The organism is Vibrio sp. Vb0667 (assembly GCF_033391095.1).
This window is the reverse complement of record NZ_JAWPOL010000002.1, coordinates 403,701-588,698: the sequence shown is the minus strand read 5'-3', so window position 1 is coordinate 588,698 and position 184,998 is coordinate 403,701. Positions and strand designations below refer to the sequence as shown.

General features: G+C 44.0%; 152 protein-coding genes, 1 tRNA gene and 4 pseudogenes (1 of these 157 cut by a window edge). 78 read left to right on the top strand and 79 right to left on the bottom strand.

The genetic code is table 11. From position 1 onward, the window contains the following. The coding region (gene fdhF, locus R8269_RS05265) for a formate dehydrogenase subunit alpha (RefSeq protein WP_318222472.1) at positions 1-4,230 on the top strand (4,230 nt) is incomplete at its 5' end. A 426-nt stretch (positions 4,231-4,656) separates the two neighbouring features. Then, positions 4,657-5,028 (top strand): hypothetical protein, encoded by a 372-nt coding sequence (locus R8269_RS05260; protein WP_005375433.1) that lies wholly within the window; start codon positions 4,657-4,659, stop codon positions 5,026-5,028. Positions 5,029-5,137: 109 nt separating this feature from the next. On the opposite strand, the gene R8269_RS05255 is transcribed toward R8269_RS05260, so the two are convergent. The 4 genes from R8269_RS05255 to R8269_RS05240 all read right to left on the bottom strand — a co-directional run bounded on the left by R8269_RS05255 (position 5,138) and on the right by R8269_RS05240 (position 9,115). Continuing rightward, positions 5,138-6,235, bottom strand: a complete 1,098-nt coding sequence (locus R8269_RS05255; RefSeq protein ID WP_017635233.1) for an ABC transporter permease — start codon at positions 6,233-6,235, stop codon at positions 5,138-5,140. Beyond that, positions 6,235-7,161, bottom strand: a complete 927-nt coding sequence (locus R8269_RS05250) for an ABC transporter ATP-binding protein (protein WP_318222471.1) — start codon at positions 7,159-7,161, stop codon at positions 6,235-6,237. The genes R8269_RS05255 and R8269_RS05250 overlap by 1 nt, the downstream gene beginning before the upstream one ends. Positions 7,162-7,165: 4 nt before the next feature. After that, positions 7,166-8,116: an HlyD family secretion protein gene (locus R8269_RS05245; protein WP_372587974.1), complete on the bottom strand. Its 951-nt coding sequence runs from the start codon at positions 8,114-8,116 to the stop codon at positions 7,166-7,168. Positions 8,117-8,323: 207 nt separating this feature from the next. Further along, the gene (locus R8269_RS05240) at positions 8,324-9,115 is read right to left on the bottom strand and encodes a PhzF family phenazine biosynthesis protein (RefSeq protein WP_005385139.1); all 792 of its coding nucleotides are present in this window, start codon (positions 9,113-9,115) and stop codon (positions 8,324-8,326) included. 187 nt (positions 9,116-9,302) lie between these two features. Between R8269_RS05240 and R8269_RS05235 the strand changes: the two genes are divergently transcribed. Continuing rightward, positions 9,303-9,836 carry a YbhB/YbcL family Raf kinase inhibitor-like protein gene (locus R8269_RS05235; RefSeq protein WP_017635230.1) on the top strand — a complete coding sequence of 178 codons (534 nt, stop codon included), beginning with the start codon at positions 9,303-9,305 and terminating at the stop codon, positions 9,834-9,836. Positions 9,837-9,856: 20 nt separating this feature from the next. Then, positions 9,857-10,636, top strand: coding sequence for a helix-turn-helix domain-containing protein (locus R8269_RS05230; protein ID WP_137283102.1), 780 nt, complete (start codon positions 9,857-9,859; stop codon positions 10,634-10,636). Between the two features lie 36 nt (positions 10,637-10,672). On the opposite strand, the gene arsB is transcribed toward R8269_RS05230, so the two are convergent. After that, on the bottom strand, positions 10,673-11,728 hold the full coding sequence (gene arsB, locus R8269_RS05225; RefSeq protein ID WP_053303785.1) for an ACR3 family arsenite efflux transporter: 1,056 nt from the start codon (positions 11,726-11,728) through the stop codon (positions 10,673-10,675). An 85-nt stretch (positions 11,729-11,813) separates the two neighbouring features. Beyond that, entirely contained in the window at positions 11,814-12,155 is a 342-nt protein-coding gene (locus tag R8269_RS05220; protein ID WP_005375451.1) for an ArsR/SmtB family transcription factor, read from the bottom strand. A gap of 270 nt (positions 12,156-12,425) precedes the next feature. Between R8269_RS05220 and R8269_RS05215 the strand changes: the two genes are divergently transcribed. Next, complete coding sequence (locus tag R8269_RS05215) at positions 12,426-13,010, top strand: NAD(P)H-dependent oxidoreductase (protein ID WP_017635228.1); 585 nt, start codon at positions 12,426-12,428, stop codon at positions 13,008-13,010. Between the two features lie 167 nt (positions 13,011-13,177). Continuing rightward, positions 13,178-13,543, top strand: coding sequence for a winged helix-turn-helix transcriptional regulator (locus R8269_RS05210; protein ID WP_005375456.1), 366 nt, complete (start codon positions 13,178-13,180; stop codon positions 13,541-13,543). A gap of 195 nt (positions 13,544-13,738) precedes the next feature. On the opposite strand, the gene R8269_RS05205 is transcribed toward R8269_RS05210, so the two are convergent. Then, positions 13,739-14,422 (bottom strand): hypothetical protein, encoded by a 684-nt coding sequence (locus R8269_RS05205; RefSeq protein ID WP_017635227.1) that lies wholly within the window; start codon positions 14,420-14,422, stop codon positions 13,739-13,741. Positions 14,423-14,934: 512 nt separating this feature from the next. Further along, positions 14,935-15,474 (bottom strand): redoxin domain-containing protein, encoded by a 540-nt coding sequence (locus R8269_RS05200; protein ID WP_054578683.1) that lies wholly within the window; start codon positions 15,472-15,474, stop codon positions 14,935-14,937. A 564-nt stretch (positions 15,475-16,038) separates the two neighbouring features. Between R8269_RS05200 and R8269_RS05195 the strand changes: the two genes are divergently transcribed. Next, complete coding sequence (locus R8269_RS05195) at positions 16,039-17,796, top strand: SgrR family transcriptional regulator (protein WP_258477391.1); 1,758 nt, start codon at positions 16,039-16,041, stop codon at positions 17,794-17,796. A 9-nt stretch (positions 17,797-17,805) separates the two neighbouring features. Here R8269_RS05195 and R8269_RS05190 read toward each other — a convergent pair whose 3' ends face one another. Continuing rightward, positions 17,806-18,681: a LysR family transcriptional regulator gene (locus tag R8269_RS05190; protein ID WP_215810118.1), complete on the bottom strand. Its 876-nt coding sequence runs from the start codon at positions 18,679-18,681 to the stop codon at positions 17,806-17,808. 154 nt (positions 18,682-18,835) lie between these two features. Here R8269_RS05190 and R8269_RS05185 point away from each other — a divergent pair, with 154 nt between their 5' ends. The 3 genes from R8269_RS05185 (at position 18,836) to R8269_RS05175 (ending at position 20,748) form a co-directional block, all read left to right on the top strand. Continuing rightward, the gene (locus R8269_RS05185; RefSeq protein ID WP_138939622.1) at positions 18,836-19,804 is read left to right on the top strand and encodes an aldo/keto reductase; all 969 of its coding nucleotides are present in this window, start codon (positions 18,836-18,838) and stop codon (positions 19,802-19,804) included. A gap of 9 nt (positions 19,805-19,813) precedes the next feature. Next, positions 19,814-20,200, top strand: coding sequence for a GlcG/HbpS family heme-binding protein (locus R8269_RS05180; RefSeq protein ID WP_017821615.1), 387 nt, complete (start codon positions 19,814-19,816; stop codon positions 20,198-20,200). 167 nt (positions 20,201-20,367) lie between these two features. After that, positions 20,368-20,748: a hypothetical protein gene (locus R8269_RS05175; protein ID WP_005375467.1), complete on the top strand. Its 381-nt coding sequence runs from the start codon at positions 20,368-20,370 to the stop codon at positions 20,746-20,748. A 109-nt stretch (positions 20,749-20,857) separates the two neighbouring features. Here the strand turns inward: R8269_RS05175 and R8269_RS05170 are convergent, their stop codons facing one another. After that, positions 20,858-21,190, bottom strand: a complete 333-nt coding sequence (locus R8269_RS05170; RefSeq protein ID WP_005375470.1) for a helix-turn-helix transcriptional regulator — start codon at positions 21,188-21,190, stop codon at positions 20,858-20,860. Between the two features lie 141 nt (positions 21,191-21,331). Here R8269_RS05170 and R8269_RS05165 point away from each other — a divergent pair, with 141 nt between their 5' ends. The 3 genes from R8269_RS05165 (at position 21,332) to R8269_RS05155 (ending at position 24,098) form a co-directional block, all read left to right on the top strand. Beyond that, the gene (locus R8269_RS05165) at positions 21,332-21,643 is read left to right on the top strand and encodes a hypothetical protein (RefSeq protein WP_005375472.1); all 312 of its coding nucleotides are present in this window, start codon (positions 21,332-21,334) and stop codon (positions 21,641-21,643) included. 723 nt (positions 21,644-22,366) lie between these two features. Beyond that, a complete protein-coding gene (locus tag R8269_RS05160) occupies positions 22,367-23,524 on the top strand; it encodes an amino acid permease (RefSeq protein ID WP_005375474.1) in 1,158 nt (385 codons plus the stop codon). A gap of 232 nt (positions 23,525-23,756) precedes the next feature. Next, the gene (locus R8269_RS05155; protein ID WP_258458375.1) at positions 23,757-24,098 is read left to right on the top strand and encodes a hypothetical protein; all 342 of its coding nucleotides are present in this window, start codon (positions 23,757-23,759) and stop codon (positions 24,096-24,098) included. A gap of 144 nt (positions 24,099-24,242) precedes the next feature. Here the strand turns inward: R8269_RS05155 and R8269_RS05150 are convergent, their stop codons facing one another. From R8269_RS05150 to R8269_RS05135, 4 genes are all read right to left on the bottom strand, one after another. After that, positions 24,243-26,114 (bottom strand): methyl-accepting chemotaxis protein, encoded by a 1,872-nt coding sequence (locus tag R8269_RS05150; RefSeq protein ID WP_213904536.1) that lies wholly within the window; start codon positions 26,112-26,114, stop codon positions 24,243-24,245. A gap of 436 nt (positions 26,115-26,550) precedes the next feature. Further along, positions 26,551-27,915, bottom strand: a complete 1,365-nt coding sequence (locus R8269_RS05145; protein ID WP_017635848.1) for a YjiH family protein — start codon at positions 27,913-27,915, stop codon at positions 26,551-26,553. Positions 27,916-28,370: 455 nt separating this feature from the next. Further along, positions 28,371-29,042, bottom strand: coding sequence for a YoaK family protein (locus R8269_RS05140; RefSeq protein ID WP_005375484.1), 672 nt, complete (start codon positions 29,040-29,042; stop codon positions 28,371-28,373). A gap of 153 nt (positions 29,043-29,195) precedes the next feature. After that, positions 29,196-29,597: a GFA family protein gene (locus R8269_RS05135; protein ID WP_017635849.1), complete on the bottom strand. Its 402-nt coding sequence runs from the start codon at positions 29,595-29,597 to the stop codon at positions 29,196-29,198. A 200-nt stretch (positions 29,598-29,797) separates the two neighbouring features. Between R8269_RS05135 and R8269_RS05130 the strand changes: the two genes are divergently transcribed. Next, on the top strand, positions 29,798-30,427 hold the full coding sequence (locus R8269_RS05130) for a hypothetical protein (RefSeq protein ID WP_017635850.1): 630 nt from the start codon (positions 29,798-29,800) through the stop codon (positions 30,425-30,427). 124 nt (positions 30,428-30,551) lie between these two features. Then, positions 30,552-31,835: a peptidoglycan DD-metalloendopeptidase family protein gene (locus R8269_RS05125; RefSeq protein WP_025768471.1), complete on the top strand. Its 1,284-nt coding sequence runs from the start codon at positions 30,552-30,554 to the stop codon at positions 31,833-31,835. Positions 31,836-31,941: 106 nt separating this feature from the next. Here the strand turns inward: R8269_RS05125 and R8269_RS05120 are convergent, their stop codons facing one another. After that, on the bottom strand, positions 31,942-33,762 hold the full coding sequence (locus R8269_RS05120) for a putative bifunctional diguanylate cyclase/phosphodiesterase (RefSeq protein ID WP_042521508.1): 1,821 nt from the start codon (positions 33,760-33,762) through the stop codon (positions 31,942-31,944). Positions 33,763-33,945: 183 nt separating this feature from the next. After that, positions 33,946-34,833 (bottom strand): LysR family transcriptional regulator, encoded by an 888-nt coding sequence (locus R8269_RS05115; protein WP_017635852.1) that lies wholly within the window; start codon positions 34,831-34,833, stop codon positions 33,946-33,948. A 105-nt stretch (positions 34,834-34,938) separates the two neighbouring features. Here R8269_RS05115 and R8269_RS05110 point away from each other — a divergent pair, with 105 nt between their 5' ends. From R8269_RS05110 to R8269_RS05100, 3 genes are all read left to right on the top strand, one after another. After that, the gene (locus R8269_RS05110) at positions 34,939-36,132 is read left to right on the top strand and encodes a multidrug effflux MFS transporter (protein WP_017821607.1); all 1,194 of its coding nucleotides are present in this window, start codon (positions 34,939-34,941) and stop codon (positions 36,130-36,132) included. A 176-nt stretch (positions 36,133-36,308) separates the two neighbouring features. After that, the gene (locus tag R8269_RS05105) at positions 36,309-36,656 is read left to right on the top strand and encodes a hypothetical protein (RefSeq protein WP_005375501.1); all 348 of its coding nucleotides are present in this window, start codon (positions 36,309-36,311) and stop codon (positions 36,654-36,656) included. Between the two features lie 133 nt (positions 36,657-36,789). Beyond that, on the top strand, positions 36,790-36,924 hold the full coding sequence (locus R8269_RS05100) for a hypothetical protein (protein ID WP_017635854.1): 135 nt from the start codon (positions 36,790-36,792) through the stop codon (positions 36,922-36,924). Positions 36,925-37,051: 127 nt separating this feature from the next. On the opposite strand, the gene R8269_RS05095 is transcribed toward R8269_RS05100, so the two are convergent. The 3 genes from R8269_RS05095 to R8269_RS05085 form a co-directional block, all read right to left on the bottom strand. Continuing rightward, complete coding sequence (locus R8269_RS05095) at positions 37,052-37,666, bottom strand: glutaredoxin domain-containing protein (RefSeq protein ID WP_005385185.1); 615 nt, start codon at positions 37,664-37,666, stop codon at positions 37,052-37,054. A gap of 43 nt (positions 37,667-37,709) precedes the next feature. Then, a complete protein-coding gene (locus tag R8269_RS05090; RefSeq protein WP_042521505.1) occupies positions 37,710-38,567 on the bottom strand; it encodes a DMT family transporter in 858 nt (285 codons plus the stop codon). Positions 38,568-39,031: 464 nt separating this feature from the next. After that, entirely contained in the window at positions 39,032-40,003 is a 972-nt protein-coding gene (locus tag R8269_RS05085; protein ID WP_136976480.1) for a porin, read from the bottom strand. Positions 40,004-40,612: 609 nt separating this feature from the next. Here R8269_RS05085 and R8269_RS05080 point away from each other — a divergent pair. Then, the gene (locus tag R8269_RS05080) at positions 40,613-41,671 is read left to right on the top strand and encodes a porin (protein ID WP_042521502.1); all 1,059 of its coding nucleotides are present in this window, start codon (positions 40,613-40,615) and stop codon (positions 41,669-41,671) included. A gap of 220 nt (positions 41,672-41,891) precedes the next feature. Further along, a complete protein-coding gene (locus R8269_RS05075) occupies positions 41,892-42,506 on the top strand; it encodes a fumarylacetoacetate hydrolase family protein (protein ID WP_017635857.1) in 615 nt (204 codons plus the stop codon). Here the strand turns inward: R8269_RS05075 and R8269_RS05070 are convergent. The 3 genes from R8269_RS05070 to R8269_RS05060 all read right to left on the bottom strand — a co-directional run bounded on the left by R8269_RS05070 (position 42,503) and on the right by R8269_RS05060 (position 44,431). After that, a complete protein-coding gene (locus tag R8269_RS05070; RefSeq protein WP_042521501.1) occupies positions 42,503-42,814 on the bottom strand; it encodes an AzlD domain-containing protein in 312 nt (103 codons plus the stop codon). The two genes, R8269_RS05075 and R8269_RS05070, sit on opposite strands and share 4 nt — an antisense overlap. Continuing rightward, entirely contained in the window at positions 42,814-43,524 is a 711-nt protein-coding gene (locus R8269_RS05065; protein ID WP_042521500.1) for an AzlC family ABC transporter permease, read from the bottom strand. The genes R8269_RS05070 and R8269_RS05065 overlap by 1 nt, the downstream gene beginning before the upstream one ends. 79 nt (positions 43,525-43,603) lie before the next feature. Beyond that, a complete protein-coding gene (locus R8269_RS05060) occupies positions 43,604-44,431 on the bottom strand; it encodes an AraC family transcriptional regulator (protein ID WP_005385198.1) in 828 nt (275 codons plus the stop codon). Positions 44,432-44,660: 229 nt separating this feature from the next. Here R8269_RS05060 and R8269_RS05055 point away from each other — a divergent pair, with 229 nt between their 5' ends. Beyond that, positions 44,661-45,293, top strand: a complete 633-nt coding sequence (locus R8269_RS05055) for a LysE family translocator (protein ID WP_005375522.1) — start codon at positions 44,661-44,663, stop codon at positions 45,291-45,293. A 79-nt stretch (positions 45,294-45,372) separates the two neighbouring features. Beyond that, positions 45,373-45,795, top strand: a complete 423-nt coding sequence (locus R8269_RS05050) for a GNAT family N-acetyltransferase (protein WP_005375519.1) — start codon at positions 45,373-45,375, stop codon at positions 45,793-45,795. 98 nt (positions 45,796-45,893) lie between these two features. On the opposite strand, the gene R8269_RS05045 is transcribed toward R8269_RS05050, so the two are convergent. Further along, positions 45,894-47,588 (bottom strand): phospho-sugar mutase, encoded by a 1,695-nt coding sequence (locus R8269_RS05045; RefSeq protein WP_213904535.1) that lies wholly within the window; start codon positions 47,586-47,588, stop codon positions 45,894-45,896. Positions 47,589-47,918: 330 nt separating this feature from the next. On the opposite strand from R8269_RS05045, the gene coxB reads away from it, so the two are divergent. Genes coxB through R8269_RS05025 form a run of 4 tightly spaced genes read left to right on the top strand, consistent with a single transcriptional unit; the run spans position 47,919 to position 52,206 of the window. Further along, complete coding sequence (gene coxB, locus R8269_RS05040; protein WP_017821602.1) at positions 47,919-49,082, top strand: cytochrome c oxidase subunit II; 1,164 nt, start codon at positions 47,919-47,921, stop codon at positions 49,080-49,082. After that, entirely contained in the window at positions 49,079-50,710 is a 1,632-nt protein-coding gene (gene ctaD / locus R8269_RS05035; RefSeq protein ID WP_042521496.1) for a cytochrome c oxidase subunit I, read from the top strand. Before coxB ends, ctaD begins: the two co-directional genes overlap by 4 nt. A gap of 20 nt (positions 50,711-50,730) precedes the next feature. After that, positions 50,731-51,270: a cytochrome c oxidase assembly protein gene (locus R8269_RS05030; RefSeq protein WP_017821600.1), complete on the top strand. Its 540-nt coding sequence runs from the start codon at positions 50,731-50,733 to the stop codon at positions 51,268-51,270. 51 nt (positions 51,271-51,321) lie between these two features. Beyond that, positions 51,322-52,206 (top strand): cytochrome c oxidase subunit 3, encoded by an 885-nt coding sequence (locus R8269_RS05025; protein WP_005385214.1) that lies wholly within the window; start codon positions 51,322-51,324, stop codon positions 52,204-52,206. Between the two features lie 24 nt (positions 52,207-52,230). Here the strand turns inward: R8269_RS05025 and R8269_RS05020 are convergent, their stop codons facing one another. Further along, positions 52,231-52,467, bottom strand: coding sequence for a DUF2909 family protein (locus R8269_RS05020; protein WP_005391169.1), 237 nt, complete (start codon positions 52,465-52,467; stop codon positions 52,231-52,233). On the opposite strand from R8269_RS05020, the gene R8269_RS05015 reads away from it, so the two are divergent. Genes R8269_RS05015 through cyoE form a run of 4 tightly spaced genes read left to right on the top strand, consistent with a single transcriptional unit; the run spans position 52,466 to position 55,706 of the window. Next, a complete protein-coding gene (locus tag R8269_RS05015; RefSeq protein WP_085569294.1) occupies positions 52,466-53,257 on the top strand; it encodes an SURF1 family protein in 792 nt (263 codons plus the stop codon). The genes R8269_RS05020 and R8269_RS05015 overlap by 2 nt on opposite strands. Then, the gene (locus R8269_RS05010) at positions 53,247-53,783 is read left to right on the top strand and encodes a cytochrome oxidase biogenesis cluster protein (protein ID WP_085569293.1); all 537 of its coding nucleotides are present in this window, start codon (positions 53,247-53,249) and stop codon (positions 53,781-53,783) included. The genes R8269_RS05015 and R8269_RS05010 overlap by 11 nt, the downstream gene beginning before the upstream one ends. Positions 53,784-53,794: 11 nt before the next feature. Further along, entirely contained in the window at positions 53,795-54,814 is a 1,020-nt protein-coding gene (locus R8269_RS05005; RefSeq protein ID WP_318222470.1) for a COX15/CtaA family protein, read from the top strand. Beyond that, positions 54,807-55,706, top strand: a complete 900-nt coding sequence (cyoE, locus tag R8269_RS05000; RefSeq protein ID WP_042521489.1) for a heme o synthase — start codon at positions 54,807-54,809, stop codon at positions 55,704-55,706. Before R8269_RS05005 ends, cyoE begins: the two co-directional genes overlap by 8 nt. 82 nt (positions 55,707-55,788) lie before the next feature. Here cyoE and R8269_RS04995 read toward each other — a convergent pair whose 3' ends face one another. Further along, a complete protein-coding gene (locus R8269_RS04995) occupies positions 55,789-56,262 on the bottom strand; it encodes an FKBP-type peptidyl-prolyl cis-trans isomerase (protein ID WP_005375638.1) in 474 nt (157 codons plus the stop codon). A 13-nt stretch (positions 56,263-56,275) separates the two neighbouring features. Then, positions 56,276-56,908, bottom strand: coding sequence for a thiol:disulfide interchange protein DsbA/DsbL (locus tag R8269_RS04990; RefSeq protein WP_042521488.1), 633 nt, complete (start codon positions 56,906-56,908; stop codon positions 56,276-56,278). Positions 56,909-57,190: 282 nt separating this feature from the next. On the opposite strand from R8269_RS04990, the gene R8269_RS04985 reads away from it, so the two are divergent. Continuing rightward, the gene (locus tag R8269_RS04985) at positions 57,191-57,817 is read left to right on the top strand and encodes an OmpA family protein (RefSeq protein ID WP_031780954.1); all 627 of its coding nucleotides are present in this window, start codon (positions 57,191-57,193) and stop codon (positions 57,815-57,817) included. A gap of 191 nt (positions 57,818-58,008) precedes the next feature. On the opposite strand, the gene R8269_RS04980 is transcribed toward R8269_RS04985, so the two are convergent. The 4 genes from R8269_RS04980 to R8269_RS04965 all read right to left on the bottom strand — a co-directional run bounded on the left by R8269_RS04980 (position 58,009) and on the right by R8269_RS04965 (position 59,853). Next, positions 58,009-58,368 (bottom strand): glutaredoxin family protein, encoded by a 360-nt coding sequence (locus R8269_RS04980; protein ID WP_042521486.1) that lies wholly within the window; start codon positions 58,366-58,368, stop codon positions 58,009-58,011. Positions 58,369-58,479: 111 nt separating this feature from the next. Then, the gene (locus R8269_RS04975) at positions 58,480-59,022 is read right to left on the bottom strand and encodes a hypothetical protein (RefSeq protein ID WP_042521484.1); all 543 of its coding nucleotides are present in this window, start codon (positions 59,020-59,022) and stop codon (positions 58,480-58,482) included. Beyond that, the gene (locus tag R8269_RS04970; protein ID WP_005375627.1) at positions 59,009-59,554 is read right to left on the bottom strand and encodes a YaeQ family protein; all 546 of its coding nucleotides are present in this window, start codon (positions 59,552-59,554) and stop codon (positions 59,009-59,011) included. Before R8269_RS04970 ends, R8269_RS04975 begins: the two co-directional genes overlap by 14 nt. A gap of 89 nt (positions 59,555-59,643) precedes the next feature. Beyond that, positions 59,644-59,853 (bottom strand): cold-shock protein, encoded by a 210-nt coding sequence (locus R8269_RS04965; RefSeq protein ID WP_005375625.1) that lies wholly within the window; start codon positions 59,851-59,853, stop codon positions 59,644-59,646. Between the two features lie 365 nt (positions 59,854-60,218). Here R8269_RS04965 and R8269_RS04960 point away from each other — a divergent pair, with 365 nt between their 5' ends. The 3 genes from R8269_RS04960 (at position 60,219) to R8269_RS04950 (ending at position 63,393) form a co-directional block, all read left to right on the top strand. After that, positions 60,219-60,515, top strand: a complete 297-nt coding sequence (locus tag R8269_RS04960) for an alternative ribosome-rescue factor A (protein ID WP_042521482.1) — start codon at positions 60,219-60,221, stop codon at positions 60,513-60,515. Between the two features lie 211 nt (positions 60,516-60,726). Then, entirely contained in the window at positions 60,727-62,169 is a 1,443-nt protein-coding gene (locus R8269_RS04955) for a diguanylate cyclase domain-containing protein (RefSeq protein WP_005375621.1), read from the top strand. Positions 62,170-62,502: 333 nt separating this feature from the next. Next, on the top strand, positions 62,503-63,393 hold the full coding sequence (locus R8269_RS04950; protein ID WP_017635872.1) for an RNA polymerase sigma factor RpoD/SigA: 891 nt from the start codon (positions 62,503-62,505) through the stop codon (positions 63,391-63,393). Positions 63,394-63,419: 26 nt separating this feature from the next. Here R8269_RS04950 and R8269_RS04945 read toward each other — a convergent pair whose 3' ends face one another. From R8269_RS04945 to R8269_RS04915, 7 genes are all read right to left on the bottom strand, one after another. Beyond that, positions 63,420-63,794 (bottom strand): hypothetical protein, encoded by a 375-nt coding sequence (locus R8269_RS04945; protein WP_318222469.1) that lies wholly within the window; start codon positions 63,792-63,794, stop codon positions 63,420-63,422. 105 nt (positions 63,795-63,899) lie between these two features. Then, complete coding sequence (locus tag R8269_RS04940) at positions 63,900-66,038, bottom strand: ATP-binding cassette domain-containing protein (protein WP_053809549.1); 2,139 nt, start codon at positions 66,036-66,038, stop codon at positions 63,900-63,902. Next, positions 66,035-67,621 carry an ATP-binding cassette domain-containing protein gene (locus tag R8269_RS04935; RefSeq protein ID WP_318222468.1) on the bottom strand — a complete coding sequence of 529 codons (1,587 nt, stop codon included), beginning with the start codon at positions 67,619-67,621 and terminating at the stop codon, positions 66,035-66,037. Before R8269_RS04935 ends, R8269_RS04940 begins: the two co-directional genes overlap by 4 nt. Beyond that, the gene (locus R8269_RS04930) at positions 67,611-69,035 is read right to left on the bottom strand and encodes a TolC family protein (protein WP_054577119.1); all 1,425 of its coding nucleotides are present in this window, start codon (positions 69,033-69,035) and stop codon (positions 67,611-67,613) included. The genes R8269_RS04935 and R8269_RS04930 overlap by 11 nt, the downstream gene beginning before the upstream one ends. Next, the gene (locus R8269_RS04925) at positions 69,010-71,241 is read right to left on the bottom strand and encodes a response regulator (protein WP_054577120.1); all 2,232 of its coding nucleotides are present in this window, start codon (positions 71,239-71,241) and stop codon (positions 69,010-69,012) included. Before R8269_RS04925 ends, R8269_RS04930 begins: the two co-directional genes overlap by 26 nt. A gap of 3 nt (positions 71,242-71,244) precedes the next feature. After that, positions 71,245-72,594 (bottom strand): HlyD family type I secretion periplasmic adaptor subunit, encoded by a 1,350-nt coding sequence (locus R8269_RS04920; RefSeq protein WP_005375593.1) that lies wholly within the window; start codon positions 72,592-72,594, stop codon positions 71,245-71,247. Between the two features lie 9 nt (positions 72,595-72,603). Then, on the bottom strand, positions 72,604-72,972 hold the full coding sequence (locus tag R8269_RS04915; RefSeq protein ID WP_031777210.1) for a hypothetical protein: 369 nt from the start codon (positions 72,970-72,972) through the stop codon (positions 72,604-72,606). A gap of 183 nt (positions 72,973-73,155) precedes the next feature. On the opposite strand from R8269_RS04915, the gene R8269_RS04910 reads away from it, so the two are divergent. The 4 genes from R8269_RS04910 to R8269_RS04895 all read left to right on the top strand — a co-directional run bounded on the left by R8269_RS04910 (position 73,156) and on the right by R8269_RS04895 (position 97,243). Beyond that, positions 73,156-93,555 carry a tandem-95 repeat protein gene (locus tag R8269_RS04910; protein ID WP_318222467.1) on the top strand — a complete coding sequence of 6,800 codons (20,400 nt, stop codon included), beginning with the start codon at positions 73,156-73,158 and terminating at the stop codon, positions 93,553-93,555. 432 nt (positions 93,556-93,987) lie between these two features. Next, positions 93,988-94,341, top strand: a complete 354-nt coding sequence (locus R8269_RS04905) for a hypothetical protein (RefSeq protein ID WP_033906832.1) — start codon at positions 93,988-93,990, stop codon at positions 94,339-94,341. Between the two features lie 121 nt (positions 94,342-94,462). After that, positions 94,463-96,463, top strand: a complete 2,001-nt coding sequence (locus R8269_RS04900; protein WP_017821960.1) for a methyl-accepting chemotaxis protein — start codon at positions 94,463-94,465, stop codon at positions 96,461-96,463. Positions 96,464-96,763: 300 nt separating this feature from the next. After that, positions 96,764-97,243 (top strand): Dps family protein, encoded by a 480-nt coding sequence (locus tag R8269_RS04895; RefSeq protein WP_005388254.1) that lies wholly within the window; start codon positions 96,764-96,766, stop codon positions 97,241-97,243. Positions 97,244-97,351: 108 nt separating this feature from the next. Here R8269_RS04895 and R8269_RS04890 read toward each other — a convergent pair whose 3' ends face one another. Continuing rightward, positions 97,352-97,966 carry an HAD family hydrolase gene (locus R8269_RS04890; protein ID WP_258477377.1) on the bottom strand — a complete coding sequence of 205 codons (615 nt, stop codon included), beginning with the start codon at positions 97,964-97,966 and terminating at the stop codon, positions 97,352-97,354. 124 nt (positions 97,967-98,090) lie between these two features. On the opposite strand from R8269_RS04890, the gene R8269_RS04885 reads away from it, so the two are divergent. Continuing rightward, complete coding sequence (locus tag R8269_RS04885) at positions 98,091-99,086, top strand: S66 peptidase family protein (RefSeq protein ID WP_149191580.1); 996 nt, start codon at positions 98,091-98,093, stop codon at positions 99,084-99,086. 27 nt (positions 99,087-99,113) lie between these two features. On the opposite strand, the gene R8269_RS04880 is transcribed toward R8269_RS04885, so the two are convergent. From R8269_RS04880 to R8269_RS04865, 4 genes are all read right to left on the bottom strand, one after another. Next, complete coding sequence (locus R8269_RS04880) at positions 99,114-100,190, bottom strand: PQQ-dependent sugar dehydrogenase (RefSeq protein WP_064354600.1); 1,077 nt, start codon at positions 100,188-100,190, stop codon at positions 99,114-99,116. Positions 100,191-100,339: 149 nt separating this feature from the next. Next, positions 100,340-101,488: an L-threonine dehydrogenase gene (gene yiaY, locus R8269_RS04875; RefSeq protein WP_042521463.1), complete on the bottom strand. Its 1,149-nt coding sequence runs from the start codon at positions 101,486-101,488 to the stop codon at positions 100,340-100,342. 333 nt (positions 101,489-101,821) lie between these two features. Next, a complete protein-coding gene (elbB, locus tag R8269_RS04870; protein ID WP_065275391.1) occupies positions 101,822-102,472 on the bottom strand; it encodes an isoprenoid biosynthesis glyoxalase ElbB in 651 nt (216 codons plus the stop codon). A 12-nt stretch (positions 102,473-102,484) separates the two neighbouring features. Continuing rightward, positions 102,485-102,634 carry a hypothetical protein gene (locus R8269_RS04865; protein WP_165439042.1) on the bottom strand — a complete coding sequence of 50 codons (150 nt, stop codon included), beginning with the start codon at positions 102,632-102,634 and terminating at the stop codon, positions 102,485-102,487. A 120-nt stretch (positions 102,635-102,754) separates the two neighbouring features. On the opposite strand from R8269_RS04865, the gene yddG reads away from it, so the two are divergent. Continuing rightward, entirely contained in the window at positions 102,755-103,657 is a 903-nt protein-coding gene (gene yddG / locus R8269_RS04860) for an aromatic amino acid DMT transporter YddG (RefSeq protein WP_065275390.1), read from the top strand. Positions 103,658-103,808: 151 nt separating this feature from the next. Here yddG and R8269_RS04855 read toward each other — a convergent pair whose 3' ends face one another. Both R8269_RS04855 and R8269_RS04850 read right to left on the bottom strand, forming a co-directional pair. Beyond that, a complete protein-coding gene (locus R8269_RS04855; RefSeq protein WP_065275389.1) occupies positions 103,809-104,702 on the bottom strand; it encodes a cation diffusion facilitator family transporter in 894 nt (297 codons plus the stop codon). 176 nt (positions 104,703-104,878) lie between these two features. Then, positions 104,879-105,757: a LysR family transcriptional regulator gene (locus R8269_RS04850; protein WP_005375568.1), complete on the bottom strand. Its 879-nt coding sequence runs from the start codon at positions 105,755-105,757 to the stop codon at positions 104,879-104,881. Positions 105,758-105,928: 171 nt separating this feature from the next. Here R8269_RS04850 and R8269_RS04845 point away from each other — a divergent pair, with 171 nt between their 5' ends. Then, complete coding sequence (locus tag R8269_RS04845; RefSeq protein WP_017821100.1) at positions 105,929-106,504, top strand: class I SAM-dependent DNA methyltransferase; 576 nt, start codon at positions 105,929-105,931, stop codon at positions 106,502-106,504. Between the two features lie 149 nt (positions 106,505-106,653). Here the strand turns inward: R8269_RS04845 and R8269_RS04840 are convergent, their stop codons facing one another. Continuing rightward, a complete protein-coding gene (locus R8269_RS04840; RefSeq protein WP_065275388.1) occupies positions 106,654-108,627 on the bottom strand; it encodes an acetoacetate--CoA ligase in 1,974 nt (657 codons plus the stop codon). A gap of 222 nt (positions 108,628-108,849) precedes the next feature. On the opposite strand from R8269_RS04840, the gene phhA reads away from it, so the two are divergent. Beyond that, positions 108,850-109,644, top strand: a complete 795-nt coding sequence (phhA, locus tag R8269_RS04835; protein WP_005375564.1) for a phenylalanine 4-monooxygenase — start codon at positions 108,850-108,852, stop codon at positions 109,642-109,644. Further along, positions 109,634-109,972 carry a 4a-hydroxytetrahydrobiopterin dehydratase gene (locus R8269_RS04830; protein ID WP_005375563.1) on the top strand — a complete coding sequence of 113 codons (339 nt, stop codon included), beginning with the start codon at positions 109,634-109,636 and terminating at the stop codon, positions 109,970-109,972. Before phhA ends, R8269_RS04830 begins: the two co-directional genes overlap by 11 nt. Before the next feature lie 71 nt (positions 109,973-110,043). Here R8269_RS04830 and R8269_RS04825 read toward each other — a convergent pair whose 3' ends face one another. Further along, the gene (locus R8269_RS04825; RefSeq protein WP_065275386.1) at positions 110,044-111,813 is read right to left on the bottom strand and encodes a choice-of-anchor I family protein; all 1,770 of its coding nucleotides are present in this window, start codon (positions 111,811-111,813) and stop codon (positions 110,044-110,046) included. A gap of 199 nt (positions 111,814-112,012) precedes the next feature. Here R8269_RS04825 and R8269_RS04820 point away from each other — a divergent pair, with 199 nt between their 5' ends. Continuing rightward, on the top strand, positions 112,013-112,357 hold the full coding sequence (locus tag R8269_RS04820; protein ID WP_005375560.1) for a HopJ type III effector protein: 345 nt from the start codon (positions 112,013-112,015) through the stop codon (positions 112,355-112,357). A gap of 38 nt (positions 112,358-112,395) precedes the next feature. On the opposite strand, the gene R8269_RS04815 is transcribed toward R8269_RS04820, so the two are convergent. Then, positions 112,396-112,704 (bottom strand): cysteine-rich CWC family protein, encoded by a 309-nt coding sequence (locus R8269_RS04815; protein ID WP_080276966.1) that lies wholly within the window; start codon positions 112,702-112,704, stop codon positions 112,396-112,398. Between the two features lie 144 nt (positions 112,705-112,848). Here R8269_RS04815 and R8269_RS04810 point away from each other — a divergent pair, with 144 nt between their 5' ends. Further along, complete coding sequence (locus R8269_RS04810; RefSeq protein ID WP_005375557.1) at positions 112,849-113,064, top strand: DUF3820 family protein; 216 nt, start codon at positions 112,849-112,851, stop codon at positions 113,062-113,064. Positions 113,065-113,104: 40 nt separating this feature from the next. Then, the gene (locus tag R8269_RS04805) at positions 113,105-113,350 is read left to right on the top strand and encodes a hypothetical protein (RefSeq protein WP_033906842.1); all 246 of its coding nucleotides are present in this window, start codon (positions 113,105-113,107) and stop codon (positions 113,348-113,350) included. A 251-nt stretch (positions 113,351-113,601) separates the two neighbouring features. On the opposite strand, the gene yidZ is transcribed toward R8269_RS04805, so the two are convergent. Next, positions 113,602-114,558, bottom strand: coding sequence for an HTH-type transcriptional regulator YidZ (yidZ, locus tag R8269_RS04800; protein WP_033907131.1), 957 nt, complete (start codon positions 114,556-114,558; stop codon positions 113,602-113,604). Further along, on the bottom strand, positions 114,533-115,738 hold the full coding sequence (locus R8269_RS04795; protein ID WP_053307823.1) for an MFS transporter: 1,206 nt from the start codon (positions 115,736-115,738) through the stop codon (positions 114,533-114,535). The genes yidZ and R8269_RS04795 overlap by 26 nt, the downstream gene beginning before the upstream one ends. 576 nt (positions 115,739-116,314) lie before the next feature. Here R8269_RS04795 and R8269_RS04790 point away from each other — a divergent pair. Further along, positions 116,315-117,565: a DEAD/DEAH box helicase gene (locus R8269_RS04790; protein ID WP_005375545.1), complete on the top strand. Its 1,251-nt coding sequence runs from the start codon at positions 116,315-116,317 to the stop codon at positions 117,563-117,565. Positions 117,566-117,716: 151 nt separating this feature from the next. Here R8269_RS04790 and R8269_RS04785 read toward each other — a convergent pair whose 3' ends face one another. Beyond that, positions 117,717-118,133 (bottom strand): VF530 family DNA-binding protein, encoded by a 417-nt coding sequence (locus tag R8269_RS04785; protein ID WP_005375544.1) that lies wholly within the window; start codon positions 118,131-118,133, stop codon positions 117,717-117,719. A 418-nt stretch (positions 118,134-118,551) separates the two neighbouring features. Here R8269_RS04785 and R8269_RS04780 point away from each other — a divergent pair, with 418 nt between their 5' ends. Further along, positions 118,552-120,009, top strand: a complete 1,458-nt coding sequence (locus tag R8269_RS04780; RefSeq protein WP_054576803.1) for a DUF3360 domain-containing protein — start codon at positions 118,552-118,554, stop codon at positions 120,007-120,009. A 131-nt stretch (positions 120,010-120,140) separates the two neighbouring features. On the opposite strand, the gene trpB is transcribed toward R8269_RS04780, so the two are convergent. The 4 genes and pseudogenes from trpB to R8269_RS04760 all read right to left on the bottom strand — a co-directional run bounded on the left by trpB (position 120,141) and on the right by R8269_RS04760 (position 123,200). Continuing rightward, positions 120,141-121,364 carry a tryptophan synthase subunit beta gene (trpB, locus tag R8269_RS04775; RefSeq protein ID WP_005375643.1) on the bottom strand — a complete coding sequence of 408 codons (1,224 nt, stop codon included), beginning with the start codon at positions 121,362-121,364 and terminating at the stop codon, positions 120,141-120,143. 400 nt (positions 121,365-121,764) lie between these two features. Continuing rightward, a pseudogene (locus tag R8269_RS04770) lies at positions 121,765-122,073 on the bottom strand (S1 RNA-binding domain-containing protein); the annotation flags it as partial. Between the two features lie 359 nt (positions 122,074-122,432). Beyond that, the gene (locus tag R8269_RS04765) at positions 122,433-122,645 is read right to left on the bottom strand and encodes a cold-shock protein (RefSeq protein WP_005375644.1); all 213 of its coding nucleotides are present in this window, start codon (positions 122,643-122,645) and stop codon (positions 122,433-122,435) included. 306 nt (positions 122,646-122,951) lie between these two features. Continuing rightward, positions 122,952-123,200, bottom strand: a complete 249-nt coding sequence (locus R8269_RS04760; protein ID WP_005375646.1) for a hypothetical protein — start codon at positions 123,198-123,200, stop codon at positions 122,952-122,954. A gap of 289 nt (positions 123,201-123,489) precedes the next feature. Here R8269_RS04760 and pcp point away from each other — a divergent pair, with 289 nt between their 5' ends. The 4 genes from pcp (at position 123,490) to R8269_RS04740 (ending at position 127,102) form a co-directional block, all read left to right on the top strand. Further along, positions 123,490-124,128 (top strand): pyroglutamyl-peptidase I, encoded by a 639-nt coding sequence (gene pcp / locus R8269_RS04755; RefSeq protein ID WP_258477372.1) that lies wholly within the window; start codon positions 123,490-123,492, stop codon positions 124,126-124,128. A gap of 197 nt (positions 124,129-124,325) precedes the next feature. After that, positions 124,326-124,589, top strand: a complete 264-nt coding sequence (locus R8269_RS04750) for a hypothetical protein (RefSeq protein ID WP_005375648.1) — start codon at positions 124,326-124,328, stop codon at positions 124,587-124,589. A 63-nt stretch (positions 124,590-124,652) separates the two neighbouring features. After that, positions 124,653-125,639, top strand: coding sequence for a CobW family GTP-binding protein (locus tag R8269_RS04745; RefSeq protein WP_017821090.1), 987 nt, complete (start codon positions 124,653-124,655; stop codon positions 125,637-125,639). A gap of 170 nt (positions 125,640-125,809) precedes the next feature. Next, complete coding sequence (locus R8269_RS04740; protein WP_005375652.1) at positions 125,810-127,102, top strand: DEAD/DEAH box helicase; 1,293 nt, start codon at positions 125,810-125,812, stop codon at positions 127,100-127,102. A 66-nt stretch (positions 127,103-127,168) separates the two neighbouring features. Here the strand turns inward: R8269_RS04740 and R8269_RS04735 are convergent, their stop codons facing one another. The 3 genes from R8269_RS04735 to R8269_RS04725 all read right to left on the bottom strand — a co-directional run bounded on the left by R8269_RS04735 (position 127,169) and on the right by R8269_RS04725 (position 132,049). Further along, positions 127,169-130,159 carry a DUF6701 domain-containing protein gene (locus tag R8269_RS04735; protein WP_405523861.1) on the bottom strand — a complete coding sequence of 997 codons (2,991 nt, stop codon included), beginning with the start codon at positions 130,157-130,159 and terminating at the stop codon, positions 127,169-127,171. 309 nt (positions 130,160-130,468) lie between these two features. Continuing rightward, positions 130,469-131,308: an arginase family protein gene (locus R8269_RS04730; RefSeq protein ID WP_025768977.1), complete on the bottom strand. Its 840-nt coding sequence runs from the start codon at positions 131,306-131,308 to the stop codon at positions 130,469-130,471. Positions 131,309-131,314: 6 nt separating this feature from the next. Then, positions 131,315-132,049: an IclR family transcriptional regulator gene (locus tag R8269_RS04725; protein ID WP_005386192.1), complete on the bottom strand. Its 735-nt coding sequence runs from the start codon at positions 132,047-132,049 to the stop codon at positions 131,315-131,317. Positions 132,050-132,397: 348 nt separating this feature from the next. Between R8269_RS04725 and R8269_RS04720 the strand changes: the two genes are divergently transcribed. After that, the gene (locus R8269_RS04720; protein ID WP_065275384.1) at positions 132,398-133,870 is read left to right on the top strand and encodes an EAL domain-containing protein; all 1,473 of its coding nucleotides are present in this window, start codon (positions 132,398-132,400) and stop codon (positions 133,868-133,870) included. On the opposite strand, the gene modF is transcribed toward R8269_RS04720, so the two are convergent. Further along, on the bottom strand, positions 133,858-135,312 hold the full coding sequence (modF, locus tag R8269_RS04715; protein WP_065275383.1) for a molybdate ABC transporter ATP-binding protein ModF: 1,455 nt from the start codon (positions 135,310-135,312) through the stop codon (positions 133,858-133,860). The two genes, R8269_RS04720 and modF, sit on opposite strands and share 13 nt — an antisense overlap. Before the next feature lie 285 nt (positions 135,313-135,597). Here modF and R8269_RS04710 point away from each other — a divergent pair, with 285 nt between their 5' ends. The 4 genes from R8269_RS04710 (at position 135,598) to R8269_RS04695 (ending at position 140,750) form a co-directional block, all read left to right on the top strand. Next, a complete protein-coding gene (locus tag R8269_RS04710) occupies positions 135,598-137,148 on the top strand; it encodes a PAS domain-containing methyl-accepting chemotaxis protein (protein WP_025768974.1) in 1,551 nt (516 codons plus the stop codon). 483 nt (positions 137,149-137,631) lie between these two features. Next, positions 137,632-137,886, top strand: coding sequence for a helix-turn-helix domain-containing protein (locus tag R8269_RS04705; protein ID WP_011106029.1), 255 nt, complete (start codon positions 137,632-137,634; stop codon positions 137,884-137,886). A 226-nt stretch (positions 137,887-138,112) separates the two neighbouring features. After that, the gene (locus tag R8269_RS04700) at positions 138,113-139,150 is read left to right on the top strand and encodes a hypothetical protein (protein WP_269665041.1); all 1,038 of its coding nucleotides are present in this window, start codon (positions 138,113-138,115) and stop codon (positions 139,148-139,150) included. After that, a complete protein-coding gene (locus R8269_RS04695; protein ID WP_269665040.1) occupies positions 139,140-140,750 on the top strand; it encodes a hypothetical protein in 1,611 nt (536 codons plus the stop codon). Before R8269_RS04700 ends, R8269_RS04695 begins: the two co-directional genes overlap by 11 nt. 16 nt (positions 140,751-140,766) lie before the next feature. Here R8269_RS04695 and abiEi read toward each other — a convergent pair whose 3' ends face one another. The 10 genes from abiEi to R8269_RS04645 all read right to left on the bottom strand — a co-directional run bounded on the left by abiEi (position 140,767) and on the right by R8269_RS04645 (position 151,625). Continuing rightward, the gene (gene abiEi, locus R8269_RS04690; RefSeq protein WP_269665054.1) at positions 140,767-141,288 is read right to left on the bottom strand and encodes a type IV toxin-antitoxin system AbiEi family antitoxin; all 522 of its coding nucleotides are present in this window, start codon (positions 141,286-141,288) and stop codon (positions 140,767-140,769) included. Between the two features lie 46 nt (positions 141,289-141,334). Next, complete coding sequence (locus R8269_RS04685) at positions 141,335-142,342, bottom strand: DNA-binding protein (protein ID WP_269665039.1); 1,008 nt, start codon at positions 142,340-142,342, stop codon at positions 141,335-141,337. An 89-nt stretch (positions 142,343-142,431) separates the two neighbouring features. Beyond that, on the bottom strand, positions 142,432-143,946 hold the full coding sequence (locus R8269_RS04680; protein WP_024703263.1) for a hypothetical protein: 1,515 nt from the start codon (positions 143,944-143,946) through the stop codon (positions 142,432-142,434). A 166-nt stretch (positions 143,947-144,112) separates the two neighbouring features. Further along, positions 144,113-145,225: a tyrosine-type recombinase/integrase gene (locus R8269_RS04675; protein WP_269665038.1), complete on the bottom strand. Its 1,113-nt coding sequence runs from the start codon at positions 145,223-145,225 to the stop codon at positions 144,113-144,115. Positions 145,226-145,822: 597 nt separating this feature from the next. Beyond that, the gene (locus tag R8269_RS04670; RefSeq protein ID WP_285437710.1) at positions 145,823-147,988 is read right to left on the bottom strand and encodes a hypothetical protein; all 2,166 of its coding nucleotides are present in this window, start codon (positions 147,986-147,988) and stop codon (positions 145,823-145,825) included. After that, positions 147,985-149,205: a hypothetical protein gene (locus tag R8269_RS04665; protein ID WP_069489847.1), complete on the bottom strand. Its 1,221-nt coding sequence runs from the start codon at positions 149,203-149,205 to the stop codon at positions 147,985-147,987. The genes R8269_RS04670 and R8269_RS04665 overlap by 4 nt, the downstream gene beginning before the upstream one ends. Before the next feature lie 318 nt (positions 149,206-149,523). Continuing rightward, entirely contained in the window at positions 149,524-149,721 is a 198-nt protein-coding gene (locus tag R8269_RS04660; RefSeq protein WP_269665036.1) for a hypothetical protein, read from the bottom strand. A 14-nt stretch (positions 149,722-149,735) separates the two neighbouring features. Beyond that, a complete protein-coding gene (locus tag R8269_RS04655; protein WP_025500925.1) occupies positions 149,736-150,119 on the bottom strand; it encodes a hypothetical protein in 384 nt (127 codons plus the stop codon). Further along, positions 150,112-151,455, bottom strand: coding sequence for a tyrosine-type recombinase/integrase (locus R8269_RS04650; protein ID WP_269665035.1), 1,344 nt, complete (start codon positions 151,453-151,455; stop codon positions 150,112-150,114). Before R8269_RS04650 ends, R8269_RS04655 begins: the two co-directional genes overlap by 8 nt. Positions 151,456-151,534: 79 nt before the next feature. Beyond that, a tRNA-Ser gene (locus tag R8269_RS04645) sits at positions 151,535-151,625 on the bottom strand. Between the two features lie 329 nt (positions 151,626-151,954). Here R8269_RS04645 and R8269_RS04640 point away from each other — a divergent pair. After that, a complete protein-coding gene (locus tag R8269_RS04640) occupies positions 151,955-152,635 on the top strand; it encodes a MaoC family dehydratase (RefSeq protein WP_213968324.1) in 681 nt (226 codons plus the stop codon). Positions 152,636-152,698: 63 nt separating this feature from the next. Here R8269_RS04640 and R8269_RS04635 read toward each other — a convergent pair whose 3' ends face one another. Then, positions 152,699-153,523 carry a phosphate ABC transporter substrate-binding protein gene (locus R8269_RS04635; protein ID WP_017635752.1) on the bottom strand — a complete coding sequence of 275 codons (825 nt, stop codon included), beginning with the start codon at positions 153,521-153,523 and terminating at the stop codon, positions 152,699-152,701. A gap of 266 nt (positions 153,524-153,789) precedes the next feature. Between R8269_RS04635 and R8269_RS04630 the strand changes: the two genes are divergently transcribed. After that, positions 153,790-154,143, top strand: a complete 354-nt coding sequence (locus tag R8269_RS04630) for a DUF3024 domain-containing protein (RefSeq protein WP_017821084.1) — start codon at positions 153,790-153,792, stop codon at positions 154,141-154,143. A gap of 33 nt (positions 154,144-154,176) precedes the next feature. Here R8269_RS04630 and R8269_RS04625 read toward each other — a convergent pair whose 3' ends face one another. Together R8269_RS04625 and rnb are read right to left on the bottom strand one after the other, a co-directional pair. Then, positions 154,177-154,986, bottom strand: coding sequence for a helix-turn-helix transcriptional regulator (locus tag R8269_RS04625; RefSeq protein WP_017635750.1), 810 nt, complete (start codon positions 154,984-154,986; stop codon positions 154,177-154,179). Positions 154,987-155,057: 71 nt separating this feature from the next. Further along, positions 155,058-157,061, bottom strand: coding sequence for an exoribonuclease II (rnb, locus tag R8269_RS04620; RefSeq protein ID WP_215810431.1), 2,004 nt, complete (start codon positions 157,059-157,061; stop codon positions 155,058-155,060). A gap of 413 nt (positions 157,062-157,474) precedes the next feature. On the opposite strand from rnb, the gene R8269_RS04615 reads away from it, so the two are divergent. Continuing rightward, complete coding sequence (locus tag R8269_RS04615; RefSeq protein WP_005375680.1) at positions 157,475-159,406, top strand: DEAD/DEAH box helicase; 1,932 nt, start codon at positions 157,475-157,477, stop codon at positions 159,404-159,406. A 72-nt stretch (positions 159,407-159,478) separates the two neighbouring features. Here R8269_RS04615 and R8269_RS26685 read toward each other — a convergent pair. Then, a pseudogene (locus R8269_RS26685) lies at positions 159,479-159,721 on the bottom strand (EAL domain-containing protein); the annotation flags it as partial. A gap of 86 nt (positions 159,722-159,807) precedes the next feature. Continuing rightward, positions 159,808-160,128: pseudogene (locus tag R8269_RS26680) on the bottom strand (GGDEF domain-containing protein); the annotation flags it as partial. Between the two features lie 363 nt (positions 160,129-160,491). On the opposite strand from R8269_RS26680, the gene R8269_RS04605 reads away from it, so the two are divergent. Then, the gene (locus R8269_RS04605) at positions 160,492-161,685 is read left to right on the top strand and encodes an acetate/propionate family kinase (protein ID WP_017821080.1); all 1,194 of its coding nucleotides are present in this window, start codon (positions 160,492-160,494) and stop codon (positions 161,683-161,685) included. Between the two features lie 69 nt (positions 161,686-161,754). Here the strand turns inward: R8269_RS04605 and R8269_RS04600 are convergent, their stop codons facing one another. Beyond that, positions 161,755-162,684 (bottom strand): LysR family transcriptional regulator, encoded by a 930-nt coding sequence (locus tag R8269_RS04600; protein WP_215810430.1) that lies wholly within the window; start codon positions 162,682-162,684, stop codon positions 161,755-161,757. A 128-nt stretch (positions 162,685-162,812) separates the two neighbouring features. Between R8269_RS04600 and R8269_RS04595 the strand changes: the two genes are divergently transcribed. From R8269_RS04595 to R8269_RS04580, 4 genes are all read left to right on the top strand, one after another. After that, positions 162,813-163,727, top strand: a complete 915-nt coding sequence (locus tag R8269_RS04595) for an alpha/beta hydrolase (RefSeq protein ID WP_017821078.1) — start codon at positions 162,813-162,815, stop codon at positions 163,725-163,727. A gap of 72 nt (positions 163,728-163,799) precedes the next feature. Beyond that, positions 163,800-164,738 (top strand): alpha/beta hydrolase, encoded by a 939-nt coding sequence (locus R8269_RS04590; RefSeq protein ID WP_005375705.1) that lies wholly within the window; start codon positions 163,800-163,802, stop codon positions 164,736-164,738. A gap of 205 nt (positions 164,739-164,943) precedes the next feature. Beyond that, positions 164,944-165,246, top strand: coding sequence for a hypothetical protein (locus R8269_RS04585; protein ID WP_005375707.1), 303 nt, complete (start codon positions 164,944-164,946; stop codon positions 165,244-165,246). A gap of 407 nt (positions 165,247-165,653) precedes the next feature. After that, entirely contained in the window at positions 165,654-166,679 is a 1,026-nt protein-coding gene (locus R8269_RS04580) for an alpha/beta hydrolase family protein (protein WP_064369183.1), read from the top strand. A gap of 119 nt (positions 166,680-166,798) precedes the next feature. On the opposite strand, the gene R8269_RS04575 is transcribed toward R8269_RS04580, so the two are convergent. After that, complete coding sequence (locus R8269_RS04575) at positions 166,799-167,605, bottom strand: sulfite exporter TauE/SafE family protein (RefSeq protein WP_064354623.1); 807 nt, start codon at positions 167,603-167,605, stop codon at positions 166,799-166,801. A 122-nt stretch (positions 167,606-167,727) separates the two neighbouring features. Here R8269_RS04575 and R8269_RS04570 point away from each other — a divergent pair, with 122 nt between their 5' ends. From R8269_RS04570 to R8269_RS04545, 6 genes are all read left to right on the top strand, one after another. After that, positions 167,728-168,522, top strand: coding sequence for an AraC family transcriptional regulator (locus R8269_RS04570; RefSeq protein WP_054729357.1), 795 nt, complete (start codon positions 167,728-167,730; stop codon positions 168,520-168,522). Positions 168,523-168,859: 337 nt separating this feature from the next. Next, entirely contained in the window at positions 168,860-169,528 is a 669-nt protein-coding gene (locus R8269_RS04565; protein WP_025767648.1) for a DUF1826 domain-containing protein, read from the top strand. A gap of 4 nt (positions 169,529-169,532) precedes the next feature. Next, the gene (locus R8269_RS04560) at positions 169,533-170,003 is read left to right on the top strand and encodes a Fur family transcriptional regulator (RefSeq protein WP_025767649.1); all 471 of its coding nucleotides are present in this window, start codon (positions 169,533-169,535) and stop codon (positions 170,001-170,003) included. Positions 170,004-170,085: 82 nt separating this feature from the next. Continuing rightward, positions 170,086-171,420 (top strand): dihydroorotase, encoded by a 1,335-nt coding sequence (locus tag R8269_RS04555; RefSeq protein WP_256913328.1) that lies wholly within the window; start codon positions 170,086-170,088, stop codon positions 171,418-171,420. A 44-nt stretch (positions 171,421-171,464) separates the two neighbouring features. Further along, positions 171,465-172,025, top strand: a complete 561-nt coding sequence (locus R8269_RS04550; protein WP_017821071.1) for a carbonate dehydratase — start codon at positions 171,465-171,467, stop codon at positions 172,023-172,025. Further along, complete coding sequence (locus R8269_RS04545; RefSeq protein WP_053307801.1) at positions 172,015-173,028, top strand: CobW family GTP-binding protein; 1,014 nt, start codon at positions 172,015-172,017, stop codon at positions 173,026-173,028. The genes R8269_RS04550 and R8269_RS04545 overlap by 11 nt, the downstream gene beginning before the upstream one ends. 207 nt (positions 173,029-173,235) lie before the next feature. Here R8269_RS04545 and R8269_RS04540 read toward each other — a convergent pair whose 3' ends face one another. Further along, on the bottom strand, positions 173,236-174,108 hold the full coding sequence (locus tag R8269_RS04540) for an aspartoacylase (protein WP_053303731.1): 873 nt from the start codon (positions 174,106-174,108) through the stop codon (positions 173,236-173,238). Between the two features lie 147 nt (positions 174,109-174,255). Between R8269_RS04540 and R8269_RS04535 the strand changes: the two genes are divergently transcribed. Together R8269_RS04535 and R8269_RS04525 are read left to right on the top strand one after the other, a co-directional pair. Next, on the top strand, positions 174,256-175,515 hold the full coding sequence (locus tag R8269_RS04535; RefSeq protein WP_054579012.1) for a peptidoglycan DD-metalloendopeptidase family protein: 1,260 nt from the start codon (positions 174,256-174,258) through the stop codon (positions 175,513-175,515). A 523-nt stretch (positions 175,516-176,038) separates the two neighbouring features. Next, positions 176,039-177,253, top strand: coding sequence for a CobW family GTP-binding protein (locus R8269_RS04525; RefSeq protein ID WP_054576791.1), 1,215 nt, complete (start codon positions 176,039-176,041; stop codon positions 177,251-177,253). 147 nt (positions 177,254-177,400) lie between these two features. Here the strand turns inward: R8269_RS04525 and zigA are convergent, their stop codons facing one another. Beyond that, positions 177,401-178,600 (bottom strand): zinc metallochaperone GTPase ZigA, encoded by a 1,200-nt coding sequence (gene zigA / locus R8269_RS04520; RefSeq protein WP_005375723.1) that lies wholly within the window; start codon positions 178,598-178,600, stop codon positions 177,401-177,403. A gap of 190 nt (positions 178,601-178,790) precedes the next feature. Here zigA and R8269_RS04515 point away from each other — a divergent pair, with 190 nt between their 5' ends. Continuing rightward, positions 178,791-179,216, top strand: a complete 426-nt coding sequence (locus R8269_RS04515) for a TraR/DksA C4-type zinc finger protein (protein ID WP_017635733.1) — start codon at positions 178,791-178,793, stop codon at positions 179,214-179,216. Between the two features lie 279 nt (positions 179,217-179,495). After that, positions 179,496-180,104 carry a MarC family protein gene (locus R8269_RS04510; RefSeq protein ID WP_054576790.1) on the top strand — a complete coding sequence of 203 codons (609 nt, stop codon included), beginning with the start codon at positions 179,496-179,498 and terminating at the stop codon, positions 180,102-180,104. Between the two features lie 420 nt (positions 180,105-180,524). Here the strand turns inward: R8269_RS04510 and R8269_RS04505 are convergent, their stop codons facing one another. Further along, entirely contained in the window at positions 180,525-180,965 is a 441-nt protein-coding gene (locus tag R8269_RS04505) for a phosphate-starvation-inducible PsiE family protein (protein ID WP_005375731.1), read from the bottom strand. Between the two features lie 775 nt (positions 180,966-181,740). Between R8269_RS04505 and R8269_RS26675 the strand changes: the two are divergent. The 3 genes and pseudogenes from R8269_RS26675 to R8269_RS04490 form a co-directional block, all read left to right on the top strand. Further along, positions 181,741-182,520 (top strand): annotated as a pseudogene (locus R8269_RS26675) (PAS domain-containing protein); the annotation flags it as partial. Then, a complete protein-coding gene (locus R8269_RS26670; protein ID WP_372036153.1) occupies positions 182,518-183,054 on the top strand; it encodes a methyl-accepting chemotaxis protein in 537 nt (178 codons plus the stop codon). The pseudogene R8269_RS26675 and the gene R8269_RS26670, both read left to right, overlap by 3 nt. Before the next feature lie 391 nt (positions 183,055-183,445). Beyond that, entirely contained in the window at positions 183,446-184,324 is an 879-nt protein-coding gene (locus R8269_RS04490; protein WP_005375761.1) for a DMT family transporter, read from the top strand. Between the two features lie 46 nt (positions 184,325-184,370). On the opposite strand, the gene R8269_RS04485 is transcribed toward R8269_RS04490, so the two are convergent. Further along, positions 184,371-184,998, bottom strand: the 3' portion of a protein-coding gene (locus R8269_RS04485; protein ID WP_042521094.1) for a hydroxymethylglutaryl-CoA lyase. Its footprint extends 281 nt past the window's final position; the window shows 628 of its 909 coding nt (coding positions 282-909); its start codon lies off the right edge, out of view; the stop codon is at positions 184,371-184,373.

The window sequence follows — 184,998 nt, the reverse complement described above, 5'->3', positions numbered from 1 at the left end:
ATTGTCATCGATGGAAAATATAGAATTGTAGAAGAGGGTCTAACCCTTTTAGAAGCAGCAAAAGTGTGTGGGGTCGAGATCCCATCGCTGTGCGGAATGAACAAAAGTAATGAAAAAGTACCGTGTGACTTGTGTGTAGTTGAAGTCGAAAGTGGCGGTACTAAGCGTGCGTGTGAGCTCGAAGTTTACCGCGGCCTTAATGTGGTCACGCAATCAGAACAATTAAGCGAGCACCGCAGAAAAGCACTCAACCGCATCATGACGGACCATTACGCCGATTGTGAAGCGCCATGTAAAACCGCGTGTCCTGCGGGCGTGGATATCCAGTCGTACCTTTATCACATCGCACAGAACGATCATCAAAAAGCGATTGAAGTGATTAAGCGTACGCTTCCTATGCCGTTATCGATTGGCCGTGTATGCCCAGCATTTTGTGAGAGCGAATGTCGCCGCTCGTTAGTCGATGAGCCTATTGCAATTCGTCAGCTAAAACGTCATGCCGCGGATGCGGATTTGTCTGCGCATGAAGCCTACGTACCAGAAAAGAAAGCAAGTAAAGGTTTGAACATTGCCGTCGTCGGCAGTGGTCCTGGTGGTCTGACAGCTGGCTACTACCTATCGAACGAAGGCTACGACGTTACGGTCTTTGAATCCATGCCAAAAGCGGGCGGTTGGTTGCGTTATGGCATTCCAGAATACCGTTTACCAAAAGACATTCTCGATAAAGAAATCGAACTGATGTGCCGCAATGGCATGCAAGTTCACACCAATCAAAAGCTGGGTGTGGATTTCACGCTTTCTCAATTGAGTGAAGAATACGACGCGGTGTGTTTGGCGGTCGGCGCGTCTCAAGCGGTCGAAATGCACTACACAGGCAGTGACCTTGAAGGTTGCTACTTAGGCGTTGATTACCTAAAAGATTACGTTACCGAACAAAACTATGTAACGGGTCAGAAAGTCGCGGTGATCGGTGGTGGTAACACGGCAATTGACTGTGCTCGTACTGCGCGTCGCGCTGGTGCAGACACCACGTTGATTTACCGTCGTACCCGTGACGAAATGCCGGCAGAAGACTACGAGATTGTCGAAGCGGAACACGAAGGGGTGAAATTCCACTTCTTGACCAACCCTGCAGAAAACCTTGCCGATGAAACCGGACGCGTGAATGCGATTCGTCTAGAGCGCATGGCGTTGGGTGAGCCGGATGCATCTGGTCGTCGAAGCCCAAAACCAACCGGCGAGTTCTTTACCGAAGAGTTCGACACCGTGATTGCGGCAGTATCGCAAAAGCCAGATCTGAGCTTCCTCGAAGGTGAAGATTTGTCGATTCCACTTACGCGCTGGAATACCTCTGATGCAGATGAAAAGACCATGCACACCGGCACGGGCAACATCTTCAGTATTGGTGATTTCCGCCGTGGTCCAGCAACGGCAGTTGAAGCCGTGGGTGATGGTCGCGTTGCGGCAAAAGCCATTGACCTGTTTTTGAATGGCGATATGGCCGATATGCCAAAGGCGGCGTTCAACTCGCGCAAAGAGAAGAAACTCTCTCAAGTCGATCCGCTTCACTTCGAGAACATCCAGAAAGTCGCTCGATCTATCATGCCTGAGCTGACTCCAGCACAACGCGAGCAAAGCTTCGCTGAAGTGGAGTTGGGCTTTGATAACGAAGAAGCGATGAAGGAAGCTGCACGCTGCCTTGAATGTGGCTGTCAGGCAAATACCGATTGTGCGCTGCGTGATTACTCCACCGAATATGAAGCTGAGCAAAGCTTTGACTTCTCCTTACAGATTAAATCGCATCAAGATTGGTTAGATCTTCGTGCGAAAGACTTGCGTCATAAGTACGAAGTTGACCGTAGCTCTGAGTTTATTGAGTTTGATGCCAACCGCTGTATTAGTTGTGGTCAGTGCATCCAAGCGTGTCGCGACAAAGCCGTGCACGGTGTTCTGAACTTTGTGTGCGACAAACAAGGTCGCCCGGCATTACGTCCTGACGACCGTCCACACTTCGGAAGTAACAAGAATGGCTTAACCCTAATGGGCGATTCGAACTGCGTGCAATGTGGCGCGTGTGTTCAAGTGTGTCCAACGGGCGCGATGGTCGATAGTCGTGACCGTTCGCAAGGTCGTACTGAAGATCTGAAAGCGGTCGACACCATTTGTACATACTGTGGTGTGGGCTGTAAGTTGACTATGTTCGTGGACGAAGCAACCAATACGATTCGTTACGTGAAGGGCGGTGACTCGCCAGTGAACCAAGGCATGCTGTGTGTGAAAGGGCGCTTTGGTTTTGATTTCATTGGCAGTGAAGAGCGTCTTACCACACCATTGATCCGTAAAGACGGTTGGTTGCAGCCTGCAAGCTGGGAAGAGGCGATTCAACTGATTGCGAGCAAGTTTTCCGGCATTAAGCAAGATTTTGGCAGCAACGCATTAGCGGGTTTCTCTTCTGCGAAAACCACTAACGAAGATAACTACGCGTTCCAAAAATTTGTCCGTCGTGAACTAGGCACTAACAACGTCGACCACTGTGCGCGTTTGTGTCACGCATCGAGTGTAACCGGTCTTGAGGCGTCACTGGGTAGTGGTGCAATGACCAACGACATTCCAAGCATTAAGCACTCTGATGTGATCTTTATTATTGGTTCGGATACCACATCGGCGCACCCGATTATCGCTTCACATATCAAACAAGCAATTCGTCACCACGGCGCTCGTTTGATTGTGGCTGACCCGAAACGTGTCGATATGGCAGAGCATGCTGAGCTGTATATGGCGCATCGTCCGGGTACGGATGTGATGCTCCTAAACGGTGTCATGCAGCAGATCATTAAGAACGGCTGGTACGATCAAGAGTACATCGAAGAACGTGTCGACGGCTTTGATACCTTATTGCAAGAAGTGATGTCGCCAGCTTACAACCTCGATAAAGTAGAGTTGGTTACGGGCATAAAAGCCGAAGACATTCAAGCAATGGCGCGTATGATCGGTACGGCAGATCGTACGGCTGTGTACTACTCGATGGGTATTACTCAGCACACGACAGGTCATGACAACGTGCGTTCTATCGCTAACCTACAATTGCTGTGTGGCAACATCGGTATTGAAGGTGGTGGTATTAACCCGCTGCGTGGTCAATCAAACGTGCAAGGCGCGTGTGATATGGGTGCTTTGCCAAACAGCTTCCCAGGCTACCAAAAGGTATACAACCCAATTGTGCGTCAGAAGTTTGCGATTGAATGGAACGCACCAAATCTGCCTTCTGAGCAAGGTCTAACCCTGACAGAAATCATTGATGCGGCTTGCCATCGTGACGTTCGTGGTATGTACATCATGGGTGAGAACCCAGTGTTGAGTGACCCGAACCAAGCGCATGTGATTGAAGGTTTAGAAGCGCTCGATTTCTTGGTGGTTCAAGACATCTTCCTAACGGAAACTGCGCAATACGCGGATGTAGTTCTGCCTTCTTGCTCGTTTGCAGAGAAAGCGGGTCACTTCACCAATACGGAGCGTCGTGTTCAGCGCGTGAATCCGGTTGTCACGGCGCCGGGTGAAGCGAAAGAGGATTGGTGGATTATCCAAGAAATCGCCAATGCAATGGGCAGTGATTGGGATTACCACTGCGTGTATGATATCACTAACGAAATCGCACGTGTGACACCTCAATACGCGGGTCTTCGTTGGGATGCCATTACGCCAAACGGTGTGCAATGGCCTAGCAACAAGAACAACCCTGCGGGTACTCGCATCATGCACCAAACCCAGTTTACTCGTGGTAAAGGGCAAATGGTGGGTGTACCGTTCCGTTATGCGGCTGAGCTGCCAGATGAAGAGTACCCACTTGTGTTAACGACGGGTCGCGTACTTGAGCAGTTCCACACTGGCACCATGACGCGTAAGACCAAAGGGTTGGATAATCTTGCTGGTCCACGTGCGATGGTGAGCGTGGAAGACGCAGAAGCGCTAGGCATCAGTAATGGTCAGCGTCTGACGGTGTCTACACGTCGCGGCAGCATTGAGATTGATGCCTTTGTGACTAAGCGTATTCAAAAAGGAGTGGTGTTCATTCCATTCCACTTTGTTGAATCGCCAGTCAACCGCCTAACGACAACGGCGACTGATCCGCATGCGAAGATCCCTGAGTTCAAGGTCGCTGCGGTTAAAGTGGAAGTGAGCGAAAAAACAACGCAGACAGAGTCTCTCGAAGATAGTTACCAACACGTTTAAATTCGGCGAGTCACGTTGTTGTGGTCACTGACAATTTGAGCCTAGTTGATGGGCGGATAATCTAATCTTGATTTCCGCTCTCACTACATTCACTCGGATTGTCTTTTTCTTCCAACTCCTTTTACTTTTCTGTTATCACCGCGCTCCGGTTAGTTTTCCCTTCTTACTTCTTACTTCTTACTTCTTACTTCTTACTTCTTACTTCTTACTTCTTACTTCTTACTTCTTACTTCTTGCTGTCTCTGTGGCGTATTTTTGTTCAAGCCCATGATGAGAGTGCAATAAAGTTTGTTGTTGAGCTTGTCATAGAATTGACTGTCTCTGACTGTCCTCTGTTATTTGGGCAAGTTCTATAACCTAAACTTTGCTCGCTTCCTATACTGAATTAACGAAGCAAGATTTTTATAACAACAAGAGGAAGCTTGTATGACAAGAACAACCTCATTTGCACTCGTTTTATTACTTATGTGCGCATACTTTGGTTACAACCGTTATTATGTATACCCCCAGCAGTTGGAAACACAGGCGAAGTCCATGCTAATACAAATGGCAAATCGCGAAGAGTGGGTAGATGTGTTTGAGATGATGAATCGCGTAGACGCGCATAAGGGCCATTTGGAACTTGTTGCTGACGTGACATCCTCTGATGGTCAGCGTGCGTACAGTGAAGGTATTATCACGTACACGGATCGCGAAGGCGTTGTCTGTAAACAGGTAGTGTTCAACTTTAAAATAAACTCTTTGAAAAACTACAATATTTCCGATTTACGAGATTGTTCCTACGGTGAGTACTATTAATATTGTCTGAGAGTTGAGCTCGATAGCGCAGTGTATGAATACACAAACAAAAAATAGCCCTTCGTTGGGGCTATTTTTGTTTTTAAGGAATGAACGCAATATCGTGGAATTAGTCGAGTGATTTTTTGAAGCGAAATGAAGCGACAATAAGGCCGATAACGGTGAATCCAAGTAACCAAACTGTATCTCGCCATAGCTCCATTAGGTCTGCACCACGCAGCACAACACCACGAATAATGCGCATAAAGTGAGTGGCTGGTAGGGCTTCTGATATCCATTGTGCGGCGACGGGCATTCCTTCATAAGGGAACATAAATCCGGACAGAAGAATCGACGGCAAAAGAATAAACACCGTCATTTGCATGGCCTGAAGCTGTGTCGTCGCAATGGTGGATATCACCAAACCTAAGGTTAAACTCGCGGCGATAAACAGCAGCGTGCCAAACAGTATCTGACTAATGGCGCCGTTTATCGGTACACCAAATATCCAATGACCCAAGCCTAAAATGATAAACACCTGTATCAGACCAACAAAGATGTAGGGAATGATCTTCGCCACCATGAGTTCGATGGAGTGAATTGGCGTAGTAATCAGTAACTCCAAATTGCCGCGTTCCCGTTCTCGAACAATGGCCGCACTGGTGAACAAGATCATCGTCATGGTTAGAATTACGCCCAACAAACCGGGGACAATGTTCACCGCCGAGCGCCGACTCGGGTTGTAATACAGCGCAACTTCAAAGGTTTTGGTTGGGGCAGGGCGTATCTCAAAATCAAAATCCGTTAACGGCATGGTTTGTAGCGAGAGAATCGCAGAGCTGATCATGGTGTCTGAACCATCCACAATCCACTGGCCAAGCTCTCGCCCTTGCACCATACGTTGGGTTAGGTCGCTAGGTAGAATTAAAGCGGCTCGCACTAAACCGTCTTGAATGGCTTGCTCGGCTTCTGAAGCGGTAGCAAAAGTTTCTACCACATCGACCACTTGCGTGACTTTGACGGACTCGGTGATCACACGCCCAGCAGTACTGCCACTTTGATCGACGACGCCAACGGGAATATTGCGAATATCGGTATTAATGGCAAAGCCGAACAGCAAAAGCTGAATCAACGGGATCATCACGACCATGCCAAAGGTAATGCGGTCACGTGAAAGCTGACGGATCTCTTTGATCATTACCGCTTTCATACGGGCAATAGATTTCATCATTGGCGACCTTCTCCCGTAACACTGACAAACACATCTTCCAAGCTCGGGCGAGCAATGTTCATCTCGCAGCCCTCAAGCTCTGGAAAGGTTTGGGTTAACCATTCGATCGGTTGTTCGATGTGCTGGTGGATCAAAATGCGTAAGCGAATGCCGAGCTGTGCGGCTGAGCGTACCTCTTCACGCTGAATGACTTTCTCTTTGAGCTCGCGTAAGTTATCCGCTTTGACTTCGACGATGTTAACGCCCATTTGCGCCATGAGTTCTTCTGGCTCACCATCGGCGCGGATTTCCCCGGCTTCCATCATAGCCAGACGATGACAGCGCTCTGCTTCGTCCATGTAGTGCGTTGTGACCAAAATCGTGGTGCCTTGGTCAGAGAGATCAAACAATTGCTCCCAGAAATCGCGTCGGTTCTCTGGGTCAACCGCAGATGTGGGTTCATCGAGAAACAACAGTTCTGGTTTGTGCATGGTCGCTGCGGCGAGAGACAAGCGTTGTTTCTGGCCGCCACTCATTCCGCCGACGCGCTGTTTACGCAACTGGTCGAGACCGTAGGTGGATAGTTGTTCTTCGATGCGAGCTTTTAGGGCCTTGGTTTCCATACCAAAGATTTGTCCAATAAACTCAAGATTCTCTTGAACCGTCAGATCATCATAAAGCGAGAACTTTTGCGTCATGTAGCCAATCTTGAGGCGCAGAAGCTCAGATTGTTTTGGGATCTCTAGCCCGAGTACATCGACATTGCCCTCACTTGGGCTAAGCAAGCCAGTCAGCACACGAATGGTTGTTGATTTACCGCAGCCGTTGGGGCCAAGAAAACCATAAATACTGCCTTTGGGCACATTAAGCGTGATGTTGTTGATGGCGGTGAAGTCACCAAACTTTTTCACTACATTTTCAGCTTGAATCGCGTATTCGGTCATTGGCTTACTCCACCAAATCCACTTGCGCTGGTATACCTGAAGGCAAGGATTGTGCGGAGTCTTGTAGGTCGACTTCTGCTAGGTACATCAAACGCGAGCGTTCTTCCTCGGTAAGCGCGAAATAAGGCGTGAATGAAGGCTCAGTCGCTACCCAACGAACGGTGCCGCTATATGGTTGCTCAACGCCATCTACATGCACGTTAACCGTTTTACCCGGCACAAAGTTGACTCGATAATTGGCAGGAACATAAACACGGGCGTATGGGACGCGGCTCGCTTGAATTACGGCAACAATGCCATTCACAGGAACGCGTTCACCAAGGTTAAACGGTAGGTTATCTAACAAGCCATCTCGCGTGGCCGTGATGGTGAGTTCTGCCAGCTTTTGTTCTTGCAGTGCTACATCGGCTTTTGCAGCCATGAGTGCGGCTTTCGCTTGTTCAATATCTTCAGGGCGAGAGCCAGCGGTCAGTTTGCTGAACTCTTCTTGTGAGGAGTCTAGCTCTGCACGAGCAGAATCTCTGGCTGCTAAAGCGGTGTCTTTTTCTGATTGGCTGATGAGTTTCTTACGAACTAACTCCGCTTTACGTTGGTAGTTCTTTTGCGCCTCAACCAATTGAGCTTCCGCTCTGGCAACACGTGCTTGCGCTGCGGCAATGTCTTCTGGTCTCTCACCATTGGTCAATTTCAAAAGATAGGCGTCAGCCTTGGCTTGTTCGGCTACGGCGTGAGCTAAAACGGCTTCTTGGTTCTTTGTATCGAGCTGAACCAGCACTTCTCCTTCGGTGACTTGGCTGCCTTCCTTGATGGGTAGGGCACGAATTATCTCGCTAGAGGTTGCAGTAAAAGTTACGCGGTCACGCTCAAGCGTACCAAGGGCTTGCTGTCCATCATCTTTGGAACAGGCAGTTAAAAGAGTCAGGGCTAGGGTGCCAAGAATGATTCGCTTCATCATGCGACGCTTCCTCTAAGAAGGTGAGCTTGAACTCGTATCAAGCTATAGAAGAGTGTGGGACTGCATTCAGTGTAACGTGAGTCAGTTTTGTCCGGCTAGGAAGTTAATTCCTTCAATATTCATCAATTGATTAATTATTGAAGCTGGCTTTATCCTGCGGAAGCCGTGCTTTACTTGGCTCTTTTAAGTTGATTACATGAATATCATTTAAACAAAAATCTTGCGTTTCATGTAGAGCACGCCGTCGCCAGATACTCTTACTTGTTCGCCAGTAACTTCACAGTGCAAAATGCCTCCGCGCTGAGAAGCTTGGTAAGCGACCAGTGATGTTTTGCCTAACGCTTCTGCCCAGAACGGTGCTAACCCAGCGTGAATCGAGCCAGTTACGGGGTCTTCGTCACCACCATTTGCAGGCCAAAAGTAACGCGATACAAAGTCTTGTTGATCACCTTTCGCGGTAACGACCACATCGTAAGGAGCGAGTGTCTTGAGGTGCTCTGAACGGTATTGAACCTCAAGTACCTCCTGCTGGTTGCCGACCACCACGAAATACGCTTGAGGGCTAAGCAGTACGCGTTCCACATCGCAACTTAGGCCATCAATCAATGCCGAGGGAATATCAGAAACGGCTTTTGGAGGACGAGCAGGGAACGTCATCTCGATCTTACCTTGCGCATTCTTCTCTACGGTGAGGGTCCCTACTTCCAGAGTATGAAATTCAATCGTGCCATTAATGCCAAACTCATCAAACAGAACTAACGAAGAGGCCAGTGTTGCGTGTCCACAGAAATCGATTTCAGTAATCGGAGAGAACCAACGAATCTCATATTGGTTTGCGCCAATGGACTTTAGGAAAGCCGTCTCTGATAAGTTGTTTTCTGTCGCGATATTTTGCATCAATTCTGGGGCTAGCCATTCCTCTAACGGTATCACCGCTGCTGAGTTGCCTTTGAATTGCGTATCGGTGAAGGCGTCCACCACGTAGATATCCAATTCCATTTTCCTTCCTTATTCCGTGAGCGATTAATTAGCATAAACCAAGTGCAATTAAGAGAGTAAGAAATTTGTGTTAGAATCTTAAAGTGTCAAAATTATAGATTATTTTGTGTTTTTTGATACTTACTGACAATGATTCGGACTGCTGGGTATTTAGACTAGTGTTGAATTCATTGAAAGGAAGAAAAACATGAAAGCGATCTACAAGTCAGTTTTGGTATTGAGTGTTTTTGCGGTCGGTTCTGCCCATGCATTTGAACTCGTGAGTAGAGATATTCAAGAAGGCCACCCGATGGCGAAGACATTTGAATACTCTGGTTGGGGATGTGATGGCGGGAATCAATCACCACAATTGATGTGGAAAGAAGCTCCAAAGGGCACAAAAAGTTTTGCGATCACCGTGTATGACCCCGATGCACCAACAGGCAGTGGTTTTTGGCATTGGATAGCGTTTAATATTCCATCCACCGTTAGCGAGCTGCCTCGAGGCATTGATATGAACAAGTTAGGCGGCAAAGAATCTCGTATTGACTACGGCACAACGGGGTTCGGCGGCGCGTGTCCTCCAAAGAATGATGGGATGCATCGTTACCAGTTTACGGTGTGGGCATTGCCAACTGAAGAACTGAATTTGGATGAAAACACGCCACCAGCCATTGTAGGGTTTACTTTGAATAGTGTTGCTTTGGGTAAAGCGACATTAACCACGACTTACACGCGATAATTGAATATAAGGGGGAGAGAATGGGTCACCAATATCAGGTTACGCTGTTTCGTGCGGAGCAGCAGCAGAAGCTTCGTAATGTCAGGATTCACTCCCCAAGCCTTATTCAGATTGTTAAGGGGAGTAAACATCTTTTCTGGAAAGATGAAGTACTCGACATCCATCATCCAAATATCATGCTTTGTGAAGCAAATGCATCCCTAAATTTTGAAAATCTTCCTCTACAAGGGCGATTTCTTTCTCGAATGTTCAGTTTTCACTGTGTGCCTAGCGATGAAATGTTGGAGCTAAGCATGAGCAACGCATTAGGAAACTATGTACCCGTTGTTGAGACAGATAAAGCATTGCAAGCGACGTTAAATGCTTTGTTTTCGTTTGAGCGGGAAAGCTTAAGTGAAGCGACACAACGCTATTGGATTATGGGTCTATATCAGCAGCTAGCTGAGAGAGGGTTATTGCATCGGTTGTTCTCGAGTTCACATATCTCTTTTAGTCAGAAACTTAGTCGTTACTTATCGCGCTCTCCAGGGGAGGAGCATCCATTAGACATGGTCGCGGGGCACTTTGCTATGAGCCGAGCAACATTGATACGCAAACTGAAACAAGAAGGTACCCAGTATCGTGAAGTATTGGCAGAAGTGCGCCTAAATCACGCACTTTACTTGATGCAAAATGGCTCGTATAACGTTGCGCTGCTAGCACAGTTGTGTGGTTATCAGTCAGAGGGGCGTTTTAGCCAACGCTTTAAAAGTAAGTTCGGCCTAACGCCCAGCGAGTATATTAAAACGGTAGTGAGTTAATGTTTTACCGCTTTTGTATTTTTTGTGCTTTTTAGGTTAGCCATAATATTTGGCCTTCATTCGCAATGCTACGTTCACCAAAGCAATCAATACAGGCACTTCGATCAATGGACCAATGACACCAGCAAAAGCTTGGTCTGAGTTAAGGCCAAACACCGCGATAGAAACCGCAATTGCCAATTCAAAGTTGTTGCCTGTTGCCGTGAAAGCAATCGACGCGTTTTTGTCGTAGTCAATGCCCATTTTCTTACCAACGAAGAAGCTGACAAAGAACATCAACACAAAGTAAATAGCCAGTGGAATTGCTACACGGAATACATCCATTGGCAGTTCAAGAATCATCTCACCTTTTAAGCTGAACATCAGTACGATGGTCGCAAGTAGGGCGATAAGGGTAATTGGTGAAATGCGTGGGATGAACACGTCGTTGTACCATTGCTCACCTTTCGCAGCGACCAGCCATTTACGGCTTAGAAAGCCCGCTAGGAATGGGATACCAAGGTAAATCAGAACGCTTTCCGCGATGTCCATCATCGAGATATCAACCACGAAACCTTCGTAACCAAAGACTGGTGGCAACACAGTGATGAATAACCATGCCATCACACTGTAAGTCACGATTTGGAAAGCGCTGTTTAGTGCAACTAGGGCTGCACCGTATTCTTTGTTACCGCCACCGATATCGTTCCATACCAATACCATGGCAATACAACGAGCAAGACCAATCAGAATGATACCAACCATGTAACCCGGATGATCACCTAGGAAAGTCAATGCAAGGATGAACATCAAAATAGGGCCGACAATCCAGTTCATGACCAAAGACAGCGTGATCGCTTTTTTATCTTTCGTCACTGTGCCTAGCAAGTTGTAGTTCACCTTTGCGAGTGGCGGGTACATCATCAAAATCAAACCAATCGCTAGCGGTACGTTTGTGCTACCAACTGACATTGACTCGTTCCACTCAGCAACTTGAGGGAATACTGCGCCAATACCTACACCGATTGCCATTGCCACAAAAATCCACACCGTTAGGTAACGGTCCAAGAAGCTCATTTTGTCGCTGGCACTATTTAAAACTTGAGTAGTCATAGTGTTCTCTTATTCGTTTATCGTCGAAAGGCGATAGTTAAAGGTATAGTTTATCTCTGCACGTCTGAACAGCGTGCAAAGGGCATTAATCAAATAACTTGGAAAATCCTAGATTGAACTGATCAAACGCGTCGCGTTGAATGCGGTAACACACCTTAGGTGGGTTTGGCTCGGCGCTGATAAAGCCTGCTTGCTTTAGAATACGCAAGTGCTCGGAAACAGTAGATTGCGCAAGACCCAGTTCAGAAACCAAATCACTGTTCAAACAACCGCCCATGGTATCGAGCGTGTGCAGGATATGCAGAATGCGCAAACGTGCTGGATGCGACAAAGCTTTTGCTTGCGCTGCTAGAGTTTGTTCTTTCTCGAGCTGTTGTTGCGTTGTCTGAAAAACGACTTCGCACGTGTCCTTGCACTTATCACTCATTCGCTGGCCTTAATAGTTAATCGTCGAATTGCGATAAAGTGTACGCCTGCTCTGTGGAAGATGCAACAAAACGATGAAAAAATTAATCGTGAAATAACGATGGATAAAAAGTTGAAAAAATATATCTTTTAAAAACAGTGATATAATTAAAAATTAAGTAGGTTACTAAAAGTTAACTAATTGCACTATATTTCTAGGTTACCATAATAAACCACATCCGACGCACAATGGTTACTGCGTCATCTTGTGAACTTATTTAAAGGTAATCCCATGAGCAACGTACTGATCATCAATGCACACGAACCATCACCATATTCAGAAGGTCGTCTAAATGCTTCTCTTGTCGACAAAGCACAGACGCTTCTGCAAGCAAAAGGCCATGAAGTTCGCGTTGTGACAATGCAAGATGAGATCAACGTAGATGAGCAACTCGCACACTTTGAATGGGCTGATCGCGTGATCATCCAAAGCCCAATCAACTGGATGTCTGTGCCTTGGTCATTCAAAAAATACATGGACGACGTGTTTACTGCGGGTATGGGCGGCGCACTGTGTGCATTTGATGGCCGTAGCGCAGAAGAACCAAAGAAAAACTATGGTACAGGCGGTACTCAAACCAACAGCAAATACATGCTTTCACTGACATTCAACGCGCCAGAAGAATCGTTTGATGATGAGAGCGAATACCTATTCCAAGGTAAAGGCGTGGATGATTTGATGTTCCACATGCACGCTAACTTCCGCTTCTTTGGTATGTCAGCATTACCTACATTCGCTTGTTATGATGTGATGAAGAACGCAGATATCGAAAACGATTTTGTTCGTTTCGAAGCTCACATTAACGAAAACTTCTAATCCTTTTAGAAAGATAGTGCGAACTGAATGATGAATTGAGATGGACTGCTGTACGCGGTCCATTTTTATTTGTTTGCGGCGAGGTGACGTTTTTATTACTCTAAAGCACTAAATGTATCTAGCTTACTTTTCGTTACCTAGATTAGGTGCGTATCTTGAGGTGTATTGTGGAAAGCAGAATCAGTGTAGATAGCAAAGGTCGTAAGTCAGTGGCGAACGTATGTGCGGAGCCATGTGCTATCGAGAAAGGGATGCGTTTAATTGGTGGTAAATGGAAAGGTTCTCTGATTTATCATTTGAAAGACGGCCCAGTTCGTTTCAATGACTTAGCACGCATGCTAGGCGGTGCAAGTAAAAAGATGATCGACCAACGTCTTAAAGAGCTAGAAGCGGAAGGTATGGTGGTGCGTAAAGTGATCAGCGACCGCCCAATTGCAGTCAGCTATGAACTAACAGAGTTCGGCCGTACCGCACTTAAGATTCTTGATGATTTGCGAATTTGGTCTGAAAAGCATCAAATTGAGCTTCGTTAAGACCAAAGTAGTTAATCGCAAACGTCACTCTCTTTTGAAAGCTGATTAACAATACATCGCCGTTTATACCCAAGTAACTTAGATGTGCTTTATTCAAATCGTAATTTGTTTCGTAAAACAACGTACTCTTTCTAGTCAGGCATATCGAAGCTACTTGAGCATAATCGTACTTTTTAAGTTTTTGATTTTTAGTTATTATTTTATCATGCTTAATAAGTTGTAGAATAAATCACTCACTTCAGTTGAATTTAAAAAAGCACTATTTAATTCCAGTTTCTTTTCAAAATCGGAATATTTATCGAATTCCTCTTTCTCAACTAAACCTATTGGTGAGTTGTCGTTAACGTGGCTTTTATATTTTTTGATGGTATATAATTTAGACTTTTCGTCAAAATATTGAATTATCTTAATGTTAACGTCAGGTCTCTCCGTATTATACGTGATCGTAATTTTTTCATAATCTTTATTAATCGGAGTCGTAAGCCCTGTAGGGTAGATGATTTTAAACCTATTAATGTCATTCTTCTTCGTGCTTTTATAATGTTTTGAGTATGAAAAGTTTTCAATTGCACTTTTAGTGACGATAATTGACTCACCTTTCTTTAAACCGTATTCGGTACATTCATAATCGTCGACAACCGTAGAATTTCTTTTCTTTTCAATCAGGTAGGACATAGTTGCAGATGTCCCTCCGTGTTCCAGTTTTTGTTGGTTTACAGAACAATAGAAATGACCTTTGTCCACCGTCATTGCGTTGACTTGTTCCGGATTTGAAATGGTGGGATGTATATCTTTTGCTGGATCGTTGTCGCTTCCTCCTGAACCGCATCCAACTAATCCGATACAAACGGCCATATAAAACAAAGAGATTTTATTCATACTGTATTTCTCAATTAAGATGTGTGATTGCAAATAACGATTAATTACATTTTTATAAAGTGAAATGTTTTTTATTTTAATTGAACGGTGTTTTATTGGTAATTTAATCGTTTGCTTTTATTTTGTCTCTTACGGTATCTATGTTTTCATTTATGGTATGAATTATTAGATTTGCACAATTTTGAGTTGCAATAGGATAATAATCGCTAGCCAACTACTTGTGTAGGTACCGTTATGATTTATATATCCGTTAAGTCTAAGTTTTTAGTTTTAATTTCATGTATTTATCGTGAAAGTGACTTAGAAGTAAATAACTAACGTTGTTTGAGGGGAGCCTGGGCTTCACTGATCTTGTTTTTCATCAAGGCGTTGTATAATGAACAAGGACTCTATTTCCAACTTGTTGATACATATCAGATCTCACGGATCTGATATGTATTCCAAGTTATTCTCACTAAGGCAAGAATCCTAGCTTATTTAAGGATAGAAAGTTTACTTGGGTGTAGAAGATATTAGTAATCCAATGTGCCACGGATAGGGTAGTTATTGTTTGGATCGCGAATCCATGCCAATCCGCGTGATAGCGCGCCAAGCTCAGGGCGAACAAACGGGTTGTTTGAAATATCCACCACGTGTAAGTCGCCGTGTTCATTCACCACAAACAGACCTGGTTCTGCGAAATTATGATCGGTTTCCTGTTCAGATCGAGGAATAGATACATACAAGCCTAGCGTTTTCATTTGTTCTTCGGTCAGGCCGTAAGCGATAGGGAAGCTGATTTCGAGTTTCTCTAGATGCCCCTCTAGTTGTGCTTTTGAATCGCCAGAAACGGCAAGAATATCGACGCCAGCATCAGCGAAAGCCTGTTTGTAACTCTCAAGCTCGTTGAGGTACTTAGTACAAAGAGGGCAGTGTTTACCACGATAAACGAATACTGCTTGCCAAGTCGCATCACCTTGCGGCTGACCCAACGTTACGTTTGAACCATCTAGCAAAGTGGCTTGAAGATGAGGGAAGCTGTCGCCCGCTTTAAGTTTCACTGAAGTTGCCATATTGACTCCCGAATTGATGGTGTATATCCATGAATGCCCCTTTCTCAACAAAGCGATTGGGGGATGAGACTTCAATGTAGACTCTGTTTTGCGGTGTTTCAACTAGTTAACTTTTAGTAACCTGCAATAAGGTATTAGAGTGCAAAAGATGAAAAAGCAGAACTTAAGATACAACGAAGTGGGGGTGTAGTATCAGGAGCTAAGTTCTGCTTGAGGTTAGGCTATGACCACTGGAACATATCGTTAAGATAAACCAGAGTCATCACTTCTATTTTATTACTCGATTGAGCTAGGCGTTGCTGAAAAAAGTACGCCATCATTGGCTTCTTCATTTTTTCCTCCTTTAGCTGACGAGTAAATTATGTGTATAAAAGGGGATATAAAAAAGAGAGTGCTTTTGTTGGCTTTTTTCCTAATAACGTAAATATATGGGGCTTTAAAGCCGAATTTGGAGGTTAATTGTGGAAAAGGGGAACAGATAATTAGGAAGTTTTCTTATTTTATTACCGCCAACTTAAGTAAACTATTCCTATCCACAAACTTCACAGATCTAAGGTTGATTCAGTGTCTGATCTCAATTTGTTTCGCTATTACCAACGATTACTCTCGTTTAGCGTTGGTGATGAAACAAAAACCACGTTACAGGACATTGCCGACATCATGTTCACTTCTTCTCGGCATGCTCGTAGCCTGCTAACGCAAATGCAGCAGAAGGCGTGGTTGAGCTGGCATCCGAAAGCTGGGCGGAACCAACGATCGACTCTCATTCTGAATATGGAGTTAGACGTTTTAAAAGAGAGCTTGGCTCTTGAACGTATCAAGTTAGGCAAGTATGAAAAAGCGCTGGCGATATTAGATGAAGACGAAGTGGCATTTGGCCGTTTGTTAAAAACAACGTCTGGTGCTTCTGTGCAAGAAGGACAGCTCAATATTCAATTAACCTATAAGCGAATGTTTGAGCGCGTCGTTCCACATCAACTTCAGCGTAGCAGCGAACGTTTCTTATTAAGGCAAATCTATTGTTGCTTAGTTTCGAGTGATCACAATGGGAAAGTGCAACCAGAACTCGCACATCACTGGCGTTATGACGAAGACACCTACGAATGGACTTTCTACCTTCGTCCAGGTCTGACTTTTCATAATGGTAATTCCATTGATGCAGAAACAGTGGTTAGCTTGTTTGCAAAATTGAGTTCACTACAGTATTACGAAAAAGAATTGGCACATGTTGCTAACATTACTGCGCCAACGCCATTGAAGGTTGTTTTTAAGCTTAATCGAGCTGACTTGGGCTTTGCTGGACTTATTTCTGGTGTGAAATACGGCATTCAACCAGTAAGCCAAGTTAACGTAGCGAATAACAAGCTGGTGGTCGGAAGTGGCCCATTCTCTGTTGTCGAGCACAATGAAAGTCGTTTAAAACTGCAAGCATTTAATGGTTACTATGCATGTAGAGTTCTAACGGATTTGGTGACTATCTGGATTGTTAATGACGAGCAAATGGAGAACCCGTCATTGGCAGCAAATACGTTGCAAAGGGATGCTTCGCCCGAGGAGGATTTGTGTGGACACTATATGTCGACGCAAAACCGAGAAAACTCATCGGCGAGCAAGCGTAGTCGAATAGAAGATGGTTGCTTATTCGCCTTATTTAATCAGCACGCTAAGCACAAACTCTCTTTAGCGCAGCGCCGTTATATTAGTGAGCTAATTCAGCCTGAGCACTTGGCCGAAGTGATGCGCCGCGAGAATATTGTATTTGGGAGTATACCCGCTTATAACCTGCTACCAGGTTGGAAGCCAGTGCTCCGTCCGTTCAGTGAGCCGCTTAAGTTACCTAAACACATTACGATAGCAGGATATAACTATACCGCGTTGCGTCGCTGCGCGCGGGCTATTTCTAATCGTTTGGCGAGTGTTGGCAGTAAAGTAGAAATTGTTATGTATTCCTACCGTGAGCTGAACGAGAAGGCTAAGAACGGTGAGCTAAATGAGACAATGGTCGTAACGAACATAAACCTAGATGATAATCGTCATGCCTCAGCGTTCACGAACTTCTTCAGCAACGCTGTGCTATTCCACACTTTGGGAGAAAAGAACGCACAATGGTTAGATGAACAACTACAGAGAGTCAGATCTTTCGTTCCACTTGAGGAGTACCTTAATGCATTGGAGCCAATTGCATCGACGTTGATCAGCGAGTATTGGATTGCACCTATGTTCCACCATACACAAACTTTGCGTTTCCAAGGTGTTTTAGAAGACGTTGCTTTAACCAATTGGGGTTGGCCAGATATTCGCTCGGTGTGGTCTGCGGATTAACTGCCTTAGTTATATAGCAAAGTGCTGCTTCACGAATTCAATGAAGGCTCTGGTTTTCGCTGATTGATAGATAAGTTGTGGGTACACCAAGTACACCGCGTTGTGCTGGTGGTCGGTTTCTTCCGATAGAACCTGCACTAGACGGCCGTGCTCAACGTCTTGTTCGACAAAGTAACTTGCTAACCGAGCAATGCCATTGCCAGACAGGGCTGATTCTTTGAGTAAGCGGTTTTCATTGCTTGAAAGCCAACCTTGGGTTTGAAGTGTTCCCGTTTTTAACGGCCACTCTTTTTGATGCAATGTGGTTAAGCATTGATGCTGTTTTAAATCCGCTAACGTCTCCGGTGAGCCTTTTTCTTGTAGATACTGAGGAGAGGCAACCAGCCAATGGTGGTAGTCCAAAAGGTGATGCGCAATCATATTCTCTGGCGGCGTTCTTGTCGCTCGAAACGCAAAATCAACGCTGGTTTCTGTCAGGTTAAACGCTTGATAGCTAGAAAGGATCTCGAATTCTACGTTTGGATGTAGAGCGCGAAACGCTACGCACAAATCATGCAGCACCGCTTCAGCAAACATCTTGGGAGCGGTAAGCCGAATCAGACCTTCTATTTGCTCAGATTGCTGACTTAAACTCTTTTCCATTTCCACTACGCGGCGTTTGAGATCTTCCGCTTGTGCAAAGATCGACTCACCCTCTGCCGTCAATCTCACGCTGCGTGTGGTTCGAACAATCAAAGGCGTGGCGAGTTCCGATTCCAATCGCTTGATTTGTTCCGACAGGTAACTTTTAGAAATGCCAAGTTGCTCCGCTGCCCTAGAAAAGTTGAGTGTTTGAGCCACTTCGGCAAACAGCATCAGTTTTTCGATTCTCTTATAATCTGCCATCTTGATTGCTCGTCTTTATTGTTCGCTTTAATTGTTCGGTAGCGAGGATAATGAATTCGATTTTACGGTATTAAACTAATTTTTACGAACGGTAAGATGGTTCGAGTTAACTTAAGAAATTGAAGATGCAGAAATCGGAAAAGTGAGAATAACGATGAACAATCCAACACTACCGCTCGCCAAAACCTTACCTAACGTTAGCCGCTTGGTCTTCGGCTGTATGGGACTTGGAGGGGAGTGGAATCGCAACCCATTAACCGCCCAAGATGAAAACCAAGCTTATGCCGCTGTCGAGGCTGCATTAGAGGTTGGCATCAATCTCTTTGATCATGCGGATATCTACAAATTCGGTAAGGCAGAAGAAGTGTTTGGGTGCATCTTAGCCAATGACTCAACCTTACGAGAGCGAATTTATCTGCAATCCAAGTGCGGCATCCGTCTAGGAGATGAGCAAGGTGTTAAGCAGTATGACTTCTCTGCCAAATGGGTGACGGCTTCTGTTGAGGGCATTCTTGAGCGCCTTGGCGTGGAAAACCTTGATGTTTTGATGCTGCATCGTCCTGATCCTCTGGTTGAATTTGAAGAACTGGGCACAGCGCTCCAAGCACTGAAACAAGCTGGCAAAGTTAACCACTTCGGTGTTTCTAACATGAACAGTGCTCAAATTGATCTTCTTCAACAAGCAACGGGCGAAATTGTTGTGGCGAACCAGTTGGAAATGAGTCTGGCTAAGTCTGACTTCATCAAGCAAGGCATGGGGCTTCCTTCGTCTGCATCTGACTACGTTGCAGGAATACTGGAACATGCCCGTAAGCACAATATCCAACTGCAAGCGTGGGGCAGTATGGCGCAGGGAAGATTCTCAGAGCGTGGTTTACATTCTGATGATCACAACACCAGACAGACGGCGGAGATGGTAATGGCGCTAGCAGCTGAATATGGTGTGTCGTCTGAGGCGATTGCTTTAGCCTTCCTGACGCGTCACCCAAACCAAATTCAGCCTGTTATTGGTACTGCAAACCCACAGCGTATTCGCGCTTGTGCTCAAGTAGAGAACGTCACGCTATCACGTAGCCATTGGTATGGCTTGTTCGAGAAAACCCTTGGTCATGAGATCCCGTAGGAGAGAAAAATGAAATACGTACAAGTTCAAACTCTGATTCAAACGGCATTGGAAATTGCGACTGCTCGCAAGCAAAACATTGCGGTTGCCGTGGTTGATACACATGGAGAATTGCTCGGTTTTGCCCGAATGGATGATGTGAGTCTGCAAGCAGGTTTGTTGGCACAGAACAAAGCTTACACCTCGGCTAGAGACCGTCAGCCTAGCGGCAATCTGGGTGCTTGGGCTCGTGAGACGGGTAAGCAGTTGAGTTATTGGACTGACCCGAAGATCACAGGCTTTATGGGGGGTGTGCCTATAGAACAAGAGGGGAAAATCGTCGGTGCAATTGGCATTAGCGGTTTGGCTGAGCAAGATGATGAAGCACTTGCGATGGAAGTATTAAACGCGCGTTGAGTATAATGTTTATCAGTAGGTGTGATGCTTTGTCCAGCTTTGTACTCACTGTAGGGACTCAAGTTCACAGGCTTCGTCGAGTCACAATGCTATCTAATAGCCTGAAGTAAGCAGAAGTTGAAATCGCGAACTATGATTAATTTATTTGAAAGCTTTGAGGCCTAAATATGTTTCATAAGGTATTCGTTTCGCTATTTTTTGTTCTCCTCTCAGGCTGTGGTACGAGTGACAGCGCGTTAAAAGAGAGCGGTTATGATGAAGCTTATATCCAAGGCTTTCATGACGGTCGGCATAGTGGTATGCAAGAGGCAGGGAATGATTTTGAACACTATATTAAGGACGAAACAAGGTATCAAACCGACTCAGATTATCGACAAGGCTGGGATGCTGGTGAGGTAGAGGGTAACAAGTTACAAAAGCAGGCGACCGCGATAGGACAAGGCATGATTGATAATTCATATGAAGAACGTGATGTCTTTGATCCTGATAAAGTGGCGAAAGATGCAATAAAAGGCGTTGATACATCGGAATTGAAAAGCCTAGAGTAACGGACTGATATAAAGAATAAAACTCGTCATTTGACGAGTTTTTTTTGTCTAAACGGTTCATGTTTCAACGCTCAACAGGGCATTCATCGTTTGAGTATGAGTAATGTGGTTAATCACCTTTCTTGTTCTTTTGTTCAAGGATTAACGATAACAGGCGAACGAGCAGGGACTGAGCTTCCGGTGAGAGCAATCGCGCCACGGCCGTTAAGTCATTTGCTGTGACATGCTGAACATCACGTACATCTAAGGCAATATCTAGGTCAGTCAAATGAAGCGAACGCAATATGGCACGATATTGTGAGAGTTTAAGATCGGACTCTCCGCGCTCGATCCTTTGATATGTTTTTACGCTCATTCCAGCGATGTTTGCCATTTGCTCACGGGAGAGGCCATTCGATTTTCGTCTTGCGATCAGTGCTTGAATTATAGGGTCTACCTGCATGTGCTCTCCTGAAAGGACAGTTTTGACCTAAACGGAGCAAGAAGTGGACCAGTTTAACCACCACATATTTACCTGCTTTGCAATCAGTATAAAAATAACTGTCTTATAAAAACGTAAATATTTTAGTCAGTTATTAACTCAATGGAAAAGTATCAATCATACAAATCAATAGAAACGAAAGCTTCTATTCGCAAAATGCAACGCATTTTAGATCATTTATTTAGTGAAATTGATCAGCAACATCGTGAGACTAAAGAGAATGTTGTGACACTGATTCAACAGTCACAACAGCGATTGATGAACTACAAAGAGCTTTACCTTCACAAAGAATCGATAAGTGAAGTAGAGCTGCGGATGGCGCATGAAAATATGAGTGAGACTGAGAAGCAGGTCGCCGATATGGGTATTCCAGTGTTAACTTATATCATTGGCGCGCTAGATAAAGCGTATTAACACAATCGTAACGTCGGGCGATACAAGATTTATGCAATTTCGATCAATTGATGACATCTAAAAGAAAGGGTGCAAATGCTGGGGAACCACACCCAGCATTCGGACACTCATTTACCTATATTTTCGAACCGTAAATCAGTGTTTAGAGGTATGTGAACCGAACAGTGTCGGTACGCAGCGAATAATAGCGATATTGTCCGATCTAGGCTACGTCCTTGGAATCTAACACCTTCACTTAAACTGTAAATTAATCTGTACACCCAGCCAAATTGAGCCATTGAGCACGTTCTTCCTTCTCTTTAAGCGATAAAAGACTAATTAGTGACGAAAAAAACAACACATCTTAGGTAAAAGATAAGAGTTGTTAAAATATATCGCTATAAGATTGACCTTTTGCTTTTCAATCGTCCTGCTTATGCCTTACAATCTTTTCGAACCAAATCCATTCATAACGAATGGGGTTGATGAATTAAGATGAACAATTTTGCTTCGAACCCAAAGTTGCGCACATTTCATCAACGATGACATCGCCAAAAACGACTCTCAAGTGTTCATGTGCAAATGATTAACCACCTTTTGTTGCGTGTTTTCTTAGCCATACAGGGCTCTTGTAACATAGTGCTCTTGTAACCAAATTTTGACTAAGTCGGAGCGTTTTGTTGTGTGCTTTAGATAAAGCACAACTGGTGAGAAATTAACGGATTGAATTTAGAGGTATTAACCGTGAACCTAAAACTTGTCGGCAGCTCCCTGATCGTTGCAGGTACTGCTCTTGGCGCTGGTATGCTTGCTATACCAATGGTGCTTGCTCAATTTGGCCTCCTTTGGGGCACTCTTCTTATGTTGTTCATCTGGGCTGGAACGACTTATGCTGCGCTGCTCCTTCTTGAAGCCAGTTGTAAAGTAGGTGGTGGTGTGAGCATGAATGCAATTGCTCGCGAAACGCTTGGTAAAGGAGGCCAGTTGGTAACCAACAGCTTGCTTTACGCCCTGTTAGTTTGTCTATTAATGGCTTACATCATTGGTGCGGGTGATCTCGTACAAAAAGTAACAGCCTCAATTGGGCTTCCAACATCTACGATCTCAAGCCAAGTCGGTTTTACTCTTTTAGTTGGTATCATTGTTTCGGCAGGTACAGGGGTAGTAGATAAGCTGAATCGCGGTTTGTTCCTAGGCATGATCGTAGCACTGATCCTGACACTTTTTGCGCTTGCACCAAGCGTCTCGTTTGAAGGACTTGATGAGGTTGTGAGCGACGATAAAATGGCACTTATCAAAACCAGTTCGGTGCTTTTCACCAGTTTCGGTTTTATGGTCGTGATCCCATCGCTTGTAACTTACAACAAAGAAGCGAGTAAAACACAACTGCGTAATATGATTATCGTGGGTTCAACTATTCCGCTTGTTTGTTACCTGTTATGGTTGTTAGCGGTTGTCGGCAACCTACCACCTCATGAGCTTGTTCAATACTCCAACGTAACAGAGTTGATCTCGGTACTAGGTCAGCAATACGAGGGCTTAGAGTTCATCCTATCCATGTTTACTGGTTTGGCACTGCTAACGTCGTTCTTAGGTGTTGCAATGGCGCTATATGATCAAAATGCAGACCTACTGAAAGCAAGTAAGCCAGTGATTTTTGTTACTACTTTTGTGCTACCACTATTAGGTGCTGTATTTGCGCCAGAACACTTCCTAGCTATTCTCAGCTACGCGGGGATTATTCTTGTGTTTCTCGCGGTCTTTGTCCCATTATCAATGACCATGAAAGTGCGCCGAGTGCCGGTAGAAGATGACAATATTTATGAAGCTGGTGGCGGCGCAATGGGAATGAGCATGATCTTCCTATTCGGCTGTTTCTTGCTGTTTGCCCAAGCAGTATAAAATCACGCTAGCTTATTTAAAAACTGAGCCGCTCGTAGTCAAACGGGCGGCTTTTTTGTATTCATAGCCGAACCCAGGCCACTCGAAGTCATCAGCATTTGTGATGTTTGACGTTTCTCTGATAATCACGGTTAGCGCTGACTTTTTAGTAAAACTCCTTAGCGAAAGGCTGACATGTACAGTGATTCACCCTTCTATTATATCGATGTTGATATGAATAAGAGGCTCTGTTGTGTCAAAGCAATTATCTTTTGCCATGGTTGGCGTTATGTTGTCTTTAGGTGTGTTGAGTACAGAAGCGGTGGCTGACCCGAAGCATAAGCATGGACATCGGTACGATCACGATCATGCGCATTACCACCATCATAAACACAAGCGCAAGCACAAGCATAAACATAAACATCGTGACGTTATTTATGTGGAGACCCGTCGACCAAGGCGCAGTTACTATTACCATGACCGAATTCCTCGGAATAGTACCTACATAAAGATTGGAGATTTCACCTATCTAAAAGTGGACGACCGTTATTATCGCCGTTCTAATGATCGCTATATCCATGTCGAGTTCAATTAAACTTGAAAGGACATATAGTCGGCGTTCTTGTAATATTGAGCTTAATAGCACCAACATGGCACATGTAACATCGACCAATACTAGGGTTGAGGGTTAAAAACAAAAACAGCGAGCCGGTGCTCGCTGTTTTTGCTTAGATGAGTGTTAGACAGTAAATCTATTTAAGATTTGATCTTGTTTATGTACATCTTCTTGTTGCGCCTGCATCGCGTCGTTGGTTCGATTTGCCGATTCGGCGACTTGAGTCGATAGGTCTTTAATATTCACCGTATTGTTGTTGATCTCTTCAGCTACAAGACTTTGCTCTTCCGCTGCTGAGGCAATTTGCAAGTTCATATCGGAAATACGCTGAATCGCATCACGAATGCGTTGTAACGCACTATTTGCTAAACCCGCTTTTTCAACGGCCTCTATAGCACTACCTTTGCTTTGATGCATGGCATTTGCCACAGATGAAGCGCCAGATTGTAGTTGCTCAATCATAGTACGAATCTCTGTTGTCGACTCTTGAGTACGTTGTGCCAGTGTACGTACTTCATCTGCAACAACGGCGAAGCCTCGGCCAGATTCTCCCGCACGTGCAGCCTCGATTGCGGCATTCAACGCGAGTAAGTTCGTTTGGTCCGCAATATCGTTGATGACTTTTAGAATCGTTTCGATATTGGCGGTAGCAGATTCCAACACTTGTACTTCTTCGACTGCAAGGTCAATGCTATCGGAAAGCATGTTTATCGTTTGTGTCGATTCACCAACGATAGAAGCCCCCTCAACCGTTGCTTGGTCGGCTTCTTTGGCTGCACTTGCCGCACCTTGCGCATTATTAGCAACCTCTGTCGCGGTGACAGACATCTCATGCATCGCGGTAGCAAGTTGTTCTAGCTCTTGCAGCTGAGTGTGAATTGCGCCTGCCGAGTCTTTTGCGCCCTCAGCGGTGATTTGAGTTCCGTTTAAAATTTGATCAGAAATACGTTTCGACTCAATGATTTGCTGTTGTAAGTTCTCCATGAACGTATTGAAGTTTGTGGCAAGCTCAGAAAACTCTTGGTCAGTATCTGTTTCGAGGCGTTGTGTAAGGTCGCCTTTCCCTGATGCTACATCTTTAATCGCATTGTTTAGCGTGTCCAAAGGACGCATGAGAGTGCGAATCAACAGAGTTAGGGCGATAATAGATGCAATCACGGCAATGATTGAATAAATAATAGCGTTGTTACGAAGCTCTCCTACGGCAGAATAGGCAACAGCTTCATCGATCACCGAACCTACGTACCAGTTCTCGCCAGGAATGTGAGTCAGGTTAACCATGTAGCGGTTGCCATCAATCTCAACATGTTGTGCTGATTGCGTAAGTTCGATTTGCGGGAGGTAGCTACCGACCTTCTCGCCGTTATACTTACTTTGAGGGTGAGCAATGGTTGTGCCATCAGCGGTGATCAGAAATAAGTAACCAGCATCAAACAGATTCACTTGGTTGACCAGATCAGAAAGGGTAGTTAATTCGAGGTCATAAAACATACCGGCTAAAAACTGGCCATTTTCTTTTACTGGCGTACCAACAGAGATGATAACGTTTTTCGAAGACGCATCGACGTACGGATCGGTTACGACCAAATCGCCTTTGCTCTTAGCTGCAATAAACCAAGGACGCTGACGTGGGTCGTAGTCTGGACCCGCATCCCAGCCGTCGTCATTTTCAATCACAAAGCCATTACTTTCATAACCAAAACCGATGGCAAGGAAGCTGCTTTTTGGCGTCGGTCTTTCAAGTATGTTTTGAACATAGCTATGTGAACTGGGATCAAGCTCAATCACTTCAGTAATGGAGCGAGCGAGATCCTTCTTTGCATTCATTTCTGATTGCACAGTGTTACCAACACTGGTCAATATCTCGTTGACACTTGAGTCGATTTGCTCCTGAGTTTGGGAGCGGATGGTCATAACTTGTTGTGTCGACAATAACGACACGGTAATTAGCAGCAAAAATGAAGAGGCTGTGACAACCTTATGTCTGAATTTCATGAGCTTTCCTCTGATTCTCCCGGTTGGTTCCACTTTGCTTTCGCCTCTTTTAAACCGAGCGAATTGGGCATAAAGAGAAACCTATTGTGTTTGGTTATATTTTTATCGACATCTTTGTCAAAAACATGAACTCATTTGTCGCCTTTTTTAACTAAATTTAAACAAAACGATAGTTTACGTTAAAACTTGTGAGTGTGATCATGTTTGCGAGCTCGATTAATGAAATCGTCATAATGAAAAGAATTGCTTAACAAACAGTGGTATCAACTGGTTTTACAGGTGAGGTGATGAAAATTTTGTTGGTGCTGACAGGTGTTTTGTTTAAGTTTTGTCTTTGTAAATTATGAGCTTTTTACTAAAAGCCTAATGTGGACGGAGTTTTAGGTATAAAAAAGGCCCCGACGATGCGGAGCCTTTGTTAATTGACGTCTCGATTTTAGAAAATAAGATGAGCAACGCCAGCAATCACAGGTAACGTGATTAACGTACGTAAAATGAAGATTACGAAGAGCTCTACAATGTTTACTGGAATTTTGCTGCCTAACAGTAGGGCACCTACTTCCGACATGTAGATAAGCTGAGTTACTGACATTGCCGCAATAACAAAACGTGTCATTTCGTTATCGATTGAGGCCGCTAAAATTGCTGGAATAAACATATCTGCAAAGCCAACAACGATTGTCTGTGATGCTGCAACAGCTTCAGGGACTTGCAGTAGCTCTAGGTATGGGATAAACGGTTGACCCAGAATTGCAAATACAGGCGTGTATTCTGCAATCACCAATGCAACGGTACCAAGACCCATAACTACAGGTAGTACGCCAAATACCATGTCGACTGCGTTGTGTACGCCTTCTTTAAATACAGACTGAACTGATGTGACTTGACCAGCACGCTTAAGAGCTAGATCCATACCCCAAGAGAATGTGGTGTGGCCTTCTGGCACTGCATCTGCGTCTTTATCTGGGTTGCTGCCGTCAATGTAGCGATCTTTCTTCAGACTAAGCGGAGGCAGGCGAGGAATGATAATCGCAGCTACGATACCAGCTAGACAGATAGCGCCGTAGAAAGGCAAAAATAAGTGCTCTAGTTTTACCTGAGCGATAACAACTAAGCTAAACGTGATCGATACTGCTGAGAAAGTGGTCCCGACAACAGCCGCTTCACGCTGAGTATAAAACTTATTTTCGTATTGCTTGCTGGTTAGCAAGATACCAACACTTCCGTCGCCTAACCAAGATGCCATACAGTCAATTGCACTGCGGCCAGGTAGGTTGAATACCGGACGCATTATTTTACTGAGTAACGCACCAAATAGCTCCAGAAGACCGAAGTTCAAAAGAAGCGGAAGCAGTAAACCCGCGAAAATGAAAACGGCAAACAGAGTAGGTAGAAGACCAGTAAGAACAAGCCCGCCAGTGTTCTCTTCCCAAATTGCTTTTGGACCCACTTGGAAGAACGTCATTAACACGGCAGCGCCGCCGATTAAACGAACAACGAGCCAAAGTGGAGATGGGTTGAAGAGACCGTTTAAAAAACCATTACGTAAAATTGCAGCTGGCTTAAAAATTTTGCAAAGAACAGAAGCAACGGCCATGAAAGCGATGATACTGGTGACGATAGCAATCAAGGTATCGCCTAACACCGCTGGGATGACTTTTGCCATCACGGCAACGGGAATGGTTAGGCCACCATCGTAAGAGATCGGAGCCATAAAGAGTAGAAGACCAATTAGGGAAGGGATGAAAAACATCCAAAAGTTGCCCTTAGGAGCTTCAGTAGCATTAGTGGTGTTATGCATAGTTGTCTCGTGTTACTACTAGTCAATACTTGCCATTTCCATGACATAAATATTCACTAAACATCCGTATTTAATCACAGTTTTGCGGAGGGTACCCGCAAACTGCATCCATTGCAATACTATTCATTAAATACATCTAGTTATTCAGCCGATTTGTCGGGTAATTGGTCAAATAACGTCTAAGTGTATGCGAATATGTTGCTTGTGTTAGAAAATTGTAGCACGAGAGGCGAATTGCGCAGTGAATTATGGGGCGCATTGTGACTGGAATAATAAAATGGTAAACAAATGTGATTTTGATCTAACTAACTTCTTTGCCAGAAATTCAGTTAGCCTTATCTATTTTAAGGTTTTTAGTGATGTCAAAATACCGTTCAGCGTTTCTTGTACCGTGGTAGTGTGAACCTGTTGAGCTAAATCCGATTGAAGCATGTCACTTCAATCGGATCGAAATTTTATGCTTTTTGTTGACGGCTAAGTATGTATAGGTAACTCCAGTAAATCAGAGCTGTAGAAAAAGCCAATATTGCTGGGAAAACTAGCGTATATAAACCATATACCGTAAATAGAGCCGCTCCCGCGACGCCGCCAAACAAAAAGCCAAAGAAAATGAATAGGAATAATTTTGCTTTACGTCGGTCAAATTGACGACCTCTCAAGCTCTCTCCAATCATAATCCCTAGATCGGTGATGATTCCGGTCATATGTGTGGTTCTGACTACTGCGCCGCTAAACGTGGTGATCATTGCGTTTTGTAATCCACATGCTGCTGATGCTAGATATTGGCCGTACAAATCCCCTTGCACCAAAAAGCCCAAGCTGAGTAAGAGCAAGCTCCCTTCTATGCACAGTGCAACACCATATCTTCGCCCTAGTTTTAACGCACTGCTTTCAATAAAAAAGCCGCTAAAGGCAGCGCCAATCAAAAAGCTAAATACGATGAAGAGCAGGTGAATGGAGCTATCCACACCTGTTAGCAAGCTGTTCCCTAGCTGAGTTACGGTTCCCGAAAGATGAGTTATCGCTTGGTGTTGAAAGCCGAGAAGACCAACGGCGTTGACGCAGCCCGCGAGAAGAGCTAGTAGAAACGCGCCATATTCCACCCAACGAGGAAGTCTGGAAATCACAATAAACCCCAACCAAATATTAGGAGCCGATTATAACGCTCACACCGAGTTACGAAACCCTTTACAGTAAAACTCGATTGATCATTCTCAAAAAAATCTCACTTATAGGTCGTTTGTCCGAGCCAAAGTAAATACGTGAACGCGGATTGCTCGCTAGCAGATGTGTTCCGTTGTGCATTCGAAACTCACCCACCCGTGTTTCATTTGTTCATAGACTGAAACGGTAGGTTGGTGGAACTCTTTATCGGTAAATAGACCGACGGGAATGATCATGATTTCCGGGTATGCAGAAACGAACAACCTCATTGTCGTGCCGCAGGATGGACAAAAGTCATACTGAACCTCACTGCCATCATCGCCAATTCGGGTATAGCTAGTGACTTCACCGTTTAAAGTGACGTGCTCTTTTTCAAAGCGAGCTTGTACCCCAAAAACACTGCCAGTTCGTTTTTGGCATTCGAAGCAATGGCAGACAGACGTGTGGGTGGGCTCTCCCTTACAACGGATCTCAACTAAACCGCAGGCGCACTCGCATGTATGAATGGTTTTTGTCATCGTGATTACCTATTTGTCCCAATACACCAATAGACCTAGAGCACAGAGCTTGTGTCACTAGCTCGTTATGAGCTCTGGACTTGAAACTATTTGGATACAATCAGTTTAGTTTAATTTTGAAACACTTGAAGAGGTGAAATCATTTGGGTATACAATGGTATACTCGCTTTTCGTTTATACCTTGAAACAAGGAACTCTTCATGACTCACAAAAAAATCCTGCCGATACCACTTATTCTACTTATTCCAATCGTTTTATTGGTTGTGGTTGTGATCGCAGGTGTTTATCGTTTTAGTTTGTCTGATGACGAGATCATGGCTAAGTTTCCTCAAACAGAAGTAGAAACGAACGTTATTGTGCAAGAGACGCTTGGCATCACTGCACGTAACCCTTGGACGATCCAAGTACCCGAGCAGGGTGCGGTCACTTTTCTTGATGAGTGGGATAAAGAAAACGGCTATTTGATCGGTGACTATGATGCAGGTGCGACAAAAGGTCAGGTACTTGTTCCAACTGCGTCGATTAGTCAGCGTGAGATTGAAGGTGTTTCATGGGTTGTTGCACCGATGATTGTAACGACACAAGGTAGCGGTTCGTTTAACTATGTTGGCTTGTTCAAGTTTGACCCCGTGCCGAGCCGAGTTGTACTTTTAGACAGTATTTTTGTTGGTGACCGCGTGAAATTTACTCAGCTCGAATGGAAAAGTGATACAACTATCACTCTTTCATATTTAGCGCACGGTGACGATCAAGCAATGGCAGACACGCCAAATCAATTCAATTCATCCACATTACAGCGTGTAGGGAATAACTTACATATGCAACAGTGATGAATTTTTTTTGAGTTCTGTAAAAATTCAGTATTTTCTGCGCTAGATCTCGAAATTTCCTAGTGATTTCTTATTCGGGAATGCATAAGCTATGAGCCTTGTTTGAAAGGAGATAGTAATTCCCGTGTCTACAAATGAAATTACAAGACGGTTGCCGAATCTGACAAGTCGTAGAGCGCTGCTGTTATACTCCTTGCCAGTTTTAGTTGCGATTGGTGTTTCTCACTCTCTCAAAGAGTCATCTTTAACCAAAACCATCGCATTGAACCTACCTGAATCTCAGGTCGTTGAAAAAATTCTTGATGCGACAACTGCCGAAGTTGTCACTCCCCCGAACTTCGAATATCAAATCCAAGCAGGTGACAACCTAAGCACTATTTTTAGTCAGCTCGGTTTCGGTTACAGCTCGTTAATGAAAGTAATGGAAACGGATTTGAACTACTTGGCACTTGATACACTTAAGCCGGGCAATACGCTCCGTTTCTGGCGTGATGATGCGACAGGCGAGTTAGCGAAAATGGAACTGCAATTTTCTATTGCAGATAAAGTGGTCTACAAGCTGAATAGTGATGGTAGCTATGACTTTACTGATATTTCCATTCCTGGCGTGTGGAGCCAAGAACCTTTAGTTGGCGTTATTCAAGGCAGTTTTTCTTCTTCTGCGAGTCGTTTAGGTTTAACGTCGGCGGAAGTGAGTCAAGTCGTAAGCTTACTCAAAGAACAACTTAACTTTGGACGTGATCTTCGTGCAGGTGATCGATTTGAAGTTGTTCGCCGCTCACAAAGCATCAATGGTGTACCAACAGGTAAGAACGAAATTGAGGCGATTAAGATTTATAATCGCGGCCGCGAGATCACCGCTTACCTTCATACTGATGGTCAATTCTACAATGCCAAAGGTGAAAGCTTACAGCGCGCATTCCAGCGTTACCCTGTAAGTAGTCGTTGGCGTATCAGTTCTGGCTTCAACCCTAATCGTTTACATCCAGTAACGGGGCGTGTTGCGCCGCACAACGGCACTGACTTTGCTGTACCAACCGGTACACCAGTCGTTTCTACTGGTGATGGTACAGTGATCATGACTCGTAAACACCCCTATGCGGGTAACTACGTGGTTGTTGAGCACGGCAGCAAATACAAAACCCGTTACTTACACCTAAGTAAGATTTTGGTGAAGAAAGGGCAAAAGGTTTCTCGAGGCCAGCGTATCGGTCTTTCTGGTAAAACAGGTCGAGTGACTGGACCACACCTTCACTATGAGTTGATTGAATACGGCCGTCCAGTTAACGCTATGCGAGCAAATATCCCAATGGCGAGTTCTGTTCCTAAGAAAGAGATGGCTACTTTTGTCGCGAACAGAGATGAAATGGATAGACTATTACGCGATAAAGAGAAAGCAGTGCTGTAATAAAGTACTTCGCTTAAAAAACAAAAAGAGACTAAGCATAGCTTGGTCTCTTTTACTTTGTGCATTAACTAGATTTGAATTCTATGACAGCAGTCTGTTCAGTACGTTAGGCACTCCGCACTTCACGTTCATTTATCAGGTGTACGATTTCTTCAACACTGTGTGGACGAGAGTAAAAATAACCTTGGATGTAGTGGCAGCCCATTTCAATTAACTTTTGTAGTGCTCTATCGTCTTCTACGCCTTCGGCAATCAAATCCACATCGAGCAGCTCTGCCAATTGCGCTATCAAAAACACTACTTGTTCAGAGGTTGTATTTGAGAGCATGTTCTGCACAAAGGTAGCATCGATTTTGATGCTATCAATCGGATAATTGTGTATATAGTTCAAGCTTGAGTATCCCGTACCAAAATCATCCAGTGCGACTTTAAAACCCAAGTATCGCAACGAGTTAAGTACCATCTGTTCACGGCCACTTTGTGAGAGTAAGACGGTCTCGGTGAGCTCTATAACAAAGTCTTTTGCTTCGTGCTGATACTTTTCAACCATGTTGGTTAAGTGATTAATATAACGGTTGGAATCAACCAGCTCATACGCTGAGCAATTGATGGAGAGTTTGACTTTATAGCCTAGGTTCGCTTCGAGTTCTTGCTTTGCGATACACGCGAGTTCAATAATCCGTTCACCTAACTCGATAATCAGGCCTGATTGTTCGGCAGCTTCAATGAACTCCGCTGGAGAGATATTTCCATAGATATTGCTATTCCAACGAGTCAAAATTTCAAAGTAATTCCAGCGGTCGCTCGTGATATCGACGATCGGTTGAACCACTACATACAACTCATCGCTGTCTTGTATATCAGTACTTAGCTGGATTCGCATTGCCTCAATAAGCTGCGTCCTACGGTGGTATAACGCACTAAGGTGTGTGTCGTAATGCTGAATCCGTGTATCGCGGTGTTTTTTACAATCTTTGAGAGCGAGACTGGCATTCAAAATCAGCTCATCGCTGTTCAACATATGTACTGGGGCACGCGCAATACCAATACTAACGGTGAAAGAAATCCGGTTAGATTTGTCGCTGTAGCCACTTTCAATTTTGTCGAGTACTTCCTGACACACGGCGACAGGATCTTCGTCGTACGTGATGAAGGCGAATTCATCTCCTGCGACACGGAACGCATTGTTTGGCGACGACAAACTCTGTTGAATGGCGTTAGCTGTGAACTTAATGATTTGGTCGCCGATATAGTTTCCGTTGATATCATTGATCGATTTGAAATTATCGATATCAAGATACGCCAAACTGAATGGGCGAGTCGCCTGCTGCGTTAATGTCTCCAAGGTATCAGCTAAACAGCTACGGTTGAGCAGTCCAGTTAGGTTATCATGCGATACCTCATAGCTAAGCTGATTAAGAAGCTTATCTGAACGTTCACTGACCCACTTTTCACGTAAGCTATGAATAATGACATTGGCATAAAATCGGTGGAAGTCGAGGATATCTTGCGCTTCTTTCGCGTGGATGCTTCGGGTAAAGGTAGACAGTAAAATTCCCAGAACTTCGCCATTTTGTGTCTTCAATGGCAGGCCAATGTAAGCTTGAATGCCATCTTCTTGAAACATCTTATCTTCAGGAAAACGCTTGTATACCTGGTCTTGATAGAAAATATGTTCGCCAATGTCTTTCGCCACTTTTTCACAGGGGGTGCCTGAAAGGTGGTAGCTTAGATTGTCTGTAATTTTTCCATTGCTGGCGAAGGAAATGGTATGAGCCGAATGCTGAAGATGCGCAACTTCTACAACGCAAGTGCAATGGCTCTGCAAGTGTTGATGAATATCTAGCGTGACTCGGTTTAGCTGAGCCGTGCCGTTTAGCTTCAATATCTCATCAATTTTGTGGAAACTGATTTGTACCTGACCCATTGAGCATTTCACCTAGCGTTGTTATTAACATATCGTGTAAGACACGACGAATTATTATTTGATATGCATCAAATAAACTATCGGTTACTAAGGCAGATTTTTCAAATTTTGTGAACGAACAAATCATTATTTTCATGTTTTTATGCTTGAACCTTTTAAAGGTATAGCGATAAAAACGCTAAGCTAGGCGCGCTTCTCCTCTTCTAATCGTGATTTGAGATAATCGAGGAATAGCTTAGTCCGGGTATGCTGATAATCCAGCTTTGGATAGTAGGCATATACAGTGGCTTTATCCGCTGTGATATCGGGCAGGATAGGGACTAACGCGCCGGATTTGAGATCATCTTTGATCATGACGTTGTTCGTCATCAAAATACCCATGCCTCTTTTGGCACCATGAAACAGCGCTTCTGGGTTGGTCGTGGCAAAGTTACCGGACAAGCTGATACGCTTACCTCGATTTGTTTTGATTTCTCGTGAGGGCTTTTCACCCCAAATCAGGACATTATGCTCTGTCAGATCCTCAACGCATTGCGGTGTTCCATATTTTTTTAGGTAACTAGGCGCGGCGTAAAACTGTGCTTTATGTTCGAAAAGCGCTGTGGCTTTGAAGCTTAGAGAGTTCAGTTGCTCTAATTCCCGGCTAATAAACAGGTCTAAGCTTAGCTCTGGCAATTGGCCTGGTAGCGTTGTTGTTAATTGAAGTGTGATGTCTGGATATTTCTCAAGAAAATCATCAAGATAATGAACTAGAAACTTGGATCCAACGGCCAGCGTTGCCCCAATTTTTAATAGCCCTGCTGGTGATTGGTTGACTGAGCGAGTCTCATCTAATACCGATTGCCATGAATCAAGCTGACTTTTTGCTCGTTGATAAAACAGAGCACCAGCTTCAGTTTGGCTAATTGAGCGGGTCGTACGTTTGAGTAGTTGAACGCCAATTTTATCTTCTAGCCATTGAACTCGCTTACTGATAGCTGAGCTGGTGGTATTGAGTTTCCGCGCTGCTGCATTAAAGCTACCTTCTTCGACCACACGAATATAACTCTTCACGCTTTGAATCCAGTCCATTGTATCTCCTTGGGAATTAATTCCTTTCCAACTTAGCTGATTATCATCTTTGAGTATCAAATATACACTGTTTGCCATCAATCTGTCACAAAGTAGGAGGAACGTTTGCGTAAAACACCATTGTTATTAGCGATGATGATCATTGCCACAGGCCAAGTTGGCGTTAGTATTTATCTTCCTTCTTTGCCATTGATTGGTCATGACTTGAATTTGCCGCAACATTCGATTCAGAATCTCGTCACGCTATTTCTCGTTGGCTTCGGTATCTCTCAGCTTTTTTACGGCCCATTGTCTGATGCGATTGGTCGTCGGCCAGTGTTTATTCTGGGGCAAAGTGTATATCTAGTTGGTACGGTTATTTGCATCGCGTTTTCGGACAACATTGTTGCCCTTGAAGCGGGACGGTTACTGCAAGGCCTAGGAGCGGGCAGTGCTTCGGTACTTGGTCGGTCAGTACTGCGTGATAGTTATGACGGTATGCAATTAACCAAAGCGCTATCTTATATTTCAGTCACGGCATCTGTGATGCCAATTATTGCTCCGCTGTTTGGTGGCTGGATCGCTTTTCACCTGAGTTGGCATGCTGTCTTCGTGTTTGTGCTGATTTATTTAATGGCAATTTTTACACTTGGTTTATTGGTGCTGCCAGAAACGCTGCCTTATCCGAAGAGAAAATTTAAAGTAGGCGAAGTAAGCGCGAACTATTTGCGTCTGTTAACGAATACACAAGTGATTGGTAGTGCGAGCTACAACTGGCTTAGTTATTTATCGGCTCTGGTTACGCTCTCCTTGTATCCATTTTTAATGCAACAAGAGTTAGGATTAACGGCGGCAGATTACGGCTCTTTGATGATCATACCATCAGTTGGTTTGCTGACGGGTAGCTTAGTGCTGAATTTGATCAATGCTCGTTACAAAGCTCAGCAAATCTTGCTGATGAGTTTCGCGATTGTTGCTGTTGCTGGCTTCATGTTGTTGGTTACCCCCTTCAGCGTATTTTCATTGCTGACGGCATTCACGTGTTTAAGTTTTGCTCAAGGAATGTCATTCCCGGTATCGATCAGTTTGCTACTTTCACCACATAAGCAACAGGCAGGCGCGGTTTCTGCGCTATCTGGTTCTATTCAAATGTGTTTAGCAGGTTTGTTTGGTGGGTACTTAGTAGACTCATGGGTTACGAATCAGCAGCAGCTTGGGGTGTTTTATTTGTTTATTGCGTTACTTTCTTGCTTTGTTCTTGTACTAAGCCAATTTCGTAAAGTTCCAGAAGGGACGGTTCAAGCAGAAACTTCCATCTGAATATACTTGCAACCAGAAGGTCGGCTTTCTAAAATGCGCAGCTAAATTAAGTCTGGTCTGTTGTGTATGCTGAATGACTTGGTTTGAAAGGAAGAGGGCGAACCTTGATACTTCTCTCAAGCTTGGAATACATTTCTGCCCAATGGCTATCTGATCTCTAATCGTTAGGTGAAAGAATGCAACAAAACGAATTTGAAACACTGGTAAAAGAAATTACTCAGCAAGAAAGCATGCCAAAGGCACTTGAAATCTTGAAGGCGTGTGAGGAAGAAGAAGTTGCACAAGCGGCGCAATCCCTAACGGGTCAGTTTGGCCTTGCAGAAGTTGATGGTGAGAAACGTATTTACCATATTACCACTCAAGAAGATGAGTCCGGAGAAGAGCAAGAATACGTAGAGCACGTCATGAATGAAGGCGATCACTTGATCAAATTTGCTGCGTGGTTCTTTGAAACATTCTTTGAAATCAAACAGAAAGATACGTACGTCGCAGCGGGTAAAACATACCAGCAACCTAAGCGATAGGCGCCCGTTTAGAAAAAGTAATCAGAACCAATCTGAAAGTTAATTACAAAATAAATGTGACCCTGGTCTTGTTTTTATCTAGTTGTGGTGTAAAATTACAACATAGTTAAGTCAATACATTCAGGAGAAGGTCATGGGTAACGAACTTGGTGGTGCTTATATTGGCCAGATGATTGCAAAAGACGCGATGCACAAAGCGCTTTACGGTAAAGCGAAGAAGAAAAAAGCTTCTGTTTTTGCTCGTGTTATTAAAAAACTGGCGAAATAATTTAAAAAGCCCTGATTGAAAAATCAGGGCTTTTTGCTTTTCTCTGTTTTGTTGTTAGTAAGTAGCCAACATATTGCACAACATTGGCAAAACGCTACTCAAAGACTGATGACATTTAAATCTAGAATTACGCGGATTGGCTTGGTATCTCCACAACATTGTTAGGCACTTTATCTAGCCCCTTTGCTGATAACCACTTTTCTAAATCGTCAGCGCCTCCAATATATTTTCCATCTAACCAGATTTGCGGCACTGTTACCGGTGTTTTTTCGCCAATGATGGCTTTTACTTCAGGAATCATACGGTATAAGGCGGCGCTGTCTTTAACTACATCATGGTACTCATACTGAACGCCAGCCTCGTCAAGTAATTGTTTGGCTTTGACACAGTAAGGGCAAGTTGCTTTACCATAAACAATGTTACCTTTTAGCTCATCGCGTTTTACCCACTCAGCAATAACAGACTGTACAAGCACACCCCGATTCAATGCTTCTCCTTGACTGATAACTTTCCCTTCGACAAGAAGAATGGGTGCATGCCAAGCTCCAGCTTTTAATGGTTCCCACCAGTGCGATAACCAATCTTTTACTTCAAGTTCAACGGGCACATCGGCTAGTTCGTTTTCAAAAGTATCCTTTAAAATATCTTTGGTTAATGTACATTCACCACAAGGAATATTGACTTTGAATGGGCCCCAACTACCAGCCCAGCGATACAGTGTAATTTTGATTGGTTGACTCATATGGGTTCCTCATTTCCTTTCCTGAAAATATAGAACTTTTAAATTAGATTTTTCTTTCAACTAACTTTGTCTTTTTCGCTTCCCAATGCGTAATAAACGCAATAGATGCAATAATAATCGCAGCACCTAACCATAAACGACCAGGTGGCACCCAACCAAACACCAACCAACCAGCAACAACATTCAAAGGCAGTTTGGCGTGATCAAATGGTTGCACAAATGAGGCGTCTGCTACTGCATATGCTTTAACGATAGCCCATTGAGCGAGTGCTGTAAGTGCACCTGCGGCTAAAAGCACACCCCATATCGTCCACGTATCTGGCATAGTAAACGTCGGTATCGCTAACAAGATATTAAATGGTGTTATCAGCAGCAATAAATAGACAACCATGGTTGAAGGCGGATCGTTTACCGACATTTTTTTTACCATTAATGAATACGCTGCCCAGAAAAATGCGGCGCCAACAGGGAGCAGGGTCGCCCATGTAAATGAGTCTGCCCAAGGCTCAAGAATGATCATGGCACCAACAAACCCCGTCAATGTCGCTAACGAGCGTGCAGTACCTACTTTCTCTTTGAGTAACAAGCCAGAACCAACTGTGGCAAATAACGGGGAGGTCATGAGAAGTGCAATACCTTGCCAAATTGGAACTGGGTAAGCGAGAGCCCATAACCAAAGTTGAATCCCGATAACAGAGAGAAAAATGCGGAATGCATGCCAGCCAAAGTGTTGGGTTCTTAAAGAACGTCTAATCCCAAGTGTACGTAGGTAGGGCAGAATAACAAATAAGGCGATTGCATATTGGAATAACGCAAATGTGGTGGAGGAGACACCAAAGTTGATGCTAGCAATTTGGGCGAAGCTGTTCACTATGGCGAATGCCAAGCCAGCTGTTAGCATCCAGGACGCACCTTGAACAGGATGATGATTCAATTGAAAAATTCCAGTTTGATAGAGGTGGCGGGATCATACGTCCTATTGTTTTTCGCGCCAATAAAAAAATGCCTCCCAGAGGGAGGCGACATTACCAATTCAAAGGACGTGCCTGTTATAACAGGTACAAAGAACGAGAAGCACAAACGCTGCCATGCATTTGCATAAATAATATTGCAGAACACGTGCCAACTTTTATGTGTTTGATTTTAAATGGTTTTTTGGTTTTTCTATGTTGTCGATTAGATGAAATGCACTAACTTAGTGATCAATCGCATTAAAAGAGGGCAGAAGTAGGCGTCGTTACGCTCGTTTTTCATTGCTGAGCGATGCTTCGATAGTGTGAAAACTTATCGAGTTGTGTTGGGTTAAATAAAAAATGGCCAGCAAAGGTGCTGGCCAAGTGGACTCGCTCTTAGGACAAGAGTGAATTAGAAATCGTAACGTACGCCTAGGCGCAGTGTATCTTCGCCTTCTGTTACTAGACCTGTTGTTGCATCTTTTGCTTCATCAAGTTGGTTGATGTAGTAAGACAGGTAAGTACGGAAGTTGCTGTTTAGTTTGTAGTAACCAACAAGCTCGATACCTTCAACTGTGTCGTACTTTGAACCGTTGTCTGGATCATTCTCTTGAGCTGTGTATAGAGCTGCAAGTGTCACTTTGCTTGCTACTTTGTAGCTTGCGACTAGCTCGTAAGCCGTAAAGTCTTCAGAGTCAGTCAGGGAACCTTGAGAATAAGTACCTGCTAGGTAAAGGTTGTCCATCGAGTAAGCGATACCACCTAGAATTTGATCTTCAGAGTTATCTTTATCTACATCGCCACCAGAGTATGCAAGACCAAAGTCGAGGCCCATTGGTAGTGAGTACATTCCAGAGATGCCGTATTTATCTTCGTTATCGCTAGAGTTTGCTTGGTAGGTTGCTTGAAGTTGTAGTGCATCAAACGCACCACGGTATGCGAAAACGCTGTCTTGCTTATCAGACGACGAATCAATAACTTGCTGAACACCAGAGAATTCTGTGATATCCGTCATGTCAGAGATGATGACTGCAGCCATGTCTTGACGACCTACAGAGAAAGCACCGATATCAGAGTCGACGCCTGCATACATGTAGCGGTTTTTGAATTCACTCTTGCCCGTTTTTTGTTCGGCTTCGTAAACACCGAAAGCAGAAAGGCCGTTGCCGATGTCTGTTTTACCTTTTAGGTTAAGACGAGCACGGCTTTTATCTTCCATGGAACCTTCAATTTCAGCACCGTCTGAACCGATGAAGTCACCACGAAACTCAACGCGGCCGCCAACTTTTAATTCAGTACCGTCGTTTTTGTATACAGTTGCTGCGAATGATGGTGCTGATACCAATGCTGTAAGAATTGCAGTAGTTAGTGCTGCCTTTTTCATTTTCTTATTACCCTAGTTGTAATCGATGGGCTTTCTTGCCCGATGTGTTGATGACGCTAAGGTAAAGGCTGAAAATGAAAGATAGATTTCTGTTAAGTTATGATTTGATTGCACTTTTATTGCTGGAAAGAATAAGTGCCCCTTCTCATACCACTTATAAAAAGAAAGGTTTATCTTTTTTGAGGTTTTTTCCTCTCCGTTGAAGACTGTGTTTTTTTCAAAAAGTTCCTGAATTGTTTCTTGACCCTAAATGTAAGTAAACATTTCAATTTGGCAGGGAAGTTTGGCCTAAAAATAGCGAATCATCAGCTATTTGTGAGCTAACTCTCTCTAAAGCATTTCTTATTGTAAGGTTTTTATTTCTCGATTTCTTGAAGGCTAAGTAAACGATTGCTTTTTAGGTTTTGTCTGAGATCTTTTCACTCGGTTGTCAGGAACTAATCAAATAAAGTGTCGGCAGTTGTTACACAAAGGTAAAACTAATCTGGTGGAAACGATGCCTCGGATAGCCTTTGTATTCCTCTCTTTGTTCATCATTTCGTTTTTACGAAAGTGAACCAAAGCCGGGTCTAAAACTGACTAACCAACTAATAAGTAATGGATTTAGAAATGAATAAAAAATTATTAGCAGCGGCAATCGCGGCAGCAACCTTCGGTACTCAAGCAGTTGCAGTGGAACTATATAATAACGATGGCACAACATTTTCGATGGGCGGCCACGTTTCTGTTAATTTAAATGGATCAGAGCAAGGTGACACGGATGTGGGTACTAACTCTCCTCGTATCAATATCTCTGCGACACAGGATTTGGGTAATGGCTTCACCGCAGACGCACGTGGTGAATGGGCGCTAAACTACTTAGACGGTGGTGAAGAGTCGTTTAAAACTCGTCTAGGTTACTTAGGTATAACGCATGAGGTTTATGGTCGTGCAGTAGGTGGTACGCAATGGTCACCTTACTACGATGTCGCAGGTATTGCAGATATGCCAATCGCGTTTGCCAACGACTTCATCTATGACGATCATGGAAACCTTGGCACTGGCCGTGCGGATAAAATGCTTTCTTACCGTAATGCCATCGAGCTGGGTGAAGCGGGTGTGATCAACTTTGGTCTTGGTTGGCAGGGTGCAAACGATGATTACACGCGCAACGATGCTGGAGTTATAACTGGCGGTGCTAAATACGATGACCGTGTGCAAGCTGCGCTTTCTTACTCAATCATGGGCGCTAAAATCGGTTACTCTTACAATGGCGGCGATTTCCAGCACCCTGCATATGCAGGTAAGCACACGGCGGAATCACACGTTGTATCAGCATCTTACGGTGCGTACGGCCAAGGCCTATTCCTTGCTGCGGTTTATGGTTCAAACGAAAACATGAACTTCAGTGCAAAAGGCGACCGTTTAGAAGAAAGTGATGCGTACGAAGCGATCATCGCATACGCTCTAGCAAACAGCCTAAACTTGAGTGTTAACTATGAGATGGTGGAAGGTAAAGAGTTTAAGAGCTCTAAAACAGAAACTGCTCGTGAAGAAATGGCACTACAAGCAGAATACAACTTCACGCCTAAATTTGTTGGTTACGCGGGTTACCAGTTTGACCTAAATGACGACAATGGTCGTGAAACTGATGACAAATGGGCGTTAGGTGCTCGTTACTACCTATAATAGGATTTAGCGAGAACTATTATTCAGCTCATTGATCTAAAGCCAGCCTCGTGCTGGCTTTTTTGTCTATTTGTTTTACAAATACTTTGCTGTTTCAATTAGATGATACAAAACTCAAAACGGGGTGAATGTCTTATTTTTTACACTAGAGGTTGCTATTTAGTGTCGTTAAGTCAATAGGTTAGATTATGATGGGATTTTTGTTTTGCAGGGAAGAATGATGAGTGTTATTCAAGTTGAAGAAAAGAAAGTAGAAGTGGGTAAAGTGCTTTGTGTTGGACGAAATTACGTTGAACATATTCATGAGCTTAATAATGCAATGCCTGAGCAAATGGTGGTATTTAATAAACCCGCAACTTCCGTATCAACAACTCTGCGTTCATTCCATCAAGAGCCCCTTCATTATGAGGCTGAAATCTGCTTTTTGATCAAGGATGGACGTTATTCAGCGGTTGGTTTGGGATTGGATCTGACCAAGCGTGGTTTGCAATCCTCGCTTAAAAATCAGGGGTTGCCGTGGGAGCGAGCTAAGGCATTTGATGGCTCTGCTGTGTTTAGTCGGTTTGTCTCTTTGGATAACATTGATATCAATGACCTTAACCTTGAGCTCTTAATTAACTGTGTTCGTGTACAAAAAGGTCACGTTAACCAAATGCTCTATCCGCCGCTAACTATCCTGGATGAATTAACCAGTTACACAACACTTCAAGATGGCGATGTAGTGATGACTGGTACACCAAAGGGCGTTGGTGAGGTACATGAAGGTGACATCTTCCTTGGTCGATTAAAGTGTGGCGATGTCACCTTGTTGGAGATTGAGTGGTTGGCGGATTAAAGCCAAATTCGCAGAATGAGAAATACCACCATACTGATAACCGTCGTTAAAAGAACATTTTTAGTAAAATAAGCGATTAAAGAAGCCAGTACGGCAGCCAGTAAAAATGGGTTTTGCACATTGACGCTGAGCTCCCCATCGGGAATGAAAACGATAGGTGCCCAGATCGCAGTCAGTACTGCGGGGCTAGCGTAATTGAGTACTTTTTGAGTGCGCGTCCCTAATCGCAATGGCAGCTTGGGTTCTAAAAACAAGTAGCGGCTGGTGAAAACAAGTACCGTCATCAGTAAAATAGCCAACATGATCATTAGCGTTTCTCCTTTACTTGTTCCACAAAGTAACCAGTAAGCATGGCTAAAATGCTCGAAATCATCAAACTTCCCTCAATTTGATAATAGGTTAGGGCAACCGAGCTCACCAAAGCTACAAGAACACTCGCGAGCACCGCTGCATTTTTAATAGTCGGAACTACAATTGCGATAAAAGTTGCGGCCACAGCAAATTCCAAACCCATTTCGTTCAGTTCAGGGATTAGACTTCCCGCAATAATGCCCGTCAATGTCGCGACATTCCAAAACAGGTAAAAACTCAGACCAGCCCCAAGTGCATACCAGCGATTAAATTGTTTATCGGAATGGTGGCCTACAATCGCAAACAGCTCGTCAGTAAGTAAGAAGCCGAGTGATAATCGCCATTTTAGAGGGAGCGGTGAAATTTTACTGCGCATCGATACACTGTAGAGGAAGTGTCGAGAGGTGATAAAAAACGTTGTCAGTAACATGGTCACTAGACCTGCTCCCGTTTTAATCATTCCCATCGCGACGAGCTGTGCAGAACCTGCGAACAAAATGGCGGATAGTGCTTGTCCTTCCAAAGGGTGAAGCCCAGTATCAATTGCGAATGAGCCTGCGAGTAAGCCCCAAGGGAGCACTGCGATACTCAGAGGCATCATCGCAAGTGTACCTTGCCAAAATAGCGTGGCTTTTGATTCTTTTTGTAACGGCAAAGTGTGGTCCATAGTTTCTTCTTATTTATTCCTAAATCAGATTACCAAGATAGCTCGGTAGTCGCATAACGCCTTGTACAATATTGCTGCTTTAGCTGTGACGGACGTATTGGCCGGGAGTGACGCCCATGGCTTTTTTAAAGTGTCGATGCAGATGGCTCTGATCATGGAAGCCACATTCTTGTGCCACGTCTGAAATTTTTTGTCCCATTTTTAATAGCTTCTTCGCCATACGTAAACGTTGCTGAATTTGATAGGCATGAGGCGGAAAGCCAAATTGCTTTTGAAACTCTCTCAGCAGATGAAAAGGGCTTAATCCAGACAGTTTCGCGAGTTCTTCTAGTGAGACGTCCGTTTGTGGAAAGTCTTCCAAAAATTCTCTGACTAGCTGCACTTGTCGTTGAGCTCTGGTTGATTCTTTCAGTGGTGCCCGATGAGTGCTGTGTTTACTGGCTAGCTTGATCAACGTGCCGTAAACCAAAGTTTCTCTCAATAAACGGTTGTCTGATTTTTCTAGTGTTTCAAATACCAATCGTAACTGACTAGCCAGCTCAGGATCGTAAACCACAGGTTGAGGGAAATAGGGCAGAGCTACATTTGGTGAACCAAGCTCTTGTCCTAAAGTTTGAAACTGCTGAGGTACGGGGTACATTGCTTTGTATTCCCAGCCGCCTTCCGAGGCTGAATGCCCGTTGTGTACTTCATCTGCATTAACAAGGATGATGCTGTCCTGTGGCGCGATATGATTCCCGCCCGTCCTAAAAAATTGTTGTGCCCCTTTTTCGATGACACCAATAGTGTAACCTTCGTGGCTATGGCGTGAAAAATTCTGCTTCTCATACTTTGCATCGAGAAGCTCTAAACCTCCGAGCTCTTGAGCTATCTTGAAGGTAGCGATTTCCTTATTCTTTTCTTTCATCTTTATCCGGTCTGCTCAAGAAAATCATTTTAGAAGTGTAACGGATCCATCGTGCTTATTTTTGTACAAAATTGCTATTCGATTTTGATAAACAGGCGAATTGATTGCTATTTCTCATATGGGCAAACTATGATTTTTATTTTTTGAGTTATCTTGGCTATTTTGGGCTGGATGATGTCATTTTGTTGGTATAACATTCGCCGCCTTGTTGTAGAAAAGCGGTTCCATCATGATTGATTTATCTGTACTTCCTGTTTATCTCACCGCAGTAGTGGCTTTGTTGCTGTTACCAGGGCCCGATATGTTGCTGATAGCGAGCTCTAGTATGAGTTACGGTAAGAAGGTCGGTCTTTTTGCTAGCTTAGGCAATGCGACGTCTGGTGTTATTCTTACTTTGCTTGCTGCGATGGGCGTATCTACCCTGATTGCCATGAGCCCAATAGCCCTTAAAGTCCTTCATCTACTAGGTGGCGCTTACTTGTTAAAAATGGGTTGGGACTGCTTACGAGCTGAGGCATCTTCGGCTCCAGAGCTTGATGGTCAAAACAAAATGGCATCAACTTATTATCAACGTGCTTTGATGAGTAATTTGCTCAACCCTAAAGCCTTAGTCTTTTTTGTGATGTTTTTGCCGCAGTTTGTCTCAAGCAATATCACGGCATCTTCTGGTGAGCAGATGCTAGCGCTAGGGTTATTGTTGAACGTTCTTGGCTTGTCATTCAATTTATTACTTGTTGGGTTAGCAGGCACATTGGGCAAAGGGCTGCTCGAGAACGAAAAATTCCGCACGTATCAACATAAACTAATGGGGTTAGTGTTTGTTATTCTGGCGTTGTGGATGCTGAGTAGTTTCGCCTTGTAAAGTTATCATATTCCATCAGAAAGCCAGCAATTGCTGGCTTTTTGTTTTAGGATATTGGTGTTTCCTAAGGAGAGGGTATATGAAGCTTGAATTTTGTTTAAATCCAGATCAAACAGACCTTGATTTTGTTCGTGAAGGTATTCGATCTTATAACCGACTGCATTTACCTGAAGGGGAAGTGCATGCTGTAGGCTGTTTCGCAAAAGATGAGAATGGCAAGATCATGGGTGGCTTGACTGGCGAAATGTTTAAAAATACGGTATTTGTTGAGTTTTTGTGGGTAGACGCTGAAAGTCGAACCTCTGGTCTCGGTAGCCAATTAATGTCGATGCTAGAACAAAAAGTAAAGCCTCATGGGGTTACCCATGTTTATTTGGATACCTACAGCTTTCAAGCTCTTGAGTTCTATCTCAAATTGGGTTTTGAGAAAGTGGGGCAGTACTCAGGCTATCCTGCAGAGGGCATCCACAAGTACTTTCTACAAAAGGAAATTGTAGGCTAGGGAAAGCACGGGTTAGCTTGACTTGTTCTAGTGAAAATCAAAAAAGAGGCGCGAATTTGCGCCTCTTGTTGTATCAAATATCTATGTTTCTCTTTGACTTACAAACTTTGCTGGTGCGCGTCGATAAGTTCGTTCATCTTCGCTTCTGCTGCTTGCTGTGCTTGTTCATAGCTCATATCCGCAGGGAAGAGGTTGATGACTTCGTAGTAACATTTTAGTTTTGGCTCAGTACCAGAAGGACGAACAATCACGCGAGATTGATCTTCTAGGTGATAAATCAATACGTCACTTGCTGGTAAGTCAATGGATTCTTCAGAGCCGTCGTCAAACATGCGAACCGATGTTTTAAGATCTTCGGTTACTGCAACTTTTTTACCAGCAATCTCTGTTGGTGGATTGGCTCGGAGTTTGTCGCCGATTGGTGGAGAGTTCGGGTCGAGAGCGATGCTGCGTTGTGCGTTGAAGTAGAAACCGTGCTCGCGGTACAGCTCTTCCAGTTTATCCCACAGTGTTTTGCCTTGCGCTTTAAGCTTGCCTGTTAGCTGTGAAAACGCGACGATTGCAGATAAACCATCTTTATCCCACACCTTGTTACCCACGGTATAACCGAGCGCTTCCTCATAAGCAAACAAGAATGGGTTGGTTTCTGTCTCTTGTTCCATGGCAACGTTAGTAAGCCATTTAAAGCCAGTTAATGTTTGATAGTATTGTGCGCCATGCGCCTTAGCGATGCTGCTCAGCATTCTTGAGGATACGATGGTGTTGCCAACCAAAGCGTTAGGTTGCTGTTCCAGCAAGTAATCGCCAAACAGTGAGCCCACCTGATCACCTGTTAGCATTTGATACTCGCCATCTGGGCGTTTAACTGCCACGGCAAAACGGTCCGCATCTGGGTCGTTCGCGCAAGCGATATCGGCATCTACGGACTTACCTAATGCCATCACCATATCCATGGCACCGGCTTCTTCAGGGTTTGGGAAGTTGACGGTTGGGAAGCTTCCATCAGGTTCGCGTTGTTCCTTAACACTTGCCACTTTTTGGAAGCCTGCGTCGGCAAGTAGCGTTTCCGCCATATTCGCGCCAACGCCATGCATTGCGGTGTAAGCAATAGATATATCGGTATTGTTGTCAGGAGCAAGCAGCGCGTTTTCATTCATTGTCTTACGGTAAGTTTGGTAGTAGTCGTCTTCCAACCAAACTAACAAACCGTGCTGTTTTGCATCATCGAGAGACATTAAAGGTAATGGCTTCGTTGTTGCGTCATCAATTTTCGCTGCGATTCCAGAGTCGTGTGGAGGAATAATCTGTGCGCCATTTTCCCAATATACTTTGAAGCCATTGTATTCTGGTGGATTGTGGCTGGCAGTAACAACAACAGCGGCCGCAGCATTCAATGTACGGACACCAAACGCAACAATTGGGGTTGCTGCAACGTCATACGTTAGGTAAACCTTGATACCAAGGGCCGTCAGTACGGATGCGGTATCATGCGCGAATTGTTTTGAATCGGGACGACCGTCGTAGCCAATAACGACACCACGACTCGCGGCACCTTTGACTTGCTCAAGCAAATAGTTCCCTAAACCAGTGGCGGTCTCTTGAATCACCAAGCGGTTCATTCGGTTTGGACCTGCGCCCACTTTGCCACGTAAGCCTGCAGTACCAAAGGCAAGGCGTGAGCCAAAGCGATCAGTAAGCTCTTGTTCATTGTTCGTATCGACGAGGTGTTGTAGCTCTTCACGAGTCTTAGGATCAGGGTCTCGTTTTAGCCATTGCGTAATTAGTGCTGTCATATCAATCATTCCTTAGTAGGGGGAGCCTACTTTCTTGGACACTTCGTTTGGTAAGTATCTCAATGTTTTCTTTTAAATCAATGTAAATGGTTCTCAATTACATTTCAAAGAGGGCAATCGATAAACCGAATTAATTTTTCTTATCCGAACAAAATTTAATCATATTTAATTTCTTGAAGAACCTTGGAACTATAACTAGCCTTTTAACATAAATATAACAAACCGTGTCGAAATCGTAGTTTTTGTGATTTTTCGTAAAGTTGTTCGATATTTGCATCGGGACGCAAGGAAGCTCGCGTAGGCGTAGCGGCTGAGCAGAGGAGAGATCTTTTGAAAAGATTAACGACTACTCTAGCCTTATCACTGAATGTGATTTTAATCACATTTTCCTCTTTTGGTTGGTCAAAGGAAAATGACTACAACATGACAAAAGGGGTCACAGAGATAAGTGGGCAAGTGTATGAATTACATATGCTGATTTTCTATATCTGCTGTGTAATTGCTTTGATTGTTTTTGGTGTGATGTTCTATTCCATCTTCCGCCATCGCAAGTCAAAAGGAGCAGTTGCCGCACATTTCCATGAAAGTACAAAAGTGGAAATTATTTGGACGGTCATACCCATCATCATTCTTGTCGCTATGGCGATTCCCGCAACAAAAACTCTAGTAGCAATGGAAGACACAAGCCAATCGGATATCACGGTCAAGATCACAGGCTCGCAATGGAAATGGCATTACAGCTATTTTGGTGAAGATGTTGAGTTTTTTAGTTTGCTTGCCACCAGCCAAAAACAAATTGATGGAATCGAAGCTAAAGGCGCGCATTACTTACTGGAAGTAGACAACCCTTTGGTGTTGCCTGTGAATCGCAAAGTGCGTTTTTTGATGACTTCTGATGATGTCATTCACTCTTGGTGGGTACCGGACTTTGCCGTCAAGAAAGACACCATTCCAGGTTTTATTAATGAAGCATGGACAAGAATTGATGAGCCAGGCGTATATCGCGGCCAATGTGCGGAGCTATGTGGTCGTGCACACGGATTTATGCCAGTGGTGGTGCATGCGATGGAAGAAGAAAAGTTCGATGAATGGCTAGCGAGTAAGAAGCAAGAACTCGCACTTCAAAAAGCGGCGGCACAAGAAGCGCTCTCTCAAGACTTATCTATGGACGAATTGATGTCGCAAGGCGAATCGATATACACGGCGCGTTGCGCTGTGTGTCATCAGGCAAATGGTGAGGGGATTCCGGGTGCATTTCCCGCGATTAAAGGCAGTCCTATTGCAACCGGAGATGTTACAGAGCACATAGATATTATTGTCAACGGTCGCCCTGGTACCGCAATGCAGGCTTTTTCTAATCAGTTAAGTGACAAAGAAATTGGCGCGGTTATCACATATCAACGAAATGCATGGGGCAACGATACTGGCGATACAGTGCAAGCATCCGATGTGAATGCCTTTAAGGCACAAGGCAGTGCTAAGGAGGAAATATGAGTAAGCCAATAGATAAGGCAGTGAAGTCTGCGCCAGCAGAAGCCAGTGCGAACAGTACCATTGCGATTGATGATGGTCACGAGCATCATGCACCCCTGGGCATCACTCGTTGGTTGTATTCTACAAGCCATAAAGACATAGGCACCCTCTACCTTTGGTTTAGCTTTGCGATGTTTCTAACAGGTGGTGCGATGGCTATGATCATTCGTGCCGAACTGTTCCAGCCAGGGCTACAGCTAGTCGATCCGCAGTTTTTTAATCAAATGACCACGGTACACGGTTTAGTAATGGTATTTGGTGCGGTGATGCCAGCATTTACGGGTCTTGCTAACTGGATGATCCCGATGATGATCGGCGCTCCAGATATGGCGCTACCGCGCATGAACAACTTGAGCTTTTGGATCTTACCTTTTGCATTTCTCATCTTGTTGAGCTCGTTGTTTTTACCTGGCGGCGGTCCTGATTTTGGTTGGACGTTTTATGCTCCGCTGTCCACGACTTATGGCCCGGATAGCACTGCGCTGTTTGTATTCTCTGTTCATATCATGGGTATCAGCTCCATTATGGGCGCGATCAACGTTATCGTGACGATCGTAAATATGCGAGCTCCGGGAATGACTTGGTTCAAGTTACCAATGTTTGTTTGGACTTGGCTAATCACCGCTTTCTTGTTGATCGCGGTTATGCCGGTACTAGCGGGTGCGGTGACCATGGTTCTTACTGACAAATATTTCGGGACTAGCTTCTTTGACGCAGCTGGTGGTGGTGACCCGGTAATGTTCCAACACATCTTTTGGTTCTTTGGTCACCCAGAAGTGTACATCATGATTTTACCGTCGTTTGGAATCATCTCCGCCATTCTGCCTGCTTTCAGTGGTAAGAAGCTGTTTGGTTATCATTCGATGGTTTACGCGACGTGCAGCATTGCATTGTTATCTTTCCTTGTGTGGGCGCACCACATGTTTACCACGGGGATGCCAGTTTTTGCTGAGCTCTTCTTCATGTATTGCACTATGCTGATTGCGGTACCAACGGGGGTTAAAGTCTTTAACTGGGTTGCCACCATGTGGCGTGGAGCTCTGACATTTGAAACGCCAATGTTGTTTGCCATTGCCTTTATTGTGCTGTTTACCATTGGTGGCTTCTCGGGACTGATGTTGGCGATTGTGCCGGCGGACTTCCAATATCATGACACTTACTTCGTAGTTGCCCATTTCCATTATGTGTTGGTATCTGGTGCGGTATTCTCGATCATGGCAGCGGCATACTACTGGCTACCTAAGTGGACGGGTAATATGTACGACCACAAGCTGAGTTTATGGCATTTCTGGTGCTCAATTATTTCCGTCAATGTCCTGTTTTTCCCAATGCACTTCCTAGGCTTAGCGGGCATGCCAAGACGCATACCGGATTACGCCATTCAGTTTGCTGATGTTAATCAAATAGTATCAATTGGTGGGTTTGCATTTGGGTTGTCACAACTGATCTTCTTATGGTTGGTGATCAAGTGTATTCGTGGCGGGGAAAAGGCTTCTGCAAAACCGTGGGAACGTGCGGAGGGCTTAGAGTGGACAGTGCCAAGCCCTGCGCCACATCATACGTTTACTACACCGCCTGAGATTGACTAGCAAAGAGTGGGGTGAGTGACATGAAACCGAATCCATCAAACAAGAAGCTCACAGTGAAGTTACTTTTGGCGACCCTGTTAATGTTTGGCTTCGGCTATGCACTGGTCCCACTTTATGACGTGATGTGCGACGCATTGGGAATCAATGGAAAGACAAGTGAAGTGGCCGCTATTCAACCGACAGGTATGCAGCCGGACATGAGCCGAACTATTCGCGTGGAGTTTATGGCGCATGTAAGCCCAGATATGCCTTGGGAGTTTAGACCCAAAGTGATTTCGATGGATGTTCACCCAGGTGAAGTTGTGCAAACTGAATACCTTGCATTTAATGAAAGCGGGCAGAAGTTGGTGGGGCAAGCCGTTCCTTCTGTTTCTCCCGGGACTGGAGCTGCTTACTTCAATAAGATTGAGTGTTTTTGTTTTAACCAGCAGCCTCTGGATGGTAAACAGCAAGCTCAAATGCCGTTGATTTTTTATATCGAACCGGACTTGCCTGAGTCTATACACACGTTAACGCTGTCTTACACACTCTATAAACTTCCCCCTCCTACAGGCTCTTAGCCACTCAGGGAGAGAGATACAGACCAAGGTTGGTCAGTAAGGAGAGAAATTATGAGTAACAAGCCAGGAACATATTATGTTCCCGCTCAAAGTAGCTGGCCGATCATCGGTGCATTTGCTCTGTTTTTGGTTGCTGTTGGCGCGGGCATGACCGTCCAGGGGACACAAAGTGACGGTGCAGTGGGAACCATTGGTGGCATTGTGCTAGCGGTGGGCTTCTTGTTCTTGCTTTACATGTTGGCTGGTTGGTTTAGTAATGTGATTACTGAATCACTGAGTGGAAAATACAGCTCGCAAATTACTCGTTCTTTTCGCCAAGGAATGAGCTGGTTTATCTTTTCTGAAGTGATGTTTTTTGGTGCCTTTTTTGGTGCCTTGTTCTACGCCAGAATGATTTCTGTGCCTTGGTTAGGTGGGGCAGATAATAACTTCATGACTAACGAAGTCCTGTGGCCAACCTTCGAAGCGATGTGGCCACTCACACTGACACCGGGAGGAGAAACAACACAAGCTATGCCGTGGCAGGGCATACCCCTTACCAATACTATCTTGCTGCTATTGTCGTCTATTACGCTACATATGGCGCATATAAGCCTTGAACAAGACAAAAGAACGGCACTGATTGTTTGGTTAGAGATAACCATCGTACTTGCTGGCTTTTTTCTATATTACCAAGCGGTTGAGTATGTTCATGCTTATCAAGACATAGGGCTCACGTTGCAGTCCGGTATTTACGGTAACACGTTCTTCATGTTGACGGGGTTCCACGGTTTACACGTTTGTCTTGGGACTATCTTCTTGATCGTGCTGCTGTTCAGAATCGCTAAAGATCACTTTTCGCCAAAGAACCATTTTGCCTTTCAAGCGGGCAGCTGGTATTGGCATTTCGTGGATGTGGTTTGGTTATGTCTGTTTGTGTTTGTTTACGTACTTTAGGCGCAGTGTGAACTCTTGGTTCGACTAATAAGGGCGAGGGTTTGGTGCTAGCCAACCCGAGCTGAGCGCAATAAGCAGAAGGATGACCACCAAAGCGGAGAACATGACTCGACGGCCTAAGTAATGACTCATGGGTTTGTCTCTTTTTTCAGGATTATCTGGGTCTTCACGAACCATTTCGATAAGCGCTTTTGCGAGGTTGAAGATAATGAAAAGCAGCAAAAGGACAAGCGTCAGTTTGAATAGAAATACGGTGGACATGGCACCTCCGGTTTCATCATTGTTGTTATCAAGACAATTATGGCTATCGAAACGGTTTTGGGTTGCAGTTGGTTTAACTGTGGTTGTGTTTTCTCTTTTGGTCAAACTGGGTTTTTGGCAGTTTGAGAGAGGGCAAGAAAAACAAGCATTGGAACAAGCCATTCTCGCGCGTGCGGATAGTGCGTACCAAGCACTAAGCGTCGTTCTTGAAGACAACGACTGGCGAGAGGAAAGTATCCTCGGGAAAAAAGTGGAAGTTAATGTTGTTCCTCAGGCGTTTCCCGTAATTTTGTTAGATAACCAAACGCATCAAGGCAGTGTGGGATATTTAGCATTTCAGATTGTATTGACGAGCGATGAGCCTAGTGCCTATGCGTTATTGGAGCTTGGTTTTGTCGAGGGAAGAGCAGAACGCTCAGTGTTACCAACGGTCACCAAACTCGATAATTCGACTTTCATCACAGGACGCCTGTACCGAAAATCTACTAATCCACTGAGCTCAGAGTTAATGCCGGAAGTTGGCGATGTTATTCGCGTGCAAAACCTAAACATCGCGCAATTGAATCAGCTACTGAATATTGAACTTATGCCCGCAGTCTTGCAGCCAGACAATTTAACTCGTTGGCCCTATGACTTTCCTTGGAATCCATTGCCACTCAATAGTGCCAAACATTTTGGCTATTCGATTCAATGGTTTTCGATGGCAGGTGTTTTCTTATTACTGACTTTAATTGTTTTTGTTCGTTGGCAAAAAAAGTTGCGTCACATGGAGGTGAAGCATGACATCTAAAGTAACCAAAGGACGACTAATGTTGATTGCGCTGGTTTGTACGTTCGCGTTTCCCGCTGTCATTGCAAAAGTCATTCTCACACAAGGGTGGTATCAAAGCGGAGTGACCAATAGAGGCGAGTTAGTCGAACCATACACGACGTTAGAGCAACTTGGTCAAGAGTCACCTCTCAAAGACCATGCTTGGCAACTCGCTTATGTATTGCCTAACGAATGCACTGAAGAGTGTAAACAGCAGCTTTACCTGCTTCAGCAAAGCCATGTTGCTTTAGGTAAGTATCAAGAGCGGGTAGTGCCAGTCGTTTGGCAGACTGAGCATTCAGATCCCATAGAAGTATCGATGTTAGCGATGCAAATGAATGAATTGGTTACCGCAAAAGTGAAACCTGGGCAAATGTTGATCGTTGATCCTCTTGGGCAGCTGGTGATGTCTTACTCGCCGAAACCAAATGAGGACTTAGTCCTATTGAATAAAGGTATGTTGGCGGACTTACGCAAGCTCTTAAAACTGTCACGAGTCGGTTAGAGGAAGTGCATATGAAATTAATTCAGTTGGTTAGATTCAGTTTGCTGCTAACTCTCGTGGTGATCATGTTAGGGGCATATACTCGCCTTTCAGATGCAGGGTTAGGTTGCCCGGATTGGCCTGGTTGTTATGGGCACTTTTCTGTGCCGCATCAAGAAGAAGACGTCATACGTGCTAACCTGAACTTCCCCGAGCGGGCAGTAGAGCATGAGAAAGCATGGCTTGAGATGATTCATCGCTATTTTGCAGGAACGTTAGGTTTAGTCATTTTTGCGATGGCAGCGATATCAGTAAGGTCTGAGCGTGTAAATTCAACCATTCCGATGTTGCTAAGCGTACTGGTGATTGGGCAGGCACTTTTGGGAATGTGGACAGTTACTCTTAAATTAATGCCCGTCATCGTGATGCTTCACTTGCTCGGTGGTTTTGTTTTATTGGCGTTACAGGCGATTTTTTACTGCCAATTAAAAGCGCAAAACAATCTCTATTTCTCTCCATCTTCTAGCTCTCTGAGAGGCTTTTCATTGTTGGTTTTTCTGGTTGTTTTGGTGCAAGTGCTCCTTGGAGGATGGACTTCGTCAAATTATGCTGCGCTGATGTGTACCACACTGCCGATTTGTGAGGGAGACTGGATGAGCCATCTCTCATGGAAAGAAGCGTTTTCTTTCTGGCAAACTGGATTCGAGAATTATGAATTTGGTGTCTTGGAGTATCCGGCAAGAATGACTATACACGTCACTCATCGTATAGGCGCTATTGTTACCGCCACCGTGGTATTGGCTTATAGTATTGGGCTTATGAGGCAAGATTCTCATCAGTCACAGAGAATTGGAGGGTGGTTGTTATTCACTCTGGTGTGCCAAATTATGCTGGGTGTAAGCAACGTAGTATTTCAACTTCCTATCTATGTCGCGGTGGCGCACAACCTTGGTGCCGCTGTTATGTTGAGTCTCGTTTGTGTTAGCCAGTTTTACTTGTGGCAGGGTAAAACGGCTTGGAATTACACCGCGAAAGGAGTTCGCTATGAGTAAAGAAATCGCGCTGTCGTTAAATGGGCGAAAGCGACTAAGTTCCGTTTATTTGAAGTTAACGAAACCTAAAGTGGTGGCGTTAATGTTGGTGACGGCAGTAGTAGGTATGAGCTTAGCCCCGGTTGATGATTTCCCCTGGTTGCAGGCGGTAGTTGGCCTAACGGGGATTGGTCTGATGGCAGGGTCTGCGGCAGCGTTTAATCATCTAATTGACCGCCGAATTGATGCGAGAATGGCACGTACACACAAACGACCATTGCCATCGGGTGAGACTAAACCATCATCGGTGATAGCCTTCGCTACAGTTTTAGGTGTCTTAGGGTTTGTACTTCTCTATGCGATAGTCAACCCGCTGACGGCATGGTTGACTTTGATGAGTTTGCTCGGCTATGCGATGGTATACACAATGTACCTCAAACGTGCTACGCCCCAAAATATCGTCATTGCAGGGATTGCCGGTGCGATGCCGCCTCTTCTCGGTTGGACTGCTGTAACAGGGCAATTACATGCGAATGCCTGGCTGCTCGTAATGATCATTTTTATCTGGACGCCACCACATTTTTGGGCTCTGGCTATTCATCGTGTCGAGGATTACCGCAAGGTAGATATTCCCATGCTGCCAGTGACACACGGCATTGAGTACACCAAAACTTCTATTCTGTTGTATACGGTGCTATTGACTTTGGTTTGTGTCCTACCGGTTTTGGTTGGTATGGTCGGCGTGGTGTATCTTTTTGCCTCGCTACTCCTCAATGCTGGCTTTATGTACCATGCATGGAAGCTAAAATATGCACCAGAGCCAAATACCGCGATGGAGACGTTTAAATTCTCTATCTATCATCTTTTGGCGTTGTTCATTGCATTGCTTTCGGATCACTATATTGGTTTTTAACCTTTCTTAAAACAGAAAACGCCGCGTGGTTCGCGGCGTTTTTGGTTTTGATACTTTGGCTTTAAGACAAAGCTTTCTAGATTTATTGAATTTCTAGCAGTTCAACATCAAAGATCAAAACACTTGCTGGTGGAATTGGGCCAGAGCCACTCTTACCATAGCCAAGCGTGCTTGGTACGAAAAGGCGGATTTTCTCACCTTCTACCATGTATTGTAGACCTTCTTGCCAGCCTTTAATGACTTGGTTAAGACCAAATGAAATCGGCTCACCACGATTAACAGAGCTATCGAATACCGTGCCATCAATCAAGGTGCCGTGGTAGTGTACTTTTACTTTACTTGTTGCCGTTGGGTGAACCTCACCTTCGCCTTTTTCAAGAACCATGTATTGAAGGCCACTTTCTGTTGTGATGACGCCTTCTTTTTTCGCATTTTCTAGTAAGAATGCTTGGCCTTTGGCAAAGTTTTCATCTGCTACTTTATGGTTTGTCCAAGTACGGTAAATGAAAAAGCCCGCCAAAATAAAAATAATAAGAGGAAACAAAAATTTAGACACGTAATCTCCTTGTCTATTTAGGTTGTTTTAGCAAAAAGTTGATGGTTTCTGCCATGGCTTCAACGCTGTCATGACCACCAGTAATTACTTGATATTTTCCGTTTACGATAAAGGCTGGAACGGAGTTAATTTGGCCTCGCGTGGTGATCGCTTCTGCCTTAGTGATGTACTCAAACAGCGCTTTTTGCTGTGCTTCATCTAAATGGTAAGGGCTGATAAGGTTGCGAGACTCAAAGGCTTTCTCAACAGCGATTTGGCGTTCCTCAGCCGTTGCATCGGCACCCATTTGCACAGCAGTAAAAAGATCTGCCATAAACGCTTTATCTGGTGTTGATTCAAGCTGCATTACGGCAGTATAAAAGATGATGGCGCTCACTTGTGCACTTTCATTGAACGTTACATGCATTTTTTCAACGCTTTGATCGGTCAATGATTCAATTTGAGGGACAAACTCTTCCATTGAGCGGCAGTGGCCACAAGTTAAAGAGAATGCTTCAGTCAGGGGAGCTAAATCATATTCTTCAAGGGATACTGGCAAAACTTCGTATTGTTTGCCTTGCTGAGGCTGACTCTTGCCGCTATCGCATGCCGACAAAGCCATTACGGCAACAACAACAGCAAAGCCTTTCGATATGGTTTTTAACATAGTAGTGCTCTAAATGAGAAATTTGCGTTAGTTTATCGGTTAACGATAGTGACTAAAACCATTAAATAACAATAAAGTGAGACCATTGGTAACAGACTTTGCCTGACGTATGGGCTGTAAGGGTAGGGTATTTTAGTGTTGCTTTTTATTTGAGAGATGATTTTGCATTGACTCCAGTGGCATGAACGCTGCATAGACAAACCAATCGGTGGACAAAAGCGCTAAAGATTCGGCGTGTTTTGTCGACACAATGAACAAGAGTTTTTCTACGTTGGTAATGGTATGAAGCATTGGTTTTTAATTGTTTGTGGCATTCTGGCCGGGTGCAGTAGCCTCGATCAAGATATGGTCCCAGGTGGGAACATTTTAGATACAGCTCCTAAATCAAACACTGAGCTGAGACACCCAGAATGGGGATACCCGAGCGCATCCAATGTGGCTTCTTCCCCTCGTTCATATCAAACGGCGAGGGCGTCAGTAAAAAAGTCGCAAAACGTGACCTCTCTGGAAATGTTCCTGAGCAGGCATAACATTCCTCACGAGACGCTCAGTGGTGGTCACCTGATGATACGTTTGAAAGAGCATGTGCATTTTCAAACGGGCTCTGCACGGTTATCTGCTCAATCTCAAGATTGGATTCGAAACATTGGTCACTATCTGGCTGGAAGAACTGATGTTGATGTCGTGATTGATGGTCATGCGGATAGTACGGGAGCTGAAAGTTTCAACGACACGCTATCTGAAAAGCGAGCTCGTGAAGTAGAAAAACAACTATTGGCGACGAGTATTCCACGTCAACGAGTGTTTTCTAGAGGCTTCGGAGAGTATGTACCGAAGTGCAGCAATGCGACAGCAAGTGGTAAAGCTTGCAATCGGCGCGTAGAGCTAACATTGATCGTGGATGAATAACGCAGACGTTGGGCGGTAATCTTCGTTGTGTTGTTCTCGCATACCCGTTATTTGCTTAGTGGAGTTTAAGTTCGGAGTTGAGTAAGAAGACTGAATAAGGAAAGCTCGCACGGCAACATTTAGCTAGAAAAAATAGAAAAGAGGCACCGTTAGGTGCCTCTTTTACATCCGCCAATGTTCATAGGGGGAACTTAGGCAAATTCTTTTTCAACGTAAGCGACGATGTCAGATGACTCGTATAACCACTGTGTCTCGCCATCTTTTTCGATACGAAGACAAGGGACTTTAACTCGCCCACCACCTTGCTCTAGTTCAGCTCGATGAGTCGGGTTATTTTTTGCATCACGTAGCTCAATGTTCACCGATTGACGCTTCATTGCACGGCGGACCTTTACGCAAAAAGGGCAGGCTTCAAATTGGTAAAGTGCGTATTGTTTCGCTTTTTCATCAATACGTTGCTGTTCTTCTGCGGTGCGCTTAATACCACGAGGTGAGAACACCACGTTCAGCAATAAGATAACCTTGCCTAAAATCCAACGGATAAACTTCATAATGATCCCTTGATGTTCATTGGGTAATTGTCCTTTAAGAATGCAATCATGATGCTTGTTGCACTGAGCGTGAAGTCTATCAGTTGTTTGAAATGGATAAAACCATGTATTTTATATGGAAAATAGACGTTTAAACCAACCCCAAAAGCCACTTGCTGAAGCCGGACGGGCCTCTTTACCTTGATAAAAACTTTGCATGAGTTCGGTTCTGAATGCATCAACGTCCATGCGTTTCATGACAAGCTCGTGCTGCAATGTATTTTGAGTCTGCTCGGCATGATCGTGCGCCAAGCTGAAATCCATATTTAAATAGCCTTGCGTGTATAACCAAAGGTGGGTGACTAAGATTAGGTCTTCAGCAGATTGGTTAGTAAACTTATCCGCGTGCTCATTACCCAAGGAGTCAGTCAGAACTTGCTGCATACGCTGGGTAGAGTGAGCATGTTGCTCGTAGTTAGCACTTGCTTCAATATGTGATTTGGTCAAAAGGCCAAGCAGGTGAAGAGTAGGTGCTGTTGTGGGTTTGTTCTCACAAACTTTTGTAAATAGTTGTGACTGTTCTTTTAACCAACGTCGCTTTGCTGCTTTATGTTCTTTAACAAAGGGGATTTCTTCAAATCCCATCTCTTGACTCAGTTCACTAAGAGACGTCATGGTTTTTTAGTTCCTTCACCGTTACTTCGATATGTTGATCATTGATATCAACAAAAATTGAGCTGCCAGTAATCATAACAGAAAGGCTAGTACCTCGGTCAAGGTGCTGACAAATCAAGTCGATAGCGTCATAGTCAAAGCTCTCTACGTTGACGGGAAGCATTGAGAACTTTCCTGACATTTTGTCCCACCAGACAGCCGCTTTGGTGTTATAAGTGTAAACTTTTACATGCTTTGCGAGGCGAGAAGCTTTCTTAATTCTGTCTGGTTCTGGTTCGCCAATTTCAATCCAGTGAGTAATGCTTTGATCATCGCCAACATGCCATAAATCAGGCTCTTCAATCGTAGAGAGTCCTTTTGTAAACTCCAGATTGCTTTGAGCATTTAAACAGTAAGCTAGAATGCGAGCCAACATTCGTTGCGGCTTTTCAGAAGGATGAAGGGCGATAGTTAGATTTTTAGAATCGTAATAGTCATTATTCATATCGGAAATGGCGATACGAAATTTGTAAATGGTTGGTTTAAGAGCCATAGATTTATATCGTTTTGTTGGCAAAATAAGTTTTAGGCAAAAAAATAGCCAGCTTTAAAAGCTGGCTATCGTATCAAATTCTTTAAGAATTAAAGTACTTTGATTTGCTCTGCTTGAGGGCCTTTTTGACCTTGAGAGATAACAAATTCTACTTTCTGGCCTTCAACTAGAGTACGGAAGCCGTCACCAGTGATTGCAGAGAAGTGAGCAAATACGTCAGGACCGTTTTCTTGTTGAATGAAACCGAAGCCTTTAGTTTCGTTGAACCACTTAACTGTGCCAGTAGCTGTGTTAGACATGTCTATTTCCTAAATATCTAAATAATGTAATCTTTCGCCTCAACGGCGCTTATAGCGTGGAAAAATAAATTGCTATTGCGTACCACAGGACGACGGGTTACAAGTAATCCAACGAAATGTGAAAACAAAGAACTTTCTTTCTAGCCGTGTTTGAGTCTAGGTTAATTCCACGAAGAGTCAACATATATTAGTGCTTTATGGACAAATATTTGTATTTAGTCACTATTTAACCAGCATGTTTTTGATTAAATTTCAAATAAATGACGGTGATGTGAAGTTTTTTAGCATAAAATTCAACTAAATCTATAAATTTGACTTATTTATATAATTATTGTCCAATCTGGTTCGACCATTAAGGAGGATTTATGGCAAAGCGTAAAATCAGTCCTCAACCGAGTGGCTCACAACATGAGACCGACTTCGGCAGAGGTGAAATCAAAGACAACGCGTTAAAAGCGGTTGTTACCAGTCAGCTGTTCCAAACACGAGTCGTTAAAGCGAAAAAAGGTAAAGGTAGCTTCAGCCGTAAAATGAAGCATAGAGGCAAAGAGCCCTATTCAAAGTTCTCCCCAAGGTGGATTTTGAATAGGGCTTTTTTGTTGGTACTAGGTATTTGCAAAACTGATGATATTCAATTTTTAGTACCAGATAAGTTTTCCTAATTTATCATGTACTGCTTCAACTGCTTCAACTGCTTCAACTGCTTCAACTGCTTCAGCGAACTAGGCGTTGAAAGTACCAATTAAGTACTAAAACTTACTAAGTTAGATTCATATCAATAAGCGTCACTTCCTGTCTTATGCAAGTCTACTATATCTTTAGTCTAATCAAACAGCCGAGATTATGGTTTAAAAAGACTGGTGAGAAGTAGGTATGTCATCGACGAGTTATGGTACTTATGGTTGCAAATGTAAAAAAGCGTGTGCTTCTTTATTACTACTGTGGCTGTCCATTTGTCCGATGGCGCATGCGCACAAATCAGAGTCTCATTCTTTAATTGTTGCTAACTCCAAAGCGTGGAAGCCGTTCTCTTATCTTAGCCCAGATGGTGAACCTAAAGGTATTTTAATCGACTTTTGGAAAGAGTACGCGGCGAACAACCAAATCGACGTTCAGTTTCTCCTTTTGGATTGGGATGCTTCTTTACAAGCCGTAAAAGAGGGTAAGGCTGACTTTCACGGAGGACTTGTCTACTCGCCCGAAAGAGCGAAGTATATGGACTTTGGCGCAGTCATAATGCCTATCCAAACCAAATTGTACGTAAATAAAGATGTACTTTCGGTTGATATCAGGAGTGTTTTAACTGGCGAAATGACGCTGCCAATTGGCGTTGTTAAAGGAAGTTACGAGTCTGAGTTTGTTCAGACGAATTACCCGAATGCACCTATCGCAGAATACATTAACAATGATTCGATGATACAAGCCGCCGTCGATAAAAAGGTGCTGTACTTCGTTGCAGACCTGCAAGTTGCTAACTTTTATATGGCAACCACGCCGGGAGCGGGTATGTTTGTCCCGACAATTAGCTTATATAGTAAAGATCTTCGGATTGCAGCAGGAATGCACAGTGCAACTTCCATTTTAGAGGTATCACGAGCGTTTGAAAAAGTCATCGATACGGATCGTGAGCGGATCCTCACCCGTTGGAGTCTGGTGAAAACGGTTTATCCACTTTATCTTTTCCCTATTGCTATTTTCATTATGGCGGTCGCAACGCTTTATCATATTTTTGCCCTCAAACGTATGGTTGCTCTTCGGACAAGGCAATTAACGATTGCCAATCAGCAATTGCTGGAGATGACGTTGACGGATTCTCTCACAAAGCTATACAACCGTAGACACCTGATTGAGCAATTGGCGCTACTGAATCATTTGAAGCGAAACTTAACGGTGATGGTGTTTGATATTGATGATTTTAAATCAATCAATGATCGATATGGCCACCTTGCTGGAGACCGAGCAATAGTTGCCATCGCAGAAGCCGCTAAGTCGATGACTGATGACCGAATGACATTGGCGAGAATTGGAGGAGAAGAGTTCGCACTCGTTACGTCGTCTCTGTCAGAGCGAGAGGCGCTCAATTTTGCCAATATGCTTTGTAAAGCCGTTTACGATCAGCCTGTTATACTGGGCGGACAAGCAATTCATTTGAGTATCAGTTTGGGCTGTGCTTACTATCCTGAGTTTACCCACATCGTGAGCTTGCAAGATGCTGACGAGTTGATGTATCAAGGTAAGTCTGAAGGAAAGAATCGTGCAGTTTTCCAAGTTATAACAGACTGTCAGCTTCAACCTGCGCTTCGTCAAGTGAATTAGATCTCGCTAATTCAACTGATACTTCAAACCATCCTCAAGCCTCAAAGTTTTAGTCAGAGTAAGGTGGTAAGCGTTGACGATCACGTTGCGTTGTTTTCTTTGAGGCCAATTTGCGTACAAATACTATCACTTTCATATATATAAACCCCCGCTTGCTCACGTTTTTATCATAGAAGCAGTAATTGTTTTAAAGTGATAAGTGATTTCTTGGTAAAGATCAGAACCCCTGTCTACACTCAGTGTAAAGTAATGCATATAAAGCATGATGCATACAGTGTTGTACAAAAACAATTAAAGAAGATAAGAAATAAGTTGGCTTGAGAAGGACGGGGAATGAACAACGAATGCTTTGCTAGGTTCCGAGCTGTCACGGATGAACTGTCAATGAAAGAATCGTTGTCAGTTGGGAAAGACCCTTATGCTCACTATCTCAAAGATATTGTGGGGATTGATTTGTTGTCTCGTGAAGAGGAGTTGCATTACGCCAAACTTAATCGAGCTGGTGATGAAGAAGCGCGCGAAATGTTGATTGAGTCTAATCTTCGACTTGTTGTGAAAATCGCAAAAGGTTACCTCAAACGGCCAGGTAATAACTTTACTCTGCTCGATTTAATAGAAGAAGGTAACATTGGTTTGATAAAAGCGGTCGATAAGTTCGATCCTGAGCCAGGCTACCGTTTTTCTACTTATGCGGTATGGTGGATTCGCGAGAATATAGAAGCGGCATTAATGAACAATGGCCGCACGGTACGTTTACCTGCTCATGTGTGCAAAGAGATAAATAGCCTGGCTTTAAAAAAGCTAGATGCGTCAAAAAGTGAGAGCAAGGAGTTGTCTATTTCTGAACTCTCACGCTGCTCAGGGGTGAAAGCAGAGCGTATAGATGAACTTGTTGCTCTTAGTGGTTTTATTGATGTATCGACCACTGCGGACCTTCATCGTGTTCCATTTGTTCTTGAACTGTGTGAAAGTGAGTATACGCCAGATCCACAACAAGACTGTGAAAACCAGTGCTTTACTCAAGCTATTGAAAATATTATTAAAACCTTGCCAACTAAGTTGCAGAAAGTCTTAATCCATCGATTCGGATTATTTGACCAGAGAGTGAAAACCTTGTCGGAAATAGGCCTGTTGTTAAACGTGTCTAACGAGCGTGTTCGTCAGATGCAGATAGAGGCGGTTGAACGCGTGCAGAAACGTCTCCGATTCGATGGTTGGGTTTAAGATTTTTAGCCCCTTATCCTAGCCGATTAATTTACTGGCTTGCTACTCTGTTCTTCCGTAAGTAACAGCAGCTCAAGCTGTGCTTTAGCTGCTGCCTCCAATCTCCATACACTCAATAATCGGTTAAGTGCTGCGCGATAAGTACGACTTTTGAGTAAAAAAGCGAGCGTACTTGTGTAGTTGTTTACGACTTGCGCTTGTGTCTCGACTAATGCGGTTTTGTTTTCGATGTCGATGTGTTGAAGGTTAAAGTCAGGAAGAAACGCACACTCATACCATACCTCTACAATTTCACGAACTTCGAGTTCTTCTTCAGGCACGTCAAAGTCTTGTAACTGGTAGTTTTCTGGTATCGTTGATAAATAAACCACATCCAATTTGTCTGCAACAAATGTATACATCGGATTCCTTAGTGTACGCGCTTACAGAGTAAATAGTCTCATCGTTTACATTTTTGTCAATGACCGTGCTCAATTATGAATGATGAACCACACCACATTCCGAACTTAACTTAGACTTTTTAAGTACTTATCGGTTAACCCGAAATACTTCAAGTTGCCATCTGGCTCCAAGACTAAGCTCATATTGGAAGTAGAGATCATGCCCGGATCATTCGTTGAGAAAATAACGGTCTTATTGAGTAGTTTGTCGCTGAATAACCGCTTGAAGTAGTGCGAGTTTTCTTGCTCTGCACCATTAAATGGCTCGTCAATGATAATCAAAGATTGTTCGCAGTTGCCTAGCCCTAATGCGAGCCGCAGTCTTTGTTGAATACCATTTGGTAAACTTTTACAGATATCAACGCTCAATTGAGTGTCCAGGCCTTGTGGCAACCATGTATCGAGCTCAAAGAAACTCACCATTTCACGCATTTTTTCTGTTGGGATTAACCCATTATGCAAGATGAAGTTAGTCTCCAAGGAGCCTTCAAAAATATGCAGGTTAAACGGGATGTAGTTAATCGAGGTTCGATAGCGGTAACTGTTGAATTGTTTGATGTTATAACCGTCCACCGAAACTGAGCCTTGATAGCGTTCCTCTAGCCCAGCGATAATAGAAATGAGCGTCGTTTTACCGCAACCTGTTGGTCCACAAATCACAACTTTTGCGCCCGGTGGAATTTTAAAACCAAGATTAGTTAAGCCTGTTGCCGCACCACTATAACGATGGCTCACACCAGAGCCGACGATACTACCTTGAAAGAGGCGAATAGGGGGGCTTTTCTCTAACGTTAGCTTATCGTCATTCATCGCCATAAGGTTGTTGATTTGCGCAGAAGACGCCTTAATGGATTGGAACTTAGAAATAGAGTTGTAGATGCCCATAATAGGCCCCAACGCCTTCCAGACTAAAATTACGGTAGCAAGCATTGCACCTGCATCGGAGGTGCCGTCCATCACGCCGATAACGGCCGCGACGATACTTGCGGTACCAATAACCTGAATCAAACTCCCGCCTGCTGCCTGAACCCTGCTATTAGTCACTGAAACATGTTCTGCATCGTTGGTGCTTTGTAAATGCGATGCGCTAAAGCGGGACTGGATAACACGCAACAATGGCAAGCCTTGGATAGTTTTTATACCACGAAGAATCTCATTCCATTGGTAAGAAACCATGGCGTTGGCGCGAGAGCTCTTGGACGTGGCTTGCGAGTAGATGTAACGAGAATAAACACAGAACACCAACATTAGAATCAACCCCGCCATAACGACTAGCGCCGCGGTACCAGACATAAGAGCAATGGCAATAATGAATACGATAACAAACGGCATGTCGAAGTAGCTTAATGTTGACTCTGCGGTTACCAAACGGCGGAACGTGTCGATGTCTTTCAAACGCGCTAACTGAGAAGAGACACCTGCGGTGGATGTCATCGAATAAGGAAGCCACAACAGTTTGGATATTACGTTTTGAGAAATATGCACCGCCAAATCCTTTCCTGATGTGGCGATGATGTTGACCCGCATTTTCTTGAAAAAGTATTCCGAGAACCCAACAATCACAGCAAATAACGTGAGCCAATAAAGCGTGGCTTGCGAGCTAGAGGTTAAGGCGAAGTTGTACACACTCATAATAAAAAAGGGCTGGAGTGCGCCGAGAATGCTGACCACGAAGCTGAGAATAATCAGGCTTTTGAGTTCATTGTTGTAGCGATAAAACGCGTATTTAATCCAGTTACTGCGGTCTTGAGATTCAGGTGGCGGTTCTCGGAATAAGCGGGAGTATTCGCTGATCGAGACCAACAAGCACGGCTTCTTGCAGAGCGGGTATTCAATGGTGTTGTTATTTGTGTAATCAAACAGGATCAGTTTGCCGTCTTTAGTGCCCAAGAAAATCGCAGTGAGGTTTTCTATCTCGATAAAACAAGGATGAGGATGCCCCTCGATGTGCTCCAACGTTTTTAGTTTGGTGACGTCACAACGGTAACCAAGGCGTTCAATCGTAGCGATAAAACTGTCGCTGTCTTTTGGTTTAGGGATAAAAGCGTCGCTGAGGATAGAAGGTGTGCCTTCCCATTCAAGCGCTATGAGGGTGTAAGCTAAACCACGAATCAAAGGTGACTGATTGTATCGCTCGTCATAACTGCGAGCCTCAAAGTCCAACAAGCGCTGAGGGACATTATTAAAATCAACCAAAATACTCATTGGTCACCTCCGGTAAGTTTGACGCGTTTGAGGCGATGATTGAGTTTGTCCATCTTGTTGCTGACGATGATGAGGATTTTGTCGTTGGCGCGATAGGCGGTGCTGGTCAAAACCAATCGAGCAAAGTCGTCATCATAAACACAGTCGATGTCGTCGAAGATCAACACACGTTTGTTCGCGAGTAAGGCACGCACTAACAACAAGGCATAAGCGACTTGGCGCGAGAATGGGTTGCGTAAATGTCCTTTAAGCTCGGTGTAAAAACCAGCGGGAAGGGCATCGATTTGTGCCTTGATGTTCATGGTTTCGCAAAGCGCAAATGCCGTGTTGTTTAAGCTCGGGCGGAAACAAGTCAAGTTGTCGATGATGGTGCCTTCGACGAACGAACTGGTTTTGTCGACCATGAGCACGCTATTACGCCAGACGTTGTAGTTGACGTCATCGAGCGGTGTCTCGTTGATTTGGATATCGAGCTTGCTGTCGGTGTTTTGCCGCGTAATGCAATTGGCGAGGTGGGTTTTACCTGCGCCGCTTTTCCCCGTCAGCAAGTAAGCCTGACCGCGTTCAAACTCAATGCGTTGTTTTTCCGAATACTTCACCGAGATGCGCTCGACTTCTGTCGTGTCATTTTGTTGTTCTACAGATGCCGCAAGCTCAAGCAACTCGGCGATACGTTGAATATGAAGCTTGTTCAACTCCCAGCGGCTCACCGTGCGCATTACTTGCTGGTATGGCGCGAAGTAGCGGTTGGTAAGCATGATGATAGCAGCCATGATGCCTTGGCTAGATTGCATGTTGATAACTGCCGTTGCCAAAACCACCACCACACAAGCTATGGAGAGCTGTTGTATGAGCGACAAGATAAGGCTGAAGTTCGATTCGATTTGCTCGTATTTGATGTTCTCGACTTCACGCTCTTCCACCATTTGTGTCATGAGGCTCTCAACGCGATATTCCATATTGCGCGCTTTGATATCGAGTGGGCTAGAGATGATCTCGATGATTTTCGACGTGGTTAAGCCTTCGATGTCGGATTTGTTTTCTAGACTGTTGATTTTTTGCTTGGAAAGACTGAGTGCGAACACCGCCAAAATGATGGAGGCGAGCAAGATGGTCACCCCTGCCCAGATGTTGATCAGACCGATAATCAGAATGGTCAGTATGCTGACGGCAAGGTTGATCAATGCCCGTACAGATTCTCCGCCAAAGAAGGATTTAATCTCTGGAATGGTCGCAATACGCTCTAGGTATTCACCGGGTTCTAGACGACGAAACTTCGATATCTCAGCCAAACAGATTGATTGAAACACCTTGTTGGTTAAGTTGGTTTCGAATTGCTTCATGATCACCGACGAAATCTTCTCTTCCTGATTCTTTAAGTGATAGTCGAGGAGGATGGTGATCAAGATAATGGCAAACAGAAGAAACAGCGTGTCTTTGGCTTGGTTAGGTAAAACACGGTCAAAGATAATAAGAATCGAAAAGGGCAGCACTAAACCAAACAGTGTTGAGATGACCGTTGAGAAAGTCAGATAACACTTGTCAGCAAAGTTAATCTTTTGGGAAAAGTGCTCAGTTTGCATTGCGACCTCCTTCCTTAATCGATGGTTTAGAGAGAAGGTGTTTTGGAACTAAGTCTTGATTGCTTCTGCCTTCGATATCGCTCATCAACTGCATGATGCTTTCGATAGATTGAACCGATAGCATGCCTTTGATTTGCTCAAGATTGATCGATTCAATGATGTAGTCATAGCGCGCGCTCTCGTAATCACGTAGTGCGCTGAACAGTTTACTTTCCGCTGCCAGTAAGTCGGTAATGGTTCGCGTACCAAGCTGATAGGCGCGTTGAATGCCTTTGTAGGAAGCGTAGTTGGCACGGATGATGTTCTCGTAACTGCTGATGGCGCGGGAGAAGTCGTTAATGTTGAGTACTGAGGTGTTAACGCTATTGCGCGTCGCGAACAATGAATCTTGGTACAGCAGCTCGGTTCGCTCGATGGCAGTCGACGATTTTTGATAACCGTAGTAATCCGAACCGCCGGAGAAAATTGGCACATTCAAGTTCAACCCGACGCTGGTCGAGTTACTGTCCCCTGTTGCGGTTGGGTCGGTTCGGTCATAGTTGTTCGCATCGTCGTAACGGTAACTGGCAGAGAGCGATACGGTCGGCACAAAGTTTGAACCGCTTTCTTTCAAGCCTCTTCGGCTGCGCTCGACGGTTTTCTTCGCAACCAATAAGTCGTTATTGAGCTTCAAAGCTTGTTCAAGAATCTCACGTTGTTCGGATTCGCTGATTTCCTCCAAGGGAACACTTTCGTAGATGTCTTGTGATGGGGTGACTGGGTATTGAACTTGAATCTCTAAACCGTTCAAAATTACGCGCCGGTCTTTCTCTAAGGTTCTTAAGCGATTGGCAATGCCTTCTTTCTGGGCAATTACCTCATACAACTCGCTCGCCGCAGTGTTGCCAAGTTCCACGTTGCGACGCATTTGGCGCTCACGTGTTTCAGACGATTTAAGTTCTACTTGGGTGGCTTTGATTTGCGCGTTGTTTTTGAGGTATTCGAAATATTGCGTCGCGATTTCAGAAATGGTGCTCTGGATTTTGTTCTCGTGTTTGATTTCCTCAATGTTGAAATCCAGCTTAGCGGTGCCGTATTTGAAGATGTCGCCAAGGTTAAACACCGATTGCGATAAAGACACGCTGTAGCTATTTGAGTTGTAGCTTGAACGTTTATCTGGTGTTCCCGTTAATATGGTCTCGTTTTCATTCCATGTTGTATCAGCGGCACCGTTTAAAGAAGGCAGGAACTTAGAACGGCTAATGTCGATGTTGTATTCGTTTTCTTCCACGCCTTTGTCACTAGCGCGCAGAGATAAATTGTTTTCCAAGCCGAGTTTGACCGCCTCAAGCAAGGTGGTCGCCATTGCCGAAGGAGCATTGCTCAATGTAAGCGCTGCCAATACGCAGCTAGTTAAGTTTCTGTACCGCCACATACTTGTTGATCACCTTGATGATTTCGTCGTTTTTATAAGGTTTGCTGATCACGTAATCCATTCCAGCTTCGATACAAGCTTGGTGTTCATTACTGCTGGTCAATGCTGTCGCGCCTATGATGGTGCAAGGGTTTTGTCCGCTCTCTTGTTCGTATTGTCGAATGCGTTTGGTTGCTTCAATACCGCCCATGCCAGGCATGATGCAGTCCATAAAAATGATGTCCGAGCGCTGATTCATGAAGTGCTGAACAGCGTCTGCGCCATCGCCAACGGTGTCGGCTTCGTATTCTTGCTTGCTCAAAATACGTTTGAGTAGAATCTGTTGAACACGGTCATCTTCCACAATCAGGAATGAGCTGTTCTCCATCTGATCTTCTGAGGCTTCCGCTTCCATGATTGCTAAAAGATTGGGGATAAACTCATATGGAATCGCAGGGGAGTTCAGAATCTTGTCGACAAAGGTATGGCTCTCTTGCGCTTGCTGAGTGCTAGTGACCGAGAGCAGCAACTTGGTGTTCGGGTGATTGCGCAGTTGCGATTTCACCGTTTTGCTCAGTGAGGGCAGCTTGTTTGGCTCGAACGTGTCGGTCAGCATGATGGCATCGTATTCGCCAAAGGTTTTTGCCGCAGAGAAGAGTTCGTTCGGCGTTCGAATTGGCGTAATCTCTAAGCCCAAGTTGACTAACATTTTGCTCATCACATCAATGCGCAGCTGAGAGTTGGCACACAGTAATAGGCGCTTATTGTCGAAGCGAGTTTTCTCGGTGTGGAAGCTTTTGGCTTTCAAATCGAGCTGAATTTGAAAACGTTCCTGATTGCCCGATTGATACCAATGGCTCTCGTAATAGCCATAATCTTTCAACACGCTTTTCGCCAAATCGTCTTTGGTTGCAGTGTGCTGTTTATGGTCGCTCCAGTGTAGGGTATTGAGCTTGGCAAGCGGCACATCCAGCGTGGTTAAGAAGTTTAGATTGATGGTCAGGCGAGTGTTTTCAATGTCTGACGCTGCGCCCGATTCAATGGTGACAAACAGTTTCTTGTCGGCTTTGAGTTGGATGGCATTTGATAGCTGTAGGAACAACACCCAGAATAAGCTGGTGGATTGTCCTTCAACACGGTTTGGTAGGTTATCCGAGATAAAGCAGTCTAGCTCACCTTCATTTCGCTGCACTTTTGAACTGATGTGAATCATCAATTCAGACAGTACATTCAGCAGTGAAAACTCTTTCGATTTGCTCTCGGTCCCTTGTGAAATGAGTCGGTTGTAGTTCTCTGCCAATTCAGACAGGGTATTGGCAGCCGAGGTTATATCTTGCGCCATCAACACGCCGCTCTCATCGGTCTCTTGAACGAGATATTGCACGCCGCCGTTAATGGTGTTGGTGATGCCACGAATCTCGTAACCAATCAGAGCATAGAGCTGCTTGTAGAGATCGTTATTGCGTTTTTGTTCTTCGAGTTTGCTGAAAATCAGTTTTAGGTGAGAGTAGATCTGACGCTGCTTCGGATTGATGCTCACTTCATTCAGCAACTCTTCCAACCTTTGTAAATCCAGTTGTTTGAGCTCTTGATAAAGCTCATCGAATTCTTGGTCAATGTCACGCTCATTCGAGCTGGATTTTTTCAGCTTAAGGATTGCCACCAAGTTCGATAGCACTGCGATACCAACCAGTACGACAACGACCACAAACAACCAAATGAAGAACTCGTTTTTCTCCATCATTAGGTCGCTCGCATGGTTGTTAAATATGGTCCGGTAGTTGTCGTCCATTTGTAGGTAGTTATTGGTGAGCGAGAGGTACAGTGCCAACACATCGTCGCGTGTTTTTTGGCTGTCTGAGAAGCGATTGATTGCCAGTTCAAGCTGCGTGTATTCGGTCGCGCCCACCAAGCTAAACTCGGTTTTGTTGAGTGACGCGAGCGACTTAAATTGGTCAATTTCGTCTTTCAGAACCTCAAAATCAAGCTCTGTTGTACTGCAATAACGTGCGCTTAAACAGCGTTGAAGCGTTTGAATATCAAACTCGATAGTTTGGTTGAGCTGTTGAGCTTGAACCAAAAGAGGCGCGTTTTGCACTTTCTCGACTGAATCCACTTTGTCCCAAGAGATATACAAATAAAAGGCGAGGGCAGCCAGCATCAAGCTGAAAGCAATGCTTAGGCGCATAACAGGAACGGAAATATTGTAAGAAGGCTTGCTACTCATCCATCACCTCTCATCGAATGCGTCTTCGATAGCCGACATAACCGGCTTCGCTGCGTATTCGATAACCCGGCGTGAACCTGTTTTCACGTCTGCGGTAAACTCCATATAAGGGGACAGCTTGTATTGTGTACCTCCGCGCTCTAGATAGTTTTGACTGATTTGGATTTCCGCGAGGTAGAATTCAGCGTCTTCTTCTTCATAAGAAGAACGGCTGATCGATGCAATTCGACCTTCCAAAAATCCGTATTTGGCAAAGTTGTAGGTATCCATCTTCACTTTGACCGCTTGTCCGATTTCTACAAAACCCATGTCTTTACGCGGGATCTTCGCCTCTCCATGAAGGGCGTTATTGATCGGTGCAATGTCCGCGATGCTTTCACCTGGCGGTATCACAGCGGAGCGGAAATTGAAGTGCACTTTATCTACTACACCGTCAATAGGGGCGTAAACCACGAGGCGATCCACTTTATCTGAGTGTTGAGGACGTAATATACGTTTCAACTTTAAGTCCTTGTTTGCTTGAATGATTTGTGCTTGATACTCGGCATTACGATTCTCCACCAAGTCTCGGTACTGCTTCTCTAGTTTGTCGAGTTGGAAGCGCTCATTCATGACCGACTCATCAAGGTTTTCAATCTCACGCACCATGTTTGACTCTTGAACCTGCATATTCAGAACATCGACGTAAGACGCCATTTCCTCCTTGTACAAGGTGTTTTTAATATTGAGCTGCTTGCGTATTAAGGAGAGCTGGTTCTCGGAGCTTTTACGGCGCTTGAGCATTGAATCAATAAGCGAATTCTTATGTTGGATATCGTGAGTGATCAACTCTTCATTGGAACGGTTTTTAGAAAATTCTTGCTGCCAGGTATTCATGTTGACTTGCACTAATTCTGGGTACTTTTCGATGTAGGCAGAAAAATCGGGTTCCACCATATCGCGCAGGCTTTCGTAACGAATCTTGTCTAGCTCAAGCTGAATGATCTCTGTGTTTACCGTATCAAGTTGAGTGTTTCTATCCAGAGAGCGAAGGCGTGCAATAGGTTGACCTTCATAAACCACTTCGCCTTTGCGCACTAGCATTTCTTCTAGAATACCGCCTTCAAGGTGTTGCACTTTTTCGATGTCAGATTCGAGCAATAGCTCACCGCGCACCGACACCACAATGTCGATACGAGCCTGAGATGCCACGGCGATAGCCACCATGGAAAGCAAAAAGATAACCAGCAAGGTTTTGTGTACGCTGGTCATTGCACTGGCTAGCACGATTGTATCGTCTGTTGTTACCTTCGAAGCTTCGTTGTTCGAAACGAGCGCCTTTTTGAGGTGATGTTCTATTTGCTTATTACTCATGAGCCACCCCTACGATTCACTACCTGTGCGGCTATCGATTGAATTTTCGATTTTTAACAGCTGGCTAATTTGTTTGTTTACGTTGTTAAGCTCGGTTTTAACGTCCTCAATCAATTCATTAGGAGCAGGGAAATGGTGTTTGTTTAAGTGTTCAAGCTTTGCCAATTTTGGTGGTAAGTCGTCATCACATAACAAGACGAGAATGGTCTTTAGTCTTTTTGAATAACATCTGAGTGCTTCAAAACGGTTTTGTTTATGCAGCATCTCAATATCAATCCCTGCGTCACTGAAATCTTGGTAAAAATCGCCTAATAGCAATTGCAGCCCTTTATGGCTATTGTCGACTGAGCGCAACAGATTTGTCATATTTATCATTATCCCACCGCACTAATTGCTTTAATGACAACAAGTAAGGATCTTTATACTGGGTTTTCAAATTTTTTTGTTTTTATAGAACTCGAAATGTATGAAAAAAGTTGTATAAAAAAGTTGGTTTCTAAAAATGGTGTCCTTTACTGCCTCTAAACACGATCAGTTAGCTAAAAAGCAACGGAGGCTGTAATGGCAGGCGACACTAATCAAGAAAAAGACAATGAAAAGCTTAACGATGCGGTAGAGCAAACAGAAACGAAGGATACGGGGACAAAAGAAGAAAAACAGCAGTCGACCGTCTCTTCGACTGTAGCGACCGGTGCTGAAAGTGCAGATGCTGTTGATGAAGCCAATCGTGCGATGGAAGAAAATCCTAGTGGCGCGGGTACGGAAGAAGAAGCAGTGAGCTCGGGTGGCGCAGTTCAAGAAGAGGATACTGAAAGTAGCAGCGACTCTGACGCTGCACAATCCAATGTTGTTGATAGTGTAGCTTCTAGCGGAGAATCAGGTGACGAGGCTCTGGGCAGCGGTGGTTCGGATTCTGGGGCGGGTGCCCAAGCGGTCGGTGGTGGTGATGCCTCTGGCTCTGAAGGTGGTTCGGACGCAGAAGGCAATGAAGCGCAAGGACAAGCGGCACAAACTTCATCTGCGCCAAGTGCGTCTTCAGACTCTGAAGGTTCTCAAGGTGGTGACGAGCTAGATTCAGAAACCACTGAAGAGAGCTTCGCGGTGGATGTACAAGACACCAGCGAAGAAACCACGACGCAAGTAGAAGACGATTTCGACTCCGAAACTACGAGCGAAACGTTCCAGATTAAAGTCGAAGGTGAAAATGACGCGCCAGAAGTAGGGCAAGATCTGGCATACATCATGGATGAAGATGGCACTATTACCTTCACTCAAGAACAACTTCTCGGATACGCGAGTGATGTTGATGGCGATGATCTTGCCGCATTCAACGTGCAAGTGGGTGCTAATGCATCGGTTGTGGATAATGGTGATGGCACTTATACCGTCACACCTGATACTGATTTTAATGGTGAACTCGGCTTAACGTTTGATATCAGTGATGGTCAAGAAACCATTTCTAGCTCGATTGATTTAACTGTTCGTCCAATCAATGACGCACCAGTGCCTGAAGATAAAACCTTTGAGGTGGAAGAAGACGGCACGCTGATCTTCACCGATGCTGACCTGCTTGCTGGCGCAACGGATATTGAAGGCGATAACCTCACAGTTGAAGGTGTAAGTTACGATGGTGGCGACGGCATCCTGACCGACAACGGCAATGGGACTTACACTTTTGCGCCAAATGAAAACTTCAATGGTGATGTGAACTTCAGCTTTGATGTGTCCGACGGTACGGATACGGTTTCTGCCAACATTGATGTCAGTGTTACGCCTGTCGATGACGCACCAGTATCTGGCAATCTTGCTTATTCAGTGGACGAAGATGGCTCGATTCGTTTGAGCCAAGAGCAGTTGTTGTCGCAAGCTTCCGATGTGGAAGGCGATGCACTGACGGCATCTAATCTTTCGGTAGATGGCAACGCGACGGTAACTCAAAATGACGATGGTAGCTTCACCATCACGCCGGACGCAGATTTTAATGGTGATATCGACATCAGCTTTGATATCTCAGATGGCACGAATACCGTTCAAGCAACCGCTGACCTAACCGTTAATCCAATCAACGATCTGCCTGTTCCTCAAGACCAACAGTTCAGCGTGGAAGAAGATGGCACGCTGATCTTTACGGACGCAGACCTGCTCAGTGGTGCAACGGATATTGAAGGCGATAACCTAACGGTTGAGGGCGTAAGCTACGACGGTGGTGACGGCATCCTGACCGACAACGGTAATGGGACCTACACTTTTGCGCCAAATGAAAACTTCAATGGCGATGTGAACTTTAGCTTTGATGTGTCCGATGGCACAGATACGGTTTCTGCCAACATTGATGTTAACGTTACGCCAGTTGATGATGCGCCAGTATCTGGCAATCTTGCTTACTCAGTGGATGAAGATGGCTCGATTCGTTTGAGCCAAGAACAGTTGTTGTCGCAAGCTTCTGACGTGGAAGGCGATGCACTGACGGCTTCTAACCTTTCGGTAGATGGCAACGCGACGGTGACTCAAAATGACGATGGTAGCTTCACCATCACGCCGGACGCAGATTTCAACGGTGATATCGACATTAGCTTTGATATTTCAGATGGCACGAATACCGTTCAAGCAACCGCTGACCTAACCGTTAATCCAATCAACGATCTGCCTGTTCCTCAAGACCAACAATTCAGTGTGGAAGAGGACGGCACGCTACAATTTACCGATGCGGATCTGCTTGCAGGTGCGACCGACATTGAAGGCGATGACCTTTCTGTAACGGGAATCAGCTACGAAGGAACCGACGGCGTTCTAACTGACAATGGCGATGGCACGTATAGCTTTGCGCCAAATGAGAACTTCAACGGTGATGTAAACTTCAGCTTCGACGTATCTGATGGCACAGATACAGTTTCAGCGAATGTGGATGTGAGCGTTACGCCGGTGAATGATCCTCCGGTGGCTGGTTCAACGTCTTACACGGTTCACGAAGATAACTCTATTACCATTTCTGACGCGCAGCTGTTGGCAAATTCTTCGGATTTAGAAGGGGATGTCTCGATTGATAGCGTGAGCTACTCTGGTAGCGATGGTGTGTTGCAAATCAATGGTGACGGCACGTACACCTTCTCTCCAAATGAAAACTTTAATGGTGAAGTGACGCTTGATGTTGTCGTCGCTGATGAAGAAGGCGCAACGGATGCCACCACTGCTGGCATTACGGTGCTGGAAGTGAACGATCCACCAGTCGCAGGACCAACTTCTTACACCATTGATGAAGATTCAGTTCTGACCTTCAGTGAATCGCAAGTGCTGCTGAATGCCTCTGATGTGGAAGGCGATGTAGAGCTTGTTGGCATTAGTTACGATGGTCCGGATGGCATTTTCACCGTTAACGATGATGGCACGTGCAGCTTCGCGCCAAACGAGAACTTTAACGGGCAAGTTCAACTTGATGTGACCATTCGAGATGAAGATGGAGCAGAAGTTGATACCGTCATTAATGTGAATGTATTGCCAATCAATGATGCGCCAGTATCGGGTGATTTGGCTTACAGTGTTGATGAAGACGGTGCGATTACACTCAGCCAAGAACAGCTTCTTTCTCAAGCGTCTGATATTGAGGGAGATGGTCTGACTGCTAGCGATTTGACTGTAGATGGAAACGCAACCGTCACAGCGAACGACGATGGCAGCTTCACGATTACGCCAGATGCGGACTTTAATGGTGACATTGATATCCAATTCAACATTACAGATGGCACAGACACTATCAAAGCAACGGCGGATCTAACGGTTAATCCAGTTAACGATCTTCCTGTTCCTCAAGACCAGCAGTTCAGTGTTGAAGAAGATGGCACGCTTCAGTTTACCGATGCAGACTTGCTTGCTGGCGCGACCGATATCGATGGCGATAACTTAACGGTTGATGGCATTAGCTACACAGGCAGCGATGGTGTGCTGACTGACCACGGTGATGGTACTTACACCTTTGCACCAAATGAAAACTTCAACGGAGACGTCAGCTTTAGTTTTGGTGTTTCTGACGGTACTGAAACCGTACCAGCAAATGTGGACGTCAGCGTCACTCCAGTGAACGATCCTCCGGTTGCGGGTTCTACGTCTTACACGGTTGATGAAGACAACGCGATTACCATTTCCGACGAGCAGCTTCTGGCTAACTCTTCGGATGTGGAAGGCGCAGTGTCTATCGATAGCGTGACTTATTCAGGCACCGATGGCGTATTCCAAGACAACGGTGACGGCACTTACACCTTCATGCCGAATGAGAACTTCAGCGGTGATATCAGCCTTGATGTGATTGTGGCGGATGAGCAAGGTGCGATTGACGAAACGACTGCAGGCATTACCGTCATTGAAGTGAATGACCCTCCAGTTGCCGGTCCAACGTCTTACACGATTGACGAAGATTCAGTACTGACATTCAGTGAGTCACAAATTCTTGCTAACGCATCTGATATCGAGGGCGATGTAGAGCTTGTTGGCATCAGCTATGAAGGCTCGGATGGTATCTTTACCGTCAATGGCGATGGTACTTGTAGCTTTGCACCAAACGAGAACTTCAATGGTCAAGTTCAGTTGGATGTGACCATTCAAGATGAGAATGGGGCAACCGTTGATACGCACATCAATGTCGATGTATTGCCAATCAACGATCCACCAGTATCGGGTGATTTGGCTTACACCATCAACGAAGACAGCTCAATCACGCTAAGCCAAGAGCAGCTGCTTGCCAAAGCGGGCGATATTGATAGCGAGAACCTTGAAGCCATCAATCTATCGACAGATGACAACGCAACGATTCAATACAACGATGATGGCAGTTACACCATCACACCGGATGAAAACTACAACGGCGACCTAGATCTGACCTTCGATATCATTGATAACGATGGTGGCTCGGTACAAGTTGGTCTGGACATTACGGTTAATCCTGTGAATGACTTGCCACAAGCGCAAGATCAACAGTTCACGGTAGAAGAAGATGGCACCTTGCTGTTCACGGATGCAGACCTATTGGAAGGCGCATCGGATATTGATGGCGATGATCTGTCTATCGAAAACGTTCTCTACACAGGTGCAGATGGTGTGCTTACCGACAATGGCGATGGCACCTACAGCTTCGCGCCGAATGAGAACTTCAACGGTGATGTTCAGTTCACATTCGATGTGTCTGACGGTACAGGTTCAACACCAGCATTCATTGATGTCAGCGTGACTCCAGTGAACGATCCTCCGGTGGCAGGTTCTACGTCTTACACGGTTCAAGAAGATGGTCAAATCACCATTAGTGACGAGCAGTTGTTAGCCAACTCTTCTGATGTGGAAGGCGACGTAGCCTTGGCGAATGTTAGCTACTCTGGTAACGACGGTAGCTTCGTGGACAATGGCGACGGCACATATACCTTTACGCCAAATGAGAACTTTGACGGTAACATTTCGCTCGACGTTACGGTTATCGACCAAGATGGTGCAACAGATACGACAACCGCAGGCATTGATGTTATCGCGGTGAACGACGCACCTGAAACATCAGGCATTCAAGCTGAAGTGGATGAAGATAACGCCATCACCATCACGCAAGAACAGTTGCTTGCGAATGCGACTGACATTGAAGGTGATGACCTTGTTGCCAGCAATCTACAAACCAATGACCCAGATGCGACGATCGTAGCCAACGATGATGGTTCATTCACTATTACGCATACGGAAAACTTCAATGGTGAGTTGGACTTCACTTACAACATCAGCGATGGCGAAAATGATGTTCTGACCACGTTGGATCTGACCGTTAATCCGGTCAACGATGCGCCAGAAGCGGGCGACGAGATCTTTATTCAAGCGGAAGAAGACCAAACCGTGGGTGTTTCTCTGCGTGAAGAGCCTGCGTTACGTCTCGACCAAGCCCCTGAAAACGGCATCATCGAAGCGAATCTAAATGACGAATGGGTACAGCTAGAAGTCGGGCAGGAGGTTCCTGCAGATACGGAAGTGCGCTTCATTCCAAATGATGATGCGTTGGCGAACGGTACGCATACCACCCAAATCGGTACCTTTGATGACAACGCTAGCCTCGATGATTGGGGTACAGCTGTTGACCCTTACACACGTGAGTTTGTTGATGGCGATTTGAAAGTTACTGTTCAAAGTAATGATGACCCACTCGGTGCGTGGAATGGTAAAACACACATCGGTCACGGTATTGGCGATACTGACCGCCAAGGCTTGAGTGGTGATGAAAAACTAACTGTGACCGTTGAAGGTCAAGACATCAACGAAATCAGCTTCCACCTAGATGGTCTAGGCGGTTGGTTTATGGAAGAGTCTCGCCACTTTACCGAAGTCGAAATTCGCGCATTCAACTCTGATGGTGACTTGATCGACTCGATGACTTACCACAAAGAAGATCGTGGTAGCTATGAGACGGATTACACCCTAACGGTGAACGAGCCGGTATCTTACTTTGAGCTAGGTACGATTCAAGGTAACGGTACATACGTGGTTCAAAACATGACGGTTTCGCAAACTTGTCATGATGAAGCGGTGTTCACATCTATTGGCGTGGACGGCACGGAAATCACGGAAACGGTAGAACTGAATATCCGAGAAGGTGACAGTGAAATCGAACTGACGGCTGATCTGCCAAATGTGACCATCGATACCGAAGGTTCTACGCAGTTTGCCTCTGTGGTAATCACAGAAGAGCAGCTTCTCGCACAAGCGAGTGATATCGATAGTGACGTTCTTGATATTCAAAACCTAGAGCTGGTGGGGGATAACGCGGAGCACGCTACGTTAACCGACAACGGCGATGGTACGTGGACAGTCACACCAGATGAGAACTTCTACGGTGAGATTGAGCTTGGCTACCAAGTTACGGATGGTGAACTCACTGACGACAACATCATCAACATCAACTTCGAAGCAGTAAACGATGCGCCAATCGTTTCTGGTCCGATTGTGTTGTCGACTGATGAGGATGTGGGCATTACGTTTAGCGCGGACGATCTGCTTGCGAATGCAAGTGATGTGGAAGGCGATGTGCTGTCTATCTCTGATATCTCTTACAGCGGTGACAATGGTGAGCTTGTCGACAATGGCGACGGCACTTACACCTTTATGCCGAATGAAAACTTCAATGGTGAAGTCGACATCGACTACAAAGTCTTCGATGGCACCGATGAAGTCGATACCCATCTAGATCTGACCGTTATTCCGGTCAACGATGTGCCAGTTCCTGGTGCACCGCTACATACTCAAATGCTAGAAAACGGCACCATCATCATCGAAGCAAAAGACCTGTTATCAGGTGCGACTGATGTGGATGGCGACATTCTGCATATCGAGAATCTACTGCTTGTCGACCAGTCACAAGGTACGTTGACAGACAACGGCGACAACACCTTTACCTTCGAACCAACTTCGAACTTCTACGGTGAAGTGAACCTGACCTTCGACATCAGCGACGGTCAAGCAAGTGCACCAAGCACAGCGAAGATCGATGTTGAGATCGTCAACGAAGGTCCAGAGGTCAGCGGTCCTGTTGATGCGGTCGTTGATGAAGATGGCTCAATTACCATTACTCAAGAAGACTTGTTAGCGAACGCGACGGACGTGGATGGTGACAACCTTGAAGCGGTGAACCTGTCGACCAACGATCCTAATGCAACCATCGTTGAGAACGCTGATGGTAGCTTTACGATTACACCGAGCGAAAACTTCTTTGGTGAAATCGAATTTACTTATGACGTAACTGACGCGATCGAAACCGTCGCCGCGGATCTAAACCTCACCGTTAATCCAGTGAACGACCTGCCAGATGTACCTGATTTGTCCTTCACTACAGAAGATGGCGAGGCTATCACGATTACTGAAGCAGAGCTGCTGGCTCAAGCGACGGACATCGAAGGCGATGATCTGTCTGTTGTTAACGTGACGAGTTTAAGCGACACGGTTCAAGTGACAGACAATGGCGATGGCACTTACACGTTAACGCCAGAGCAGGGCTTCTTTGGTAATGTTGACCTCACGTTTGATGTGAGCGATGGCACCGATGTGGTGGCGGCAAACATCGACTTGAAAGTTGAGTTCGTCAACGACGCACCAGAAGCAGCCCCAATCGTGGCAGACGTGGACGAGGATGGCTCTATCCTCGTGACACAAGAAATGCTGCTTGAAAACGCCAGCGATCAAGATGGTGATGAACTATACGCAACGGCACTAGAAACCAATGATCCGAATGCCTCTATCGTGGACAACGGAGACGGCACCTTTACCGTTACGCCTTCACAGCACTTCAACGGAGACATCGAGTTTACTTATGAAGTGAGCGACGGCGAATTGAGTGTTGCCAATGAAATGACATTGACGGTGAACCCAGTCAATGACATTCCAATTGTTGCACCTGGCATCTACCACATTGAAGAGGATGGCAGCATCCTGTTCACGCAAGAAGATCTTCTAAGTGGCGCGATTGATATTGATGGTGATGACCTCACCGTTACCAGCATTAACTACTCGGATGATGAAGGTACTGTAACGGACAACGGTGACGGTACATTTAGCTTCGTACCAGAAGAGCACTTCAGTGGTGACTTGCAGTTCAGCTTTACGGTTTCTGACGGTACTGATGAAGTTGAGCAAGACATTAATGTCCATATCGAAGCCGTGGCAGATGCGCCAGACCTAGTCATCACTGATGGCGATGGTCGAAACGTGGATGATCAAGCAATCTTGGTCGAGCCAGGCGGTATTGTTGAAGTGAACATCGCTGCAGCATTGGTTGACCAAGACTTGTCAGAAACGTTGACTGTGACCGTTGATGGTGTTCCAGAAGGTTCGGTGATCAGTTACGACAACGAAGGGGTACTTAACGATCAAGACAACGGTATCACCAGTTTCAACGATACTGAAATCACGGTTACGTTTGAAGGTGAAACCGCGGGTTACCAAAACACAGCGGGTTACTACAAAGTCGATGAAGATGGCAACATCACGGGCGTTGAAGTGGTGTACGAAAACGCCTCTCAAGTTGGCGGCGGCGGTGACCTCGTTCCGGGACAAGATCAGTTCAGCTTCCAAATCTCGGAAGGGGAAAGCTTCAACCTATTCTTGATTCCTAACGGTCATAACTTCAATGACTTTGCATCCATGCAAGATGGTCAGTACGAGTTCCGTGCAGCAGATGGCTCTCCTGCGAACATGGATACAGTTGACCCACAACTCGTGTTTGTTGGCGCTGATGGTTCTGAAACCGTGATTCAAAGCCAATTCGGTGATGCAGTCTTTCATGGTGGTTCAAGCTCAGAGCTCAACCAAGATGGTATTGAACATACCCGAACTACTGTGAACGAAGACGGTGAACTGGTTTACGGCTTTGAAGATCTCTACGGTGGCGGCGATGCCGATTATAGTGACTTCAACTTCACCATTGATGTAGGTGAAGTGAACAGCCAGATCTACAGCGGTGAAGTAACAGTCGGTCCAGATGGTTCTGTAACGCTTCCAACCACAGCAATTGAACAAGAGCTACAGATTCAATTGCCAGAAGACTTTAACCAACAGCTAGAAATCAATGTAACGGCAACGGCGACAGAGCTATCAAATAATGATTCTGAAACCGTTTCTCAAACCATCTACGTCAATGCAACGGGTGCTCACATTGAACATACGCCTGAAGCATTGCCTGTTTCTGCTGTGGTTGAAGAAGATGGTTCAATCCTAATCACGCAAGAAGATTTGCTCGCTAATGCGCGTGACTTGGATGGAGACCAACTGACAGCACTGAACTTGGCAACGGATGATGAAAACATCACCATCACAGACAATGGTGACGGTACTTACACCTTAACGCCAGATGCGGACTTTAATGGTGACATCACCTTTACGTTCGATGTGTCTGACGGCGATGATGTTGTCTCAACCAACCTTGAGTTATTGGTGTCACCAGTTAACGATGCGCCTGAACCACAAGATCAAGCGTTCACCATTGGTGAAGATGGTGTGCTGACCTTTACTGATGCGGATCTCCTAACAGGCGCTACCGATATTGAAGGGGATGACTTATCTGTTGAGGGCGTCACTTACACAGGCGCAGACGGTGTTCTTACTGACAATGGTGATGGCACTTACAGTTTCGCACCAAACGAGAACTTCAATGGCGACGTGAACTTCACCTTCGATGTTTCCGATGGCACGGATACCGTGACGGCAAATATCGATGTAACAGTTACGCCAGAGAACGATCCACCGGTTGCAGGCAGCACGGCTTACACTGTTCATGAAGACAATTCGATTACCATCAGTGACGAACAGCTATTAGCGAACTCATCGGATATTGAAGGCGATGTGTTGATTGATAGCGTGAGCTACAGCGGTAACGATGGTGTGTTAGAAATCAACGGTGACGGTACTTACACCTTCTCACCAAACGAGAACTTCAGCGGCGAGGTGAGCCTAGATGTTGTCGTTGTCGATGAAGAAGGTGCAACGGACTCTACCACTGCTGGCATTACTGTGATTGAGGTAAATGACCCACCAATCGCAGGTCCTACTGCATACACTATCGATGAAGACCAAGTTCTAACGTTTAGTGAATCGCAAGTGCTACTGAATGCTTCGGATGTTGAAGGCGACGTTGAGCTAGTAAGCATCAGCTACGACGGTCCAGATGGCATCTTCTCAGTAAACGGTGATGGTACTTGTAGCTTTGCACCGAATGAAAACTTCAACGGTCAAGTGCAGTTGGATGTGACCATTCGCGATGAAGACGGCGCAGAGGTTGATACTTACATCACAGTCGATGTCTTACCAATCAATGACGCACCAGTATCGGGTAACTTGGCGTACAGTGTTGACGAAGACAACTCAATCACACTGAGCCAAGAGCAGCTTCTTGCTCAAGCATCGGATGTAGAAGGCGACGCGTTAACCGCATCTAATCTAGTGGTTGATGGTGATGCGACGGTTACGGCAAACGACGATGGTAGCTTCACTATCACGCCAGATGCGAACTTCAATGGCGACATTGATATCACGTTCGATATCAACGACGGCAGCGACACTATTGTTGCAACGGCGGACCTAACCGTTAACCCAGTTAATGATTTGCCGCAGCCAGAAGATCAAGCGTTCACTATTGGTGAAGATGGCGTGTTGACCTTCACTGATCAAGACCTGCTGGATGGCGCAACGGACATCGATGGTGATGATCTATCGGTAGAGGGCGTCACTTACACAGGCGCAGATGGTGTCCTATCTGACAATGGCGATGGCACTTACAGCTTCGCGCCAAACGAGAACTTCAATGGCGACGTGAACTTTACCTTCGATGTTTCTGACGGCACGGATACCGTGACCGCGAATATCGATGTGAGTGTGACGCCAGAGAACGATCCACCGGTGGCAGGCAGCACGTCTTACACAGTGCATGAAGACAACTCGATCACCATTAGTGACGAGCAGTTACTGGCGAATTCATCAGACGTCGAAGGAGATGTCGCGGTTGATAGCGTTAGCTACAGCGGCACAGATGGTGTGTTCCAAGACAATGGTGACGGTACGTACACCTTCTCGCCAAACGAGAACTTCAATGGCGAAGTGAGCCTAGATGTTGTCGTGGTCGATGAAGACGGTGCGACGGATTCAACCACCGCGGGTATTACAGTACTTGAGGTGAACGATCCACCAATTGCAGGCGCGACCAGCTACTCAGTGAACGAAGACGAAGTCATCACCATTAGCTCTGAACAGCTGTTGGCGAACGCTTCTGACGTTGAAGGTGAAGTTACGATTGATAGCGTCAGCTACAGCGGTTCCGACGGTATCTTTACCGATAACGGTGACGGTACATTCAGCTTCGCACCAAACGCAAACTTCGATGGCGATGTGAGCCTAGATGTTGTGGTTGTTGATGAAGACGGTGCAACTGCGTCAACTAATGCAAACATCGATGTATTGCCAATAAACGATGCGCCAGTATCGGGCAACTTGGCTTACAGTGTCGATGAAGACAATTCAATTACGCTTAGCCAAGAGCAGCTTCTTGCTCAAGCATCGGATGTAGAAGGGGACGCGCTAACCGCTACTAACCTAGTAGTTGACGGTGATGCAACGGTTACGGCAAATGATGATGGCAGCTTTACCATTACGCCTGATGCGAACTTCAATGGTGACATTGATATCACGTTCGACATCAACGATGGCACCGACACTATTGTTGCAACGGCTGACCTAACGGTTAACCCAGTTAATGACCTACCACAGCCAGAAGATCAAGCGTTCACCATTGGTGAAGATGGCGTCTTGCTGTTCACTGATGAAGATCTGCTTGATGGCGCAACGGATATCGATGGCGATGACCTATCGGTAGAAAGTGTGTCTTACACTGGCACAGATGGTGTTCTAACCGACAATGGTGATGGCACTTACAGCTTCGCGCCAAACGAGAACTTCAATGGCGATGTGAACTTTACCTTCGATGTTTCTGATGGCACGGATACCGTGACGGCGAATATCGATGTAAGCGTGACGCCAGAGAATGATCCACCAGTGGCAGGCAGCACGTCTTACACGGTGCATGAAGACAATTCGATCACCATCAGTAACGAGCAGTTATTGGCTAACTCATCTGACGTCGAAGGCGAAGTCGCAATTGACAGTGTCAGCTACAGCGGCGCAGATGGCGTGTTCCAAGACAATGGTGATGGTACGTATACCTTCTCTCCAAACGAGAACTTCAATGGTGAAGTCAGCCTAGATGTTGTTGTGGTAGACGAAGACGGAGCGACGGATTCAACCACCGCAGGTATTACAGTACTTGAGGTAAACGATCCACCAATTGCCGGTGCAACTAGCTACTCAGTCAACGAAGACGAAGTCATCACCATCAGCTCTGAGCAGCTATTGGCGAACGCTTCTGATGTTGAAGGAGACGTCGCGATTGATAGCGTCAGCTACAGCGGCTCCGACGGTATCTTTACTGACAACGGCGACGGTACATTCAGCTTCGCACCAAACGAAAACTTCAACGGTGATGTCAGCCTAGATGTTGTCGTTGTTGATGAAGACGGTGCAACGGTAGCAACCAATGCAAACATCGATGTTCTTCCAGTCAACGATGCTCCAGTATCAGGTGATTTGGCTTACAGCGTGGATGAAGATGGTTCTATCACTCTAAGCCAAGAGCAGCTTCTTGCTCAAGCCGGCGACGTGGATGGCGATGACCTAACCGCATCCAACCTGACTGTTGACGGTAATGCGACCGTTGTTGCGAACGATGATGGTAGCTTCACTATCACACCGGATGCGGACTTCAATGGCGACATTGATCTGAGCTTCGACATTACGGACGGCGATGCAACCATTCAAGCGACTGCCGATCTGACTGTGAATCCAGTAAACGACCTACCAACGGTTGGTCAGCCACAGTTCGTCACGCAAGAAGACACCAGCTTCACCTTTACCGAAGAGCAACTGCTGCTAAATGCAGGTGATATCGATGGTGATAACCTAACGGTTGAAAATGTTGCTTCTGACAGCGGTACTTTGGTTGATAACGGTGACGGCACGTACACCTTTGCACCGAATGAAAACTTCGATGGCAATGTGAACGTGACGTTTGATGTCAACGATGGCACTGCAACGGTTCCTGCTGAAGCGAACATTGATGTTCAATCTGTGGTTGATATGCCAGAGCTTTCGATTGCTTCGGACTTGGTGATTGCTTCTGATAACTTCGAGTCTGGCTCGAACGGTTGGAACGCGAACACTGAGAGCTCACAAGGCTTCGAAACGGGCGACATGTTGGGTCGTATTGGTGGCACTGGCGGTGATGAAGCGGTCAGCAAAACCTACGAGATCCCAAGTGATGTCAATGAAGTGAACATCTCGTTTAGCTTCTACGAAATCGATTCTTGGGATGGCGAGTCGTTCCAAATCTTTGTGGGTGGCGAACAGCTAACCACCTTGGAAAACTCCGCGTTCCGTACTCAAGATGGTATGACAACGCTTTACGACTCAGATGGTAATGAAGTGGGTGAAGTGATCCACGGAGCCTCTCAACGTGAAGGCTTCAGTGGCTGGAACGACCAAGCTCACCAAATCAATCTGACGGTTCCTGTCGAGGATGGCGAACTGCAACTTGGCTTCGGTTCAACCTTGAATCAAGACGTTTGGGATGAATCGTTTGGTATCGACAACATCGAAATCACGGTAGCGGACGCGGATTACCAAATCATTGGTACCGAAGATACGCCAGTGCCGCTTGATATCGATGCCGCGTTAACCGATACCGATGGTTCAGAAAACCTCGCTATCTTGATTGAAGATGTGCCAGAAGGCAGCTCGCTATCAGCAGGTGTTGATAATGGCGACGGCACTTGGTCACTACAACCAGGCGAACTAGAAGGACTAGAGTTTATCCCTTCTGCGGACTTCAACGGCGATGTGACGCTAACCGTGAATGCAACCTCTACGGATGTAGATACCGGTACAACGGCGACAGCGACGCAAGATGTGACGATTCATATCTCGCCAACTAATGATGCGCCAGAAGTGACGGGTGACATCAGCGCAGTCACTGCCGAAGACAACAGCATTACGCTGACTCAAGAGCAGTTACTTGAACACGCTGTTGATATCGATGGTGACGATCTAAGTGCAATCAACCTGAGTACCAATGATGAAAATGCAACGGTCGAAATGAACGAGGATGGCAGCTTCACCATTACACCGAGCGAGAACTTCTACGGTGATATCGAGTTCACCTACGATGTGACTGACGGGGAAGAAGTGGTTGCGGCTGGTCTCGACTTATCAGTAACACCAGTTAATGATGCGCCTGAACCACAAGATCAAGCGTTCACAGTGGGTGAGGACGGTCTTCTTACCTTCACTGATGCGGACTTGTTAACAGGTGCGACGGATGTAGAAGGTGACAACCTAACTGTTGAAGGTGTGACTTACACAGGTGCCGATGGTGTTCTTACTGACAATGGTGACGGCACTTACAGCTTCGCACCGAATGAGAACTTCAATGGCGATGTGAACTTCACTTTCGATGTGTCAGACGGTACGGATACAACCTCTGCCAACATTGATGTGAGTGTGACGCCAGAGAACGATCCGCCGGTGGCAGGCAGCACGTCTTACACAGTGCATGAAGACAACTCGATCACCATCAGTGACGAGCAACTACTGGCTAATTCGTCTGATATCGAGGGTGATGTTGCGATCAGTAGCGTGAGTTACAGCGGTAACGACGGTGTGCTAGAAATTAATGGCGATGGTACTTACACCTTCTCACCAAACGAAAACTTTACAGGCGATGTTAGCCTAGATGTTGTCGTGGTTGATGAGGACGGCGCGGTTGATACAACAACAGCGGGTATTACCGTTCTTGAAGTGAACGATCCACCAATCGCAGGCACAACCAGTTACACCATTGATGAAGATGAAGTCATCACCATCAGTGCAGAACAGTTGTTGGCAAACTCTTCCGATATTGAAGGTGAGGTAGCACTAGATAGCGTGAGCTACAGTGGCAGTGAAGGTATCTTTACCGACAATGGTGATGGTACGTTCAGCTTTGCACCAAACCAAAACTTCAATGGTGAAGTGAATCTTGATGTTGTAGTCGTGGACGAAGATGGTGCGACCGCTTCGACGACGGCAAACATTGATGTTCTGCCAATCAATGATGCTCCAGTATCGGGTGACTTGGCTTACAGTGTCGACGAAGACAACTCAATCACGCTAAGCCAAGAACAATTGTTGGCACAAGCAACGGATGTAGAAGGTGATGCACTAACCGCTTCTAACCTAGTGGTTGACGGTGATGCGACGGTTACGGCTAATGACGATGGTAGCTTTACCATTACGCCCGACGCGAACTTCAATGGCGACATTGATATCACGTTTGATATCAGTGATGGTTCTGACACCTTGGTCGCGACGGCAGATCTAACGGTTAATCCAGTTAACGACCTACCACAGCCAGAAGATCAAGCGTTCACCATTGGTGAAGATGGCGTGTTGACCTTTACTGATCAAGACCTGTTGGATGGTGCAACCGATATCGATGGCGATGACCTATCGGTAGAAGGTGTCACATACACTGGCGCGGACGGTGTTCTTACTGACAATGGCGATGGCACATACAGCTTCGCACCGAACGAAAACTTCAATGGCGACGTAAACTTTACCTTCGATGTTTCCGATGGCACGGACACCGTGACCGCGAATATCGATGTGAGTGTGACGCCAGAGAATGATCCACCAGTGGCAGGCAGCACGTCTTACACAGTGCATGAAGATAACTCGATCACCATCAGTGATGAACAGCTACTAGCGAACTCATCGGATATTGAAGGTGATGTATCGATTGATAGCGTGAGCTATAGCGGTAACGATGGTGTGCTGGAAATCAACGGTGATGGCACGTACACCTTCTCGCCAAACGAGAACTTCAATGGCGAAGTGAGCCTAGATGTTGTTGTAATCGACGAAGATGGCGCGACGGATTCAACTACCGCAGGTATCACGGTACTTGAGGTGAACGATCCGCCAATCGCAGGCACAACCAGTTACACCATTGATGAAGATGAAGTCATCACCATCAGTGCAGAACAGTTGTTGGCAAACTCTTCCGATATTGAAGGTGAGGTAGCACTAGATAGCGTGAGCTACAGTGGCAGTGAAGGTATCTTTACCGACAATGGTGATGGTACGTTCAGCTTTGCACCAAACCAAAACTTCAATGGTGAAGTGAATCTTGATGTTGTAGTCGTGGACGAAGATGGTGCGACCGCTTCGACGACGGCAAACATTGATGTTCTGCCAATCAATGATGCTCCAGTATCGGGTGACTTGGCTTACAGTGTCGACGAAGACAACTCAATCACGCTAAGCCAAGAACAATTGTTGGCACAAGCAACGGATGTAGAAGGTGATGCACTAACCGCTTCTAACCTAGTGGTTGACGGTGATGCGACGGTTACGGCTAATGACGATGGTAGCTTTACCATTACGCCTGACGCGAACTTCAATGGCGACATTGATATCACGTTCGATATCAACGATGGCAGCGATACTATCGTTGCAACGGCTGACCTAACGGTTAACCCAGTTAATGACTTACCGCAGCCAGAAGATCAAGCGTTCACTATTGGTGAAGATGGTGTGTTGACCTTCACTGACCAAGATCTGCTTGATGGCGCAACGGATATCGATGGTGATGACCTATCGGTAGAAGGTGTCACTTACACTGGCGCTGATGGTGTCCTAACCGATAACGGTGATGGGACCTACAGCTTTGCTCCAAACGAGAACTTCAATGGTGATGTGAACTTTACCTTCGATGTTTCTGATGGCACGGATACCGTGACCGCGAATATCGATGTGAGTGTGACGCCGGAGAACGATCCACCTGTGGCGGGCAGCACGTCTTACACAGTACATGAAGACAACTCGATCACCATCAGTGACGAGCAACTACTGGCTAATTCGTCGGATATTGAAGGCGACGTAGACATCAGTAGTGTGACTTACAGTGGCGCAGATGGCGTGTTCCAAGACAATGGCGATGGTACGTACACCTTCTCTCCAAACGAGAACTTCAATGGCGAGGTTAGCCTAGACGTTGTAGTTGTCGATGAAGAGGGTGCGACAGACTCAACCACTGCAGGTATTACCGTTCTTGAGGTGAACGATCCACCAATCGCAGGTTCGACAAGTTACTCTGTCAATGAAGACGAAGTCATTATCTTCACGGAAGAGCAACTGCTAGCGCAGTCAAGCGATGTGGAAGGCGACGTGAGCCTAGAAAGCGTCTCTTACAGTGGTAGCGACGGCATTCTAACGGCGAATGACGATGGCACTTACAGCTTCGCACCAAATGAAAACTTCAACGGTGGCGTAAGTCTAGACGTAGTCGTCGCTGATGAAGACGGTGCAACTGCGACAACCAACGCGAACATTGATGTATTGCCAGTCAACGATGCTCCGGTATCTGGCGACTTGGCTTACAGCGTCGATGAAGACGGTTCAATCACATTGAGTCAAGAGCAGTTACTGGCTCAAGCGGGTGACGTCGACAGCGATAATCTAGAAGCAGTGAACTTAACCGCGGTAGCCAATGCAACCGTTGTTGAGAACCAAGATGGTAGCTTTACGATTACGCCTGATGCGAACTTCAATGGCGATATCGACCTAAGCTTCGACTTGATTGATAACGATGGTGCAAGCGTGGAAGTGGGCGTTGACCTAACGGTGAACCCAATTAACGATGCGCCGCAATCAACGCCAGTGAATATTGCTGGCACCGAAGATACCACCATTCTTATCACGCAGGACATGTTGCTTGCTAACGCGACAGACATCGACAACACCTACGATGAACTGTCTGCTGTCGACCTAGTGATTGATGAGCAATACGGTGACTTGCTAGACAACGGTGATGGTACTTGGTCATTCACTCCGGCAGAGAACTTCAATGGCGATGTGCCAATGTCGTTCGGCGTCAGCGATGGTGATTTAGTGACGCCGGTTGAAGGCAATCTAAACATCGAAGCGGTTAACGATGCACCGGAAGCGCCAACCATCCAGATGCAAGGCGAAGAAGATGTGGTCATGGTGATTGACCCAGCTTACATCGCTGATCAAGTCACGGATCTTGATGGTGACGAAATCAGTGTAGAAAGCATCACGGTTCGTGCTCCTGCAAACGCGACATTAACTCAGCAGCCAGATGGTATGTACCACTTGGTAACCACTCAAGACTTCAATGGTTTGGTGGAACTGGGCTACACCGCGACGGATGGTGAAGAAGTGGTTGAAGGCTCGTTGAATGTGGATGTTATTCCAGTCAACGATGCTCCATTCAATGTGGGTAATGCGTTTATGGCAACCGACGAGGATGGCGCATTCACCTTCGACGCTGGCGACCTGATGAACTTGTTCGGCGATATCGATACTGAAAACCTAGTCGTATCACGTATTATCACCGCAGAAGGTGAAGATGGTGGTGAGGTAACAGACAACGGTGACGGTACTTGGACATTCACACCGACTGGCGATTTTGCAGGGGTTTCTGACTTGCAAGTTGTGGTAAGTGACGGTGAGTTTGAGACGGTACTTGATGTACCAGTGTTTGTTCGCCCTGTTGCGGATGGCGCGGTCATCACAACCGACCATGATGGTCCGTTAGTCTTCGGTGAGGACGAAACGGGTCACCTAGGCTTGAATGTCGGTCTAATCGACGATTCAGAAACGCTAAGTAACCTAGTGATGACTGGTTTCCCTGTTGGCTTCGAAGTTACGGATGGTGTGAACACCATTACCATCACGGAACCGGGTCAATACATCGACTTGAACGAGTGGGATATCTCAGACCTGCAAATGACGCCTCCGGCTGACTTTAATGGCGAGTTCTTCGTAACCGTGACCGCAACAACGGTGGATTACGGTGACGAGCCAGAAGAGTTCGAAGATGGCATCGATTCAGGTGACTTCGAAACCCTAGCGGGTGAACCCGTTATCCTAACCGCTGATGACCTAATCGGATTGGCAGAGAACGTAGATGCTGACGCGGGTGATGAAGTGAAATTCGTTCACCTAGCTGATCGCAGCCAAGGTGAGATTGTCGATAATGGTGATGGCACATGGACATTCAATCCAGCACCAGGCTTTACGGGTGAAGCGGATATCGCTTACGTGATTGATAAAGACGGTGTGCTTCATGATGAGCAAACAGGCGTGGTCGTGAAAGAAGATGCGCCACAAGAGAATGCTTCTCCAGAGATCGACAGTATTTCTACCACAGAAATGGCAGCGGATGGCACCTTGTCGTTCACCAATGATGACATGCTATCGACCTTGAGCGATGCAGAAGGCGACAGCTTGAGCATTGAGTCAGTGAGCCTAATGGAAGGTCAAGGTGTGATAGAGACCGATAACCAAGGTAACTACCAATTCACACCAGCAGAAGGCTACACCGGAGATGTTCAAGTTGGCTTCATTGCAACTGACGGTGAAAACCGCATTGAGAGCTTCTTCAATGTCGACATCCAAGGTGAAGGTGAAACCACAACCAGCGAAGGCTACGCACTGGCTGATGATGGTTCACTAACACTAACGGAAGCGCAGTTGATTGATGAACTTGGCATTAGCCCTTCTGCAGAAGTGTTGGATGTCGCCGATGCAAACGATGCTGGTTTCTTTGCGAAATCAGGTGATGAAGAGTGGACATACTGGCCGAACGATGACTTCGATGGCAATTTGGCTATGGATGTTCAGGTCAACGACAATGGTGAAGTATCGACTCAGAATCTGAGCATCCAAGTTGCGGACGATTCAGCGCAAAGCGACGAGCCACAAATCCAAACTGCTCAAGCATCAGCAGAGCAGCAAGTTGGCGAAGCGCAACAGCCTGAAGAGCAAGCAGCAAACGGTGCAGACAGTGAAGAGGAGAGCGCAGCTGATGTGACTGCAGCACCAGGCGATACCATTTCTATCTCGGTTCCAGATGAGGTCAGTGGTAACGAATCGGTGGATTATGCAGAAATGTCCGGTCTACCTGATGGTGCATCGGTAAGCAACGCACTGGATAATGGCGATGGTAGCTTCACATTAAGTGGCAACCTCAACCAACCAGTATCAGTTGACCTACCAGAAGGTTACGAAGGTACGAGCGAAATCCAATTCCAAGGTTACGACGAATTGGGCAGCGCAGTAGAAGGTGCGAGTGGCACAGTTGAAGTTGAAGTCGATGATCAATACACCATGCAAGGTTCTGCTCAAGATCAGCAACCAGATATGGCGGGTATGGAATCTGGCGGCAGCGACTGGACAAGTGCAGGAGGTCAAGATCAAGGTGTTGACTTCACGGATGACTCTGGCAGCTTCGACTCGGATACTCAAACGGGTACTGACCAAGGCAACGATTTCGATCAAAGCTCAATGTAACCAGTCCTAGACGAGGGCAGTGTCATTGCTGCCCAAACCAAAGCCATGCAGAGCCTACTTTGCATGGCTTTTTTGTTGGGCTTCTTGCTATGAGCTGTAGAAAAAAACTTGGAAATTGAAAAAAGTATTCTTAGCTAGTTTATACCCAAGTAACCTCGAGATGTTAGGTTCAGCGAGAATGGCTTGGTTTGTAGACGCGGCGGCGATTTAAAGGTCTAGTGGGTCTAAATCAAGAATCGACAACAAAGTATACAAACCAAGATAGCTCGCCCTTCGGGAGCGTGTCATTGACTCGGTTTCTGTGTCAAACAACTTGGAAAGAGCTGACTATTACGCTGCGTTGTTTTCCTTGACCCCGAATCAATGACAACGCTCTGAATCCTGCATCTTGAAGTCACTTGGGTATAAGAGTCATTTACAAGGAGGAGCGACATGTACCGTTATGTCAGTTCGCCAAAAGCGTCAAAGTACATAGTACCGCCACCACAGCATCGCGAGTTGTCGAGTATCGATGTACCGGAGTCAGAACTTGAGATGCGTGAAATTCTGAACAATTGGTTTGCCGATGGATTGGCGCCCATCATTGAAAATGAGGACAATGACATCTCTGCTAATGAGCAACAGCGCTTTGAGCAGCTCAGCCGCACGGTGGGCGTGTTACTGCGTAATAAAGATTACTACTTCGCCACTAAGCGGATTCTTTCGTTGTGGGAGCAAGACTGCTTAGAAACGACTTACGTTAATTATCTGATTTTACGTAGTGAGCGCATACCATACTTCGAATAAGCCCTATTTATAGGCTTAAAATAGTGGTTTACATGGTTTTCTTAGTAACTTTTGACACCTGTATTTAACATTTTTGTAAACATCGTTATATTTAAGGCTCATCGTTGTCAGGAGTTTATGGATGAACCTTACGATATCAGGGAAGTTGCAGCTCAGTTTTGTGCTGCTAGCCGTACTTTTTATGGCATCAGCGGTATTCACGTATCGCAACGTCACTACCGTAGAGCAATACGCCTCTTCGTTACTTAAATCCGATTTACCGACCGTCGACACCAGTCGCGGTATCCAACAGTCCGTTCAAGCGTCGCTGTCCTCGATTCGAGCCTACATGTTGCTAGGTGGCGATGAAGAGGCGAGCGCACGTCTGAGTGAGGACGTACGCAATATCATGGCATCTACAGACGAGTCGCTTCCAACGTTGCAGGCGTTGATCTCTGAACAGGATTTTCAAGCGATCCAAAGCCAGTGGGACGCGGTAAAAGTTTCTCTAAACAAGCTGATTGAACTTAGCCACAGTGATGAGAACTTACCCGCACACAACCTCTTTATTAACGAAGCGGCACCCATTGCAGAAGTGGCACTTGATCAGCTTCAAAGCTTAATCAATGAAGAGTCAGGAAACCCATTTGGTGGAGACAGAAAGCGTTTGTTTAAAGTTTACGCGGATAGCTATACCTCGCTCGCCAATGCACTGTCTGCTCTGCGAGATTTCCTGTTGTACGGGCAGCAAGATCATCTGGACAAATACCACGACTTGATTAAGTACCACAATCAGTCTGTGGCGGAAATCGACAGTAAACTCGACAGGCTTACTGATAACGACCAATCATTGTGGTCACTGTTTAAAGAAATGCAGCAACTGTACTTTCCTTTAGCAGAGCAGGTAATTGCATTGCGTCAGTCGCCAGAGTGGAACGAATCAAACTTGCTGATGGCGAACGAACTGTTGCCAGCAGCGGATGCACTAGACCAAAGCTTAGAAACGATCGTATTGGCTCAGCAAAGTCGTGCTGATCAAAGTGGACAGGGTATTAATCAGTCGATCAAGAACGTACTCACCACTATGTTGATTGCTGCGGCATTGGTTTTGATTGCCGCAGTAGCGATTTCAAAATACATGGGCAATACCATTGGTCGCCGAGTGAAAAACTTATCGGAGCGTGCAAAGACGATCGCTTCAGGAGATGTTTCTCAGCCTCCGTTAACTGTTGTTGGGAAAGATGAATTGGCAGACCTTACCGATTCGATTAACCGCATGAACCAATCGTTAGCGAGCATCGTGGCTGGGGTGAGCGAGAAAGCGCACCAAGTGGATACTAGCATGGGGGCTTTGTTGGAATCGGCGCAAGTCACCTCATCGAATGTAGAAAAGCAACAGGCCAGCATTGTTGAAATGGGAAGCCAATTGGATGAAATCGCTTTAGCCGCGCGTAACACCCTAGATCAAGCCAATCAATCAGTGCAGAAGCTTTCTGATTCAAAAGGCGAGATTGAACAAGGTCGTGATGCTTTAGAGCAAAACAAAGTCACCATGGAAAGCTTGCACGGCAGCATTGAAACCGCGAGCACGCAAGTCACACAGCTAAGCAAAGAGAGCGAAGCCATTGGCCGAGTTACAGAGGTGATTGAAGGTTTGGCAGAACAAACTAACTTACTGGCACTGAATGCCGCGATAGAAGCAGCGCGTGCGGGCGACCAAGGACGAGGCTTTGCGGTTGTGGCGGACGAAGTACGCATGTTAGCGACGCGCACTACTCAATCGACGACAGAAATCAACGGCATCATTAATGCGATTCAACGCTCGACCAATTCGGTGGTTGAGGAGATTGAACACAGCCAATCACTTGCGGAGCAGGGCGCTGAGCACATTGAAAAAGCGGTAACTCGTTTGCTCGTCACTACCGAGCAAATTGGGTCTTTGAATGAACAAATGGCAGAACTTGCGGCAGCGGCAGAGCAGCAATCTCATGCGACCAATTCGATCACTGGATTGATGTCCGGTATTACTCAATCAGTGGATGAGGTTTCGAATAACAGCCAACGTGCATCAGAGACATCATTGCAAGTAAAAGAGCAAGTTACTGAGCTGAATCAACAGATGGCAACTTTCAAAACGGCGTAGATAAGGTTTAGGTCTGTTCATCTACTTTTGAACGTTAACCAAATAGTAAAAAAGCCCCAATTCTTTTGACACAAAAAGGGTTGGGGTTTTTTGTTGGATGATACGCCAATATTCGTCTACTTGCTCATTGGATTTGGCTATTTAAATCATAGTTAAAACCAAATTCTCTTCACCGAGCCGGAGTCGTAATATGACTCCATCGGCAGCAAATACTGCAAAAAAATTTTTAAACTTTATACCAATCCCGGTAAGAGAATCGTTCGTTACTACGATTGGTATCATCCTTCTAGGAGCAAGATTATGAACAAACAAGTAAGCCTAATTGGTCTAGACAGCGAACAATCAGCACAACTAGCTCAACAACTAAATCAATTGCTAGCGCATTACCAAGTGTTGTACATGAACTCTCGCGGTTACCACTGGAATATTAAAGGTGCGCAATTCTTCGAACTGCACGTAAAATTTGAAGAGATCTACACTGATCTACAAACAAAAATCGATGAGCTTGCAGAGCGTATTCTAACTTTGGGTCATACGCCAGCACACGCATTCAGCAACTACTTGGAAGCAAGTGAAATCAAAGAACATCAAAACGCGACTTCTGGTGAGGAGTGTGTACAAGGTCTGGTTCAAGGCTTTAGCGTTCTACTTCTAAAACAGCGTGAGATTCTACAAAACGCGGGTGAAGCAGATGACGAAGGTACAGCGGCATTGATGGGTGACTACATCCGTGAGCAAGAAAAATTAATGTGGATGCTTAACGCTTACCTACAAGGTTAAGCAGCGCATCACCCAAGCAATCCTTGGGAACGCATGAAACAATCGGGAATAAGTCATAAGGGGCACGTTGGTGCCCCTTTTTTTGTTTGCGTATTTTATATGTGTGCTTTATTTGCGTGGTAAGGATTGGAAATGGCTCAATAAATCGCTGAGTTCATTAAGCGCCAACGAGGCTGAATCATTGAAAGTTTCTTGATTACCGTGATGAACAAGGCAAGAGGGCATCTGTGCGTTATACGCTGCCTGTAAGTCGTAAAGGTAATCGCCGACATAAAGCACTTCATTAGGCATCAAACGCCACTCTTTCGCTAATACCTGCAGAGACAAAGGGTCTGGCTTGGGCGGGAAGCATTCACGAGTGATGACTCGCTCCACTGAGATTTGGTTGTGCTCGAGTTTGCGCTGCGTGGCGATTTGGCAGTTGCGCGTCACGATAGCGGTTTTGATTTCATTTTGATGCAAGTGGGCGAGCAATTCATGGCAGCCAATCATTGGAGCAGATTGCTCAGCATCAGAAATCTCGTAATCAAATATCACGTTATGAGCGTGCTCTCGATGATGAGGATGCTCAAGTGCGTCGACAAAATCCAATAGATCTTCACTTTGCGGACAACCTAGCTGTTGTCGCAATTCGCCGAAGTTCATATCAGAACTCACCAAGGTGTTGTCTAAATCAAACACCACGGCTTTAATTTTATCGAGCTGTAAAGGGAATGGAATCATAATGACCTCGTACAACTTAACCGAACTATCGTTTTAAAAAACAAAAGGTTATTGTTAAGTTTAGATTCTTCTGCTTAAATTGTACGAAAATAAATCAACCATGTATCACAAAACAAGGACGCGCATGATCATTCCTAAGCCATTACAAAAAGGCGACACCATCGGCTTTTTCTCGCCATCCTCTCCAGCCACGGTGTTCGCATCTGCGCGTTTTGAACGTGCCAAAGCGTATGTGGAATCCCATGGTTACCAGCTAAAAGCAGGTAGCTTAACGGGCAAAACTGACCAATATCGCTCGGGTTCGATTCAAGAGCGAGTAGAAGAATTGAATGCGCTGATTCGTGATCCTGGAGTGCGCTGTATCATGTCGACCATTGGCGGCTACAACAGTAACTCATTGCTGCCTTACATTGATTACGAGGCATTGAAGAAAGATCCCAAGATCATTGTTGGCTATTCGGATGTGACAGCTTTGCTTATGGGCATTTACGCACAAACCGGCATCGTCACTTTCTATGGTCCTGCTTTGGTGGCATCTCTGGGGGAGTTTCCGCCACTGGTGGACGAGACCTTCGCTTCGTTCGAATCGATAGTGAATACGTTAGATAGCTTGGAGCATCAATACACAATGCCACTAGGGTGGACAGATGAATGGATAGAGTGGGGCGAGCAAGACCGTGCAAAGCAAACCTTGCAAAACCAGTGGCACTTCAAAGGTGAAGGAAAGATCACCGGACGTTTGATTGGTGGCAACCTCAATACCATGACGGGTATTTGGGCAAGTAAGTTTATGCCGAGTATCGAACAAGGCGATATTTTGCTAGTGGAAGATTGTTTGCAGGGCATTGAAACGGTCGAACGTTCTTTTGCGCTGCTCAAACTATCCGGTGTGTTTGAAAAAGTCAGTGCAGTTGTTCTTGGCAAGCATGAAAAGTTTAACGATAAAGGCACAGGTCGTGCACCTATAGACGTGTTATTAGAAGTACTTAACGGTCAACCACTGCCAATTTTGTATGACTTTGATAGCTGTCATACCCACCCAATGCTTACCGTTCCATTGGGCTCGACCATGACGCTCGACTTTGACAATGAAACGGTGGCAGTGAGTTTAAAGAGCTAGCTTTTTTGACTCGTTCGTCAGAGAAAACTATTTCTCCTCAAGACGAAAGATTTTGCCGCTGTCGGTAGAAAAATAGATATAGCCATCGGGGCTGATGGTTATATCTCTTACTCGCTCACCAAGATTCTCCATCAATCTTTTTGATTCGGTAAGCTTGCCATTCTCAATAGAAACCACGTTGATGTGCGCCAGTTTCAATGCACCGGCGAGGATTTTTCCGTCCAACTCTGGGTATTTATCGCCACGGTACAAAATCATATTGCTAGGTGCGATAGAAGGGATGTATACCAACTTTGGATCTTCCATTCCCGGTAACGACTTAGCTTCCCCGACGTCCAACGGACCCCAATATTCTTTACCATGAGAGACTTTAGCCCAGCCGTAGTTTGCGCCTTTCTTGATTAGGTTAATTTCATCGCCGCCGCGTGGTCCATGCTCAATCGACCACAGCTGTTTTGTTGCTTCGTCGTAAAACATACCTTGTGGGTTGCGGTGCCCGTAACTCCATATCTCAGGGCGAGCTTCGGAAGGTTTGAATGGGTTGTCTTGCGGAACCGAACCATCAAGGTTAAGGCGCAGAATACTGCCAGCATGAGTTTGAGTGTCTTGCCCATTATCACGTTCGCCACGGTCACCGATTGAGAAGTAAACTTTGTCGTCAATAAATGAAATTCGACTGCCGTAGTGGCGACCTGTATCGGTGAAGGCATCAGCAACAAAGAGATCTTTCCAACCTACAAGCTGATTGTTTTGCAATTGTGCCGTCGCTAACGCCACCGTATTGCCTTTGCTCGTACGCTTGCTGTAGGTAAAGAAGAGTTGCGGGTTTTGCTTATCGGCATTCGGTGCGAGCGCGACATCCAATAAGCCAGCTTGTCCACTGGTGTTCAAATTGGGAACGTTAAACAACTTTTGAGGTTTGCCTGTGGTGATATCCAGCAACGAAACCGTACCGTTCTTTTCATTGACGATAACGCGTTGATTATCTAAGAACTCGATCCCCCAAGGGATCTGAAATCCATTCGCCACTTCGTTGGCGCGGTATTCGGCAGTGTTGGCAGAAAAGGATAAACAAGCGAGTAGGGTAGCAGCAATCGTTCTCATGGTTCCTTCCAATATGAATCGTGTTAATACTTAAAAGCTAACACTAAAAGACTATGTTTGGCAGAGATTCACTTGTATATGAATGTAAAAAATCCCCGATACGAGATCGGGGATTGAATTAAGGCTAGAGAATTGTTTAGTTAGCGAGATTACATCGCTTCTTCGAAGATCTTAGAAATTTCTTCGTGAGTTGCTTGTTTAGGGTTAGTGAAACCACAAGCGTCTTTCAGTGCGTTGTCTGCTAGTGTTGGGATGTCTTCTAGTTTCGCACCAAGCTCTTTGATACCTGCTGGGATACCCACATCTTTCGCTAGAGTAACGATAGCGTCGATTGCTGCCGCTGCACCTGCTTCAGCAGACATGCCTTCTACGTTTACGCCCATTGCTTTTGCTACGTCACGTAGGCGCTCAGGACATACTTGCGCGTTGTAACGCTGTACGTGAGGTAGAAGAATCGCGTTACAAACACCGTGTGGAAGGTCATAGAAACCACCTAGCTGGTGTGCCATTGCGTGTACGTAACCTAGAGACGCGTTGTTGAATGCCATACCCGCCATGAACTGCGCGTATGCCATTTGTTCACGAGCTTCTAGATCTTCACCGTTTTTCACTGCTGTGCGTAGATAAGCCTGGATAAGCTCAATCGCTTTAATTGCTACCGCATCAGTGATTGGTGTTGCTGCGATAGATACGTAAGCTTCAATCGCGTGAGTTAGGGCATCCATACCTGTTGCCGCAGTTAGCGAAGCAGGTTTAGCTAGCATTAGCTCTGGATCGTTTACCGAGATAAGCGGTGTTGTGTGCTTATCAACGATAGCCATCTTGATGTGACGCTCTTCGTCAGTGATGATGCAGAAACGCGTCATTTCAGATGCAGTACCTGCCGTCGTGTTGATTGCGATAAGTGGCATCATTGGTTTTGCAGACTGGTCTACGCCTTCGTAATCTGCGATTTTGCCGCCGTTAGAAGCAACAAGCGCGATACCTTTCGCACAGTCGTGTGGTGAACCACCACCTAGAGAGACAACGAAGTCACATTCGTTATCAGTAAGAAGTGCTAAGCCGTCGTTAACGTTGCTGATAGTTGGATTTGGTTGAGTACCATCAAACACAACGGTTGCTACATCGCGCTCAGTGAGAAGGTCTTGAACTTGTTTGACTACACCGATTTGGTTAAGGATCTTATCCGTAACGATCAAACCTTTTTTAAAGCCTTGAGATTGGATGCTGTCTGCTGCGTCTTTCAAACAACCAGCGCCCATTAGGTTTACCGTAGGGATAAAAAATGCACTTGTCATATTGGATAGCTCCGTCGTTATTTTTAATAATCTTTCTTAATTTGCCATTTACTGTCGCACATTCGTTTCCAGATTGAAGTTGATCTGAAGCAAGTTTACCTACTTAGAGGTACTTGCAAGAGAAAAACTGTGACAGTGATCTTGTTGCACTGCGTATAAGTGCAACACTGATATAAAGTAGAACAAATATGAAACTATGGACGCAAACGATTGGCAGAAATTGACTTCTGACGCGGATATATCTCTAAATTCGACTAAAGTATAAAAAATCCCCATTAATAACTTAATTATCAATGGGGATAGGGAAGTGTTTTATAAGCTAACTACTAATAATTAAGCTATTTTAATCAGTTTTGATACTAATTTTTCGATACCTGAAGCCGCTTGAGAGATATTCTCTGCCAACATGTAAGCAGGGGTTGAAAGTACGAGGTGTTTTTCATCAAAAATGATGCCTTCGACAGGGCACGTGGTGTGTTCACCGCCCATTTGATTAAATGCTATTGAGACTGCCTCATCGTTGCCTACCGTTCCTTTCACGCCTTGCTCATAAATCATCGGAATAATGACAGGAGAAATACACAGATAGCCAGCTGGTTTCTTCGCATTAGCAAACGCGCGACAAGCTTGAGCTACGTGTGTGTTAATGGAGCACTCCGCACCTGAAACGGCGAAGTCGGTTAAGTTTTTCGCAGCACCAAATCCACCTGGAAGCAGTAGGGCATCGTATTCATCAACGTTAAGTTTGGCAACATCGTCAATGTTTCCGCGTGCGATACGAGCTGATTCGATCAGTACGTTACGGGCTTCATCCATTTCGTCACCAGTTAGGTGATTGATGACGTGGAGTTGGTCAATGTTAGGTGCAAAGCAGTGCCAAGTTGCCCCTGCTTTCTCGATGGCGTAGAGCGCCAACACTGCTTCGTGGATCTCAGAACCGTCGTAAACGCCTGAACCACTTAAAATGACTGCGACTTTTTTCATGTTTGGATTCCTTTACTCTGAACGTTCCTTAGATTGCTCTTCGCTATCTAGACCATGCGTTTCCGAGTGTGTTTTAACGTTTTCACTCTCGTCGTCATCTTCATCATAGTAGCGCACAACAAAGGGTGTAAGCATAACACTAGAGGGCAGAAAATGTTTCATATCAACTCCAACGGCTTAATAGAATGATTTTTATACTGATTTTTATAAAACAGTACGTTGAACCTGATCATTTTTGAGTTAAGCTGACGTTTCCTTTGGCATTCGTGAGTGGTAGGTCACATGAAATCAGTGCAATTTCGTTTCACACTTTATGGTTGTATCGCGATTCTCTCTTGGAGTTGTCTGCTTGGCATCGCGAGGTTGGTTACGGAGAGTTTAGGTCCTGTAGGCGGGGCAGCCATGTTGTACTCTCTTAGCTCTGTTTTCCTTCTTATCGTGGTCGGTATTCCAAAGTTGTCTTACTTTTCTCCCAAGTATCTTGTGCTTGGTGGTGCGATGTTCGTTTGTTATGAAATATTTCTCGCTTTATCTTTGGGATATTCCAACTCGCGCGCGCAGGCAATTGAGGTGTCGATTGTCAACTACCTTTGGCCCGCACTGACGGTTTTATTTGCGGTCCTTGGCAGCAATAAAAAAACAAACTGGTTGCTTTATCCAGCAGTTACGCTGGCGTTTGTTGGGGTTGCTTGGACTGTGAGCGGTGAGAATGGCTTATCCATAACTCAGATCATGTCCAATGTTAGTAGTAACCCTCTGGTATATTTTATGGCTTTTGCTGGGGCGGTTATATGGGCTTTTTATTGCAACTTAACCCAAAAGCAGCAATCTAAACATAATGCGATTACCCTGTTTTTCATTGCAACAGCTGTTTCGCTTTGGATCAAATATGCGTTTACCGATGAGCCACCAATGACATTCAGTTGGGAAGCGATGGGGTACTTAGTGGCTTCTGCGGCTTTAATGGCTGGTGGTTATGGTTTATGGAACATCGCGATCGTTGGCGGCAATATGGTTTTTCTCGCCACCTTGTCTTACTTCACGCCCATTTTTTCCGCTTTATTTTCTTCTATTATTCTTGGCGTAACTCTGAGCCATAGCTTTTGGCAGGGCGTTGTGATGGTAACGGTGGGCTCGCTGATGTGTTGGTTAGTCACCAAAGAGAAGCGCGAAGCGGCTGGGTAAGTTACCAACGAGATCAGAGAATTTAAGTGAGCAACGAACAGATCTCCCTTGCGAGCTGTATTCGAATACGAAGCAACTAAATCGAAAAAATTAAAAAAGCTCCCGAGATTGGGAGCTTTTTATTGAGTTTTAACGGCTCTTTGGTGGCGCTCTAATAAGCGACGTTCAAGTGTAGTTGAAGCTTGAATCTGTGCTTCGACAGTCGCTTGATAAGCTGCTTACGAGTGTGCTCTAGTGTATCAAGCTCCAATGTGTCGTCATCAATATGTACGTCCACATTTACTCGTAGCTCTTGGCCCACCTTCGTTACGCCAGCCAGTTTCAATTGATGCTCAGTTACTTTTTCAATCTCAAGAACATCTTTGCCAACGCTCTGACACAGCTCTTTGCTTGGTGTCATCATTAGTAGTTCACGTAAGGCACCTACTAGCATATCGAACGGTACTTTGAGGAAATAAAAGCCCATTAAAACCATCATCATGGGGTCGGCATATACCGCATACTCAGAGAATGGCGTTAGTGAAACAGCCCAAGCCGAGATAAATCCTACGGTCACCGCCACACTCAACAAAGTATCCATTTGCCACTGTTTTTTCTCCGCTTCAATCAAGCCTGATGAGAAGCGGCGGCTGCGTTTCGCCATAAACCACCAAGCGTAACCACAACCGATAACATTCACGATGCCGAATAAGGTCGCAATAGAAGCATCGACCTGGCGACCTCCAGACATCAATGCTGATATCGCAGAGTAGAGAGAGAAGCTTACAACCACTAAAATGACGGCTGCTTTTATCGCAATAACGATTGGTTCTAAGACCGCTTTTCCAAATGGGAATACAGATTTTGAAGGCTTGTTAATATAGTAAGAAGCGGCCAGTGACAATAAAGTTAACAGTAAGCTGACCAAAGAGTAAACACCGTCAAAAACGATTACAATTGAGCCTACAAGCAAGCCAAGTACCATACCACCAGCAGCGAACCCAGATGCCAAAAGGGCTGAAATGGTTAGAATACGGTTTTCGTTTTTGCTTGTCCTGTCACACATAAAAGATGCCTTTGAATTTTAATACCTTACTATTCTTCGCTCATAAGGTAATTTAGGCAACCACAAAGTGACCAGTAACTAATCTAAAAAATTGCGTTTTTATTTATGTTCTTATAAAACAATGGCTTACTATGATTTCTTGGTGTCAGTAAAATTGACGCTCACTGATAAAATGTTTAGAAGTCAAATAAATACTCGCTCAATTTATCTGCTAACCACGTCATTGCTGGATGCTCAGTATGGCCGTTAGGTGAAAACATACAGTAGTCTTCTTGCGTCAAGCCGTATGTGTGTTTGATAACGGCGAGCTTCTGCTGACGAAGGTAATGGCGGATTAATGGTTCAGGAAGCACGCCCCAAGCGTCTTCTTCTAAGATGGTGTTCAGCATGTAGTCAAAACTCGAAAAACCAATATATCGAGTCGAGAAAGGTTGCAGTTCAGGGTTGTCTTTCTCATTTAGGTACACCATTAGTGCTTGCATCTGACTACGTAGATCTTCGTCTGAGACACGGCGCATCTTACTTAGGCGGTGTTCTACACTGCATACTGACATCATACGTATCTTACCTAAAGGGTTATATACGATACGAGGATCGTCTACTCGCTCATAATCAACGCCGAAAGCAAAATCTACTTGGTGGGTACTGACCAAGTTGGCTAAGTCGCCACTGGATGCCAAGATTAAGTTGAAGGTTGTTGAAGGAAAGCGGTTATTCAATGTATGAGATAATTCTTGCCAGAGATCATCAGGTAAGGAGTCGTCACGTGCTACCCAAACTTCCGCGTTAAACCCTTCCGAGATTTGAGCGCAGGTCTTTCTGACCCGTTGTGCGATGATAAGTAGGTGTTCGCAATCTTTGTAAATGGCTTTACCAGCTTCAGAGAGGGTGAGCTGGTTGCCAGTTCGGTTAAACAATTCAACGTCGAGATCTTTCTCTAATGCCTTAATCGACATACTGAGTTTGGTGCGATTGCAGTCGAGTTGCCTTGCCGCTTCAGAAACAGAACCACACTCAGCGATGGTGCAGAAGGCTTCTACTTGAGTTAAGTTCATGATTTGACACAACCAATAAATGAATTCAAATAATTTGGGTATTATGCAGATGCGCTCCCAAAGCCATGAAAGATTATCGAAAAAAACGCGAATCCGCCAGATAAGTCTATGGTCTTTTAACGGTTTTGCGGTAATCTATGTGGGTTACAAAAAGTGAACATGGAGGCCACGATGGCACAAGATTGGGACGGCTTAGCAAAAAACTGGGAATCAAATCCAGCAACAGAGCAATTTGCGCAGTCGGTGTTTGAGCAGTTACAACAGCTAACTCAGCTTGATGGCATTAAAGTACTAGATTTTGGATGCGGAACAGGGCAGTTAAGTCAACGATTGTCACCGATGGTTAAAGACATCGTAGCATTAGACGCATCGGAAGCCATGATTGAGGAACTCGATAAAAAAGAGCTCGTCAACGTAGAACCTGTGGTAGATGCACTATCTCGCGGCTTGGTCGCTCAGCACCCTGCGTTTCGTGGACAGTTCGATTTGGTGGTTGCATCATCAGTTTTAGCGTTCGTGGAAGACTTAGACGCGTCATTAACGATCTCGCATTCTCTACTTAACCACGGCGGCTATTTTGTTCATTTTGATTGGATTGCAGAATGTGAACAAGACGGTTTTACCCTTGCGAAGTCTGAGCGTGCACTGAAAGAAGCAGGCTTTACTGAAGTTGAATCGCAACACGTTTTTGACATTACATCTGACGGTAAAACAATGTCGGTATTAATGGGGCTTGGTCGCCGCTAATACTGCTGAATAAAGAACACAAAATGACAAAAGCGAGCTAACAAGCTCGCTTTTTTCTTATCTGCTGAGGGTATATGTAACTTCACTTGCTCTAAACAAGTCGTCGTGGTGCAGGCAAGGACATACTCGAACAACTAAGTCTTCGGAGGTTATTTTGAGACGACTATCCTGCGTATCTCCTCCAGCACTTCAGGGTTGGCTATTGCGCCTAAATTTTCGACGCTTCGGTTGTTAACGACTTGCTTAACGGCTAACTCGACCAGCTTTCCTGAGCGTGTCTTAGGTATATCGCTTATTGCGTAAATCGCACTAGGTACATGCCTTGGAGAACATGCAGACTTTAGCTGTGCTTTGATGGAAGCGATCATCTCGTCATTGAGCTCTACCCCTTTGACTAATTGGACAAACAGCCATATTTGTTCGTTGCGATCGACTTCTTTTCCTACTGCGATCGAATCTAGAATACCGTCTATACAGTTCACTTGCTGATAGATTTCGGCCGTGCCGATTCTTACGCCACCGGGATTCAACGTGGTATCACTTCGACCATAAAACACGTATCCCCCAACGCTGGTCTGTTCAACATCATCGCCGTGGTGCCAAATATTGTCGAATTTATCCCAATAAGCGCGATGATATCTCTCACCGGTGTCGTTCCAAAAGCCAGCAGGGAAGTTGGGTAATGAATTGGCACAAACCAACTCACCGCGCTCTCCCATTACGCTATTACCTTGTGGGTTAAAGACTCGGACATCGACCCCTAACGCTGCTGATTGGCACTCTCCCCGATAAACGGGAGAAATAGGGTTGCCTAATACAAAGCAGCCACAAATATCTGTTCCGCCAGAAATCGAGGCGAGGTGTACATCTTCTTTAATGTGCTGATAGACATAATCAAACTGTTCTGGATACAGAACAGAGCCAGTCGAACAAATGGTTTTCAGACTTGAAAATGCATCACTTTTCTGCGGAGAAAAAGATGCTTTTTCCAGCGCCTCTAGGTATTTTGCTGAGGTTCCAAATAGCGTCACTTCGGCTTGTTCTGCGAGGTCCCAGAGCACATTATGAGTGGGGTAAACAGGGCTACCATCAAAAATCACCAAACATGCACCGCTCGCGAGTGAAGAAACGTGCCAGTTCCACATCATCCAGCCGCAGGTTGTGTAGTAAAACACTCGGTCGTTCGGTTGAATATCGCAATGCAGTTGATGCTCTTTCAAGTGATTAAGCACCGTTCCGCCGACGGAATGAACGATGCATTTCGGTTTGCCTGTTGTGCCTGAAGAATAAAGCACAAATAGCGGATCGTTAAAATTCACACGAGTAAAAGTCAGCGCTTCGGGTGTGTATTGATTCAGGACGTTTTGCCAATCTTGGGTGCAGACATCGCATTCAAAAATGTGTGGTTTAAGGTAGCTAATTTGGCAAACTTGTTTAAGACCATCAAGATGATCCGCAATATGCTGGTTTTTCTCAGACATATCGAAAGTTTTGCCATTGAATGTATAGCCATCACAAGTAAACAGGATTTTGGGTTTCACTTGACCAAAGCGCTCCAAAACGCTTTCGACGCCAAAATCAGGTGAGGTGGAAGTCCAGGTCGCCCCTAAACTGGTGGTTGCTAGCATAGCTATCACCGTTTGAGGTAGGTGAGGTAAATAACCAGCGACGACATCACCTTGCTTAATTCCACATTCTTTCAACCATTGCTGCACACTCGAAACTTCTTCGCACAACTGTTTCCAGGTGTAGGTCTGTTTTTCTTCACGTTCATTTTCAAACCAAATCGCGAGATAATCGGGTTGGTGACACGCGTAGGTTAGCAAATTTTCGGCGTAGTTAATTTGCGCGTTTGGGAACCATTTTATATCCCTATTTTCAACAGGTTGCTGCCAGCGACTTTCTGCTCGCTCTTTTATGGTCTCTCCCTGAGTGCCGATGACGTCGCAGAATAGCCAAACTTCCTGCCAAAATTTTTCTACATGATCGAGTGACCATTGATGCAGATCAGCGAAGCTTTCAAGGGTATTTCCTTGTCGATTAATGTGTTCAATAAACTGTGTAATGTTGGCTTCTTCGATACGACTTTCGCTCGGTTGCCATACTTTGCTGCTCTCGCGCATAGGTCCCTCTATAACAAAGTGATAACAGGTTTTAGTTTGAGAGGAATACACGATAAAGTCAAACAAGCCAGATATTATATCGTGTCATAAAAATCATGCAGTTACGATGAGTTGTAAACAATATGTTACATCGGGATGATGCTGAGAAAATCGCGCAGGGATTGGAAGCTCTTAAGACTACAGATAGGCTTAATGTAAAGGATTTGTTAATGGAGATGAGCCATGACCCAGTATCGTTCTAAACCCGTAAACCAGGAAGGCAGGGTTGAATGGAGCCGTGAAGAAGACGCCATTTGGCGAGATTTGGTAACACGACAAATGGGTGTGATCCAAAACAGAGCTTGTGAGGCTTATTTACACGGTTTGACGCTGCTTGATTTACCTCAAGACCGCGTTCCTCAGTTGCCAGAAATTAATCGTGTCTTGATGGAGACAACAGGTTGGCAAGTGGAGCCCGTTCCCGCGCTTATTGATTTCGACCGATTTTTTAATCTACTCGGTAATAAGCGCTTTCCAGTCGCCACATTCTTGCGTACAAGAGATGAGTTCGATTACTTACAGGAGCCAGATTTCTTCCACGAAATATTTGGTCATTGCGCGATGTTAACCAACCCAGACTTTGCTGCATTTACCGAGCATTATGGTCAACTAGGGCAAGCCGCTACCCCAAAACAAAGAGCCTATCTCGCTCGTCTCTACTGGTTTACCGTAGAGTTTGGTTTGGTGAAAGAAGGGGACAAAACCAAAATTTACGGTGGTGGTATTCTTTCATCTCCTGGCGAAACCCTCTACGCATTAGAGAGTGATGCAGCAATTCGCGACCCATTTGAATTACAAACAGTGCTGAGAACGCCTTATCGTATCGACATCATGCAACCGAAGTATTACGTGATTGATGACTTTTCTCAGCTCTTTAAAATTAGTCAGTTAAATTTATTGAAACAAGCCGATCTAGCGATTGAAGCTGGACTGCTTCCTCCACTTTTTGAACCAAAGGAACCTGCTCATGTTGAATGAACAAAAATGCGAAGCTTGTAGTATCGATGCCATTGCACTAAGCAAAGAAGAGCAACAGTCTCTGCTTCTGCAATTGTCTGATTGGCAGATCATTGAAAGAGAAGATATACCTCAACTAGAAAAGGTGTATAAATTTAAGAACTTCAAACAAGCATGGGCTTTCAGTAACAAAATCGCGGAACTGGCAGAAGATGAGTTCCACCATCCCTCTATTTTGTTGGAATGGGGTAAGGTTACCGTAACGTGGTGGAGTCACTCTATCAAAGGTCTGCATAAAAACGATTTTATCTGCGCATCAAAGTGTGACGCGCTAGCATCGGCAGAGTAGGACATTACCTCATACAAAAAAACGCCCGGCTTACGTCGGGCGTTTTGGTTCTAAATGACTTTTACATTACTTTATAGATTGATTCGGAAGACGGATGTCGTGCCCGATACCTCATTGCCAACGACGATAAAATGACCACCATTACGGGTAAAGTAATTAATGGATTCTGGACCTAAATCGCCTGCTTTTGGATTGTATGTATCGTTCATGCATTCGCCATCTTCGACTTCTGTACACACTGGTTGATTGTAATCATGGCGGTTGACGTAATGTATAAACTGCGCTTGTTTCGGGTCTGTGATGTCATAAATCATGATACCGCCTTGACGCTCCAAGCCGATAAACGCGTAATGGCGGCCGTTAATTTGTGCTACTTCAATCGCCTCTGGCTCAATGCCTTTATCATCACTTCGGTCATCGCCACTATTATTGTTATCGTTGGTGCTGTTGAAGTTCTTGCCTTCATTCAGCAGCGCGATAGTCGCGAAATCGTCACCACTATCGAAGACCAACTTGCCGTTTTCATCCCAAATCGAGAATGAACGCGCGCCAAATGATTGAACATTCTCTTGTGCAGAAAGCGTTTGTTCCGGCTTAATCACTTTTAAACGCGCGAGTTGTTTGTTGTCTTTTAGTGCCTCTGCCAATGGGTGTTCTGCTGCCACTTTCAGCTTCTTACCGCGCACTTCATCAATATGGCTTAAACAGCTCCCTTGCTCAGATGTGTATTCATCTGTACCGAGGTAATCGTCTTCATCCCACATAAAGCCAGCTTTGTCGCACAGTTCTTGAGTGGTTTTGAATCTGTACTCACGCCCGTCGCCTTCATTTGCAGATACGATGTAAGTACTCCCATTCACTGAGTAGCTGTCGATGGTGTCAGGCATAAATAAGCCAACCAGTTGTGGGTAGCTTTTCAAGTTCCCAATGATTTTGTCTTTGTTGGATGCATCGAGTTTAGCGCCCGACCAAGACTTCTCTCCTAAGCCAACAATTTTTTCTACCGATTTGCTCTCTGGATTGACGATTGCCATGGCGTTATTTTCTTGTAGCGCGACATAGATTTTACCGTTATCTGCAAAAGTGAGGTATTCCGGCTCTAGATCTTGTGCGATGGTGGCGTTTGGCCCCGAAATACGCACATTCATTGGGAGCTCTGCTTTTCGTGAACCATCAAATTCGTTAAAGCCAATTTGTGTTACTTCTGCTTGAGTAACACCAAGGCTCAGATCGATCAAAGTGATACTACCTTCAGGGTCAATGCTGTAATCGCTGTTTGGTTCTCCTTCATTAGCGGTTGCGATGTATCGGCCATCTTTTGAGAAGCCAACCATGTCTGGCAATGCGCCTGTTGGGAAAGTCGTGACTAATGACAAATCGCCGGAGCGGTACAAGCCAACAATACCATTCGCTTGTTTATTACTGTTTTCAATCGCAACTGCTACCAAACCATTGAATACAGCGACACTGTTTGCTGCGCCAATTTCAATGCCCGCTGCTTCGCCAGCGCTGTTGAGATCAATGAATGCGCTTTGCGTTGGTACGCCGTTGTCATCCATAGAAAGTACATCGACACGTTTTGCTTGAGCATTAACCACATAGAGTTTATCCGTACAAGCGTCATAACTGACGATTTCAGCTGCCGATGTGTCGAATGGAGCATCAGCAACGGATGTTCCGATAAACGTTAAACCTTGAATTGACGTTTCCCCAGTAACGGGTGCAGTGGTAGGTTTGCATTGTGTAGCGAATGAAGCCACGGTATCTTCGGGTTGTGATGAACACGCGATGGCAAGTGATGACAATGCGAGTACACCGATTGCCTTTAAAGGGGTGATCATGATATCTCCTTATCAATCCGATAGGTTGTCAATCAGCATGGGTTTTATGCTGCTGTCCATTTCCGCAATTGGAATGATAGAGCGCTGAATGACGTTTGATTTGGTAAGGCTCTGAATATATGTATGATTGATGACTCTTATATTGGCTTTTTATGAAACTAATGTGTCATCAATATGATGAAGTAGGGATAGAGGAATAATGGAATTAAAATCGTTTTTAGATTTATTGGCAGCGTCACCAGAGCAGGTCGAATTTGAAGCAACGATGGCGGTGATCGAAGATAACTATACGTTTGAGCCAACCGCTTTTGTAAATGGTGAGACACAAAACAATGCAGGCGAGAACAACGGTTCGTGTAAGATCTTCGCTTTCGGTTTGCTAAACAACCTAGACAAAGAAGCGACGCTAGCCTGCTTTGGCCGTTTTTATCGTGAAGATGTATTGCAGCATCCAGAGAACAGCGATCACCAGAATATTCGTAATTTTATGGTGACAGGGTGGGAAGGCATTAAGTTTGAAGCGTCCGCTTTAACCGCTAAATAAACACCAGTCAGAAAACGATGATCAGTAAGCCAGTCGTATTACGCGACTGGCTTTTTTTCTAGACATTTTCGGCACAAACACAGTTGGTTGGCGCTTGGCTTGGGTAAATCACGGGTTTCAATAGTAAAGCACCAGCATGTCTCTTTGCCTGCGGCGATATCACAATGGGCTTGAGTCCCGCACTCAGGACAACTGTGCGTTGAATCTTCTCCTGCGATTTGTTCGATAATCGCATCTCGTTGGAGATCGGTTTTGTCTTTCCATTGGATGATTTCATCCATCGTTCGGTGACAACCAGAGCATATTCCGGCGTTATTTTTACATGCAGCTCGACAAGGTGACTTCATTGCTTTCTCGTTCTCATTTTTTATGCCGCGTACTCTAGCATAAAGCGAGTCAAGGCCGCCAAAAATAAACGTGACTGCGATTTGCTGGTGAGGAGGGAGAACCAGTGTTACCCTTGGACGAGTTACCTTAACTCTCTGTCACTTATGTTAGAAAAAGAAAACCTCATTAAACTCGCTAGAATGCAAATGCCATTTGGGAAATATGCAGGGCGAGTGTTAATCGACCTGCCTGAAGAATACTTACTGTGGTTTGATAAAAAGGGCTGGCCAAGCGGCGAGCTAGGGGATTTGCTCAAGCTATGTTTAGCGCTCAAAATTGAAGGCTTAGATAGTGTCGTGAAGCCTTTGAAGCGTATGTAACTAGCCACAGAAACTCCCACTCTTAATGAAAAGACTTATTATGAATTTTGATATCGATGCACTGAAACATCACCAATTGGTCGAAGATGGTAAACTAGAGGGATGTTACATTCATCAGCCAGCTCAAGGTAGCCAACACAATGACAAAGCTGTTTTGGCAGAGCGCCAAGCGTTGGAAAAGTTGGGATATAAGGTAATACAGCTTAAAGCTAAAGGCGGGACAACAACGTTTGCCGAGGCGATGCAAAAGCTTGCGAAGGAAACTGGTCACCTGCCTAAGGAGTAAGTGAGTGTAACCTGCCACAGCCTTACAAGTTCTCCCACCAGACTATTTTTTCATTCAAAAGAGCCAGACCGTTAGGCTGACTCTTTTTTGTCCCCAAATGAGCTGAAATCAATTTCGAAGTGGATAATAGAGTTCAAGATTTTCAAGTATTTAATCTAATAGAAGGCAAGATCACACTCCTACGCTTATTGACAACATAAAGGGGGAGAATGTCTATTCCTTTACTTTAAATGTACTTAAACATTAACTGTTCAACTTGTGCCATACAGGCTCTTTATCGTCTCCCTCAACCACACGATTTTAGGGTTCTGGTTATTGCGCTTGTGCCAAATCATAGTAAATGGAATCAGTAGCTTGTGCTGATAATCTTCAGCAACGGGGATAGGCAACGCTATTAAGTTGGGGTGAAGCTGTTCGCAGTATCGCTGACAATATTTTGGTGCTGTGGTTAACATTTGATGGTCGGGCTTTTCTGCAACAAATAAAGCTTGCTCGAAACTCGCCATCGTTAGGCTAACGTTTCGAGTGTGTCCCTGCTCAGCCAAGATCTCATCCAACACCCAACTGTCATTTTTCTCCCATGCTACATTGATATGGGCATAGCTTAAGAAAGTATCCAAATTCCACTCTTGCTTGAGCGCAGGATGATCTTTGCGGACATACACCATAGGTAAATCTGAGAACAACACTTCGAAGTTAATGAAATACGGTAGCAGTTCTAACGACTCTTTGGAGCGAGGATGGCTTTCGCGGCCAGTAAAACCAATATCCACTTCACCGCTAGTGATGGCATCTAATGAGTCCTCATCCCAGTTATGGTACTTTACCGTTGAGTCTGGGTAAAAGTCATGGATTCGTTTGGTCAGTTCGTCGACCATGATGAGTGACAATGGCGACTCTACTCCAAGATGAAATTTAACTCCGCTTGGAACATCATCACCTCTGAGTGAAACAATCTGGTTACCGATCTGCATCCAGTCTGACAAAAGCACTTGCACGTTTGTCGCGAGATTTGTTGGTTTTAGGCCTTGCGGCGTATTCACAAAAAGCGGGTCATCAAACCAAGCGCGTAGTTTGCCTAGAGACTTACTCACGGTTGAGGGAGTTACATTAAGTTTTTTCGCCGTTTTAGTAACACTCTGCTCTTGCAGTAGCAGTTGCAGAGTGAGCAGTAAATTAAGATCAAGTCGGGCAAGAGATTTCTTCATGAGGCTCACTAACGTTATGATTTGGAAATAATAATATTACGGAGAGTCCAATAACGCCACTAGCAACCAACGCTATCATTAACATCATCACGGCCGACACACCTAGCGTCGCCATCAACCAAATGTAAAGTGCAGACCAAGAAACCTGACCTATGCCAAGCATAGAGCTTGCAAGTCCAGCTTTGCGTGAGAACTGGCTTAACGCTTGGCTCATCGCCACACCAAACCCCATTGGAAAACTCATGCTGAGCAGAGTGAATCCTACCATATAAAGTGTCGGACTATCGCTATTCAAGTGAGCCGCGAGAATAACGATAGCCGACAGAAAATTGGTCATTTGTGCAGCGAACATCAATGTGGTTTGTTTGAAGCAAGAAAGAGCAAATGGAACTGAAAACGATGTCGTCATACCTACCATCGCGAGTAGTGCCATCGTTGTTGAATATTCGCCTCGAGTAAAACCAATTGAATCCATTATTATCATTGGTGACGTATTTACATAAGAGAGAATAGCTGTGACGCCTAAAGATGTATAAATAACGCGCGATATGAAAAAGCGGTTAGATAGTGATTCGTTCGAAGCTTCACTCACCTTTAAAGTTGTGCGCTTGGTTTTAGGCAAGGTTTCTTTCAAGACAAAGCAAGCAATTAAACCTATCACAACACCCATTATCGCCATGGCAGTGAATAACACGGGCCACGGAAACTTGATCATAATCAGATTGCCGATCACGGGGGCAAGTACTGGAATAGAGCAGATAATTCCATTAAGCATCGATAGAACCTTAGCTCGCTCTGGGTCCCCTAGAGTGTCACGCAAAATGGCAAAGGCCACTACATAGCAACATGCGGCACCTACGCCTTGGAAAAAGCGCATTATTAGGAAGCTATTACTGGTCTCAGCAGAGCCCGCGAACATTGATGCAAGGGTAAAAATCACTGCACCGCAAATGGCAACAGGTTTGCGTCCTAAACAATCAGCAGTTCGCCCAACAAAAACCATAGTCGATGCTAGACCAGCGAGGTAAATAGAAAAAGCAATATGAAGTTGTGATTCGCTGGCAGACAGGTCATGGGCGATTTGTGGTAAAGCAACCAAGTAGAGATCTATTGCCGTAGGATAAAGCAACACAAAGGCGAAGCTACATATCAGATATCGGGATAAATTAATTTTTTCCATTACTACCTCGTGAAGGAATTGGGCTTACGAGGATGATATGCAACATTACTCATCTTGGCGCGTTACCTTTCTGACAACAGGTATTTCCATATACGACATCAGTAACGATTGTGGCTATAGCAGTCAAATTTGCCCTAAGAAGAACCGTGGTATTGGGAGAAAGTAATCTATACAACCGAGTCCACTACATTAGTTAAATAGACAACGATGGACATTAGTGAGCTGGAGTTTTCTCAAGCTATATTAAGCTCTCAAAACCGCAGAGCTTAAATAGTGTGGTTAAGCCTTTGATTCGGGTGTGGCCTGCCTTTGTAATCTCTTTCCCCAAAATACAATGTGTTTTGTTTTACAGGAGTCAGAATGCCTGACTCCTTTTCACTTTGCTTGTCGTGAGCTTTACCATCTTGGTCGTAGAGTATTGGTTATCGAAACCATTAACTCATGTTAGTGAAAGGAAGTTCCTGAACCCTATAGTGCTTCTTTCACCAATCTTCTGTTTGGGCCATTATCTCTAACATCCAGACGCGAAATAGCATAAGATACACGGCCTTTACTAGCACTGAGCCACTCATTGTAATGACAGATAAAACACAGCAAGCGACATTTGCCGATCTTGGCCTGATTCCAACATTAGTCGAGCGACTAGAAGCGTTGGAATACAGCCAACCGACGCCCATTCAATCCCGTTCTATTCCTGATATCCTTGAAGGGAAAGATATTATTGGTGGTGCCAATACGGGGTCTGGTAAAACCGCTGCTTTTTCGCTGCCAATCTTGCAAAAAATTGTTCAGCAAGACGAATCAAACAATCGCCGTGGCAACTTCGTTTCCCACCTGATTTTAGTACCAACTCGTGAGTTGGCATCACAGGTGGCATATAACGTCAAATCTTACTCATACCATCTCAGAGATAAGATCAAAACGGTTGCCGTATTTGGTGGTGTATCGGTGAACCCACAAATGCTGGCGCTTCGTGGTGGCTGTGACATCATTGTTGCAACGCCGGGTCGATTACTTGATCTGGTATCCAGTAACGCGATTAAGTTGGACCAAGTAAAAACGCTTGTTCTTGACGAAGCCGACCGTATGTTGAGCCTCGGATTTACCGAAGAACTGAATAAGATTCTTGCGTTACTCCCAGAGAAGAAACAGACGCTGTTATTTTCTGCAACTTTCCCTGATAAAGTGACGACGTTGGCTCAGCAGTTGCTCCGCGACCCTGTTGAAGTTCAGTTGCAGAGCGCAGAAGCCAGCACTTTGGTGCAGCGCGTGTTTAGTGTAAATAAAGGTGAGAAGACGGCGGTACTCGCGCACTTAATCAAACAGCATCAGTGGCGACAGACTTTGATTTTTGTGAATGCTAAGAATGCCTGTAATCATTTAGCTCAAAAGTTGTCAAAACGCGGTATTACCGCTGAAGTTTTCCATGGTGATAAAGGGCAGGGCGCTCGTACTCGTGTCCTTGACGGTTTTAAGTCTGGCGAGATTCAAGTTCTTATTGCCACCGATATCGCAGCACGCGGCCTTGATATAGAAAAACTTCCAGTGGTGATTAACTTCGATCTTCCGCGTAGCCCTGCTGATTATATGCATCGAATCGGTCGTAGTGGTCGTGCTGGTGAAGTAGGTTTAGGGTTATCTCTTATCGATTACGACGACTACCACCATTTCAAAGTGATAGAAAAGAAAAATAAGTTCCAACTTGAACGCGAGCAGGTAGTCGGTTTTGAAGTGGAAGACGATCAGAGTGAAGCCTACTTTTTACCAATGAAGCCGCGAGCGAAGCCGGCAGGTACGGGTAAAAAGAAGAAAAAGCGTAATCAATAGAAAACGTAAACTACATGTGAGTTTACTTACGGGAGTTGTTAGAGAAAAGGAATGCTCACTAGCTTGAGTCTTCGCTTCTAGCCATTCCTTTAAAGAACAATAGAGCCCTGCTGGAGCTACCAGTAGGGCTCTATTGCTTTTCAAGATAGTGTTATTGGCGACGAGCAGGGCGTCCGCGAGGTGAACGCTTTTTAAATGCAGACGCTGCTTTGGCTTGTGACTTAAGAATAGAGTCAACGGTTAGCGGCATTGGCTCTTTAGGTTCAAGGCCATGAGGGAAGGTACGAGCTCTTGGTGGTAAGTTGTATTCTTCTTCGCTCGCGCGTGGCATGCGCTTAAAGCGATAAAGGTAAAAGTTTTCTAATTTTTCTCTCGCCCATTCGGTTTTCTTTAAATACTTCACGCTACTTGCAATCGAAGGCTTAGTGTTAAAGCAATTAAAACGCATTGCTGTATCTAGAATGTCCCAGCCGTAAAAATCCACTAACTCTTGCAACATAGTCTCTAGCTTTAATCCGTGCAGTGGATTGTTCTGTTGCAGCTCGATTCTCTCTTCGTCAGTCATCATTTTTAAGGGCCTTACTCATTAAAGGGCGGAGTTTAACAAAGTATACAATGTAGAGATATCGATAGTTACTTTGCGATGGATGCGAGCACAGTGCTCTCTACCTTGAAAGTATAAATCGGAATTGGCCGCTCTACTTGGCTCTCTGCTCAAAAATGACTCTTAAAAGTTCAAGCGTCCCAGCTCGATGTTAAATTATTGTGTAATAAGTGAGATTTTTGTTGTTCTTTTACTAATGTCTAATATTCCTACCCATAGCAACACATGCTTAATAAGCTCAAAATCAAAATTGGTTCATGCCGCTTTCTTAGTATGGCCTAGAAGTTTGATGTGGGTGTTGTCTCGTATTGGTCGAAGGCCTGTCTACCAAGCGAAACTCTAGTTGACGTAGTTCAACGTTGAAACATAAAAGGATGACTCAATGTCTGACAAAAGTAAGACTTTTTACAGGGATGTGCGCAAAAAACCGCATGAATTTGAAAACCGAGAAGACTTTCTAAATCATGATTTAACCGTCATGAGTTTCCGTCGCTGGGGAATTCATTTGCCCTCACGTGATTACAGTATTGAAATCGAAGACTGGGTACCGGCATTAGCAGCAACCATTGGTAAAGTGGTTATGGTCACTGCCATGGTTTCCGCTTTTGCTGCTCAGTTTGGTTTATCTCCGGAATTCATTGCAGAAAACGTGCGTTACGAATTACTTATCGCTGGAGCCCTGTTCGTCATCCTGTTTTCTGCCATCCTAAACCCGAATGCAAACTTAGCGGGAACCCATGGCCCAATGATACCGCTGATTCCTATGATTGCAGCTGCAGGAGGGCACCCTCTCGCGCTAGGTTTGATGGTATGTGTTTTTGGGTTAATTCTCGCCTTAACCAAAGGTGGCTCTAAACTCATGACTCTGACTGGTATCGGGGTTCGAGGAGGGTTGTTGATCTACCTTGGTGCCGTTGGGTTGCTCGGGCAAATTAATAAGACGGAAGCGTGGGCTGCAAGTACGGACCAAGGTTACATTTCGTTTGTGGTCATAGGCCTAACCGTTATGGTTTACGCTTACTTAGCCAAGATCAATAAACGTTGGCTCGCTATCCCATTGTGCTCTGCACTCGCGGGTATTGTTGCTTATTTGATGGGCGCTGAGTTTGCCTTTACCACAGAACCGGGCCTGCCTAATTTCAGTCCATTCTACTGGTGGGGTGAAGATACAGGCTGGCAGCTAGGCTGGCCAACCCTAGAGCACTTTATTGCCGTGACTCCATTTGCTCTACTGGCAGTCGCTATGTGGTCCCCTGATTATCTCGGCCATCGTGTGTTTCAAGAACTTAACTACCCAAAAGAAGCGAAAGGTGTACTCATGGATGTCGACGACACGATGGTCGGAGCATCTGTTCGTCAGGGGGTTGGTTCACTCTTAGGGGGCGGAAACCTAGCTTCTTCTTGGGGAACGTACATGATTCCTGCCGCAATTGCCAAGCGTCCTATTCCAGGTGGCGCTCTGTTGACGGGTTTCATGTGTATTGCGGCGGCGGTAATTGGCTACCCAATGGATCTAGCAATGTGGGAACCTGTTCTGCGCGTTGCTTTGATTGTGGGTGTATTCTTACCACTCCTTGAAGCGGGTATGCAGATGATCCATAAGCATAAAGATTCACTCAGTGCAGGTATCTGTATTTTTGCCTGTGCATTCGTTAATCCAGTCTTCGGTTGGGCAATCACGATGCTGTTGGATAACCTCGGGCTTATCGGCGACCATGAGCGTGCTAACGAACTATCGCGCAAAGATAAATATCTGATTCCTGGCACTGCGTTTATCGTTTGTGCAGGCTCCCTTGCTGTTGTTGGTCAGCTTCCAGGCATTCCAGCTCTTATCGGTTAATCGAATTATGCTCTAAAGGTATAGTGAGAGCAGTGAGTAAAGGGACTTGCTTCTTAAAATAGTAGACAAAAACAAAAAGCTACCTAGTACCAGGTAGCTTTTTGCATGTAGGGTTAGGCTACGGAGTTAGGCTATATGAGTGATTCAATGCCGTATTTTGCGCCGTAGTGTTCAACGACAAAATCAATGTCTTTGTCACCACGGCCTGATAGGTTGATCAAAATCGAGCCGGTTTCTCCTTGCTGTGCGAGTTTAATTGCGTAAGCGACAGCGTGTGAGGATTCAATAGCAGGGATTATTCCCTCTTCACGAGACAGCTCAAAGAAGGCATCAATCGCTTCGTCATCACTGATTGAGCCGTAATTGACACGGCCAATGTCTTTTAAGTAACTATGCTGAGGCCCAACCGATGGGTAATCCAAGCCACTTGCTACAGAGTACACTTCCTGAGGTTCGCCTTGCGCATCTTTAAGCATGTAAGACTTAAATCCGTGCATGATACCTGGCTCACCGAGTGTGAGTGTTGCAGCATGCTCGCCAACCTTTTGCAAAGAGCGGCCCGCAGGTTCAACGCCGTGAATGGCGACTTGTTCATCCTCTAAGAAAGCAGTAAATAGCCCCATCGCGTTAGAACCACCTCCAACGCATGCGACGAGATTATTGGGTAACTTGCCGGTCATTTCTTTGAATTGAACTCGTGCTTCGTTACCGATAATTGATTGGAAATCTCGTACCATTTTAGGGAATGGGTGAGGGCCAACGACAGAGCCTATCGCATAAAGTTGTGTATCAGGATCTTTCAGATAAGCTTCGAATGCAGAATCTACCGCTTCTTTGAGGGTTTTGCGCCCATGAGTGGCAGGAATGACATTAGCACCAAGGATTCTCATGCGGACGACATTCGGATGTTCTTTGGCGATATCAACTTCACCCATGTAAATATCGCATTTCAAGCCAACCAATGCCGCGGCTGTAGCAAGCGCAACACCGTGTTGCCCTGCGCCAGTTTCTGCAATTAGTTTCTTCTTACCCATCTTTTTAGCGAGAATGGCTTCCCCTAAGCAGTGGTTAATTTTATGTGCGCCTGTATGGTTTAAGTCTTCGCGCTTTAGGTAGATGTCTGCTCCGTATTTTTTAGACAAGTTTTCCGCATGGAAGATTGGGCTAGGTCGTCCAACAAAGTGCTTATACAGGCGAGCGAGTTCCGCTTTAAATTCAGGATCTTTGCTGCATTCCTCATAAGCTGCGTTGATGTCATGCATGATTTGTTCAAGCTCAGGTGGAACAAAACTACCACCGTATTCACCAAAGTATCCTTCTTCGTTGGGCATAGTGAGATCAAACGAGTTTTTCATTATTTACATCCTAGTTAGCGAAAGTATTGATACTTTTATACCCAAAATTTAGAAGTGGTTGTGTGATCAGTTGCTTAAATCAGAGTTCGCGATCTAGTGCACTAGTTAAAAAGTACAGCTTGTGTAGGGGATAATAGTTGTGATGTAGAATCAGGTGGTTTGAATAGGTGCAAAAAAGCCTCGAGAGATCCTAGGCTGTCATAAGAACCTCTCGAGGCAAACAGAGTGCTGGAAATACACTCTGCGATGGTGTCTGGAAACAAAAATTAGATTCGTTTCCTTTGTCAGATATTAGGGTTTTAGAATGAGTCGATGTCAGCGAAATGTCACAAGTTAATTGCGGTATTAAAAGCTTATTTTTTATTTTTGATTAATGGATTAGAAAGTAACCTAAAACAGACTAACCTACCGTGTGTTCTGCATCTTTTAAATTGAACATGATCTTTCTTTGTTTCGAATCGACGTTTTTAACCAATACGTGCACTTTAGTCCCTAAAGTAAACGTGGTGCTCTGGCTAGAAATTTTTTGTTTGACTGCATCAAATTCGAACTCACCATTTTGGAAACTTGATAAAGGAATGAGACCTTCGATTCGGTTTTCCTCTAACTCAACAAATGCTCCGAAGTGTGTGAATCCAGACGCTGTCCCTATAAAGTGTTGTCCGATAAATGGCTTCATGTAATGGCATTTCAGTGCAAACTCAATCTCTCAGCTAGGGATAATGTGCTCGTAATTATTAGAATTTATTGATTGAGCAGATATATTTAATTTCATTTTTTCTCTTATATTCGCCAATCGCTTTTATTTTATAAACTTTATTTTTATGAGCAAAGCATGAGGCGAAGTGATTCAGATATGAATGAGATTAATTTAGTTCCAAACTGGAATTGCAAGGTAGGCGGTGTGATTACCTAAAGATGTATACCAAAGTGACTTTATTGAAAGTGATTAATGATGGTGTGGGAGAGGTAAGTGATTTGGGTATATAAACTTAGATAGAGAATAGTAAGGGCAGTAATAAGTGGAAGGGGATTGTGGCACCAACAACATTGATGCCACACAAAGAATTACAGTGCAGTTACTTCAGCTGCTTGTAAACCTTTGTTACCTTGTTCAACAACGAACGATACTTTTTGGCCCTCAGTAAGAGTTTTGAAGCCTTCAGAAACAATAGAACGGAAGTGAACGAATACGTCATCACCGCCATTGTCTTGAGAAATAAAACCAAAACCTTTAGTTTCGTTGAACCATTTTACTGAACCAGTTAATTTATTAGACATAGATACCTCTATATTTGATTGTTTTAAATATTGAATTTTTAGCTAATATCAAGTGCTACTATATGATTTTAGAGATAACTATTTTGTCGCAGGAACGTAAACGAGGAATTCGATGTGGAACTGAGAGAAACTTTGATCTTTAATTACATTAATAGCTCTTTCCGTAAGAGCTGATGTGCAGTATACCGACAAAATTAATAAAGGCTAGCCTTTTCTTTTTTATTTTTTGAGTACACCAAGCGCATTGCTTTCAAAGCATACGCTTGGTGTATAAGACGGCGTGATGTTATAGGTGGCGTCGAGCGCTTAGTGTTTTCTGGTTGGGCCGTTACGAACGATGTCTTTACCATTGTCATATACGTGCTGCGAAACCCAGCGACCGAGGAGCAATTGGTGCTTTTCTCCTAATACGGCAACAAATGGACGGCCATCGGTATTAGAGGTGGCTAGCGCAACGCCAGTGACACCTTCAAGACCCAGAGCGCCGCTTTCTACTAAATGCAGAAATGCCTCTAACTCTTCAATCGTTTCGATTACATGGTTATCAATATTCATTGTATTCAATCTCTTCGAATTGCATTGCGGTCGCGTACTCTACCTAAGTTAAGCGTGGAAACCAAGCTTCTACGTGCGTCATGTAATGAGAGAACCTTGCCCTGCCACTAATCATCAATAAGTTAGTCTCGATAGTCCGGAACTTGCCTAGATTCAATGAGGCAGAAAACACTCTCTGGTTAGACATGAGTCACATAATGTTGTCTGGTTTATCTCATCAATACTTTTGCTATTGGATGGGGTGAAGGGGAGTGCAATAATTTGTGAAACTCTTTTCCTAAAGGCTGTTATGAAGAAAGTCCTGATTACCGGTTTTGAACCTTTTGGTGGTGACGCCATTAACCCCGCCTTAGAAGCGGTCAAGCAATTAGAGGCCGCGGCCATAAAAGGAGGTGTGATAGTTACTTGCCCAGTCCCCGTAGTTCGATATGACTCGGTGAAAGTCGTTATTGGAGCAATAGAAGCGCACCAGCCAGACTGTGTGATTACTGTAGGGCAAGCGGCCGGGCGTAGCGCGATAACCCCAGAGCGTGTCGCAATCAATGTCGATGATTTTCGTATTCCAGATAACGCTGGTCATCAACCGATTGATGAACCCGTGGTGGCTGATGGTCCTGATGCTTACTTCTCGACACTACCGATAAAGCGTGTTGTGCAAACATTGCAAACGCAGGGTATACCTAGCCAGATTTCCAACAGTGCTGGAACATTTGTATGTAACCACCTTTTTTATGGCATCCAACATTACTTGAAAGACAATCCGATTCGTCACGGGTTTGTTCATACTCCATTATTGCCAGAACAAGCAGCAGATGGCAGTCAGCCTTCTATGTCTCTGGAGATGATAGTCGAAGGGCTAAGGCTGGTGGCGCAAGTTTGTATTGCCAATGAAAACGACATATTGGTCAGCGGCGGGTCGATTTGCTAGTAAGTGTTTTAAAATCCAGTAAGTATATGAAAGATAATAATAAGCTCGTCGTTTGATGTCGTAGTAAATGTTAGCTTTGTCAAATTTCACAAGTAGCGAAAGGAGTAGCATTGAATAGTCAGGTTGGATGTTGTTCAAACTGGCATTCCTCTAGTACAGGAGGTGTTAGGGGCTAACTTTACGAAAGGCGAGTTATTATGAAAAGCAACAAAAGTAAGTCAATCGCACTTATCTCTGTCGTTGTTTTCGCGTTGGCTATTGCTGCGCTTAAATTCGAAAACACGCTCGGAGTTCTTCCCATCGTAGTCGCTATTATCGCGTTTTTTACTTGCGTTATTTATACCAGTAGATACCTGTCTGATATGAAGCGTTCAGAGTTGATAAGTCAACCCAAACAAGCTCGAAAAATGTGTTCCAACGCATCACGCAATGAGCTTGATGCGTGCGATAAAAAGCGTTGAAGCGAGTCACATTCTCCGTATACTTTGCTGGAGCATTAATGCACTAACGTGTCGGAGATAAGCATGTCAAATCGAGTACCAACCAACATACTGACCGGATTTTTGGGTGTCGGTAAAACGACCACGATTTTAAATCTACTGAAGAACAAACCGGAAAAAGAAAACTGGGCGGTTTTGGTCAATGAATTTGGTGAGATTGGCATCGACGGTGCATTGATGACCGACCAAGGCGCGCTGATTAAAGAAGTGCCGGGTGGTTGTATGTGCTGCACTGCGGGTGTGCCGATGTCGGTAGGTATCACCGCATTATTGCGTCAAAAACCGGACCGTTTATTGATTGAGCCGACAGGCCTTGGTCATCCAAAACAGGTTATCGCGACGCTTACCTCACAGCAGTATGAACCTTACGTTGATCTTAAAGCGACGATTGCCTTGGTTGATCCGCGTAACTTAAGTGATGAAAAGTATCTTTCTAACCAAAACTTCGTGGACCAGTTAGACAGTGCAGATGTGGTTATTGGTAGTAAGGTTGACCTATGTTCCAGCCACGACCTTGATGTGTTTAATGACTGGGTGACGGACCAATCCCCTTCAAAAGTATTCAGTAAGCTTATTCATGACGGTGAGTTGCCGATAGAAGTCTTGGATATTGAGCGGGTTTACGGCAGCGCTTCTTCCCATATCGAGTCACATCATCATGACCACGCTCATCAAGAGCCTCAATTCCAATTGGCGCCTGGTGAAGCCTTTGTGCGCAAAGAGAACAAAGGGCAGGGTTATTTTAGTTGTGGGTGGTTGTTTGGGGCAGAGTATAAGTTTGATTTTGAAAAGCTTTTCTCTATGCTTTCGGACTTGACCGCAGAGCGTGTTAAAGCAGTGGTCAATACGGATCAAGGTTGTTACGCGTTTAATGTTGCCAACCGAGTCGTGTCGGTGAATGAAATCAGCTTAGAAGGCTTTGAATCACGATTAGAAGTGATAGATTCTCAGCTGTTGCCATGGGATGAGCTTGAGCGAATTCTCCTTCAGTTATCTGGCATCAAACATTAAATCGCGCAAAGGTTAAACGAAAACGGTGAACCACTAATATATCTGTGCTCACCGTTTTTTCTTTTGTAGGATTTCAATGAGAAAAGTGAGATAAATCACTCAAATTCGGGTATAGTGCACGGCTAAATTTTTAAAGCTATTTTTAGTGGTTTGTTTAAGGAATACGCTCAATGTCATTTTCATCTCAAGGTTTTGCGCCAGAAGTGGTTAAAGCACTGGCAGAATGCGGTTATGAAAAGTTAACGCCAATTCAACAGAAGGCGATTCCAATGGCTCGCAAAGGCCATGATATTTTCGCTACAGCACAAACAGGTACTGGTAAAACGGCTGCGTTTTCTCTGCCTATGATTCAGCAGTTGCTAGACAGTAACCGTAGCGCTTCTCGTAAGACTGCTCGCGCACTTATCTTGGCTCCAACTCGTGAGCTTGCTGAACAAATTGCTGACAACATCAAAGCTTACACGAAGTACACGAACCTGTCGGTGGCTGCGATTTTCGGTGGCCGTAAAATGTCTTCTCAAGTAACGGCATTAGAAAACGGTGTAGATATCCTAGTGGCTACACCAGGTCGATTGGAAGAGCACATTGAACAAGGTAATGTCTCGGTCGCACACTTAGAGTTTTTAGTGTTTGATGAAGCAGACCGTATCTTGGACATGGGCTTTATTCACGCAGTACGTAAGATCATGCTAGATGTGGATACTGATCCGCAAATTATGATGTTTTCAGCAACGACTTCGAGCCAACTAAATCTGTTAGCAAAAGATATCCTGCGTAAGCCTAAGCGTATTGAAGTTGAGCGAGCGAATACGACAGCACAGACAGTTGCTCACGTGTTATATCCAGTTGATCAAGAGCGAAAAACGGAACTGCTTTCGGAGCTGATTGGTCGTAAGAACTGGAAACAAGTGTTGGTATTTGTGAACTACAAAGAGACCGCAAACGAAGTAGTAAAAGAGCTGAAACTTGATGGTATCAAAGCGGTGGTTTGTCATGGTGACCGTGCTCAAAGTGCTCGTCGTCGTGCGTTAGAAGAGTTCAAGTCCGGTAAAGCACGTGTCATGGTGGCTACCGATGTCGCTGCTCGAGGTCTAGATATTGAAGATTTACCTCACGTTGTGAACTATGACATGCCTTTCCTAGCGGAAGATTACGTTCACCGAATTGGTCGTACAGGCCGTGCAGGTAAACAAGGTCATGCCGTTTCATTTGTAAACCGAGATGAAGAGCTCACGGTTGTTCAGGTTGAAAATCTAATCCAGCAGCGAATTCGCCGTATTGAGCTTGCAGGCTATGAACCAAAACAGCGTGAATCTTACATTGAAAAGCTGCACTCAAAACCAGCGTTTAAGAATCGTCAAGGTCGTCGTAATAACCCGAACCAGTCGGCAACAGACCAAGGGTCGGCAGAGCGTCGTCTTGCTATGGTGAAGCGCCTGAAAGCGCGTCGTGGCGCAAAGTAAATTACATCCGTTTTAGATGAAAAGAGCCCCTCAATATAGGGGCTTTTTTTGTTTTGTCGTTTCGCGTTAATTTAGGCCAAGCATATTTGGCTCACCACGATAAATAATGCGATCGTTTCCTCGGTGAACACCAAACGTAACTGTAACAGGTGGATTTTCCTCTTCACTTGTCGTGTTATCCCAATCGTATTTCAGCCAAGGGATGCGATTACCTGAGCCGTCTAAATCCAGGTGGAATTGTATTTGCTCGCGTGCTGAGTCAATTTGGCTTGCAACGATATCGGTCATTCTGCCAATACTCATCGTTCCAACGCCAGAAAGCAGGGCGTTGTTTGCTAGCGCATGAGACCAAATTGGCGTGCTGAAGTAATATTCACCACTCGCCGTTGTTGAGCTGTCATCGAAGTTAGTCGTAAATCGACCGTTTTGCCAAATTTCCACATCAAGTGGCACTTTGATCACCATGCCTTGGTTGCCACCTACATCTTGAAAGTTCAAACGACCGAATCGAATGTCTGGTTGTTTTGTGAGCACTTCGCTATCGTCGAAGAAGTTTACCTCATCAACGGCTTTAGTCGTGACTAAACCTATTTGGCTGCTGTCACTGTTAGTCCCTTTATTAAATGGGCCATCAGGGTATTGTTTATCTGTCGTGTTCTTTTTCCAACATGGGCTATTGTTACAAGTCGCATTGGTCGAGGGCTTCTCGATCACAAACGTTCCAACACTCGCGCTACCCAGTAGTTTCCAGTCTACCTTCTTAGGCTTAGGCGGCAAAAACCGATCGGAGTATGAGCTTAGCTCGCCTAAGTCGAAATGTTGTTGAAGGTTAGATGAAAAGTGGACGTAGTTCTTCACGTTTTCCTTATTCGCATTGAGTGCGACAACATCGTAAGTGACTTTCTCAAAAGGTTGATTCATGTAAGCAAAAGTTTGGCCATGTGGGTAGTGCCATTCTTGGTCTTGCACTTGAAAATATTTTGGGTAAAAACGACCGATGTAACGATAGCTTTCGTTAACAGTCATACCTAGATATTTACTTTCTAGGTTTGCTTTTACTCTCAAGCTCCCGACTTCTTCCCAATATAATCCATTAAAGACGAATTGATCATTCTTGGCTGAATTATGCGCCTGAGCCAGTGAGTCACTACTTTTTAGCAATTTTGAGGTTTGGTTCGCTGTCTCTGATGGCGTATGTTGCTCACTCGACAAGACAACCGATGCTGCTGGAGCGTCATCAAGCATAAAATTACGGGTGATAGAGGCATCACAATAACGTGCTGATTCAACAGAACCACTTACAGAGCCGTCAGTTTGCCAAATGATCGGCTTCACTGTTAGAGAGAAAAGTTCTCCGGCGGCAATAAACCCATCTCCTTGTTCAGAGGTGCCAGAAGGCAAAGCACGTTGGTTGTCACAGATAGCGAATGTCCATGGTCGCGAGTGCACATTAAATGTCCCTTTCACTTCCACTTTGCCTTCTTCAGGGCACTCTTCAAATCCCTCACATTCAAAATGATCGGACAATGTCACTTCAAATATGCCGGACTCGTTCGTGACAAGACCATGTTCAGACAAGCCGTCTTTAAATTCCGCTGAATAGCTAAAGTTTCCTTCACTTCCTCCTAATGGTTGAACCAATGGATGAAAAACCTTAGGAGTACCATTGTAGTTGCTTGCGACTACAGGTTCGCCGGTGGAAGCACAAGCAAGCAATCGCGTATGCACGTTTTCTGGTTTACCTGCAATAACGCGTATTTCATTTAAAGTGGCGCTTTTCGTCTTTGAGTAGGCCTCAAACATAAATGGCGTAAACATAAAGCTAACCGTTTGATGCTTGCTGGTGTCTTCTGCCATAGTGAAAGTCAGCGTGTAGTTAGTACCTAACGCGATGGTATCAATATCGTTCGGGACCATTCGAACAACGAGCTCACCATTGTCGTCAGACATAAATTGGTTTGCTTTTAATGTCTGCTGACCTTTGATCACCTCTAAAGTGAACAAGTCAGGGTGTGATAGGGCTGCACTGACTTCTGCGCTTACAACTTCTCCATTATTGGTTGTCATTGCTGTAAATTGCGGAAGATCGTCGCCGCACATCAGTGCCATGTCGTCCGATGGTGTGACGCTGAGGTCGAAGTCGTTCTCTGATGGAGGCGTAATTTTACATTCAGGGATATAAGAAGGAATAGGGCAAGTTGTTGGTGTTTGATTTGCGTAACTACAATTGGGTTCATCAATGCCACAATAGTGGTTGAAATTTGAACTTGATTCTAGGGTGGCTGTCACACTACCACAAATAGAAGTATTGGAGTTATTAATTGAAAAATGCATTGCCGAAATAGCTTGCTTATTCGCATATATTTTGGTCGTGCCAAAACCTGTATCTACAGTATGTCCCTGAGATGTCAAAGAACCAAAAACTGTCGTATTATTAAGATTTATCCCCGATAGAGCATTAATGTTGCCCACAACTATTGGTGTATTAGAAAGCGACGATTCCAGTTGATTAATTTCTACTTTTGTTCCTTTTGATTTGATATCACCGCAGAACATACCAGATTCGATGTACACGTCACTTTGAGCAATGATGTTGCCATTAAGGACGTTGTGCTCTCCGTAAAACTCGACAGAACGGCCATTTCCACCAACACCATTGGTTTCTATATCTCCTTCGATTTCACTATCAGTTATTTTTATAGAACCTAAAGCAGAGACATTACCTAGTACGTAGCTATTACCATTAATTTTTAACCAAGTTCCTTTAGCTTTGATGTTTATAGGGCTTTCCTTTGAGCCTATGACATTCTGCCCACGGAGTGTTATGGAACCATGAGCGGTTAAAGACGATGAGCTTTGACTACTATTTATAATTTGATCGCCTTTCGGGAGAACAATATTTGTAGTGCAATCGTAAGTAGAACCCGTTACATGAATGGTTCCGTTTTTACAAAAGGCAACATTAGTGTTTGACTTGATATCTGCTAAGTCATAAGTGGTGGCGTGTGAGGTTAGCGGTAAAAAAAGAACCGCAGTGAAAATACTGCAAAGACGCATCATCAAATGTCCTAATGAGTGGAACAAGATGGCATCAAGCGAGCGTGAGCAAATGCTCACTGAAATTGGAATAGCTGCGGTACTTTTTGTTTTGAAGCCGCTTAGTTATTGAACTTTGGTTATTTTTTATTTCGTATGTCATACCAAAGTTTAGCGGCCTTATTACAACGTAAGTGTCAGGTTAGTTCAAGAGGTAAGTGTGATGTGTGTCGATTTATATGTGTAACTATTTGTTAGTTAAGGATAATAAGTAAGCATGTTGGTTCAGAATCAGGAAGGACGCGATCCTGATTCTGAATGTTTATAACGCTAGGCAGCGTGAACGATGAGTGGGGCCATCTGATATAACTCTTCGAGTATGGCTTTCGTTTGTCTCGAATACACCAGACAATCTCGATCGCCAACGAGCTGAATTGCTCGCACTTTACCTGCAACCAAACATTGCCTAATCGTGCGTAGAACCATTTGGATATCAATTTCTGACGCGCCATCAAGGCTGTTTTTGGTTTTTAGAGATCCAAGGTCGATACTAATGATTATTTGGTCGCAGTGGTCTAGGTAATTGCCGATCTGTTGCTTAACATTATTGCGATGACGAAAAGAAAACTCTTTATCGGTTACCCAGTCACAACCTTGATCCTCCGCGTATTCCCACGTTTCTTGCTTTGTATCTTGTTCGCTAACACCAGCAAAAAATAATCGCACGTTTTGATAGCGAGAAAGAGCAAAATGAAATGCCGAGCCTAAACGTGGTTCAAGTGTTGGTTTCAAGTTCATGTCATGTCCAATATTTACCACACCCACTTCGTCTCGATAGGACACGACCACAGGTAACATGGACAAGATTGCCTCGGTACAGTTAGTTACTAAAACAGGAATTGAGTGGCGAGAAAGCGAAAGGCTTAATGCTTCCTGAAACTCGCCATTTTCCAGCTTGTCGTGGTTGAAGTGACCAAAGTTTTCAGCGGTTTCATGATCATGCTGTTGGTATAGCCAATCGCTAGCATTTTCCAAACTTTGATCAGCTAATTCAAACGCACCCTTCGACATAGGAGGCAAATACTCACACACTGTCATAAAAGAAAAAGGGTAATGCTGCGGCTGTTTCACTGTGTGATGGAGTTTATAGCGTTTGAAAAAGCTTAACATGATGAATTACCTTTCTGGTGGTAGTGCCCTTGCCGCTTGCAGTACATGTAAAATAATGCGCTGCTTATCCTTTTCGACTCGGTGGGCCGGAGCCATTACCGAGACTGCGCCAATCAGTTTGCTTCCTTTCATTACCGGTGCGCTAATACCTGACACACCAGGGTCAATCTCAGAAGTACTGACGGCATATCCGTGTTTACGGATGGTTGTGAGCTCTTTTTCCCACTCGTCACGTCGGTGATCTTGATTAAAATATCTCAAGATTTTCTCGCATCGACTTTGAGGCATAAAAGCAAGCATCACTTTAGATGAGGCACCGCGCAGCAGAGGTTGACTTTGACCCTGGACGAAGCTGCAACGCAGCGCCTGCATACTTTCTTTCTGTCTGACACACAGCGCACGATAACCCGCTGGTACCATATAAGCGGCCATTTCCCCGGTTTGTTGTACCAACCTAGCCAGTATGGTTTCGACCATGTCGAGCCCATGTTGCGCGGTCTCATAGCTGTGCATGAGTAATAATGCCGCCGGACCAACGACAAATGTCTTGTCGTGAACGCTTTCTTCGATCAAGTTCCACTCTTTAAGCAGTTTTAAGTGTCGGTAAAGGCTGCTTAAAGGAACGTTCAATTGCTCGCTTAGCGTTTTCGCAGAAACTGGGAACGGACTAACTGCAACTTGCATTAACAACTGCAGTGATTTTTCGTTTACCTGGTTAGCATTAGCTTTGTTTGTCGTCATGAGAGTGTTGTAACGTGTTGTAGGAGTTACGACAAATATAATTCTTAATCACTGAGAAAAGAAAAATAATTTTAATGGGTAATTCTTACATGATGAGAAACAGACAGGTAAAGACTTTCGCAACTACCGATAGACATAACATGGTGTCGAATTAAAGTCTCAGGTTTGAGGCGCTTGATACTAAATTGGAACAGGAGTGATTAAGACATTGTTTAGTTTGCGGTATTACTCAGCGTTTCGCATACTGAGTTAATCCAAACAAATAATGTTAAAAAACGTGAGTTGCTAGCGGGTATCGGAATCGAGGTACCATCTCAGTAAATCGGTTTTATAAAAGGTTACTTTTATATGCTGAATAAGGCGATTTTTAAAAAAGCCATCATTTTTCTTCTGCCTATTCCCTTGGTTATTGGAGAGGTTTTGTATTTAGCTCGTGAAAGCGTGCAAAACAATCTCAATCATTTATTAGAAAAAAATGTGCAAATTGCAGATGAAATTTTATTCCAAATAGAGACAGAAAACCGCACGGCGCTGCTACACCCTGAGCGATGTGAAGAGCTCCAGCAAAGCTTAATGTTTGAACGAGATATTGAAGAAATGCTCATTGTGAAAGAGGGAGTCATTACTTGTTCTTCGAAATTGGGAAGTATCTCTAAACCGTTAGCTGAGCACATCACCTTTCCCAAGGGACAAACGCTAGCGCTTGGTAGTGTTGATAGCTTGTACGATCAGTTCTTGCTAGTGGTAACGGAAGGAGAGCGGGGTTATCAAGCCGTAACGATTATCGATCATGACTACTTTAATGCGACAATAGGGTTTAACAACGATTTACGCCTAAAACGCTCTGCGCTGTTTATCCATGATCAAGTTTCACCAGAAGGAGCATTAAGAGCGGGAAGTAATCCTATCGGTATCAAATCGTCGCAAATGTTTGAGTATGAAGCTTTGAGTGAAGCCAGCGATCTTTTCGTCAAACAGAGAACACTTTCCTATTTTTTGTACTCAATTCCAATTATTTTCGTGATCTACCTTTGCTTGTATGCGTTGAATAAGTTTATTGATCCTCATCGCAATTTGATACTGGATCTTAAAAGAGCGATAAAAAGAGGAGAGTTGACCCTGTATTACCAACCGCAAGTTAACGTTGATACCGGCCAGTTATTCGGGTTTGAAGCGCTAGTGCGATGGGAGCATCAAAGTAAGGGGTTCATTTCTCCGGACGAGTTTGTCCCTGCGGCAGAGCAAAGTGGATTGGTTTTTTTACTTACTGATTTCGTTCTGGATAAAGCGGCAGAGGACTTCAGTAAATTAGGCTTTGATCAGCCTGTCCACCTTGGTATTAACGTGCCGCCTGGTTATTTAGTCGGACCAAACGCGATCAGAAAAATTCAATTGCTCGACAGACAGTTGAGCCGAAACAAAGTCTCATTAGGGGTAGAGATAACGGAGCGTCAGCTCATTGATTCAGAGGCGAGAAAATGCATTGCAGCGCTGCGAGTGCATGGTATTGATGTGCTGATCGATGATTTTGGAACTGGCCAAACCTCGTTAGCATTTCTACAGCACATGCGCATAGATTACTTAAAAATCGATAAGTGCTTTGTCGAAACTATTGGTATTCCTAGCCTTAGTGCTTCTGTCTTAAAAGCGATGGTTCACTTCGCGGAAGAATTACAAGTACAATTGATCGCTGAAGGCGTGGAAACCATAGCGCAAGCTGAACACTTAAAGAAGATGGGAGTGAGATATCATCAGGGATACCTGTACTCCAAACCATTACCTTATGAGCAGCTTGCGCAGCGAAGTCATTATGATTGGTAGACGTTAGCTCTATAACACTGAGCATTTTCATCAAACACAAACTCTAACTCATTTTTGATGCTATCTAAGCGGTCTTCTTGGTAGTGAGACACATACAATAGTTGGCTTAAATTCTCTCTAGCGATGAGCTCAAGTGTGTTCTTAACTAACCGTCTACCCAAAAAATCTAACCCTTGATACGGCTCGTCCAAAATCAATAATGTGGGTTGTTTCACGATGGCTCTTGCAATCAGTAACAGTCGCTGCTGACCGTACTCTAATTGCTTGAATGAGGTTTTTTTGTACTGGCTCATATGTAAGATATCGAGCCACTCGTTTGCAATATTCATCTCTTTGCGAGTTGGCTGGTTATACAACCCAATCGAATCGTAAAATCCTGACAAAATGACTTCTAATGCGCTGCAATTGACTCGATATTGGAGGTGTAGCGCTGAAGACACCATACCGATATGCTGCTTAATTTCCCAGATTGTCTCGCCAGTACCACGCTTTTTACCAAAAATATCAATGTCATTGCTGTAGCATTGCGGATGATCGCCAAAGATCAATCCAAGTAAGGTACTCTTTCCACAACCATTTGGGCCTTTGACCTGCCAATGTTGGCCCTTGTCTATGCGCCAGTTCAAGTCAGTAAAAATCTTCTTATCGGTGTATTCGACAGCCCCATTCTTTAGTTCAAATATTGGGTTGTTGAATGGCGTCGAGTGCTGATGCTGACGTATCAAGCTCATCATTTCTTCACTCTGTTGCTTTGACTGAGATTTAATTTGTCCAATGATTGGATGATTATCCCAACTGGACTTATCCATTGTACTATCAAGCTTTCCTGCACTGAAAAGCGCGATGCTATTGATCCACTCAGGCATGTCAGATTCGCGAGAGAAGGTTACGAGTAGTTGCACATTTTGAGAAAGCGAGTGTAAATAGCGAGCGAGAGCAGCTCGGTGCGCAATATCTAAGCCAGTAAATGGATTATCGAGTAATACTAAGTCAGGTTGTGTGGCTAAAGCTCGGGCGAGCATTACTCTTCTGGTTTCTCCGGTAGAGAGAACACGGAAGCCACTATCTCTAAGATGACTTAGGTCGAGATCATTAACTAGCTGTTCAGTTAAGTTAGTGTCTTGGCTCTGTTCTAGGATTAATGAATAAACAGTGCTTCCTTGGTCGATACGATCAAGAAAATCCGTATCATCTTTTTCTAATTCTCTTTCCAGTAATCGCTGTTGCTCTGATAACGACACTTGCGCAACGGACAGCCCATTTAGCTCAATTTCCCCACTATTTGGTGATATTTCATCACAAATAAGGTCTCCAAGCAGAGAGCCAATATCTCCATCCGCGCTGAATATCCCCCAAGACTGCTGAGTGTTAATTTTCCAATCGTCAATAAACAAGTGTGTCGTGTTTCTCTTAGCTGCAAGCTGACGAAAGTGAATAGTCATTGTGTTTGTCTTCCTTGTTTTCGTTTTAGTGGATTACTTATAACAATTTACGAACTCAGTACGGAAGCGCTTTTGTGTATTAATTTTGAACAGTGCTCAGTCTTGTGCATATTAACGAAGCCTTGTATTAGAGGATAAAAATGCGACTAGAGTCATTAAGTAACAAGTAAGCTTGTCAATAATTTTGTTTTATTTTTGAATCAACCTATCATTATGCATGTAAATGTTATGCTGATAAATTCATATTTGCCGTTTGTTAATTAATCAATGTAAGGACACATGTTTATGAGTGAAACGGAATACGATTACCCTTCGAGTTACAGCCTAGTTTCCATTACCGATACCTCCAGTTACATCAAATATGCCAGTGAAAACTTTAATGAAGTAGCGGGGTTTGATGAAGGGGAGCTTATCGGTAAACCCCACAATGTTGTGCGTCATCCTGATATGCCAAAACAGGCTTTTAAAGATTTATGGACTCACCTGAAAACTGGCAAACACTGGATGGGAATGGTCAAAAATCGACGTAAAAACGGCGGCTATTATTGGGTTGACGCGTTTGCTTCTCCTATAAAATCTAATGGTGAAGTTGTGGAATACCAATCAGTGAGATTTAAACCTGAGCGTATACACATCCAGCGAGCGGAAAAAGCGTATTCGAAGCTTCGAAATAATCGTAAGCCGTGGAAAATGTATCTTCCTCGTACACGTTTGTGGATGAGATCGGCCTTCTTCCTTTTAATTTCAAACCTTCTTGGCTTACTCATTCTACAAATGAATCAATCACCAGTGATAGCGTTTGGCGTTGTTGCGTTACTTTCCGTTTTCTCTATTTATGTATTAACCAGACCAGTTGAGAAGCTCGCTAAACAGGCTAGGCAAGACTTCAACAATCCACTCATGGAATATATTTATTGCGGAAGAATCAACGATCTGGCTGAGATTGAGCTGGGTATGAAGATGCGTAAGCAATTTGCAAATGCGCTATTGGGGCGCGTTGGCGTGTCTGTAAAAGACTCTTGCGAAAAAACGCGCGCAAGTGCTAACAGTGCTGCGACAAATAGCCAGCAAGTGACGGAGAACTTAAGCGCACAGAAAGTGGAGATTGACTCGGTCGCAACAGCGGTCAACGAGATGCAAGCCTCTTCATCTGAGATATCAAATAATGCTCAAGCGACCGCCGAGGCTACGTTAGAAGCGCAAAATACGATGATAGACAGCCGTAGCGTTATCGATAATGTTAACCAATCGGTACTAGAGCTGGTGGGTGAGCTCGGCGAAATATCTAAAGTGGTCATACGTTTGAACCAACAAACCGAGCAAATTGGAACCGTTGTTGAAGTCATCAATGGTATTGCCGAACAAACTAATTTATTAGCGTTGAACGCTGCAATTGAAGCCGCGAGGGCAGGCGAACAAGGCAGAGGGTTTGCCGTTGTAGCAGATGAAGTGAGAACCTTAGCTAAAAGAACTCAGGAATCGACAACAGAGATTAAATCGGCCATTGAAGGGATTCAAAATGGGAGCAAATCAGCGGTTTCTGCGTTAGAGAAAGGTAATGAAATGTCGACCGGAACGGTAACATTGCTAGGTACTGCTTTGGATAGCATTCAACAATTGGAATCCCTTGTTCAGGACGTCGTCGAACGAAACCAACAAATTGCGGTCGCGATAGAAGAGCAGGTTTATGTAACGGATGAAATAAATGAAAACATCCAGTCGCTTAATTTAAAGTACAGTGAATCGTATGAACTGATGACTGAAACGAATCATATGAACACCAAAGTGCAAAATTGCACCAATGACCTGTCTGAAATGATTAAGAAGTTTGCTTAAACTTTAGAAAATCGAAGTTAAAAGCCCGCTAAACATTAGCGGGCTTTTAACTGGAATATAGTGAAGTGCTGGATTCGCTTACGAGCGAGGATTTCTAAATCTCGTTTTTGTAAGAGCTAAAACGACGAAAGCTCGCAATAAATGCGAGCTCTCTAAATAAGTGGCGGAGAGATAGGGATTTGAACCCCATCTCTTTGAAAACCTATATATATCAAGCTCTTGAATTTTCTAGCTTTCTACGTTCATCAATCAAATGTCACGTTGACGAATGTTAATCACAACCAGTATACGAAAACAATCGAACTTAGCAAGAGCATCAAGCATATAAGCCAAAATATTTTCTAACATCCTTACCCTGTCAACTAAACCTCTTAATCTAGCTATTACTGATTACCCCTGTGCGGGGGTAAAATTAACTTTAACCCTCACAGGGGTTAAAGTGCTAATATCCCCTACAGGGGTTAATTTAGATTGGAGGCAGATATGCTCATAACAAGTCCTAAGCAACTGGGGATATACTTGCGTGATGTACGCAGGAATCAAAGGCGCAACCAAACCAAAGTCGGCGATATTGTGGGTCTAAAACAGACCACGGTATCGAAACTTGAACGTGATCCTGCCTCGTCCAGTATCGAAAGTCTGATGCGCCTGCTGTCATCACTAGATCTTGAGCTACATATTCAAGACAAAGCTGTAAGCCGTGAACAAGCAAAGCTTCGTGATCCTGATGATTGGTAGAACTTATTATGTATTAGTCACACTGCCTCATCCAAGAAGGCCCAAAAGGTATGAGGAAAACTAGTTTTGCTTCTATGCGAACCTAATGTCGTTGTATTTAGTTGATATTATTAAATTACGTCACGTTTAGAGCTTTCAATACTTCCCCTCCTTATGAGATGAATGATACATTTGGTTGCATAAGAAAGTGACAGAATAGTTGTCTGTATTGGAAGGCACCAAGATCGTGTACATATTCAAAAATACTGAACTAAACAACAAAAAATCAGCAGACTATGAAACTAAGTCTTTGCTTTATCTATTTGGTATGAGAAAAGATAGTGAAAAAGTTGATATAGTTGTTATTGATTGCTTCAATGATGTAACGGGAGTGAATGAGTCATTTGATTTAATGCTCGATGTTCAAAGTAAAAACTATACTAAATTTACCCCATCACTTATCGGTTCAAGCCTATATACGCTCTACGACAACCATATTTCAGATTTTACATTTAATGACTATGTATTGTTCAGTAAACCACTAGATGCTTCGTACCTTATAGATAGCAAAGCTGATTGCTTTGGGTATGACAATATAGTTCCTAAAACAAAAACTAGAATAGAAAAGAAGCTACGGGAAGTTATTGTAAAAAACCATGGCTGCATTGATGAAAGCATGCTTGATTCTTTTTTAAGATCTATCACCTTTTTTGGTGACAAAAAAAGCTGCTCAGACTATATAAAAAAAGTAACGAAGTTTAGAGCTAAAAAAATTATCAGTGATACAACATATGAGAATATTTTTAACGAAATAAGAGATGTTCAATCATCGCTTAAAAATAGTGAAATTGAAAATATATCGATATCATCTCCAAGTGAAGTTCTTAATCTGAATCGATATTTAACAAAAGATAAACTTCACTCATTGATAATAAGCAGGTTGATTGGGGTTTCAAATATTTTTAAAGAAGATAGCTTACCAACAAGATTTTTTGAAGTGATACATAAAGAAGGGTTAAGCACCAGCTTTGATGATATGAATGACGTAATTATTGATTGCAACTCTAGATTAAGCCGAACTTTTTTTGATAAAGGCACGTCAAAATCTTTTTGGAATCTAGTGGAAAAAATAATAAAGGGCATAAAGAAATTTGAAACATTAGATGTTTATCATTTATATTATTATATTGAAGAAGAAGTAAAGAAAATTCCCCCACACTTAGATAAATTATCAATCTTGTTTCTAATTTCATTGATCGTTCAGGGTATAAAAAATGATATTTAAAGAGTTTGCGATTGGAAATGGCAACGAATCATATTGCGAGAAAAGATTCAATAATAATGTAAATGTAATATTTAGTGATGACAATAATCGAGGGAAAACTCTGGTATTACAAGGAATGTTCTACGCTATTGGGAATAGCCCTATTTGGCCAGAAGGTTTTGATTATAAGTCATATTACTTTTATACTAAGCTAGAAATTGATTTTGTTGATTATCATTTCATTAGAAAAGGTTCCTCTTTTATAGTGAAATTCAATAGTAATATTAAAATATTTGACTCGGAAAGTGATTTAAGGACATTTTTATCAAAGATAATTGGATCGTTTCCTAAAGTTCACAAAAATGGTATTGATGTTACCGTTGATTTGTCTACCTTTTACGAGATGTTTTTTATAGGTCAGGATAAAAGAAACCCTTCTAGTTTAATTTCAAGTAATTACTTTAAAAAAGATGACTTCAAATCTATGCTCTGTCAGTTGAAAGGTATTGATAGACCGATATTTGATAGTGGCGATGAAGTAGAAAGAAGAGAAAAGATAAAGAATTTAAAAGCTTCTCGGCAATCCATATTGAAAAAAATGATGTTGGTATCTAAAAACCCAGCACTATCTGTAATAACATCTAAAACACAAGATGCAGAGAGAGCAGAAAGAATAAGGAATCGAGTTAAAGAAATAACCAAAGACATAAATGAACGACAGAAAAAAAGGAACCGAGAAACTATTAGAATTGAAAAGCTACAGTTGTTAAAGAATGAGTTAAACTCACTCAATAGAAGTTTAGAACTTGGTGAGGTTATTTGTTCTGATTGTAAGTCGAATCGAATTGTTTTTAAAAACAAAGAAATAGAGTTTGATGTAAGCAATATTGAGGTTAGAAATGAGATACTAAAATCTATTGACGAAAGTATTGAAGTTCGAATTGAGAGTAGTGCATCTTTAACTCACGAAATAAATGTTCTTCAAGATAAATTGAAAACTATCCAGAAAGAAACTCCTGTTGATTTATTTCAAATTGCATTATTTTCCGATGACATACGTTCTGAAGAAGAATATGACAAGCAAGCAAGTGATCTACTTAAAGAAATAAAAGAATTAGAAAGCTCAGCTAATGCTATCAAAAAGGGATTTAAAGATACTCAAACTGAGTGTAAGGATTTTATTAATCACTTGGTTTTATTAATGAATAAGTATTGTAAAAAAGTGGACCCAAGTGGAAGGTTAAATTTCGAAGATTTATTTTCAAAGAGAAATACTGTCTATTCTGGAAGTGATAATCAAGAATATTATTTCTGTAGAACCTTGGCGATTAACGAAGAGCTAGGCCACCGTTTCCCAATAGTTGTTGATTCGTTTCGAGATGGTGAGCTTTCTACATACAAAGAAGAGAAAATGCTTGATATATATACTTCATTAGGTAAACAAGTTATTTTAACATCTACTCTAAAAAAGCAAGAGTATCAGCAAGATAAATATAATTATCACGGTATTACTTCTATTGATTACAGTAATCATGAGGATGGAAAGCTACTTTCTTCATTACATAATGATAGTTTTTCAAAAATTATTAATCAGTTTGGCGGTTTGATACAGATTAACTGAGTTCTATAGGAAGAAATTAGTACGTTTCTATCATATGAGTATTCCTACCAACCCGTTTCAAATCTCGAATCGCCGCAGACTCCGTGGCGATTCTTAGTGGTCTGTCATACAGAATTGTATTGTTCAGAATATCGATATCGCAGCGATCAGTGTGTGTAAATTCGATCACCCCGTATGGAGTCTTGAATACACCTTTTCGACCTGTCGTCATTACTGTCAGACGATCAATAGGAATTTGAGAAATTACACCATATTCTGAAAGAGCGGATTCAAGCGAGATGTAATTGTATTCACCACGACGTAGACTTTTAGCCACATATTCAATGGTATAGCCACCTTTGTGGCGACTAAAAGCAAACACGTAAACGCCTCGACAAGCTCGTTCTAGTACCCCGAACTTGATTAAACGCGGTAAACTTTGCTTAAAAGCTTCTTCACTGTCATCAAAAAATAGTCTTCGCAAGTTGCGCTTGGTATATACGTAAATGCGTTGCCTATCAAATTTATGCAGACGTTCTAACGCCGTTTGAATATCCATATTGTTTAGTTTGATAAGTAGACGATAGTAGTAACCATAGCATACTTTAGTGTCCACTTGATGAGTCATTGACAGCATCACAAATGGAGTCAGTTTCTTCTAAAAAGTACGTAAGCTGCTTTTCAAGTTCATGATTTACATGCTTAAGTTCTGAGATATTAGATTGAGACTCATGTAACTTACTCTCTAAGATTCGATAATTTACTGAAAGATCGGTATATTCATCCTGGACAGTGCTTAACTTATGTTCAGAATTGTCCAGTGCCCCTGTCATTGACTGTAGTTTAGACGAACTTTCAGTTAGTTTGATACAAGTGCTCTCATAGCGTTCTGAGAGTTCAGTCAGCTGAGACTCAAGCCTTTCCACATCGTTAAGTGCGTATTCTCGTTGTACTGTTAGTGCTGAATGCGCTTTCTCGACTTTTGATAGACTGGCTTGGAGTCCCCAAATGGTATCTTGCTGGTTTTCTAACCTGTCATTTGCTTGATTGAGTGAACTCGTAAGTTGACTGATATTTTTTAATAACTCAGATTTCTCGTTTTGTAATTCGACTAGCTCAGATTGCAGAGCTTCAATTTTCTCCTCTAGTTGATCATTTGCATCTGTAGCCCGTTGAAGAGTCTGTTCCATATCCGAAGCTTCACCTTCAGACTGCTCTTTTTGTTTGATCGCGTGTTGGCTGATTGCCTCTGCTTCTCTAATACGTGTGTAAGTAATTGACTCAAAATGGGTATGAATACTGTCATTCATAGCGATAACAATATCTCGAAGTGATGTAGAGATATCGTATTCCTTTCTTTCGAGAAGCTCCTGAATTTCCGCTGGTAGCTCATATGAGGTTCTTACTTGAGTTGTCGCTGATGGGGTATCATTTTGTGCTTCTGGAATCCTACCGTCAGCAATGAGCTTTTCCAAATCAGCCTGAATTGAGGAGGTTTTTCCTCGTTTTAAATACTCTCTAATTCGCCACCCGCTGGGCTTCTTGCCTAGGCTAATCAGCTCATTAGCGGTTTGGATGAGGTCTTCATCAGTGTAAGTTTTCGGTCTTGCCATGCTGTTCACCATTATTATTGTTTTTATGAAAGTTAGTAAGTTAGTAAGTTAGTAAGTTAGTAAGTTAGTAAGTTAAGAACTTAACTAACTTACCTTTCAAACGTATCGTTTTCTGACTTTTCGTCGGTCTTATTGCGCTCAAAAGTACTTTTGCGCAGCTCTACTGATTCCAACAGTACCTTTGCTTTAACCTGCATGCTTGGTGGCAGGTTCAACATATCTCTCATTGCGTTATCTAAGAATGATTCAACCATCCGTGCTTGACCTGATTCTTTAGCTTTCAAACCCAAGAAAACTGACTGACAGAACTTGCTTAAAGGACGGATGATGTCATCTTTTAAGCTTTGAACTAACTTTTCTAAAGCGTGCTTTTCAGCACGCAATTGAACGATTTCTTTTTTCTCAGCAGAAATATCTCGGCTATTTTGCCTTTTTAGTTCATTGATCATTTCGTTTTCGCCTGTAGAAATAGCAACTTGCGTTTTAATATCGTCTAGTTCACTTCTTCCAGCTTCAATATCACTCGCGAGTTCCTTGCGTTGTATTGCTTGTCTTTTGAGCAAGTAGTTATTTAAGTTGTTTTTCCTCTGGCTTTTCGGAAGTTTTGCTTGCTGATCCATTTCTTTACGCTGCTTTGTTCTCCTTTCTGTTTCAGTAGAAAACTCAACTAACAACCCCTTTGAACGACACAAATGCTTATTCGCAAAATCCTGAACCATTCGTTGAAAGTAATGCCCAAAGTCTTGTGTCTCCTCACGTGTCAACTTTGAATCATTCGGAAAGAAATCCTTTACCCCTGTAACTTTTTCTATGTATTCGCTCACAACTTGTATTTGACGTTTGTGAAGATCAAATTTGTTGGTTTTCTGATTCAACGCAGATAAAAAATAATGCGTGTGGCACCCTGTGTTTTGGTTTTTATCCCTTTCATCGTCATGGCAAATAATTGTTTTAATTTCATAGTCTGGGAAATAATGAACAAGGAATAGTCGAGTGAACTCGATATAATCCGAAGCATTCACCAGATCACTACCAACCTCCCATCGGTGAGGGATCTTAAAAATCCCTTCTTGGATGAATATGTTATTGGTCGGCGCTCTGTGTTGTAGTTGATTGTGAGCGTTCAGATAAGTCTCTAGCATCTTGAGACGCTGTTTCTTGCGCTGCATTGTCAAAAGAGAAAACTTCTGAATAGAGGAGTACGAAACATGACCATCAGTTTCTAAAATACTCTGCAAAAACTTAGCAGCATCCGTGTTACCACTTTTGATTTCACTATCTATTGCGTTTTTCATTTTTCGGCGATACTGGCGCTGCTGTGTTTGAAGCTTTGATTGGTTGTGAATACGTGGCTGTGGAACAATCTTATACAAGAGTTCAAGCCGCTCAGCTTCAGTCCAAGATTCTATTGGAGAAATATGGTTGTTTATCCACATGAAATTGTGTTGACTTAGCTCCTCGTTCCACTCAAGTTTCTTGGATATTTTGGCATTAGTTGGAGGAGCAATCCGCAGTGAATGCGCAAGAGAGTGTTCGCATTTCACACGACTTTCTGTAGTTGAAGAGTAATTCATTCGTCGGTGGAACAGTCTGATTGTTCTCATTCTCGACTTCCCTGAGGTCGAGTTAGAGAGTCAAGAGAGCCTTCTCTTGCCCGCAGCTTCCGTGCATCTTTTGCGGAGCAAAAGTGTGACGGAAGCGTAGCGGGTTGCCATGTCGTCACATTTTCAAAATGTACGACTTTATGTTTGGTCTCAATGGTCACCGTGCTCATTTGTCGCTCTCCAGCATGCCTTCAAGAAGTTGAATGAGCTGTGGTTTGGACTGAAGTTTTTTCAACAACACTAACGAAGAGTGAGGAACAGCAGGTAAAGTCACTGTTGGCTTTATTTGCGATAGGCCGAATATATCCTGAAGGTGTTGCGCAGCCTCTCTTGCGTAGTTGGGTGAGTCTTCACGAATCCATCGACCATAGTGTTTGTCGATCATTGTTGTGCTTTTATGTCCCATTTGAACCGCGAGCCAGTCTTTGCTGATCCCCGCGGTTAAGCACTGGGAAGCAAATGTGTGACGTAGCTGACCAACACCTCTGTGAGCCACACCCGCTTGTTCTAGAAATTTGATGAAGAATCGCTCAGTGAATTCTTTAGCATCAGTAAAAGGTTGATTCGTTTTCGTATTTAAGAAAATGAAACTGACAGAGTCTTTTGTGAATGTTTTATTGTCGCATTCTAGAATGTTGATTGTTTGTGGGCGGCGCTTTCCTGTCAGTTTCAGCTGCTCTTTCAATAGTTTTAAAGCAAGTGGATTTAAATCAACTTCACGTACAGAACCTTTAGTTTTTGGACATTTATAAATGTTCAATACGCAAGCTCTACGTACATAGAGCACTTCGCGTTCCCAGTTTATATCTTGCCAAGACAACGCTATCAGTTCACTGATACGAAGACCTGTCAACAGATTCAGCATTACGGCATTCTGTCCCTGGGTGCAGACATTCTTGCACTCATGCATCCGTGCTAATTCCTTTTTTGTGAAAGGGTTTGGCTCAGGATCCACTGTTTTAAAGTTCTGTACGCCTGTCATCGGATTTCGTGCAATTACGCCATCACGTACCGCTTTCAAAGAAATGCGACGTAAGATTGTCAGATGTTCGTTGATGGTTTTGTTTCGAAAGCGCTCGTGCCAACTTACCAGAAGCATATTAATCTGAGTGTGGCTAACTGCATTGATGGGGAATTCTCCTAATGCCTCGTTTATATTCTTTGCTCTGCTGAGGTCGGAGGCTAATGTCGAGGGAGCAGCACAATATTTTCTCTCTATGAGATATGCGTCGATGTAGTCTTTTACAGTTGGTGACTTTGTAGTTGTAATAGTTTTCATAATATTTTCCGTTTTTTATCGAATGCAAGTCATTCGTCAAAACGGAAGTTACGGCTAAAAATTACATTCGTCAATCATGTAAGACGTTGAAAATTAACAATAAAATATTTACTTTTGACATCATTTGTCTATAAGTAGAAAGAATCGATGTCGAATTTGAGATTATTTATCAAACCTATACGCATTGAGTTTATCGAGATTTTTGACCTAGAAAATTTTTTGAAAAAAATGTTCTGATCGGTCAAAAAACAACCAGTAGATTTGTTGATTGGGGAAGATTGCGGAAAGTAGCAATCTCTGAAATGCTAAGACGATTGGGTTTGGCTTAATGGACTGAAAGACATGCTTGGTGAACTTTCGTCACTTCCCGAAGAGGGAGCCAAAGTTTAGATATCATGGCGTATGGACTAGCTTTCCATTGCCCCAAATGAGTTTCAGATATGGTTCACAAAGTACGGTTCGTGTTTCACGAACTGAATATCTGAAAGGATTGTTGAAACCATAGTTAACGACTTGACATATGATACTTAAAGTAACGATGTCCAAGTCTAGACTGTTGTATGAGTTGTCTAGACTTGGAAAGGATATCTATGCCGTTTAATCTATTAGGTTTATTTGATCATCCAATCGCTTCAAAAGAAACTTGATGTCATTAGATACCCCTTCAAGTTCCAAATTTACGATTTCCTTAAGATGGGTATTGAGCAATTTTAGCTGACCGCACCATAGCGCAAATAGAAACTCTAAAGAGGCTTCTCCTTGTGGGTTATCCCAATTTTGTAGGACAGAGACTATTATATCTGTCATTTGCCGACTGTAAATCTCATCGACGCCATAGTTAAGCTCAATAGGTCTAGCTGCTCGCAGCAAACAAGCTTGAATTACACCGTCGTTAAAGCGATCAAAACAGACTGGACTAATCAATGTTGAATGATATGTCGTAGCCAATCCATTGTCACTTTTACTCCTCAGGTCATGTAAGATAGCTTGGATAGTCCAATATACATCAGCTTGGCTAGATTCTTGTGTATCAAGTCCTAATCCAGCCCAAAAGGCAAAGGTTTCCCTCAATTTTAATGACTCACCGTTAGCTGATGTTAAAAATAAATCATTTGGAGAAACAGCGTCTAATATGTTCGTTCTTTCTGCCAATAAGTTAGGTAAGGGATCATGATGGTCTACATCTGATAACGGATCATCAGTATCACTAAAGGCGGAAAGGTATTCTTTTTCTATGTCCCAAACGGATTTGTGGCTTTCGTTGAATCTAGGCAGGCTGCAACTTCGTAGTACGACTAGTTCAAATCCTCCCAAGCATAGATCTTTTTCAAGCTGCTCGAATGCCGCTTGGCTAGGCAATTTTGAGAACCCTACAAAGTAAGTGATTGTAGCGAGATTTGAAATTCCACGAAGCTTTCTTGCCGTAGCTAATAATTTCCTTCCTGATGTAATTGCACCAGCAACTACAAATATTGAACTACGATCTTTTAGCTCCTCCTCATTTATTTCAGAAAACTTAACCCAGTCAATACTATTATCATTAATTTGATTTTCAATCTCTTTGGCCAATGCCAGAGAACCATCATCATCTAATGAAATAACCGTTTTAACATCTCTAGAAAAGTGTTTATTAAGTTTCTTTTTTATTGATTTTTTGAAACTTTCCGCACTGGAAATAAGCAATTTATTTATATCAATATAAAAATGTTCCTTTTCCCAATATTCATTAGGAGAAGTGTCAAATTTTAGTAAACCTTTAACTGCAAATTCCCTAAAGAAATTTTGACGCTTTAAATCAAAATCTACTTTTTTTATAACTAACAGTTCATGCTTAGGAGTCTCTGGGAGGAACTGTTCGCCTTCAATCCTAATAACTTTTGACCCTTGTTGACAGAACTTACAATGTTCTTGTGGGACCGAGATTATACCTTGATCAACAACATTCGAGATATTAAAAAGCCCTTTTTGTTCACTAGGAATATTTGAATAAAATAAAGTCAAGATATTTTCTTGTGAAAAAGCTGTATCTTTAAGCAAAGTGTTGGTTAAACCACCACTTGTAGTTGCAGATATAATAACCAAACTATCAGGACTTGTTACAAAGCCGTATGGTTGCTCAAATACCGAATATGATTCAAAGCTTTCTATTATTGGTTGTTTATTTTTAAACTGCTTTGATAACTGTATAGCAATACTAACTAAGAAAGAAATTGATGAAGTGTCAACATATATTCTTGAAATGTTTTTGGATAAGTAAGGAAGTAAGCTAATTGCTAAAAAAGCGACTTCCACACCAGATGTAAATAAGTTTGATGCACGAATAAACTTGTCACAATGATCTCCTGATGGCTTTTCAAAGTGATAACTAGGAGAAGAGGTTATAAGACCTTTTCTACTCTTGAATATGTGATTGGCACCCGTCGTTAACATCTCTTTTTTAAACTGAACCTCTTCACTCTTACCTATTTCATGAATACGGCCATCTTCACTAATTGATAGGAAATCTAACTTTTCACTTATATTACCAATAAATGATTCAAATTCAGATACAAACAATGCGTTTTCAATGATTTTAGTTTTGAACTCTTCTGTCAAATCATAGCCAAGAACTACAACATCACTGGGTACTAAGTTCAACATTACATCTTCTTTTATCTCTTTAATCATTGATGATGCATCAATATCAAAGTGACAAAATAATACCAATGTTTGCTTTGATGAATTAGCGTTCTTATTGAACCTAAACGAAAAATAACGACTCATAGTGAATTACCTTCCAATTCCGTTTTGTCAACAAGTGGTATTAAGATAGTGATTGATACGCCTGCAGCGTTTGCTTTCTGAGTTATATTGTTATTGCATTTTTGTCTTGAATCCCAATCCATAAACTCGTAACTGTCATTTTCTTGCTCAATAAATGGTTGATTAACAAAGTCGCGATATAAGGATAACCTATTACTCCTCACTCTCATAAAACCATTTAAGAGGGTAAGATTTGCCATTACTGCTGGTAATCCATTACCTTTAACTAGATTGTTGGAAGAAGTACTTCTAAATTTGAAGCATTTTTTTAATATTTCGTACTCATTTGAAATAGTAAGTTGCTCAAAAGAACCATCTTTAGGGTTATCAGCAAGCCAACGACCGCTATATCCTAAACCAGCATCTATGATGCTAATCTCAATAAATCGATTTGTTGATCTAGAAGTTTTTCCTAACGCTGATAAGTAATCTTGCAATACTTCGTTATTACTAATTGAGTTTGCTACCGCATCGTCAGATAAGTTAATACCATATGTATAAATAACTCTAGTTGCGGGTTTTAACCATATATTTCTATTTTTACCTCGGCTACCATGTTCATGCGTATTGACGAATAATTCATAAAATAAACGTCCTAGCTCGTTAGCATCCTCTTTTCCAAGTAGTTCGCTACCTCCCGCGACAATGGACGATTTCCTTACCATAGAGCTAATTATATTTGTAATCTGCTCTAGGCTTTGCGGTGCAGCATGCTGTGTTGTGGAAGATAGATAAAAATTTCTATCAAATCCTTTACTACTATGATCAACAAAAGAATACCAACAAAGTCGTCCATGGTTTTGACCGTAAGAGTGAGTTGATTGTTGTTCTATTGCTGCTTTAGCTAAACTGTTAACTTTTTTCCTCACGTCCATTTTTTGATCGAAATTTAAAGAGACTTTTTTTGCCATCATTGCAGCAGTAAACTTATGTGGATATTTAACTATATGTTCCAGCTGTTCTTCGACTTCCAAAGAACTAGGTTTAACAATCAGTTCTCGTTTCTCATTATTGCTAGCCCACGTATTTACTGCCTGAATTGCCGCAGCGTATCCTCCAAATGCGAAACCCTTTGAAGAGATCGGTAGTTCTAACTCGGGATTACTTTGTCCTTCACATATTTTGGATATGACATCCTCTATTTTTTCTATATTAAGTGAAGCAGGCAGTGTGATCATACTTAATTTCCTTTATCTTCATGAGTCTGACTAATTGAAAATCAGCATTAACAACTCATCATGCTAACCATGCATTGAAACGCATATTATATAGTATTTAGTTGTTTTTTGGATATAGCATTTCTTAAAATAGACATGTTGGAACAACATAAACTACCTCTGCATATCAGATTCATATTGAAGTTAGTTTCAGCTTTACAGTTCCAAAGAAAAGTGCTGGAGGGCTGCGGTATCGGGCGTTAGACTCTTTTGCCTTTACCCAAAATCTCTTTAAAAGCGGCTCGTTACAGCCGCTTTTATCTAGGTTTAGAAACTTTGTTAGTTATAGTTAGTTGACTCAGTAGCTATGATTTTTAGAACTTCCGCTGCAATTCGTACAGCCTTTATGCCAGCAGGTATATCGAGTTTATCGGAATACTGAATCCATACCTCGCCGTCTTTCGCAATACGTATCATGGCAAATGTATCATTGAGATATGCTTTGCTGACGCCTAATTGTTCATGAATGTCTTCCATACTAAAGCTCCTTCCTAGCCTAGATTTATTGCAATGGAGTACGGTGTATTACGGCGGTCTATACTGAGTTGCATTTTGTTTTCAGCTAGAAACTGCATAAGAAATATAAGCTTATCTTCCCGCTCTATTTCTTGGGTATCAACCTCGTATCCCAGAGCTTCCTTCACTGAGTAGAAGGACTCAACACTTGAGTAAATTTGATCAATAAACAACGGATAATCGAAGATCGTTTTAGAAGAGTCCCGCAGCAAAGCTGATCTGAGTCTATATACTGCTCTAATCTGTTCAATTGATATCCCACAAGTTAACAGATTGAAGAAGTCATAGTTATTTGTAAAATCAGCATGTTCAATGGATTCTAGAATCGCTTTAAGCTCAAAGTTTGCTAGTTTACGCATACTTCACCTCTACTGATGGAAATTTATTAACTGCTTCATTCAATTGCTGAATTTTCGCTTGTTTTCCGTATCGTCCGAAGGTGATATTGGGATGAGCATGACCTACAATCTCAGCCACTATGTGCTCAGGTGTATTAGCAATCTTTAACTCATCGATAAAAGTGTGTCGGAATGAGTAAGCCGTTGGTCGAGCATTGGGCTTCATCCCCATTGCGGTTTGCAGTTTCCCAAGGTTGGTACGGTATCTAAATGACCAATCTTTGTTTTCTCCGTGCGGCTTATAATCAAAAAGCTGTTTCTGTTTTTGTTCTCGGCGCTCTTGCACATAATCAAGAAAACCCTCTTTTATCAATTGATTATGCAAAGGGATAGTGCGGACAGCATTGGATGTTTTTAGCCGCTGTTCAGTGTCAGAATCGGAAATCGTGATGCATGAGACACCGTCAATTACTTGAATGTCATTAGTCGTTAACTGGCAAACTTCAGAAGGCCTACATCCTTGATAGACTTGTACTTTAGTTGTCCACTGAAACTGGACATCTTTTTTACGAAATTCGGAGCTAGAAAATAGCCTTTTAAGATCTTTCAACTGCCAGCGATCGCGTTGCTGGGATGCTTTTGTTCCACGGCTTTTTGGTGCTTTTATCGCTTTGAAGACATTTTTCTCAATGAGTTCAATTCGTTCACAGTAATCAAAGAACTGCTTATTGGCTGCAATGTATTCTTTTACTGTCTTTGCACTTAATCCTTTTTCAATTAAGCGATCTCTGTAAGTGTTGGCAGCTTTCGCAGATAAGCAGATCTCCTGTTTGGCTAGATAGTTCAAGAAGTTAGTACACCGTTGATTTAATTGAGTTAGAGTCAAAGGTGTTACTTGTTCCAGACGTTTACTACGAATAAAGTTATTTAACTCTGTGGTAAGTTCTTGTGCTCCAATCAAACGACTGTTTACGCTTTCTTCAGGAGCAGGAGCAGGAGCAGGAGCAGGAGCAGGAGCAGGAGCAGGCATTGCTCGGGTCTCTATACTCATTGACGTACATTTTGGCTGTGGGTTGTCTACATGCGGAAGATTAGAGCAGAACTGTTGGCGAATCTCCGCCACCTTTGTAGATAAGCTAATCTTAAAATCTGTATAAGGGATGTTTTCTGCTAAAGCTTGTTCATGTAGCGTGTGAATCGCGCTAGCAAGCTGAGCATTTCGTTTGGTAGCTAATCGACGATATTTAGTGAACAGAGAGAGACGAATCTCTCTCGGATAACCCAGAGAAGTTTGCAGAATAGCGGGAGTGGAAATACGTGTATAAAACACGTTATTGCTCAATTTAATCAAATACATATGTATCACCTACTTGTATTAGGTGACATTTGATCGTCTTAAAACGAGAAAAGCCCTTGATAAATCAAGGGCTTGAATGTGGCGGAGAGATAGGGATTTGAACCCTAGATACGCTATTAACGTATGCCGGTTTTCAAGACCGGTGCTTTCAACCACTCAGCCATCTCTCCGTTGTGGGCGGTATAATAAGGAGCATAGTCCGACTTGTAAAGTGCTGAATTATAATAGAAGTACTGTTTGCTTGTTTTATGATCACTGATGTGATGTTGGACAGTTTGAAAACGGAGTGAAAAAGGGACAAAAAGTACCAATTTATAGAGTTTTTACTTTATATTGGCGCACGTCAATAAAATGGTGTTTTATTGTTATCTTGCTGATATATAAGACATAACATGCTTTTAGGGTACATGTGTTCGCCCGAAAGTATTTGCAAGACTTTGTGAACTAATTCAAAATTAACTGGTATAGCCAGTTGTGCTTAGAATTCTTAAGGGTGTTTATGAAGGTCACAAATCTATTTAAAGACAAAGTTGATGCGATTTCTGCTCATCAATCCGAGTTTATGAATTGGATGTCTCCAACGTTACGCGATTATTGGAGTGACTTTTTGGGGAAAGCTCAAAATAGCTTTCTTTTCTCAAAAGTTCGTGATCACCAGCAGCCAGCCGTCAACGAAGAAGTTGCACCTCAACCTGCACCGATCGTAATGGCACCTGAGGCTCAAAAGCTTTATGACGAGTTAAGTGAAAAAATTGGCGAAGTTATTCACACTGGTGATTGGGTTCATGTGTCTCAAGAACGTATTAACCAATTTGGTGCGGTAACGGAAGACATGCAATGGATTCATACTGATCCAGAGCGTGCTTCAACTGAATCTCCATTTAAGACAACTATCGCTCATGGCTTTTTAACATTAGCATTGCTGCCTAAACTGACGGATTCAGTCGATCCAGACAAGCCAATGTTCCCAACAGCTAAAATGGTAGTTAACTTGGGTTTAAACCAAGTCCGTTTCCCTTACCCTGTCAAAGCAGGCAATAATGTTCGTGCAGTCAGCATGTTAACAAAAGTAACGCCAATCAAAAAAGGTTTGGAGATTGAGCGCGAAATTAAAGTGGAAATTGAAGGTATTCGTCGACCTGGTGCGGTTGTGGTCTCTGTAATTCAACTGCATTTCTAATTCCGAAACCGGATAGAACACGACATAGTAAAAGAGAGCATCAGGGTGCTCTCTTTTTCATTTTTACTGATTAAAGTTTTTTACTGGCGTATAACCGTAATCTGCAATCGCTTTTTGTCCCTGCTCTGAACGAAGGAAAGCGATAAAACCTTTACCTGCATCGCTAATCTTATCTACTTTGTATAGCACTAGGAATGGTCGCGCCAACTTGTACTTATGATTGCTAATGTTTGTCGAGGTTGGGTCAATACCATCTAACTGAATCGCCTTGATCGAGCGATCTACTGACCCTACAGAGATAAAACCAATGGCGCGAGTGTTATGGTTAACAATGGTTTTTACCATGCTGTTGCTGTTTACAACCAAGTTGTTTGGGCTGATATCCGAGACAAGGCGATCATTAACGATTTTGGTCAGTCCCAGCAAGCTTTCGAAGCTGTAACGTGAACCTGAAGACGCTTCTCTAGTAACCACCGCGATAGGCTGATCTGCGCCCCCGACCTCTTTCCAATTCTTAATCTTACCTTTGTAAATATCAAACAGCTGTTGCTGAGAAAGGTTTTCTACAGAGTTGGTACGGTTTACAACAACAGCGAGGCCATCATAAGCGATAGGGTATACATTGAGATCTTCACCTTTTTCGCTTTCAGTCAGATAGCGAGAGCTCATGCCTATTTCGGCTACTCCTTTATTGACCATGGTGATACCAGCACTCGAACCAATGCCCTGAACAGCAACGTAATCGTCTGGGTGTGTTTTGTTGTATTCCTCAGCAAGTACATCCATCACACGAGCAACCGACGTTGAACCCGAGATGTTGATTTCTTTTGCAATGGTAGGGAGGGAGACTGCTATGGCCAATAACGTCGCCACAGTAAAACGTAACATATTAAACTCCATATACGGGATAAAGCAGAGTTTATGATATTGCGTTCAGGTTACACTTTTGTGAACTGTTAGCGCTAAACAGGGGATTTGTTTCTAGTCAAGAGGTGATGGAGCTAGCGTTTCCAAGTGGACTGAGATGATAATCTGGGCAAATGATAATATAGCTATCTTATACTTGAGTTAGGTAGATAACTACCATCGGTGATGATGTAAAGGTTATATACTAGGATCGACAGCTCTAACTATCATCCATCGGGAGAACGTTGATGTCAGTGTCCCAAATGGCGACAAGTCGTTTATACAAATCAGTTCAATCGCTCTGCTCTGCGCGTAATGCTAACTTGCCTGTCGAACAGGGCAAGTGCCTCTATGAGCTAGTAGAAAATGGCGTTGAGCTTCATCGGGCGCATTTTCTCCTCGACTCCCAGCATAGCGAGTATACTTCTCCCGTCGCGAAGATCATGTTTGATGAGGAAAACCAACTTTGGTATTTCTATGTTCCCACATATCACAACGAGCTGTTAAGGTGGGTGCCTTATAAGCCACTTCCATTTAGCCGAATGCTTGAGGACTTACTCAACGAGTTGGAGCGCGATCCTCAAGCGTGTTTTTGGGAATAGGGCGAGCCCAACGGATGCGAATGCCGACATGATTTATACTTTAGGCCTAACAACTTGGTTTCTAAAGTCTTTGGGGGTCATGTTGTAAACGGATTTAAATGCTGTACTGAAATGCGCTGCACTTTTAAAACCAGACTCAAACGCTATTTCTGTTATTGATTTTTCTGACTTGCGCAGTTGGGTTGCTGCGAAGTTTATCCGTTTCACCTTTAATATCTGAGAAAACGAAAGATCATCTGCGGCGAGGCGACGTTTTAAGGTTGCGATGGACATGCTCATATGAGCCGCTAAGCCTTCTAGCGTGATGTCTTTTTCAATATTACCCTCAATGTACTTAATGGCTTTTTGAGAGTCGCTCAGGCTACTTGCATCATCTATGATAGATAGGATGTTTGGCTCTACCTCAACCATCAACGACAGCAATGCCATTGCGATATGGCTTTGTGTGTAGTCTGGAGCATTGCGACTCGCTAACTTAACCAACATGTCCTTCAATTGTGCTACTTCGCTACTGGATTGCGTTGAAAAAGGATAGAAGCGCCTTTCTTCCGTTTTGGAACGTAGCATCGGGTGCGCTTTCTTAAAGTCACAGAATATATTTGGATTGAAGACTAAAGCCAGTGCTTTAAAGCCTCCGTCACTAGAGACGGCTTCTGCACTGCTCAGATCTGCGGAGTTATAGAGTGTGAAATCTCCGGCTTTAAGTTCAAATTGCTCGCCATTAGGTTGATGAACTAATAGGGCACCTTCTTCAACAATATATAACCCATTATGTGTTGCAGTGTAACGCTCACTTTTGCGCGCAGTGAAGTGATTAAAGCGAATGATCTCAATGTTCGGCATACTCTTTCTTATCGTTTTACATAACAAATAAAAAAGGCGCTCAATAGAGCGCCTTTTAACTTCATTCGGTATTACTCACTTACAGTCTGTTCTGTTTGTGCTGCTGGTTGTTCAGCGAATACCTGGGTTGGCTTTGCAACTAAACTGCGGTTTTCTTGGTTTACGTCCGTAAGGACAATTTCCAATGTATCCCCAAGTTTGTATACGACCTCTTTATCGATAGAGATGGTACCGTTGTCGCCATTGCACTCAATTCTTTCTTTATTATCAATAATTAGTGCACCAGGAATAAAGGCTGCTGCGCCATTTTCGAGAAGTCGGACACGTGCGCCTGCACGATTAATATCGAAAATCTCACCTGTGAAACAAGTTTTCTTACTCGGCTCATCAGCAAGCGTGCGTGCATATAGCCAATCTGAGACATTTCGCTCAGCGATTTTATGATGTTTACGATGTAGAGCTAGCTCTTCGCCTACTTGGTCATCTGGTTTTTGTACGGGTTCTTTACCAAGGATGACGGCCTTCAACATACGGTGGTTGATCATATCACCGTATTTACGAATTGGTGATGTCCAAGTTGCATAGATGTCTAAACCCATTGCGTAATGAGGCAGAGGCTGATTACCCACCTCACTGTATGCTTGGAACTTACGAATGCGGTTATCTAGATAAGACGTTTCTTGAGCTGCCAACCAGCGGCGCAACGCAGCAAAGCCTTCTAGCGTAGCAATAGACTCCGCTGTGAACTCCAACTGGCCTTCTGGATTGACAAGTTGAACCACTTCTTCAATCTTCTCGTTCTTGATACCTGCATGCGTATTGAAGACACCTGTTTCAAATTTATCGCGTAATGTACGACCTGCACAGATGTTTGCGGTAATCATGGATTCTTCAACAAGACGGTTTGCACTGCGGCGCATGTCTGCGTGGATAGCGATTACATCGTTATCTTCACTGAGCTCAAAACGGTAGTCAGGACGATCAGGGAAGACCACTGCGTTTTTCTCACGCCATTCAGCGCGAGCAAGAGAGAACTCATAAAGATCACGAACGATGGTCGCGATCTCTTCAGATGGCGTCCATGCTTCAGAGCTGCCGTTTTCTAACCAATCAGACACGTGATCGTATGCTAGGCGTGCATGTGATTTGATGTTTGCTGCGAAGAATTTAATATCGTCGCCAATCACACCATCTTTACTTACCGTTACGGTACAGCAAATAGCAGGGCGGGTTTCACCTTCAATCAGAGAGCATAGGTTGTCCGCTAAATCACGAGGTAACATCGGGATGTTGCGGCCTGGAAGATAAATAGTATAGCCACGCTCACGTGCTACTTTATCCATTTCATCTTCAGGTGTGATGTAGGCGGTTGGGTCCGCAATAGCGATGGTGAGTTCGAAATCGCCAGATACGGTTTTCTTCGCGTACAGCGCATCGTCCATATCTTTAGTCGATTCACCGTCGATAGTGACGAATGGAACATGAGTCATGTCTACGCGTTCTAGCTCCGCGTCGTCTTTCAGTTCCCAGTTATCGATGCCTGCTGGCTCAGAGTTTGGTAGATCGTTTTGAGCAAGCGTTACCCACCAAGGCGCAATTTTATCATTCGCGTCAGTGATTTTTTCAGAAATTTCTACGAAGAAAGAATTATCGCCTTTTAGAGGGTGGCGAATAAGATGTGCGACAACCCAATCACCTTCGGCGAACTCGTCAGGTTTTAGACCTTTCTTTAGTTTCGCTTTAAGAGATAGCTTTTTAAGCTGTGGGTGATCAGGTGCTACGTTGAGCTTGCCTTTGAACATTTTTACTCGACCAATAAAGCGAGTCACGGCTTGTTCCAGCAGCTCTTGTGGCTCTGCAACTTCGCGTTCATTTTCGGTGCGGATAATGGCGATGACTTTGTCACCGTGCATGCACTTTTTCATGTACGCAGGCGGGATGAAGAAGCTCGTCTTACTGTCCACTTCCAAAAAGCCAAAGCCTTTATCTGTGGCTTTTATTGAGCCTTCTTTTTTAGGCAGGTTTTCTTGGATTTGCTGCTTAAGCTGAGCGAGTAGTGGGTTATCTTGAAACATCTTTTCTTAAATTACCTATGGAGTTGGGCACACTATAATCATTGCGAGCTATTATTACTACCTGTGGAGCGTAATTTCGCCGTGAATTTTGCCAATTTAACCACGAGAAATTGGCTTAAATATTGATGAAATTCTCATCTGTGAGTTACGCGAATCTACGGGGAATGGTAGGGTTGGTGGAAAAATATGCTAAAAATACCATTGTTGAGAATAAATTGTGATGTAATTCAATTTTTTCTGGATTTTTTTATGCTTTTAAGGAATAATCCGCCTCCCTTAGTCGTCCCTAATGGCTTATCGCGGTTGTGTACTGTGCTGTGTTCCCGTCTGAATGGAATCAGTATCTGGATGGATCAGTATCGAATTGGAAGAGCATATGGGACTGTTTTTTTGTTTAATTAAGTAGGATCCCAATGCAAGATTCTGTTATTCAATTCAGTGATTTATCTCTGAATGATTCTATCCTTTCTGCTCTAGACGGAATGGGTTTCGTGTCACCAACTCCAATTCAGGCTGCGGCAATCCCACACCTATTGGAAGGTGCTGACGCGCTGGGTAAAGCTCAAACAGGTACAGGTAAAACAGCAGCGTTCTCTCTGCCTCTTCTCAACAAACTCGATCTAAACCAACGCAAACCGCAAGCGATTGTACTTGCTCCGACTCGTGAGCTGGCAATTCAGGTTGCAGCGGAAATGAAAAACCTTGGTAAAAACATCAAAGGTTTGAAAGTTCTAGAGATTTACGGTGGCGCATCTATTGTCGACCAAATGCGTGCTCTTAAAAGTGGCGCTCATGTAGTTGTTGGTACTCCAGGCCGTGTTCAAGATCTTATCAATCGCGAACGTCTACACCTAGACGAAGTTAGTACTTTCGTTCTTGATGAAGCAGACGAAATGCTAAACATGGGTTTCGTAGATGATGTAACTGCGATCATGGAGCACGCTCCAGAGTCAGCACAACGCGTTCTGTTTTCTGCAACTATGCCTCCAATGCTGAAGAAGATCGTTGAACGTTTCCTTCGTGACCCTGTAACGGTTGACGTTGCTGGTAAAAACCACACTGTAGACAAAGTTCAACAACAGTTCTGGGTAGTGAAAGGTGTAGAGAAAGATGAAGCGATGTCTCGTCTTCTTGAAACTGAAGAAACTGACGCGTCAATCGTATTCGTACGTACTCGTCAAGATACTGAGCGTCTGGCTGACTGGCTATCTGCACGTGGCTTCAAAGCAGCTGCACTGCACGGTGACATTCCTCAGTCTCTACGTGAACGTACTGTTGATCACATCAAACAAGGTGTTATTGACATCCTAGTTGCAACTGATGTTGTAGCTCGTGGTCTTGACGTTCCACGTATTACGCACGTATTTAACTACGACATCCCATTTGATGTTGAGTCATACATCCACCGTATCGGTCGTACTGGCCGTGCTGGACGTAAAGGTAAAGCGATCCTTCTAGTTCGCACTAACCAAATTCGTATGCTTCGCACTATCGAGCGTGTAACTAAGTCATCTATGGAAGAAATCCAACTTCCTCTACGTGACCAAGTTGCTGAAGCTCGTCTAGCTAAGCTAGGCGCTGAGCTTGAAGCAGAGAAAGAGCACAAAGCACTAGACAAATTTGCTGAGTTGGTAGAGAAACTACAAACTTCTCTAGACATCGACCCTGCAACACTTGCTGCTATGCTTCTTAAGCGTCAGCAAGGCAAACGTCCTCTGTTCTATATTGGCGAAGACCCAATGGTTGAAGCAATTGAGCGTGACAAGCAACGTCGTAAAGAGCGCCGTGAAGGTGGTCGCGACGGCGGTCGTAACTTCAACAACCAAGACTGGGATACTTACCAGCTTCAAGTTGGTCGTGAGCAAGGCGTTCAAGTTAAAGACATCGTTGGCGCTCTAGCAAACGAACTAGGTCTAGGTAAAGGTTCTATCGGTGCGATCAAACTAGCTCAAGGTCACACATTCGTACAGCTACCTAAAGCAATGACTTCAGACGCGGCGAACAAGCTAAGCAAACTACGTATCCGTCAACAAGATGTTGGTGCTGTAGTATGTGACTTCGATGATTTCCGCGAGTCTCGTGGTGGTCGCCGTGACGGTGGTCGTCGCGATGGTGGTCGTCGTGATGGCGGTGGTTACCGTGGCAACCGCGAAGGCGGCAATCGTGGTGGTGATCGTCGTGAAGGCGGTCGTCGCGAAGGTGGTTTCCGTGGTAACCGTGACGGCAACCGCGATGGTAATCGTGAAGGTGGCGAACGTCGTTTCGATCGCAACCGTGGTGGTGATCACCGTGGTGCACATCGTGGTGAACGTGGTCACGGTCGTGGCCGTCGTACAGACGCATAATCACGAGTGATTAAAGCGACGGTTTAAGTTGCTACAAAAAGAATTGAAAGCCGAGCAAAGCGCTCGGCTTTTTTATGCGCGTCTAATACGGTTTTGCTTTTCATCGTGTTTGTTTACCCAACTTATTACTTCGTCTAAGGGCAGGGCAGAACAAGTAACCCTGAATGATGTCACAGCCTCGACTTCTCAAAAATGCAGTGTGTCCATGTCTTGAACGCCTTCTGCTACGACCGAATACCCTAATCCATGTGCTAGCGCAATCGTGTTCTCAACGATAGAGCGGGAGCCTTCAGTGCGGCTTGCTGTGAAAAGAAATTAACCAGCTTACCTTGAAACGTATTATCAATCTTTCGACGTTTTTGAGGTTATCTCATAATTTGAATCAGTCATTGGCCTTCAGGTTGTGTCATGTCTTCGATAGACTCAAAGTAGTATTTACGATAAGGGAGCCCAGTAAGAGCGTCATGGACGGCATTGCGCTTCTCTCTTTCAGCAACAGTATGAAGCTTTAATATCGAATCGTTGCTCCACTTAATCACCAGCACGACAAAGATACTGCCGCCAAAAAGTATAAGAGAAACCCCCGTTTCTAAGAGAGAAGTAATAGGTTTTTGCATGATAGCGTGCAAAAAAACGGCATAAGCAAAAATGAAACAGCTGATTAACAATAATAGGAAAGTCCACCCGGTTACGTCAGTTTTCGAGCAGATGTTTTTTGTCATCTGCCATCCCCAGCAGAGCAAAATCAAACCTAAGATCACTAATAGAAATGCAATAGTGGGCACATTATTACCCCGATTTATTGATTGGTTTGTTATTTTTGTTCACCCAATAAACAACGTAGCTTATAAATCTGACTTTGTACAAATTGACCTATTCATAAATTATGTTTAACAAGTGATATTTTTTAGTCTTCAAATAAAATCAAAACTTGCTACAGATCAACAAAATTTGTTCAATCAAATCGCTTTTACTAAAAGATTGTTGAAAGATTAAAAAATTATTGAATAATAGAGGGGCAAACAAGAAGTACGCAGCGCACAAGCGCTATTACAACCTCTGCTCTACAACAGGATAACTATTTCATGTCTAATTCGTTTGTACTGGTGATCAACTCTGGTAGCTCTTCATTAAAATTTGCTGTTATTGATTCTGAAACCGGTGAAGCTTTGGTATCAGGTATTGGTGAGTGTTTTGGCCTACCTGAAGCTGAAATCAGTTGGAAATATCAGGGAGAAAAAACCGTTGAAGCAATTCCAGCTGGCGGTAACCATCATCAGTACGCTGTTGAGCGAGTGGTAAAACTACTCGAAACTCTAGGTTTGAGCTCAAAATTTGTCGCTGTAGGCCATCGCATTGTCGCAGGCGGTGAAACCTTTAAAGGAACTGTGAAAGTTGATGAAACAGTTATTCAAGAAGTAGAGCGCCTTGCTGAACTTGCACCACTTCATAACAAAGCGAACGCTGAAGGCATGAGAGCGGCAATGGCGGCGTTCCCTTCACTGCCTCAATTTGCTGTATTCGACACTGCTTTCCACCAAACAATGCCAGCCAAAGCCTTTATGTACGCACTTCCTTACGAGCTTTACGAAGAGCATAAAGTGCGTCGTTACGGTGCTCATGGCACAAGCCACTACTACGTAAGCCGTGAAGCAGCGAAAATGCTAGATAAGCCGGTTGAAGAAAGCAGCTTTATCACTGTGCACTTAGGTAACGGTGCATCAGTGAGTGCGGTTAAAAATGGCGAATGTGTTGATACAAGTATGGGTTTGACGCCGTTAGCTGGCCTAATGATGGGCACTCGCTGTGGTGACCTCGACCCAAGTGTTATCGAGTTCCTTTTCCGTAAAGGCTGGGAAAAAGACGAAGTGTTCGAGATGATGAACAAGAAGTCAGGTTTCTTAGGTGTATCTGGTGTGACAAGTGATGCTCGTGGCGTACTAGAAGCAATGGAAGCGGGGAATTCACGTGCGAAGTTGGCATTTGAGATCTTCACTTACCGCGTTGCGAAATACATTACATCCTACCTCGCGGCTCTGGATTCATTAGACGGCATCATCTTCACTGGTGGTATTGGTGAAAACTCACTACCAATTCGTCGTGAAATCTTGAAAAACCTAAAACTGTTAGGTTTTGTTGAAGATCAGAAAGGTAACGAAGATGCAAGATTTGGTAACGCAGGTGTTATTGCAACATCTGAGTTGTTAGGTGCCAAAGCTCTTGTTATTCCTACTAACGAGGAATTTGTGATAGCCAAACAATCGGTTGAGCTATTGTAATATATAACGAAAACAGAAAGTTAAAAGCGAGCCTCGTGCTCGCTTTTTTTACTTAAAGCAATTTGACAATTACTCTTTGGGTTTCAGAGCTTCGCGCTTTTCGATTAAAAAATCCATCAAGACGCGGATTTTTTTCGGCATATGCTCTCGTGAAGGTATATACAAATAAAACCCTGGAAACTCTTTGCACCAAGGTGTCAGAACTCGGGTCAATCTTCCCTCATTTATGTGCTTTTCCACCCATAAATCAATATGGCTCACTAAACCCACACCCTGTATTGCAGCTTGTAACATACTATAGTCATCATTAAAAATAGCATTGCCTTTAGGCTCGAAAACGAGGGTGCGCTTTGCAACATCTGGAGAGGTTAGCGACCAATGATCAATTGTTCCGCTAGAGGTAAAACGATAAGCAAGGCAATTGTGATCTTCTAAATCCTCAGGAGTTTGAGGTAGTCCATTTTGCCTAAAGTATTCAGGAGAGCTCACTATTGCCGTTGTTAACGGCGGAGTAATAGGGATCGCAACCATATGTTCATCTAAGCTTAATCCTAAGCGAATGCCAGCGTCAACGCCTTCTGCGACGATGTTAGAAAACCCATCATCCATGATTAGCTCTAGGCGTATTTTAGGATAACGAGAGAGGAACTCACCTAGATAGGGCTCAATAAGCAGCCGAGCAGCGGTTCTTGATACACTGATACGGATTAATCCCGAAGGCTCAAGATGAGAGTCGTTCAATTCGTTAACGACCTGCTCAATGTTCACCAATGAAGGTTGCAAAATATCAAGCAGACGTTGGCCTTCTTCCGTCAGCGACATACTTCTGGTGGTTCGATTAATTAACCGAACTTGTAGCTGTTGTTCTAACGCTTTTAGGTGTTGTGATAAGGCAGCACGGGTTACCCCCATTTCTAAGGCTGCTTTAGTGAAACTGCGATGGCGAGCAATATGTGCAAACCACGTCAGTGATGAAATTAAAGAAGGTTCTATTCTCATTTGTTAAGTATAACTAAACAGTCATGTAGATAAAACGATATTTATCCGAAACAGTGTGTTGACTAATATTACATCGAAGCTTAGGTCAGCCTGAGATGAACAGTTAACCTCTAATGGAGAATGTCGCTATGTCTAAAGTCACTTTCAAAAATCTCAATGGTCAAGGTATTGAGATTTCAGCGGTTATCAACTTCCCTACAGATTTTGATGCAAGTAAACAATATGCGGCGGTTGTTGTTTCACACCCAGGTGGTGGCGTAAAAGAGCAAACCGCAGGCCTATATGCGAGTAAACTTGCAAAAAGCGGCATAATTGCCATTGCGTTTGACCGTTCGTATCAAGGTGAAAGTACAGGTGAGCCTCGCCAAATGGAAAACCCTTACACGAGTACTGAAGACGTGAGCGCAGTCGTCGACTATCTGACAACGTTAGAGTACGTCGATAACGATAAAATTGGCGCAATGGGGATTTGTGCTGGTGCGGGCTATAGTGCAAATGCAGCGATCAATGATCGTCGAATCAAAGCACTGGGTATGGTTAGTGCCGTAAACATTGGCCAAATGTTCCGTAATGGTTGGGATAATTCGGTTAACGATGCTGACGCTGTTGGTTACTTAGAATTTGGTTCGAATGCTCGCACAACCGACACGAATGGTACAGAATTCGCGACTATTCCTCTAGCTCCGATGCGTGAAGAAGATGCCTCAAATGCAGAGCTACGCGAAGCTTGGGAGTATTACCACACACCACGTTGTGAACATCCAAATGCGCCGGGTTTTGCTCTAACTCGTAACTTAAACCAGATCATTACTTACGATGCGTACCACAAAGCGGAAGCATTCCTAACTCAGCCAATTCTTGCTGTCGTTGGTAGTGACGCAGGCAGCAAATGGATGAGTGATGACCTGATAGAACGTGCAGCGAGTTCAGATAAAACCTTGTATGCCATTGATGGTGCAAACCATATGTCGCTTTATGATGTTGCCGAATACGTCGATGACGCAGTATCCCAACTCGCATCTTTCTTCCAACGCACTCTTTAATATTCCCGATGAAAGGCTCAATTGCTTCGAGCCTTTCTGCTCTCAAGGCTTTTTACTCTTAAGGTATTGATTATGAATATGCAAAAAATCACTTTTAGAAATGCTGATATGGCTTGGGATATGTCTGCATTAATTTTATTTCCAGAAGGCTTCAATGAATCGAAACGCTACCCAACAATGATAAGCGTTCATCCTTTTGGTAGTTGTAAAGAACAAACATCCAGCGCTGTCTATGGTAAAGCCCTTGCTGAGTTAGGTTACGTCGTGATCGCATTTGACGCGAGCTTCCAAGGAGAATCGGGAGGATTGCCTCGCTACGTAGAAGACCCAAGTCAACGTGTTGAAGATATCAGTCGCGTTATCGACTATGCAGTAACTTTACCATATGTCGATGAGAATAGAATTGGTGGACTCGGTATCTGCGGCGGTGGTGGTTACATGATCAATTCAGCCCTAACCGAAAAGCGCTTGAAAGCTGTCGTAGGTATTACGCCTGTTAACTTAGGCCGCTTGTTCCGTGAAGGCTTTAGTATGTACGACCCTATCGCCAATCTTGAAGCTATGGCTGCACAGAGAACAGCCGAAGCTCGCGGCTCAGAGCTGAAAATCGATGAACTTCTTCCTCCAAATATTGAATTTGCAAAAGAAAATGGATTAACAGAACGAGACGTGTTCGAAGCTACTGAATACTACAAAACATCACGTGGACAAACCGAAGGTGGTGCAACTCGTATGCTGTTTTCACATGCACAGAAAACACTGAGCTGGGATGCCTTTGCATTTGCCGAAACGTTATTGACTCAGCCTGTTATGGCCGTGGTAGGGCAAAAAGTCGGGGCGTTTGGTGCTTATCGTGATGGGCAGGAAATTTATGGCCGCTCTGTCCAATCAAAAGACCGACAGCTGGTTAATTTGGAAAATTGGTCTCACTATGAACTGTATGACCATCCAGAAGCAGTCGGCATTGCAATGGACAAGGTTTCTGCATTCCTTGAAACACACTTAAAATAATCTAATAAGTTAGAAGCGTTTTGTAGAGTTGCAAAGCGCTTATTTTTAACAGCGTAAGATGTAGTTCGAAGCGAGTAGGTCGGTAAATCTTCGTGCGAATAACCTCATCCACAGGCTATTGACTAAATACCACTGCCAAATACTGTTTAAGACAATGTACACTGAAACCTAATTAAAGGCGTTAGATAGGAATGAAGTTTAATTTATGCGCAAATCAGATAAGAAGGTCGAGAATCTAATTAGAGAAGTGTTGACCGAAGTTTGTGAAGATACGCTAAAAGGCTACGATGGCTTTCTTTGGGTGACTCATACCGTCAAATTCTCTTCTTTTCCACAAAGTTTAGAAATAGTCTGTGTATTCGAAACGAAGCAAGATCGAGCTAACTTTTTTGAAGGAGAGGGCCGCCAGCATGTTTCCACAACTATTCAAAAGGCATTTAATAAGGTAGGAGTGCAACTAAAGAACGTCAGTAAGCAAATCAGTTACGATACAAAACAAAAGCATTAGCGCAGGCAGCAATGGTCCGTAATAAAATGGTGCTTGGCTACCTTGCTATAAAAATGCAAAGGGCACTGGATGGGCAATGAAGCTTCAGCTCACTTAGATATACATCGGTGTAACTATGAGTTATGGAGTTATGGAGTTATGGATTGTGAATACGGTTGGTTTTCTAATGTTGCCTTAAGAGGCCATGATTAGTCGTTGACAATGAGTAAAGTACAAACTTCTGCATGGTGGATATCCGCAGAAAATTATTGAAAAGAAAGGCTCTAGCTGGAGCGGTCTATCATTTTCTTTGGGTTACCTCGACTATGAATAGCTTAATTGCTATGTTTCGCAAAATATATGGATATTCTTCTGCTCGTTATCTTCAGATGCCGTGCAGAATAATGTGTTGACCGGCTGAGGGAAAAATGAAAACCAAAATAAAAATGTCTTTTCTACTCGCTACATTATGTGTCAGTGCCAGCGCCAGTACGAATGAGCCGAAATACCATTCTGCGCTAACAATCAAAACGGCATTCAGTGAAGACAGAGACAAGCCAGTAGAAGTCTATTATTGGTATCCCACAACGAACGAAAAAAACAATTTCACGTTTGGTAGGGGGAACATTTTTAAATCAGTCGAAACGCAGTTAGATGCCCCTTTAGCAAGTGGAAAATTTCCCGTTGTGCTTTTGTCGCAGGGCGGAACACGGTCAGCGTTTTCCCACAGTGGTTGGATAGCCTCGAGCCTGGCGCAACAAGGTTATGTCGTTGTGGTACCAAAGCCTCCTGCACCGAACGAAATCAATGCAGAAATGGCTGTTGATGAAATCACATTCAGAACCAGTGATTTGGTGCTTGGGCTGAACGAATTAAGTTCGGTCGGGATACTGTCCGGAGGCGTAGATACTGATGCAGTGCAGGGGGTCGGCTTTTTTCTGGGCGGCACATCTATGCTGATGCTCTCCGGAGCGCAAATAAGCCCGGAGAAATATCGAACATCGTGTCACAACGCCACCAATGTAGACTGTCATTGGTTACGTGAAAATAACGTTGATATTACCAGCATCCCGGATCAAAAATTCCCCCGATTTCAGTCTGAAAACAAACTGAAATCGGTCGTCGTTATCAACCCTGAGCTAACGAAAACTTTTGTCCCTGAAACTCTGGCCTTGATGAACAATGCTATCACCGTGGTGGCGCTCTCTGATCGGCTACATCCCGCACTGACACCAGCCGAATCACTTGTTGCTCTTCCCAATGTGACGTTTCAAGAGATCCCCAGTGCGAGTCAGTTTAGTGCGTTCGCAGAATGTACTGAGCGTGGCATTAAAATTCTCGCATCAGAAGGGGAGGAAGCACTTTGCCAGGAGCGTGACGAGGTTTCCAGAAAGGACAATCACCAGAAAATTTTGGATGTAATTCTGACTAGCCTAACAAAGCCACAAGAATAGCAACAATGTGACACTTTCTTACACATTGTCTGTTCGAGTAAGCAAAGCGAGGAGTAAGTTTTGTGCAGGCTTATCCCTCCACCATAGTGCAAGGCCTACTAGTGACCGTGTTATTTGCTCTAACTAAGTACTTGTACCAACATTTTGAAGCTTAGAAGAACACACAAAATACCAACGATTTTCTTAAGAACTTTATTTGGGAAATACGCTGCACAACGCACGCCGAGGCTAGTAGTTAAGTAGCTACTAATGGAGAAGCTGAGCATTGCAGGAAGGTATATGTATCCTAATACTAAGTTGTTCCAATCTGTGTTTCCCCATCCGTTTAACATGTAACCGAGGCTTCCTGACAGCGCGATAGGGAAACCTATCGCAGCAGAGGTACCAATAGCACGTTTTACCTCAAAATTTTGCTGGACAAGATAGGGGATGATCAACCCCGCACCGCTTATAGAGACAAGTGCTGATACAGAGCCAATCACCGAGCCTACAGTGATATTACCGATAGCTCCATGTGGGTTCGGGTTGTACTCATTTTCAGTGTTGAGGAACATCTTATAAGCAACATACAACATGAATACGCTAAAAAAGCCTGCCAGATAGACGCCTTGTAGATACGATGCTACGAATGTGGCGCAAAATGTTCCGACTAGAACTCCGCTCAACATTTTTACTACCATTGTCGAGTCTACATTCTCTTTTTTGTAGTGAGCGCGCATGCTGCCCAATGTTGTAACAATCATCGAAGCCATTGATGTCCCTAACGCAAGATGGACCACTTCTGTATCAGCTATTCCCTGTAGTGAAAATAGAAACGCAAAAATAGGGACGGCCATTCCACCACCACCCACACCAACGAGTCCTGCGAGAAAGCCAATGCCCAAGCCTGCTGTAATGTAATAGATAATAAAGATAGGTTCGTTCATGATGGTTCTGCCTTCGATAAAATGGTCGTTGCTAAAATGTTACTCGAACGTGAACTTGCTATGGTAACGTTAAGAGGACAGAAAATAATGAATAATGGCCAAAATGGAATTGAGTAAATAAAGTGACAAACTCTGATTACAGCGAGTGGAAAAATGGCGCCGCACTGATCGCTAAGGAGTGGCAGCATGAAAGGAGCGACTTCAACCATTTGGATCAACGGCCACATAATTGGCACAGTCATCATCGAGGCCAGTTACTGTGTATAGATGAAGGGCTAATACAGGTAAAAACCGATGAAGGAACGTGGATACTACCACCTCACCGAGCTGGTTGGATCCCCCCGGGTGCGATGCACAGTGTTTATTTTTGTGGTTCTCTGAAAGGTCGTTCATTACTGTTTACTCCAGAGAGTTGTGAGCGGTTTCCAATGAGACCTTGTGTTATCCAAATGAGCGATGTGTTGAAAGCCCTATCGGTTAGAGCATCGATATGGAGCAAAACAGACGATCTATCCATACAGTCTTTACGTATTCTTGCCGTAATATCCGATGAAATCGTCAATAGCCCTCATGAGTCACTCCACATCCCACTGCCCAGAGATCCGAGACTGCAAAAAGTTACTCAAGCAATTTTAATAGACCCAAACAGCAAGCATTCTGTAGAGCATTGGGCCAATATTGGGGCAGTCTCATCTCGGACGTTAAGACGATTGATTCGAAGTGAGTTAAACATGAGTTTTAGTGAATGGCGGCAACAAGTACTGCTAATACATTCATTAGAAATGATAGCTAGAGGGGAATCGGTGGGAGATATTGCACATGCTTTGGGTTATTCGACGCCCAGCAACTTTATCGCGATGTTTCGTCGGGTCTATGGCGATTCACCTACGCGTTACTTTTCTAATCGCGGAATATAATTTCCGTGCTCGCATGCTCATGATGTTCCCCTAATTATTTTTAATCAAAAAAGGTAAATATTGAAAAGATTAATTGTTATGTTATAACATTGCTTTGTTTGGGGCTACAATTTGTTGTTTAAAGAATTGATCTCACAACCAGTAGTCTCCTATTGAGAGAGAGTAAACGTTGATTTCTTCACAAGCGTTGTCTGACTTGACTCTACATGGGGTGGGACTGTGTCAATATGTCCGTGAACTAGAGCGAAATCGTAACGATTACTAGGTCTCATAGCCGTAGAAAATCAACGTTATTAAAACCTTTACCTGACCTTTTTAACGCTTGGGAGGAAGATATATGAGCATTGATGTAGTTGAGAACCCGCTTCGTGTCCAAACAACATCATCGTTGGCGATATCGACATCAGCGAACATACTTAGCGACATCTACAAACCAGAGCACAATATTGCCATATGGCAGCGAACGCTCTCGAAAGAGTTGACGAAGGACATTAATCTGATGCTGGCACAGGAGCCTAGATTGGCACTGGTACAAAGTGTCACGCCAGATGATGCTGCACAATGGGTACGAAGCAAGTTAGAGGGCTATGCGTGTGCTGATGCGCTGAGTGAAGATGTTGCTTTAATCGTCGATATGTTCTGCTGTTTGTTTGAGGTTAAAGAAGCAGGTTTGAGGCTAACTCGCCTAGACAGCCCGATGTGCCCGAAATTTCACTTTGATCGTGTGCCTTGCAGACTTGTCATAACTTATACCGGCCGAGCGACCGAATGGTTAACCAACGATACCATTGATCGCACTAAACTCGGTGCCGGTAGTCTTGGTCAACCTGATCACCTATCGGGATTATACGACTCTGAAAGTGCAATACGACGAATGCAGCCTGGCGATGTTGCCCTGCTCAAAGGAAGTGGTTGGGAAGGCAATGAAGCCACTGGACTTATACATCGCTCTCCACATGTTGCAGACAATGAACGTCGCTTACTACTCACATTGGATTTCATCTAGAGATATGAGAAAGCTCAAAACGGTAGATGACGTCATGAAGCAGGTAGAGAAAATCTGCCTGCTGCGAGGTAAACAACTCACTACTAAACGGAAATTGATACTGACTTCACTGCTATATGCGGAGAAGCCGCTTTCTGCCTACGAACTAGTTGACTACTGCAATCACAACTTTTCTCAAAACATTCAAGCGATGTCGGTTTATCGAATACTCGATTTCCTTGAAGCAGAGCACTTTGTCCATAAGCTCAATACATCTAGTAAATACGTCGTTTGTTCTCAAATCGCGTGCGATCAGGAGCATGGCGTTCCACAGTTTTTGATTTGCTCTCAGTGTGGAAAGGTTAGTGAAATAGCGGTTGAAGCCAATGTTATTTCTAGCGTATGTGCGAAAGCCATACAAGAAGGCTTCACCGTTCTTAGCCCACAATTTGAGATTTCCTGTGTTTGCGATGAATGCGCAAAGCGCCCCCTATGAGGCGGACACACGATCTCCCCTTATAGCTTCACAAGGTGACCGAGTATTGGCCACCTTTTCAAATTATCTAAAAGAATGAATTATGTCAGCAACATTGATTAAAAACGCTCGGGTGGTCAACGAAAGAGCCATTACCGAAACAGATTTACGTATTGTTGATCTAAGAATTGACAAGATTGCTACTAATATATCCGTACAACACGGAGATATTGTAATTGATGCTAAAGGGGCTTATTTACTGCCAGGCATGATTGACGATCAAGTGCATTTCCGAGAACCTGGGCTGACACATAAAGGCACAATTGCAAGCGAGTCGCGGGCAGCGGTAGCCGGCGGTATTACAAGCTACATGGAAATGCCCAATGTTAGTCCGGCTACAACGACTATTGACTCGTTAGAGCGCAAGTTCGCTCTCGCTAAAGAAAGCTCGTTTGCGAATTATTCTTTCTACCTCGGTGCAACCGAAGACAATCTTGAACAGATTAAACAACTTAACCCCAAACAACATTGTGGTGTGAAAGTATTTATGGGGGCATCAACAGGAAATTTGTTAGTCGAAGATCCGCAAGCGTTAGAGTCAATTTTTCGTGACTCTCCAGTACTCATTGTTACTCATTGTGAAAGTGGGACTGTTATTAAACAAAACCAGCAAAAGCAAAGGCTTAAGAAGCCAGGTTTCACTATCGAAGACCATCCCATTTTGCGTGACGAAGAGGCCTGTTACGCTTCATCTTCTTATGCGGTAGAACTTGCCAAAAAGTATCACAGCCAACTGCATGTGCTGCACATCACAACGGCGAAGGAGCTAGCACTTTTTGACGAGGGAGACATTCGAGATAAATCAATCACCGCGGAGGCTTGTGTTCACCATCTTTGGTTCAGCAACAAAGATTATGGCGCTCTTGGTAATTTGATCAAATGTAATCCTTCAATCAAGTTTCCTAGTGACCGCGATGCGTTGTTAAAAGCGTTAAATACGGGGCAAATAGATATCATTGCAACAGATCACGCTCCTCACACTTGGCAAGAAAAACAAGTGCTTTACGAGCAGGCTCCAGCCGGACTGCCGTTAGTTCAGCATGCGTTACTTACTCTCTTCGAGCATGTCCGTTTAGGTCATATGAGTTTGACTCAAGTAGTCGAAAAAACTGCGCACAACCCGGCCATTCGCTATGGCATTCAAGGCCGAGGTTTTATTCGTGAAGGTTACTACGCCGATTTGGTGTTGGTTGATGCTCATACCCCAACACGAGTTAGCAACGAAAACAGTTTATATCACTGTGGTTGGTCGCCTTTTGCTGGACATGAATTTTCAGCTCAAATTCAAAAGACTTGGGTCAATGGCGCGCTAGTTTATGCCAATAACAAAGTCATCGATAAACCAGCTGGAGCGATGCGTTTATCCTTCAATCGTTAAGTCGCTGACCGTAAAAAAAGAGCCATAAACAAACTGGAAGCATTATGTTAAGAAGAAACCCAACGGGCCATATGCCACAGGTGTCCTCAACAGCCTTTATCGATCCAACCGCTATTATCTGTGGCAAAGTCATTATTGAGGATAACGTTTTTATTGGACCCTATGCTGTTATTCGAGCTGACGAAGTTAATAACCATGGAGACATGGAAGCTATCGTCATCAAACGTGACACCAATATCCAAGATGGTGTCGTAATTCACTCTAAGGCAGGGGCTGCGGTGACCATTGGTGAGCGCTCATCCATTGCTCATCGTTCGATTATTCATGGTCCTTGCCAGGTTTGTGATGATGTTTTCATTGGCTTCAACTCCGTCGTGTTCAATAGCGTCATCGGTGAGAGGTGTGTTATTCGTCATAACTGTGTCGTCGATGGCCTCGATTTACCCGCTTATTTCCATGTACCACCGATGACCAATATTGGTGTCGGTTTTGATTTAGAGAGTATCTCTAAAGTGCCGCCAGAATATTCAGCTTTTTCCGAATCCGTCGTTTCTGCCAACCATGAACTAGTCCAAGGCTACCGGAGAATTGCCAATGAACTTTAATAAGCCACTGATTTCGCGAGTGCCGACTAACATCATCACTGGCTTTCTCGGGGTGGGGAAAACATCGGCAATAATGCACTTATTGACCCATAAACCGAGTCATGAACGTTGGGCTGTATTGGTCAATGAATTTGGCGAAGTTGGTATTGATGGCAGCTTGTTACAAGGCCAAAAAAAACAACAAGACCAAGTGTTTATTCGAGAGGTCCCCGGGGGATGTATGTGCTGTGCAGCAGGTCTTCCGATGCAAATCGCCTTAAATCAATTATTGTCTGAAGCAAGGCCAGATCGATTGTTGATTGAGCCTACAGGCCTTGGTCATCCTAAAGAAGTACTGCAAGTGCTATCGACCGAGTATTATCGTCAAATTCTCGCTTTGCAAAAAAACATTACTTTAGTCGATGCACGTAAACTATCGGATCCTAAGTACACTGAGCATGAAACGTTTAACCAGCAAATCACTATCGCAGATACAGTGGTAGGTAATAAGCGCGATCTCTATCAAGATGAAGATGAGCAAAAGCTGACGGCTTATATAGCAAAGCTCGGTCTGCGGGAAACAAAAGTGATTTTCGCTGAACATGGCGCTATCCCTTTTCATGAATGTGAGGGAGCGACTCGTATTGACGTGCAAAAAACGCCCTCTGTTCTTTATCGTGAAAGAGAGAAAAAGTCACTTGTTCCTGAGTTGCCTATGCCTGAGAGTGGCATTCTAAAAGCAACCAATCAGGGGGAAGGTTTCTACAGTATCGGTTGGCGTATCTCCGCTGAAAACGTGTTCGATCATCAAAAGCTGAGATTATTGCTGCTCGACCTCAAGGTCGAACGAACGAAAGCGGTTTTTATCACGGGAAGCGGTATTTTTGGTTACAATCTAACATCAGATGGACTCACAGAGTTTGAACTAGACGAGTGTTCAGAAAGCCGCCTAGAACTGATCTCTTCCGGTCTAGATGACCAATTTGAAGATAGATTATTTCGATGTTTGGAGAAGGCATCATGATAGAAAAGAGAAAACTCTCCTTTTAACCATAATGTCTTACCTCCTTAAAATTCTAGTGGGGTTTCTTTTAAAGCTGCGCTTAGGGCACTTATGCTGCCGTATTAGGGTGGGGTTAGTACCCGTATTTTCTGCCTATGCGGTTCAGGCACAGTTTTATTCATGGGGTGAGGTATCCACGTTACACGTGGCCTAATTACTTGCTTTAAGTTACACGGAAGAAACACGTCTTTTTTTAGCGAGGGCCATTGCTATATTTGCGGTACTGTAGGCGCTCTCATTGATAAAGTGCGGGTAAATTTCCCCTTTGCCATTCCAATGGATATCATAACCAGCGAAAGTCGCTAATAAAGGTGCTCCTGGTTTGACCGCCTCAAAATCTCTGCCACAAATAGTAGGGTGTACTAGTGCTTGCCGCATACCCTCTTGATCAAGTGGAACCCTGATTTCTTCGGTGTAAAAAAACGCCTCATAATCGCTCAGTAAGCCTATTTGGTTGAGGTTGTGCTTTTCAACATAGTCCAATACTGCGGTAAGCATCTGTTTCATCAACTCCAACGTACTGTACTCTAGCGCACCATGTGCTTGCGCCCCGACCTCAATCATTATTCCATATTGCCCAGCAGTACAAAGGTAAGGTTGCTCTTGCCATTCTTTTCGCTCTTCGAAAAGGATATGTGCTGATGGCATTCGTTGTTTGACGTACGCGCCCAGTTTCCGATAAAACACATCGTTAGAAAGCAAAATCAACGTCGCTCCCATATTGCTTGTTGTATTGTGCAGGTCAACAATCAACAGTTTTTCTTGGTTTGCATATTTCTCGATAAATTGATGTGCAATCTTGCTTTCATGCAAATCAGGACAATGATTGCTATTCATTGCTGAGAACTCGCGATTTAAGTCTGTATCGATGTATCGGACGTTGTGTTTTACTGCTTCGGAGTTTGCGATGATCGAGCAGGCTGAAAAGGTTGATCTATTGACAGAGTAACGTTTTTCTTTGATTAGTTTATGTAAATAAATACCAGAAAGTTCGTTTCCGTGTGTTCCTGCAACGATCAGTGCTGAATTGAATGTGTTCATTATTGATCCTTCTCAAAGAGAATGGGTTGAATGACTGGTCTTCTCTTAGCCAATCCAGTGAACTGAATAAACGTTTACTAAACTGAGTAAAAGCAATCTTAGATATGTTATAACATAACAATCGTTATTATTGTTACTTAGTTTCTCATGAGTCAGTTTAAATTTATTGCTTTAATCGTTGCTGTGTTTTGTTTTTCGGTCGCTTTGCTTCTACCTACAGAGGATGAGCCAAATCAAGATAGTCACAGCGTTCAACTGAATCAAAGCAGTGATTCGTCACCACCTCCATCATCAAAGATAGTGGTTCCCTCAGATGTCAGTTTGACTCCGTTGCCTAAACCTAAACAAATACACTATATAGTTAAAGTGGGAGATACGCTCAGTGGTATCTTCGCTCAATTGGGTCTCCCTTACGGTATTTTGCAGCAAATTCTCTCAGTTGATCTTGATCACCTCCAGCTAGATATGATTCAGCCCGGAGAAGAGCTTGAATTAGTGATGGATGACATGGGGCAATTGAGTCGACTAATTTATCATATGAGCCTTGTAGAGAAGGCTATCTACACTAGAGAAAACGATGGCTCCTTCTCTTACGAATTTCAGGAAATTTCAGGGGAATGGCGTGAAACCTTATTTTCGGGAGAAATCAAAGGGAGTTTTTCAGTCTCGGCACATCGAGTAGGATTGGCATCAGGCCACGTCGCAAATATTACGCAGGTGATGAAAGATAAGATTGATTTTGCGCGATCTCTTAGAGCCGGTGACCGTTTCGATATATTAGTGAAACAGCAATATTTAGGTGAACACAAAACTGGCAATAGTGAGATTAAGGCTATTTCTTTTAACTTAGCGAGGGGCGAAGTCGCTGCATTTCTAGCCGAGGATGGACGGTTCTATGATAGAGCTGGTAACAGTTTGGAGCGAGCGTTTAACCGTTATCCTGTCGATAGGGCATACCGCCGAATCACCTCTGGGTTTAACCCTAAGCGTAAACACCCAGTGACGGGAAGAGTCACCCCGCATAACGGAACGGATTTCGCGACACCAATCGGTGCGCCAGTTTATTCTACTGGGGATGGAAAAGTAATTGCGGTCCGCAAGCACCCTTATGCCGGTAATTATTTAGTGATTGAACATAACAGTGTGTACAAAACTCGTTACCTACACTTGAATAAAATCTTGGTTAAAAAAGGTCAAGTTATAAAGCGTGGGCAAAAAATAGCCCTCTCTGGGAATACTGGTCGTTCAACCGGACCACATTTACATTTTGAAGTTTTAGTTCGTAATCGTCCGGTTGATGCAATGAAAGCCGACTTACCTATCGCGAAGTCGCTTCCTAACATCCAGAAACCTTCGTTTTTGGCGCGAGTATCAGAGTTTGATTATCTAGTAGAAACGAAAAACTGAGTCCCGACAATTTGTTAGGGCTCAGTTATGCTATTTTGTGTTGTGAGGTTGGAGCAATAGGTGAGTGTCAATATGTGTTCCTAGAAGAATAATGACTGCGATTTTTTCTTTTACGTGCGCCCACATCCGCAACATCGGACACTTTGCAACAACCTCCGCCTTTGATCGGCCTACGTGAAAACATCACACCAATCGCGAGCATCGCAATACAACTTAGGAAAATAAGAACGGTAAGAACTAAAGTCATAACACCACCTCCTATAAATCGCTGTATTGTCATCTTTCTCCAATTTTATAAACAAAGCAATGGTCGTTTTGTAACCACTTATTATTTTTATCAATAGTCAGACCTTTGCTGGTGATGAAACGTGATGAGAAACGAAGGAGAGTTCTGAGAAATCAGCCCCTGTGATCTTTACCGATTCTTAAGTTTTGCGTCTAAGACAGCAATTGGATTCCTTCTATAACTCACTAAGCTGTTATGTTATAACATGCGTTCATCCAGAGTTTGTAGGTCAAAAGTATGCCATCAATTCCAGTCACCATTTTGCATGGGTTTCTCGGGTCCGGGAAAACCACGTTTTTACGCAACATTCTTCAACAAGCCGATTCTTCTGGTATTGATCTGTCCGTTATTGTTAATGACATGAGTGAGTTAGACGTCGATGGCGTGCTTATCTTAAATACCGATGCGGTGAGTGAAGAGCAGGGCAACTTTGTTACGATCAGTGGAGACAGCATCAGCAGCCTGAGTGGTGTAAAGCAGCTCGATAAAGCCCTTAAAAAGCTCTGCGCAGAAAAATCGCCAGAATGGGTTGTGATTGAAACGTCGGGCAGTAGTCATCCTTTACCTTTGGTCGAGTACTTCAAAAGTAACGCACAATTCGCACTCAAAGACGTAATTACGTTGGTGGATGCGACTTGGTTGCGAGATGACTATCGACAAGGTTCTGCCTTAATCCCTAAGTGGCAGGAGAACGTGCAGCAGGGTGTTCGCGGCGTTGAAAACTTGTTGGTAGAGCAAATCATGTTCTCAAACCGTATCATGCTCACCAAGACGGACAAAGTGGACGACAATACCGTTCGCAACATCGCGCAGGCGATTCACCCGCTTAACGTTTACACCGAGATAATCAAAACGTCGTGGGGAAACTTGGATATCCGCATGTTGAAAGGTGAGCAAGACTACAATTTCTTCCTTGTTGAGCAGTTAATCGCAGAACTTCGTGAGACGGTGAATGAGCCGTTGAATCTCTCTGATAAAGACGAACAAAGCCTTGTCGCGAAAGTGATCAAAGATGATCGACCTTTTCATCCTGCGCGTTTGTGGAATACCTGCCACCAGTATTTAACTAAAGGTGTGTTCCGCAGTAAAGGGTTCTTTTGGTTTCCAACTCGAGACGATGTTTCACTGCTTTGGAGCCAAGCAAGCGGCAATGTGGGGCTTGAAATTACAGGCTTTTGGCGCGCTTCGGTAATCAATGACGAATCGCAAAACTTCACTGAGGAACATCGTCAAATCCTGCAAGATAAGATAGACAGTGTTGAAAGCCGCTTTGGTGATCGTCGTTGTCGCTTAACGGTGATTGGGCAGGAAAACGAAGTCGATGCGTTTATTGATGCGCTGGAAAACTGCTTTTTAACGGAAGGGGAATTGGAGCAATGGCAACAAGGGGCAACATTTGAAGATCCTTGGCCAAAGAAAATAGCTAAGTTGAGCCAGAAGAAGACGGTTTGAATGCGCTGGTGAGGATTCCCTCGCTGCATGCTTGAATCTCAGCTTGTTCCAAGACGGACTTGCTGCGTTGGTTCTATATAACAAAATTGGCTCAGTGTAACTAAAAAGCCTCCCGAATGGTGGGAGGCTTTTTTGTATCTCAGTCGTTTACTGTTCCCATTCAGGGAAAGGGTCTTCCAGAGATAACCAATAGTCGAGCCCTTGCTCCATCTCATCTTCTGTTAACAAGCATTCGTTAAGACGAGCAATCAATTTCTCTTGCTCTAATCCCTGACCAATAAACACCAATTCTTGTCGCATATCGCCGTATGGTTCTTGCCAAATGTCGTTTATAGCATCTAGGTAATCTTGATCCGTCGGCCACTCCTCCTTCGGAATCGCTTTCCAAAACATACCCGCAACACCATAACGTGCGATGCCTCCCGCTTGGCTCCATTGGCCGACAAACTCTGGTCTGGTTGCTAGCCAAAAGTAACCTTTGGAACGAATCAGTTTGCCGTAATCTTTCGCATTGTGGAGGAAGTCGTAAAACTTCTCTGGATGGAAAGGGCGTCTCGCATGATAGGCAAAGCTGGAAATGCCGTATTCTTCGGTTTCAGGTATGTGCTCGCCTCGCATTTCCTTCAACCAACCTGGGGCTTGTTGTGCCTTTTCAAAACTGAAGCTTTGTGTGTCGAGTACCGCATCAAGTTCTACTTCACCATTCGAGATAGGAAGAATAGTGGCCGATGTATTGAGAGTTTTAAGAATAGCAAGAAGCCTTTCGATTTCTGATTTCTCAGCGAGGTCGGTTTTACTTATCAAGATAACGTCAGCGAACTCTACTTGATCAACGAGCAAGTCGGCGACGCTGCGTTCATCGTCTTCACCTAAGGATTCGGCTGTCTCTGTTAAGAACTTAGCTTCATCGTAATCACGCAGAAAGTTAATCGCATCAACTACTGTAACCATGGTGTCTAAACGTGCAACGTCTGAAAGTGAGAGCCCGTTTTCATCGGCAAAAGTAAAAGTCTCTGCAACGGGGAGTGGCTCGGCGATGCCAGTGGACTCGATAACTAAGTAATCGAATCTGCCTTCTTGCGCGAGTTTAGTAACTTCTTCAAGTAGATCCTCACGCAGGGTACAACAGATGCAGCCGTTACTCATTTCAACCAACTTTTCTTCACTGTGGTTGAGAGAAACTTCATTCTGAACGGTCGCTGCGTCGATGTTGACTTCGCTCATGTCGTTGACGATGACCGCCACTTTTCTGCCTTGTCTATTGTTAAGAATATGACTTAAAACGGTTGTTTTTCCTGCGCCTAGAAAGCCGGACAAAACCGTAACAGGGAGTTTCTGGGTGTTCATGCTCATGCTCTTTATAGTGTAATGTTATAATATAACAATTAATATAGTCGGTGATCTTAACTCTGGCATCAAGCAGTTTGTGACTGTGTCGAGTACTGCACCTTATTGGCGCATTCATTCGTCGTTAAGTTATACAGATTCAGATGTACGGAATTTAGAGAGCGAACTCTTATCTCGGTGTGGAGGTTCTATGAACGAAGAGAAAAAGCATGTCATGACAGAAGAAGAAATTCTTGCAGCGCCCGAGGCGGATTATATGAATGAAGCTCAGCTCGCATTTTTTGAAAACCGATTATTTGAGCTTTATGAATCGACGTTAGCGCATATTGAACGCGCGAAAGAAGAGATGATTGCGCCAATGGAATTCAGTGACGAAAGCGATAGGGCGTCCAGTGAGGAGCAATCTGCAATCGCATTAAGAATCATAGATAGAGAGCAAAAGTTGTTACCTAAGATTCAACAATCGTTGGCTCGCTTGCGCACAGGGGAGTATGGCTATTGTTTAGAGTCCGGAGAACCTATCGGCATTCCAAGGTTATTGGCACGACCTACTGCTGAATATAGTGCAGAAGTAAAAGCTCAAATGGAGTCAAAAGAGCACTGGTATAAACACTAAAGCCTCACTATCTTATGACGTCGATATTCTTCTCGTTCACTTGTTTTTTTTGATGTTCTCTGAGAAGTCTAAAGCGATGGCGACTACCGTTAGGTATGGTAGTCATTACCTTTGAGATATTAATAGTTATCGATAGGATAGAAGTAAGTTCTGTATTGTAAATAACGCACCATTTTTGTTTTTCTGAATGAGCTCTCGCTATGTTAGCGTCAAACATTTTCTCTGCTACTTCAAGCTGATCTTCTATCCTTAAAGCTAAATTGGTACTGGAGAAGTAGCATGATTGACTTTGTGGCAACTTTTATCTTTTTCTTTGCTGTCATCGATCCCATAGGTACTGTGCCCGTTTTTATCGCAACCACAAAAAGCTATGAAGAAGTGGCAAAGCGTAAGGTCGCTCTGTTTGCGACTCTATTCTCCGCTGCTATCCTACTGTTTTTTGTTGTTGCTGGTGAAATCATACTTACAGCAATGCGTATTCCCTTGTCTGCGTTTCAAATCTCGGGCGGTATCGTATTGTTCTTGTTTGCTTTGACTATGATATTTGGTGAGAGTAAACCAGCAGAAGAAATCAGAACGCTCAATAGTCATCATGATACAGCAGTTTTTCCTCTAGCCATTCCATCAATTGCTAGCCCTGGCGCAATATTAGCCGCCGTTTTACTCACAGAGAACGTGCGGTTTAATATTTGGGAGCAAGTCCAGACCGTGGCTATGATGCTGCTGGTACTATTGGTTGTTTATATCTTGCTATTAATGGCCAGCGGCATACACAGGATTATTGGGAATACAGGAGCTAGTGCTGTAAGTCGGATCATGGGGTTGATATTAGCCGCTGTGGCCACGACCAACACTCTGAATGGGATTGAAAGTTACTTTGACCTTTAAGGCTTTTTCGCAAACTGAGCTGAAGGTATACGTTAAGAGCTAATTTTACGGCGAGATGACCGACCACCTGACAATCACTTTTCTGGCTGTTACTTCTAGCCGGATGTAATCCTTCAGGCTACTCGTGACGACCTTGTTTAAGAGGACCACGGAAAAGTTGAAAGTAAAATGCATAGATGTTGAGGGTATATATCAGATGGGGGAACTGGAGCAACACTTGCCCCCATTGAGCTGTGCCAATACTCAAAGATTAGCTGCTAGAAAACAATATCGATAATTTCTCCGCTTAGGCACTACTCTATAATCTTGTAGTCTCGCAGTATATAGAGCCTAGCATGGAGGAATTTATTAGCTTCAACGTGCCAAGACAAGACTTTTTCATGCCGTGAGAGTATCTGAAAAGTCGGGAGGCTGAGAAGTTTATTCAGTATGGCTCTTATTGGGCAGTTTATGGATCAGCCAGTAACCAAGACTCATACTAAGAACTACAGCCGCAATTCCAATCAGGTACATTGGAGACAAGGTTTCAAAGTCTATAATAATGACCTTTCGGGAGATTGCCATCAGCGCGGTGGCCATGACGATTTTTACATGAATAACATTTTCTCTCAGGTAAATAGTTATATTGATGAAAATTTCAATAGCAATTAAAACGGCCATAAAAGCACCAAAAGTGGCTAGCATATCTGAAATCGTCAGAATGAGTTTAGGTGGCGTGATAAGTTTTTGATATATCGTCCATGCAACATCTATCACACCCATGACGATTACAAACAACATAACTATCGACAATACTCTTACAGACCAATGAATCACTATCTGTAATTTTTTTGTTAACTTATCATTTTTATCGACTTCCATGGCCCTGTTTCCTTCGCTTGTTTATGTTCACTTAACCTTCATATGTTGAAGCTAGACAATTGAATACATGTCGTTTAAAGCATAGTTGCTGTGGTGAGAGATAGAAGCGTCCGAGGGAAGGAAGTTATGAAACTTAGGAGTGGGCACAATGTTGGACACATAATGTAATCTCTGGTGTCATGCGTTATTACCTCATTACCTCATTACCTCATTACCTCATTGCCTCATTTCTGATCGTGACGAGTCGACTGGTGAGGTGGTGATTCATCACCTTCACGGCAAACTGAATGAGCGGATACCACAACGTATTGATACTGGGCAAATCGATGCGCTTGTTGCTGGTTCCTCCGTGCGTTGTTAATAGAAATACAAGCGAATAAGGAGTGGGTAATCGCTCAAAAGTCGGGTGGAAAAGCGGTAAAATGGCGAAAATTATTGGAACTAAGTCAAGGCCCTTTTTTTAAATGAAAAGGCTTATTGATCTGAACACACCACTTCTCCATATAAGTATATCCACAAATACAAACCTCAAATTGGCGATAAAGAGCTTTAATATTGATAAATATATAAACAGCTTGGGCGCTGAAGAAATTTCAGTATACTGCGCTTAGGTTACACTGGAGAAAAAATCGCCGTATTCCCTGCGGGGTCCTTTGATAAGAAATAGAAATCGCGTTTGAATATGCAACCAAACGATTTTGCCGCTTGCAGTTTATTCGGTATACAAATAATAAACCTTTGACTAATCCGAAGGTCGGTCAAATGAGAGAAAGTCATGTTTTTTAATAAGTCGCTTCAACAAGAAAATCAACGATTAAAGCAGGAGTTGCAAATCCTGCAGCAAATCCAAACCAGTTTAGATGAAGAGATGATCCGCTTAACATTGGATAGTAAAGGCATCATTACTTCTGCAAATACTAAGCTACAGCAAGAACTTTTCTTACATGATGATGAGATCTTAACGAAATCAATTACTGAATTGGTACCGTCAAATTCGCGCAATACAGATCACTTTCATCGAATGAAGAAAGCCGTCCAAGATAAAGTGTTCTGGAATGGGGCATTGCAAGTACAGAAAGGTAATGGTGAGGAAGCCTGGTTAAGAACGATTATCCAGCCTGTTTTAAATGAGCACAGAGAAGTAGAAAGCTTTTTTGTTTTTGCTTCTGAACTTACGCGAACGATCAAATCATCTCGTGAGCAAGAGGACATGCTAAATGCATTAAGTCGTTCTATGGCGGTGATTGAGTTCACATTAGATGGCCATGTTTTAAAAGCCAACGATAATTTCCTAAACACAATGGGTTATACGCTTGATCAGATTCTAGGGAAGCATCATCGCATGTTTTGTGATCAGGAAGAGTCGAGCTCTCAAGCTTACCGTGAGTTTTGGCAACGTTTAGCAAAAGGGCAATTTTCATCAGAGCGATTCAAACGAGTTAACCGTTATGGTGAAGAGGTGTGGTTAGAGGCTTCATATAACCCAATCCATAACGACAGAGGAGAGCTCTATAAGGTCGTTAAGTTCGCGACAGATATTACCCAGCAGGTGATGCAGGAACAGAAAATGGCCCAGGCTGCGCAATTGGCGAATGAAATCTCGCAAGAAACTGGAACACAAACCCTGCAAGGGCAAGAGGTTATAGGCTCAACGTTAGAAAAGATGCAGATACTTTCCGAGCAAATGCAGCAAGCGAACACCGCGATTGACGAGCTTAAAGCGCACTCATCGCGTATTAGCGAGTTGGTAAATAGCATCAGTGGTATCGCTGACCAAACTAACTTATTGGCGTTAAATGCGGCGATAGAAGCGGCTCGTGCGGGTGAGCATGGTAGAGGTTTTGCCGTTGTTGCTGATGAAGTCAGACAGCTTGCTACAAGAACCAATGCAACCACCGATGAAATTGTCACAATGGTCAGTGAAAACCTACAGCGAACAGATAACGCAGTTAAGCTGATCGCTAAATGCCAAAAAGAAGCACTAGATACGCTAGAGCTCTCTGAAAAAGCAGGCAATGTGATGAATGAAATACAAGATGGCGCTAGCCGTGTTGTAGAGGCCGTGGAGCAATTTAACCGCTCGTTGTAGTTAATCAATAAGTTTTCATTGTCGGGGCGATGGGTAAAAAGCAATTCGCCTTATTCAACCTGTATTGAGGAGCGCTGAAGTCGCAATACTACTCCTGCCGCAGTCAAGTTAAGCGTTTTGAAGGGGAGGTAGTTCGACACCCGGTACAGGTTTTAGCCAGTTTGCTTGCTGTATAGAATGCTAAAGTAATTTAGTATGCGAAAAGGCTTGCCTTAAGACTTTGCCTGCATTTAATGTATCTAGCAGCAGAACTTCAATCTGCGTGACAACAATACAGGAGAGGATCGGGCTTTCACTTTTTCGCTCGACACAAACCCCTTTCAAATTTACACAATAGCGCAGTAAAACTCTCTTGCTGCGCTATTGTGTGTTCCATATTTTGTGAGTACTTATGTTTAACTCAGAACGCAAAGCGACGGTTATTCTGGTTGCGACGACGATGATCGCTGCACTTGGCTGGATATTCTCTAAGGAAACAATACAGGGTTTACCACCTTTTGGCTTTATTGGGGCGCGATTTACTATCGCTTCGCTCTGCTTACTGCCTCTATGTTACCGACCTTTGCTGAAAGCAAACTTAAAAGATGTGCTTTCTGCTGGTGGTGTCGGGCTCCTGTTAGGCAGTGCCGTTATGACATGGATTTACGCTATTTCTATCAGTGATACTCTTGGGGAAGGCGCATTTATCATGAGCCTTTCCATGCTGTTTGTGCCGATTGTTGCATGGGTTATGTTTCGTCAACGACCACAACGAATTTTCTGGCTTTCTTTGCCTATCGCTGTATTAGGTCTTGCTTGTCTTTCTTTAGTTGGTGGCTGGAAACAATCGGCCAGTCAATTGTGGTTTCTTGGTGCAGCACTGGTTTTGGCGCTTCATTTTAATGTGAACAGCAAATACTCTCAAAAACTACCTGTGCTGCTGCTTACTTGCGTGCAACTTTTTTCAGCAGGTTGCTTAGGTTTGTTGGTTTCATTTTTTATGGAATCTTTCCCGGCTGAGGTGGACTCCTCTATTTGGTGGTGGTTTGCGTTGAGTACCTTATTAGCGACGAGCTTGCGTTACGTAATGCAAACCATGGGGCAAAAATTTGTTCAGGCAGGTAACGCTGCTCTAATTATGATATTAGAACCAGTTTGGACGGTTATTCTGAGCGTGCTGTGGTATGGCGAAGTGCTAACGGCAAATAAACTAGTAGGTTGTGTGCTTATCTTATTTTCTCTAATTATTTATCGTACTGGCGGGCGGTTTCGCTTCCCTACTCGAAAGTAGAGCAAATTAACTTGGGTTGGGAGAATTTGAGGTGCCGGATGGCCTTCTACGAAAGTGATAATACGCGGTTACGCAATGCTAATGACACTTTTGATGTAGGCTGCCGACCCAGCTCTTCGCTGATCATCCAGCCAGCTTTAGCCAGTAGCTCTAAGTCGATCCCCGTTTCTATTCCTAACCCTTGGCATAAATACAGTACATCCTCCGTTGCGACATTTCCTGATGCGCCATGAGCGTATGGGCATCCACCCAGCCCAGCTACACTACTGTCGATGGTATTGATGCCCATACTCAATGCCTGATAAATGTTGGTGAGAGCTTGTCCCCATGTGTCGTGGAAATGGACAGCAAGCTGGGGAAGAGGTGCAACCAACATGACGGCTTCCAGCATAGCAGCGATACGGTTTGGCGTGCCTGTACCGATTGTGTCGCCTAGAGACACCTCATAACACCCTAAATCGATGAGTGATTTTACCACGCTCGCCACTTGTTTAGGGGCTGTCGGGCCATCGTAAGGGCAGTCGGCAACGCAGGATAGATAGCCACGAACAGGGATGCCGTGTTTGGTGGCTAATCGCATTACAGGTTCGAAGCGAGTTAGGCTTTCTGCAATCGAGCAATTGATATTGTGTTGGCAGAATCCTTCTGATGATGAAGTGAAAATCGCGACCTGA

Coding starts and splice junctions, on each gene's coding strand:
- cyoE (WP_042521489.1), top strand. CDS start 54,807: ATGAGTAAAGAAATCGCGCTGTCGTTAAATGGGCGAAAGCGACTAAGT.
- R8269_RS05075 (WP_017635857.1), top strand. CDS start 41,892: ATGAGTGTTATTCAAGTTGAAGAAAAGAAAGTAGAAGTGGGTAAAGTG.
- R8269_RS04855 (WP_065275389.1), bottom strand. CDS start 104,702: ATGTGTGACAGGACAAGCAAAAACGAAAACCGTATTCTAACCATTTCA.
- R8269_RS04575 (WP_064354623.1), bottom strand. CDS start 167,605: ATGAACGAACCTATCTTTATTATCTATTACATTACAGCAGGCTTGGGC.
- R8269_RS04745 (WP_017821090.1), top strand. CDS start 124,653: ATGTCAAATCGAGTACCAACCAACATACTGACCGGATTTTTGGGTGTC.
- R8269_RS05045 (WP_213904535.1), bottom strand. CDS start 47,588: ATGACAGCACTAATTACGCAATGGCTAAAACGAGACCCTGATCCTAAG.
- R8269_RS04815 (WP_080276966.1), bottom strand. CDS start 112,704: ATGAAGTCACCTTGTCGAGCTGCATGTAAAAATAACGCCGGAATATGC.
- R8269_RS05145 (WP_017635848.1), bottom strand. CDS start 27,915: ATGCATAACACCACTAATGCTACTGAAGCTCCTAAGGGCAACTTTTGG.
- R8269_RS04885 (WP_149191580.1), top strand. CDS start 98,091: ATGATCATTCCTAAGCCATTACAAAAAGGCGACACCATCGGCTTTTTC.
- yidZ (WP_033907131.1), bottom strand. CDS start 114,558: ATGAAGAAATCTCTTGCCCGACTTGATCTTAATTTACTGCTCACTCTG.
- pcp (WP_258477372.1), top strand. CDS start 123,490: ATGAAGAAAGTCCTGATTACCGGTTTTGAACCTTTTGGTGGTGACGCC.
- R8269_RS05175 (WP_005375467.1), top strand. CDS start 20,368: ATGTTTCATAAGGTATTCGTTTCGCTATTTTTTGTTCTCCTCTCAGGC.
- R8269_RS05205 (WP_017635227.1), bottom strand. CDS start 14,422: ATGAATAAAATCTCTTTGTTTTATATGGCCGTTTGTATCGGATTAGTT.
- R8269_RS04665 (WP_069489847.1), bottom strand. CDS start 149,205: ATGATCACACTGCCTGCTTCACTTAATATAGAAAAAATAGAGGATGTC.
- R8269_RS04825 (WP_065275386.1), bottom strand. CDS start 111,813: ATGATCACCCCTTTAAAGGCAATCGGTGTACTCGCATTGTCATCACTT.
- yddG (WP_065275390.1), top strand. CDS start 102,755: ATGAAATCAGTGCAATTTCGTTTCACACTTTATGGTTGTATCGCGATT.
- R8269_RS05095 (WP_005385185.1), bottom strand. CDS start 37,666: ATGAGTCAACCAATCAAAATTACACTGTATCGCTGGGCTGGTAGTTGG.
- R8269_RS05260 (WP_005375433.1), top strand. CDS start 4,657: ATGACAAGAACAACCTCATTTGCACTCGTTTTATTACTTATGTGCGCA.
- R8269_RS05150 (WP_213904536.1), bottom strand. CDS start 26,114: ATGAAATTCAGACATAAGGTTGTCACAGCCTCTTCATTTTTGCTGCTA.
- R8269_RS04765 (WP_005375644.1), bottom strand. CDS start 122,645: ATGTCTAATAAATTAACTGGTTCAGTAAAATGGTTCAACGAAACTAAA.
- R8269_RS04585 (WP_005375707.1), top strand. CDS start 164,944: ATGCGCAAATCAGATAAGAAGGTCGAGAATCTAATTAGAGAAGTGTTG.
- R8269_RS04965 (WP_005375625.1), bottom strand. CDS start 59,853: ATGTCTAACACAGCTACTGGCACAGTTAAGTGGTTCAACGAAACTAAA.
- R8269_RS04655 (WP_025500925.1), bottom strand. CDS start 150,119: ATGCGTAAACTAGCAAACTTTGAGCTTAAAGCGATTCTAGAATCCATT.
- R8269_RS04805 (WP_033906842.1), top strand. CDS start 113,105: ATGAATTTTGATATCGATGCACTGAAACATCACCAATTGGTCGAAGAT.
- R8269_RS05105 (WP_005375501.1), top strand. CDS start 36,309: ATGCAACAAAACGAATTTGAAACACTGGTAAAAGAAATTACTCAGCAA.
- trpB (WP_005375643.1), bottom strand. CDS start 121,364: ATGAAAAACTCGTTTGATCTCACTATGCCCAACGAAGAAGGATACTTT.
- R8269_RS04940 (WP_053809549.1), bottom strand. CDS start 66,038: ATGAGTATTTTGGTTGATTTTAATAATGTCCCTCAGCGCTTGTTGGAC.
- R8269_RS05135 (WP_017635849.1), bottom strand. CDS start 29,597: ATGACAAAAACCATTCATACATGCGAGTGCGCCTGCGGTTTAGTTGAG.
- R8269_RS04780 (WP_054576803.1), top strand. CDS start 118,552: ATGTCTGACAAAAGTAAGACTTTTTACAGGGATGTGCGCAAAAAACCG.
- R8269_RS04890 (WP_258477377.1), bottom strand. CDS start 97,966: ATGATTCCATTCCCTTTACAGCTCGATAAAATTAAAGCCGTGGTGTTT.
- R8269_RS04490 (WP_005375761.1), top strand. CDS start 183,446: ATGTTTAACTCAGAACGCAAAGCGACGGTTATTCTGGTTGCGACGACG.
- R8269_RS05030 (WP_017821600.1), top strand. CDS start 50,731: ATGAAACCGAATCCATCAAACAAGAAGCTCACAGTGAAGTTACTTTTG.
- R8269_RS26670 (WP_372036153.1), top strand. CDS start 182,518: ATGCAGGAACAGAAAATGGCCCAGGCTGCGCAATTGGCGAATGAAATC.
- R8269_RS04960 (WP_042521482.1), top strand. CDS start 60,219: ATGGCAAAGCGTAAAATCAGTCCTCAACCGAGTGGCTCACAACATGAG.
- R8269_RS04900 (WP_017821960.1), top strand. CDS start 94,463: ATGAACCTTACGATATCAGGGAAGTTGCAGCTCAGTTTTGTGCTGCTA.
- R8269_RS04555 (WP_256913328.1), top strand. CDS start 170,086: ATGTCAGCAACATTGATTAAAAACGCTCGGGTGGTCAACGAAAGAGCC.
- modF (WP_065275383.1), bottom strand. CDS start 135,312: ATGACTATTCACTTTCGTCAGCTTGCAGCTAAGAGAAACACGACACAC.
- R8269_RS04865 (WP_165439042.1), bottom strand. CDS start 102,634: ATGAAACATTTTCTGCCCTCTAGTGTTATGCTTACACCCTTTGTTGTG.
- R8269_RS05255 (WP_017635233.1), bottom strand. CDS start 6,235: ATGAAATCTATTGCCCGTATGAAAGCGGTAATGATCAAAGAGATCCGT.
- R8269_RS05005 (WP_318222470.1), top strand. CDS start 53,795: ATGAAATTAATTCAGTTGGTTAGATTCAGTTTGCTGCTAACTCTCGTG.
- R8269_RS04730 (WP_025768977.1), bottom strand. CDS start 131,308: ATGTTAAGCTTTTTCAAACGCTATAAACTCCATCACACAGTGAAACAG.
- R8269_RS04605 (WP_017821080.1), top strand. CDS start 160,492: ATGTCTAATTCGTTTGTACTGGTGATCAACTCTGGTAGCTCTTCATTA.
- R8269_RS05130 (WP_017635850.1), top strand. CDS start 29,798: ATGACTCACAAAAAAATCCTGCCGATACCACTTATTCTACTTATTCCA.
- R8269_RS04895 (WP_005388254.1), top strand. CDS start 96,764: ATGAACAAACAAGTAAGCCTAATTGGTCTAGACAGCGAACAATCAGCA.
- yiaY (WP_042521463.1), bottom strand. CDS start 101,488: ATGACAAGTGCATTTTTTATCCCTACGGTAAACCTAATGGGCGCTGGT.
- R8269_RS04545 (WP_053307801.1), top strand. CDS start 172,015: ATGAACTTTAATAAGCCACTGATTTCGCGAGTGCCGACTAACATCATC.
- R8269_RS04630 (WP_017821084.1), top strand. CDS start 153,790: ATGTCAGTGTCCCAAATGGCGACAAGTCGTTTATACAAATCAGTTCAA.
- R8269_RS04975 (WP_042521484.1), bottom strand. CDS start 59,022: ATGACGTCTCTTAGTGAACTGAGTCAAGAGATGGGATTTGAAGAAATC.
- R8269_RS04615 (WP_005375680.1), top strand. CDS start 157,475: ATGCAAGATTCTGTTATTCAATTCAGTGATTTATCTCTGAATGATTCT.
- R8269_RS04595 (WP_017821078.1), top strand. CDS start 162,813: ATGTCTAAAGTCACTTTCAAAAATCTCAATGGTCAAGGTATTGAGATT.
- R8269_RS04540 (WP_053303731.1), bottom strand. CDS start 174,108: ATGAACACATTCAATTCAGCACTGATCGTTGCAGGAACACACGGAAAC.
- R8269_RS04550 (WP_017821071.1), top strand. CDS start 171,465: ATGTTAAGAAGAAACCCAACGGGCCATATGCCACAGGTGTCCTCAACA.
- R8269_RS05165 (WP_005375472.1), top strand. CDS start 21,332: ATGGAAAAGTATCAATCATACAAATCAATAGAAACGAAAGCTTCTATT.
- R8269_RS04720 (WP_065275384.1), top strand. CDS start 132,398: ATGCTGAATAAGGCGATTTTTAAAAAAGCCATCATTTTTCTTCTGCCT.
- R8269_RS04830 (WP_005375563.1), top strand. CDS start 109,634: ATGTTGAATGAACAAAAATGCGAAGCTTGTAGTATCGATGCCATTGCA.
- R8269_RS04735 (WP_405523861.1), bottom strand. CDS start 130,159: ATGCGTCTTTGCAGTATTTTCACTGCGGTTCTTTTTTTACCGCTAACC.
- R8269_RS05240 (WP_005385139.1), bottom strand. CDS start 9,115: ATGGAATTGGATATCTACGTGGTGGACGCCTTCACCGATACGCAATTC.
- elbB (WP_065275391.1), bottom strand. CDS start 102,472: ATGAAAAAAGTCGCAGTCATTTTAAGTGGTTCAGGCGTTTACGACGGT.
- zigA (WP_005375723.1), bottom strand. CDS start 178,600: ATGAACACCCAGAAACTCCCTGTTACGGTTTTGTCCGGCTTTCTAGGC.
- R8269_RS04670 (WP_285437710.1), bottom strand. CDS start 147,988: ATGAGTCGTTATTTTTCGTTTAGGTTCAATAAGAACGCTAATTCATCA.
- R8269_RS04850 (WP_005375568.1), bottom strand. CDS start 105,757: ATGAACTTAACTCAAGTAGAAGCCTTCTGCACCATCGCTGAGTGTGGT.
- R8269_RS05245 (WP_372587974.1), bottom strand. CDS start 8,116: ATGATGAAGCGAATCATTCTTGGCACCCTAGCCCTGACTCTTTTAACT.
- rnb (WP_215810431.1), bottom strand. CDS start 157,061: ATGTTTCAAGATAACCCACTACTCGCTCAGCTTAAGCAGCAAATCCAA.
- arsB (WP_053303785.1), bottom strand. CDS start 11,728: ATGACTACTCAAGTTTTAAATAGTGCCAGCGACAAAATGAGCTTCTTG.
- R8269_RS04710 (WP_025768974.1), top strand. CDS start 135,598: ATGAGTGAAACGGAATACGATTACCCTTCGAGTTACAGCCTAGTTTCC.
- R8269_RS04750 (WP_005375648.1), top strand. CDS start 124,326: ATGAAAAGCAACAAAAGTAAGTCAATCGCACTTATCTCTGTCGTTGTT.
- R8269_RS04925 (WP_054577120.1), bottom strand. CDS start 71,241: ATGAGTAGCAAGCCTTCTTACAATATTTCCGTTCCTGTTATGCGCCTA.
- R8269_RS04810 (WP_005375557.1), top strand. CDS start 112,849: ATGTTAGAAAAAGAAAACCTCATTAAACTCGCTAGAATGCAAATGCCA.
- R8269_RS04845 (WP_017821100.1), top strand. CDS start 105,929: ATGGCACAAGATTGGGACGGCTTAGCAAAAAACTGGGAATCAAATCCA.
- R8269_RS04590 (WP_005375705.1), top strand. CDS start 163,800: ATGAATATGCAAAAAATCACTTTTAGAAATGCTGATATGGCTTGGGAT.
- R8269_RS04675 (WP_269665038.1), bottom strand. CDS start 145,225: ATGAAAACTATTACAACTACAAAGTCACCAACTGTAAAAGACTACATC.
- R8269_RS04650 (WP_269665035.1), bottom strand. CDS start 151,455: ATGTATTTGATTAAATTGAGCAATAACGTGTTTTATACACGTATTTCC.
- R8269_RS04525 (WP_054576791.1), top strand. CDS start 176,039: ATGCCATCAATTCCAGTCACCATTTTGCATGGGTTTCTCGGGTCCGGG.
- R8269_RS05230 (WP_137283102.1), top strand. CDS start 9,857: ATGGGTCACCAATATCAGGTTACGCTGTTTCGTGCGGAGCAGCAGCAG.
- R8269_RS04935 (WP_318222468.1), bottom strand. CDS start 67,621: ATGCAAACTGAGCACTTTTCCCAAAAGATTAACTTTGCTGACAAGTGT.
- phhA (WP_005375564.1), top strand. CDS start 108,850: ATGACCCAGTATCGTTCTAAACCCGTAAACCAGGAAGGCAGGGTTGAA.
- R8269_RS05025 (WP_005385214.1), top strand. CDS start 51,322: ATGAGTAACAAGCCAGGAACATATTATGTTCCCGCTCAAAGTAGCTGG.
- R8269_RS05115 (WP_017635852.1), bottom strand. CDS start 34,833: ATGGACTGGATTCAAAGCGTGAAGAGTTATATTCGTGTGGTCGAAGAA.
- R8269_RS04625 (WP_017635750.1), bottom strand. CDS start 154,986: ATGCCGAACATTGAGATCATTCGCTTTAATCACTTCACTGCGCGCAAA.
- R8269_RS04505 (WP_005375731.1), bottom strand. CDS start 180,965: ATGGAAGTCGATAAAAATGATAAGTTAACAAAAAAATTACAGATAGTG.
- R8269_RS05185 (WP_138939622.1), top strand. CDS start 18,836: ATGAACAATCCAACACTACCGCTCGCCAAAACCTTACCTAACGTTAGC.
- R8269_RS04560 (WP_025767649.1), top strand. CDS start 169,533: ATGAGAAAGCTCAAAACGGTAGATGACGTCATGAAGCAGGTAGAGAAA.
- R8269_RS05070 (WP_042521501.1), bottom strand. CDS start 42,814: ATGATCATGTTGGCTATTTTACTGATGACGGTACTTGTTTTCACCAGC.
- R8269_RS04920 (WP_005375593.1), bottom strand. CDS start 72,594: ATGAGTAATAAGCAAATAGAACATCACCTCAAAAAGGCGCTCGTTTCG.
- R8269_RS05170 (WP_005375470.1), bottom strand. CDS start 21,190: ATGCAGGTAGACCCTATAATTCAAGCACTGATCGCAAGACGAAAATCG.
- R8269_RS04970 (WP_005375627.1), bottom strand. CDS start 59,554: ATGGCTCTTAAACCAACCATTTACAAATTTCGTATCGCCATTTCCGAT.
- R8269_RS05085 (WP_136976480.1), bottom strand. CDS start 40,003: ATGAAAAAGGCAGCACTAACTACTGCAATTCTTACAGCATTGGTATCA.
- R8269_RS04790 (WP_005375545.1), top strand. CDS start 116,315: ATGACAGATAAAACACAGCAAGCGACATTTGCCGATCTTGGCCTGATT.
- R8269_RS04680 (WP_024703263.1), bottom strand. CDS start 143,946: ATGAGAACAATCAGACTGTTCCACCGACGAATGAATTACTCTTCAACT.
- R8269_RS05190 (WP_215810118.1), bottom strand. CDS start 18,681: ATGGCAGATTATAAGAGAATCGAAAAACTGATGCTGTTTGCCGAAGTG.
- R8269_RS04910 (WP_318222467.1), top strand. CDS start 73,156: ATGGCAGGCGACACTAATCAAGAAAAAGACAATGAAAAGCTTAACGAT.
- R8269_RS04955 (WP_005375621.1), top strand. CDS start 60,727: ATGTCATCGACGAGTTATGGTACTTATGGTTGCAAATGTAAAAAAGCG.
- R8269_RS04535 (WP_054579012.1), top strand. CDS start 174,256: ATGAGTCAGTTTAAATTTATTGCTTTAATCGTTGCTGTGTTTTGTTTT.
- R8269_RS05215 (WP_017635228.1), top strand. CDS start 12,426: ATGAGCAACGTACTGATCATCAATGCACACGAACCATCACCATATTCA.
- R8269_RS04515 (WP_017635733.1), top strand. CDS start 178,791: ATGAACGAAGAGAAAAAGCATGTCATGACAGAAGAAGAAATTCTTGCA.
- R8269_RS04760 (WP_005375646.1), bottom strand. CDS start 123,200: ATGAATATTGATAACCATGTAATCGAAACGATTGAAGAGTTAGAGGCA.
- R8269_RS04950 (WP_017635872.1), top strand. CDS start 62,503: ATGAACAACGAATGCTTTGCTAGGTTCCGAGCTGTCACGGATGAACTG.
- R8269_RS04580 (WP_064369183.1), top strand. CDS start 165,654: ATGAAAACCAAAATAAAAATGTCTTTTCTACTCGCTACATTATGTGTC.
- R8269_RS05120 (WP_042521508.1), bottom strand. CDS start 33,762: ATGGGTCAGGTACAAATCAGTTTCCACAAAATTGATGAGATATTGAAG.
- R8269_RS05220 (WP_005375451.1), bottom strand. CDS start 12,155: ATGAGTGATAAGTGCAAGGACACGTGCGAAGTCGTTTTTCAGACAACG.
- R8269_RS04880 (WP_064354600.1), bottom strand. CDS start 100,190: ATGAGAACGATTGCTGCTACCCTACTCGCTTGTTTATCCTTTTCTGCC.
- R8269_RS04945 (WP_318222469.1), bottom strand. CDS start 63,794: ATGTATACATTTGTTGCAGACAAATTGGATGTGGTTTATTTATCAACG.
- abiEi (WP_269665054.1), bottom strand. CDS start 141,288: ATGGATATTCAAACGGCGTTAGAACGTCTGCATAAATTTGATAGGCAA.
- R8269_RS04795 (WP_053307823.1), bottom strand. CDS start 115,738: ATGGAAAAAATTAATTTATCCCGATATCTGATATGTAGCTTCGCCTTT.
- R8269_RS04785 (WP_005375544.1), bottom strand. CDS start 118,133: ATGATGACTGACGAAGAGAGAATCGAGCTGCAACAGAACAATCCACTG.
- R8269_RS04685 (WP_269665039.1), bottom strand. CDS start 142,342: ATGGCAAGACCGAAAACTTACACTGATGAAGACCTCATCCAAACCGCT.
- R8269_RS05235 (WP_017635230.1), top strand. CDS start 9,303: ATGAAAGCGATCTACAAGTCAGTTTTGGTATTGAGTGTTTTTGCGGTC.
- R8269_RS04930 (WP_054577119.1), bottom strand. CDS start 69,035: ATGTGGCGGTACAGAAACTTAACTAGCTGCGTATTGGCAGCGCTTACA.
- R8269_RS04600 (WP_215810430.1), bottom strand. CDS start 162,684: ATGAGAATAGAACCTTCTTTAATTTCATCACTGACGTGGTTTGCACAT.
- R8269_RS05065 (WP_042521500.1), bottom strand. CDS start 43,524: ATGGACCACACTTTGCCGTTACAAAAAGAATCAAAAGCCACGCTATTT.
- R8269_RS04640 (WP_213968324.1), top strand. CDS start 151,955: ATGAAGGTCACAAATCTATTTAAAGACAAAGTTGATGCGATTTCTGCT.
- R8269_RS05090 (WP_042521505.1), bottom strand. CDS start 38,567: ATGCTAACAGCTGGCTTGGCATTCGCCATAGTGAACAGCTTCGCCCAA.
- R8269_RS05010 (WP_085569293.1), top strand. CDS start 53,247: ATGACATCTAAAGTAACCAAAGGACGACTAATGTTGATTGCGCTGGTT.
- R8269_RS04565 (WP_025767648.1), top strand. CDS start 168,860: ATGAGCATTGATGTAGTTGAGAACCCGCTTCGTGTCCAAACAACATCA.
- R8269_RS05060 (WP_005385198.1), bottom strand. CDS start 44,431: ATGAAAGAAAAGAATAAGGAAATCGCTACCTTCAAGATAGCTCAAGAG.
- R8269_RS04740 (WP_005375652.1), top strand. CDS start 125,810: ATGTCATTTTCATCTCAAGGTTTTGCGCCAGAAGTGGTTAAAGCACTG.
- R8269_RS04905 (WP_033906832.1), top strand. CDS start 93,988: ATGTACCGTTATGTCAGTTCGCCAAAAGCGTCAAAGTACATAGTACCG.
- R8269_RS04985 (WP_031780954.1), top strand. CDS start 57,191: ATGAAGCATTGGTTTTTAATTGTTTGTGGCATTCTGGCCGGGTGCAGT.
- R8269_RS04635 (WP_017635752.1), bottom strand. CDS start 153,523: ATGTTACGTTTTACTGTGGCGACGTTATTGGCCATAGCAGTCTCCCTC.
- R8269_RS04660 (WP_269665036.1), bottom strand. CDS start 149,721: ATGGAAGACATTCATGAACAATTAGGCGTCAGCAAAGCATATCTCAAT.
- R8269_RS05200 (WP_054578683.1), bottom strand. CDS start 15,474: ATGGCAACTTCAGTGAAACTTAAAGCGGGCGACAGCTTCCCTCATCTT.
- R8269_RS04820 (WP_005375560.1), top strand. CDS start 112,013: ATGGAATTAAAATCGTTTTTAGATTTATTGGCAGCGTCACCAGAGCAG.
- R8269_RS04725 (WP_005386192.1), bottom strand. CDS start 132,049: ATGACGACAAACAAAGCTAATGCTAACCAGGTAAACGAAAAATCACTG.
- R8269_RS05180 (WP_017821615.1), top strand. CDS start 19,814: ATGAAATACGTACAAGTTCAAACTCTGATTCAAACGGCATTGGAAATT.
- R8269_RS04705 (WP_011106029.1), top strand. CDS start 137,632: ATGCTCATAACAAGTCCTAAGCAACTGGGGATATACTTGCGTGATGTA.
- R8269_RS04695 (WP_269665040.1), top strand. CDS start 139,140: ATGATATTTAAAGAGTTTGCGATTGGAAATGGCAACGAATCATATTGC.
- R8269_RS05050 (WP_005375519.1), top strand. CDS start 45,373: ATGAAGCTTGAATTTTGTTTAAATCCAGATCAAACAGACCTTGATTTT.
- R8269_RS05080 (WP_042521502.1), top strand. CDS start 40,613: ATGAATAAAAAATTATTAGCAGCGGCAATCGCGGCAGCAACCTTCGGT.
- R8269_RS04510 (WP_054576790.1), top strand. CDS start 179,496: ATGATTGACTTTGTGGCAACTTTTATCTTTTTCTTTGCTGTCATCGAT.
- R8269_RS05015 (WP_085569294.1), top strand. CDS start 52,466: ATGGCACCTCCGGTTTCATCATTGTTGTTATCAAGACAATTATGGCTA.
- ctaD (WP_042521496.1), top strand. CDS start 49,079: ATGAGTAAGCCAATAGATAAGGCAGTGAAGTCTGCGCCAGCAGAAGCC.
- R8269_RS04980 (WP_042521486.1), bottom strand. CDS start 58,368: ATGAAGTTTATCCGTTGGATTTTAGGCAAGGTTATCTTATTGCTGAAC.
- R8269_RS05055 (WP_005375522.1), top strand. CDS start 44,661: ATGATTGATTTATCTGTACTTCCTGTTTATCTCACCGCAGTAGTGGCT.
- R8269_RS04990 (WP_042521488.1), bottom strand. CDS start 56,908: ATGTTAAAAACCATATCGAAAGGCTTTGCTGTTGTTGTTGCCGTAATG.
- R8269_RS05020 (WP_005391169.1), bottom strand. CDS start 52,467: ATGTCCACCGTATTTCTATTCAAACTGACGCTTGTCCTTTTGCTGCTT.
- R8269_RS05100 (WP_017635854.1), top strand. CDS start 36,790: ATGGGTAACGAACTTGGTGGTGCTTATATTGGCCAGATGATTGCAAAA.
- R8269_RS05250 (WP_318222471.1), bottom strand. CDS start 7,161: ATGACCGAATACGCGATTCAAGCTGAAAATGTAGTGAAAAAGTTTGGT.
- R8269_RS04840 (WP_065275388.1), bottom strand. CDS start 108,627: ATGCGCGAGAGCAGCAAAGTATGGCAACCGAGCGAAAGTCGTATCGAA.